The 198104-nt window shown below is 44.7% G+C and carries 149 protein-coding genes, 2 tRNA genes, 1 other RNA gene and 1 pseudogene (1 of these 153 running past the window's edge); 63 read left to right on the forward strand and 90 right to left on the reverse strand.

Annotated elements, in window-relative coordinates; translation table 11 throughout:
* The 4 genes in view from rfbB to F453_RS0101600 are tightly spaced (at most 12 nt apart) and all read right to left on the reverse strand, a layout consistent with a single transcriptional unit that may run on beyond the window.
* Window positions 1-281, reverse strand: the 5' end (the start) of a protein-coding gene (gene rfbB / locus F453_RS0101585) for a dTDP-glucose 4,6-dehydratase (RefSeq protein ID WP_018966424.1). 868 nt of this gene lie to the left of the window's left edge; 281 of the gene's 1149 nt are visible here — the first part of the coding sequence; its start codon is at window positions 279-281; its stop codon lies off the left edge, out of view.
* A 12-nt stretch (window positions 282-293) separates the two neighbouring features.
* Window positions 294-800 carry a metallophosphoesterase family protein gene (locus F453_RS0101590; RefSeq protein ID WP_018966425.1) on the reverse strand — a complete coding sequence of 169 codons (507 nt, stop codon included), beginning with the start codon at window positions 798-800 and terminating at the stop codon, window positions 294-296.
* Window positions 788-1426, reverse strand: a complete 639-nt coding sequence (locus F453_RS0101595) for a cytidylate kinase-like family protein (protein ID WP_018966426.1) — start codon at window positions 1424-1426, stop codon at window positions 788-790. The genes F453_RS0101590 and F453_RS0101595 overlap by 13 nt, the downstream gene beginning before the upstream one ends.
* A gap of 2 nt (window positions 1427-1428) precedes the next feature.
* The gene (locus F453_RS0101600) at window positions 1429-2784 is read right to left on the reverse strand and encodes an MATE family efflux transporter (RefSeq protein WP_018966427.1); all 1356 of its coding nucleotides are present in this window, start codon (window positions 2782-2784) and stop codon (window positions 1429-1431) included.
* Window positions 2785-3524: 740 nt separating this feature from the next.
* On the opposite strand from F453_RS0101600, the gene F453_RS0101605 reads away from it, so the two are divergent.
* The 4 genes from F453_RS0101605 to F453_RS0101620 all read left to right on the forward strand — a co-directional run bounded on the left by F453_RS0101605 (window position 3525) and on the right by F453_RS0101620 (window position 9351).
* The gene (locus tag F453_RS0101605; protein WP_018966428.1) at window positions 3525-6863 is read left to right on the forward strand and encodes a glycosyltransferase family 117 protein; all 3339 of its coding nucleotides are present in this window, start codon (window positions 3525-3527) and stop codon (window positions 6861-6863) included.
* A gap of 127 nt (window positions 6864-6990) precedes the next feature.
* Window positions 6991-7602, forward strand: coding sequence for a polysaccharide deacetylase family protein (locus F453_RS0101610; RefSeq protein WP_009235520.1), 612 nt, complete (start codon window positions 6991-6993; stop codon window positions 7600-7602).
* Window positions 7580-8638 carry a tRNA epoxyqueuosine(34) reductase QueG gene (gene queG / locus F453_RS0101615; protein ID WP_018966429.1) on the forward strand — a complete coding sequence of 353 codons (1059 nt, stop codon included), beginning with the start codon at window positions 7580-7582 and terminating at the stop codon, window positions 8636-8638. Before F453_RS0101610 ends, queG begins: the two co-directional genes overlap by 23 nt.
* On the forward strand, window positions 8635-9351 hold the full coding sequence (locus tag F453_RS0101620; protein ID WP_018966430.1) for a hypothetical protein: 717 nt from the start codon (window positions 8635-8637) through the stop codon (window positions 9349-9351). Before queG ends, F453_RS0101620 begins: the two co-directional genes overlap by 4 nt.
* Before the next feature lie 50 nt (window positions 9352-9401).
* Here F453_RS0101620 and F453_RS0101625 read toward each other — a convergent pair whose 3' ends face one another.
* Window positions 9402-10046: a TetR/AcrR family transcriptional regulator gene (locus F453_RS0101625; RefSeq protein ID WP_018966431.1), complete on the reverse strand. Its 645-nt coding sequence runs from the start codon at window positions 10044-10046 to the stop codon at window positions 9402-9404.
* 210 nt (window positions 10047-10256) lie between these two features.
* Between F453_RS0101625 and F453_RS0101635 the strand changes: the two genes are divergently transcribed.
* The gene (locus tag F453_RS0101635) at window positions 10257-12557 is read left to right on the forward strand and encodes an NADP-dependent malic enzyme (RefSeq protein ID WP_018966433.1); all 2301 of its coding nucleotides are present in this window, start codon (window positions 10257-10259) and stop codon (window positions 12555-12557) included.
* Window positions 12558-13774: 1217 nt separating this feature from the next.
* Here F453_RS0101635 and F453_RS0101640 read toward each other — a convergent pair.
* The 4 genes from F453_RS0101640 to ftsY all read right to left on the reverse strand — a co-directional run bounded on the left by F453_RS0101640 (window position 13775) and on the right by ftsY (window position 18325).
* The gene (locus F453_RS0101640; RefSeq protein WP_018966434.1) at window positions 13775-15670 is read right to left on the reverse strand and encodes an HU family DNA-binding protein; all 1896 of its coding nucleotides are present in this window, start codon (window positions 15668-15670) and stop codon (window positions 13775-13777) included.
* Complete coding sequence (locus tag F453_RS0101645; RefSeq protein WP_009235528.1) at window positions 15663-15953, reverse strand: HU family DNA-binding protein; 291 nt, start codon at window positions 15951-15953, stop codon at window positions 15663-15665. Before F453_RS0101645 ends, F453_RS0101640 begins: the two co-directional genes overlap by 8 nt.
* Entirely contained in the window at window positions 15950-17245 is a 1296-nt protein-coding gene (gene rimO / locus F453_RS0101650) for a 30S ribosomal protein S12 methylthiotransferase RimO (RefSeq protein WP_018966435.1), read from the reverse strand. Before rimO ends, F453_RS0101645 begins: the two co-directional genes overlap by 4 nt.
* A gap of 126 nt (window positions 17246-17371) precedes the next feature.
* The gene (gene ftsY / locus F453_RS0101655) at window positions 17372-18325 is read right to left on the reverse strand and encodes a signal recognition particle-docking protein FtsY (protein WP_018966436.1); all 954 of its coding nucleotides are present in this window, start codon (window positions 18323-18325) and stop codon (window positions 17372-17374) included.
* Between the two features lie 336 nt (window positions 18326-18661).
* Between ftsY and F453_RS0101660 the strand changes: the two genes are divergently transcribed.
* Together F453_RS0101660 and F453_RS0101665 are read left to right on the forward strand one after the other, a co-directional pair.
* On the forward strand, window positions 18662-19495 hold the full coding sequence (locus F453_RS0101660; RefSeq protein ID WP_009235531.1) for a hypothetical protein: 834 nt from the start codon (window positions 18662-18664) through the stop codon (window positions 19493-19495).
* A 163-nt stretch (window positions 19496-19658) separates the two neighbouring features.
* Window positions 19659-20429 (forward strand): glycosyltransferase family 2 protein, encoded by a 771-nt coding sequence (locus F453_RS0101665; RefSeq protein WP_018966437.1) that lies wholly within the window; start codon window positions 19659-19661, stop codon window positions 20427-20429.
* A gap of 173 nt (window positions 20430-20602) precedes the next feature.
* Here the strand turns inward: F453_RS0101665 and F453_RS0101670 are convergent, their stop codons facing one another.
* The 6 genes from F453_RS0101670 to F453_RS0101695 form a co-directional block, all read right to left on the reverse strand.
* Entirely contained in the window at window positions 20603-21778 is a 1176-nt protein-coding gene (locus F453_RS0101670) for a glycosyltransferase (protein ID WP_018966438.1), read from the reverse strand.
* Window positions 21779-21951: 173 nt separating this feature from the next.
* The gene (locus F453_RS0101675; RefSeq protein ID WP_018966439.1) at window positions 21952-23130 is read right to left on the reverse strand and encodes a glycosyltransferase; all 1179 of its coding nucleotides are present in this window, start codon (window positions 23128-23130) and stop codon (window positions 21952-21954) included.
* 1 nt (window position 23131) lies between these two features.
* On the reverse strand, window positions 23132-23944 hold the full coding sequence (locus F453_RS0101680; protein WP_018966440.1) for an alpha-1,2-fucosyltransferase: 813 nt from the start codon (window positions 23942-23944) through the stop codon (window positions 23132-23134).
* A gap of 14 nt (window positions 23945-23958) precedes the next feature.
* Window positions 23959-24933 (reverse strand): lysophospholipid acyltransferase family protein, encoded by a 975-nt coding sequence (locus tag F453_RS0101685; RefSeq protein WP_018966441.1) that lies wholly within the window; start codon window positions 24931-24933, stop codon window positions 23959-23961.
* A 2-nt stretch (window positions 24934-24935) separates the two neighbouring features.
* Window positions 24936-26918 carry an LTA synthase family protein gene (locus tag F453_RS0101690; RefSeq protein WP_018966442.1) on the reverse strand — a complete coding sequence of 661 codons (1983 nt, stop codon included), beginning with the start codon at window positions 26916-26918 and terminating at the stop codon, window positions 24936-24938.
* Between the two features lie 30 nt (window positions 26919-26948).
* Window positions 26949-28790, reverse strand: coding sequence for an ABC transporter ATP-binding protein (locus F453_RS0101695; protein WP_026292408.1), 1842 nt, complete (start codon window positions 28788-28790; stop codon window positions 26949-26951).
* A 311-nt stretch (window positions 28791-29101) separates the two neighbouring features.
* On the opposite strand from F453_RS0101695, the gene F453_RS15995 reads away from it, so the two are divergent.
* Window positions 29102-29329, forward strand: a complete 228-nt coding sequence (locus tag F453_RS15995; RefSeq protein ID WP_081619094.1) for a hypothetical protein — start codon at window positions 29102-29104, stop codon at window positions 29327-29329.
* A 632-nt stretch (window positions 29330-29961) separates the two neighbouring features.
* Entirely contained in the window at window positions 29962-30222 is a 261-nt protein-coding gene (locus F453_RS0101700) for a SemiSWEET family transporter (RefSeq protein ID WP_009229416.1), read from the forward strand.
* A 145-nt stretch (window positions 30223-30367) separates the two neighbouring features.
* Here F453_RS0101700 and F453_RS0101705 read toward each other — a convergent pair whose 3' ends face one another.
* The 11 genes from F453_RS0101705 to kdsA all read right to left on the reverse strand — a co-directional run bounded on the left by F453_RS0101705 (window position 30368) and on the right by kdsA (window position 43947).
* Window positions 30368-32368 (reverse strand): fructose-bisphosphatase class III, encoded by a 2001-nt coding sequence (locus F453_RS0101705; RefSeq protein ID WP_018966445.1) that lies wholly within the window; start codon window positions 32366-32368, stop codon window positions 30368-30370.
* Window positions 32368-33492, reverse strand: a complete 1125-nt coding sequence (locus tag F453_RS0101710; RefSeq protein WP_018966446.1) for a glycosyltransferase family protein — start codon at window positions 33490-33492, stop codon at window positions 32368-32370. The genes F453_RS0101705 and F453_RS0101710 overlap by 1 nt, the downstream gene beginning before the upstream one ends.
* Before the next feature lie 3 nt (window positions 33493-33495).
* Window positions 33496-34629, reverse strand: a complete 1134-nt coding sequence (locus F453_RS0101715) for a glycosyltransferase (RefSeq protein WP_244869401.1) — start codon at window positions 34627-34629, stop codon at window positions 33496-33498.
* Window positions 34630-34685: 56 nt separating this feature from the next.
* Window positions 34686-35849: a diaminopimelate decarboxylase gene (lysA, locus tag F453_RS0101720; protein WP_018966448.1), complete on the reverse strand. Its 1164-nt coding sequence runs from the start codon at window positions 35847-35849 to the stop codon at window positions 34686-34688.
* A 130-nt stretch (window positions 35850-35979) separates the two neighbouring features.
* The gene (locus F453_RS0101725) at window positions 35980-37299 is read right to left on the reverse strand and encodes an aspartate kinase (protein WP_025789808.1); all 1320 of its coding nucleotides are present in this window, start codon (window positions 37297-37299) and stop codon (window positions 35980-35982) included.
* 36 nt (window positions 37300-37335) lie between these two features.
* Window positions 37336-38046: a cell division ATP-binding protein FtsE gene (locus F453_RS0101730; protein WP_009235545.1), complete on the reverse strand. Its 711-nt coding sequence runs from the start codon at window positions 38044-38046 to the stop codon at window positions 37336-37338.
* 154 nt (window positions 38047-38200) lie between these two features.
* Window positions 38201-38731, reverse strand: coding sequence for an FHA domain-containing protein (locus tag F453_RS0101735; RefSeq protein ID WP_018966450.1), 531 nt, complete (start codon window positions 38729-38731; stop codon window positions 38201-38203).
* 45 nt (window positions 38732-38776) lie between these two features.
* Complete coding sequence (locus F453_RS0101740) at window positions 38777-39889, reverse strand: HU domain-containing protein (protein WP_018966451.1); 1113 nt, start codon at window positions 39887-39889, stop codon at window positions 38777-38779.
* 969 nt (window positions 39890-40858) lie between these two features.
* Window positions 40859-42130 (reverse strand): cardiolipin synthase, encoded by a 1272-nt coding sequence (gene cls, locus F453_RS0101745; protein WP_018966452.1) that lies wholly within the window; start codon window positions 42128-42130, stop codon window positions 40859-40861.
* 24 nt (window positions 42131-42154) lie between these two features.
* Window positions 42155-43141: a KpsF/GutQ family sugar-phosphate isomerase gene (locus tag F453_RS0101750; RefSeq protein ID WP_018966453.1), complete on the reverse strand. Its 987-nt coding sequence runs from the start codon at window positions 43139-43141 to the stop codon at window positions 42155-42157.
* A 41-nt stretch (window positions 43142-43182) separates the two neighbouring features.
* A complete protein-coding gene (gene kdsA, locus F453_RS0101755) occupies window positions 43183-43947 on the reverse strand; it encodes a 3-deoxy-8-phosphooctulonate synthase (protein ID WP_262502532.1) in 765 nt (254 codons plus the stop codon).
* 406 nt (window positions 43948-44353) lie between these two features.
* Here kdsA and ffs point away from each other — a divergent pair.
* From ffs to F453_RS16000, 3 genes and pseudogenes are all read left to right on the forward strand, one after another.
* Window positions 44354-44447, forward strand: an RNA gene (ffs, locus tag F453_RS14850) — signal recognition particle sRNA small type.
* 8 nt (window positions 44448-44455) lie between these two features.
* A tRNA-Thr gene (locus F453_RS0101760) sits at window positions 44456-44529 on the forward strand.
* 374 nt (window positions 44530-44903) lie between these two features.
* Window positions 44904-45095: pseudogene (locus tag F453_RS16000) on the forward strand (hypothetical protein).
* 377 nt (window positions 45096-45472) lie between these two features.
* Here the strand turns inward: F453_RS16000 and proS are convergent.
* From proS to F453_RS0101800, 7 genes are all read right to left on the reverse strand, one after another.
* Entirely contained in the window at window positions 45473-46954 is a 1482-nt protein-coding gene (gene proS / locus F453_RS0101770) for a proline--tRNA ligase (RefSeq protein WP_018966455.1), read from the reverse strand.
* A 120-nt stretch (window positions 46955-47074) separates the two neighbouring features.
* Window positions 47075-48280 carry a transporter gene (locus F453_RS0101775; protein WP_018966456.1) on the reverse strand — a complete coding sequence of 402 codons (1206 nt, stop codon included), beginning with the start codon at window positions 48278-48280 and terminating at the stop codon, window positions 47075-47077.
* Complete coding sequence (locus F453_RS0101780) at window positions 48277-48924, reverse strand: ATP-binding cassette domain-containing protein (protein ID WP_018966457.1); 648 nt, start codon at window positions 48922-48924, stop codon at window positions 48277-48279. Before F453_RS0101780 ends, F453_RS0101775 begins: the two co-directional genes overlap by 4 nt.
* Entirely contained in the window at window positions 48924-50276 is a 1353-nt protein-coding gene (locus F453_RS0101785; RefSeq protein WP_018966458.1) for a DUF4836 family protein, read from the reverse strand. The genes F453_RS0101780 and F453_RS0101785 overlap by 1 nt, the downstream gene beginning before the upstream one ends.
* An 8-nt stretch (window positions 50277-50284) precedes the next feature.
* Window positions 50285-51007 (reverse strand): RsmE family RNA methyltransferase, encoded by a 723-nt coding sequence (locus tag F453_RS0101790; protein ID WP_018966459.1) that lies wholly within the window; start codon window positions 51005-51007, stop codon window positions 50285-50287.
* Window positions 51004-51558, reverse strand: coding sequence for a bifunctional nuclease domain-containing protein (locus tag F453_RS0101795; RefSeq protein ID WP_018966460.1), 555 nt, complete (start codon window positions 51556-51558; stop codon window positions 51004-51006). Before F453_RS0101795 ends, F453_RS0101790 begins: the two co-directional genes overlap by 4 nt.
* Window positions 51555-52829 carry a nucleoside permease gene (locus F453_RS0101800; RefSeq protein WP_025789806.1) on the reverse strand — a complete coding sequence of 425 codons (1275 nt, stop codon included), beginning with the start codon at window positions 52827-52829 and terminating at the stop codon, window positions 51555-51557. The genes F453_RS0101795 and F453_RS0101800 overlap by 4 nt, the downstream gene beginning before the upstream one ends.
* Window positions 52830-53125: 296 nt before the next feature.
* On the opposite strand from F453_RS0101800, the gene F453_RS0101805 reads away from it, so the two are divergent.
* Complete coding sequence (locus F453_RS0101805) at window positions 53126-53608, forward strand: hypothetical protein (protein ID WP_018966462.1); 483 nt, start codon at window positions 53126-53128, stop codon at window positions 53606-53608.
* Between the two features lie 247 nt (window positions 53609-53855).
* On the opposite strand, the gene F453_RS15785 is transcribed toward F453_RS0101805, so the two are convergent.
* From F453_RS15785 to F453_RS0101860, 11 genes are all read right to left on the reverse strand, one after another.
* Window positions 53856-54032, reverse strand: a complete 177-nt coding sequence (locus F453_RS15785; protein WP_009235559.1) for a PG1828 family lipoprotein — start codon at window positions 54030-54032, stop codon at window positions 53856-53858.
* Between the two features lie 234 nt (window positions 54033-54266).
* Entirely contained in the window at window positions 54267-54749 is a 483-nt protein-coding gene (gene cdd / locus F453_RS0101815) for a cytidine deaminase (protein ID WP_018966463.1), read from the reverse strand.
* A gap of 23 nt (window positions 54750-54772) precedes the next feature.
* Window positions 54773-56203, reverse strand: a complete 1431-nt coding sequence (locus F453_RS0101820; protein WP_018966464.1) for a right-handed parallel beta-helix repeat-containing protein — start codon at window positions 56201-56203, stop codon at window positions 54773-54775.
* Window positions 56204-56879: 676 nt separating this feature from the next.
* The gene (locus F453_RS0101825; protein ID WP_018966465.1) at window positions 56880-57149 is read right to left on the reverse strand and encodes a PqqD family protein; all 270 of its coding nucleotides are present in this window, start codon (window positions 57147-57149) and stop codon (window positions 56880-56882) included.
* A gap of 35 nt (window positions 57150-57184) precedes the next feature.
* Window positions 57185-57670, reverse strand: coding sequence for a S24/S26 family peptidase (locus F453_RS0101830; RefSeq protein WP_018966466.1), 486 nt, complete (start codon window positions 57668-57670; stop codon window positions 57185-57187).
* Window positions 57646-58527 carry a hypothetical protein gene (locus F453_RS0101835; protein WP_018966467.1) on the reverse strand — a complete coding sequence of 294 codons (882 nt, stop codon included), beginning with the start codon at window positions 58525-58527 and terminating at the stop codon, window positions 57646-57648. Before F453_RS0101835 ends, F453_RS0101830 begins: the two co-directional genes overlap by 25 nt.
* Before the next feature lie 139 nt (window positions 58528-58666).
* On the reverse strand, window positions 58667-59071 hold the full coding sequence (locus F453_RS0101840; protein ID WP_018966468.1) for a hypothetical protein: 405 nt from the start codon (window positions 59069-59071) through the stop codon (window positions 58667-58669).
* Between the two features lie 95 nt (window positions 59072-59166).
* On the reverse strand, window positions 59167-60030 hold the full coding sequence (locus F453_RS0101845) for a sigma-70 family RNA polymerase sigma factor (RefSeq protein WP_009235566.1): 864 nt from the start codon (window positions 60028-60030) through the stop codon (window positions 59167-59169).
* Between the two features lie 186 nt (window positions 60031-60216).
* Entirely contained in the window at window positions 60217-60561 is a 345-nt protein-coding gene (locus tag F453_RS0101850; RefSeq protein ID WP_018966469.1) for a DUF5056 domain-containing protein, read from the reverse strand.
* Window positions 60545-61096 (reverse strand): RNA polymerase sigma factor, encoded by a 552-nt coding sequence (locus F453_RS0101855; RefSeq protein WP_009235568.1) that lies wholly within the window; start codon window positions 61094-61096, stop codon window positions 60545-60547. Before F453_RS0101855 ends, F453_RS0101850 begins: the two co-directional genes overlap by 17 nt.
* On the reverse strand, window positions 61097-61768 hold the full coding sequence (locus tag F453_RS0101860; protein WP_009235569.1) for a DUF6249 domain-containing protein: 672 nt from the start codon (window positions 61766-61768) through the stop codon (window positions 61097-61099). It lies immediately after the preceding gene.
* A 105-nt stretch (window positions 61769-61873) separates the two neighbouring features.
* Here F453_RS0101860 and F453_RS0101865 point away from each other — a divergent pair, with 105 nt between their 5' ends.
* From F453_RS0101865 to F453_RS0101905, 8 genes are all read left to right on the forward strand, one after another.
* Entirely contained in the window at window positions 61874-63277 is a 1404-nt protein-coding gene (locus F453_RS0101865; RefSeq protein WP_018966471.1) for a methyltransferase RsmF C-terminal domain-like protein, read from the forward strand.
* Entirely contained in the window at window positions 63274-64068 is a 795-nt protein-coding gene (locus tag F453_RS0101870; RefSeq protein WP_018966472.1) for a thymidylate synthase, read from the forward strand. Before F453_RS0101865 ends, F453_RS0101870 begins: the two co-directional genes overlap by 4 nt.
* Window positions 64069-64089: 21 nt before the next feature.
* Window positions 64090-64590 (forward strand): dihydrofolate reductase, encoded by a 501-nt coding sequence (locus tag F453_RS0101875; protein ID WP_018966473.1) that lies wholly within the window; start codon window positions 64090-64092, stop codon window positions 64588-64590.
* Between the two features lie 35 nt (window positions 64591-64625).
* Window positions 64626-65345, forward strand: coding sequence for a phosphoribosylanthranilate isomerase (locus F453_RS0101880; protein WP_018966474.1), 720 nt, complete (start codon window positions 64626-64628; stop codon window positions 65343-65345).
* A 39-nt stretch (window positions 65346-65384) separates the two neighbouring features.
* On the forward strand, window positions 65385-65951 hold the full coding sequence (locus tag F453_RS0101885) for an anthranilate synthase component II (RefSeq protein WP_018966475.1): 567 nt from the start codon (window positions 65385-65387) through the stop codon (window positions 65949-65951).
* Between the two features lie 357 nt (window positions 65952-66308).
* Entirely contained in the window at window positions 66309-68111 is a 1803-nt protein-coding gene (locus tag F453_RS0101895) for an LTA synthase family protein (protein WP_081619098.1), read from the forward strand.
* Between the two features lie 9 nt (window positions 68112-68120).
* On the forward strand, window positions 68121-68789 hold the full coding sequence (locus F453_RS0101900; protein ID WP_018966478.1) for a phosphatase PAP2 family protein: 669 nt from the start codon (window positions 68121-68123) through the stop codon (window positions 68787-68789).
* 174 nt (window positions 68790-68963) lie between these two features.
* Entirely contained in the window at window positions 68964-69875 is a 912-nt protein-coding gene (locus F453_RS0101905) for a sugar phosphate nucleotidyltransferase (protein ID WP_018966479.1), read from the forward strand.
* 543 nt (window positions 69876-70418) lie between these two features.
* Here the strand turns inward: F453_RS0101905 and glgP are convergent.
* The 4 genes from glgP to F453_RS0101925 form a co-directional block, all read right to left on the reverse strand.
* Window positions 70419-72980: an alpha-glucan family phosphorylase gene (gene glgP, locus F453_RS0101910; RefSeq protein WP_009235580.1), complete on the reverse strand. Its 2562-nt coding sequence runs from the start codon at window positions 72978-72980 to the stop codon at window positions 70419-70421.
* A gap of 39 nt (window positions 72981-73019) precedes the next feature.
* Window positions 73020-74687 (reverse strand): glycogen/starch synthase, encoded by a 1668-nt coding sequence (locus tag F453_RS0101915; protein WP_026292412.1) that lies wholly within the window; start codon window positions 74685-74687, stop codon window positions 73020-73022.
* A gap of 227 nt (window positions 74688-74914) precedes the next feature.
* Window positions 74915-75556, reverse strand: a complete 642-nt coding sequence (locus F453_RS0101920; RefSeq protein WP_018966482.1) for an HAD family hydrolase — start codon at window positions 75554-75556, stop codon at window positions 74915-74917.
* A gap of 99 nt (window positions 75557-75655) precedes the next feature.
* On the reverse strand, window positions 75656-76519 hold the full coding sequence (locus F453_RS0101925) for a patatin-like phospholipase family protein (protein ID WP_018966483.1): 864 nt from the start codon (window positions 76517-76519) through the stop codon (window positions 75656-75658).
* 87 nt (window positions 76520-76606) lie between these two features.
* Here F453_RS0101925 and F453_RS0101930 point away from each other — a divergent pair, with 87 nt between their 5' ends.
* Complete coding sequence (locus F453_RS0101930) at window positions 76607-78010, forward strand: aminopeptidase P family protein (RefSeq protein WP_018966484.1); 1404 nt, start codon at window positions 76607-76609, stop codon at window positions 78008-78010.
* A gap of 257 nt (window positions 78011-78267) precedes the next feature.
* Window positions 78268-79482, forward strand: coding sequence for a C1 family peptidase (locus F453_RS0101935; protein ID WP_018966485.1), 1215 nt, complete (start codon window positions 78268-78270; stop codon window positions 79480-79482).
* Between the two features lie 738 nt (window positions 79483-80220).
* Here F453_RS0101935 and F453_RS0101940 read toward each other — a convergent pair.
* Window positions 80221-81942: a glycoside hydrolase family 10-like protein gene (locus F453_RS0101940; protein WP_025789802.1), complete on the reverse strand. Its 1722-nt coding sequence runs from the start codon at window positions 81940-81942 to the stop codon at window positions 80221-80223.
* A 264-nt stretch (window positions 81943-82206) separates the two neighbouring features.
* Here F453_RS0101940 and F453_RS0101945 point away from each other — a divergent pair, with 264 nt between their 5' ends.
* From F453_RS0101945 to rpiB, 6 genes are all read left to right on the forward strand, one after another.
* Window positions 82207-82695 carry an outer membrane beta-barrel protein gene (locus F453_RS0101945; protein WP_009235587.1) on the forward strand — a complete coding sequence of 163 codons (489 nt, stop codon included), beginning with the start codon at window positions 82207-82209 and terminating at the stop codon, window positions 82693-82695.
* 459 nt (window positions 82696-83154) lie between these two features.
* On the forward strand, window positions 83155-83808 hold the full coding sequence (locus F453_RS0101950) for a DUF4468 domain-containing protein (protein WP_018966487.1): 654 nt from the start codon (window positions 83155-83157) through the stop codon (window positions 83806-83808).
* Between the two features lie 65 nt (window positions 83809-83873).
* Entirely contained in the window at window positions 83874-84089 is a 216-nt protein-coding gene (locus F453_RS0101955; protein ID WP_009235590.1) for a hypothetical protein, read from the forward strand.
* Window positions 84090-86387, forward strand: a complete 2298-nt coding sequence (locus F453_RS0101960; protein ID WP_018966488.1) for a putative porin — start codon at window positions 84090-84092, stop codon at window positions 86385-86387.
* A 444-nt stretch (window positions 86388-86831) separates the two neighbouring features.
* Window positions 86832-88850 (forward strand): transketolase family protein, encoded by a 2019-nt coding sequence (locus F453_RS0101965; protein ID WP_018966489.1) that lies wholly within the window; start codon window positions 86832-86834, stop codon window positions 88848-88850.
* A gap of 1 nt (window position 88851) precedes the next feature.
* Window positions 88852-89295, forward strand: a complete 444-nt coding sequence (gene rpiB / locus F453_RS0101970; protein WP_009235593.1) for a ribose 5-phosphate isomerase B — start codon at window positions 88852-88854, stop codon at window positions 89293-89295.
* Between the two features lie 276 nt (window positions 89296-89571).
* Here rpiB and F453_RS0101975 read toward each other — a convergent pair whose 3' ends face one another.
* From F453_RS0101975 to F453_RS0102000, 6 genes are all read right to left on the reverse strand, one after another.
* On the reverse strand, window positions 89572-90705 hold the full coding sequence (locus tag F453_RS0101975) for a hypothetical protein (RefSeq protein WP_018966490.1): 1134 nt from the start codon (window positions 90703-90705) through the stop codon (window positions 89572-89574).
* 434 nt (window positions 90706-91139) lie between these two features.
* The gene (locus tag F453_RS0101980) at window positions 91140-93065 is read right to left on the reverse strand and encodes a RecQ family ATP-dependent DNA helicase (protein ID WP_018966491.1); all 1926 of its coding nucleotides are present in this window, start codon (window positions 93063-93065) and stop codon (window positions 91140-91142) included.
* Between the two features lie 6 nt (window positions 93066-93071).
* Window positions 93072-94820, reverse strand: a complete 1749-nt coding sequence (recJ, locus tag F453_RS0101985; protein WP_018966492.1) for a single-stranded-DNA-specific exonuclease RecJ — start codon at window positions 94818-94820, stop codon at window positions 93072-93074.
* A 148-nt stretch (window positions 94821-94968) separates the two neighbouring features.
* Window positions 94969-96480: a DUF5687 family protein gene (locus tag F453_RS0101990; protein WP_244869402.1), complete on the reverse strand. Its 1512-nt coding sequence runs from the start codon at window positions 96478-96480 to the stop codon at window positions 94969-94971.
* Window positions 96481-96522: 42 nt separating this feature from the next.
* Complete coding sequence (gene lolA1, locus F453_RS0101995; RefSeq protein WP_018966494.1) at window positions 96523-97134, reverse strand: outer membrane lipoprotein periplasmic chaperone LolA1; 612 nt, start codon at window positions 97132-97134, stop codon at window positions 96523-96525.
* Window positions 97135-97220: 86 nt separating this feature from the next.
* Complete coding sequence (locus F453_RS0102000) at window positions 97221-99707, reverse strand: FtsK/SpoIIIE family DNA translocase (protein ID WP_018966495.1); 2487 nt, start codon at window positions 99705-99707, stop codon at window positions 97221-97223.
* A gap of 112 nt (window positions 99708-99819) precedes the next feature.
* Between F453_RS0102000 and F453_RS0102005 the strand changes: the two genes are divergently transcribed.
* From F453_RS0102005 to F453_RS0102025, 5 genes are all read left to right on the forward strand, one after another.
* Window positions 99820-100443, forward strand: a complete 624-nt coding sequence (locus F453_RS0102005) for a 3'-5' exonuclease (protein WP_009235601.1) — start codon at window positions 99820-99822, stop codon at window positions 100441-100443.
* A 57-nt stretch (window positions 100444-100500) separates the two neighbouring features.
* A complete protein-coding gene (locus F453_RS0102010; RefSeq protein WP_009235602.1) occupies window positions 100501-101688 on the forward strand; it encodes a class I SAM-dependent rRNA methyltransferase in 1188 nt (395 codons plus the stop codon).
* A 33-nt stretch (window positions 101689-101721) separates the two neighbouring features.
* Window positions 101722-103107, forward strand: coding sequence for a tRNA lysidine(34) synthetase TilS (gene tilS / locus F453_RS0102015; protein WP_018966496.1), 1386 nt, complete (start codon window positions 101722-101724; stop codon window positions 103105-103107).
* 135 nt (window positions 103108-103242) lie between these two features.
* Window positions 103243-103971, forward strand: a complete 729-nt coding sequence (locus F453_RS0102020; protein WP_018966497.1) for an SDR family NAD(P)-dependent oxidoreductase — start codon at window positions 103243-103245, stop codon at window positions 103969-103971.
* Between the two features lie 126 nt (window positions 103972-104097).
* Complete coding sequence (locus tag F453_RS0102025) at window positions 104098-105519, forward strand: threonine/serine exporter family protein (RefSeq protein WP_018966498.1); 1422 nt, start codon at window positions 104098-104100, stop codon at window positions 105517-105519.
* 478 nt (window positions 105520-105997) lie between these two features.
* On the opposite strand, the gene uvrB is transcribed toward F453_RS0102025, so the two are convergent.
* Complete coding sequence (gene uvrB / locus F453_RS0102030; protein ID WP_018966499.1) at window positions 105998-108031, reverse strand: excinuclease ABC subunit UvrB; 2034 nt, start codon at window positions 108029-108031, stop codon at window positions 105998-106000.
* A gap of 112 nt (window positions 108032-108143) precedes the next feature.
* On the opposite strand from uvrB, the gene F453_RS0102035 reads away from it, so the two are divergent.
* Genes F453_RS0102035 through F453_RS0102045 form a run of 3 tightly spaced genes read left to right on the forward strand, consistent with a single transcriptional unit; the run spans window position 108144 to window position 109793 of the window.
* Entirely contained in the window at window positions 108144-108968 is an 825-nt protein-coding gene (locus F453_RS0102035; RefSeq protein WP_018966501.1) for an outer membrane protein assembly factor BamD, read from the forward strand.
* Window positions 108969-109002: 34 nt separating this feature from the next.
* Window positions 109003-109338, forward strand: coding sequence for a DNA-directed RNA polymerase subunit omega (locus tag F453_RS0102040; protein ID WP_009235609.1), 336 nt, complete (start codon window positions 109003-109005; stop codon window positions 109336-109338).
* Window positions 109338-109793 (forward strand): DUF4293 domain-containing protein, encoded by a 456-nt coding sequence (locus tag F453_RS0102045; RefSeq protein ID WP_018966502.1) that lies wholly within the window; start codon window positions 109338-109340, stop codon window positions 109791-109793. Before F453_RS0102040 ends, F453_RS0102045 begins: the two co-directional genes overlap by 1 nt.
* A 99-nt stretch (window positions 109794-109892) precedes the next feature.
* Here F453_RS0102045 and F453_RS0102050 read toward each other — a convergent pair whose 3' ends face one another.
* Window positions 109893-111410, reverse strand: a complete 1518-nt coding sequence (locus tag F453_RS0102050; RefSeq protein ID WP_018966503.1) for a DUF4301 family protein — start codon at window positions 111408-111410, stop codon at window positions 109893-109895.
* Window positions 111411-111710: 300 nt separating this feature from the next.
* Between F453_RS0102050 and F453_RS0102055 the strand changes: the two genes are divergently transcribed.
* The 4 genes from F453_RS0102055 (at window position 111711) to F453_RS0102070 (ending at window position 117555) form a co-directional block, all read left to right on the forward strand.
* Window positions 111711-113921 carry a RelA/SpoT family protein gene (locus F453_RS0102055; RefSeq protein ID WP_018966504.1) on the forward strand — a complete coding sequence of 737 codons (2211 nt, stop codon included), beginning with the start codon at window positions 111711-111713 and terminating at the stop codon, window positions 113919-113921.
* 134 nt (window positions 113922-114055) lie between these two features.
* The gene (fmt, locus tag F453_RS0102060; RefSeq protein ID WP_025789801.1) at window positions 114056-115039 is read left to right on the forward strand and encodes a methionyl-tRNA formyltransferase; all 984 of its coding nucleotides are present in this window, start codon (window positions 114056-114058) and stop codon (window positions 115037-115039) included.
* A gap of 102 nt (window positions 115040-115141) precedes the next feature.
* Window positions 115142-115711, forward strand: a complete 570-nt coding sequence (locus F453_RS0102065) for an L-threonylcarbamoyladenylate synthase (protein ID WP_009235614.1) — start codon at window positions 115142-115144, stop codon at window positions 115709-115711.
* Window positions 115712-115749: 38 nt separating this feature from the next.
* The gene (locus F453_RS0102070; protein WP_018966506.1) at window positions 115750-117555 is read left to right on the forward strand and encodes a chloride channel protein; all 1806 of its coding nucleotides are present in this window, start codon (window positions 115750-115752) and stop codon (window positions 117553-117555) included.
* A 1274-nt stretch (window positions 117556-118829) separates the two neighbouring features.
* Here the strand turns inward: F453_RS0102070 and F453_RS0102075 are convergent.
* The 9 genes from F453_RS0102075 to F453_RS0102115 all read right to left on the reverse strand — a co-directional run bounded on the left by F453_RS0102075 (window position 118830) and on the right by F453_RS0102115 (window position 136566).
* Window positions 118830-120494 carry an MFS transporter gene (locus F453_RS0102075; RefSeq protein WP_018966507.1) on the reverse strand — a complete coding sequence of 555 codons (1665 nt, stop codon included), beginning with the start codon at window positions 120492-120494 and terminating at the stop codon, window positions 118830-118832.
* 167 nt (window positions 120495-120661) lie between these two features.
* A complete protein-coding gene (gene dpp5, locus F453_RS0102080) occupies window positions 120662-122818 on the reverse strand; it encodes a dipeptidyl-peptidase Dpp5 (RefSeq protein WP_026292414.1) in 2157 nt (718 codons plus the stop codon).
* A 141-nt stretch (window positions 122819-122959) separates the two neighbouring features.
* The gene (gene yidC, locus F453_RS0102085; protein WP_018966510.1) at window positions 122960-124843 is read right to left on the reverse strand and encodes a membrane protein insertase YidC; all 1884 of its coding nucleotides are present in this window, start codon (window positions 124841-124843) and stop codon (window positions 122960-122962) included.
* A gap of 91 nt (window positions 124844-124934) precedes the next feature.
* Window positions 124935-126539: a CTP synthase gene (pyrG, locus tag F453_RS0102090; RefSeq protein ID WP_018966511.1), complete on the reverse strand. Its 1605-nt coding sequence runs from the start codon at window positions 126537-126539 to the stop codon at window positions 124935-124937.
* Between the two features lie 317 nt (window positions 126540-126856).
* Window positions 126857-127744 (reverse strand): 4-hydroxy-tetrahydrodipicolinate synthase, encoded by an 888-nt coding sequence (gene dapA, locus F453_RS0102095; RefSeq protein WP_009235621.1) that lies wholly within the window; start codon window positions 127742-127744, stop codon window positions 126857-126859.
* A 446-nt stretch (window positions 127745-128190) separates the two neighbouring features.
* Window positions 128191-128388 carry a hypothetical protein gene (locus F453_RS15790; RefSeq protein WP_018966512.1) on the reverse strand — a complete coding sequence of 66 codons (198 nt, stop codon included), beginning with the start codon at window positions 128386-128388 and terminating at the stop codon, window positions 128191-128193.
* 11 nt (window positions 128389-128399) lie between these two features.
* A complete protein-coding gene (locus tag F453_RS0102105) occupies window positions 128400-131273 on the reverse strand; it encodes a PD-(D/E)XK nuclease family protein (protein ID WP_018966513.1) in 2874 nt (957 codons plus the stop codon).
* Entirely contained in the window at window positions 131270-134509 is a 3240-nt protein-coding gene (locus F453_RS0102110; RefSeq protein WP_262502533.1) for a UvrD-helicase domain-containing protein, read from the reverse strand. Before F453_RS0102110 ends, F453_RS0102105 begins: the two co-directional genes overlap by 4 nt.
* A gap of 32 nt (window positions 134510-134541) precedes the next feature.
* On the reverse strand, window positions 134542-136566 hold the full coding sequence (locus F453_RS0102115) for a DUF5686 family protein (protein ID WP_018966515.1): 2025 nt from the start codon (window positions 136564-136566) through the stop codon (window positions 134542-134544).
* A gap of 433 nt (window positions 136567-136999) precedes the next feature.
* On the opposite strand from F453_RS0102115, the gene F453_RS0102120 reads away from it, so the two are divergent.
* Window positions 137000-138877 carry a helix-hairpin-helix domain-containing protein gene (locus tag F453_RS0102120; RefSeq protein WP_244869403.1) on the forward strand — a complete coding sequence of 626 codons (1878 nt, stop codon included), beginning with the start codon at window positions 137000-137002 and terminating at the stop codon, window positions 138875-138877.
* Window positions 138878-139523: 646 nt separating this feature from the next.
* Here the strand turns inward: F453_RS0102120 and F453_RS0102125 are convergent.
* Together F453_RS0102125 and F453_RS0102130 are read right to left on the reverse strand one after the other, a co-directional pair.
* Window positions 139524-140411, reverse strand: a complete 888-nt coding sequence (locus tag F453_RS0102125) for a glycoside hydrolase family 25 protein (RefSeq protein ID WP_018966517.1) — start codon at window positions 140409-140411, stop codon at window positions 139524-139526.
* Window positions 140412-140593: 182 nt separating this feature from the next.
* Window positions 140594-142234, reverse strand: a complete 1641-nt coding sequence (locus F453_RS0102130) for a diphosphate--fructose-6-phosphate 1-phosphotransferase (protein WP_018966518.1) — start codon at window positions 142232-142234, stop codon at window positions 140594-140596.
* A gap of 320 nt (window positions 142235-142554) precedes the next feature.
* Between F453_RS0102130 and F453_RS0102135 the strand changes: the two genes are divergently transcribed.
* The 10 genes from F453_RS0102135 (at window position 142555) to F453_RS0102180 (ending at window position 153087) form a co-directional block, all read left to right on the forward strand.
* The gene (locus F453_RS0102135) at window positions 142555-142824 is read left to right on the forward strand and encodes a hypothetical protein (protein ID WP_009235628.1); all 270 of its coding nucleotides are present in this window, start codon (window positions 142555-142557) and stop codon (window positions 142822-142824) included.
* A gap of 185 nt (window positions 142825-143009) precedes the next feature.
* Window positions 143010-143564: a 1-acyl-sn-glycerol-3-phosphate acyltransferase gene (locus F453_RS0102140; protein WP_018966519.1), complete on the forward strand. Its 555-nt coding sequence runs from the start codon at window positions 143010-143012 to the stop codon at window positions 143562-143564.
* 9 nt (window positions 143565-143573) lie between these two features.
* Window positions 143574-146198, forward strand: coding sequence for a golvesin C-terminal-like domain-containing protein (locus F453_RS0102145; RefSeq protein ID WP_026292415.1), 2625 nt, complete (start codon window positions 143574-143576; stop codon window positions 146196-146198).
* Window positions 146199-146217: 19 nt separating this feature from the next.
* Window positions 146218-146535 (forward strand): DUF8442 family protein, encoded by a 318-nt coding sequence (locus F453_RS0102150; protein WP_018966521.1) that lies wholly within the window; start codon window positions 146218-146220, stop codon window positions 146533-146535.
* 97 nt (window positions 146536-146632) lie between these two features.
* A complete protein-coding gene (locus tag F453_RS0102155) occupies window positions 146633-148645 on the forward strand; it encodes a YgiQ family radical SAM protein (protein WP_018966522.1) in 2013 nt (670 codons plus the stop codon).
* A 75-nt stretch (window positions 148646-148720) separates the two neighbouring features.
* Entirely contained in the window at window positions 148721-149491 is a 771-nt protein-coding gene (locus F453_RS0102160; protein WP_018966523.1) for a YaaA family protein, read from the forward strand.
* Between the two features lie 188 nt (window positions 149492-149679).
* Window positions 149680-150687 carry a lysylphosphatidylglycerol synthase transmembrane domain-containing protein gene (locus F453_RS0102165; protein WP_018966524.1) on the forward strand — a complete coding sequence of 336 codons (1008 nt, stop codon included), beginning with the start codon at window positions 149680-149682 and terminating at the stop codon, window positions 150685-150687.
* Between the two features lie 42 nt (window positions 150688-150729).
* The gene (locus F453_RS0102170) at window positions 150730-152187 is read left to right on the forward strand and encodes an aminoacyl-histidine dipeptidase (RefSeq protein WP_018966525.1); all 1458 of its coding nucleotides are present in this window, start codon (window positions 150730-150732) and stop codon (window positions 152185-152187) included.
* Window positions 152188-152197: 10 nt separating this feature from the next.
* Window positions 152198-152836, forward strand: coding sequence for a radical SAM protein (locus F453_RS0102175; protein WP_025789800.1), 639 nt, complete (start codon window positions 152198-152200; stop codon window positions 152834-152836).
* Window positions 152837-153016: 180 nt separating this feature from the next.
* A tRNA-Gln gene (locus F453_RS0102180) sits at window positions 153017-153087 on the forward strand.
* Between the two features lie 194 nt (window positions 153088-153281).
* Here the strand turns inward: F453_RS0102180 and F453_RS0102185 are convergent.
* From F453_RS0102185 to F453_RS0102265, 17 genes are all read right to left on the reverse strand, one after another.
* Window positions 153282-155888, reverse strand: a complete 2607-nt coding sequence (locus F453_RS0102185) for a DUF5686 family protein (protein WP_026292416.1) — start codon at window positions 155886-155888, stop codon at window positions 153282-153284.
* Between the two features lie 149 nt (window positions 155889-156037).
* The gene (locus F453_RS0102190; RefSeq protein WP_018966528.1) at window positions 156038-156793 is read right to left on the reverse strand and encodes an HAD family hydrolase; all 756 of its coding nucleotides are present in this window, start codon (window positions 156791-156793) and stop codon (window positions 156038-156040) included.
* Between the two features lie 12 nt (window positions 156794-156805).
* Window positions 156806-157741 (reverse strand): CDP-alcohol phosphatidyltransferase family protein, encoded by a 936-nt coding sequence (locus F453_RS0102195; RefSeq protein ID WP_018966529.1) that lies wholly within the window; start codon window positions 157739-157741, stop codon window positions 156806-156808.
* Window positions 157734-158558, reverse strand: a complete 825-nt coding sequence (locus tag F453_RS0102200) for an ATP-grasp domain-containing protein (protein ID WP_018966530.1) — start codon at window positions 158556-158558, stop codon at window positions 157734-157736. Before F453_RS0102200 ends, F453_RS0102195 begins: the two co-directional genes overlap by 8 nt.
* Window positions 158533-159273, reverse strand: a complete 741-nt coding sequence (locus F453_RS0102205) for a sugar phosphate nucleotidyltransferase (RefSeq protein WP_018966531.1) — start codon at window positions 159271-159273, stop codon at window positions 158533-158535. The genes F453_RS0102200 and F453_RS0102205 overlap by 26 nt, the downstream gene beginning before the upstream one ends.
* A gap of 710 nt (window positions 159274-159983) precedes the next feature.
* Window positions 159984-161555, reverse strand: a complete 1572-nt coding sequence (locus F453_RS0102210; RefSeq protein WP_018966533.1) for an NAD(P)/FAD-dependent oxidoreductase — start codon at window positions 161553-161555, stop codon at window positions 159984-159986.
* A gap of 389 nt (window positions 161556-161944) precedes the next feature.
* Window positions 161945-162913, reverse strand: a complete 969-nt coding sequence (locus F453_RS0102215) for a F0F1 ATP synthase subunit gamma (RefSeq protein WP_025789799.1) — start codon at window positions 162911-162913, stop codon at window positions 161945-161947.
* A gap of 72 nt (window positions 162914-162985) precedes the next feature.
* Window positions 162986-164575 (reverse strand): F0F1 ATP synthase subunit alpha, encoded by a 1590-nt coding sequence (gene atpA / locus F453_RS0102220; protein WP_018966535.1) that lies wholly within the window; start codon window positions 164573-164575, stop codon window positions 162986-162988.
* A gap of 1 nt (window position 164576) precedes the next feature.
* The gene (locus tag F453_RS0102225) at window positions 164577-165116 is read right to left on the reverse strand and encodes a F0F1 ATP synthase subunit delta (protein WP_018966536.1); all 540 of its coding nucleotides are present in this window, start codon (window positions 165114-165116) and stop codon (window positions 164577-164579) included.
* A gap of 6 nt (window positions 165117-165122) precedes the next feature.
* Window positions 165123-165638, reverse strand: a complete 516-nt coding sequence (atpF, locus tag F453_RS0102230; protein WP_018966537.1) for a F0F1 ATP synthase subunit B — start codon at window positions 165636-165638, stop codon at window positions 165123-165125.
* A 9-nt stretch (window positions 165639-165647) separates the two neighbouring features.
* Window positions 165648-165890, reverse strand: coding sequence for an ATP synthase F0 subunit C (gene atpE / locus F453_RS0102235; protein ID WP_025789798.1), 243 nt, complete (start codon window positions 165888-165890; stop codon window positions 165648-165650).
* 190 nt (window positions 165891-166080) lie between these two features.
* Window positions 166081-167136, reverse strand: coding sequence for a F0F1 ATP synthase subunit A (gene atpB / locus F453_RS0102240; RefSeq protein WP_025789797.1), 1056 nt, complete (start codon window positions 167134-167136; stop codon window positions 166081-166083).
* A gap of 24 nt (window positions 167137-167160) precedes the next feature.
* Window positions 167161-167568: a hypothetical protein gene (locus F453_RS0102245; protein ID WP_234398227.1), complete on the reverse strand. Its 408-nt coding sequence runs from the start codon at window positions 167566-167568 to the stop codon at window positions 167161-167163.
* Window positions 167569-167589: 21 nt separating this feature from the next.
* Window positions 167590-167832, reverse strand: a complete 243-nt coding sequence (atpC, locus tag F453_RS0102250) for an ATP synthase F1 subunit epsilon (protein WP_018966541.1) — start codon at window positions 167830-167832, stop codon at window positions 167590-167592.
* 23 nt (window positions 167833-167855) lie between these two features.
* Entirely contained in the window at window positions 167856-169385 is a 1530-nt protein-coding gene (atpD, locus tag F453_RS0102255) for a F0F1 ATP synthase subunit beta (RefSeq protein ID WP_009235654.1), read from the reverse strand.
* 130 nt (window positions 169386-169515) lie between these two features.
* Complete coding sequence (gene pfkA, locus F453_RS0102260) at window positions 169516-170493, reverse strand: 6-phosphofructokinase (protein WP_026292417.1); 978 nt, start codon at window positions 170491-170493, stop codon at window positions 169516-169518.
* 164 nt (window positions 170494-170657) lie between these two features.
* Window positions 170658-172046 carry an SLC13 family permease gene (locus tag F453_RS0102265; protein WP_018966543.1) on the reverse strand — a complete coding sequence of 463 codons (1389 nt, stop codon included), beginning with the start codon at window positions 172044-172046 and terminating at the stop codon, window positions 170658-170660.
* A 621-nt stretch (window positions 172047-172667) separates the two neighbouring features.
* Between F453_RS0102265 and F453_RS0102270 the strand changes: the two genes are divergently transcribed.
* The 5 genes from F453_RS0102270 (at window position 172668) to F453_RS0102290 (ending at window position 178139) form a co-directional block, all read left to right on the forward strand.
* Window positions 172668-174332, forward strand: a complete 1665-nt coding sequence (locus F453_RS0102270; RefSeq protein ID WP_018966544.1) for an AMP-binding protein — start codon at window positions 172668-172670, stop codon at window positions 174330-174332.
* A 101-nt stretch (window positions 174333-174433) separates the two neighbouring features.
* Window positions 174434-176098 carry an AMP-binding protein gene (locus F453_RS0102275; RefSeq protein ID WP_025789795.1) on the forward strand — a complete coding sequence of 555 codons (1665 nt, stop codon included), beginning with the start codon at window positions 174434-174436 and terminating at the stop codon, window positions 176096-176098.
* Between the two features lie 187 nt (window positions 176099-176285).
* The gene (locus F453_RS0102280) at window positions 176286-177137 is read left to right on the forward strand and encodes an AraC family transcriptional regulator (RefSeq protein WP_018966546.1); all 852 of its coding nucleotides are present in this window, start codon (window positions 176286-176288) and stop codon (window positions 177135-177137) included.
* Window positions 177138-177149: 12 nt separating this feature from the next.
* Window positions 177150-177632, forward strand: a complete 483-nt coding sequence (locus tag F453_RS0102285; RefSeq protein ID WP_018966547.1) for a hypothetical protein — start codon at window positions 177150-177152, stop codon at window positions 177630-177632.
* Window positions 177633-177647: 15 nt separating this feature from the next.
* Window positions 177648-178139: a hypothetical protein gene (locus tag F453_RS0102290; protein ID WP_018966548.1), complete on the forward strand. Its 492-nt coding sequence runs from the start codon at window positions 177648-177650 to the stop codon at window positions 178137-178139.
* A 133-nt stretch (window positions 178140-178272) separates the two neighbouring features.
* Here F453_RS0102290 and F453_RS0102295 read toward each other — a convergent pair whose 3' ends face one another.
* From F453_RS0102295 to F453_RS0102315, 3 genes are all read right to left on the reverse strand, one after another.
* On the reverse strand, window positions 178273-180483 hold the full coding sequence (locus F453_RS0102295; RefSeq protein ID WP_018966549.1) for a hypothetical protein: 2211 nt from the start codon (window positions 180481-180483) through the stop codon (window positions 178273-178275).
* A 125-nt stretch (window positions 180484-180608) separates the two neighbouring features.
* Window positions 180609-180761: a hypothetical protein gene (locus tag F453_RS15795; protein WP_009235665.1), complete on the reverse strand. Its 153-nt coding sequence runs from the start codon at window positions 180759-180761 to the stop codon at window positions 180609-180611.
* A 1724-nt stretch (window positions 180762-182485) separates the two neighbouring features.
* Entirely contained in the window at window positions 182486-184921 is a 2436-nt protein-coding gene (locus F453_RS0102315) for a C10 family peptidase (protein WP_026292419.1), read from the reverse strand.
* Between the two features lie 1016 nt (window positions 184922-185937).
* Here F453_RS0102315 and F453_RS0102320 point away from each other — a divergent pair.
* The 6 genes from F453_RS0102320 (at window position 185938) to F453_RS0102345 (ending at window position 190880) form a co-directional block, all read left to right on the forward strand.
* Complete coding sequence (locus F453_RS0102320) at window positions 185938-186285, forward strand: helix-turn-helix domain-containing protein (RefSeq protein ID WP_025789793.1); 348 nt, start codon at window positions 185938-185940, stop codon at window positions 186283-186285.
* Window positions 186276-186656, forward strand: coding sequence for a MerR family transcriptional regulator (locus tag F453_RS0102325; protein WP_004365032.1), 381 nt, complete (start codon window positions 186276-186278; stop codon window positions 186654-186656). Before F453_RS0102320 ends, F453_RS0102325 begins: the two co-directional genes overlap by 10 nt.
* Window positions 186653-188713 carry a bifunctional DNA primase/helicase gene (locus F453_RS0102330; RefSeq protein WP_004365030.1) on the forward strand — a complete coding sequence of 687 codons (2061 nt, stop codon included), beginning with the start codon at window positions 186653-186655 and terminating at the stop codon, window positions 188711-188713. The genes F453_RS0102325 and F453_RS0102330 overlap by 4 nt, the downstream gene beginning before the upstream one ends.
* A complete protein-coding gene (locus tag F453_RS0102335) occupies window positions 188701-189009 on the forward strand; it encodes a helix-turn-helix domain-containing protein (protein WP_004365029.1) in 309 nt (102 codons plus the stop codon). Before F453_RS0102330 ends, F453_RS0102335 begins: the two co-directional genes overlap by 13 nt.
* Window positions 189010-189105: 96 nt before the next feature.
* A complete protein-coding gene (locus F453_RS0102340; RefSeq protein WP_018966554.1) occupies window positions 189106-189816 on the forward strand; it encodes a DUF6577 family protein in 711 nt (236 codons plus the stop codon).
* A complete protein-coding gene (locus F453_RS0102345; RefSeq protein WP_025789792.1) occupies window positions 189813-190880 on the forward strand; it encodes a nucleotidyl transferase AbiEii/AbiGii toxin family protein in 1068 nt (355 codons plus the stop codon). Before F453_RS0102340 ends, F453_RS0102345 begins: the two co-directional genes overlap by 4 nt.
* A gap of 78 nt (window positions 190881-190958) precedes the next feature.
* Here the strand turns inward: F453_RS0102345 and F453_RS0102350 are convergent, their stop codons facing one another.
* On the reverse strand, window positions 190959-197204 hold the full coding sequence (locus F453_RS0102350) for a helicase-like domain-containing protein (RefSeq protein WP_018966556.1): 6246 nt from the start codon (window positions 197202-197204) through the stop codon (window positions 190959-190961).
* A 93-nt stretch (window positions 197205-197297) separates the two neighbouring features.
* Window positions 197298-198104: DNA topoisomerase (locus F453_RS0102355; RefSeq protein WP_018966557.1), on the reverse strand; the 807-nt coding region annotated here is incomplete at its 5' end.

The following is a 198104-nucleotide window of genomic DNA, read 5'->3' on the forward strand; positions in this document are numbered from 1 at the left end:
CTGCGGTCCACATGACTTTCGGCGGCAAAGTTAACCACATAATCGATGTCGTTGTCAGCAAAAAGACCGTTAACCAAGTCGCGGTTGCGTATATCACCACGTACAAACACACAACGCTTGTCGTCGATGTCGTTCTTAATTGTTCCCAAATTGCCTGCGTATGTAAGCAGGTCGAGCACAATAACCTTGATGTCTTCGTGCTTATACTTCTTTTCCAAGAGGTACTTGATGTAGTTGGCACCGATAAAACCGGCAGCGCCTGTTACGAGATAGGTTTTCATAACTAAATATATTTATTGCTTTTTATTCTTGTCTGTTAATGTAATGACTTCGCAATCGGTAAACTTTTCACCATCAATCGTGAGCCTAACGATTGTTCGTTCTTTGTGGAAACCATGCATTCCTGCTGCTCCGGGATTGATGTAGAGCATGTTTAGCGTTTTGTCGTATTGGATTTTCAGAATGTGTGAATGTCCTACGACGAACAGTTTGGGCGGACTTGCATAGAGTGTGCCCTGTATGCGTGGGTCGTAATGCCCTGGATAACCGCCGATATGGGTCATCAAAACATCCACATCTTCTACCTTAAAACGCAATCGCTCTGGGTAAAGACGACGTAGGTCGCCACCATCGATGTTGCCATGCACTGCCTTTAGCGGCTTAATGGCTGCCAATCGCATAGAAACCTCCAACGAACCGATGTCGCCAGCATGCCAAATCTCATCGCATTCGGCGAAATAGGTTAAATACTTGTCGTCCCAATAGCCGTGGGTGTCGCTCAATATGCCTATTCGTCGCATGGTTTAGAAAACTTGGCTTTAATGAATTGGCAAAGAATATCGGCTGTGTCCGCTATGCCTAAGACTGAGGAATTAACACAAAGGTCGTATGAGGAACCAAGTCCCCACGCCTTACCCGTATAAAACTCGTAATAGGCTGCTCGGCGTTCATCTCCTTCGCGCACAATGGTGGCAGCCTTTTTCTCATCGCATTGTAGGCGTTGCATCACGCGTTGGATACGCTCTTCGACATTTGCTGTTACGAATAAACTAAGAAGATGAGGAGCATCTCGCAGAATATAGTCGGCACATCTACCAACAAACACACAATGATTTGCCTCGGCTGCCTTGATAATGGCCTCACTTTGGAACTTAAACAGCGTGTCTTGCGACAGCTCGTTTTGAAACATACCATGCTCTCCGCCGATAAGTGGGAGATTATAACGAAAGAAACTCTTGCTAAACGCTTTCTGCTCGTCGTTGCGTTCAAAGAGGCGTTCACACAGGCCGCTTTCCTTTGCAGCAAGATTCAACAACTCGCTATCATACATTTTATAGCCCAAGCGTTGCGCCAACAGGGTGGCAATTTCCCTGCCACCGCTGCCAAGCTGTCTGCCCACTGTTATGATAATGTTCGAAGTGTTCATTGCTATAATGTCTTTTGTTTGTTGATTCTACGCATAAACAAGACCATGATTACGGCTGTTACCAATGCCGATATGGTATCGGCTACGGGCATAGACCACCATACGCCGTCTACACCATAGAGCGTGGGTAACACCAGGAGCAGTGGAATTAAGAAAACCAACTGCCTTGAAAGCGAAAGGAATACGCTTATTTTGGCCTTGCCGATGCTTTGGAAGAAGTTGGCGATAACCATTTGATAGCCGATGATGGGGAAAGACACCATCGTTGTGCGCATGGCGTGTACCGAAAGGTCGGTGAGGGTTTGGTCGGATGTGAAGAGCCTAACGCACTGTTCGGGTAAGAACTCACCCACAACGAAACCCGTTGTGGTTACGCAGGTGCCACAAATAACCGCGTATTTCAACACGCGCATCATGCGATCGTACTTCATCGCACCATAATTATAGCCTGCAATGGGTTGCATTCCTTGGTTAACGCCGATGGTTATCATCACGAATATAAAGGCAATGCGATTGATGATGCCGTAAGCACCAACGGCCATATCGCCTCCGTGCGACACCAAACTATTGTTAATGATAATGACTACAAAGCAAGCGCACACGTTCATGGAAAAGGGCGACATGCCAATGGCAAGGATGTTCTTCACCAAACGACTGCGCAAGTGGTATATTCCACGCTTGAAATGTATAAACTCGGCCTTGTTGCTGAACATCACCAACTGCCATATCAAAGCTAGAAGCTGTGAAAGCACAGTGGCATAGGCTGCTCCGCGTATGCCTAAGCCTAATGGCCAGATGAAGATTGGGTCGAGTATGGCGTTGAGTATCACCGTGAAGATGGTCATGTACATAGACAACTGGGGCTTTCCTGCGGCTCGTTGCAAGGCGTTAAGACCAAAATACAGGTGTGTAACAACGTTTCCAAGAAGGATAATCTCCATGTAATCTTTGGCGTATGGCAGCGTTTGGGCACTCGCTCCAAAGAACATCAGGATGGGTTCGAGAAACAAAAGGCTGATAATGGAGAAGCAAACACCCGTTATGATGTTCAACACTACGGTGTTGCCAAGTATGTTTTGGGCGGCGTCATAGTCTTTTTGTCCCAACTTTACAGAAAGCAGACTAGACGCTCCCACCCCTACTCCTGCACCAAAAGCGGTAGAAAGGTTCATCAGCGGAAAGGTAATGGCAAGTCCAGAGATAGCCAAAGCACCAACGCCCTGCCCGATAAAGATGCTATCAACCATGTTATAGAGTGAGGATGCCGTCATGGCGATGATGGCCGGGACGGCATAACGCATAAGCAATTGCCCAACAGGCTTTGTCCCTAACTCTAATGTCGATTTCTGATTGTCCATTGCTTTCATTCGCTTTGTCCTGCAAAAGTACTAATTATAGCTGGTTTTCACAAATTACTTACACATTATTATAATCGCACGCGTGCAAGAGAAATGGGCCAAAACCGATAACCATATCGCATTAATCCACTTTAATTATATGGTACAGGTTTTATCTGGGACATGTATGGTGCTACCTAATGAACTTCACTTGCATTTGTTTCCCATTATAGCGAAAAGCTTCTATAAGAATGTTCAAATACGTCATGCCTATTGCTTTATGGTCAATCGCACCCCTATCAATAACGTTTAGAAGATAGTTTTCACAACTCCTGCCGTGTTATCTATATGGTGGAAGCCCATTCCATGTCAGATGGAATCTTGTTCCAGTTGACATGGAACTTTGTTACATGTCAACTGGAACAACCGTACAAGTTAGTGGTAACATGGCTATATGTCATTTAACTCTGTTCTAACGCTTTTTAAATGGCTCGTACGTTGTCGTTAATCGGAAAACAAAAACATAAGAACGGCAGATGGTTATGATTGAACTTGTCTACTCCTTATTAAATATACACGCGCGCGATTGAACTATCAAGACCAATAGTTTGTCTAGCTTTCCACTTTTGTTACCAACTTAACCAATGCGCAGATATTTGCAAACAATGATGTGAAACATAGGCCAATTATTTTGTATTTATCGCGATTTGCGTTATCTTTGCACCCATATTTCGAAATAGAAACTTTTATTATACCATTTCATGAAACAGTACAAGTTAGTGGACAACGTGCTAGGGTGGCTCGCATTTTTTATTGCTGCCTTCGTATATTGTTCTACAATCGAGCCCACTGCAAGCTTCTGGGACTGTCCTGAGTTTATAACCACAGGCTACAAACTAGAAATCGGACACCCACCAGGTGCGCCTTTCTTCATGCTCACAGCCAATTTGTTCTCGCAATTTGCTAGCGATGTTACGCAGGTGGCTAAGATGGTGAACATCATGAGCGCATTGTTGAGCGCCACAACCATTCTATTCTTGTTCTGGACGATCACCCACCTCACACGAAAACTTATCGTTAAGGATTGGGATAGCATGACTTTGAGCAAGCTTATCGCCATAGAAGGTTCTGGATTGGTTGGTGCATTGATCTACACTTTCAGCGACACGTTTTGGTTTAGTGCCGTTGAAGGCGAGGTTTATGCCTACTCTTCGGCATTCACGGCCATTGTATTCTGGCTCATTTTGAAGTGGGAAGACCATGCCGACGAGCCTCACAGCGACAGATGGCTTGTGCTTATCATGTACATGACAGGCCTTAGCATCGGCGTTCACTTGCTTAACTTGCTCTGTATACCCGCCATTGTGCTGGTATTTGTTTACCGCAAGTTCCCCAACATCGAGGTAAAAGGCTCGCTTATTGCGCTTCTCATCTCGTTCGTTGTGGTTGCAGCCGTGCTCTATGGCGTTGTTCCAGGCATCATTACCGTTGGTGGATGGTTCGAATTATTCTTCGTCAACACGCTAGGAATGCCGTTCAACACGGGCGAAGTGGTGTATATCGTGCTTTTGGTAGGTGCCGTTGTATGGGCCATCTACGAAAGCTACTCGCAGAAAAGCGAGAGAAGGGAAAACATTTCCTTCATCGTTGCATTCGGTTTGCTAGGCGTTCCGTTCTACGGTTACGGCTGGTCGGCCTTCTTTATTGGTGTAGTTGTACTTGGCGTTTTGTATTATGTGTTGAGCTATAAGCGCAAAAACGAAGCTAAAAAGCTTGTGCCACTTATCACGTCACGCATTAAAAACACGGTGTTGCTTTGTTTGCTGATGCTCATGATTGGTTATTCAAGCTACGCCGTTATCGTTATTCGTTCGCTGGCTAACCCGCCAATGGACCAAAACTCACCCGAAGACATCTTCACTTTGGGCAGTTACCTCAGTCGTGACCAGTATGGTGACAGGCCATTACTTTACGGACAAGCTTTCACTTCGCAAATGCAACTCGACAGGGAGGGCAATATGTGCAGACCACGCATGAAAGATGGTGCACCCATTTATCAGCGCAAGGAGAAGGCTAACAAAGACGAAAAGGACTCGTACTTTGTTGTCAGCACTAAAAATAAGTACGTATACGCCCAAAACATGTTGTTCCCACGTATGTGGAGTCCCTTACATGCTCAGTCGTATAACGATTGGTTGGGTGGCATTGATGGTTCGGAGGTGCCATATGATAGGTGTGGTGAGACCGTGATGGTAAAGATACCCAGTCAAATGGACAACATTCGGTTCTTCCTTTCGTATCAATGCAACTTCATGTATTGGCGTTATTTCATGTGGAACTTTGCTGGAAGGCAAAACGATTTGCAAGGAAATGGCGAGTTGGAGCATGGTAACTGGATATCTGGTATTGGCTTCTTGGATAATGCCCGACTTGGTGACCAAAGCAAATTGCCCGATGAATTGAAAAACAACAAAGGCCACAACGTTTACTATTGCTTGCCTTTGCTGTTGGGTCTTATTGGTCTCTTCTGGCAAGCATTCCGTGGACAACGCGGCATAAGGCAGTTCTGGGTGGTGTTCTTCCTCTTCTTCATGACGGGATTAGCCATCGTTATCTACCTTAATCAGACGCCATCTCAAGTGCGCGAACGTGACTATGCATACGCGGCATCATTCTATGCATTTGCCATTTGGTGTGGTTTGGGCGTTGCTGCCATCATCGACTTGCTAAAGAAACGCATCAAGGTAGAAGGTACCATCGTGTCGGCGGTTGTTGCAGCACTATGCCTTTTCATACCGATACAAATGGCTTCGCAGAACTGGGACGACCATGACCGCAGTCATAGGGACACTTGTCGCGACTTCGGACAGAACTATTTGATGACCCTTCAAGATGAAGGTAATCCCATTATATTCACTAATGGCGATAACGACACGTTCCCATTGTGGTACAACCAAGAAGTGGAAGGTGTGCGTACAGATGCTCGTGTGTGCAACCTTAGCTACTTGCAAACCGACTGGTACATCGATCAGATGAAGCGCCCAGCCTATAAATCACCCTCGGTGCCCATCACATGGCCACGAATAGAGTTCTGCTCGGGAACCAACGAGTATGTTGAAGTGGTGCCACAAGCCAAACAACAATTGCTCGACTTCTACAAGAACTATCCCAACGAAGCCAAAGCGAAGTATGGGGAAGAACCATTCGAATTGAAGAACATCCTTAAAAACTGGGTTCGCTCTAAGGATAAGGATGCTCACTTCATACCCACCGACACCGTTTACGTAACGATTGACAAGGCGGCAGTAAGAAAGAGCGGCATGATGATGGCTAGCGACAGCATACCCGACCGTATGGTGATTTCTCTGAAAGGCAAAAACGCTTTGTATAAGGGCGACCTGATGATGCTAGAGATGATAGCACAGAGCAACTGGGTTCGTCCAATATATGTCGCTTCGACTGTTGGCCAAGAGAATTACATGAACCTTGGCGACAACTTCGTACAAGAAGGATTGGCCAACCGCATTACTCCTTTCACCACGAACAAACCTGGTGCGAAGAACTTTGATACCCAAAAGACCTACAACAACGTGATGAACCGTTACAAATACGGTGGTTTGTCGCGCAAGGGTATCTATATCGACGAAACGCTTATGCGCATGTGCTACACTCATCGCCGAATTATGGCCCAGCTGGCACTGCACCTTATTTCTGAAGGTGATAAGCAAAAGGCAAGTAATGTGTTGCAAAAGGCCGAGAAAGAGTTGCCTCCTTATAACATCCCCTATAGCTATATGAATGGTGGATTGGATATTGCTCGTGCATACGCGCTATTGGGACGGACGGCGAAGGCTAAGGAAGTGGCGAATGCTGTATGGACACAAGGCCAGCAATACCTTAACTGGTACTTGTCGCTAGATGGGTCGCGCTTTGCCAATTCCATGAACGATTGCATGCTACAGATATATATTCTTAGGCAGACAGCTGCTGTTATGGGCATGGCCGACAAGCAAGCCGCTGCTCAACAAGAGAATAAGCTTAACATGCTGTTTAAGCAGTATCAGGAAAAAGGTGGGGCTATGCCCTTAGACGAAGAATAAGAATTGAACACGAGAACGCACTTAACAGGTACAAGAACGAGGCATTATGCGACCCAAAAGATACTCTTGGCCATGGCAAATCCCGGTTCTTGCACCTGCTGTTCGTTCGAAACGCGCTGTTTGAAAGATGATAATCGAACAACCCGCAATATGGTTACGGTGGCTTTACCCGCACGCTTTGTGGCGTATGGATAGGCACGACCGTTCTGTTTACCTCACTTTCGACGATGGACCAATACCCGAATCTACACCGTTTATTCTCGAAACGTTAGCCAAGTTTGGGGCTCGCGCCACTTTCTTTATGGTGGGCGAGAATGTAGAACGCTATCCCGAGCTGTACCAACGCATCGTAGACGAAGGGCATAGGGTAGGAAATCATACCTATAACCACATGGGTGGGGCTAAGCATAGCATCAAAACGTACACCGAAAATGCAAAGCGGGCCGATGCGCTGATACACTCTAACCTCTTCAGACCACCTCATGGATGGATGCGCCTTAGTCAATACGCATGGCTAAGTCGTACATACAAGGTGGTGATGTGGGACCTCGTTACGCGTGATTATTCGAAGTGGATGACGGCAGAAGACGTTCTTAACAACGTAAAGCGTTATGCACGCAATGGCTCTATCATCACTTTCCACGACTCGCTCAAAAGTATCGCTAAGCTTCACTTTGCCTTACCTCAGGCATTACAATGGTTAAAGGATCAAGGATATGAGTTTAAGACTTTCGAATGACATCAAAGCCGAGGCCAAACGCCTCGGTTTTTTTGCCTGTGGCATAGCGAAAGCCGCGCCCGTAGAGCCAACAACGGCTGCCGAAGTGACGCGATGGCTCGACAAAGGATGCTTTGCCGAGATGTCGTATATGAACAATTATACAGATAAACGCCTAAATCCGCAATTGCTCATGCCTGGTTTGAAGTCTATTGTGTGTGTTGCCATGAGCTATGCACCTGCCAAACGCATGCCGAAAGGTCAATATCAGTTGGCCAGCTACGCTTACGGGCAAGACTATCACGAGATAGTGAAGGGCAAATTGCGACAGCTTGCAACGCATTTTGGGTTCGAACCATATACCGAAGAAAATGTTGTGCCCTCCCCTTCTCCTGACTACGCAGCCCCAAAGTATAGAGTTTTCTGCGATAGTGCACCCATATTGGAACGCTATTGGGCTGTAAAGGCGGGCTTGGGATGGACTGGGCGGAACCATCAGCTTATCATTCCCAAGGCTGGAAGTATGTTTGTGTTGGGCGAACTGTTTCTGGACATCGAGCTAGACTATGACGCCGAGATGCCCAACCGCTGTGGAAACTGCCACAAATGTATTGACGTCTGTCCTACAAAAGCACTTGGCTCATGGCAAGACACTGTTGGCAAGAAGACGTTTTTGTTTGATGCGAAACGTTGCCTGTCGTATCAAACTATCGAATATCGGGGAGATTTGAAGCCCGAAGTTGCTCAAGCCATGGGCGATACCATTTACGGATGCGACAAATGCCAAACCATTTGTCCATGGAATGCTCATCCCATTGCCACCAATATTGAGGAGCTAGCCCCCAAACCCGAACTAATGAGCATGACACGAGAGCAATGGCACAGCCTAACCGAAGACGATTATAAGCGCCTTTTCAAAGGAAGTGCAGTGAAAAGAGCCAAATATGCGGGGCTAATGCGTAATATTAAGGCGGTAGAAGAGTTCCAACTACGACATAGACAGCAAACAAACGACGGCAATAATGCCACAACAAACAATAAGGAAAAGAAACAATGAGAGATAAGCAAGACTTAAAATATACGCAAAAGACGTTGATTCGCGCGTTTTTCGATGGTTTTACGAATGGCGTTATTGATGCTAATAACTTGGAACAAGATGAACGTCAGACGCTGATAAAGGCTCTTCTGAACGTTTACGACAAGATTTCGGAGCATTATGCTATGGTGTTGTTACCCATTCTAGGCGTTATTCATCACGAGAGTTTGGAGCAATTGCAACGCGAACTTGATGCAAAAAGGCAACAAGACGATGTAGATGTAACGGCATATTTTAAGGTGGTGTGCAGAGAAAATGGCACTTACGAGGCCATGGTGGATGATTATAAGGCTAATTTCGAGGCCTTATTGAAAGGGACTACGCTGAAAACACAGCATTGTGTCTTGTCCAACGAAACCTCATCAGTAACCTATACAAAGACCAACGAAGAACAAAACATCAGACTTTTAGTACGAACCGTTCTGCGTGCTTACCGATCTGGGCTACAAACAAAGCCGGCATTGCAGCAATTTAAGCAAACAACGGTTATCCGAATGTTGCTAGACAATGTAGATCTTCTTGTTAATGGAAAGCCCACTATTGCTGATCAGGTAGACAATGCTGCCGATATTCACGAGTTGCTTTTAGCCGTGGTGCATACCAAAGAGCGTTATAATGTGGTGCAAGAAGAATTACAGCTTGAGATGGAAAGACTTATTAAGGGTGAAAATTAAAGGTGAGAATAACGGTCATTTATGTCGATATGCGCTTACAAACCATAAATTTACTTGCAACTATATCCATCTTTGATTAACTTGGTGTCGATAAACTCTATGCCCTTTGGAGTGCAAAAGCCACGGAGGAACAGCACGGCCATATTGGTGAACAAATGGTTGACATCGTATTTTTGAAACGTTTGTTCGCCCATAGTGAGCTTCGATGAAAACGAAATGAAGTTCAGCACCACGTTATAGTCGAGGAACGACACGAAATAGCCTTCTTCTATCCCCCGCTTCACAAAGTCCATTGCCTCTTTATGGTCTTTTTCTGTTTTATTGGTAAGATATTTCATCACCCGCGCATACTTGCTTAATTCGCTGAAAAACAAAGGGTTTATGTTTGCCATATCGGCCATTTCGCGGTTATAGACATGAAAAATAATGTCCATTACCGTATGGTTCTTATCCTGTGCATACAGTTGGGAATCGCGTTTCCTTGCCTTGTCTTCGCGCATAATGCCGTCGAGCAACAACTCTTCCTTATTCGAATAGATTTCATATATCGTTCGTTTGGATATGCCGAGCGTAGTTGCGATGTCGTCCATACGCACATTGCGTATGCCACGCAGTTTAAAAGCTTGCATGGCAACAGTTAAAATACGCTCTTTTAAGTCTCTTCGATAGTTGGATTGTAAATCTTGTTGCTCCATAAATACCCTTATTACCACACAAAGGTACAAAAAATATGAAAAACAAATTTTTGTTTAAGCCTTTTTTACTACCTTTGCGTAGTTTTCAGCGTATAACGTTAAGCAATTAAATTCAACGCTCATTATAATCATACAGAATGGTAACAGATGCGGAAAAAACTTAATGCTTTTCCCCAAAATATCTTTATCATATAAAATAATCATGCAAAAATGGTAAAAGTAACCAAAGAAGCTGCTTTAAGCTATCATCAAAGTGGACGCCCAGGTAAAATTGAAGTGCGACCCACCAAGCCATATCACTCCCAAACAGACCTTAGTTTGGCTTATTCGCCTGGCGTTGCCTACCCTTGTCTCGAAATACAAAGTAACCCAGACGATGTGTACAAATACACCGATAAGGGAAACCTTGTGGCCGTTATCAGCAACGGAACGGCTGTGTTAGGACTAGGCGACATTGGCGCGATGAGTGGTAAGCCTGTGATGGAAGGAAAGGGCTTACTCTTTAAAATATATGGTGGTATCGACGTATTCGACATAGAATTGGCTGAGAAAGATCCCGAAAAGTTCTGCGAAACCGTTGAGCGAATCGCCCCAACCTTTGGTGGCATCAACCTCGAAGATATCAAGGCGCCCGAATGTTTCTACATTGAAGAGCGCCTTAAACGGACGCTAGACATCCCCGTGATGCACGACGACCAACACGGAACGGCTATTATCTCTGCTGCAGGACTTAAAAATGCACTCGAAGTAGCGGGTAAAGATATCAAGAACGTACGTATTGTGGTTAATGGTGCAGGTGCTGCAGCCATTAGTTGCACCAAGCTTTATATCGCTTTAGGTGTAAAACGAGAAAACGTGGTGATGCTAGATTCGAAGGGAGTTATCACTACCGACAGAGAGAACCTTAACGACCAAAAGGCATTTTTCGCCACCGAGCGCCGCGACATACACACTTTGGAAGAAGCCATCAAGGGAGCCGACGTGTTCGTTGGTTTGTCTAAGGGAAACATTCTCACCAAAGACATGGTGCGTTCGATGGCAGATAGACCCATTGTTTTTGCTTTAGCCAATCCCGTTCCTGAGATATCGTACGAAGATGCCATGGCTTCACGCCCCGACGTACTTATTTCCACGGGACGTTCCGACTATCCCAACCAAATAAACAACGTTATTGGCTTTCCCTACATCTTCCGTGGCGCACTCGACGTACATGCTACTGCCATCAACGAAGAGATGAAAATGGCTGCTGTGCACGCCATTGCCGACTTAGCCAAGCAACCTGTTCCCGATGTGGTTAACGACATCTATCGTGTAAACGACCTTACTTTCGGATCGCTCTATTTCATCCCCAAGCCCGTAGACCCACGTCTTATCACCGAGGTTTCGGCTGCTGTGGCTAAGGCTGCGATAGAAAGTGGCGTGGCTAGAAAAGACATAACCAACTGGGATGCGTATAAAAACAGCCTGATGCAACTGCTTGGCCAAGAGACGGTATTTACAAGGAAGTTGCACGATACTGCCCGATTGCAACCCCAACGTGTGGTTTACGCCGAGGGCGGGCATCCTTCTATGATGAAGGCAGCCGTACAAGCCAAGGCCGAAGGTATCTGCTTCCCTATCCTATTGGGCAATCCCGACCGCATTAACAGACAATCCCAACGCTTGAAACTCGATCTTAGTGGCATCGAAATTATCGATATGCGTGCAGATAAGGAACAAGGCCGTCGGGCAACTTATGCTAAACATCTTGCCGAAAAGCTGGCGCGCAAGGGCTACACCTTCCAAGAGGCGTACGACAAGATGTACGAACGCAACTATTTTGGCATGATGATGGTTGAACGAGGTGATGCCGATGCATTCATTACGGGGCTTTACACCAAGTATTCAAACACCATCAAGGTGGCCACAGAGGTTGTTGGTGTTCGCGAAGGTTTCCATACGTTTGGTACAATGCACATCGTGAACTCGCAAAAAGGTACGTATTATATCGCCGACACACTTATCAACCGCCATCCCGACAACAATTTCCTTGTTGATATAGCCCGATTGAGTGCTAATACAGTTGAGTTTTTCAACGAGAAACCCGTCATGGCCATGATCAGTTATTCTAACTTTGGCACAGATGAGATAGGTAGTCCGCTGAAAGTTCACGAGGCTGTTGAGGAACTTCACACAAACTATCCCGATCTAATTGTTGACGGTGAGATGCAAGTGAACTTTGCCTTGAATAGGGAAATGAGAGACGAAAAATATCCTTTCTCTAAGTTGAAAGACAAAGATGTCAATACGCTTATCTTCCCCAACCTTAGCAGCGCCAATGCCAGCTATAAGTTTCTGCAAGCCCTAAACCCCAAAACCGAGATTGTAGGACCTATACAAATGGGACTGAATCGTCCCATCCACTTCACCGACTTCGAAGCTTCGGTTAGGGATATTGTTAATGTTACTGCCGTTGCAGTGGTTGATGCTTGCGTAGACAAGATGAAACGGGCCGGCAAAACAAAGCAATAACGAAGCGTTTAAGACCAAAGTTAGCGGTTTCTTCAGTTGATGAGTAAGCGATTAAACCGATGTAACACAATAATCATTAACGCTTTAATGAAAGATGGCTTTTATCCGCTTATATGCTATTTCACATTTTCGGATAGTGCCAACCGCATGATATGGCAGCATCATGCGAACAACTAATCAACCCGCCTAGATTACCTTTACGAGGTGTTTTTAGGCGGGTTGGCCATTTATTGTTTTGTGGAGATACGCTATTCTACAAGAAAGCCCAGTGCATAACCAAAAAGATTATTGGACTTACCCTATGTAATGTCTTTTTTGTAACAATAAAATGCGATCTCGTTAGAAAGGCTTTAAAAAACGCCGAAATTGCATTTAAAAGCTGCGTTATCAATTTCAATGTTGGTATAATAAACTATTTCTCCAGCTAGTGTTGCGCGGTAGTTAACATAAAGAGTTCCTCTCATCCCGAATCCTCGTAACGTTTGATACTGGTTTGGCACCATCTAGGCAGTTTTTTCCTCAACCTATCACCGCCACCGGCTCATCCTTCCAACCCCAAAACGTAATCTTTCATTCCCCACCCTATAAGCGTTTGGAGTGAACTTTATGAACTCCCGCTTTGGTACAGCTAAGTTGGACTCCTGTTCCAGATAAGTTGGAACAGGAGTCCAATTCAACTGGAACAGGAGTCCAGATAACATGGAACAGCCGTCCAAAACATCTTTAACACGGCTGTTAATGTAATAATGCATCATCAGGGCTTAGAAAACGCAATTTCAGAACGATGAAAGTGCGAACCACGGAAGGGTTAATTGGCGCGTTTGGGATAAGGTACCATGCCTCTTGAATAAGGCTAAGCAGGTAAAGAAATGGTTAACTCGCCAACTAGTGCTACGCGGCAGCTGTCATCATGATTGTGTTTTATCCTAAACTCGCACAAAAGTTGGTCTTTAGCTCTTATTTATGACTTCTCAAGAGGAGAACTCTTAGGGTGTCTTGTTTGATAAAATGCTAGCAGATTTCATTAAGCATTATATTTATTCTACAGCATATTGGCGATTCTGAAGGCCGAACAGAGCACAAGAATACATGTCACTTGTGTAAGAAAAATCACAGAAGAATCAAGCCCTTTCACAGTAGTAAAAACACTACTTACGAAAGGGCTTGACCTAGAAAGAGATTATGATTTATGTAAATTCAGTGAGCAACGATGAGTGCTACTGCTTACGTTTCTTCAATTCGAGCTTTGGAATCTTTATCTTTTGTCCGGCCTTCAGCTCTTTTACGTTGCCGTTAACCGCCTCAATGTAGCATTCCATGCCTGGGCCTAACATGCTTTTGCTGAGCGAATAGAGGGTTTGTCCCTTATTCACCGTCACAACATAGTCGATGCCCACTATCCTATAAGCGCCAGTTCGCACGCGAGCGTCTTTCTCGTATTGCTTAAAGTCCTGGTCTGTAGCTTTGCTATCCTTCCCTTTTTCTTGCTTCGGGGCAGGTTTGTCGGTTGGCTTATCTGCCGACTTTTTACTGTCGGTGGTGGTCGTTGCTGCCTTCTTATCGTCAGCTTTCGCTTGTTTCTCGGCAAGACTCTGTGCTATTCTTGCCTCGCTAGCAGCCAAATCGGCTTTTGTTTGGGCATCGATAAGCTTGTTTATAGAGTCTTCGCGCGCTGAGTCGGCAGAAGAAAGGCCATGTGCAGAGTTACCACCAACAGACGAAATTGAGGTGTTCAGCAAGGTTTCGAGGTGCGAAATGCGGTTGTTTTTCAGCTGCATCTGGTCCATTAAGTACCATGCCACACCAGCAACTATTACAAGCGCGCCAACAATACAGGCAGCAATAAGTTTTTTGCGTTTCTTCCTACGTTCCTCTTCTTCCCACTCGTCTTCTTCATCTTCATACGAGTTGTTGTCTTCGTCCTCGTCTTCTTCATCGTCTTCGGTAGCGGGTAGAGGCATGGTTTCAGCTTCTGAAACAGAGTTGTAGTCGTCTTCGATTTCGTTCAACGGCTTTTCGCTTTCCTCCTCCAATGGTTCGTCAGCAGGATTTTCGTCCTCATTGGTAAACTCTGCAGCAACGGTTTCTTCCGATTCATCAGTATAATCGGTATCGACATGAGTAATGCCAAGGTTGTTGTTTGTATCAGCTGTTTGTTCTTCTTGCAGTTCTTCATCAACTGCATTACAAGACATTTCTTCCTCATTTGGCATAGAGAATGTCTCGGTTACATCGGCTTCACACTCTTTGGGAGTTTCATCCCCATATTCTGAATTACTATCAGCAATGTTACTATGTATGTCGGCATCTTTCGCATTCTCTTCCACGAGGTCGGACAACGTGTCTGCATCCATTTCATCCAGATGCTCCGTTATTTCGGCATCAGTGTTAGAGGTGCTGTCTGCGAAAAGTTCCTCTGATTCATTTTCATCGTTAAGCAGGCGCAACTGTTCGGCAGTCAGCGCCAGTTCGTTGTCTACATCCTCTGGTTGTTGGCTAGGAATGTTCGTGGGTTGTTGATCGTCGTTAAGTGCCGAAAGCTGTTCGAGCGTAAGCGTATGGCTCTTTTCGGGTGTCTTTACATGAGGTACTTCTGGTTCATCGGGCGTTTCCACGACATCATTCACCAAAAGATCAGCAGCTTCGTTTACCACAGCTTCAACCTTAGATGGAGGCAGTTCTGAAGTGGAAACAGACTCCACTTCTTCGAGAGTATCGTTTATGGCTGTGTGATCAAGGTCAGAAGACTCTTCCAACCAGTCCATCCGCTCCAAGTCTTTGATATCAACGCCATCGTTGATAATAACCGTATCAAATTGGGCGAAAGGCTTATTCACCAAATCTTTCATGGTGCTGTCGGGCGTAAACGAAATTTTGTCACGCCCATCGATGATAATCGGTTCGCCCGTATTAACGTCTACACTCTTCCGTGCACTAACGCTCATCACCTTAAACGTACCAAGACCTTTCAGTTTAACCAACTTATCGTCGTTTAGTCCAGCATTAAGGGTGTCGAACATTGTTGCCACAAAGTTCTCAGCTTCTTTTAACGATAGCCTTTTTTTGTTGACAAGAGCCATTGCCAACTCGCGAATGCCAGCCCTGTTATTCATCTTCACCTCCGTTTTTGAGGCGTTCCTTGATGGAAGCCGTTGGTCTAAAATTCAACACAAGTTTAGGCGGAACTAGCATGCGCTGTTGTGTGGAGGGGTTAACCACCACGCGTTCGAGCCGTTTTTTCACTTCGAACGTGCCGAAGCCTGGTATCGAAATGGTGTCGCCTTCATCGAAACGTACTGCCATTTCATCGATAATGTTGCGCACTAAGCTTTGGGTTACACTTTGCGTATAGCCCGTTTGTTGTGCTAGTTCGGTTATAAACTCTTTGTTGTTCATTCTATTTCACCATATAAGTCAAATTCTTCACTGTCGGTGATGCGCACATTGTAGAGCTTTCCAACGCGCAATCGCATCGTTGCAGGGATAAGAACTTCGGGGTCAACTTCAGGTGATGCCCATTCGGTTCTTCCTATATAATAGTCGCCTTCTTTTCTATCGATAATCACTCGCAGTGTTTTACCCACCTTTTGGGCTTCCACCTCCGCGCTGATTTCTTGTTGCAGGGCCATCAGTTGGTCCAATCGGCGTTGTTTTACTTCGTTAGGTACGTTGTCTTCGTAGTGTTTTGCGCTATAAGTACCTTCTTCTTCAGAGTAGATAAAAGCTCCCATACGTTCGAAACGTGCCCATTTTACAAAATCGAGAAGCTCGTTAAAGTCGTCGTCTGTTTCTCCGGGGAAGCCCACCATCAATGTTGTTCGAAGGTGAATACCCGGTATTTCTTCTCGAATACGCTTGATAAGCTCTATTGTTTGTGCCTTAGTGACATGTCGGTGCATGCGTGTGAGCATGTTGTCTGAAATATGTTGCAGAGCAATATCAATGTATTTGCATACATTTGGTTTGCTTTTAATCACTTCGAGCAGGTTGATGGGGAACTGATTGGGGTATGCATAGTGTAGTCTTATCCACTCAACGCCCTCAATATCGGCCATTTCACTAATCAAGTTGGTAATCTGCCGTTGCCCATTGATGTCTACACCATAGTAAGTAAGTTCTTGTGCGATGATTTGGAACTCTTTCACGCCCTGCGAAACCAAACTGCGCACCTCGTCGAGGATTTCTTCTTTGGGGCGGCTTATGTGCTTGCCCGTGATAAGCGGTATGGCACAATAGGCACAACTGCGGTCGCAGCCTTCGCTAATTTTAAGATAGGCATAGTGGCGAGGAGTGGTGATGCTTCGCGTTCCGTTGCATGAGGCAATAACTCCTTTGCCTAAATCCTTGAGCAGGTTTTTGTAATTAAACTTTCCGTAAAACTTATCCACCTGCGGTATTTCTTGTTCCAGTTCCTTTTGGTAGCGCTGTGAGAGACATCCCATCACGTAAAGTTGCTTCAAACGTCCTTCTTCTTTGGCCTGCGCAAACTCCAAAATGGTGTTTATACTCTCTTCTTTCGCACTTTCTATAAATCCACATGTGTTGATAACAACGATTTCTCCCTTTGGGTTCTTGCTATCATGCACACAGTGGTAGCCGTTCGCTTCAAATTGCTTCATCAGCAATTCACTATCAACGAGGTTCTTTGAACACCCCATTGTGATGATGTCTACCTGATTTTTGTTCATTCTTATGTTTGAATACTTGTTGAGATATCGCCTCGACCGCACGAACAACGTGGGGAATTACAGGTGCATAGCATTGATGCGCTCTAGCCCTTTGGCAAGGCGAATGGGTTTGAAACCCCCGTATTATTATTCATAAAAAAGCGAATCCACGAAATGTTGGCGGTTGAAGAGTTGAAGATCTTCCATACCCTCGCCTAGTCCAATGTACTTCACGGGGACTTTTAGCTGGTCGCTGATACCAATCACTACGCCCCCTTTGGCTGTGCCGTCGAGTTTGGTGATAGCAAGTGCCGTGATGTTGGTAACGGCTGAAAACTGCTTGGCTTGTTCGAAAGCGTTTTGCCCCGTTGAGCCATCAAGTACCAATAGCACTTCGTTGGGGGCTTCGGGCAGCACCTTTTTCATCACTTCCTTTATTTTCTTCAACTCGTTCATCAGTCCCACCTTATTGTGTAGTCGGCCTGCTGTGTCGATAATAACTACGTCGGCTCCGTTAGCTTTGGCAGAACTAAGTGTGTCGAAAGCTACCGAAGCGGGGTCGGAACCCATCTGCTGTTTCACCACGGGCACACCAACACGTTCGCCCCAAATGCAAATCTGTTCTACGGCAGCAGCCCTAAAAGTATCGGCAGCACCAAGATATACTTTCTTACCAGCTTGTTTAAACTGGTGGGCAAGTTTGCCAATGGTGGTGGTTTTACCAACTCCGTTCACGCCAACAACCAGTATCACGTATGGGTTACCTGTTTGGGGGAGGTCCCAGTTATCGTTGTCTTGCGTGTTATTTTCGGATAGCAAGGCGGTTATCTCTTCTTTGAGAATGTTGTTGAGCTCGCTTGTCGACACATATTTGTCGCGAGCCACCCTTGCTTCTATTCTTTCGATGATTTTCAACGTCGTGTCTACGCCCACATCGGAGGTGATTAGGATTTCCTCTAAATCATCGAGAACCTCATCATCTACCTTCGACTTTCCGGCTACTGCACGTGTTAACTTGCTGAAAACGCTTTGTTTGGTTTTTTCCAGACCCTTATCTAGTGTTTCTTTCTTGCTTTTGTTGAAAAACCCGAATATACCCATTTCGTTTCTTTTTGCTGCAAAGATACTTATTTTTATTTAGATAACCTACACAAGTGGACGTTTAGTGGCTTATTGTACATCGGTGAGTACAAACCCAAAGTGGCGTTTGGATACCGTCGGGACACATAAAATGCTTTCTGATACAATTATAATGGGTATGTGATTAATATTTTTGTCGCAAAAGTTTGTAGATTTCATGAAAGTATATAATTTTGCAGCAACACAACACACAAAAGGTAGGAAACCGACCAAAGGATTGTGATTGTAATGACTCGATCCGTATGGTGTCATTCCGAAAAAGTCTATTATCAACAAGACAAAGATAATTAATCATATATGAAACAAGAAAAAAAAGCTTTGACTCTTAAAACACTTAGCAAAAGCAACGTGTGGGGCATTCAAGAAAACGACGTGTTCAGAATGTGGGAAGCGGCAGAAAAAGACGCTGACCTTAAGGATAACGCACGCCATTATATGGATGTTGTGAAGAGCGCGTTCGATGCCGAGGAGATAAAGATAGACCGACCTGAAATCATTAAGAAATATGAGGAACGCGGATTTAAGGTAGGAGTGGTTAGGCTTGAAGAAGGACAGAAGGTGAAATTGGCCATTAAGAAGCGCCCTATTATGAGGGTTACCGACCTAACTTACGAGAATATACGCCATATTTCTGCTGCTAAACTTGTCGAAGTGCTCGACCGCAACTTTGGCGGAGGATGGGATTCGCTTTCTCAAAGCGTGAAAGACATCATTGAAAGTGGCTTTGAAGTGAGCACAACCGTTCTGCCCAAGAACCGCCTCCATAAGAAAGGCGGCATGTTTGACAAAAAGACTGAGGACGGATTTGAGGCTCTTGAAATAGAGAAAGGAACCTGGGTTGAAGCCATTTTCGTTAAGGAAAAACCTGAAGTAGATAAGTCAGCATCTCGATTCGACGACGATTTTGTTGGCGGAAAGGGCTCAAATAAGTTTGATGACGAGGATGAAAACGTTAACGATGAGGAAGAAGACAACATCACCGAAGGACAATATAAGGACGACGACGATGAAGACGACTCGTTTGATGAGGACATCCTTACCGAAGAAAGCTACCGAACAACGTTCGAAGAAGACAACGACGAACTGGGTATGGAGGCTGAAAACATTGGGGAGGATGACGATAATTATTGATAAAATAATTGTACGTACCTAATAATGATCACATCCCCTTAGGCGGTATTCATATATAAAAGCCGTTTAAGGGGATGTGTTGTTATAAATACCATTGCATAGATATAGTAGAAACGTCAGCTTTTGTGTGGTATGTAAGCAATAATTCATTATATTTGCACTTATGAACGATACTAAAAAGATATCTGTTGTTATAAACACTTACAACGCCGAGCGCCATTTGCTGCAAGTGATAAATGCTGCAAAAGGTTTTGACGAGATTGTGGTTTGCGACATGGAAAGTACAGACAACACCTTGGCAATAGCGAAAAGCATGGGCTGCCGAGTGGTTACTTTTGAAAAAAAAGACTATAATATCGTTGAGCCCGCACGCCAGTTCGCCATTGAACAAGCTGCATTCCCATGGGTTTTGGTGCTTGATGCAGACGAGATCGTTAGTGAAGAGCTACGAACTTATCTGTACAACCACATCTCTGAGCCTGCATGCGCAGAGGGAGTGGCTATTCCACGCAAGAATTATTTCATGGGGAAGTTCATGCATGCCTGTTATCCCGACTATATCTTGCGTTTCTTTAAGAAAGAGGTGACAACGTGGCCTGCCATCATCCACGCCTCGCCGATAGTTAAAGGTAGGATCATACGCTTACCTAGAAGTCGCAAAGAATTGGCTTTCGAGCATCTAGCAAATGATTCTATCGCTACATTAAACAGCAAAAATAACGTCTACTCAGATAACGAAATAGTTAAACGACGTGACAGTAACTATGGCGTTGGCGCACTATTGGGTCGTCCTTTCTTCCGCTTTTTCCGTTCATATATTCTCAAAGGAGGTTTTAGGGATGGCGTTGCCGGGTTTGTTCATGCCGTATGGGAAGGTATCTATCAGTTCACTATTGTAGCAAAGATAATAGAGTTTAGGAGACAAACCAAATAATGGTGCACGGAATAAAAAGGTTTAATGAGTTTAGTTTAGGCATAAAGTTGTCTCGTAATAGGTAGTTTAAAGAGTTGTCCATGTGGTTCTTGTTTTTCTAAAAGACATGGAGATTCATTCAATAAAAGCCTTGTAATAAAGCTGTATGCGACCTTTTCCTGCCCGCAAATCCCTTAAAAAAGCTGTTCCAGTTTTTTCCCCGAACTCTCAAAGGAGAAAACAAACCGGTGTTTCTTTATCTCCTCATGTATGCGTTCTTGCAAAGAGGTGTCTGTTAGAGCAACGTGCATTGCCTTGGCCAAAGCACTAGCGTCTTTTAATGGTGTTAGCAAGCCTGCATTTCCACCGTCTAAGATCTCCCTAGGACCAGTGGGGCAATCGGTTGCTACAATGATTTTATCGAGAAACAATGCCTCTATCATTGTCGTAGGAAGTCCTTCATACTTAGAACTCTGCACAAATATCTTACATTTCCTTATCCAAGGATATGGATTAGACTTAAAACCAAGAAAGTGAACCTGGTCACTAACACCACATTCTTTTGCTGTTGCTTGAAGCTGTTCTAGTGAATCACCCTTTCCGATTACATATAATTCCTCCGAATGATGGTATGTCTCGCACAGGATACGATATGCCTGAATAAGCGTGGTAATATCTTTTTGGATTTCTTCTAAGCGCATAACTGTGAGAATAAAGGGCTTATTTATCCTATTGTCTTCCACTCCGGATTGCGATAAATGAGACACCTTAACATCATCAATCGCATTATATATCATTGTGATTCTGTTTTTTGCGTCAGAGAAAAACTCTACCGCCTCTTCATACATAGCTTGCGATATGGTAACAATATGATCGTATGTCAGAATTCGTCTCTTAACACGCTCCATGTGTCGCCTATCATTCTTTATATTCACTGCTAGCGAAACGTGAAAGAACACGATTTTGGTAACAGGGAGGGTTCGTAGGAACGCAGAAAAAGAATGATCGAAATCAATAATGACATCATTGGTTTTAGCCAACTTAGCCAGTCGATATTGCGTAAGCACTCTTCTGACGGGATTTAAAATAAACTCATCAAACAATTTTATAGTTCTTCTTTTAATATAAGAACCCGATGGCGAGTCTCTCTTCCATTTTAATAAGATCGGATTACTTACGAGGTATAGGGTCTTAACATTCTTCGGTATGCGATCATGAAACATTTCCTGTCCTTTCATGCATAATCCTATAGCCAGTGTAATGTTGTAATTACCTGTATTGTTTAGGTAATTAATATACTCAAGCATGATTGTTTCCATTCCTCCATCAAGGAAACGATTAATGAGAAACGTCAAATTCTTCTTTTCCATATCTCAATTGAGCTTATTCATTGTTGGTGTCAGGTGCCTAATGTTTTGAGTTAAAACAATAGGGATGGTTAGCTTTTATGAATTTGCATGTTGCAAAGATACGATATTTTTAGAGTATAACGCTACATGTGTTTCAAAAACATTGTATAGGGAAAATAAATCCTCAATCCACCTTATGTCCTTTCTATCAGTTCTAAAAGCGTCCTACCCGCCTTCTCCATTGTAAATTGCCCCTTATGCACCCGTCTTCCATCGGCAAGGTGTTGTCTTGCCGACTCGTTGCATAGGGCATCGTGCATAGCCGCAGCCATTTTTTCAACGTCACCTACGGGTGTAAGGAGACCTGCCTCGCCAGCATTAAGAATCTCTCTTGGACCTGTTGGGCAATCGGTTGCCACTATATCCTTATCTAAAAGCAATGCTTCTATTAATGTGGTAGGTAATCCTTCGAACTTCGAACTTTGCACATATAACTTGCATCTACTAATCCAAGGATATGGATTAGCACAGAACCCAAGGAAATGAACACTATTAGATATTCCTAGTTGCTCAGCCAAGTCGCGTAATTGTTGCTCTGATTTACCTTTACCAATGATAATTAGTTGTTCTGTATGTGCATAATGTGAACGAAAAGTTGCGTAAGCACGCAGGAGTGTAGAAACGTCTTTCTGACTTTCTTCAAGTCTGCTAACGCTCAATATGTATGGCTCGTTAATGAGTGTATTATCCGTTTGAGCCATCGCTTTACTTTGCAGTTCGTTTAAGTCAATGCCATTGTATATCATTTCAAACCGATCTCGCATGTCGGGAAATAGTTCCAAAGCTTCTTGGCGCATAGCTTTGGAAATGGTAACAAATTTGTTGTAACATGTGATTGTTCTTTCCATGCGACGAATTCGCTGCACATTCCCTTGGAGAACTTGTTTAATTGAGAAATGAAAAAATCCGATTTTAGGCTTTGATATGTTCTTTATAAACGAGTGAGCGCAACAATCAAAGTCGATAATAACATCAGACTGGGCAGCTAACTTGCCGATTTTACGTAACATCATCTTCCTACGTATAGGGTTGAGTAACAGCTCGTCAAATGCCTTCACATAAAACGGAAGTGGTCTGGAGAGTTTACGTTTTCTCCAAGTGGTTAGCAATGGACTATTAACAAGATATACAATCTGCACGTTAGAAGGAATTCGATGGCTATAAACTTCCAACTCACGATAGTTCATACCAATGGCCAACGTAATCAGACAATGAGGTTGTGCCGCTAGATACGACAGATACTCAACCAAAACCGAGTCGATTCCGCCATCGAGAAAACGACTCAACAAAAACAATATTCGCTTCTGTTCCATCTTAAACGCTCATGAAGAGTTCTTCAAAATATTTAAAACTATCTGTCGTTAATCGATCCTCTTTGTCCTCCATCCAATACAAATGTGCGTTATTATAGAAAGAGGCCACCAGGGAAAAGGTACTTTTAGGGCCAATGATATATTGGCATTCAGACAGCATATATAGATCTTCCGCAGGGTTACCATGTGAGAGATATATCTCTTCTTTATTCAGCATTTGCTTGAACTTGTCAACAGAAAGTTTCGAATCGTTCGTGCAAATAAACACCTGTATTGGAGTTGATCGATGCATATTGATGAAGTCTTCAATACGAGCTGCGTACACTTCATCTGTAAAAAAATATTTCCCGTCCATAAAACGGGCATAATCTCCACGGCGAATATGTACCCCTAGCCTTATTGCTCCATTGTTTCCTATGTTGTGCATCCATACCTTCTGTCGGCTTACAACATTTGGCTTAAAGCCAAACTTTTGCCTTATCTCGTTTTGATACTTCATAAAAAGTTGCGGTTGTCTAAAAAACCAATCCTCTAAGGCTATTATCTTGCTCGTTTGAAGTTCATGAATATAATCTGATGAAACATCATAATGATCGAATCTCAGACAATTTATGATGTGTAACTTAATAAGAAGCTTGACAATGATGTAGGTCAAGGGACGATGTATTGCTTCATTGCAAAGGGTAAAATATCTGTACTTATAACAGAAGCGCATTGCAACGACCTTAATTCCATTCTCTCTACCGAAAGCATAAGCGTGTGCATATTGAAGAATATTATTGCACATCTGCCCATATCCTTTGACAAATATCATATTATTTGTTATTTTTATTGTATCTGTTTCCGACGTTTAATATCTTCAATGTTACCTAGATCCACCCTGCCTGTGGCCTCGTCATATCGTAGGTTAAACTCCTCCCGTGTTCTTTTCCAACGGTTATGGCTCCATAGATAAAGGGCAGGATCTCGGCGAATGGTGTGTTGCAACTTCTCAAAATAGATATCAGTCAGTTCAAAGTCTGCCCTCTCTTTGGGTTGATCGGTTATCATTTGCATGTCGCAGCGATAATATCCACGCTTAGTTCGTGACACATCACAATAGAAAACCACCTGATTAGTTGCTTTTATAACCTTTTCCGTTCCCGTCAATACTGGTGTATCATGGTTAAGGAAATAAAACCAGTGATGGATATTGTTCCAAAATGGCACTTGGTCTGATATGTAACCCATCACGATGGGTTGTTTCTGTTGTTGGTAAGCCACTACGCGTCGCAAGGTTTCTGCCATAGCAATACAACGTGCACCTTGCTTTTCCCTCACCTTCTTAAAAAGACTGTCGAAGCGTTTGTTTTCTAGAGGATGATAAATTTGCGTACACAGGCCCTTGTCGCTTATCCAATAAGGTAGTGAAGTTATCCACTCCCACTGGCCATAATGGCCTAAATAAACACCGCACGAACGTCCCTGAGCCACATAGTGATCAATAACATCTACCCCCGTAAACACGAGATGTTCCATCAACTGCCGCTTACTCATGGTCATCAGTTTAATCGTTTCCACCAAGTAGTCGCAAAACCAATGATAAAAACCCTTCTCTATCGTTCGAAGCTCAATATCCGACTTCTCAGGAAAAGAGCTCTTGATGTTCTGCCGAATAACGCAACGTCGGTATTTTACAACATAATATGTAACCAGATATAAGAAGTCGGATATTACGTACAGCACGCGGAAAGGCAAGAGCGAGAAGACATACCAAACCGTATACAACAGATAGTAGGCGATGAAACTGATAAGATTCTTCATTCTCAAGGCATTAATTTATCGTTAACCATCCTAAACATGTATTGCTGAATGATGGCCTTAACCTCACGTTCCATCTGCGTTTGCTGTTTCACCTTCCCTTTGAGATTATGTTTCATCAAGAGGTCGTCTAGTGCATATACAGCCTTTGTTTGTTTACCATCGAATTGCAACACATATCCATACTTCACATATTGGTAAATACCGTTAAGGTAGTTTACGGCATACGTTTCCTCCATCGGTGTTGTCATCAAGTCGCACCCGAAAGAAAGGAAGGGCTTACTATAATCCAATATACTGAGCACAGTGGGTAAGATGTCTATCTGCTGAGCGATACCATCGCGCATGCCTGGTTCTATTTCGCCGCTGGGATCATAGATAATGATAGGCGAGCAAAATCCACCTATATCAGTTTGGTATTGAGCGTGGTCGCTCAGGTTGGTGTGGTCGCTTGTTAGTACAAAAATAGTATTCTTAAACCAAGGTTGTTTGCGTGCGCTCTCGAAGAACTTACCTATGGCCATGTCGGTATATCTGATGCACTTGTGCATTATCAGTCCTTCTTCAGGGTATACATCCTTATACTTTTCGGGAATGACATAAGGCGTATGTGAAGATACGGTGAATACTGTCGTCATGAAAGGTTGTTTCATCTCGCTCATCTTTGCGCAATAGTATTGCAAAAATGGTTCATCCCAAATTCCCCAATGACCGTCAAAGTCGGCATCACCACCAAAACGCGGATCGGCAACGTAGTCTTCTCGTCCGTAATATTCCTTAAATCCTGTTTTCTTTGCAAAAGCCAAGAAGCCCATACTCCCTCGATTAGCCCCATGGAAAAAGGCCGTGTTATAGCCTTCGTTACTTAAGATACCAGCCAAACCGGTGTAAGTGTTCATGGATTGCGGAGAAAGTACAAATGGTTCGACAAACATTGGAATTCCACAGAGCACAGAAGGCATGCCGTCTATACTCTTGCGTCCATTGCAATACGAATACTTGTAGGTAACACTTTGTTCTATAAGTTTATCCACATTGGGGGTATAACCTTTATAGTTGCCGTCCTCCAATTCTTTGTTCAGTGCACCTATGTATTCTCTGCCGAAGCTTTCTACAATCAATATCACCACATTTTTAGCATCCAGCGCAGATAAAGCTGAAGGCTTATGAATGTTATGAATGGGTGTAAACACCTTTTCCAATTCTTCTTGCGACTTGAAATACTCAGGAACAGTGAATACGCTCTTACCAATGGTCCTAATAAGTGCAAACGGTGTGTTCAGCACCAGTGCGCATTCTGTGGGCCGTTCAACGTATTCATTGGCATTACTGATGGTTATTGGCCTAATGGCCGAGTCTAAACCGCCCCGACAGGCTGCAACGCCAAAGGGGGTGATGACTGCCAACATCAATAGCTGTATTCCGCTATAAGCTACACGCTGCTTAGCTGATGCGTATTGCGAAGCCTGTACCTTGGGGGTAACATATAGCTTCCACATCAGGAAAATCAATCCCGCAGCCAGCAACACCAAGTACCAATGTTCCAAAAGTTCACCCCAAAACACGTCTCCAAGGTTATTTTCATTCTTAAATTCGCTGAAAACGCTTGTTGTTGTACGTCGAAGGGTATAAGGGAAATAAACAGAGTCGCCCAGATTGATGATCAACGTGATAGAATTGACCAACACAAATACCCACTTGCATATCTTATGATACAGCGGAGTCTCTTTTAACCACAAAGGGAAAAGCATCATCACGATATACAACGCATTGGTATAGATAATGGCAGAACGGTCGAACATATAGCCACCGTAGAACAGTCGCCAGAGGCGGGCAGGCGATATAACGGCACAGAAATAATTGTAATTCTCAAACAAGAATTCTATTCGCGCCACAATATACAAACCAAAAGCCAAAAGTAGATTGGCCAGCAATGCCATAAATGGCGCCAATGGACTTCGCATTATGTTATAATCATGTTTTTTCATCTTTATATACCTTATTATATAGGTGTAGTATCAGAGCGACTGCATATCGTTCAACTTACGATAATAACCATCTATGGCCAGCAGTTCTTCGTGTGTTCCACGTTCAACGATGCGCCCTTCGTGTAACACGCATATTTCGTCAGCATTCTTGATTGTCGACAGCCTATGGGCAATGGCCACCGTAGTACGTGTCTTCATCAGTCTTTCAAGGGCGTCTTGCACCAGTCGTTCGCTCTCCGTATCCAATGCGCTCGTTGCTTCATCGAGTATAAGTATAGGTGGATTTTTAAGCACCGCACGAGCAATACTTACACGCTGGCGCTGTCCACCCGAAAGTCTGCCACCCCTATCGCCAATGTTTGTGTCAAACCCATGTTCCGTTTCCATGATGAAATCGTATGCATTGGCAATGCGTGCTGCCTCTTCCACATCATGCATAGAAGCGTTATCTACACCGAAAGTGATGTTGTTGTAAAACGAATCGTTAAACAATATGGCCTCTTGGTTCACGTTGCCGATAAGTTGACGCAAGTCGTGCACACCCAAATCTTTCACATTGATGCCGTCGATAAGCACTTCGCCCTCCTGTACATCATAGTAGCGTGGTATAAGATCTACCAACGTAGACTTTCCCGAACCACTTTGTCCCACCAAAGCCACACTTTGTCCCTTGCGTATGATTAGGTTGATGTGGCGCAATACCCATTGTTCGCCGTACCTAAACGATACGTCTCTAAACTCAATTTGGTGCTCGAAGTTAGCTATGTGCACAGGGTTTTCTTTCTCCTTGATGTCTATCTCGGCCTTTAAAATCTTGTCTACACGTTCCATTGAGGCCAGTCCCTTGGGGATGTTATAGCCTGCACGCGAGAAATCTTTCAGCGGATTGATGATAGAATAGAGCATCACAAGATAGTAAATAAAGGTGGGTCCTTGCATCACCTGATTGTTCAAAACCAGTATTCCACCAAACCATAGCACGATAACAATCATCACCGTGCCTAGAAACTCACTCATGGGATGTGCCAATTGCTGGCGAATGTTTACCTTCATGATATCGTTTCGGTAGGCACTATTTACCTTGTCGAACCGTACATTCATCTTCTCTTCAGCACAGAAGGCCTTGATAATGCGCAATCCACCCAGTGTTTCTTCCACCTGACTCATGGTGTCGCTCCACAACGACTGCGCCTTGATGGAGTTTTGTTTAAGCTTTCGGCCTACATAACCCATAAACCAACCGAATATCGGCACGAAAACAAGGGTGAAAAGCGTTAACTGCCACGACACGATAACGAGCGTGATGAAATAGGTTAGGATAAGTATTGGGTTCTTAAACAGCATGTCGAGCGATGACATGATAGAGCCTTCAATCTCTTGCACGTCGCCACTCATGCGCGCAATGAGGTCGCCCTTGCGCTCTTCAGAGAAGAAACCCAGTGAAAGCGACGTTATTTTGCAATACATTTGGTTACGAATGTCGCGCACAACACCTGTTCGTATGGGTATGATGGCTGCCGACGACAAGAAGTATGAAAGGGTTTTGAGCATGGTCATGAAAGCCAACAGTAGGCCCACGACAAGCAGGGTGGTTGTTGCCCCCCACTCCACAATCATCCGCTGAATGTAATAGTTAAGATTGTTTACGATAACATCGACAAGTTGACCAATGTTTTCAGCACTACCCCAAGCCATATACGGCACAGGTTTTGCAGCCTCGCTAGTTTTAAAAAGTATGTTTAATATGGGTATGAGTGTTGCGAACGAGAAGATGTTCAATATCGCTGACAAGATGTTGAACACCACGGATAAGGCTAAATATTTTTTATATGGCGGCACAAAGCGACGCAATACTCGTAAAAATTCTTTCATAACTAGGATAAAAACGCACCGCGAGGAATGCTGTATAATGTATTTCGATATGCAAAGGTAATGCAAATTACGCGCTTTTACAACTTCTTTATGATTGTTTTTCATTATGTCTGGCAACTGTGCTGCAATAACAAGCATTATTTATGACAAAATCGTACCATGTCCTTCGACAATCTTCTTAGTTTACTTTGTTTCTAGACATAGACAAGTCGGTATGTGTTTCAATTCCATTTCCTATTAAGTACAAGTTGCAATAATTAGCAGACTAATAAAGAAATTCATAGCCCTGAAATTACGCTTTCTAAGCCCTGATGATGCATTATTACATTAACCGCCGTGTTATATATGTTTTGGACGACTGTTCCATGTTATCTGGAATGCTGTTCCAGTTGAATTGGAACACTGTTCCAACTTATCTGGAACAGCATTCCATATTAGCTGTAACAACACGGGAAGTTAAAAAACTCACTACAAGAGCTTATCGGGCGAGGCGTGAACGATGGTGTTTGGAGGGTGGAAAGGTGAGTTGTTGGTGGTGATAGGTTGTGGAACGAACCGCCTAGATTGTGCCAAGTTGGTATCAAACGTTACGTGAATTCGGGATAAGATACGATGCTTTCTTGAGCAAGATTAGAAAAAATACGACTGGTTACCTCACCAACTAGTGCCATTCGATACTCGACATAACGATTGTATTTTATCCCGAACTCCCGTAGGACTTCATGCAATACCCTCTTGATGACAAAGAAGCGTTATCTATATTGAAAGCTTTAAAGCAGTGCTTTTAAAGTTTCCATTGTGATACAGTTAATATGTACACCTGATGCATATAAGATGTAACAAGCATCCATATTAACTGTAACATTGTTCCATGTTGTCTGTAAAGGGTTTCCATTTGATGTCTAACAAAACAAGGAGATAAAGAATGTAGGCCTAGGTCTTACTAGGTGTTGGTTTAAAGCTCTCTTGTTGCCTTTCAAGCGAGATTCAATAAGAAGACAATATGTGGTTGCAAAGAAACTACATGCAGTATAATCGCAATGTATCTAGCACTTTAATTTAGCTACTACAAGTGCAAACCTGCGTTAAAGTTTATCACATAAAAGGCGACTTTTGCTTGTTCTTGAAAGGAATAAAGTACTTTTGCACGTTCAACAATAGATTATTAGAGATGAAGAAAGAAAAGTTTTTTGGTTATGTGGGATGGGTTGGCATGTGTACCTCCATCCTTATGTACGTGTTTTACTTTCCGCAAATACAGGAGAATTTGAACGGCAACAAAGGCTCATTTATTCAACCTTTCATGGCGGGCATTAACTGTACGTTGTGGGTTTGTTATGGTTTGTTTAAAGAGAAACGCGATCTTCCCTTGGTATTAGCCAATTCTCCAGGGGTTATTTTCGGTTTTTTCGCTGCGTTTACGGCACTATAAGTCGTTCAACTTAGCCGATTTAAGTAGTTATAATACTCTTATAAGCCTCCAAGGCGAATATAAAATAATGGAGTCACGCTTAATTGAGCGCGACTCCATCATTTGAACGTATTTCTCGTTCTCTAAGATTTATCGGGTAATGCCCTTATTCTTTCTTCTTTCGTTCTTCCTCTTTTATTATGCCGTGTCTGTAAGCATAGAGCAGTTCTTCTAGGTCGGCAACTTGCTTATTCAGTTCAGCACCTTTGTCGGTATCGGCTACCAGCATTCTGTGTGACGACATTTCGATGATTTGCGTAGTGCTTTTAATGTCTTGTCCGGTACGAATGGCATCCATGGCACTAGTGAAAGGCTCGTGCTGAACAAGTTGAAATCCACGACTATGATATACCAATGTGTAGCCGGCAATTCCCGTTTCCTTGTGATAAGCCTCAGAAAAGCCACCATCGATAACCATTAGTTTCCCGTTGGCCTTTATAGGATTTTCACCGTTGACAACGTGTACAGGTACATGTCCGTTAATGATGTGCCTATTATCTCCCTTTACGCCGAAGGCATCTAGTATGTTATCAACAATGTTCTCATCGTCGCGCAGCGTGAAATAGTTGCCTTTTTTCTCCTTGTGAGTGGCTTTATCGGCAATAAAATAACGTTCAAAGGTCGCCATTTTTGATTTATCGAATAGCGGTGAGTTTGGTCCGCACCATAGATAAAGGAAGTAATCTACGGCATATTCGCGTTCATCTGGCTCGGCATCTTTCTGATAAGCGGTGCGAACAAGCATACCAATGTTGTGCAAAAGCATGCGTCCTGAGAGCAGTTGACCAGGCAACACTTCCACTTCTTTCAGTGATCCGTCGTCGTTTAGGGGTACAGAGGCATGGAAAAGCAGGTTGTTGTTGTAGATGGCATACATGCATCCATGCTGTAAAAGCAAACGCACGTGGCGTTGAAGTTTCTCGCTCACCTTAAACGAATGGCGCAGACGCTTAGCCAACATTTTCTCGTCGGGCGTTAGTTCTAGTGGGTTGGCCGGGTCTATCGTAGGAAACTCATTGCTGGTAAGCTCATATTCCTGTCCATCTAGCGTAATGGTGCCTTTCGTATAGTTGATATGCCGCAGCAAGGCCCTATCTTCCATGTGCCAATGGGGATGTTTTTCAAAGAGCTGAGATTCTACTTTAAATTGTATTACGGCAATGGCTTTATGCATTAAGGCGGTAAGACGCATGGTCTTCTCATCGAGTCTCATCGATTCACCACTGCTTTTTGGCACGAATTCCTTGCAAGCTGTGTCGCCATAGGTTTCCATTGCGAAGGTGGCAAGTGGTACGAGATTGATGCCATAGCCATCTTCAAGGGTGGTAAGGTTGGCATAACGCAGCGAAAGGCGTATCACGTTGCAGATGCAAGCTACGTTCCCGGCAGCCGCTCCCATCCAAAGCATGTCGTGATTACCCCATTGTATGTCCCAACTGTGATAACGTTCCATGGTGTCCATTATGACATGAGCCCCTGGTCCACGATCGTATATGTCGCCAAGGATGTGCAATTGGTCGATAGCTAGTCGCTGAATAACATTGCAGATGGCCACGATAAAGTCGTCGGCACGTCCTGTGCTGATAATGGTTTCTATGATTACATTCACGTAGGCAGCCTTGTTGGAATCGTCTACGCGCTCGTGCAGCAACTCTTGAATGATATATTTGAAATCGCTTGGTAAGGATTTACGCACCTTGGACCGAGTATACTTGCTCGAAACATCTCTACACACACTCACAAGTTGGTGAATGGTGATGTGATACCAGTCGTTAATGTCGGTTTCTGTTTCCTTTATCAATTCCAGTTTCTGCTCTGGATAATATATTAAGGTACACAATTCACGCTTTTCCGTTTCACGTAACGTAGTACCAAAGATGTCGTTCACCTTACGCTTGATGTTCCCCGACGCATTTTTAAGCACATGCTGGAAAGCCTCGTACTCACCATGCAGGTCGGCTAGAAAGTGCTCCGTGCCCTTGGGTAGGTTGAGTATGGCCTGAAGGTTGATAATTTCAGTGCTTGCCTCGGCCACTGTTGGAAATGATTGGGCCAAAAGTGTGAGGTAGCGCAGGTCGCGTTCTATTTCGTATTTCTTCTTTTTCATTAATTGTATACCTTAGTTATCTTGCTGGTTAACCATGCAGCGCGCTTGTCGTTGAGCGGAAGTATGGGCATAAACCCTTCGGGAAGCTTAAACAAATGATGCATAACACTCTCCGCACGTCTGAAGAATTGGAGCAGACGCGCTTTGATCAGCGCTTGAACTAGCACCTGTTCATCGTAGTCGGTGAGCCTTAGACTGGCATACAGGTTTACTAATAGTTGCAAGTGAGCTGTGTCTTTAGAGAGAGAGTCGTGTAAAGAGCGTACGTTGTCGATTATGTTTTTTATCGTGGGATCATTGTCCTGGTTGGGTGTTTCTTCCTCATGCTCATCCTCGGCATTCTGCTCTTCGTCCTCGGTGGAGGTGTCATCTTCTGGAATAGGGTCGAAATTGAAGGCTTCGAAACTAGAAAGGTCGGTCGAAGGGGTGTCTGTTTGCAATTTCTCTAGCCCTTTTCTCAACAAGTCTAGCACACGTTCCTGGGCGGCATACATTAATACGAAACGCCAATGGGAGGTGGATAAAGCCTCGATAGTTTCAGCATGCAGGTCCATTAGTGTGAACATCTCAACATCAACACCTGCGAGTACCAGCGAACCGACCAGCTCTAGGTCTGCCATGGTAAGCATCGTGGCAGGCCAGGTGTTAAGTGTCTTATGGTACATGCGTTGAAATTGCTTGGCCATATCTGTCATGTCGATGCCCTTACTAATGCGCGGATTGTCTATTCGCACAATATTGGCATTAGTGTTGATGGCCTTCAGCGTGTCGCTTTCAAGTTGTCCGCAAACATGAATAACCCCTACTCCACGCAACATTCGTTGTACAGGTATGTGCATTAGCATGCGTTTTACTCGCGGAAGATTGCTTACACGCCACGGATTGAGGTCGCCAAAGGGTGATAAGACCACTGGCGTATGTGTCCGTACTGCCATACTATACAGGTATAGTGCCTTGGCATCCCAACAGCCAATGATATGAAAAAGGGAGAAATCGTGTTGCCACGAGGGCACTTCTTGCGTGACCGTTATATTAAGGTCGGTATCCAAAAGGCCAAAAAGTGCCGTCAGATATTGTTTGTCAACATCTGATACCCCTCTTGATATGTATACCAACACGTTCATAGGCTAAAGTTTGTGACTTGTAAATTCGTATTTGTCGGTCTTGATGTACCTGAAATACGATTTCATTTTACGCCAAGGTACCATCAGTTCAAAACCAATAACTCGCCATGCAGGTATGTTGGCATCGAAAACTTTTATTGCCCTGCGTGCAAATAGTATGCGCAACGACATGGTGAGCAAAAGATTGGCCGACGCCAACAAAATGATGAATTTCCGATCTTCGATCAATCCGTAGACCAAACAAGCGACAGCTACCATATAATTGAGGTATAGCATGAAGTTGTCGAGGTTGAATAAGAACCTGCCAAACCATCCTCCCTCCAGATATTTACGTGTTTCCCAGAAGAAAAGCTGCATGTTTCGCCAGTCTTTTCCTGTGGGAGCCTTTGTCTGAGTATGGGTATCGGGGTGCAATGCCAGTGCGGTACCAGTATCATCGCCAAACTTATTTACCAAGAAATCATATTCTCCACGCAACAAATTGAGGTTTCCGGAAAACCCATCACGTTGCATGAAGTCGGATTTTCTTATGGCAACAAGTCCGTTTGCATGGCGATAAGGTCTGCCATGCAGTGTTCGAGTAAGTATATAGAAGCTGGAACGGAACTGCTGGAAACGCCAAGAGGTCTTGGTATCTTCTTCGAAGCCAGTATAACCAACAACCAAATGGTTTTCGTCGGTTAGGCAGGGAGCTAACGCAGCAAGCCATCTGGTTGACAGGGGCGTACAAGTGGGTTCCAAAATCACCACCCAATCGGTTTCAGATGCTTTAATACCAAGTGTAAGCGTTAATTTCTTACGACTCATATAGCGCGAAGAATTGGGCACGAAGGTACAATACAAGTGCTTGTCTTGTTTGTGTTCGGCCGACAAACGTTCAACCAAAGCGTTACCTCTGTCGGCAACAAGAATCACACGAAATGGTGCGGCATACTCTTGTTGCAGAACGGTTTCCACGGTAGAAGCAAGTTCAGGCGCGTCTTCCAATATTGGTATGACAATCGAGATGGGAGTCGCGGAAGCATCGGTGGTATCAACTTCCACATCGGCTGCTCTCAAAGCCGACTTCTTCAAACGTCTGCCCCGTAAGAAAGGGTTGCAGAACATTGAGATAAAAAAGAGTACAATTAACGACACACAGCAGATTATCGTTATCGTATCAATGTACAAGGTTAGGACCATAAGGGTAAGATTTAAATATTGAAATCGTCACTTAGATAACTCTTAGGAAGTTGGCGACAGTTGTATTGCGATGCCATCGCCTCGCCGTATGCACCTGCCGAGCAAATCGCCATTAAGTCGCCACGATGGCTTTGGGGCAAAAGCACATCGCGACTAAAAACATCGCTCGACTCGCAAACAGGCCCTACTACATCGTAAACTTCACTCGTGGCCGACGGGTTCGATAGATTCACGATCTGATGTTTGGCATGATATAGGGCTGGACGTAACAAATCGTTCATCCCTGCATCAAGTATAAGGAAACGCTTGCTTTGTCCTTGTTTGACATATAGAACACGCGAAACCAGATAACCGCATTGTCCGACAAGCGACCTGCCCAACTCGAAATGCACTTTTTGCCTTTCATTAAGCTGCAAATGCTGAGCGTACATGTCGAAATATGCCTTAAAATCGGGGATGGGATGGGATGTTGGGTTGTCGTAATCGATACCTAGTCCGCCCCCCACGTTAATATGCTCGGGCTCGATATTATGTTGTTTCAGAAGCTCTAACAAACTATTCACGCTTGTGCAGAGTTCGCGAAAGTCGTTCAAATTAACGATTTGTGACCCAATATGAAAGTGCAAGCCTATAAAACGTACGTGTTTCATTGCCTGTATCTTTTCGATGGCCTCCCAAACACTGTCTACAGGAATACCAAACTTGTTTTCGGCCAAGCCTGTTGTTATATTCTTATGTGTATGGGCATTAACATTAGGGTTGACACGCAGGCACACATTAGCCTGTTGGTTCATCTCGTTACAAAGCTGTTCAATCACTTCCAACTCTTGTAGGCTTTCCACATTGAAGCAAAAGATATTGCTTTCTAAGGCCAGCTTAATCTCCCAGTCGCTCTTACCTACACCAGCAAAAACAATATTATCGGCTTTAAAGCCAGCACGAAGTGCCGTTTCTATTTCGCCGCCGCTAACACAATCTACTCCCAGCCCTGCTTCTTTTATTATCTGAAGAATACGCAAGTTGGCATTTGCCTTTGTCGCATAATGCACGATAAAGTTAGGATGGCGAGCCACTTGCTCGTTCAGTGCATCGAGCGTGGCACGCAACAAGCCTTCATCGTAATAGTAAAAAGGTGTTGGCAGATTTTCGAAACTGCGTGTAGGTAAACTAATCATCGTTAATGAATTTACAACCAAGAGGGTTAAACAATTATGGGTTGGGCGAAATTTGGTGCAGCGCTTCTGCTCCATCGCGACCTATCGCATCTTTAGCGATTGACAATCACTGACGCCCCTACCCGCATTGTCAGGCTTTAAAAAGCGTGTCGCTAAGGCTTTGTAGTGCCCGTTGCTTGTCTTCTTCTTTAATAAGGAAGGATATATTGTAGTTGGAACCACCGTACGAAATCATCCTCACAGGGATATTTTTCATCGCATCTGTCACCAAAGTCTCAAATCCCACGTTGTTCCAATCCAAGTCGCCCACTACGCAGACAATACACATGTCCGTATCTACGGTAACAGTGCCGTATTTTTTCAATTCGTCTACGATTTCGTTCAAGTGCGAATCGTTGTCGATACTCATCGATACGCCCACTTCGGAAGTAACAATCATGTCGATAGGTGTTTGATAGCTCTCGAATATCTCGAACACCTTGCGCAAGAAACCCGTAGCAAGCAACATGCGACTAGACTTTATTTTGATGGCCGTAATTTTTTCTTTGGCGGCAATGGCCTTGATTTTGCCATGCAACACATCGTTGTTGATGATTGTTCCTTCGGCATCAGGGTCCATTGTATTTTTCAAACGCACAGGAATACCCGCATATTTGGCGGGCTGTACACACGTAGGATGTAATATCTTTGCTCCGAAATAAGCCAACTCGGCAGCTTCTTCGAAGTTCAACTGTCTAACAGCTTCGGTCTTATCTACCACACGCGGATCATTGTTGTGCATGCCATCGATGTCTGTCCATATCTGAATTTCATCGGCAGGAAGAGCTGCTCCCACAAGCGAAGCCGTATAATCAGAACCTCCACGCAGCAGGTTATCAGTCTCTCCGTAAGCATTCTTACAGATAAATCCTTGCGTAATGTATATTTGATAACCTTGATTTTCGTCCATCAGTCGGGTTAAATTCTCCCGAATAAAGGCCATATCGGGCTCGTTATTCTTATCGGTTCGCATGAAATCCAAGGCATTAAGCAACACAGCCTTCACACCAATCTCCTGCAAGTAGTTAACCAACATGTTGGTACTTATCACCTCGCCTTGTGCCACGATGGTCTTTTCTTCAAAGCTAGTAAAGAGGTCTTTGGTGAACGAACGAAGGTAATTGAACTCTTCGGTGAGAAAGGAGCGCGTCTTATCCCTATATGTAGCTGTGGAAAGCAGTTCATCAACGTGCTTGGCGTATTTTTTTTCCAAGTTGTTGATAACCTCGTTTGCCCCTTCGGGGTTCTTCTTATAGAGATAGTCGGCCACCTCCACAAGTGAATTGGTTGTGCCAGACATTGCCGAGAGCACAATAAAGGTGGGCTCGCCCGATGCTGTTATGAGCGACACCACATTCTTCATGCGGTCGGGAGAGCCAACAGATGTGCCTCCAAATTTCATCACTTTCATACCCATGTAAGCTAAAAGTAAGTGTAAGTATTCGTTCTATTCTTCGTCCTCAGAGAGGTCTATCTTGCTATATTCGTCGGTAATCTCTTTCATTCTACCATCGGCACAACGATATACGATGCCAGGATACTTACTGAGCATCGACAGGTTGTGGGTAGACATCACAACAGCAGTTCCGCTTTGCGTGATATCGCGAAGCAGAGCAACAATGTTGCTGGCCGTTTCGAGGTCGAGATTTCCTGTGGGTTCGTCGGCTATAATCACCTTCGGATTATTTAAAATGGCTCGCGCAATGGCAATACGCTGCTGCTCGCCACCTGAAAGTTCGTAAGGCATATTGTGCTTTTTGTCGCTCATACCTACGTCGGCCAAAACTTTCTCGATACGTTCTGCGCGTTCATCTTTGTCTTTCCATCCCGTAGACTTAAGCACAAACTGTAGGTTTTCCCATACGCTGCGGTCGTGAAGCAACTGGAAGTCTTGGAATATCACACCCATTTCCTTCCTTAATGCAGGTACTTCACGTCGGCGTAAGGTCATTAGGTTCCTTCCCAACACCTTGGCCGTGTCCGCATCTTCTTCATCTATGTCCAGTTCACAATAAGTTGTTTTGAGAAAAGAACTCTTTCCCGATCCCACTTTACCAATAATGTAGATGAATTCACCTTCATCTACGTGAAAATCAACGCCACGCAACACTTCGCGGTCGTCTTGGTAAACATTTACATTTTTATATTCTATGAGCATTGGCCATCATTTTGTTATGAGACATATAACCTGTACCGTTGCCTACATGGTACAAGCAGTGCAAAGTTAATGATTTTCTTGCGATTAATTCAACAAAATTGAAATAAAATGGGATGAATTGACCACGAACGCTAGAAAACAAAAAAAGGACTGGTTAGTCCTTTTCGTTTTGTGTGCGCAAAATGATGCTGGTTGCTCCGATAGTAAATAACGATCCATCTTCAAGCACTCGGCGTTCTCGATCGCCCAAAATTTCGTTGTCAACGAATGTTCCAGTGTAGCTAGGACCATCGCTTAATACATATTTTAAACGCCCTCGCTTGTCGCGACTTACTTCTATTGCGCAGTGATTCATATCTATGCTAGGGTCATTTGTTTCGATGGGGCAGTTTATTCCGCTGCCTTTCATGTAGCGTCCGATAACATTTCGACCCATGCGAAGAGGCAAAACCTGCTTGTAATGAAACACATTCTCGATAACGGTCAATGTTCCGCAGTGGTCGTTTTCGTCTAATTCGTCGGGGTTGGTTTCTTTCTGGCGATTATGCAGTTTAGATACGCCGATACGTATGCCGAACTCTTTGCCGCAATTGTGACATTGAAAAAAGAGCGATTGCCCTTCTTGATATCGTGTTTCATCGAAAGTGGTGTAATTGTCGCATTTTGGACATCTTACTCTCTTCATGCTTTGCTTGTGTGTTTAGTTCTTAAATGCGTGGCGCAACGTGTATTAACGTGTCTTATTGCGCATTACCCAACAATCCTTGAAGTCGGCTTTCTTATGCAACTTGTTGAAAGCTAAATAGGCTTCGTTCATTGTTTCGTACCTGCCGTATATAACCTTTACGTCCTTGTCGTCAATCAAGGTCTCAGCTTCATTGTAACCTTTGTCTTTCAATATTTGCACATAACGGTTGGCATTACGCTTCGTTATCTTACTGGCCAGTACCAAGCAATAGAACGGTTCGTTAGCCTTAACGTCGTTGGTGGGCTTTATTTGTTCGCGACTCTTTGTCGCAGACTTAGCAACGGCTGGTATAGGAGCCTTTATTTCAGCTATATTCTCGTGCCCTTTTATCATTTCTTTGGGCATCACGGTGGTAAGCAGGCCTGTATCTACCATGCTATGCGAAACCGTGTTCACTTCTCCTTCGGTTACGGTAGAAGGGAAAAGCAAGAAAGCTACAACCGCCACGCATACGGCAACAGCGTTTCTAAGCCACGTAACAGGAATGATAAGGTTGTCATTATTTGTTTCTGTATCTTCCGAATCTTCTTCTACACCATTGGAGAGTGACTTGGCCGTCTCGTCCATTTCAAGAAGAAGAGGTTTCATTTCGCGTTGTGTGCTCTTAGCAACATCCTTTTCTTGCTCCTTAACAACCAACTCTGCGCTATGCTCCACACTCAAAGTTTCCAAAGTGGACAGACGTAAGATGTCAATAGAGTTCAGCCCATAAAGCGATGGAGTAAGAATTCCTGCTTCGCAAGGTTCAAAAGTGTACGTTCCATTATCGGCATAATACAACACACCTAGGTCGTTCAATTCGTAAAAACCTTCGTTGTGCAAGTGCTGACGCATTTCTTCCACCTCGTCACCAATGCGCGTGAGGGCCTCGGGATAGCTTAAATCGTATGCTTCAACATAAGATTGCGCAAGCAAAGAGTCATTTAAACGAAGTTGGCGATTGAACCCAAGTGTTCGCGACGGCGGTAAGAATGTATGGTCTCCGTCGTCGTATCTTGCTTCAACATGATGCGCCATAAATCCCCCAAATTCGGGAATGATGACGCAGTCGTTATCCAGCAGTAAGATTTCGATATGTCTATGTAGTTCAATCACGATTGCAAAGTTACGACTTTTCCACCATAATCCCAACCCACGACGTTATATTTTGAATAATATTTTACTAATATATAATGATAATTTAACTCTGTTATCACCAAAAAGATGTAAATGTTTTTCGGTAAGCTTTACGCAAGCCATGAATAAGTGGTTATCACGCTTACACGAAACAAAGTCAGAATGTTGTACGCTCAAATAGAAGTATACCTTTGATTGAAACAGAATCGACCAATGGAACTTGGTAACAAAGAGGTGAATTTAACGGATAAATTCATAAATACAAGCTATTTCAGCGCAATATCTTTTAGTCAATTGAAAGATTAATTGCATGCAAACACAAATCTCTTTAAAATCACCGATGTAGCTATTCACACGTATTATCCTGTTCATTAGCACTACTAATTACCATTATTTATTGCTTCTCGAATAACATATACCACCTGTTAATTTGTGAATATTTATTACTTACATTAAGAAGTCGAATTGACAAGAATATGAAAACACACCAATTAAGTTGCTCTAATGCTCAATAAAGACTTAACAGCGAACCAAATATGGAGTAAAATCAAGCACAATTTCTTCCTTTATACCTACTATCCCACGACAAAAGAACCGTGTTGAAGACGCACTTTTAATGTTAATGAAAAACGCCCGACAAACTAACAGTGTCATACAAAAAGCTTGTAGCGTGACTACAAGCAAGCTGTAGTGACACTACAAACAAGTTGTAGTCACACTACAAACGACTTGTAGCGCCAGTACAAACGACTTGTAGGGGCACTACAAAGGGCTGTGTACGCAAGCGGACACTAGAGAATGGGTTACAATTATGCGAAAACCAGCAATCGATAGAATAACAGACGCGAAGTTACTAGGCTATTTGCACAACGAGAAATCCTTACACATCTAAGTCTGTAACAGAGAACCTGTGCCCTGCATCAATAAAGATATTGTTGCAAACACTTGTTATAGCCAAGGCGACAACAGGTGAGCAAACCAGCCAACGAACTTCTGCCAAGGGGTTCTAAACTTGTTCCATGACTCGGGTGTCAGCTTAAAACAGTCGGCTTTATCCTTGTCAAACAAGTCAGACAACTGTTGCGTAGTTTCCTTATCTATAATAACGGCATTATCTTCGTAATCGAAACGCAGGCTGCGAGCATTAAGATTGGCACTGCCCACAGTGCAAAATTTGCCGTCTACCATAATTACCTTGGTGTGATGGAAGCCTGGCTCGTACATCCAGACTGTCACACCACGCTTCATTAGCTTATGAACATTGTAGAAAACACAATCGGGTGTTAAAGGTATGTCGCTATGGGTTGATACCATTATTTCTACCTTTACCCCACGTTTAACAGCATTTCTCAAGGCCTTCTTCAAAGCTCTGTTCAACGTTAGGTATGGGTTGATAAGCTTAATGCTGTCCCGACTATCGTTGATGGCTTTGGTATAGAAGCTGCGGATAATCTTATTTGATGTTCGCGGTTCACGGTTTAAGATGCCCACCATTTTCTTTCCTGCCGTTTGGCAAGTGTCGGGCTTAAGGTTATCAAAGTATCCCAACTTGTCGTTTCCTCTGTAATATTCCGCTCCATACACGTTTTGTTTAGCCACCTTATTCCACATTTTAAGGAAGATAGCCTGCAAAGTGTTCACCTCCTGACCTTCTATCCGGCAGTGCATATCACGCCAACTGCCAACCACTTCAGTGCCTTTAATGTAATAGTCGGCCACATTCATACCGCCAGTATAGGCCACATTACCATCGATGACAACTATCTTACGGTGGTCGCGATGAAAAACGTGGTTTACCCAAGGAAACTGAACGGGGTCGAACTCGAAGATTTCAATACCTCTTTCGCGCAAGGTTCGCAGGTGGTTTTTCTTCAATGGACGGTTGTTCGAATCGTTTCCAAATCCGTCGAACAAGGCGCGTACTTTCACACCTTCGTTCGCTTTTTCTACAAGTAGTTCGAAAAGTCGATCGGCAATGGAGTCGTTTCGAAAGTTGAAGTATTCTAAGTGCACGCTGTGTTGTGCCCTCGAAATGGCCGAAAACATGTCGTCGAACTTCTCTTGACCCGTGGTGAGCAGCACCACCGAGTTGTTATGGGAGAACTTAACACCCTCATCGCGCATCTGTTGCACGATAAGCGAGTCGCTACCTTGCGAAAAAGCCGTCAGCGGTATAAGGAGCGATATGAGGAACGAGCGTATTCTCGATGGTTCAATCATAATTCTTAAAGTGTTGCAGAGACCTTACAGCATACAGCGGTAATGGTCTACAATGCCTACTAGCCTTGCGTCTTCGTCCGCCACAAGCACCGTGTGGATTTTGTATTTTTGCATGATTTGTTGAATGTCGGCAATTTTTGTAGTTGGCGACACTATCTTGGGGTTGGTGGTCATGATGTCGTTTACAGTCTTGTTAAAGAACTCCGCCTGCCACTTCTCCATGGCCCTACGAATGTCGCCATCAGTAATCAGGCCCACAATCTTACCGTCTTCTACCGACACACCAAGCCCTAGCTTGCCTTTACTTACGTGGATGATGGCGTCGCCAAGATGCATTTGACGTGGGATAACGGGCAAATCGTCAACCCGCATCACGTCGGCAGCTGTAGTAAGGAGTCGTTTACCGAGTTCACCACCAGGATGAAATCGGGCGAAGTCTGTGGGTTTGAAGTTACGCACCTGCATCAAGGCCACTGCTAAGGCATCTCCCATGGCCAATGCGGCTGTGGTGCTGCTTGTCGGAGCCAAGTTCAAGGGGCACGCTTCCTTGTCCACTTTCACCGTAATATGGGCAACACTATATTTAGCTAACAACGAATTGGGGTTGCGACTCATGCCAATGAGTGGCACACCACGATGCAAGATTGCGGGAATAAAACGTAATAGCTCGTCGGTTTGTCCCGAATTACTAAGTGCCAGCACCACATCGTCGGCCGTCATCACACCTAAATCACCGTGATATACGTCTAGAGGATTGATAAAAAAGGCGGGAGTGCCTGTGCTAGAAAGCGTTGCTGCAATCTTTGCACCAATGTTTCCGCTCTTTCCTACACCCGTAACAATCACTTTGCCCTTACAATTGAACATCATTTCCACAGCTTTATCGAAGTGATGATCTAGTTGCGGGATGAGATCGAGCAGCGATTGCGCTTCGTCTTTCAGGCATTGCGAGGCGTATGCCCTCACGTTTTTGAGCCTGTTTTCTATCGTATCTGTTGCCAATGTTGACATAAGTGTTTATTCTCCGTGTATGTTCTCGTGTTGCGTACTTATTATAATAGGTTTGCTATCAGGCCTTCAAGCTTGTCTAGTTCAAGCATATTGGGGCCATCGCTCAATCCTTTGTCAGGGTTAGGGTGTACTTCAAAGAAGTAGCCCGTTGCGCCGAAAGCCTTTGCGGCAAGAGCCATTGCGGGCACAAATCGGCGGTCGCCACCTGTCTTTCCACCCATAGCGCCAGGTCGTTGCACACTATGTGTACAATCCATGATAACCGTTGGCACAATCTCTTTCATGTCGGGAATGTTTCGGAAGTCAACAACGAGGTTGTTATAGCCGAAAGTATTGCCTCGCTCGGTAAGCCAAACCTCAGTCGCGCCAGCCTCTTTAGCCTTCTCTACAGGGTATTTCATATCGGGGCCACTCAGAAATTGGGCTTTCTTTATATTCACTATCTTGCCTGTTTTGGCTGCTGCAACCAGCAAATCGGTCTGCCTACACAAGAAAGCAGGTATTTGCAATACGTCTACAACCTGTCCTACAGCCTCGGCCTGATGGCTTTCGTGAATATCAGTAAGCAATTTTAATCCGTATTTCGACTTTACATTGGCCAACATTTCAAGTCCTCGTTCAAGTCCAGGTCCACGAAAAGAACTGATAGACGTGCGGTTTGCCTTGTCGAAAGAGGCCTTAAAAATGATGTCCACTTTCAACTTTTGGTTTATCTCCACCAGCTTTTCGGCAACCGTGTACAACAGTTCTTGGCTTTCGATGACACATGGCCCAGCGATAAATGTTGTTTTCATATTTTGTCCAATGAATGTGCTTTTACCCGTGCAACCACGTTCTTGCCGTGGAGAATGCGTCGCGGGCTTGACTGTTTGTTATGTTTATTGTACACGCAAAGGTACAATAAAAAAAGTATTATGCAGGCCTTTATGTCCACTTTTTGAGTAAAAGACCGAACAAAGAACATCGAAATGTACGATAACGAAGCCTAATATCCCCCACTCTTCACTAGCATTGACAGACGAAAGGCTTGCTTTCCTGCGTGCAAAGAGATAGCATTGGAAACTTAATCAACAAGGATGGCCAAAATACTTGTTTATATGACAATGCCCCTACTCAATTCTTGCGAAGAGGCCTTTTATTGTTAAAATGTGTATAAAACAAAGCTTATTGTTTTGTCTTTAACAGAAAAGTATTACCTTTGCACCGCAAAACGGGTAAGTCTTGCACGGCCAGCTCCCTTCGAAACCCTCCAGGACGGGAACGTAGCAAAGGTAGTTGGTTGTAGCGGCGCGATGTAAGTAGCTTACCCACCCTGCCTCTTTAGCTCAGCTGGTCAGAGCGCATGATTTGTAATCTTGAGGTCGTTGGTTCGAATCCGACAAGAGGCTCAATGAAGAAGTGTCGTTATCGACACTTCTTTTTTTTTGCACTAACATTTCCCAAAGCGCAGAGATACGGACAGCAATCTTGCTTTTTCCGACTACTCGTTCAAATATACAAATATACACCTCAAAAACTTTTGTTTACATTAAAGTTGTTTTTGCGCTCTAATTTGATTTTGGCCGCAAGGCATTTTTTTACGCGAGTTCGTGATAAAGCACTACCGATATGCCTTCTGTCGCTTGGCGTTAGTTGGAAAGATAGCCATTTCTTTGCCTGTCCAATCTTGTTCAGGGGGCATGGCTTCTTATCCCCAACTCGCCAATTAGCCATTTCGTCGTTCGCATTTTCATCGTTCCAGAAATGTGTCTTATAAGCCCCGATGATGCATTATTACATTAACAGCCGTGTTAAACATGCTTTGGACGGCTGTTCCATGTTATCTGGAATGCTGTTCCAGTTGAATTGGAACCCTATTCCAACTTAGCTGGAACAGGAGTCCAACTTAGCTGTAACAAGGCGAGAGCTGAAAAAACTCACTACACGAGCTTATCGGGTGAGGAGTGAAAGATGACGTTTAAAGGCAGGAAGGGTGAATTGGTGTCGGTGATAGGCTGTGGAATAAACCGCCTAGATGGTGCCAAGCTAGTATCAAACGTTACGTGAATTCGGGATAAGATACGATGTTTTCTTGAGCAAGATTAGATAGAAAACGAATAGCAGTCTCGCCAACTAGCGCTATGAGACGGTTGACATAGCAAACATCTCTTATCTAGAACTCGCGTAATTTTTGTTAGAATGACGGGGGAAGGTTGTCTCAAACCCTGCCAATAAACGAAAACGGGTTAGACCAAAACGCTGGTCTAACCCGAATAAATGCTCAATATTCTGTTCGTTAATGTGGTGTTTGCACGATTTGGAAAACCAAATGAGGATTCCAAACACACATTTTTAATAGCTACGTGCTATGATAACACGGTGCTTAGCAGGTTTTCCGCTCACCATGTCAACGCCTTCAGTCTGTTCGAAACCGAAGGGAACGCACCTAATTGTAGCTTGTGTTTCTTCCTTAATGCGTGCTTCCGTTTCTTCTGTTCCATCCCAATGGCATAGGAAGAAACCACCATCTTTAACGCGCTGCTTAAACTCTTCGTAGTCGTTACATTCGTAAATGTGGGTGTCACGATAGTCTAATGCCTTCTTGTATATGTTGTTCTGCATATCGTCGAGAACTGAAACAATGTGTTCGGCCAAGCCCTCGAAACCGATAGTTTCTTTCTCCAAGGTGTCACGACGCATAATTTCTACCGTGTTATTTTCTAGATCGCGTCCACCCATAACAATACGAACAGGGATGCCTTTTAGCTCATAATCGGCATATTTAAAGCCAGGACGCTTGTTGTCCGAATCGTCGTATTTCACCGTTACACCTACTTTGCGCAGCTGTTCGATAACCGGCTGCAACTTATCGGCAATGGCTTTCATCTGTTCGTCGCCCTTACCAATAGGAATAACAACCACTTGTATGGGAGCAAGTCTTGGCGGAAGCACCAAACCATTATCGTCCGAGTGAGTCATTATCAATGCTCCAATAAGTCTAGTGCTTACTCCCCAGCTCGTTGCCCAAACATATTCGGGTTTGTTTTCTTTGTTGAGGAAAGTCACATCGAACGATTTAGCGAAGTTTTGACCAAGGAAATGGCTCGTACCGCTTTGCAAAGCTTTTCCATCTTGCATCATAGCCTCGATGGTATAGGTTTCTAATGCACCGGCAAAGCGTTCGGTTTCGCTCTTAACACCGCAGACAACGGGTACAGCCATCCATTCTTGGGCAAACTTAGCATATACGTCTAGCATCTTTTTTGCTTCTTCTTCGGCCTCTTCACGAGTGGCATGGGCCGTGTGTCCCTCTTGCCAGAGGAACTCGGAAGTGCGGAGGAAGGGACGCGTACGCATCTCCCAACGCATAACATTGCACCATTGGTTGCACATCAAGGGCAAGTCGCGCCATGATTGTATCCAGTTTTTATACGTGTTCCAGATGATTGTCTCGGATGTGGGACGTATGATAAGCTCTTCTTCGAGTTTTGCCGAAGGGTCTACTTCAACGCTGTTTCCATCTTCGGAAGAACGAAGTCGGTAGTGTGTAACTACGGCGCATTCTTTGGCAAAGCCTTTTACATGTTCGGCTTCACGCGAGAAGAACGACTTTGGAATCAAGAGTGGGAAGTAGGCGTTTTGTGCTCCCGTCTCCTTAAACATACGGTCAAGCTGTTGTTGCATCTTTTCCCAGATGGCATAACCATAGGGTTTGATAACCATACATCCTCTCACGGCGGACTGTTCCGCCAAGTCGGCTTTCACAACCAAGTCGTTAAACCACTGACTATAATTGTCGGCACGCTTGGTTAAATCTTTTAATTCTATTGCCATTTATCTTTTGTGTTGTTTCTTTTCAGCCTACAAAGTTACGTTAAAATGCTTAAAGCGCAAAATGTATGGGCAAAGTTTAGGGCGATGCCACATAACAGCCTCCATACGGTTTGTTATCCTTTAGTTATTGCCATGTTTCCAAATGCTCATTATCTTGCGCCATAAGATGGTGAAGTTGATGCCCGTAACAAGGAGAAACAGTGCCAAGCCAATGCCCAATGTGGGTGCTACACCCGTTGACGTAAGATCGGGAAAGAGGGTTTCCACAATATCTATATAGTAGCTTCGCATCATAAGTAGAAGCAAGAAGCTAACAACAAGCACGGCCAAGTTGAGCACAAGGGTGAGAATCTGGTAAGGCAAGACCACTCGCGAAGGACTATAACCAAGAAGCAAGAGGTTTTGCAACTTGGTGGTATTCTTCTGTACTAACAGATAGATGCTAAGCAACAGCACATAAAAGCTTAGTGCAGAAATAACGATACCTACACCCATCACCATTGTTACCATGAGTTTGAGGAAATAAGTGGTTTTCTCTGCATCGAGATTTTTATCTTCCAGCTCGTAATGATGATCATCGAGATATGTTGCGATACGTTCATCTGCAGGGTTGGTAACATCCATTATGAGTCGCGAGGGAAGCATTTCGCTTTCTGGCGAGAAGTGACTGTTGCTCCACGTCATGAATGATTGGGGCACAAGAATGGTGTTGAGTTTCGACGAAAAACCGATGACCTTTCCCTTAAAATACCCTTGACCGCCTTTGCCTTGCACTTGAATGTGGAGGTCGATCATGCCAACGAGGCCTTCGCTTATCTTGGGTAACGAGCGATTTTGGGCGAAACCAAAGTTGTACATGGTGATATAGCTTCGCGGGAGGATAACGGGCACAACACTATCGCCTTGCGTATAGTGCCAATTGGCTAGCGAAACGTCTACGAAACGATCGGGTACACTTTCGAAAAACAGCTCGGAATTGAGAATCTTCATGCCATTTACACCCATCGTAGCTTCTGCTTTATAAGCCGTAGAGGTGAATTGGCCAAGCCCTTTAACGAATGGTTGGGCTTGAAGGGCGGATATTTCATCTTTCGAGAAGCCTGAATGTTGCTGCTGTCCCAAGGCGTTAGCCACGCCAATTTTCTTGCTCACCACAAGATAGTCTGCCTTTAAGAAGCTGTCATTGGCCGTAAATATGGGCAAGATATCACAATATAGCTGGTAGCCAAGCAGAACAATGGTCATACCAAAAAGGTTGGCGAAGAAGAAACCAACGAACTGCGGCCAGCTGATATGTTGACGTAGTAATTTCCAAACCAGTTTCATAGCTTCAGAATTTTATCGTATTGCAAACTAGGATGCTTGCCAATGCTTGTTACAATTAGTGCCGCCCCTTGCGATTTAGCTTCGTTTGCCATCAATTCGCCAAGTGTGTCGGCATTAAAATCATCAAGATGACTAATGGGTTCATCGGCTAAAAGGAAGTCGAAAGGCTGCACAAGGGCACGAAGTGTTGCCACACGCTGCTGCTGTCCGAAAGACATCTGCCCCACCCTAGTATTTATTTTATCGGCTATTCCTAGTTGTTCGAACCACTGGCGTATTTCGGCTTCAGTCTTAAAGTGGGTAAGCTGGTTTTTCAGCATCACATTTTCCAAGGCCGTGAGTTCGGGAAACAAACGTAATTCTTGGAACAACTGGCTTACGTTTCGTTGACGAACATTCACCCAATCGGTTGTGGAGAGTAGGCAAATGTCTGTTTCGTCGAACTTCACCATACCTTCGTAGTCCTGCCGATACCCCATAATATAACTGCAAAAGGTACTTTTTCCACGACCGCTTTCGGCTTCCACTAGGTAGAACTTGCCTTTTTCGAACGTGAGGTTAGGCTGTTGCCACACTTCCGAATGTAAGTTGCCTCGCTGTAGAAATACATGTGGTGTAACTTGATCAAAGCTAATGTTGTTCATTATTCTAAAATATAAACGATTGTATTTACCCCTCCCAGATAACTTCGCAACGTGGTTAGGCCACTGGTTTTGATGCCTCTAGAGGCTGCCAAAGCATCTATGTTGAAAACAAGAGCTAATCGTTTTCCGCGTATTTCGTTAGCCACGCTTGACGAGATTTGACTGCTGGGCGTCACTAAAATGGGTTGTTGTGAGGGTGGATGGGGCAAACAATAGAAGCTACTATCGGTTTTCAATCCAAAATAGTACTTAAAATTGCCATTGTCGAATACGTATGCGCGTGGGCCTGCATCGTAAATGGTAGAGCCTGGAGGACAAGAGCGTTTCCAATAGCCAACATCCATCAACCAATTGGTGTGCTTTAACTGTGCTTTCATCGAGAGATTGGCTTGTCCGCTCGCAGAAGTGGATGTTGAGATGATGATGTTGCCGTCAATGCTTCTGATGATGTTGTCCATGTCGATGGCTGTGTTCAATCCCGTAAGTAGCGTAGATAACACGATGTTATCTCTTACAATGCCCAGCAATTTATTACCTTCCATATTGGCGAAAAGGGTGAGTGCAGCTGGCGAAGATGCTTCTTTCAAGAAGGTTTCGCCAATGGGGCGATAAGAAGCTGCCACCCGTTTCAAGGCTTTATCAATGGTTTCGTTATACGAGAAAGTTTCACCCTTCATCAAAAGGGTGTTATCTGCGAAACGCAGACCTGCTTTTAACACCACTTGTGACAGGTTAACGCGCTTTGGCAAACCCAAAGTAAAGGGCAGAGCAATGTTTTCTGGCAGGGCATCAAGTCTAGCAACGAAGGCCATGGGGGCATCAATGGCATCTACCGAGGCCAACAAAGGCGACTGGCGATCTTCCTTCTTGGAGTCGATGGTGAGCAATTTGGCTATACGCAATTGCAAGTCGGGTTGAACGGCGAGAGGTTGCGGACCCATCACTAACAAGGCATCGTCGTTAAAACCCACTGCCCACACATTATTAACGGTGTAAAAATAGCAACCTTTACGTTCTTTTCCAGCCACTGCCTGCCCTCTTAGCACTAGCGTATCAAGGGCTGCAGCGAGTTTAGAAGCATCGTCTACCTTTGCACAAAGACCGAAATTCATGTCGGCTGCCTCAAAAATATATAGCTTTGAAGAGAGGTCAATGCCGTAATCGGTAACGTTGTTGTCCACGCCAATAAATGTTTTCAGGATATTTTCAGCCTTCAAGTTCTTGCCCAACTTTGGCACATCTATCGCCATAACAGCCATGCTGCTTTTGGGGATAGACTGCACATAGCTGGCTTTCGAACACGAAACCAACAGCACGAACAGCAAGAGCAATGCTCCTATAATATTTTTCATCTTATCGTTTATTTCCTAAATGCAAGTTGAGCGATCATTGTTGCAGCCAAGGCTGCAGTCTCTGTTCGCAGCCTACTTTGACCAAGCGAGACAGAAACATATCCTTGGCTCATCGCCAAACGTACCTCTTCGATGGAGAAATCACCCTCTGGTCCGATGAGTATGGTAACTTCCTCATCACAATTCAGTTGTGTCAACTCGTTATATAAATCCTTTTTATCAATCTCAGCATAGCAATGGGCAATATATTTAACGCCCTTTCGTGGTTGCTTCACAAAGTGTTCGAAAGACTGGATATCGTTCAGCAATGGCTTCCAAGCCTTTCTGCTCTGCTTAACAGCAGCTACCACAATCTTATCTAACCGTTCTAGCTTTACATTTCTGCGTTCGGAGAAGGCGCAATTAAGCAATGAGAATTCATCGACACCTATCTCCGTAGCTTTTTCCAAGGTCCATTCCACCCTGTCTATAACCTTTGTTGGCGCCATTGCGATGGCTATTCGTCCACGCCATTTCTTTTCTTGCGGCAATCGTTCCACAATATCGTATAGACATCTACTTTTTGTTACGAGGGTGAGTTGCGCCTTAAAGAAACAGCCAGCACCATCGATTAGAAACACTTCATCGCCACTTTCCAAGCGCAAAACCCTTGAAGCGTGTGCCGCTTCTTCGGCAGGCAACTCGTTAGAGCATTCTGCATTGGGTACATAGAAATAGCGTGTTTCCTTCATTTTTGCTTGTCTTTCCTTCGTTTTATTTCTTCGTTGATGCGCGATGCCAGTTCATAGTTCTCGTCTTTAATGGCTTTGGCAAGGGCATCTTCAATCATTTTATCATCTAGGATGTTTATCGGCAGCGACGCACCCATAGCATTCTTACTGAAAGGTGTTCCTTGACGCGCCATCAGAGATGATTCTATATATATAGGTATGTTGCCAATGATTGAGAGCAACACAGCATCGCTTGCCCTAAGCTTTATGGGCTCGAGGGTTAATATGTTGTAAAGCAGCACTCGATACTGACCATCGATGATGTCGTCGATGATTATTTCAAAGTCGTCAGAGCTGAACGAGCGCACCAACTGCCACAAAACTTCAGGTAAAAGCATTTTGGTGATGGGCAGATGGTTAAGCCGCAAGCCGAGCTGTTCTTTCATTTCCTTATCGCAAGGAATGAGTAACTCCATCGTTTGGGCTTCATCGGTGAGCGCGAGCAGACCAAGCTGCTCGTTGCCAACTATCTCGGCTACATTATTGAATACTAGTTTTATCTTCGATTTCATTCTTTGTCTACTCCCTTAGGGCGGAAAACGATGGCAAAAGCCACACCCACAACGAGGGCGTATGCTGCAAAGACATACCAGCAAGTTTGCCAATTGGTTACTCCGTCTACGGTAAAATGATTAACAATGGCCTGTGCGCTCAGTGTGCCAACTGTTGCACCAATACCGTTTGTCATTAACATGAACAGGCCTTGCGCACTAGAACGCATGTGAACGTCGGTTGATTTGTCTACGAACAAAGACCCCGAGATGTTGAAGAAGTCGAATGCCACCCCATAGACAATCATTGACAGCACGAAAAGCCATACGCCACTGCCAGGGTTGCCCAAGCCAAATAGGCCGAAACGTAGCACCCATGCGAACATGGCAATAAGCATAACGTTCTTTATGCCAAAACGTTTCATGAAGAAAGGAATGAGCAGAATACAACAGGTTTCGCTGATTTGAGATAGCGAAATAAGAATATTGGCGTGGTTTACACCAAAGGTATCCGCATATTCGGGTATGCTTTCAAAACTGGTTATAAAGGGGTTTGCAAATCCATTGGTGATTTGCAAGCTAACGCCCAACAGCATTGAGAAGAAAAAGAAGATGGCCATTTTCTTCTGTTTGAACAGTGAGAAGGCGCGTAGCCCTAACTGGTCGGCAACACTTTTTCGCTCTGTCACGCCCGATGTGGGACATGCTGGGAGCGTAAAGCTATATAAGAAGAGTATGACACTGAATATTCCCGACACAACGAATTGGTTTTGGTTAGGCTGAAAACCCATTAAATCCACAAACCACATGGTGCAAATGAAGCCGACGGTACCGAAAACACGTATCGGGGGGAAATCTTTCACGGTGTCCATATTGGCTTGTGTCAATGCCGTATATGCCACCGAATTGCTCAAAGCAAGTGTTGGCATATAAAAAGCTACGCTTAAACTATAAAGAGGAAATATCATCGAGCCGGCAAAAGTACCCGCAACAGATGCCCCGTCCTGAATTTGTCCCATGGCGACAAATCCATAATAGGCTGTCGCGAACATGAAGATGGCTGCCAACAAATGGCACAATCCTAGTAGGCGTTGAGCTGGCATCCAGCGGTCGGCCACTATACCCATGATGGCAGGCATAAAAATAGATACGATACCCTGTACGGCATAGAACCAACCAATTTGGTCGGCCATTCCGATCTTCACAAGATAAGTCCCCATTGAGGTGAGATAAGCTCCCCAAACAGCAAATTCGAGGAAGTTCATCAAAGATAAGCGTATTTTCAGATTCATGATTATAAGTATTTTCTCCACAAAGTTAAGGATTATTGTTGATATATAATAAGCTCACGCTCCTTTTTTTATTGAAATAGAGTTATTAACGAACAACAAATCGGACAAAGTGATGAAGAATGCGTAATGTTGTAAAAAAAACATATATTCTTGGTCAAGATGTAAAATTAAATCACTAAATTTGCAGCGTAATTTGTGGCAGGTTTTCAAGCGGATCACCATGGGATTCGCCCCGGAAGACAGCTACAATGTTAATAATCAACATTAATACACACCATGGAGAAACAAAAAGAATTATGAAAACAGCAATTTCTAAAACATCGAAGTTCATTGCATTGGCAATGATGTTCCTCGCTTCGTTTACCGCATTCACCGCATGTGGCAGCGACGATAGTGATGATTCTAACACCGTAAAGATTGACGGGCAGGAAACAAAGGTAATTTCTATGCTTGTAAGCCAAATGGAAGAAACTACAAACATTTCGTTGACCATTGCCTCTGTGGACAAGAAAAGCACGAAAGTCGATCAACTTACTTTTTCTGTACCCGTAAAGGATTATGGAAAAACCATTAAATACAAAGAAGGAAATGTACTAGGAACACTTTTTGACAACTCGGTTAACCTAAACAAGGAAAGTCAATTTATGGTAACGAAATCTGATGATGGCGTTTACAAACTGACATTCCAGTTGTCTCAAACTGTTGGAGGAAAAACAACAACTGTTGCAGGAACTTACGAAGGTAAGCCTACGACTGTAGACATTCCTCAAGCACAATAAGCATCAGCGAGCTATAACTACAAAAGCAATAAGCCATATACCTCTCCCCAATTTGGGGCGGTATATGGCTTATCTTTATATTACAGGGGATCGACATTCAAGCCGTATCTCTTTCAGCTTGCATCAAAACATACACACAAAACGAAATAAAGACGTCCTTTATCAACAGCGTGTATATCGGAGTAAACACAAAAAAAAGGCGCATCCTTAGGATGCGCCCGTTCTCTCATTTCACTTTACGTAGAAATTACATGTGAGCAGCGGTGTCAGCAGCAGCAGTGTCAACAGCGGCAGCAGCAGTGTCAACAGCAGCAGTGTCAACAGCAGCAGTGTCATTGTTACCAGCAGCAGCGTTCTTCTTGTCGTTGCAAGATGCGAAAGATACAGCTGCAATAGCTACGAAAGCCAAAACTAATTTTTTCATTTTCTTTGCTTTTTAAATCTGTAAAACAATCATTCGTTTATTAAAACATTGCAAAGGTAACCATTTTTCTAATACGACAGACTATTTTTTATGATTTTTTTTCGACTTCGATTGTAACTTTTCCATAATCATCTATAAGCCAATGAATTACAGAAACGTTAAAATTGAGTCTAGAAAAGCCATTTTAACTAATTTCATCTTTAACAGATCATTCTGGGCAAATAAACAAAGCACTTATCCGTGCATGTGTGCGTCCACAAATGAAAGCGGCAATAAGTCTTTTATGGACGAAAGTTCGAAAACGCGACTTTCACCATAGAGAAGAATTCGGACAGGATGCTTGTATCTGTCTTCCATCTCTAATACCACCTGTCTACATGCTCCACAAGGGCTGATAGGGTCAGTAAGGAAACCATTTTCATTGCGTGCAGCCACGGCTAGGGTATTGATAGACTGCTCTGGGCATTGTGATTGGGCTGCAAAGACGGCCGAACGTTCTGCACATAGGCCCGATGGGAATGCTGCATTTTCTTGGTTAGCCCCTATAACCACACGTCCATCGTCTAACAAAACGGCTGCACCCACATAGAACCTTGAATAATTAGCGTATGCATTATATGTAGCCAACTTGGCTTGTTCCAGCAGCTGGCGATCAGCCTCGGGCATTTCGTCGAATGTAAATTCACGAATGCGGATGTTAAGGTCAATTGTTCTCATATTATATATTGTATTTCATTTCTTTATTCAACATACTCATACGCTCCCAGATCGGGCTTAGCGTCGCGTGCAATCCCTCTTCTGTCGGTAGGTAATGCCCACAATGGACTGCCAGAATCTATCGCTCCACTACCCTTTTTCAACCTGAAATCGTAATAAAGGTTCTTCTCGTCGAACACCCTAAACGTGTTGCGGGGCGATTGAGTGGTATCGTTGGCGGCCTCGAACACAATGTTCTCGAACTTTGCATTGGCGTAGGGCTCCGGTTTAGGCATTCGTATACGATTGTTTCTGAATGTCATTAGTACACCTTTGTCCTTCTCTTCCTTTCCCAACATCACCACATCGCTGGCATAACCGGTAAGAAGGCTGTTCTGAACTTGCACACTCACCAGCGGATTTTTATTAAATGTTATCCACAAAGCCGCTCCCCGATTTGCTCCAAATGGATAAAACTGGGCCAAGGTGCAATGGGTTAGTGTCGCTTTTCCTCCGTTTATGCGTACACAATCGTTCTGTGTGTTGGATATTTGGCAGTTTTGCATCTCCACCTGACTATTTTCGGCCAATATGCCAAAGCCCTGACAGTTGTGTATTGTTACAGCTTTCATGGATAATTTCAGTTGGGAAACATCCGAAGAGTCTACCCGCAGTCCATCGAAAGAGCTGTGAATGTCTGCATTTTCAAACTCGTTACCATACGAATGCTCGTAGATACGCACACCCGCCCACTGTCCGCTCACACGGTCGTATGGCAAGTATCTAAACATCTTGTCTAACCTATCGCCACGCAACACCACGTTAGCCTTGGCCGTTCCTTTGATAAGCAAGCGCCCATAGACATCTATGCCTGCCTTATCGTGGAAAAACAGCATAGTGCCTGGTGTTATAGTGAGCGTTGCCGAACTGTCAACACGTATACCACCATAAACGACAATAGGATTTTCTCCCGTCAAGGTGGTGTCTCTACGTATGCGCAGGTTTGTTACTGCATGTGCTTTCCAACTGCGGGCACGAAGAATTACCTGTTGTTCTACCCTGCCCTGCTGACTGAAGACCAACTTGTCTTCAATCAATTCCATACCCGACGTTGTGGCCTTAGGCGATGTCAGTTCCACGAAAACACGAATGCTATCGTTCTTCCGTACTTCCAAATCGCTCGTTTGAAATCCCGATTCAGAACTTAAATAGGTGCCATCTACGTTTACACGATAGCCCTGTTGATTGCCTCCAGCCAGTCGCACACTAGACAAACGGACGTTACTTTCCGAGCGATTATACACCCAAAAGGTGCGTGTAGACGTAGGAACGTTTGCAAATACAGTGTCCAAGTCTATCGTGTCGGCTGAAAAATAAAGTGGTGAAACCGAAGAAGATGTAGAGAAATCATCGTCGGAGCACGAGAAAAACAAACTGATTATGGCGATAATTAAAAAAGCGTACTTTACTTTCATACATTCATTAACGTGAGCTATACAAAAATATTGTCGACGAGCATAAAAAGAATACGTTACCTAGGGTAAATACGCGTTCTCATACCACAATAATATCGCTTCATGAATAACGTATTAAGGACAAACACCTTATAAGCTATTGAAACGGATAAATAGCGTTTTCGAGACGCATTAAACGAACAATGGAATTATGTTTTTCAAAACATAGTTTTGTTATCGCTAAGATATACTCCTGTTCCATCTTAACTGGAACCGGATTCCAGTTAAGATGGAACAACCTTCCACATCACATGGAACAGGGTTCCAGTTAAGATGGAACAAGGCGAAGAACATAAAAGCTGAGTCCAAATAGTATTTTAAAGGAATCCAAGAAACAACAAACTCACTTCCCAGACATGATAATAAAGATAAGCGAGAATAATAAATGCAAGCGAAATGCTTTAGTCAAGGCAGAAAATAAAAACAGCTTTCTATGTGGCATTATATTGTAGTAAGAAAGCTTTATGTTGTTTTTCAAAATGAGGACGCAAGTAGGCCTTGACGAAGAAAAACCTTTTTGACAAGCCCCTCAAGCCTAGTATGGAAAGCCAAAACAAGGTGTGTGTGGTTTGTCAAAAAGGTTTGTTGCTTTTAAATGCCGTATTGTATGACGGTTATTGTTAGCGCATCTACTGCATTATGGTTCAATAATACCCGCTTCTTCCCATTTTACAATGAGTTCGAGACAGTCCTTATAAGCTATATTGTATTCCACTTCGTACTGCTCCAACAGTAAATCGGCCAGCGTTTCAGCTGTAAATTCCTTGCCTTCTATGGCTTCCCAAAGGTATGCCGACGTTTCGTTCATGCTGATAATCTTGCTGAAATCAATGTTTTCTTTACCTTCAGCCACAATAACATGCTCGCCACAAATGGAGCGTAAATTAAATCCTACTTTCTTCTTCATAACTTGATATACTGTATATGCGCAGTTTTCTCCTCTTAAATAGGTCCGAACAGGCGCATCCAAATTCGTGTGTAAAAAGCCAACAAGTATCTGCGTATAGGGAAAAGTCCCATCCATAAGGTCGAATATACACGCCATTTAACACTGTTGGTCTTGTCTAACGTTTCTCTTCCTTTTCTATAAAAGCCTAGGGCAAAGCCTCTAATGTCTTCGCGCTTGCAATGCTCGGTGGCAAGGTTGCCGTCTCCACGCAGCGTTATATTGTCGCCATCAATCTTAACGATGCGATGAAGCACAAACACACCAGTGGATATTTCTGCCAGCACGGCATCGCCTTTTTGCAGCGTAGTAGGCTTGCTTAATAGGGCTTTGTCACGGCCGTGCTCCAAAAAAGGACGCATGCTATACCCCTTGAGCCCAAATGTCACCGTGTGGCCTTCTTCTAGAAAGCGAGCCACTTCGGGCAGAAACTGGGCATTTTCGAACTGCAATTCTCTTATTTCGCTATTGTTTGTCGGCATAATAAGGCTGCATCTTTATCGGGTAAACAATGGGTTATGTAGATGCCCGTTGTCTCTATAATCTTAGTAATGGTGTTGCACGCGTTGTTAAACACGTCCTTATCCCACTTCATCGTAGAACAAGAGGGCAACAACGAAGCAAAAGCTTCGATGGGTTTAAGACGTTCAACGCTATTAACTTTTGCTCGGTCGATACGCGAAATAGCGCCCAACTCGGCCTTAATGTTGCGATAACATGGGGTTTTCCCACTCCACGGACTACCATATATATAGGGTTTGCCATCGATGATGCGAATAATGGGGTTATCGTCGTTCATCAAGTCGCAATTGGGAATATAGCGCAACCAAAGACTTACGTGCGTGCTTTTACCTGTTCCACTTTTAGCAGTGAAAGCATAACCACGGTTCTCGTGTCGAACAAGCGAGGCATGGATAAGCAAAGTCTGTTTAAACGATCCTGCAAAAGCGTATGCCAGCATCAGGGCATTATTTATACCAAAGTTTCGCATAGAAAAGTTACCCTCCAATTTACAGTAACAAAGCGAAAAGTCTTTGTTGGTATGGAGCAGGCAACAGAGTTTATCTTGGAGGTTGCGAATATGAAATTGGTAACCACCTGATGGTAAAACGTCTACCAAAGTCATGCCGTTGCCTGTGTCTATGTCCCTTATCAGCTCGGTATCTTCCGGTGAATAAGGCTTCAAATCGTTGGTTACAATGAGCTTTAAAAGCGGATTTACAGGTTCGCCCTCTATCTTGAAAGGTTCCAACGACTGTATGAGCGACCCGTCTATTGGTGTCGCATCTTCAAAAACAATGCTGATGTCGTGTTCGGCGATGTTAAAATTATAAGTCATCAATGATGTTCTTCTCCGTGTGAGTACGTGATCAGCCAATGCCAACCAGGCAGTCACAAACCCTTGATAAGATTTAAATGACAAGTCCCTTTGTGCTTAGTGGCAGACCCGTAATTAGGGAATTATAGCCTCGAAGGCATCATTTTTCGGGGGCAATAGGTTCGAATTTAAACTCATTGCCTTTGATATAGCGCAAGTTGGCATCGCCTTTGGCCGCAGTTTTCTTCAAGAGTGTGGCATATTTCTTTTCTGCCTTTTTGCGCGAAAGGGCAAAACACGTGATGCAAGTGGCGTTTGCGAAACCCTGCGATTGTAGGAAATCGCGAAGTTGATAAGAATAATTCTCTCGACTATAAAGGAATTTTCCCTTATCGTTAATCCATGCGTCAATCTCTTGAACGTCGGTCAAATAAGCCGTCGAGTCGTTGAACGAAGCGGCCATTCCAAATAGATAAACCTTGGTTTGAACTAATTTAGCAGAGGCCGTAGTGGCCAAAGTGAGCAAAAATGTTGCTACGAATAAGTATTTTTTTAATTGTATCATCTTCTGTTTGTTTGGCGGAAATCCGCCTTTAATTCTTTGGCGTGACGTACACTGTTTATTACCCCATCGCCTTTTGCTTCTTAACAAAGCACATTTTATTGCCCAAGATAGGTTTTGAGCATTTTATTCTTGGTGTTGTTTCTCAGCCTACGTATGGCTTTCTCTTTTATCTGTCTCACGCGTTCGCGAGTTAGCCCATATTTGTCGCCAATCTCTTCGAGCGTCATTTCCATTTGGTTGATACCGAAAAAGGCCTCAATAACATTACGTTCGCGTTCGTTGAGAAATTGTAAGGCTTCTGCAATCTCGGCTCGTAACGACTCTTTCACCAGTTCGTTGTCAACTGTTGGCATGTCCGAATTGGTTAGCAGGTCTAACAAACTGTTGTCTTCACCATCCACAAACGGTGCATCCACCGAGATATGTCTACCCGTTACCTTGATAGCATCTTCTATCTTATCTTCAGGCAGATCGGTTTTCTCGGCTATTTCGTTGATGCTGGGTCTGCGTTCGTTTTCTTGTTCGAACTTATTGAGTATCTTATTGATCTTGTTTACCGACCCAACTTGATTGACGGGCAAGCGAACAATGCGGCTTTGTTCGGCAATGGCTTGTAAGATACTTTGCCTAATCCACCACACCGCATAAGAAATAAACTTAAAACCACGAGTTTCATCGAATTTTTCGGCAGCTTTTATCAGGCCTACATTACCCTCATTGATGAGGTCTTGTAGGCTTAAGCCCTGGTTTTGATATTGTTTGGCAACAGACACGACAAACCGCAAGTTGGCTTTGGTTAGCTTCTCCAAGGCTTTTCGGTCGCCTTTTCTGATGCGCTGTGCCAATTCAACTTCCTCTTCCACAGAAATTAGCTCCTCATGACCTATCTCCTGCAGGTACTTGTCCAGTGAGTCACTCTCCCTGTTCGTTATCGATTTCGTGATTTTCAGCTGTCTCATTAAGCGTTGCTTTTATATGCTTGTATGCAAATTTAATGACTTTGAGGCACATCCACAAATCTTTTTGCTTTTTTTTGTTTATTCAACTGCATCTTCGTGGCAGTGCAAAAGAAAAGGCAGACGATGACATCGCCTGCCTTTTCTTTTTCTTATGCATGGTTTGTTGGGTGGGCTATAGTCTCCTCATCAGTCTTTAGAGAGACTGAGATTGTATACCGTAACACCGATAAACGTTAGTAGGGCAACGAATAAGACTATGGGTCTGAAGCTGGTGAGGTTAACAGCCAACAGCGATTCGTAGAACCGCACGCCTATGTTACGACCAACGAGCCCCAGTTGTTCCCAACCTCGCGTGAACAGAATAAACGCCAAACCCACCATACAACAGAAGAGTGTCCATATCCTGTTGTAGGTGCGGATAGCCGAACGGGGTAGCTTTTGCATCACACGCTCAGAAAAGCCATCGTCGAAAATTTCTTGTTTATGCTCCGAAAAGAAGTGCATCAACAATTCGTCATCTCTTTCTGTCATATCCATTGTCTTTTAAGTATCGGGTCATTTTTTCTTTTCCTCTGAACAAGTGCGACTTTACTGTGCCGGCAGCCATTCCTGTTATCTCGGCAATTTTGTCGATGGGTTGCCCCTCCATCAACTGCAAGGTGACGCATGTTCTTTCGTAACTGCTCAGCATATTCAGAGCTTCATAGATATCTAGCGAAACCGTTGTGTCGGAAATATCAGCATTTCGCCTGTCCACTTCCATCGTTTCCAAATCCTCGGTCTGCTTATTGCTGCGTGTATAATCGTAAAACACATTGTAGGCAATGCGGTAAAGCCACGTGGAAAAGGCTGCGCCACCTCTGAATTTGGCAATATTGAGGTAAGCTTTCACGAAAGTGTCCTGTGCCAAGTCATCGCTCAACGGTTTATTTCCCAACGTTTGGTTGAGAAAGAAACGCCTGATGGGCGACTGATACCGCACAACCAGCTCGTTAAAAGCTTTACGGTTGTGTTGTTCAGCCGCCATGGCAACCAGGGTATTATCGTTGAGCTGAGTCACGTTCATTTAGAATTCGGGATGGTTGTCTTCGTTTTTATTTTCACGTCTTTTGCGAGAAGCGCGGGCCATATACACCTGTCCGAGTCCGTAGCATAGCACCAGCAGGCCAACGCCGGCAAGTTCTTCTGCATCGAACAATAGGAACATCAGAGCCAAGCCCAGTCCAATGGCAGAGTTCTTTACGCCTTTTCTCCACAGGGTTTCATCGCTGTCGGTTAGTGGAGATTCTACTCCCGTTGCTGGTAACTGCCCCATTTCCATAGCCTTTATCGACAATTTCACACGGTCGTTATGCCGCTTTATCAGATAATAGATGATAAAGGCGAAGATGAGGAATGGTGCAACCAGGAAGAGGAATACGCAAACGACAACAAATATAGCCGCAAGCGTTCCACCAGGACCATGATTTAACAGCCAGTTCAATGCACTCACGGGATCACGATTATCATCGAAGTCGTCGCTATCCATACTCATCGAATTGGACATATAAATGCTATCCGAATTCGATCCACTAACGGAAGTGGTATCAGAATAGACCTCAACGGATGCCGAAGCACTGTCGGCCTTCAGCGAAACGGTTGTAGTCCTGTGGCGATGTCGGTGCTTTGGGGTGGCATCCATGGCTGAAACTCCGACCAGAAACAGCATGGAAAACGCCAATAGATATTTTTTCATCATGTTGTTGTTTTATCGTTTTTATGTATATATGACGTAAACAAATGTATTTTAGTTGCAGAGGATGAAAAAAAAACATATATTTGTACTCGCAAAAGAGAAGAAAGCATGGCTTTACCACAAGAATTCACCACTTATACAAGGGCTTTAATGGGTGACGAACTTTATGAAAAGTTGCATGTCGCATTAGAACAAAACCCTCCTGTAAGCATAAGACTCAACCCGTTTAAGACAATAAACGGCGAGACGGAGGTGTATAATGTGGACGAAGGTGTGGCATGGAGCGACAACGGGTATTATCTTTCAGGGCGACCTAACTTTACGTTCGATCCGCTTTTTCATACTGGGGCCTATTACGTACAAGAGGCATCATCGATGTTTGTTGCGTGGATAGTGAAACAATTGATACACTCGCCCATCACGATGCTCGACCTCTGTGCTGCTCCAGGCGGTAAATCTACTGCGCTGAGGAGTGTTCTGCCACGAGGAAGTTTGCTCTTTTGCAACGAACCCATAACGCAAAGGGCCAGCATCTTGGCAGAAAACGTGCAGAAATTTGGGCATCCCGACATGGTAGTGACTAGCAATTTCGCAGCCGACTATCGCAAGAGTGGCTTACAGTTCGATGCTATCTTGGCCGACGTACCTTGCTCTGGCGAAGGCATGTTCAGGAAAGATGCGGGAGCAATTGCCGAGTGGAGCGAAACGAATGTGGAACATTGCTGGCGATTGCAACGCGAAATTATTGCCGACATTTGGCCTTGTCTGAAACCGGGCGGACTACTCATATACTCCACCTGCACCTTTAACGACAAGGAAAACGAACGTAATGTTGAGTGGATAGCACAAGAGCTGGGTGCCATTTCCGACCTTCCCCCCATTCCATCTGCATGGAAGATTACGGGAAGTATAGGTTCTGAACTCCCCGCTTGCAGGTTTATTCCAGGCATATCTAAGGGTGAAGGTCTCTTCTTATGTGTGCTTAGGAAGAGGTACGAACATGATATTGTACACGATGAGCGGAAAAAACGTTCTCAAAAATACATGACACAAAAAAATAAATTGCCCGAAATGCCACAGTGGCTAAACGACAATTTCGCGTTCGAGACGTGCCAAATTAACGGCAACATCCACGCTATACCCAGTGAATGGACAAGTCTGTTCGATAAGGCCAGCACGGCATTGCGCATTGTTCACGCAGGAGTTGCGCTGGCTACACCAAAAGGAAAAGATCTTGTTCCACATCCCGCACTCGCCCACTCCATCGCTCTCAACACCGATGCATTCTGCAAATGCGAACTTGATTATGACTCGGCCATCGCTTTCTTACGGCGAGAGGCCATCACCTTGACACCAGAAACGCCACGCGGATACGTGTTGGTTACTTATCAAGGCATGCCACTTGGCTTCGTAAAGAATATCGGCAATCGCGCCAACAACCTCTACCCGCAAGAGTGGCGTATAAAAAGTACGCACATTCCACAACCACAACAGATTATAAAATTAAGATGAAACAATATTTAGACTTGCTTCAACGCATCGTGAATGAAGGCACACGCAAGGAAGATCGCACAGGAACGGGAACGTTAAGCGTTTTCGGACACCAGATGCGTTTTAACCTCCAAGAGGGTTTCCCATTGCTAACCACAAAGAAGCTACACCTCAAATCCATTATCCACGAGTTGCTTTGGTTTCTTAAAGGAGACACTAACGTAAAGTATCTGCAAGAAAACGGCGTGAGGATTTGGAACGAATGGGCTGACGAAAACGGTGAGTTGGGGCCTGTTTATGGGCATCAATGGCGGTCGTGGCCCAATTATAACGGTGGGCACATCGACCAAATACAAAGCATTATAAATGCCTTGAAGACCAATCCAGACTCTCGACGAATGATTGTCAGTGCATGGAATGTGGCCGAAGTTGACCAAATGGCTCTTCCACCCTGCCATTGCCTATTCCAGTTTTACGTTGCCGAGGATAAGTTAAGCCTGCAACTGTATCAGCGTTCTGCAGACACATTCCTCGGTGTACCGTTTAATATCGCCTCGTATGCCCTGCTAACGATGATGATGGCACAAGTCTGTGGCCTGCAACCTGGTGATTTTATCCACACCACAGGCGACACCCACCTCTATCTAAACCATTTGGATCAGGCCAAAGAGCAGCTGAGACGCACTCCGAGAACTTTACCTAAGATGGCGATTAACCCCAATGTGACTAGCATTTTCGATTTCAAATACGACGATTTTACCCTCGAAGGATACGATCCTTTGCCCCATATCAAGGCCGAAGTGTCGGTATAGAACTCCCTAACATACAAGGTTATGCAGATAAATATCATAGCTGCCGTGGCCCGAAACAATGCCATTGGCTATCAAAACAAACTTATCTATTGGTTACCCAACGACCTGAAACGCTTTAAGGCACTTACCACTGGGCACACCATCATTATGGGGAGAAACACCTTCTTGTCGCTTCCCAAGGGTGCATTACCCAATAGGCGCAACGTAGTGTTAAGCACTACGCAAACCGTTTTTCCTGGTTGTGAATGCTTCTCGTCACTACACGATGCACTGCAAAGTTGCTCTACCGACGAAGACATATATATAATAGGTGGCGCGAAACTCTACAACGAGGCCATTACCATTGCCCACAAACTGCTTTTAACCGAGGTAGACGACACGCCAGACAAGGCCGACGCCTTCTTTCCCAGCTATGATGGTTGGGCAGAAAAGGATCGTCAGTGTCACAAAAAGGACGAGAAGCACGATTTCGACTATTGTTTCGTCGATTATGAACGTACAACTACACCAACTCTCGGCTAATCCTAAGCAGATAAGATACATATAGATACAAAAGTATGATTATAAAAATATGTGGCATGCAACATGCCAACGACGTCAAGATGGCCTCACAAATAGGCGTCGACCTTCTTGGTTTCGATTTCATTCCCCAAAGTCCGCGATACGTAAAGATGGTTTCGTCGCAGGCAGGTATTATTCCCGACTTCAGCGTAGAACGACTTCGGGCGTTGAGCCAACAAACGAACACCCCTCAACCACAACCTATAACCATTAGCCGAGTTGGCGTTTTCACCGACGACATGCCACAAAATATCGTTACACGCGTTTACAATTATGCCCTTGATTATGTGCAACTAAATGGTGACGAACCTGCTGTTACCCTCGAAAACCTACGTCGCACCATCGACCCAGACATACGCAAAGGCATAAAAATCATCAAAAGGATTGACATTGCCACACAAGCCGACTTATCTAAGGCTATGGAATACGAGGGTAAAGCCGACCTCTTGCTGTTTCATATCACAGCAAATGAAGCCGAGATGCAAGTCGCCAGCGATGGGAATTCACAACTAAACCAACTGCTTTCAGCATACCTTGGCACCACACCGTTTTTAATAAGCAAGCCCAATGCCCCATTCGACACATTATTAATAAGGAGTATCTCCCATCCGCAATTCGCAGGAATAAACATAGATACACAGTTCGAGTTAGAGCTTGGCAAAAAAGACATGGCATCGTTACAAGAATATGTTGAAGCCATTAAGGCCATCAAATAACTATATCTACTATAAACGCCACAGCGAATAAGTCCAACTATGAATATAGTTATTATCGACAACTACGATTCCTTCACGTTTAACCTCGTTCACCTCATTGAAAGTCTTGGTGCAAAGGTAACAATATTGAAGAACGATAAGTTTGATCTTGTCGACCTCGAACCTTACGATAAGATTGTGCTTAGTCCTGGACCAGGACTTCCTTCAGAAGCTGGAAAAACTATGGACGTGATAAAAGCCTACGCCCAAACCAAGCCTATACTGGGCGTGTGCCTAGGTCATCAGGCTATTGCAATGGCCTATGGAGGAACGCTAACCAACCTTTCAAAGGTGTGCCACGGAATATCTACTCAGGGAACGAACCTCGGCAACGATCTCATCTTTGAAGGATTGCCCACCCAAGTGCCAATGGGCAGATACCATAGCTGGGTTGTGACTCCGCAAAGCGTGAGTGATCCACTAGAAGTAACAGCCCTAAGCGACGATGGACTAATAATGGGTATCCGTCACAAACAGCTTAGGTTGCATGGGATACAGTTTCATCCCGAGAGCATTTTAACCCCAGACGGCAAAACTATTATGAATAACTGGCTGAGTAAAGGCTAATTATTAAATTTCGTGTTTTACGTTCATCAATCAGTTTAACTCATTATCATATAATGCATTAAGAACTATCTATGAAGTAATTATCTAACATCTGCGCATACAAACCGAACCATTATTTTATTCAAAAATGTATATTTAGTCCTTAAAAATATATGTTTTATAAAATAAAATCATACCTTTGTATGAGAAAAAAGGACTTTATGAATACCAAGAGCCCATTTATCATGATAACCAAACACCAAAACAGCTATTTGATGGAGCAAATGGTATGAAACCTTAAGCTTGCCTGAACTTATGACGAGAAAACAACAACACTACAAATGGCACCTAGTTGGAAATGTAATTCTAACCTTGGTAATGTTTACCGCTATCTCGGTAATCCTTAAACCTGTATTCATGCTTTACAATCACAGCGCATTTAAAGATTGTAACTTTTCCGATTATGTCGCTGTTATTTGGCATGGTTTGCCCATGGATATATCCGTGGCTGGTTATTTCACCATTATCCCCGCCCTATTGGCATTCATCTCCATTTGGTTGCATCCTGCATTAATTCGCTGTTTGCACAAAACCTATTTGCTTATAGCGTCGCTAGTGCTCAGCGTGGTGCATTGTACAGATGCCGTGCTTTACGACTATTGGCGCTTTAGGATAGACTCTACGCCGTTTTTCTACTTCTTCAGCTCACCTAAAGATGCATTAGCTTCTGTGCCTGTATGGTGGGTTGTGCTAGGCGTTTTTATATTGCTACTCCTTACTTTCGTAATTTTCATCATCCTTTCTAAGTCATTAGGCTCGTTACCCGAGAGCATAGGAATCGCGAAAGACAGACTTATTACAACAGGTATCATGGTTGTTGTGTTAGGTTTGCTTTTCATTCCCATCCGCGGAAGCTTAGGAACTTCAACAATGAACCTTGGCCGTGTGTACTACAGCGATAATCAAAAGCTAAACCATGCTGCCATTAATCCATGTTTTAGTCTACTCAGTTCGATGGTTAACGATGAGAATACGAAAGACCAATACCGTTTTATGACGGCTGCCCAAGCTAACAAGCTGTTCTCACAAATCAAAGATAAGACGAAACAAGGCGGATCTGACGCTGTATATAAGCTGCTCAATACCAACAGACCCAACATTGTGATGGTGGTGTTGGAAAGCTTTTCGGCACATATAATGAAGAGTATGGGAGGCACGCCTAACGTTGCCGTGAACATGGATAAGTGGGCTAACGAGGGGGTACTGTTTACCAACTTCTATGCTAACAGCTTTAGAACCGACCGCGGACTAGCAGCAATCCTAGCTGGTTATCCCGCCCAACCCACAATGAGCATCATGAAGTATCCCAGCAAAACTGGCAGTTTGCCGATGTTTCCACAAAAGTTGAAGAAAGTGGGATACCAATTAAAGTACTACTATGGTGGAGATGCCGACTTCACTAATATGCGCTCTTTCGTAACCACAGCTGGCTTCGAAGACCTTGTTTCTGATGCCGACTTTCCGATTAAATTAAGACTAAGCAAATGGGGAGTACCTGATCAGTATGTATTCGACCGTGCATTGGCAGACATCAAGAACCAAACAGCAAACGCAACACATCTCAGCGTGATACAAACAAGTAGTAGTCACGAACCCTATGATGTTCCTTACAAAAGGCTGAACAATAAGATACTAAACGCTTTTGCCTATACAGACAACTGTCTAGGTAAATTTGTTGCCGCATTAAAGAAGTTGCCGTCATGGAAAAACACCCTTGTTGTGCTGGTTCCCGACCATCAAGGGTGCTATCCAGAGAATATGGACAACTATACACCTGAACGTTACCACATCCCATTGCTTCTACTCGGAGGCGCACTTAAAGCCAAAGGCCCCATCTCCACATTTGGTTCGCAGGCCGATATAGCCGCCACCCTACTGTCGCAATTGGGTCTTTCGTACAGTGAGTTTACGTTCAGCAAAGACATGCTCAATCCCAATGTGCCGCATTTCGCCTTCTCAACAGTGCCCAATGCATTTATGATGAAGACAAGCGATAACACCGTGTTTTACGACTGCGAAACAAACAAGGCACTTTTAGATAACGGGAAAACGCCGAGAAAGAACCTGCCGTATGCCAAAGCTTACTTGCAGAAACTCTACGACGATATTTCCAACCGCTAACTATTTTAGATGATAAAGACGCTCAACAATCTGGATGCAACCATCTTGTTATGGATCAATAGCTTCCATACGCCATTTCTCGACCAATTCATGAGCCTCATTTCAGGCAAATGGATATGGGTTCCCATGTACGTAGTTGTCTTTATGGTGCTCTACATGCGTATCGGGCTCAAGCCTAAGCTGCTCGTTGTCCTGTCAACCATCGGGATAGCACTTTTCTTTTCAGATTTTGTTTGTGCCGAATTCATCCGTCCAATATTTAATCGTCCCCGTCCTTCACAGATGGGTAGTGGCATCAACCACCTCGTTCATATTGTAAATAACTATCGTGGCGGCGATTATGGTTTCCCATCTTGTCATGCAACCAACTCATTTATGCTAGCTACCATGGTCACCTTGCTTTTCCGAAACAAGGCGTTGTCTATCTTCCTATTCTTTTGGGCCATTGCCATGTGTTACAGTAGGGCATATCTGGGCGTTCACTATCCTGGCGACTTACTAGCAGGAGCATTGTGGGGCAGTGGTGTTTCGATTGCGCTTTACGCATTGGTAAATCGCTTCTGTACACTTACAGAAGTAAAAGGAGCCAAGCACACACGATACATCAGCATTGCGGGAATGGCAACTTTCGTCCTTCTCCTAGTTGTGGCAGCTGTGCGCATCTGTCAAGGAGCATAACAAAAACAGATGTAGTAACATCAACTTACTTCGCCATTTCTTCCGCAACATAAAGCCATCTCAACCCGTTTCGCCTTCTAAATAAAACTAAGAAGGCTGAAACTCGTACACGTTTGCTTGGCATCTCAATCTTTTTCAGTATATTTGCAATACAAATAACATAACAGGTAAATAATGAAACCAACACTATTGTTACTCGCCGCAGGCATGGGAAGCCGTTATGGCGGGCTTAAACAGCTCGACGGTCTTGGACCTAACGGCGAAACCATTATGGACTATTCCATCTACGATGCCATTAAGGCAGGGTTTGGAAAGATAGTCTTTGTTATTCGCAAAGACTTTGAGAAAGACTTCAAAGAGAAAATTCTGTCTAAGTACGAGGGGCACATTCCTGCCGAATTGGTGTTCCAAAGCTTAGACGCACTGCCCGATGGCTTCACTGTTCCTGAAGGAAGGGAGAAGCCATGGGGAACAAACCACGCCGTGATGATGGCCAAAGACGTTATCAAAGAGCCATTCTGCGTTATCAATTGCGATGATTTCTATAATCGCGATTCGTTTATGGTGCTTGGCAAGTTCCTTGCCGAACTGCCCGAGAATGCCAAAAACACCTACGCCATGGTGGGTTTCCGTGTTGGAAACACGCTTAGCGAAAACGGAACTGTGGCACGAGGCGTATGTTCTACAGACGAAAGTGGTCTGCTTACCACTGTGGTTGAGCGCACAGAGATCATGCGTGTAGACGGAAAAGTATGCTACAAAGACGAGCAAGGACAATGGGTAGCCATTGCAGACAATACGCCCGTATCGATGAACATGTGGGGATTTACTCCCGACTACTTCGAGTATAGTGAGGCATATTTCAAAGAGTTCTTGGCCGACGAGAAAAACAGAACCAACCTAAAAGCAGAATTCTTTATTCCGCTAATGGTCAACAAGCTGGTAAACGACAAGACGGCAACAGTAAAAGTGCTAGACACCACCAGCAAATGGTTCGGCGTTACCTATTCGGCCGACCGTGAAGGAACGGTTGAACGCATACAATCGCTCGTTAACGAGGGCGTGTATCCCGCAAAACTGTTTTAAATCTGACTAGCAGATAGCCATCTGCGAAACAACCTTAAGGTAGCTTTCGCAAGTCGGAAGATAAGGGTTAAGACACTGCTTTCAAACCTCTTGTAGGGTTACATACGTTTGGTACTGCTGTTCCAGATAAGTTGGAATGTTGTTCCAGTTGATATGTAACAGGGTTCCAACTTATCTGGAATAAGGTTCCATCTTATATGGAACACTGCGAAAGGTTTGAAAGCAGTGTCTTAACCCTTTCTTATTGCCTCTCCATTTGTATGGTCGTGTGCGTCTACTCATTATTATACGCGTACGCGTGCGAAAACCTTTGCACATCACCTTTTGTGAGTTTCCCCTGATGAAGCATAACCAAATTAGCCCTCCACTTAGATTAGAGCACACTTTAGGCTTAGTTCTTTGTTGCCTTTAACATCTAATTTAGCTTTCCGCTCAAGACAATTTACACATACCAAAACAGGTTTTGCCCACCCGTTTAACGAGTAAACAAAACCTGTTAAGATAAAACCTCAAAGTTTATTAAACTAATTCACCTTGCAAATCTTAGTCTAGCCACTTCACGTAAGCGAAGTCTTGGCGGTGTGGCAGAAGGTCGTTCTTGGGATACATCCTTACACAACTTCTGTATGTACCTGCGTTAGAGGGTTCTATTTCAGCCTCGAAGGTGAAGAGGTTACCCTCTCGCTTAACCATCTTAAATTGATGAGTGCTATACACTTCGCGCTCTGAGTCGCTTTGTTCGTTGTTCAACGAAACCAACTCCAAACCAACAGCGTCGTCCAAGCCTTGTTCATCGATAACGTAGGTAATCTTGTATTTCATACCCGTTTCGCCTCCGTTCTCCAAGAACGAAGTTTCTTTCGAAACGACATGAATGCCATCCCATCGTTCGGCCACAGCCTCTTTCCACAACGAAATCTTCTTAGCCAGCTCGTTGTTGTTGGCCAACAGTTCGGCAGAGCGCTTAGCCTGACGGTTGTAGAACTTATCGAAGTAGTCGTCGAGTTGACGTTTCATCGTGTAGTGAGGTGCAATAGTGGCTATCGAATTCTTGATAACCTGAATCCACTTCTCGCTATAGCCCTTCTTGTTCTTCTTATAATACATCGGGATAATCTCGTTTTCGAGCAATCCGTAGATGGTAGCCGCGTCAAGTTTGTCTTGATACTCTTGGTTCTGATATGTACGCTTCTCGTCCAAAGCCCATCCTGCGCCTTCGCGATAGCCTTCAACCCACCATCCGTCGAGCACCGAGAGGTTTACAACACCATTGAGTTCAGCCTTTTCGCCCGAAGTTCCTGAAGCCTCCAAGGGACGTGTCGGCGTGTTCATCCAAATGTCTACACCCGACACCAAACGACGTGCCAGCTGCATATCGTAGTCTTCCAAGAAGATAATCTTACCCAAGAACTCGGGACGCTGGCTTATCTCGAAGATACGCTTAATAAGTCCTTGACCTGCGCCATCTGCGGGGTGAGCCTTTCCGGAGAAGAAGAACAGCACGGGATGTTCGGGGTCGTTAACAATCTTAGACAAGCGGTCGATATCTGTAAAGAGCAGGTGCGCACGCTTGTAAGTGGCGAAACGACGGCAGAAACCAATCATAAGGGCGTTGGGGTTGATGCGCTCGAGCAGCGAAACAACACGCGAAGGGTCGCCTTGGTTTTTGAGCCATGTCTCGGTGAACATCTCGCGGATAAAACGAACAAGCTTATTTTTCAACGCCATACGCGTGTTCCAAATCTCCTCGTCGTCTACATTATAGATGCCATGCCAAATCTTTTCGTTGCTTTGGTCCGACATGAACGAAGGATCGAAGTACTTATCGTAGAGCTTACGCCATTCGGTAGCGGTCCAAGTGGGTAGGTGAACGCCATTGGTTACATAGCCCACGTGGTTTTCTTCTGGGTAATAACCTCCCCAAATAGGTGCAAACATCTTTTGGCTAACCCATCCGTGTAGACGGCTAACACCGTTAACTTCTTGGCAAGTGTTGCAAGCGAATACCGACATACAGAAACGTTCATCGTGATTGTCGGGGTTTTCGCGACCCATACCGATAAATTCGTCCCACGAAATACCCAGTCGTGAGGGATAGCCACCCATATATTTGCCGAACAAGTTTTCATCAAAATAGTCGTGTCCAGCAGGTACGGGCGTGTGAACGGTGTAGAGTGACGATGCGCGAACAAGCTCCATAGCCTCGTTGAAAGGCATTCCGCCATCAACATAGTCGCACAAACGTTGCAGGTTACACAATGCTGCATGACCCTCGTTGCAGTGATAAATCTGTTTCGTTATCCCCAATTTCTTCAGCGTCAGAATACCACCCATACCCAAAAGGATCTCTTGTTTCAAGCGGTTTTCGTTGTCACCGCCATAAAGGGCATGGGTAATGGGGCGGTCGTATTCAGAGTTCAGCTCATTATCCGTATCTAGCAGGTAGAGGCTAATGCGTCCCACGTTCATGCGCCACACGTAAGCGTGAACCATGTAGTTCATATAAGGTACGTCAACAACCACAGGATTGCCGTTCTCATCTAGCTGCCTAACCAGCGGAAGCGAGTTAAAGTTCTGCGCATCGTAGTTGGCAATCTGCTGTCCGTCCATGCTTAACGACTGCTTGAAGTAGCCATATCTGTACAAGAAACCAACAGCACACATGTCTACATTGCTGTCTGATGCCTCTTTAAGATAGTCGCCGGCGAGCATACCCAGACCACCCGAGTAGATTTTCACCACTTGGTTGATGCCGTATTCCATGCTGAAATAAGCCACCGAGGGGCGTTTGCTGTCGGGTTTCACATCCATATACTTGCGGAACATGGCGTACACGTCCTTCACTTTCTTCATCAGGGCCTTGTCCTTCACGATTTCTTCCTTGCGGTCGTAGCTCAATCGTTCGAGCAACATCACGGGGTTGTGTCCCACTTTCTCGTAAAGGGCTTCGTCGAGGCTCTTCCACATATTGCGTGCCTCATAGTTCCAAGCCCACCACATGTTGTGAGCAAGCTCGTCCAGACATTTCAGTTCTTCCGGCAGTCGCGACTTTATGGAAAGCTCTTTCCACACCGGAGCATTTGAATAATCGGCTTTAATCTTCATAATCTCAGTTCAATTATTGAATAATGTTATTGTTTTTTCTTACTTAGTTCTCTCATCCGCCTTTCTCAGAGCAATGTCGTAGGCTTCTTCGTAATAGGTGATGAATTTTTTCCAAAGAGCTTTCTTCGAAAGTTTTTTGGCCTTTACCCTTGCCTTTGTTACCTGTGCCTTGTCTAATAAGGAATAGTTCGTCACCGCATCCTTAATTTCATCAGCCACCTCATGGTAGTTGTAGTCGGTGCGATGCACAATCTTTACGCCATTTTCAAGGCTGTTTTCTGCCTTTTCGTCGGCCAAAACGTGTTGCGCCCAAATACCAAATCCGGCCAAATCGGTGGTTATACAGGGTATAGAAAATGCCACTGCTTCAAGCGGAGTATAACCCCACGGCTCGTAATACGAAGGATAAACGCAGAGATCGTTACCCAGAATGAGGTCGTAATAAGGTATGTTGAAAATGCCATCGTTGCCATTGAGGTAGCAAGGAACGAATATGATCTTCACCTTATCTTGCTTGTTGTTCACAAAATCTAACGAATGCAACATCGATAAGGCGTTGTCTTGGTCCATGTTATGCAACCAATGGGTGAGCATGGGCCATTGCAATGGTGTATCGAAAGTGGTGTTGGCCTTGGCTTTCAGACGTTCAGCGAGGTCTTCGCGCACACTGCCCACCCATGCGGGCACATCTATAAAGGCCACAACCTTCTTATTTAGCCGTTCATCGAAACGTAAACGGTTCATAGCATCAATAAAAACGTCAATGCCTTTGTTTCTAAACTCGTATCGGCCACTGGTAGAAATGATGAGCGTATCATCGTCGAAGGTGTCGCCCGTTAGGCAGTTGGCCACACGTAACATCTCTGCACGAGCACGTTTTCGCTTGGTTGTGAAGGCATTAGACTTCGGAACAAAGTCGTCTTCAAACCCATTCGGAAGCACCACGTCAACTTCTTTGTCTAGCAATTCACGGCATTCGTGGGCCGTAATGTCGCTAACGGTGGTGAAACAATCAACGTTCCATGCCGTTTGCTTCTCTATCGAATGCTTGCTTTGCATGTTCAATTCGTTGGCCATTTGGTCTCCGTTGTAGGCAAAAAGATATTCGTAGAGGGGCTTGTTGTTGCCAGCAATACTCCGTCCAATGCTTGTTGCATGTGTTGTAAAGATGGTAGCTATCTCTGGGAGGTGCTTTCTTACGTACAGCAAGCCCAATCCGGCCATCCATTCGTTACCATGATAAATCACCTTTGCACCTTTCTCCGTTTGGTGACGATAAAAACTTTCTACCACTTTTGCCGCTGCATACGAAAACATTGATGCTTCATCATAGTCGCCATAACCGTGCAAACTGTCCACTTGGAAATCTTCCCACAATTCGGCGTATATCTTATCCTTCTCAGCAAAGAAGGGTTGGAAATCTACCAATACGGCAACAGGCGAACCAGGAACATTCCAACGGCCCACCTTAATGTTCAATCCCTCCGTCTTGGCCTGCTTTGCCCAGTCGGAATAAAGGTCTTTTATTTCCTGAAAATCGGTATTTTCTTCATTCAAAAGCGGTCCCACGAAAATTATCCTGTCAGGCATCGCCGCTTGTAAAGTCTGCGCCCGTGTCGAAAGAACCGTGTAAATCCCGCCAACCTTATTACATACTTCCCAACTTGATTCTAGAATATAGTCGGGGAATAGCTTTTTTCTATTCATTTATATATAAAAAATAATGTTGCAAAGATAACATAATTTTCAGATAACGCCCAAGTTATGGTACATTAATTTGCCAAAAGGGGGCATATACTTGATATAGGTTTGGTTGACGAAGGCTTTGAGGGCGTTTATAAAAATCATGGAAAGAAGAGCCGAGTTCTCCCTACCCCACTAATTTAAACAAAGTGTTGAAGATTGGTTCTGCTACATTCTACGTATCGACATCTTTAAAATACAGTACACAAGTCGGTGAAATTAACTTGCAAATAGTTAGGGATAATCACCCTGGTATATTGATTTATCACCTCAATGGAATTTGAAGTAGCCAGCCCTACAAGTGGCATAGCGGCTGCAGTGACAGATTTAAAGCCATTGATACTATCTTCGAAGGCCACGCATTCGGTAGGTTTCACTCCGAAATAGCTTGCACCAAGCAAGTAGCAATAAGGATCGGGCTTGCTTTTCACAAAATCTTCGGCCGTGAAAATGTGGTCGAAGTGAGCCTTGAAATTAGGATGCTGCGTGTAAACTTGCTGCATTTTTTGCTTGTTGCTGCTAGTAACAACAGCCGTATTCACGTTAAGCTGATGCAATTGGATAATAAAATCCTCAAAGCCAAGCACATATTCAAACTGCATATTGTGCTCGAATGCGTTAAGTTCTGCTGTTATCTCGTTCTGCAAATCATGTAAATCAGCAAAATAACGTTCGTAAATCCAAGTCAAAGTTTGCCCTTTAATGGCGGTAGCCAGCTGTGTTTCGTTTGGATAATAGCGTTCGAACACTGCGCGCCAAAACTCGGTATATAATGGTTCTGTGTCGAAAACCACTCCATCTAAATCAAAAAGGGCTACTTTTTTGTAACTCATTTACACTTTCGTTGAATAAGATTTTACTTGTATTGTACTACCTATAAGCATGCATGATGAGAACACGACGCTAACAAGAGCCCTATCCCCACCCATGTTCTACTGATGGGTGTACATGCCTGCTTTAAGGTTTGCGATAAACTTTTCGCCCTCTTCAAACCCTTCTTCGTAAAGGGCTTCTAGCTTATTTGTGTCTTTTTCTATCCTACCTACATCCATAGGTCTCTGCGGACGAATACAAGCCACGCGCCCTTCTCGTTCCAAATCTTCCACCAATTGCAATTGGTTGTTATACACTTCAAGTCTTCGGCTTAGTGCAACCCTCAATCGTGGATACTTCTTATATATGAAGTTAGGTATCTTATGGTCTTTCCCCGAAGCCCTAAACCCATAGTTTCGCGTCATCACCACTACGTTAAAGTCGTGCCCTGTATCAATAGCGCGCTGCACGGGGATGCTGTCTACGATGCCACCATCAAGCATCGGTATGCCGTCTACGTTTACGATTTTACTCACAAAGGGCAAACTACTCGATGCCCGCACTAAATCGAGGGTGCGTTGCTTGTCGTTTTTCTCCGTCAGATACATAGCGCCACCAGTCAGACAGTTGGTTGTAACCATCTCAAATACGGTTCGATTTCGGAAATATTCATCAAAATCGAAAGGCAATAGTTCATTGGGAAACTTATCGTAAAGCAACTCTTGGTCGAAGATACACCCTTGCGTAACCAAGTGGCGCAATCCCAAATAATCATAACGGGCAAGAAAATCGATATTAGAAAGCCTCGCCCTGCGTGGTTGCCAACTCATATACGACATACCATTACAGGCTCCCGCCGATACGGCAACCACATAATGAAATCGCAATCCATGCTTCATAAAAGCGTCTAGCACACCACTGGTAAACACCCCACGCATGCCTCCGCCTTCAAGAACTAAGCCCGTATTTGCCCCTATTTGCATAAAACACATTAAATTTTAGGGGCAAAGTTAATAAAACATGCCCATTTTTTCCTATCTTTGCGTACAAATGTTTTAAAACTAATTATCATGTTCAGCAAGGAAACTTACATCCGTAGGCGTACCGAACTTAAAAAGTTGGTACAAAGTGGTGTGATTGTCATCTTTGGCAACAACGAATCACCATGCAATTTTCCCAACAATGGGTATTATCCGTTCCGTCAAGACTCGTCGTTTCTTTACTATTTTGGCGTGCAACGTGATGGACTCGTAGGGGTTATCGACATCGACAACAACGTAGACACTCTCGTTGGCGACGACATTGACATTGAAGACATCGTATGGTATGGGTCGGTTGATAGCGTAAAAGACCTGGCGGCGCAAGTGGGTATTGAGCATTCGGCTCCCATGAAACAACTCAAGACCATCTGCCACGATGCCATTAAGCTGAAACGGAAAATACATTTCTTGCCTCCCTATCGTCATGACATCAAGCTACAGATATTCGACTTGCTGGGCATTCACCCTAACCAACAGAAGGATGCTGCTTCTATGCCACTCATCAATGCAGTGGTGAAAATGCGTTCGGTGAAAGAAGACCAAGAGATTGAAGAACTAGAAAAGGCTTCTGAAATTGGTTATCTGATGCATACCACGGCCATGAAGCTGATTAAACCAGGTGTTACCGAGAAATATATCGCAGGACAGGTGAGCGGAATTGCAGGTTCTTATGGTGCAATGGTTAGTTTCCCAACCATTTTTTCGCAACATGGCGAAATCATGCATGGCAATCCTTCGATGGCCGTTCTTGAAGAGGGCCGACTGGCTTTATGCGACTGTGGGGCTGAGACGATAAACAACTATTGTTCGGACAACACACGTACCATGCCCGTTAGCGGAAAGTTTACCCAACGCCAGTTGGAGATATACACCATCGTAGAGGCTTGTCACGACTATGCTCTTGAACTTTCGAAGCCTGGTGTGAAATATTACGATGTGCACATGGGTGTTTGTCGCCTGATGACTGAACGTCTTAAGGAACTGGGACTAATGAAAGGCGATACCGACGAGGCACTGGCCGCAGGTGCACATGCCATGTTCTTGCCCCACGGACTTGGGCACATGATGGGCATGGACGTACACGACATGGAGGCGTTAGACCAAAAATATGTGGGATATGACGACGAAATTCAACCCTCGAAACAGTTCGGCACCTCTGCCTTACGAATGGGGCGTCGCTTGGAAAAGGGTTTTGTGGTTACAGATGAACCTGGAATATATTTCATTCCCGACCTTATCGACGATTGGAGAGCTAAAGGACATTGCAAAGACTTCCTTAATTTCGACCTGATTGAAACCTATAAGGACTTCGGCGGCATAAGACTGGAAGACGACGTACTGATAACCGACAACGGTTGTAGAGTGCTTGGCAAACAGATTATACCCTACCACCCCAAAGATGTGGAAGAGTATATGGCCAAGCATCGCATGTAAAGCTCACCCAAATGTATGAAACGCTTGTGCAAACACGTACCTTTAAGGATGCCCGCAAGGGGCTATGGTCTCGCGCGTGGCATTCCTTATATAAAAGCAAACCTGTTTGCCCCCTTGTGATAAACGAACCTACATGCATGCAGGGAAGATCGCCCAAGACTTAAAAACAAACGTAAAAGCATTTAATATACTGCCGATAAAGCAGTTAAGAACATGGTTTAATTAATAACTTAAATATATAAAAAACAAACAGAACAATGAAAAAAGTATTCTTCGCTGTACTCGTTGCGCTCGCTGCGACAAGTTTGAATGCAAAGACTCCTAAAACTAAGGCTACGCCAGCTAGGAGCAAACCCGTGTTTACCGTGGTAAAAGAAAACAAAATTACCAGCATCAAGGACCAAAATCGTAGTGGTACGTGCTGGGACTACGCCACGATGAGTTTCATCGAGAGCGAAATTCTACGCAAGTCGGGCAAGACCTATAACCTCAGCGAAATGTTTATCGCAAGCAAAAACTACATGGACCGTGCCGTTAAGACCGTTAGAATGCACGGCGACGTGTCGTTCGCACAAGGCGGTAGTTTTGACGACCCCATCTACGTAATCAAGCAACACGGTATCGTTCCTGAAGAAGCAATGGCTCTTCCTGGAACAATGACGGGTGATTCGCTTGCTAACTTTGGCGAATTTTTTGATGTAATGTCGCCTTATGTAGTAGCAGTGGCCAAGAGCAAGGCAAAAAAGCTGTCGCCTGCATGGAAGAACGGCCTGCAAGGAATCCTCGATTCATATCTAGGTAAATGTCCCGAGAACTTCACTTATGAAGGTCAGAGCTACACGCCACAGTCCTTTGCACAGAGCCTTGGCCTTGATTGGGACGACTATATCACCTTTACCAGCTACACTCACCATCCTTGGTACTCTAAATTTGCTGTAGAAGTGCAAGACAACTGGCGTTGGGCACAAAGCTATAACGTACCTATCGAAGACCTTACACGCATCATCGACAACGCTATTATGAATGGTTATACCGTTGGTTGGGGTGGCGACGTTACCGAAGATGGTTTCACTCGCAAGGGTTTGGGTATCGCTATCGATGCAAAGAAGGTGCGTTCGATGGCTGGAACCGATGCCGACCGCTGGTTTAAGCTATCACAAGACGAGAAGAAACACCGCTACGACTCGCTCGGTATCAATGTTCCCGAGATTGTTCCCACACAAGCACTCCGCCAAGAGGCATACGACAACTGGGAAACAACCGACGACCACGGCATGCATATCTTTGGTATTGCCAAAGACCAAAACGGAAAAGAATACTACATGGTAAAGAATTCATGGGGCAAATACGGTGACTATAAAGGCATTTGGTATATGACCAAAGCTTACATTGCACTCAAAACCATGGACTTCATGGTAAACAAGAATGCCGTTCCTGCAGATATCTTGCAGAAGATTGGCCTCTCCAAGTAATTCGAGAATAGGGGAATAGCCCCTTTTAATAACAACCATAATCGTCTAGGCTCTGCTCGAAGTCACAGCTTCTAGCTTGCCTAGACGATTTATTTTGTTGCTACCCATCGGCAATTAAGTTTTTCTGACCTAATCCAAATGTGCCATATTCTTCTTATCACATCCTTGGAAAGACATCTATTACACCCTCTATTACGCGAATTCGGTATAAAATAGACTCGACATGTAAACTACCGCATAGCGCTAGTTGATGAGATAACCACTTGTCTTTTATCTAATCTTGCCCAAAAGGACATCGTATATTATCCCAAATTCACGTAACGTTTGATACCAGATAAGCATTATCTAGGCGGTTCATTCCACAGCCTATCACCACCAACTACCCACCCTTTTTGCAGTAAAACGCCATCTTTCATTCCACAGGCCATAAGCTCTTGTAGTGAGCTTTTTAAGCTCTCGCCTTGTTATAGCTAAGATGGAACCCTGTTCCAGATAAGATGGAACAGGATTCCAGCTTAACTGGAACAGCATTCCGGATAACATGGAATAGCCGTCCAAAACATATCTAGCACAGCGGTTAATCAAAAAATGCATTATCAGGGGTTAGAAGGCACATTTTCAGAACTATGAGAATGCAAACGATGGAATGATTAATTGGCGCGTTTGGGATAAGAGAGCATTACTCTTGAACAAGACTGGTCAGGTAAACAAATGGTTATCTCGCCAACTAGCGTTTCACTAGAGCTTGCGCGCTTTCTTGGTAAACATACCCAATCTATGCCCTACTCCCTTACTGTTAAGCGCCCGCAACACGTACACGCCATCGTTGATGCTTCGCACATCCAACTTATCGGCCATCGAAGAGAGTGTTGCAACATGCTGGCCTTGTAAGGTTTCTACTACCCAAACACGTCCCCATGTGGCGTCAGCCGACTTAGGAAGCGATACTTTCCCATCACTATAAGCGAGCATTTTCAGTTCGCTTTTAACGCCTCCAGCGGCTTTACCTGTCTGCAAAGGCTGACTTTCGTTGCCATATCTGTCTATCGACGTTACGGCAAAATACATTTGTGCGTTGCGCGGACTAACAACAATATGGTTCTTAGCATAGCGCATAGCAATAAGGTTGCGGGCATCGGTTACATCAACGGGGTAAGATGTGCTGGCATACACATTATATAATATGTATGGCGAGTTGTTGGCACTGCGCCCACCACGCCAACTAATAATGGCTTTACCTTGCTCTTCGCTCGTATTCAATTCTGAAGGAGGTGCTGGAAGTTTGTTGTTCTCCCACGTCATGGCAGGTGGCAAGGCCAAAGTTGGCGTAAAAACACGCTGGGCGTAGGTATATATACCCTTCAAGTTGTCAGTAAAAAACTTACTCCTAAAATAAGCGTGACCCATGCCATACTGCCTAGCCACTTGCATTTCGCGTGTAATGACATCAAGCGACCAGTTCTTTTCGCTAGGCGACATAAAGTAAATGCCTAGGCCTGGCACAAGCATCCGTCCGTAACTTTGTTCTGCCCAGTCAATAGCAAAGGGGAAAAAGTGATTACCCTGAAAATACATCATCGGGAAAAGGGCGTCCATCAGTCCGTCACGAAGCCATCCTTGCGCATCTTGACACACCTTGGCGTAAGCATTCCAGCCGTTACTTGCAAAGCGACTAAGGTCACTAAACTTGCCAATGGGCGAACAACTATACTTTATCCACGGCTTACTGGCCTTCACTTTCTCGCCGATGGCGCGTACAATAGTCGTTATATTTTGTCTGGCTGCATCGTGCGCAATGTTTATTTTCCATGTCTCAGGATAACGAATATAATCTAGATGTATGCCGTCAACGTCGTATCGGTCGGTAATTTCCTTGCAAAAATTGGCTAGATAAGTAGCTGTCGCAGTGTTTTCAGGGTCCATATAACCCTCTTCGCCTATACGTTTAATCAGATGCGGATACTTGCTTCGCAGCGTTTTGCATCCTAGCGCGTTCCATTTACCCACAGGAATGGTCACCACCCACGCATGCAACTCCATCCCTCGCTTGTGACATTCGTCAATGGCAAAAGCCAACGGGTCGTATCCTGGCGACCTTCCAGGAACACCCGAAAGGCATCCGTCCCACGGTTCAAGTTGTGAAGGATAAACCACCGTTCCGCGAACACGTGCCTGAAACAAAACGGTATTGATGCCCGCACGTTGAAGTTTGTCCAGAATATCACGCAATTCCTGCTTTTGTCTGCCTGCCATCAATTCGTTCTGGGCATATGAATGGGGCCAGTCTAGTCCACCAATAGTGGTAAGCCACACCGCCCTCACTTCGCGTTTAGGCATTTTCCAGCCATTAAGTCCATTGGGTTTGAAAAACGAAAACGACTTGGCGCAAAGCATCGTTGCGGTAGAAAGTGCAAAAAACAGCAGTAGGAATCTATTTGAAAACGAAAGTTGTTTTACCATCGGAATGTCTCTCTATCTATTATTTGTGCTATAATAAAATCCCTAGGCATGTCTCGGAAACTACAAGGATGCCTAAAATATAACGAATGCAAAGATAAGTATATTTCTCGCATTTGTCGAATAATTTATTTACTTTTGCAATTAATATAACTCAACGTCCGTTTCTCGTTAGTTCGTTTATGGCATTAACGCCAGCGATTATCGGAGTGTGGTTTAAATTAAAGAGAATTATTAATATCGAATTAAAATATTAATCCTGTAAAAATGAAAAAGAAATTAGGTTTGCTTTTCGTGTCGTTGATGCTCACGCTCACGGCAAGCGCACAATTTGAAGAAGAGAAAGTATATGTAGCTGGTTCACTTTCAGGTCTGGACGTTAACTACAACGGCAACAATAAGTTTAGTTTTGGCATTCAAGCTAAGGCTGGTTATTTCTTTGAAGACAACTGGCTGGTGTTAGGACAATTTGCCTACAACCACTATGGCAACGAAACCGTACCCGATTATATCTCGATTGGGGCAGGACTAAGATACTACATCGAGCAAAATGGCCTATTCGTTGGAGCTAACGCAATGCTTGTTCACACGTACCACAACTACAACGACCTTATGCCCGGACTTGAATTAGGTTACGCTTTCTTTGTAAGTCGCACCGTCACTATCGAACCTTCGGTTTATTACAACCAGTCGTTTAAAAGCCACACCAACTACTCTACCGTTGGCTTTAGAATCGGTGTAGGTATATACATCTAGTCCACGGCCTTCTAAAGAACGGAGAATAACATGACACAGCGTGGGTAAATATTGGATGATTTAAGGATACACGCGTGAGGGTTCGTCTTTTTTCTTGACCCAGAACACATTGTTCTCAATAGTCCCCACACTTGTTTCATCACCTCAATGTGGCTCGCATGCGGCATTTTTGCCAATGACATGCGAGCCACATCAATGTCATTAAGCGGCTCTTTTTAGTTAAATATTGAATATTGGCCAAGCATCATTTTGATTATTTGTAAATTTGTAAGTTGAATACATGGGTAAACAAGAGGGAGGCCAAAGAAATTTGCACAGCCTCGTAAATCTCTGCCTATATCGTGTTCACTCTAAAAACAAACGGCATACGGCTCAAATCATCGGGCAATAATATGCCATCAAGGTAAAAAACAGCAATTACATTCATCTGCCATTAGGTAAGCAACAAAATTCATTACAATGAAAAGAAAACTATTTTTAGCACTCCTCTTCGTTCCCGTTTTTGCGTTTGCACAAAACGATTGGGAGCGTCCGCAAAGTAAGGAACAAAACAAATCTACACAAACAAAAAGTAAAAAGGAAGGCACAAATAGCAAAGAAGACTCTCGATACCTTGCGGATGCTGTACCAACGGTAGACGGCAAGGTGGTGTTCAGTTACGAAATAGACCTTCCTGGCAAAAGTGCGCAAGACATTTACGACGCCACTTATGCAGCAATTGAAGACTTAACTAAGGAGGAAAAGCAATTCCCCGAAAGTTCCATTGCTCTGGTTAACAAGAAAGAGCACATCATTGCCGCCCGCTTTAAAGAATGGTTGGTTTTTCAAAGCTCTTTTCTCTCGCTCGACAGAACAGTGTTTAATTATACCCTTATAGCCAAATGTACAGATGGTAAGCTCAACCTAACCCTCTCGCGCATTAGTTATGCATACGAAATGAACCGTGATAACGGCAGTGGAATTGAAACAACGGCCGAAAAATGGATAACCGACCAATATGGTTTGAACAAGTCGAAGACCAAACTAAGCAAGATGTCGGGTAAGTTCAGGCGTAAGACCATCGACCGTAAGGATGAAGTTTTCGAGGCCATTAGGCAGCGACTGATGCAATAAGACTCATCTTTTTACTGCACGCAACATCCACACTAAAAAACAATAGCAACAATAACAGCAAATTCATGGACACGCAATATTCACAAAGAAGACATAGACGACCTGACAAGGACCAAGACCAATTCTTGCCCATAAGGAACGTTCTCAACATTATTTTCATTATCGGAGCCGTCATCGGCGTATCCGTTTATTTCTTTGCAAACACCACCATTGGCACATTTATCGTACTGGGGTCGATGGTTTTCAAAATTGCAGAAACAATACTTCGCTTTATCCGTTAGATGAACAGGTTATTCATGCTGGTCGCAATGCTGTCGTTGGCAATGTCACCAGCACTTGCACAAGACGATTTCACACGCCTGGATGAGAATGGAAACTTCTCAACAGGCAAGACTGAGAACAAAAAAGACTCGCTGGGTTCTAACAAGGAGATCCCCAAGGGGTTGAAGGTTTGGACCGTAGACACACGCTTTGGCGACAGAATTGCGGCACAACCCGACACCCTTTCGCACATGTTTATGAACAAGGCCTTTACCTATGGGCTGCGAGGCGAGTACAATATGCTGGGCAACTTATCGTCGCCCAGACTCAATCGTGTGTTCGTAGACAGGCCCGCAGAAGGTCAGTTCCTCTTCACACAGCCTTATAGCTATTTCATTGTACCTGTAGATAAGTTCCATTTTACCAACACCCTGTCGCCCATAACTAACTTAAGCTACTTCAGTTGTGGTGACAAGACCGACGGCGAAGACTATTTCACTGCGCTATTTGGCGTGAATGCGGGTAAACGAGTGGGTATTGGTCTCAAGTTTGACTACGACTATGGCCGTGGTTTCTACAAGAACCAGAGCACCGCCATGTTTAATTACACCATGTATGGATCGTATCTCGGCGACAGGTATCAGGCTCATTTGCTGTTTTCAACCAATCATCAGAAAGCTACCGAGAATGGTGGAATAACCAACGACAATTACATCACTCATCCCGAAACGTTCAACGAGAACTACTCCACCAACGAGATTCCCACCGTTTTAGCTAAGAACTGGAACAGGAACGATAATCTGAACATCTTTTTTACCCATCGGTACAACATCGGTTTTAATCGAAAAGTACCTATGACCAAAGAGGAGATTGCCGCAAGGAAGTTCGCCATGGAAGCCCAAAAGGACAAAAAGCAACGCGAACAAGACAGAAACAACCGCTCGGGAAATAACAAGGGTAAGGCTAGCGACAATAAGGAATACACAGGAAGGCCCGACAATGCGACCATTGCGGGTATAGAACCCGAAGACTCTGCACATTCAACACGTCGTATTACAGTAAGTAGCAAGGCGCAAGCAGACAGCTTGATGGCACAAACCACCCAAACGAAGAAAGACACTTCGTGGCTGAAAAACGAATATGTACCCGTTACAAGCTTTGTACATACGCTGAATTTCGAAAACTATAAGCGTATTTATGAGGCCCACGAAACACCTGCCAACTATTATGCCAACACCTATTTTAACGCTGGCAAGCTAACAGGCGATTCCATTTTCGACGAAACACGCCACCGCCGACTACGCAACACCTTGGCATTAGCTCTGCTCGAAGGGTTCAATAAATGGGCTAAGGCGGGCATAAAGGCTTTTATAAGCAGCGACATTCGCCATTACGAATTACCCAACACGCAAGGAAGGCTCGAGTCTTTTAACGAACAGACCATGAGCTTTGGCGGTCAATTGGTCAAAATGCAAGGTAAAACCCTGCACTATGGGGTAACGGCAGAGACGTGGTTTTTAGGCAAAGACGCTGGTCAATTAAAAGTAGACGCCTCGGCAGACCTTAACTTCCCCTTATTTGGAGATACGGTTACGCTGGCGGCGAATGCGTTCTTCCATCGCATCAACCCAAGTTTCTACTTCCGTCACTTCCAATCTCGCCACTTCTGGTGGGACAATGACAACTTGTCTAAGATCATCCACTCGCGCCTGCAAGCAACACTAAGCTACCAAAAGACGCGTACCAAACTGCGCTTTGTCGTAGACGAACTTCAAAACCACACGTATTTTACGCAGAACTACACTATAAACGCCGACTATAAACGTACGGGAAACACCGTGAGCGTAGAGCAAAGCAGTGCCGCAATAAATCTGTTGACAGCCGAGCTGACGCAAGATTTCACTTTCGGCCCATTGAATTGGGAGAGCGTTGTGACATGGCAACGAACCAGTCATCCCGACGTTCTGCCCCTACCCTCACTGAATATCTACACCAATCTCTACCTGCGCTTTAAGATAGCGCGCGTTTTAAAATGCGACTTTGGTGCCGATATGCGATACTTTACGTCATATAACGCACCCGATTATAGTCCTGCACTCGGTCTGTTTACCGTTCAAGGCCAAACCGACAAGGTAAAGATTGGCAACTATCCGCTCGTTAACGTGTACGCCAACTTCCATCTGAAACAAGCCCGCTTCTTCATTTTGATGAGTCACATCAATGCAGGCAGTGGTACCAAAAACTATTTCTTCGCACCTCACTATCCCCTTAACGACCGCATGTTATACTTTGGCCTAAGTTGGAACTTCTTTAATTAAGGTCGTGTTTAATGCTTTTCGTAGGAAGATGGTATAATCAACGATCGACATTTAAACCGTAAGGGAAGACTTAGTGTGATGTTTTTGTTAAGTCAACGGTTAAAACGTGGATGGGCATACGGTCTTGTCAACTCGTTAACCCATTAACTTGTTAACTATAAAACAAACAATTCTTAAAATACAGCCGCAACCGTTCTTATCTTCATCATAGATAACGTGTTGCGGCTTTTCTTTGCTCCTTCATACGAACAGCTAAAACACGGGGGCTTAACCACAGTGAGCACGGCTTGTATTTAAAAATGCTTTAAAGTGAAAGATACACCGAAAATCAATTGTTTTATTGAACTTAAAGTTGTAACTTTGTTATCATATTCAGGAGAATACCCTTCTTCCCGAAAACAAAACACATTTAAATTGAATATGTTCAACTAAAAACCACAATACATGAACGATAAGAAATTGATGAATTTGGCTGCGGATAACATACGCATTCTAGCAGCGTCAATGGTAGAGAAAGCTAAGTCTGGACACCCTGGCGGGGCTATGGGCGGTGCCGACTTCATTAATGTTCTCTTCTCAGAGTTCCTTATTTTCGACCCCGAAAACCCATCTTGGGAAGGTCGCGATCGCTTTTTCCTCGACCCTGGGCACATGTCGCCAATGCTATATTCGGCCTTAGCGCTGCAAGGGAAGTTTACTATTGACGAGCTTCAGCAATTTCGCCAGTGGGGTTCACCCACTCCTGGTCACCCAGAAAGAGACATACTGCGCGGTATAGAGAACACATCGGGTCCCTTAGGACAAGGACACGCCTATGGTGCAGGTGCTGCCATAGCACAGAAGTTCCTCGAAACGAAGCTCTCACACACCATGATGCAGCACACCATATATATATATATATCCGATGGAGGCATCCAAGAGGAGATATCGCAAGGTGTTGGACGATTGGCAGGCGCACTAGGACTAGACAATATCGTGATGTTTTACGACTCGAATGACATCCAACTATCAACCGAATGCGGTGTGGTGACTTGCGAGAACACTGCTGCCAAATACGAATCGTGGGGTTGGAAGGTGATAACCATCGACGGAAACGACGCTGACGAGATACGCCAAGCACTCAAGGAGGCCAAAGCCGAGAAAGAGAAACCTACACTTATCATCGGAAACACCGTGATGGGCAAAGGCGCATTACGAGCAGACGGATCTAGTTTCGAACATCACATCGGCACACATGGTGCTCCACTCGGCGCAGAAGCTTACCAAAAAACCATCATTAACTTAGGTGGAAATCCCAACGATCCATTCGTGGTGTACCCCGAAGTGAAAGAACTCTATGCAAAACGCAATGAAGAGCTAAGGGATATTGTAGCTAAAAGACATCAAGAAGAAGCCGAATGGGCAAAAAACAATCCCCAATTGGCCGCACAAATGAAAGAGTGGTTTAGCGGAAACGCACCCAAAGTGGATTGGAGTACGTTAACTCAAAAGCCAGATGCCGCTACGCGTGTGGCTTCGGCAGCTTGTTTGGGGCTGTTGGCAGAGCAAGTACCTAATATGGTTTGTTCATCGGCCGACCTCTCTAACAGCGACCGTACAGACGGTTTCCTCAATAAGACGCACGAAATGAAGCGTGGCGACCTATCGGGAGCTTTCTTCCAAGCTGGCGTTAGCGAACTTACCATGGCCTGCATGTGTATCGGTATGTACCTGCATGGTGGTGTAATACCCGCTTGCGGAACGTTCTTCGTGTTCTCCGACTACATGAAACCTGCCGTACGCATGGCTGCCCTGATGCGTGTTCCCATTAAATTTATCTGGACACACGATGCCTTCCGCGTTGGCGAAGATGGCCCTACGCACGAACCCGTGGAGCAAGAGGCACAAATAAGGTTGATGGAAAAGCTCAAAAACCATTGCGGTGAAGACTCCGTTCGCGTGTTCCGCCCCGCCGATGTTAACGAAACCACCGTTTGTTGGCAAATGGCCATGGAGAACATGAACACTCCTACAGCCCTTATTCTTTCGCGTCAGAACGTGAAGAACATACATCCCGATACCAATTACGAACTTGCCCGCCGAGGCGCATACGTGGTTGCAGGCAGCGACAACAAGTTCGACGTTATTCTTTTGGCTTCTGGGTCAGAAGTGGCCACATTGGAAGCAGGTGCCGAATTGCTGCGAAAAGACGGTGTAAAGGTGCGTATTGTGAGTGTACCATCAGAAGGATTGTTCCGCATGCAAAGTAAAGAATATCAAGAAGAAGTTTTACCCACTGGGTCGAAGATATTCGGATTGACGGCAGGTTTACCTGTTACGTTGGAAGGTCTTGTAGGTGCTAACGGAAAGGTTTACGGCCTTAACAGCTTCGGTTTTTCAGCTCCCTTCAAGGTGTTGGACGAAAAACTGGGTTTCACAGCAGAGAATGTATATCATCAAGTTAAATCATTAATAAGAGAGTAGTATGGAAATAAAGACTATTGGTATCGCTTGCGACCACGCAGGCTTCCCGCTCAAGCAATACGTTCTTCAATACTTGGAAGAGCATGGTTATCCGTACAAAGACTATGGTACATACAGTGACCAAAGCAGTGACTATCCCGACTTTGCGCATGCCTTAGCTAAAGGCATTGAAAGTGGTGAGGTTTATCCTGGTATTGGTATCTGCGGAAGTGGTGAGGGCATAGCCATGACACTCAACAAACACCAAGGCGTAAGGGCTGGATTGGCTTGGATGCCAGAGATTGCACAACTTATTCGACAGCATAATGATGCCAACGTGCTGGTTATGCCGGGCAGATTTGTAGACAATAACACTGCAAAGAAAATTCTAGATGGCTTCTTCTCAGCCTCGTTCGAAGGTGGGCGTCACCTCAATCGAGTGAAGAAGATCCCCGTTACAGAATAAGGTTGCATTACAAAACAAGACATAAGAGTAAAAGGCAAACGACTATTAGCGAAATAGTTGTTTGCCTTTTCTCATTGATAGCTCGTTCAATCAAGCTACTTTAGATATAAGTCGGTAATGCAAAACGCCTTCAAGAACATCCTTTATTACGGTTTATGACAAGAATGCAAACCGATAGCTACCGAACAATGTTTTAGTCTTAATCCGACTTAATCAAAGCAGAAATACTGCATACACGCTTTCTCACCGCCTAAGTTCACTGTTGTTGCCCACGCTTTACAAACGTGCAAGACTGGTATTCAACAGACCATCGCTTAGGGTATGTAAGCGAAGATGATACGCTCCTTTGGTATGGTTGATGTTCATCAGCTGCTGTGGTTCGGCAGCCGATGGCGATAGCGAGAGTGCTACATGCCCCATTGTACGACGAAGGTTAAGTTCCACACAGGGATGAACCATCAAGTTGGGCTCTCCCTCCACATTAACCAGCATCATGTCAATTCCCAATGGTCCAACATATCTGTTCGTCAACAAGCTAGAAAGCGTCTTGGCTATCGTTTCGGAAATCGATTTAAGTATAGAAACATCTACGTATTGCGACAGGTATTCGGTCTTCGTCTCTTCGGTTGCCAACAAACTACCTGTGTATGTACGCTTCGATGTTTTGAAGATTGACAGCCCCAAGTAGTTTACACATCCATCATCGTCCACGTCAAACTCCATTCCAAAATCACGCACCTTATTATAATAAGGCTCGAGTGTTATGCAGCCCTGCTTCTCTATCATATTTCCACACCATCCTTCGGTAGATGGGTCGGGTGTATTGTCGATATAACGAATACCTCTACCACTGCTACTCCATGGCGCTTTTACCACCACTTGCCCATGCGTCTGAAAAAGTGCACGCAATTCGGCCATCGATTTCACCACGAAAGACGCCCCAACAAACCTTGCAGGATGAAGGGAATTTAACTGCGACACCAATGTTGGCAAAAGATTGTCTGATACCCATTGACGCGAACTAACATTCCTCACATCCTCCAACCATTCCATAGCGGGTAATATTGCTTCACTAACACCAACGCCCATGAGTAATTCTTTCACGTTTCGATCCCATCCCCATGGCGCAATAGATAGCTCTTTGCCATTTATCGTGCCGTTAGCCAGCATCCGTTTCATCGTTTCTCGGTCAACAAGTTCCACGCCTTTGCCCCTTCCTTTTATGTGGCGAATGCGTTCTCGAGCCGATTCCATCTCGGCAACAAGCACAAAATCGCCTTCTTGAGCCCACAATGCAGGCAGAAATCCCAAGTCGGCATACAGGTCGCGAGCTGCTTTTGGTGGGGTGAAATGGTCATTGCCTGCTGCCAAAACCAAATCGTGATCAGGGTTGAAAATATGTAGTGTCATTATTAATCCTCGTTTTCTATTGCAAAGGTACGATAAAAACAGGGAAACCGAACATACAGTGGACGATAAGTTTGGATGTAGCAGGCGATGCAGATTAGTATTTGGGCAAGGTCTAGCCACAACCTTAAAGAATGCCTGAACAGGCAAATGGCATCGTACAAAGGCGTTTGTACGGAGGCTACAAGCCTTTAGTAGTGACACTACAAAGCGTTTGTAGTGACACTACAACTCACTTGTAGTCGCACTACAAGCCACTTGTAGCCACAGTACAAGGCATTTTGTACTGTTTTAAAGCAAAATGAAATGCTTTCTAAAAGTAAGAAAACGACAGAAAAAGGTTTATAATTCAGCGTACAAGTCACTATTAAACATGATATTACGCATACATTTAAGGCAACGAAGAAAAAACATCTCAATATCATCAAAACCATGGCCTACAAGAAGAGGAAACTACCATCAAGATGTATCTCTTCTTCATGAATAAGATATTCTAATGCAATGTCTAATCCCTTTTTGGGTAAATTGAGTTTGTGCAGTTCGGAAATATGGTGGCGTTCGCCATCTTTCAGCAAGTTAAGGATGGCATTTCGGGCCAAGGTTGTTTGTTCATTGCTGGGTTCGGGCGATATGTGCTCCAAACAAACGTCGCATTGTTGGCAGTCCTTATGCCGTTCTTCACCAAAATATATTAAGAGTTGGCGACTTCGGCACACGTCATTGTTAGAGGCGTATGCTTGCATAGCGTTGATGCGAGCAACATATTGCGCCTTGCGGTCTTCGTATATCTCCTTGCTTAACACAACTCGGTCGCCGTCTACCCTATCGCGTAGATAGGTTATAAATGGCGTTTTGCGCTGTGGAATAAAGTTAATGATGTTGCGTTGTGCCAGATTTTTTAGTATCACATACACCTGATGGGTAGTCAGTTCGGCCTCTTGCGCCAGCAAGCTCTCATCTATGTAAACGTAATTGCTGAACAGTCCGCCGTAGTTCCTTAGCAATGCAGTAATCACAGCCTCTTCAAACGCACTTCCCTCATCAAGTCGATACAAGTCGTTACGACCGAGCTTGAACATCACTCGCGCTCTTGCTTCGGGGGCCATCTCGTAATGTATGTAGCCTGCACGTTCCAATATCTGCAATGCCGAATGCGTTTGTACGGGGAAATGCTTGAACGTTCTGCAAAACTTATCTATCTCGAATACGAACGAATAGCCTGCTCCGCTGGCCACACCTATTTGATAATAATAGGCCAAGTCTTCGTACACCTCTTTAACATAGTCTTTTTCGGGGAAGTTTTCAGCCACTCGCTTGTTCAGCTTCTTTCGGTCACTGTTGTTCCAGAGCAATACGGCATAAGCTTTTTTACCATCACGCCCTGCCCTACCTGCCTCTTGAAAGTAGGCTTCAATTGAGTCTGGGCAATCAATATGCACGACCAAACGCACGTCGGGTTTGTCTATGCCCATGCCAAAGGCGTTAGTAGCCACCATCACACGCACCTCGTTCTGTTGCCAACTGTTTTGTCGCTGGTTCTTTACAGCGGGTTCAAGTCCTGCATGATAATAGGTTGCGGAGATATTAGCTGATGAAATGTAACTAGCGATGTCGCTAGCGTGCTTGCGACTGCGTACATAGACGATGGCAGAACCAGCCACGGCGTTGAGAATATGTATCAGTTCGGTATGCTTGTCCATGGTGTCGCGAACGATGTAAGCCAGATTTGAACGCTCGAAACTCATTCGATACACGTTCTTTTGCCTGAAATCCAATCGCTCTTGAATATCATCTATCACTTTAGGTGTGGCTGTGGCTGTTAAGGCAAGTATCGCAGCATCGGGCTTAAGCTTCCTAATCTCGGCAATAGCAAGGTAAGAAGGACGGAAATCATAACCCCATTGGCTGATACAATGGGCTTCGTCTACGGTAACGAAGCTAACGTCCATGTGCTTGAACTTGGTTTTGAAGATGTCCGAAAACAATCGTTCGGGCGACACATATAGAAGCTTTACTCCACCAAAGACACAATTTTCGAGCGTTGTGATTATTTCGCGACGACTCATACCCGAATAGATGGCAGCTGCCTGTATGCCTTTTTGCCGCAGATGGTCCACTTGGTCTTTCATCAGGGCTATCAAAGGGGTTATCACCACGCATACGCCAGGCATCACCAAGGCAGGCACTTGAAAGGTGATAGACTTTCCGCCACCAGTAGGCATCAGTCCAAGCGTATCCCTCCCTTGGGCGATACTCTCGATAATATCGCGCTGTATGCCGCGAAAATCAGGATAGCCCCAATACTCGCGCAACGTTCGTTTAAACTCGTCGTGGGCGGTTTGCTTGGCGTTAGCTTCTTCCATAGGCGATTAAAGGGCGTTGTTCTCGTCTTGTTCCTCGTTCTCGGTAAGCCTAATATCTTCTATTTGTAGTTGTATGTTATTGTGTCTAAATACGTTATCTTCGATGGTATAGGCAATATCAAAGCTGCGTTTCGACTTGATATAGCGAGCCGATGCACTCTGCCCAAAAGCAATTCCATTTACGACATTACTCGATTTGGAGTCGATAAGTTCCAGTTTAATATGCTCTTGTTCGCGTCCTACCACCTTACTTGTACCATAATCGTAAACATTGTTGGTGCAAAAGCGCGGCTTGAGGTTACCGGGTCCGAAGGGAGAAAACTTCTTCAGGTCGTGGTGCATTTTCTTCGTGATGTCCTTAAAGTCTATCATTTCGTCGATATGCAATATGGCCTCGGTCTGTTCGGGCAGTATATGGCTGTCAACATACTGGTGAAAGCGCTCCACAAACCGCGGAACGTCGTCCCATCTCATGGTTAGTCCAGCTGCGTAGGTGTGTCCTCCGAAGTTGATAAGCAAGTCGCGACAACTCTTAATGGCTGAATAGATATCGAAACCCATAACGCTACGGGCCGAGCCTGTGGCAAAATCACCATCGCGCGTGATGACAACGGTTGGTCGGAAGTAAATTTCTGTGAGCCGCGAGGCAACAATACCAATCACGCCCTTCTTCCAATTCTCATCGTATAGCACGATACTCGACTGCTTTTTCTGACTTTCCAGACGCGCAACAATTTGGTTTGCCTCCTCGGTCATCTGCTTGTCTATATCTTTGCGTTGCTCGTTGTATTCGTTAATGTGCTTCGCGCTCTGCAAAGCTACGTTATAATCTTTCTCTACCAATAGCGACACGCTCTCTTTTCCACTCTCCATACGTCCCGACGCGTTGATGCGCGGACCTATTTTGAAAACAATGTCACTCATGGAAATCTCTTTACCAGAAAGTCCACATATGTCTATGATGGCCTTTAAGCCCAAACTAGGGTTTTGGTTGAGCTGTTTCAGCCCGTGAAAAGCCAATATACGGTTTTCTTCTTCCACCTGCACGAGGTCAGCCGCTATGCTAACGGCACATAAGTCGAGCATGGGAATGAGTCGCGAGAAAGGAATACCATTGTTTTTGGCAAAGGCTTGCATGAACTTAAAGCCAACCCCACAACCCGAAAGGTGTTTAAAGGGATAGTTATCATCGGGGCGTTTGGGATTAAGAATGGCCACAGCGGGCGGCATTTCTTCATCGGGTACATGATGGTCGCATATAATAAAGTCGATGCCCAACGTCTTGGCGTAAGCTATTTCGTCGATAGCCTTTATTCCGCAGTCAAGAATGATAACCAATTTTACACCCGAATGATATGCGTAGTCTATGCCCTTGCGGCTAACACCATAGCCTTCTTCGTAGCGATCGGGTATATAATACTCGATGTTAGAGTAGAATTGTTGGAGGAATTTGTACACGAGTGCCACTGATGTGCATCCATCCACATCATAATCACCATACACCATAATACGCTCTTTACGTCCCATGGCATCGTTTAACCTGTCTACGGCTACGTCCATGTCTTTCATCAAAAAAGGGTTGATGATGTCGTTGAGCTGCGGACGAAAGAAACGCTTGGCCGCACTTTCGGTAGTTATGCCCCTACGCATGAGTAATTGGGCAAGAATGGTGCTCATATTGAGCTTCTCGCCCAGTTCCTTTGCCGCAGATTGCAGTTGTGGCGAAAGCGGTTCGTATATCCATCTAAAGTGCATTATCGTGTTGATTTATTGTTTCTTATCCTTAATAGCGGTAGCGTAAACAGGTCGCATATAGTGTGTAAAGTTACAAAATATCTATGACATTCACAGCCGACAAACTGAAAACCTTTGGTTCTTATGCCATGCCAAGCATTGTGCGTCATTACTTGGAAGTTCTAAATCCTTCCATGTTTTCATACCTTCGCGCCATCATTCGTACGTAAACGTTCCGTATCCACAGGCGATGTGTGGCGATACCGATAATTCCTACTACACCAAGACAGATGTAGCTAACCGTGGGTGAACAGAAAATGGTGAGTAGGCCGACAAATACCATGGGCGAAAAGAGGGCCAAAATGGTAACAATCATATACAGGTAGTTTCGCTCCATGTTTCTGCTGGACATGATAGTAGCGTTAAGTTTTTGAGTTCGTTTGTTGTAAACGGCCGACTGGAAGAAAACAAAAAACTGAAATCCTGCTGCAAAAAGAGCGAAGCCCAACAACATAAGTAAACTTGCCTTGCCAACGAACACCATTGGAAGCATCAGCATAAAGGGCACGATAAGTAAGCCACAATACACATAGTACTTGGCTCGTAAAAGCGAATAAATGCTGTTGGGATGCACCATGAACATGTCAATATAGTTACCTTCCATGCTTAACAGCCGCGACAAAACTGAGAGTCCTAAGATGACGAAGTTGTATGAACACCAAAAACGCACCATCCCATCCCCATTGTAGGCATGCGTAAAAGCAATGACAACGCTTAAAAGCGCTATCAGGAAAAAACTATAAATGAACGTTTTGCGCGGATACTTATTGCGAGTAATCAATTTCCACTCCAAACGAGTGTATTCGCCAATCTCTCCGTGCTGCCTGAGAAAGGCTAATCTGTCTTTTCCGTCGACCTTGGTTTCTGCCTTCGCGCTTGTCAACTCTCGCCAAATGGCACGGAATTGCACTTCTCTATTGAGCAAAGTCACCAATATCAGCAGACCAAGAACAATGAGAAGCGGCCATAGCTGACCATCTGACAAGGCAATACCTAATCGCGAATAAAAGAGAAGAAACGACGAAAACGAGCCGCCTTGCCCCAAAATCATGGGTACAGCCATAAGTCCATACACAGCTAAAAGTGCAAATAACCATAACAAGGACTGCGAAACAAGGGTACGGAAAAGCACATAGAGCTGACTATTAAGCAATATGGCTAAACCTAAGAACGCCAAAAGCAGAATGGTTGCAAACAGACCATAGCTGAACACTACTGACATAATGCAATAGGGAACAAAAAGCACATACCACCATGTGTTGCCTAGATTAAAGAGCGAAGCAGCTATAAAGCTTTCAATACATACCTTTCTGGGCAGCGGCAGCAACGTGTATGGCTTAATAATCTGTGCTGGAGTTTGCTGATAGGTGAAACGTATAAAGAGGTCTACCAACAAGATAAAGGGCAAAATGCCCACTGTTATGCCCACAGCATTGGCATCCCCCATATTGTTAACGGCCAAAGACAATACCACTGCAATAAACAACAAGTACGCAAAAGCCATTGTATAACCTATATAAAATAAGTATTTTGCCGAGCGATTGTGCTCATAATCCAAGGCACGACGCATGGATAAGGAGCGATGCTTATATAAAATACGGTATAATTGTAGGCGGTTCATCAGTATAAACGTTACGAAACGAGGGCGTAAATGCTTTTAGGGTTACCTCAAATCTACCACCTCGGCACTGGGAAAATCTTTTGAATTGAAGCTAAAAAGATGGTCGGAGAGATTCTTCTGTTGGAAATTGTTTATCGTAATGGTACTCCATTCTCCTCCACGCTTCATCTTTACTTGCTTTGGCTTGTAAGTGGCATCTACCAAGACATAGATTTCGGGAATGCCTTTATTACCCTTTTCGGCCACTAGATGTACCTGATAGTCGTGCCCCACCTTATTCATCGATAGTTTATAGCCACTTTTATACATATTAATAAAGGTATAGGGGTTCATGGCAGCCTGCTGACTCTCGTTGGGGTTGCTAACGTTCACCTCGTTGGTAGAAGGTAGATAGCTCCATTGCGTTTTGCCATTGAACCACACTGTGGCTTTCGACGTGCGCGCATAGAACTTATTTCCCTTAATAGAGATTGTACCGTTGATGGTACCTATCTTACTGCTCGTCAGTTTAAAGTTAGCCAAAGCCCCACCCTTGTTACCTACAATGGCAGCTGTTTTGTCTAATACTTTGCGGGCTTCGTTATCCGTTTGTGCCTTGGTGGCATTGAAAGCGAACACCGAAAGGCAAATCAATAATAATACTTTTTTCAACATTGCTGCGTTTCCTTTTTATATAGCTTAATGTGATAATAATTCTTAGTAGTGCCGATTGGCACGATATGACGAGTGCAACACCTGACTTACCCTCCTCCACGCAACTTTGCCAATAGGGCGTTAAGCGTGTTTTCGTCGGTGATAAGCACTTCTCTAGGCTTACTTCCTTGTGCTATGCCCACGATACCAGCAGCCTCTAACTGATCCATGAGCCTACCTGCGCGGTTGTATCCGATGGAAAAACGCCGTTGTACCATACTTGTTGAACCTTGTTGTGAGATAACAATGGCGCGAGCTGCTTCCTCAAAATAGGGGTCAAGACTATTCATGTCGGCCGTTCCACCACCACCCATGCCACCGTCTTCGGTGTTCGGTTCGGGTAGTTCCATTGGTTCAACGGGGCCGGGTTGACTTGCAATAAACTGGTTAATGCGCTCAACCTCAGGCGTGTCAACAAATGCACACTGCACACGCACTGGCTCGTTGCCATTGAGGAACAACATATCGCCTCGACCAATAAGTTGATTGGCGCCCGGACGGTCAAGAATGGTACGCGAATCAATCATCGCGCTCACCTTGAAAGCCATTCTTCCAGGGAAGTTGGCCTTGATATTACCCGTAATAATGCTCGTTGTTGGGCGTTGGGTTGCTATCACCATGTGTATTCCAACGGCACGTGCAAGCTGAGCAATACGTGCAATTGGCAATTCAATTTCTTTGCCCGCAGTCATGATAAGATCTCCGAACTCGTCGATAATCACAACGATATAGGGCATGTAGTCATGTCCCTTGGTGAGGTTTAGCTTGTGATTTACATACTTCTCATTATACTCCTTAATATTACGAGCACCTGCAATCTTCAATAAATCATAGCGCGTGTCCATCAATTTGCAAAGACTGTTGAGCGTACGCACCACTTTTGTAACGTCGGTTATGATTGGTTCGTCACTCTCTTCGGGCACTTTGGCTAAGAAATGGTTAACGATGGGCGAGTAAATACTGAACTCCACCTTCTTCGGATCTATCAAAACAAGCTTCAATTCATTGGGATGCTTCTTGTAAAGCAAAGAAGTGATGACGGCATTAAGACCTACCGACTTACCTTGACCTGTTGCTCCGGCCACGAGTAAGTGGGGGATTTTGGCCAAGTCGACCATAAACACCTCGTTGGTGATGGTTTTACCCAATGCCAAAGGTAAGTCCATCTTCGTCTCTTGGAACTTCTTCGAGTTGAGAATGCTCTCCATAGACACGATATTGGGCTTGTTATTTGGCACCTCTATACCAATAGTGCCCTTACCTGGAATAGGTGCGATGATACGGATACCCAGCGCGGCGAGGCTCAGGGCTATGTCGTCTTCAAGGTTTCGTATTTTATTGATGCGCACACCTTCAGCTGGCGTAATCTCATAGAGCGTAATGGTAGGACCAACCGTTGCCTTAATCTCCCTTATCTCAACGCCAAAGTCGCGCAGTACCTTAATAATTCGGTCGTTGTTAGCCTTCAACTCCTCCATATCCACATAGGGTTTGTTGTCGTTGTCGTAGGCTTTCAGCAAGTCGAGTGTGGGATATTTGTATGACAAGAAAGGTTCGAGGGGGTTGATGGGTGTGCTCAACACCTCAGCAGCAGTTAGTTCTCGGCCACTGGCAGTTTCTTCACCCTCTGGAATTTCAACTTTCAGTTGTGTCGAAGGATCGTCAGTTCCATTAAGGGCATTATCAACAGATTTACCAGAAAGAGGCATCTCACCACCTTGATTTCCACCTTTGCCAGTGAGATCGACAACCGTTGGCGACACAACTTCATTACCATCATAGTCATCTTCATCGTCAATGGGCTGTTCTTCTTGTTGTGCTTCAACCTCAACCCCTTCGTCTCTATCATCAGGAACAGTTCGAGTACCATTGTTGGCAATCGTAAATTTCACCTTATTGGTGATATACTTAACTGGGTTTATTGCCTTACGAACAAACGAAACCGTTTCTGCGCTAAGGTAAGTGAGGAACGCCAAGGCCACGATAAACAACAAGGCAGTAAGCCCAGGAGGGCCTATCATGTTCTCGATGTTCTGCACACAATACAGACCATGGTTGCCCCCAGGGTTAAATGTGAGGCTACCTGTAAGTGGGGAGAGGAACTTAGCGAAAGCCACCGAGCACCACACCATGACAATGGAGAGGTAAAAGAAGGTTTTCAACAAATTAACCTTATAGGCACGCGTTAACTTAGCGCCCAACAAGAGTATGAAAACAGGAATGGCAAAGGCTGCAAAACCAAAGTTAAGCGTTATGAGCGTGTAGGCGAGAATTGCACCTATCGAACCACAATAGTTGGTAAATTCCTTGCCCGTATTAAGCCATTCGCCAGGTCGAAGGTCTTCCAAAATACTTTGGTCGGCCTTTCCTGTGGTGAAGAAAGAGAACATAGCCAAAGCCACATACACAGCCAAAAGAATGAGTACGACACCTAGAACGAAGTCAGTTCTTTCGTTGCTTATCTTGAATATGCCACTAAGTGAGAATGTTGAACTTTTCCTTTTTGGCTTACTCTCTGTCTTTCTTTTTACCATCGTTGCTTTTTTAACTGAAAATCAACTGCAAAATTAGCGTAAAAAACCAAGAAAGGCCCATAAAGTCACAACTTTTTTCTAATTTTGCAACACGTTATAACGCGAAGTGGAAATGAGAAAGATTATATATAACAAATTCGATAAGAAAAGCATTGCAGAACTTCCAACCGTCACGTTTCCTGGTAAAACAGTGGTGGTGATGAGTGAAAGCGAGGCAGAGAAGGCTGTAGACTTCCTTCTTAGCAACGACATTTTGGGCGTAGACACCGAAACGCGCCCTTCGTTTAAGAAAGGGGAGTCGCACATGGTGTCGCTATTGCAAGTGTCTACAAGCAACACTTGTTTTCTCTTCAGGCTCAACCACATTGGCATAACCCCTGCTATCTTGCGCCTTTTAGAGAACACAACGGTGCCTATGGTGGGCTTGTCGCTTCACGACGACATGCTCTCTTTGCACAAACGGGTGGGCTTTACGCCAGGAAACTTTATCGACTTGCAAGACCTTGTAGGCGAATTGGGCATTGAAGACCTAAGCCTACAAAAGCTGTATGCCAATCTCTTTCACCAAAAAATAAGCAAAAGACAACGGCTAACAAATTGGGACTCTGATGTTCTTAACGACAAGCAGAAGGCGTATGCAGCGCTAGATGCATGGGCTTGCATCAACTTATATAAGGAAATTTTACGCCTAAAAAATAGTGGCGACTACGAATTGGTTATTAACGAGCAAAACTAACATTTAGCCGTTTTTAGCTAAACGCCTAACCATCACTATCTGGCAATAATAAGGATTATGTACAAATCGATATATCTTAAAAAGGGAAAAGAAGAAAGTTTAAAACGTTTTCATCCCTGGGTGTTCTCTGGCGCCATCAGTCATTTTGCTGAAAAGGGCGAAATTGAAGAAGGGGAAGTGGTACGTGTACTCACCAACGAGGGTGAATTTATCGCCGTTGGACATTATCAAATCGGCTCTATCGCCGTGCGAGTACTGTCTTTCAGGGATGTGGAAATTAACCCCGACTTTTGGAAAACCCGCCTAACCTCGGCCCTAAGCGCTCGTTTGGCCATCGGCATAGCTCACAAAACCGATAACGACACCTATCGACTGGTGCATGGCGAGGGGGACAATCTGCCGGGGCTAATCGTTGATTGCTACGGGAAAACGGCCGTGATGCAAGCCCATAGCGTGGGTATGCACCTCGCCCGACACGAAATTTGTAAAGCATTAGTCGAAGTATTGAGCTCGCACATCGAAAATGTGTACTACAAAAGCGACACCACCCTACCCTTCAAAGCCGAACTGGGACAAGAGAATGAATTTATATATGGCGGTAGCGAAAACAATACCGGCATGGAGAATGGGTTACTTTTCCATGTTGATTGGCTAAAAGGACAAAAGACTGGGTTCTTTATCGACCAGCGCGACAACCGCTCGTTGCTCGAAAAATACGCCATGGGCAAAAGCGTACTCAATATGTTTTGCTACACAGGAGGCTTTTCTGTGTATGCTATGCGTGGTAACGCCAAACTTGTTCACTCGGTAGACAGTAGCGCAAAGGCCATCGAGCTGACCAACCAAAACGTAGAACTGAACTTCCCCAACGACAATCGGCACGAGGCTTTCTGCGAAGACGCGTTCAAATTCTTAAACGCCAACGATAATAAATACGACCTCATTGTGCTCGACCCACCTGCTTTCGCCAAGCATCGCACTGCACTTCACAACGCACTTAAAGGTTATACGCGACTCAACGCAAAGGGCTTCGAGTGCATCAAGCCAGGTGGCCTGCTCTTCACATTCAGCTGCAGCCAGGTAGTCACCAAAGACCAGTTCCGCAATGCTGTGTTCACGGCCGCCGCACAAGCTGGTCGCAAGGTGCGCATCATGCACCAATTGCATCAACCAGCGGACCATCCCATCAACATTTTCCATCCCGAAGGCGAATATTTAAAGGGTCTTGTGCTCTATGTAGAGTAATTTTGCCCCACCATTTCACCTCGTAAAACGTGCATGAAGAAGATAGAACGAGAGGTTAGTCAATACATCGACCGCCACGACTTGTTGTCGCCGAGTGGCCGATATCTCGTCGCCTTGTCGGGCGGAGCCGACAGTGTGGCGCTCTTCCGCATGCTTTTGCGCCTAGGTTATAAGGTAGAAGCGGTGCATTGCAACTTCAAGTTACGCGGTGAAGAGTCGTTTCGCGACGAGATTTTTTGCGAAAACTTGTGCCGAGAACATAGCGTAACCTTTCATACCGTGCACTTCGACACCGCCGAGTACGCCTCCTTGCACAAGTTGAGCATCGAGATGGCCGCACGCGAACTGCGCTACAACCATTTTGAAAAGCTTCGTAACGACCTTGATATGGATGGAATCTGCGTGGCCCACCATAAAGACGACAACGTAGAAACAATACTCATCAACCTCGTAAGGGGCACAGGATTAAGCGGTCTTACAGGTATGACGCCCCAAAATGGATACGTATTGCGCCCTGTGCTCGCAGTTTCGCACACAGATTTGCTGGAATACCTGCAAGCACTAAACCAACCATACGTAACCGACAGCACCAACCTGACTACCGATTTCACACGAAATAAAATCAGGTTAACGCTCGTTCCCCTGCTCGAAGAACTTAACCCCGCTGCCACAGATAATATCGCCAAAACCATAGAGAGGCTTGCCGAGGCAGAGAAGGTTTTCAACCATGCCCTAAAAAAGCATGCAAAAGATGTTATTGTGGTGGAAGAAGAAACGCCAAGATGGCGGTTGGGCATATCAATAGGCAAGTTACAACAAACGCCCTCGCCCGAATACGTGCTCTTTCAACTGATACATCCGCTTGGATTTACACCCGCCCAAATAGAGCAGATAGCACAAAGCCTAGACCAACAAACGGGTACATTGTGGCAGTCTAGCAAGTTTACGTTAGTTATTGACAGGAAAACTTTGCTGATAGAAGAGTCGATTACTGTTGATGAACTAGCTCGAACGATGCGCATTCCCGAAGAAGGTAACTACGTTTTCACCCCTAATGTGCGCATAAAAGTAAGTAAGGGTGTGAACGACGAACACTTTACCCCAAGTAAAATGCCCCATTGCGTGCATCTCGATATGGCCAACATCGCCTTTCCCCTTGCGGTTAGACACATAAGAACAGGCGACCGATTTGTGCCTTTTGGTATGCGAAGCTCTAAATTGGTAAGCGATTTTCTCACCGACAGAAAGCGTTCTTACTTCGACAGACAACGACAGCTAGCCGTGTTTGATGCCAACAATACGTTATTGTGGTTGGTAGGCGAACGCACAGACAATCGTTTTAGGGTAACAGAAAGGACACATGACGTTTTACAACTCGAGTATATAGAGACTCTCTCGCCTAGCGAATCCGCCTTTTAAGCTGTATAACAAAATCCTAAGGCTTACAACTGGTAAGGCGTTCGCTTAATTCGCACAACACCATTACGCCCAATCTCTACGGCAGACTTTTCGCCAAGCAGTGATTGGAAATAACAATCATCAAACCAAAAGACAATGAAAAAGGCTATTGTTATGGGCGCATCGTCGGGCATTGGTTATGCCGTTGCCAAGCGCCTTATTGAAGAAGGTTGGATGGTGGGACTTTCTGCCCGCCGATTAGAACCGCTAGAAACATTAACACAGTTAGCTCCCGAACGGGTGTTTACCCAACGCATCGATGTCACCGACACCGAAGCGACAACGCCCCTATCGCAGCTTATCGCCCGTTTGGGTAGCATTGACCTTTATTTTCACGCCTCGGGCATTGGTAAACAAAACACCTTGCTTGACGAAAGCATTGAGCAAGCCACACTCAATACGAACGTGATGGGCTTTGCACGCATGGTCGACTTTGTTTTTAACCACATGGCCAACAATGGCGGTGGACATATTGCAGTGATTTCATCGGTTGCTGGCACAAAAGGTATTGGTAATGCAGCCTCGTATAGTGCATCTAAAACATTCCAAAACGCCTATATCCAAGCCCTTGACCAATTGGCCATGAAACGCGGTTTAGCCATAAACTTCACCGACATAAGGCCTGGCTTTGTAGACACGCCTATTCTTACAGGCGACAACTACCCCATGTTGATGACTGTTGAACATGTAACCGAACGTATTATGTGGGCGTTAAAACGAAAAAAACGTGTACGAATTATCGACTGGCGATACCGCCTAATGGTTCGTATTTGGCGTATGATACCCAACTGGTACTGGCGAAAAATGAAGATAGGCAAGACCTAATGCAATTGGTCGTCACTGTGGAAGAATAATAAAGACGTAAGATTGTTCGTATGTTTCGTTTGTTTTTATTAAATTTGCAGACGTTTTTCAGGAAACAAATATACAAACACTTAGTTTAATAAAACGATGAATATTAAAGGTGATCAACAGGTTGAGTCTAGGAAACTATTACGAAGAAAGTTGGATTTACTACTTCGCACAGGCAAAATTCTCGTTGAAAGTTCGGCTGACACTAGTCGCATCATGCGCAACATGAAAAGAACAGCCGCCTATTTGGGGCTTAACGAAGAGCATTTGCACATCCATATCACCTACAACATGTTGATGGTAAACCTCAGTGACGGCACCCATTCGTTTTCCAAATTTCAGCGTTGCGACAAGCATGGCATTGAGATGCGCGCCATTTCCGACATCAGCAAGCTATCGTGGAGTGCCATCAAGGAAGACTATTCGTTAGATCGCTACGAAGAAGAACTTAACAAGATTGGCAGTCGCAAACGCAGTTACACCCCCTGGCAGGTAGCCATTGCCGCAGGTTTGGCCTGTGGTGGCTTCTGTATTCAGTTTGGTTGCGATTGGACAGCTTTCTTTTACGCATCTATAGCAGCAACCTTAGGCTTTCGTCTACGCACAAAACTTAACGAGGTTGGATCTAACGGCTACGCCAACATTGCTGTAGCAGCGTTTGTGGCTACCATTTTAGCATGGCTATTAGGCACGTTTGCCAATTCACAATTGGTAGCCAACATGCCCCAATGGCTCGCCACCGCACTACAAACCAGCACCCCATGGCATCCGCTTATGGCTTGTACACTGTTTATTGTGCCAGGTGTACCCATCATTAACTTTGTTAACGATGTTCTAGATAATAACATCGAAGTGGGTATCATTCGTGGCATAAACACCATACTCATCGTCTCTGCCATGGCCTTCGGCATTGTATTGGCCATACGTGTGTGTGGAATAGACAACTTTGTGAAAGATCTAAGTATGATACCCCACCACACTTATTGGGAGTATGCCATAGCTGCCGCCATATCAGCCATGGGTTTTGCCACCATCTTTAATTTTCCCCCAAAGCAATTGTGGATATTGGCCTTGGGCGGAATTGCTGCCGTTTGCACCCGAAACTATATCAGCCTAGGAGACAGTTCGCAAAACATCGGACTCGATTGGGGACCTGTTATCGGTTCGTTAGTAGGCGCGTCGCTCGTAAGTATCATCTATATTAAGGTAGTTCATTGGGTTCATCTGCCCCATCAATGCCTCTCCATACCCACGGTTATACCCATGGTACCTGGCGTTTTGATGTATCGCTGCCTCTTTGCCTTGCTCGATATGCATGGTGTTGTGGGAGAACTAACCAACGCCATGACCAACGGCATACGCGCTTCGCTCATTGTTTTATGCATCGCTATCGGTGTGGCCATCCCCAACATTTTTGCTCGCAAGTGGATTGCACCTAACAGACAGCGCAAACTGAAACGACTGATTGAGGAACGAAAAGCCCGTGGAAAATTTGTCGACCTTACCATGGTAGAAAGCTAAGGCCAACTTAATGGTCGCCAACAAAACTAAAAACTCGCGCGTGGATGTAGTTGCTTCATCTACGCGCGAGTGCATAATGGGGTGTTATGAAGCGCTTCGCACAGGCATACACGCGCGTTATACTTATTGTATTGGCAAAGTCAGAAAAGCTATTTCAAAAACTTTGGAAAACTGTATTCTTAGCAAATTCCCCCTGCTAGACAATCAAATGCCAACCTGCTAAAATGCCTTTGCACACAACTTTCAAAGCTCCCGTCTTGTTACCGCTATGTTGGACTGCTGTTACATGTCGTTTGGAACCCGGCTCCATATCAACTGGAACCCTGTTCCAAGTGACATGGAACAAGGTTACATCTTACATATAACAAAGCGAGAAAAGTAAAAATAGAGTTTAAGAGATAATCTATCGTGTTACAGGAACGATTCTCTAAGATATCCTTTGCAAAAATTTCATCTAACGAAAAACACGACATTCATCTTATTTCAGCTCTAATTGCTCTTGCAAACGGGCAATTTCATCGCGATATTGAGCTGCCTGAATAAAGTCGAGGTCTTTGGCTGCTTGTTTCATTAGAGCAGTTGTATTGGCAATACTCTTCTCCAATTGCTGGCGCGTCATTCGCTCTACAATGGGATCGGCAGCAAAAGCAACGGCATCGGGTTCCACATATCCACCTTCTTGCGAGCGGTAACTCTTCGACGTTTCCACAGTTGGGGCGTTCCCTGTCAGTGCTCCCTTGATGTCTTTCACAATCTGTTGAGGTGTGATATGGTGATCGGCGTTGTATTGCATTTGTATCGTGCGTCGCCTTGCAGTCTCATCTATGGTGCGCTGCATGCTTTGCGTAATGGTATCTGCATACATTATCACCTTTCCGTTCACGTTTCGCGCAGCGCGCCCAGCAGTCTGCGTTAACGAGCGATGACTGCGCAAAAAGCCCTCTTTGTCGGCATCGAGAATGGCGACAAGCGACACTTCGGGCAAATCTAGGCCCTCGCGCAACAGGTTTACGCCCACAAGCACATCGTATTCACCTGCACGAAGTGCGTTCATAATGCGCACGCGGTCGAGTGTAGCTACGTCACTGTGTATGTAATTGGTCTTTACACCATGGTCTAACAAGTATTCTGTCAGTTCTTCGGCCATTCGTTTGGTAAGCGTAGTCACCAAAACACGTTCGTTTTTGTCGCTTCGCTCCAATATTTCGGCCAAAAGATCGTCTATCTGATTTTCACTTGGGCGCACGATTATCTCAGGATCTAGCAGTCCCGTTGGCCTTATCAACTGTTCAACCACTACCCCTTCGGCCTCACCAAGTTCGTAGTCGGCAGGCGTTGCCGACACATATATCACTTGATTGATAAGACTGTGGAACTCTTCGAACCTAAGCGGGCGGTTGTCGAAAGCAGCAGGCAGACGGAAACCAAATTCTACAAGGTTTTGCTTTCGCGCCCTATCGCCTCCATACATACCTCCAAGCTGTGGAACGCTAACGTGGCTTTCGTCGATAATCATTAGATAATCCTTTGGGAAGAAGTCGAGTAAGCAATATGGACGTTGACCTGGCTGCCTGCCATCGAAATAGCGCGAGTAGTTCTCGATACCCGAACAGTGCCCTAGTTCTTTCATCATCTCCATATCATATTCTACCCTTTCTTTAATGCGTTGAGCCTTAATACCATCGCCCAATTCATTAAAGAAATCTATTTGGCTTACCAAATCGTCTTGAATACAACGTATTGCGCGTTCCGTTTGATCTTTGGTGGTGACGAAAAGGTTGGCGGGATATATCTTATAATCGTTAAAACTCTCTATGCGATGATAAGTAAGACTGTCTACCTCTTCAATGCTGTCTATCTCATCGTCCCACCAAGTGATGCGCAACAGATTGTCGCTATAAGCCATGGCTACATCAACAGTATCGCCCTTAACGCGGAAGTTTCCTCGTTGCAGGTCGATATCGTTGCGTACGTAGAGCGAATCTACCAGCTTACGAAGAAACTCGTTGCGGTCGATACGTTGTCCCTTAGATAGCGAAATGATTCCGCTTTCCATGGCAGTAGGACCTCCCATACCATAAATACAGGATACGGACGAAACTACAACCACATCTTTACGGCCTGAAAGCAAAGCCGACACGGCACGCAGACGCAACTTGTCTATCTCATCGTTGATAGCCAAGTCTTTCTCAATATAGGTATCGGTGGTGGGTAGATAGGCTTCGGGCTGATAATAGTCGTAGTACGACACGTAATACTCTACGGCATTATCGGGGAAGAAGCCCTTCATTTCCTCGTAAAGCTGGGCTGCCAAGGTTTTGTTATGGCTCAAAACCAATGTGGGCACGTTGTGCTGGGCAATAACATTGGCCATGGTAAACGTCTTACCAGACCCTGTAACACCCAATAAAACCTGCGACATGTCACCCCTATCCAATCCTTCTGTAAGCTGTCTGATTGCCTCGGGCTGGTCGCCTGTTGGCTTGTATTTCGACGTCAGTTTAAATTCCATATATGCAAAATTACAAAAAAACATTCGCCCAAATAACTAAAAATAGCTTTTTATACTTTGTAAATAAGCAAAATATGTGTATTTTTGCAGTTCAAAAAACAAGAAACAAAGAATGAAGAAGCCATTGCTCATCATATCAACGGCCGTTTTGCTGTTTTCAAGTTGTGCACAAGAGTTCAATCAAGTGTACAAAAGCGATAACGTGCAGTATAAGTACGAGTATGCAAAAGAATGTTTCGCTAAGGGCAAATACGTGCGGGCGATAACCCTTTTGCAAGAACTTGTAACCCTACAAAAAGGAACCGAGAATGCGCAAGAGAGTCTTTACATGTTGGCTATGGCCGAATATAACAGTAAAGACTATGAAACGGCGGCTCAATACTTTAAGAAATACTTCCAATCGTACCCCAAAGGGCGGTATGCGGAGATAGCGCAGTTCTACGTAGGACAAAGTCTGTTCATGAGTACGCCTGAACCACGTTTGGACCAATCAAGAACAATCCAGGCCATAACTGACTTCCAGACCTTCTTAGACTTGTATCCTGACTCGAAACTCAAACCTCAGGCACAGCAAAGGCTATTCGACCTGCAAGATAAGTTGGTAGAAAAGGAACTACATACAGCCCAATTGTATTACGATTTGGGAACTTACTTTGGTAATTGCAACTATGGTGGCAATAATTATGAGGCTTGTATCATCACTTCGCAAAATGCTTTGAAGGACTATCCTTATAGCAGACTGCGCGAAGATTTTGCCGTGCTGCTGATGAAAAGCAAGTTCGAGTTGGCTCAACAAAGTGTGGAAACGAAAAAATTAGAACGTTTTCAAGATGCCGAAGACGAATGTTACGGCTTCATTAACGAATATCCCGACTCTAAAGAGCGCACTTTGGCAGAGAAACTCATAGCCAAATGCAAAGAGGTAACAAAAAATTGATTAGTAATTAAAACAGTATAGGAACATTTATTTTATGGATTACAAAAAGTCAAAGGCTCCGATAAATACCGTTACAAGAGACATAATGGACTTGTGTAACGAAACAAACAACATTTACGAGAGCGTTGCTATCATTGCCAAGCGGGCTAATCAGATAAGCGTTGAAATCAAACAAGACTTGAACAAGAAGTTGCAGGAGTTCGCTTCGTATAACGACACCTTGGAAGAGGTTTTCGAAAACCGCGAACAAATTGAGATTTCGCGTTACTACGAAAAGCTTCCCAAGCCCACACTGCTGGCTACCCAAGAGTTTATTGACGATAGCATTTACTGGCGCGACCCTTCTAAAGAAGGACAACAGATAGACTAATGTGGCAACGTAAGCAAACCGTGTTCATGGTGTTGGCCATCGCCTTCACCGTTGCCTGCCTTTGTATGCCTGTGGGATATTTTGAACCAAAGGGCATGGGACTGAACGCGGATATGTTCAATCTTTGGATTCACGAGCCAGAAGGGGGTGTAAGCATGGCTTCAAGCGTGCTTTTTGCCATCCAAGTTCTTACAGCATCTATCGGCGTTTGGGCAATAATGGGATTTCGTAACAGATCGCGACAAGCGAAACTGTGCGTTGTCAACATCTTGTTACTAGTAGTTTGGTACGCACTTGCTGCATTCTATGCGCTGCACATTGGGTTTCGCGACTACACATTCCATGCCAACATCGCCATTTGTTTCCCATTTGTGGCCATGATATTTTATTGGATGGCACGAAAGGGCGTTATGGCCGATGAGAAATTGATTAGGGCAGCTGATAGAATTAGATAAGAACCGCTGTGTAAGAAACTAATTATCACTTTTCAATACAAGGAAGGGGAAGTCACCATCGCGGTGCTTCCCCTTCCTTGTTTATATAAAATGCCTTTATTAGTGTTCGGGCCTAAGCAAGTCGTTTACCGTCTTTACGGGATTGAATGTAGACAAAGGAACCTCTACAAACACGGTGTTCCAGTCGCTCATGGCACCATTCCACAAGCCAGGAAGTTCCAAAGCTTTCAATTGTTTGCCGTTTTTGCTCTTCGAACTGATAAATCCAGTATTATGGTCAACGAAGTCGGGCAGATGGAAGGCATTGCCACGATAGTCTCGGATGCCACAAACGAGGTCCACAGGATTGAAGTGTGTACCTTCTTTAAAAGCTTTTACATATTCGGCATTGTTGCTGTCTATCTGGCTGCTTTCAAGAATTTGCAGGCTAACAGTTCCGTCATCATTATAAGTAAGGAACGGACCGCCACCTGGTTCACCAACATTTTTCACCATACCACATACACGTATGGGTCTGTTTAGTTTTTTCCGCAAGTATTCAACCAAAGCATTGTCGTCAAGTTCACTTACTCCCTCGCGCTTGCAGCATAGCTCCTTTTCTAGGAAATACACCATTTCATCAAGTTGTTTACGAGAATAACCACCCTCGTCAAGCATCGAAAGATAGGCGAAAGTTCGTTTTTGCAAATGAACTAGAATACCTCCCAATAGTTTTTTGTAGGTTACAGTATCGCCTTTAAGATTGTCGGGCACCACGTTGTCTATGTTCTTGATGAACACGACATCACCCTCCACATCGTTCAAGTTCTGAATTAAAGCCCCATGACCACCTGGACGGAAAAGCAAAGAGCCGTCTTCGTTTCTAAAAGGCGTATTATCTGGGTTCACGGCAAGCGTATCGGTAGATGGTTTTTGTTCTGAGAACGAAACATGAAGACGTGTGTTGTAGGCCTTCTCATACTTCTCCACCTTCTCCGCCACTTTGTCTTTGAATAGTTGCAGATGATCGTGCGACACGGTGAAATGAACGTTTGCCTCGCCATTCGATGCCGCATAGAGCGCTGCCTCTACCAAATGTTCTTCCAAAGGTGTACGCGGTTCGTCCTCGTAATTGTGGAAAAGTAGCAATCCTTTGGGCAAATTACCATAGTTCAGCCCTTCTTCGCCCAACAGATGCTTAACAATCTCCTTGTAACGACCCGCCTCTTTCAAGTCGCAAACGCTGCTTTGTGTGTCGGCCTTACAACTTTTGCAAAGCAGTTTCCTAAAAGCAAACAGTCGGGTGTTATCGAAGAATTCTTTTTCAAATGCGCTCGTAGGTTCGTCGTAAGGTGCATCGAGAAAGGCAAAGAGATCTTTGAACATCCTACTTGCCGCTCCCGAGGCTGGCACGAACTTCACAACCTTGCGCCCTTCGGCCTGATAACGTTCCCATTTTGCTAAAAAAGCATCGCGCTCTTTAACAGTTGGTGCCATTATTCCACCATTATCTATTGATGCGGCAGCTTGCAATTTCAGGTAGGGAAAACCTTTTCGGTGCTGCTCCATCTGATGTTCCACCATCGCCTCGCTTATGCCAAGGCTCTCAATCTGCTGCAAATCTTGTTTTGTTAACATAATATCTAGGTTTTATAATCATTGTGCAAAGCGCTAAACAAATGTAGCAACTTTTCTGCTAAACAAGAAATTATTGGGCTATTTTTTGTAACTTTGCAATGAGGGTATGCCATATTAGCACACCTCATATTATATAATAGGCACGGATGGGACAATAAGCAGATACCCATTGCAACACATTGGGGTAACACAACTTATATGGAGGTTTTGGAAATGCTGTCAAGCATACCGCCAACAACCAACGAAACTCCCCTTTCTACAATGAATGCCTATAAGGCTAACTAAGTTAAAAGATAGCGCATGGAAGAAAAACTCGTTTTCACTACAGAAGAAAAAGACACGACAGAAGGCCTCTTGTCTAAGCTGTTGACAAATGACGCCAACGGCTTTCAAACTGACGATGCAGAGAAATTGCGCCAACACATTGACGAATACATAGTTTCGGGAATGCTGCAACGCAACATTTTCGGTCTCAATCCTATCGTACATGCTTTGGAAACAGCCGAAATAGCCTTCGACGAAATAGGTTTGAAGCGCGATGCAATAATCGCTATCGTACTATACACGGGTATTGTAGCCGAGCTTAGTGACATAACGAAGGTAGAAAAAGACTTTGGCCGAGGCGTTGCACAGATTATACATGGACTGGTTAAGGTGCAAGAGCTCTACAAAAGAACACCCGTGGTAGAGAGCGAAAATTTTAGAAACTTGCTTATCTCGTTTGCCGAAGACATGCGTGTGATACTCATCATGATTGCCGACCGCGTTAACCTAATGCGACAAGTTCGCGATACAGACAACGAAGAGGCACGATTGGAAGTGGCACAAGAAGCTAGCTACTTGTATGCACCCCTTGCACACAAGCTGGGACTGTACAAGTTAAAGAGCGAACTGGAAGATTTGAGCCTGAAATACTTGGAGCACGATGCTTATTACATGATTAAAGATAAGCTGAACGCCACCAAAAAGTCGCGCGACAGCTACATCGAACGCTTCATAACGCCCATACAACAACGACTGGAAGAGGCAGGATTGCACTTCCACATGAAAGGCAGAACGAAGAGTATACACTCTATTTGGCAAAAGATGAAGAAGCAAAAGTGCAACTTCGAAGGCATTTACGACCTCTTTGCCATACGTATCATCATCGATTCGCCCATAGATAAGGAGAAGATGCAATGCTGGCAGGCCTACTCTATCGTAACAGACATGTACATGCCAAACCCCAAACGTCTGCGCGATTGGCTTAGTGTGCCCAAAAGTAACGGCTACGAAAGTTTGCATATCACGGTACTAGGCCCCGAAAACAAATGGGTTGAGGTGCAAATTCGCACCGAACGGATGGACGAAATAGCAGAAAAAGGACTTGCTGCACATTGGCGTTACAAAGGAATAAAGGGAGAAAGCGGCATAGACGAATGGCTTTCGAACATCAGGGCTGCGCTAGAGAACAACGACGACTTACAGTTGATGGACCAATTCAAGATGGGACTGTACGAGGATGAGGTGTTCGTGTTTACGCCTAAAGGCGAATTGCTCAAGTTTCCCAAAGGTGCCAACATCCTTGACTTTGCCTATCGCATCCATTCGGGCATAGGAAACAAGTGTGTGGGTGGTAAAATCAACGGCAAAAACGTATCATTCAGAGCCGAATTGAAGTCGGGTGACGAGGTGGAAGTGGTTACCCAGAGCAACCAAACGCCCAAACAAGAGTGGGTAAACATTGTTAAGACTCCACGGGCGAAAGCCAAAATAAAGCTGGCACTTAAAGACACCATCGCCAAAGATACCGTCTACGCCAAGGAACTGCTGGAAAGAAGGCTAAAAAACAGGAAAATAGAATTCGAAGAAAGCACCATGATGCACCTCATCAAGCGCATGGGCTTTAAGGTTGCAACCGACTTCTACAAGCAAATAGCCGACGAAAAGCTTGACGTTAACGAAGTTATCGAAAAGTATGTAGAGGTGCGCGACTATGACCAAAACCTTAACGCGCCTCAAATTACTAGGAGTGCAACCGAATTTAGCTATGATAACCCCGACGAAGAGATTGCCCGAAACAACGACGACGTACTGGTTATCGACCGCAATTTAAAAGGGGTGGACTATTCGCTGGCCAAATGCTGTCAGCCAATATATGGCGACCCTGTGTTTGGTTTCGTTACGGTGAGTGGCGGAATAAAGATACATCGCACCAGCTGTCCTAACGCCCCAGAGCTACGCAAGCGCTTCGGCTACCGCATTGTAAAAGCCCGTTGGAGCGGAAAGAGCGCAGGACAATATAGCATAACCATCAAGGTGGTAGGTAACGACGACCTAGGTATCGTCAACAACATCACAAGTATCATCTCAAAAGAAGAGAAAATCGTGATGCGTTCCATTAATATCGACTCGCACGACAGCCTATTCGACGGTACCATTGTTGTGCAACTTGAGGACGTTAGCAAGTTGGAGGCACTGATGAAAAAGCTGAGAACCGTTAAAGGCGTTAAGCAGGTGTCGCGCCTATAAGGATAAACTTCAGTATCAACACAATGGGAGCGAACAACAAGCACACACTTCACAGGTCATCAACATTGTGCTAACAAAGCCCGCCAGAATGTCTGCTCGCCCCCTTTTCAATGAACAAAGTACAAAACAATAGAATGAACAAACAAGATCTAAGAATAATTTTCATGGGCACGCCCGAGTTTGCCGTACCATCGCTTAAACTGCTTGTAGAAGGCGGTTACAACGTGGTGGCCGTGGTTACACAACCCGATAAACCCGTGGGCAGACATGGTTCTACGCTTCAAGCACCACCTGTTAAGCAATATGCATTATCCAAATCGATACCCGTATTACAACCCGAGCGCATGAAAGACGAGAGTTTTCTATCCCAACTCCACGCTTTCAATGCTCATTTGCAAGTGGTTGTGGCCTTTCGTATGCTTCCCAAGCAGGTTTGGAACCTGCCACCCTTCGGCACTTTCAATGTACACGCAGCCCTACTACCCCAATATCGCGGAGCTGCCCCCATCAACTGGACCGTCATTAACGGCGAAACAGAAACGGGTGTTACCACTTTTTTTCTCGACGAAGACATTGACACGGGTCGTATCATCGATCATAAACGTCTTGCTATACCCGATGATGCCAACGTAGAATGGGTGTACGACCACCTAATGAACCTTGGTGCAGAGCTGTGTATCGAGACTGTGGACCATATTTTGCAGAACGACGGTAAGGTGGAGACCACAGAACAACCCCAAAACCAGCCCTTGAAACATGCCCCGAAAATATTTAAGGAAACTTGCCAAATTGATTGGAACCAACCTGCAAAGCGTATCTACGACTTTATTCGCGGGCTAAGCCCCTACCCTGGCGCATGGACTGAGATACAAAAAGAGGGAACTGATGCAGACAATAAGCCCCAAGTGCTAAAGATTTTCAGTACAACAAAAACTCAAATGCCTACAAACGCACAACCGGGAACATTCGTTGTAGAGGGCAATCGCCTGTTTGTAAACACAGCCGACAACCTACTTGAGTTACAGGAAATACAGCTAGCGGGGAAAAAGCGCATGGCTAGTCGCGACTTTCTCAATGGCACTCGCGATGCAAACCTTTATCACGCCATCAGCAAATGAACATGGCGCACCGCGTTGCGACAACTAAATAAAAGGCCTTTTACTTGGGCTTAACATATTTTTGTTATATATTTGCAAGTTGAACAGTAGAAAAACATCATCATGACAAGAGAAGAAGACATCAAGAAAGCCGTTGAAGTGTTGAGAAAAGGCGGCGTTATACTCTACCCCACAGATACTATTTGGGGTATCGGATGCGACGCAACCAATGCCGAAGCGGTGGCCAAGGTGTACCAAATAAAACAGCGCGATGACTCCAAGGCAATGATATGCCTTGTAGATTCGGCCATGCGCATGCAACGATATGTTAGAAACGTGCCCAATGTAGCATGGGATTTGGTGGAGCTTGCAACCAAACCCACAACGCTAATATTAGACGATGCCGTTAACCTAGCACCCAATCTCATAGCCGAAGACGGGTCGGTAGCTCTGCGGGTAACGACCGAACCTTTCTCAAAAGAACTGTGTTACCGCTTCCAGAAGGCTTTGGTTAGTACCAGTGCCAACATTAGCGGAGAGCCTGCAGCTGCAAATTACAAAGATATTAGTGAAGAATTGCTCAACGCCGTTGACTACGTGTGTTGGTCAAGACGACAAGAACACAAGCCACATACGCCTAGCAGCATCATCAAGCTGAACAAAGATGGTGAAGTAACCGTGATACGCAAGTAACCCCGACACGCTTAGAACGACACAGACAAGCCTAAGAAATGGATACGACAATAGAGATTGAAGATAAAACGCTGACTGGCAGGTTTATTAAATGGCGCGACGAACACCTTTCTACAAGGCAGTTCACACTCATCCTTTCGTTCTTCGTAGGGTTTTTCGCAGCTATTGCAGCCTATTCCCTACACTGGATTATCAAGCAAATACAAATGCTTCTCACCGAAGGGTTCACCATTTCTTCTATCAACTGGCTGTATCTTGTCTTTCCTGTTGTGGGCATCTATCTTACATCTCTCTTCATCAGGCATGTCGTTAAAGATAATATCTCGCACGGAATTACCCGTGTGCTATACGCCATCTCCACCAAACGAGCCCGTTTGAAAGGGCATAATTGTTGGTCATCGGTTATTGCATCGGCCATCACCATTGGCTTCGGTGGCTCGGTAGGAGCAGAAGCGCCCATAGTACTAACGGGTTCGGCCATTGGTTCTAACCTCGGACAGCTGTTCAAGCTTGATAATCGCACCATGATTTTGCTTGTTGGTTGCGGTGCATCGGCTGCCATTGCAGGCATTTATAAGGCTCCCATTGCAGGTTTGGTGTTCACCTTAGAGGTGTTGATGGTAGACCTCACCATGGCCTCTCTTCTGCCTATACTCATCGCTTGCGTAACAGCCACATGCTTTACCTACATCTTTGTGGGTACCGAATCTATGTTCACGTTTCACCTTGATGGTGAATGGATGATAGAACGTGTGCCAGCAAGCGTGCTGTTTGGCATCTTCTGCGGTATGATTAGCCTTTACTTCATGCGTACGATGACAGCTTGCGAAAACATGTTTGGCAAGATGAAGAAACGCCCGTACCAACGATTGATTGTGGGCGGTATTATTCTTAGTTCACTCATTTTCCTTTTCCCATCACTATATGGCGAGGGATTGAGTTCGGTTAACACCCTACTCAACGGCAATACAGAAGCCGATTGGGGACAAATACTTAACAATTCGCTGTTCTATGGTCACGACAACCTACTGGTTGTGTATGTGGGGCTAGTGCTTTTTACCAAAGTTTTTGCAACGTCGGCTACCAATGGCAGTGGCGGATGTGGCGGAACGTTTGCTCCTTCGCTATTTATCGGTGGATTTGGAGGCTTTTTCTTCGCTCGTTTGTGGAACATGTATAACATCGGCATTTACATTCCTGAGAAGAATTTCACACTTCTTGGTATGGCTGGCGTAATGACTGCCGTGATGCATGCACCGCTTACAGGAATCTTTCTCATAGCCGAGATAACTGGTGGCTACCAGCTGTTGCTGCCATTGATGATTGTTTGCATCAGTTCTTACCTCACCATCAACATCTTCGAGCCACATAGCATCTACAGCATGCGCCTTGCACGCGAAGGAAAACTTATCACCCACCACACAGATAAATCCATCCTCACCCTTATGAGTATGGAAAGCATCATCGATAAAAACTATATCGCCGTTAATCCCGAAATGCCTTTGGGCAAGCTAGTGTATGCAATCAGCCGCAGCCACACCAGCTTTATCCCAGTGTTAGACCATGCAGGACGGCTTATTGGTGAAATAGACGTAACCAAAATACGGCATATCATGTTCCGCACAGAACTATATCAGAAGTTTAGTGTGGCGCAAATAATGATTCCTACTCCTACCGTGCTTGGCCGAAACGACCCAATGGAAGAGGTGATGAACAAATTCGACAAGACAGACGCTACCTATCTGCCTGTTGTTGACGCCAACAACGAGCTGCAGGGCTTTATCTCGCGCACACGCATGTATGCCATGTACCGCAAGATGGTGGCCGACTTCTCTACCGAATAGCAGTAAAAAATCGCTCCTTGTGTACTTCAACATAACAAAAGCATGCCTTTAAACAACTTATCTCCCTGGAGCCTCTGTCGTCGGCTACCATCGCGATTGTTGTTTATAAATCTTGTGTTTCACATCACTATAAAGGCATAACAAATTTTGCTATTTACCGAAATCACAAGCACTTTTAATTCGTCAAATTGACATTAAATAAATTCCATTCATCCCTTAATTTCCCGGCAACGTTAAATACAGTAATTAATCTTTACATATTAACATTGTATTTCCACACTATTCTAGAAGATTTTTCAGCATTAAGCGGTAAAAACACATCATCACAACTTTCTTTTCTTATCTCGCCGCACCCCACTTCACACCCCATCGACCCAGTTTTACCAACTCCCGATTTTACCAAACGGGAATGCAACGTTATTTTCACGCCTCCAAATTTACAAATCAACCAACTGCATAACATCATTGTTTGCAGCACATTATTAGTTTAGTTGCCGTGTTTTTTGTAAGATGGACACCTATTCCATATAAGCTGGAACATTGTTCCATGTCAACTGGAACATTGTTCCATATCATCCGGAACAAGATTCCACCTTAGCGGTAACACGTCATCATACCTTAAAACGCAACAAAAGAAGTGGGAAATCGTCAAGTAAAACCATAAAAAACAGAAAACACGAGGTGATCAACCGCCAATTTAAAATGAATACCTAGAATGCTCAATTCTAGTATTAAAACATGCCTAAACACCCTTAAAAGTCTATCGCTTAGTTGGATATAATAGCATAAGTCATATTATATCAACCTATTATAAACTTTCACAACAATCGACTAAATGCAAGCCAATGGCGCATTTGTGAATTCGACTGGCACTCACAATGTTAAAAATTGGTGTAAAATATTTACAATACAAGAGAAAAGTACTCACTAGAAATCTCTTCTGGGCCACACATGCTAGCCTACAACCAAAGGCACTTACATTTTATATGTCTAGTTATAAGGGTGAAACCTCTTATTATATGATTTCGTATTCGGGATATTATCTAAAATATTGGTGATCTCACTACTACTTTCTAACTTTATAATCTGAAAACGAAACTTACAAGCATGTATCGTGATAATTACCACTAACTAAGTTACTGAAAGATTCTGTGTATTACATATACACTACAAATAATAGATGGCTCAACTCCATGTGAGGAGTTAAGCCATCCATTATACGTATGAGTAAACAATGCTTCACATGCCAGCAAGCATGTTGCAGTTATGTTAGCTTACTTCTTTATGTTTGGTTCTTCCAAACCATAGCCCTTCTTACGGTCTACAACACGCAAGTAAAGACCAAGGAACAAAGCCACCAAACCCAACATGGCCAACATCAGCAAGGGGTTAGTATAGTTGTAAGATGTTGCAGCTTCTGAGGGTGAAAGCGTACCAGCCTCGAGGCTCTGAACGATATCGGGGTTGGAAGCCTTCAATATCTTACCAATCAACAAGGGGAAGAGCCACAAGCCGATGTTCTGTATCCAGAAGATTAGCGCGTAAGCCGAACCAATGATTTTGCTGTCTACCAACTTGGGAACCGATGGCCACAATGATGCGGGAACCAACGAGAAGCTGGCACCAAGAATAAGGATGGTGACAAAAGCAAGGGCTACACCGCCGATCTCGTTACCCTTAAACAAGGGGAGAACGAAAGCAAACGTAAGGTGGCATATGATAAGAAGTACACTACCCAATACCAACATGGAGGCTGCTTTACCCTTATGATCAACGTACTTACCCAAGATGGGAGTAATACCTACGGCCAAAAGTGGGAATACGGCAAAGATAGCTTCGGCCGATTGACGTTTGTAGGCTATGAAACAGTAGCTAACAAGGAACAGCAATGAGATGAGAAGCAAGCCATATTTTAAGGAAGCTTTCTTGCTGAAGTTGCTGGTGAAGGCCGTTGCAGCAATGGTTATCATCACAAAATACTGGATAATGGTAACCGTGTTCGATGCCCAGAAGTCGCCTTCGGCCAGTTGCGTAAAGGTTAGGTTACATTGCAGCATGTTCACCGCATACTTTTGGAAGGGGAAAATAGCTGAATAGTATAGCACACAGAGTAGTGCAACAATCCAAAAGCCCTGACTGCGGAGTATCTGACCAATGTCTGAGATGCGGAAGGGGTCGTCTTTCTCTTCTGCTTCGCCTGTTTGTGCGTCTAGTTTCTTATCCATAAAGAAGTAAACCACAAACATAATCAAGGCTATCATCAATAAGATTAGACCGAAAGCAGCAGAACGAGAAACGTCTACACGACCGAACATGCGGGCAAAAACAGGTGAGAATATCATGCAGGTGGCAACACCAAGTCTTGCCAAAGCCATTTCAGAACCCATGGCCAAGGCCACTTCCTTACCCTTAAACCATTTTACGATACCACGCGAAACGGTTATACCCGCCATCTCGGCACCACAACCAAATATCATGAAGCCGATAGAGGCCAATTTTGCAGATGCTGGCATGCCCGCATAGAAAGGCGAAACACCAAGCTCATCGAACAAAGGAATATAGTTGAGGTTATCAGAGAACCAGCGCTCGAGCGAAGAACCCATGAACGATTCGGTAACGGCGTACCAGTTGATGCAGGCTCCAGCGAGCATAACAAGCCCAGAAAGGATGGCCGTGAAACGCACACCCATCTTGTCGAGGATAATTCCCGCAATGATGAGGAAGAAAATAAAGACGTTGAGGAACGTTTCCGAGCCCGCGTATGTACCGAAAGCGGTGGAGTCCCATCCACGTGTGGATTCCATCAAGTCCTTAATTGGCGATAGAATATCCATAAAGATGTACGCGAAAAACATGGCCATTGCCAATAGCAACAAGGCTGTCCAGCGTGCTGCCGCTGAATCGCGTAAAGTGCTTGTTGCGTTGTTGATTGTTGTCATAGATATTAATAATTATTCGTTAGTATTGGTTTATCTCACTTAGTTGACACGTCGAAAACCATGCAAGTTAATAAACTGACAAGTTTTAATGTGCACAAGTCGACTGTTTAAAGCGTTGATAAGTTGGCTAATTAACAAGTTAATGCCAACTTATCAACACTTTTTTATTACTTCAACCATCGGTCTAGCCACTCAAAGAACGTACGTTGCCATAGCACACCGTTCTGTGGTTTGAGCACCCAGTGATTCTCGTCGGGGAAGATAAGCAACTCGGCAGGAATTCCTTTCATACGTGCTGCATTAAACGCACTCATGCCTTGGGTAGCATTGATACGATAATCTTTCTCGCCATGGATGCAAAGTATGGGCGTATCCCATTTATCAATGAAGCGATGAGGAGAGTTTTCGTATGTGCGCTTGGCATTTGCCGAGAGGTCTTTGTTCCAATACGCGTCTTCGTATTCCCAGTTAGAGAACCAGTTTTCTTCTGTTTCGGTGTACATGGCTTCAAGGTTGAAGGCTCCATCGTGTGAGATAAAGGCCTTGAAACGCTTGTCGTGATGACCAGCCAAGTAGTAAACGCTGAATCCACCAAAGCTTGCACCCACACAGCCTAGACGGTCTTTGTCTATGAAAGGTAGGTTGGCAACGGCATCATCTACGGCTGACATGTAGTCTTTCATGCAGAGTCCAGTCCAATCGCCTGATATTTCATCGTTCCATTCAGAACCAAATCCAGGCAAGCCACGACGGTTAGGAGCGATGACTACATAACCATTGGCGGCCATGATTTGGAAGTTCCAACGATAACTCCAGAACTGGCTAACAGGACTTTGAGGGCCTCCTTCACAGAAAAGCAATGCGGGATATTTCTTGTTGGGATCGAAATGCGGTGGAAGAATAATCCACACCAATTCTTTCTTGCCGTCAACGGTGTTAACCCAGCGCTGTTGCACCTTACCCATTTCAAGCTGATCGAAGATGTGCTTGTTCTCATCGGTAATCTGTTTCACATCGGCCTTCTTCTCTTTCTTAGAAGGTGTCACAACAAAAAGCTCGTCAGGATGTGAGTAGCTGTGGCGCATAGCGAGCAGTTTACCCGTATTACCCAGCAGTTGTACCGAGGCATAGTCGTGCCATCCCTCTGTAAGTTGCATCACTTTACCAGCCAAATTGGTTTGATATATGTTCACACAGCCGTGCCAAACACCGATAAAATAGAGTGTTTGCGAGTTGGCAGCCCAGCAATAGTCGTCTACATTTGAATCGAAAGCTTCGGTAACATATCGTTTATCGCCCGTTGCAAGGGTATAAATGCAAAGTCGGTTGCGATCGCTTTCACATCCATCTCTCTTCATACTCTGCCAAGCCACATACTTGCCATCAGGAGAGAATTGGGGATTAACGTCGTAACCCACGTTATAATCTTTGTCTTGATGGTTCACAGCTTGGTTTTTCAGTGTCTTAGTAGCATCTACAGCGGGTGCCTTATAGTCGGCAGGCTTGCATAAGTTGGTTGTTTTTCCTGATGCAAGTTCGTACAAATAGATGTCTGAGTCGGTTGAAATAGAATACTCGCGCCCAGTTTTCTTCCTGCATGTATAAGCAATTGTCTTCGAATCGGGACTCCACGCCAATTGCTCAACGCCACCAAATGGTTCCATGGGGCATTCGTATGGTTCACCTTCCAGCAAGTCCTTACCATCGGTTATGCCATCAGCTTGAACGTCGGCCACAAAGGGATGCAGTATGCTTTCAACATAATGATCCCAATGGCGATACATCAAGTCGGTAACCTTTCTACCTGTTGCCTTGGGTAGATCTGTGGGATTGGCTTGGATGACGCCAGTATATTTGAGCGACTTAACGAGAATAACCTTCTTGCCATCGGGTGAAAACTTAAACCCTTCGATGTCGGTAGCACTGTGTGTAAGCTGTTTTCGGTCGGAGCCATCAGGCTTCATACTCCATACTTGTCCTTTTGTTAGGAACGCAATGCGGCGTCCGTTCTCAATCCAAACAGCATCGGTTTCGTTGTCGGCTGTTGTGGTGAGTTGCCTTTTGTTCGTTCCGTCGGCATTAGAAACAAAGAGCATGTGATGTCCTTTATTTTCTTGCACGCTGTAATAAGCCACACGATAAACTACCAGTTTACCGTCGGGTGAGGCTTGTGCACCACCAATACGTCCCATAGCCCAAAGGGCTTCGGGTGTCATAAGGTCGCTTTTCAGCTTAATTTCATTCTTACCGATCATGGTTTGGGCTTTTGATTGGGGCGCGACAGTTAGCAAGGCTATCGCTGCCAGAGCGAGAGATTTCTTCATAGGTTTAAGTGCTTTTAATTCCTTATTTTGAAAGACGGATTACAGTTGTGCACCCATTGAGGCACAAACCATAATCCGTCTGATGCTTTAAAATCGCTTGTTATGCTGTTTTAATTGAATTAGGGGGTTAATAACTTAGCGTCATTTCTGGCCTAGTTGCTCGCGTTTGCGTTGCAGTTCTTGTTGCTGCTGTTGCATGGCTTGTAGACGAGCGGACAATCCTTTCAGCTTCTGTGGATTGCTTTGGGCCTCCTTATAATTGGCTTCCAGCGAACTGAGGAGCTTCTCGTCATTAGTGGTCTTACGCAAGAACCACATAATGGCAGCACTGAAGAACAGACTGACGAAATAGTAGAAGTTAAGTCCCGATGAGTAATCGTTGAACATGAAGAAGAACATCACGGGCATAAGGTACATCATCCACTGCATCATCTTCATCTGTTCGGCCTGCTGACCTACCATTTGATCGCGCTGCTGACGCATGGTCATCATCGAATAAAGCACGTTCGATAGGCAGAAGAGAATACAAGTGAGCGAAAGGTGATCGCCAATAAGCCAGATGTTGTGTCCCCACTCCAACACAGGGTCGTAGGTAGACAGGTCGTCTATCCACAAGAAGCTTTCTCCACGAAGCTGGATAGCATTGGGAACGAAGTTAAACATCGCAATCCAGATGGGCATTTGTATAAGCATCGGTAAACAACCAGAAAGTGGACTGACACCATACTTAGCGTATTCGCTCATCATGGCCTGCTGTTTTTTCATCTGGTCTTCGGGCTTATTGAATTCTTTCGTTGCCTCTTCGAGTTTGGGTTTAAGCACGCGCATCTTAGCCGAGCTTAGGTAGCTCTTCTTCACTAAGGGGAAAGTGATAAACTTCAAAAGCAAAGTGATGAGGATGAGCACCACACCCATGTTGATGTCGAGACCTGTTAGCCAGTCGAAAACATAGAGCGTGAACCAACGGTTGATTATGCGGAACAAAGGCCAACCTAGATAAACGAGTCTTTCTAATTCCAAGTCTTTGCCAAAATGGCTTTGACTTTCCATCTTCTGCAATAAACGGAAGTCGTTAGGACCATAATAAAAATCAAGTTGTGTGGGTTGTGCGCCCGTTGGATCGAAGGCTGTTTTAAGCTTGGCTTGATATTGTTTGAGGTAGCCCGAACCCTTTTCTTGGGGGATGCTGGTCAACGTAGCGTTCGTACCGAAGTCGGTTTTAGCAATCATAACAGCAGAGAAGAACTGGTTTTTGAAGGCCACCCAATCGATTTTATCTTCAATAACCTCGTCTATTTTCTCAGAAGTCTCACTTAAATAGTCTGTTCCTCCTTCCGTATTATGGTAAGTTAGCGATGCATATCGACTCTCGAAGGTGAATCCTTTCTCTTGTTGTGCGCATCGTTCTTGCCAATTTATGTCTACAGTATTTATCGAAGGGTTGAGTATTCCTCCCATACCCGTTGCCGAAATACTTGTATGCAGCATGTATTCGTTGCCTAACACATACTTAATTGTAAGTGTTTTACCCGCAGCCGCCTCAGCTGTAAAAGTCACTGTGGTGTCAGTAACATCCGATGCGGTGAAATATAGGTCGGCGGTACTTACATAGCCGTCTTTGGTGGCAAAGGTATAGGTAAGGCTTTGGTCTTTTCCTTGGAACAGGGTAAGATCTTTATTGCCGTTCCTATCAGTAAAATTACTAATAACTGCCTTGTCTACAACCCCACCCTTCGTGTTAAGTTGAAGTTGCAACTTACTATTTTTCAACACGATGGATTTGGCTTCGCCAGTCAATGCCTTATGAAACAGGGCGCTTGTATCGGTTGTAGCCTGTTGCAGGGTTTGTGCACGTTCGGCATCGACTTTGGCCTTAGCCTTCGTTTGCTCTTCCTTGTTTTTCTTTTCAATCTGTTCCTTTTGCTGTTGCTTAGCCAATTCTTCCTCTGAAGGACGGTTCCAAAGACTGAAACCAACAAGCACTAAGCCAATGAGGATGAAACCGATAAGATTATTTTTATTCATTATGTCTTGTCCATTTATCCCGTTCTATCATCGCGTGGCATACCCAACGGCAGCCAACACTGTTACCGGGAGATAATCAGATATTATGTATTTATTTTTTGTTTGCTATTGCCGTCTTAACGAAATCTACGAAAAGGGGGTGTGGATTAAGCACCGTACTCTGGTATTCGGGATGGAATTGCGTACCGACATACCATTTAAGGCCCGATATCTCCACGATTTCAACGAGGTCGCTTTCAGGGTTTTTGCCTACGCAAGCCATTCCCGCGCGTTCGTATTCCTTTTGATATTCGCTGTTAAACTCGTAACGATGGCGGTGTCTTTCCTGTATATGTTCGTGTTTATATATGTCTATCACACGCGAAGTTTGCTTCAATACGCATTCGTAAGCCCCAAGACGCATCGTTCCGCCCATGTTGGTGATGTTCTTTTGCTCTTCCATGATGTCGATAACGTTGTGTTCCGTCTTCTCGTCCATCTCGCGGCTGTTGGCGTCTTCATAGCCAAGCACGTTGCGAGCGAACTCTATCACCATCATTTGCATACCCAGACAGATGCCAAACGTGGGTATATCGTTCGTGCGAGCATAGTGGGCGGCGATAATTTTGCCTTCTGTTCCACGTTGTCCAAAGCCAGGACAGATAACGATACCATCCATTCCAGCCAGTTTTTCAGCCACATTCTCTTTTGTTATCTTCTCCGAATTGATGAAAGTGAGCACCGTTTTATGGTCGTTGTATGTACCTGCCTGATACAGACTTTCGCGAATACTCTTGTAAGCGTCCTGCAAATCGTACTTACCAACTAATCCAATGTTCACCTCGTTAGCAGCTTGTCTGCGTCTTTCCAAGAACTTACGCCATGGTCCAAGTGCTGGTTTCTCGCCAATAGGTTCGCCCATTCGCTTCAAAATGGCTACATCTAGCCCTTGTTCCTGCATTCTCACGGGAGCTTCGTATATGCTTGGCAAGTCTTCACTTTGCACAACGCAGTCTAAATCCACGTTACAGAAAGCCGCAACTTTCTTCAAAATGCCAGAATTTAACGTTTTCTCGGTGCGCAATACCAAAACGTCGGGTTGTATTCCAAGGCTTTGCAGTTCCTTAACGCTATGCTGTGTGGGTTTGGTTTTAAGTTCTTGGGCTGCTTTCAGATAGGGAATGTATGTGAGATGCACACAAACGGCTTTCTTTCCCAATTCCCATTTCAATTGTCTGATAGCTTCGAGGAAGGGCGTCGACTCGATATCACCCACTGTTCCACCAATCTCGGTGATAACAAAATCATAGTGATACTTCTCACCTAAGAGCTTCACGTTTCGCTTAATTTCGTCGGTGATATGAGGAACAACCTGAATGGTCTTGCCCAAATAGTCGCCTCGACGTTCCTTATCGATAACCGACTTATATATCCTACCCGTTGTTAGCGAGTTGGCCTTAGTGGTCTTGATGTCTGTAAAACGTTCGTAGTGTCCCAGGTCAAGGTCTGTTTCCATCCCATCCACTGTGACATAACATTCGCCATGTTCGTAGGGGTTAAGCGTTCCTGGGTCGATATTGATATAAGGATCGAACTTCTGGATGGTGATATTATACCCTCTTGCCTGAAGGAGTTTACCAATAGACGAGGAGATAATGCCTTTGCCTAGCGAAGAAACTACTCCACCCGTTACGAAAATATACTTAGTCTCTGTCACAATGATTATAATTTATTTGTTTATAAACACTTATATACCTACTCAAAGCCTGCACGCCTATGGCCAATACAGGCATCTTTTTCCTAAACTGCAAATGTACGATAAAAAAACGAAATGCACAAGAATTAAAGGAATGTTATAAGACGCACGCAACAAAATCGCCATTTCGGTGCAATTCTACCCTATCACTTCACCTTTTAAACCACATCGGGCTCATTGAACGCCACTTAAAAGCTGGCACTTAAATAACGCGTGCCATCCAATCGCAGCTCGCATGAAAGGGAAAACGGTGACGAATATCTTGCTTTGTTACCTCTTTAAATACGCATTTCTTGTAATATCGCAGCCATTTTCTGAACCGTAGCCACGCGTGTTGGCACAAGTGGCAAACGTAATTCGTTTTCGATAAAGCCCATTTCGTGCAACAAGGCCTTTACGCCCGCAGGATTTCCATCAACGAAAAGCAAACTATATAGCTCGGTAAAGCGATGGTGTATTTTACGGGCAGGCTCGTATTCGCCATTAAATTCCAAGCGAATCATTCGTGAAAACTCGCGTGGAAGAGCATTACCAATAACCGATATAACGCCTGCTGCCCCACTGGCTATCATGGGAAAGGTTAGCGCATCGTCACCACTTAGCACATCAAAATGGGCAGGTTTGTTCTTAATAATCTCATCTACCTGCTCCAAACTACCGCCAGCCTCCTTTACTGCAATGATGTTTTTACAGTCGGTTGCGAGCCTAATGGTTGTCTCAGACTTCATGTTGATGCCCGTTCGACCCGGTACGTTGTACAACACGACAGGTAACGGACAATTGTCGGCAATCATTTTAAAATGCCGATAAAGTCCCTCTTGCGATGGTTTGTTATAATATGGACAAACGCTCAGTATGCCGTCTACTCCTCTCAGGTCGAACGATTGTAGTTCCTTTACCACAGCCATGGTGTTATTTCCACCGCAACCCATCAGCACAGGCAACCTTCCTTGGTTTGCTTCAACAACGAAACGCTTTATCTCGGCACGCTCTTCATAATCCAAGCAAGGGCTCTCGCTTGTTGTGCCAAGTATACAAAGAAAGTCGGCACCATTGTCCGTTTGGTATTCGATGAGTCGTTTCAATGCCACATAGTCTATCGATCCGTCCGTTTTAAATGGTGTCACAAGGGCAATGCCCAAGCCTTTGAATATGTTCGTTGCCATAAAATTGGTTTTTTATGTTTGGATAGTGCAAAGGTAAGGGAATTTGAATGAATAACAAAACCTAAATAAACGGAATTTTCTACCACTCTAAAATAATCGCTATTCACATCGTAAAATATGGGTTAGTGTTAAAACTTTTAGCATGTTATGAAGTAAAAACACGTGCATTCATACCTATTTTTCACTCTTTCGTGTACGCCTATATGACCAAAGTGATTAAGTTTTATAAGTAATGGACTTTTATCAACACACACATACATCTGTACAAGCTAACTTGTAGTGGCACTACAAAAGGCTTGTACTGACACTACAAGATGCTTGTAGCGTGACTACAAACGACTTGTAGTGTGACTACAAACGAGTTGTAGCCCCACTACAAGCTGTATTGTACTGATCGCGAAGCAAGTTCACAGACACAATAACCGTAATCAATGGACTGAAGCCCATCACCTACGCCCAATGTAAAGTATCTCCAGAAGTTGCCCGAACCATGCTCCAGTTTGCCGATAAAGCAGGAGATGCTGACGAAGGAATATATCGGGAAGTAGTGATGGCAGCAAAACACACAACATCTCCTTCAGCTTTAGCAGCCCAGCGATGCCGAAGAGGTTAAGTGTCTGCGCTACTAAGCGCACTTCAATCATATTAACTTTATCTATTGATAGCACACCTGCCGATAGGGGCAACGCGTGCATCGTTCTCTGTCTTCGGTGGGTTCGAACGGGCGATCTTTGTCGAAAATTTCTTCTAAAAGCGACTGCAAACCCGCCCAAAACTCATCGCGATATGTGGCTACATCGTCTACGCGCTCTTTGCCTAGGCGCAACACGGGGTCGTTTTCTTCAGCAGATGCCTGCTGAATAAACAGCAAGGCAGGACTAACGGGCAGTTTCTGCGCATTCCAAAAGGCCGAATCGCGCACAATCGCAGCGTAAAGGAATGTTTGAAAGAAATAGTCAGCGTGGTTCTTGGTCACCTTTTCGCCTGAGAAAATGTCTTCAAAAGCGGCAACTCCTGTCTGTGGTTTCCGTCCAGTCTTGTAGTCCACCACGCGGATTACCTTCCCCATACCCTCGTCCACTTCGTCTAATCGGTCTACATAACCGCCTATTTTCAAGGGGTGTTGCTTGCCGTCAACATGAAAAAGCACGTCGTTATACACCTGTTTTTCCATTGCCAGTATGCGGAAAGGCGTCAAGGCGAGGTCCATCTGCAACAGTTTCTTCAAGTAAGAGATAATCACTCCGCGATTAATCAGCTGCAAACCATTGTATTCTGGTCGCTGGTTGGTGTTAGATACCTTAAACAACTCTTCGTTAAACGCCCTATCCACAACGCGCTGCAAGGCCGACTTATCCGCAAGAAAATCCTTAATGGCGCGATCAGTAACGGTCGAATTGGCATCCATCAGTTGCTCGTAAATCAGTTGTGAGCTTTTATGGAAGATGTTGCCAAAGGTTCTGTTGTCAATATCGTCGGTTTCATCGTCACTTTCTTTCAATCCTGCTACAATATTATAGAAGAACAATAGCTGACAACGCAGGTAGCGATTGATGGCCGTTGGCGACAGCTTTTCAAGTTTAAGCATCTCTTCCATGATGCTTTGCGTTTTCCTAACGGCATGCGGCTGCAACACATTGGGCGTTTGTCCAGCTTGCAACGACAGTCGTTCAATCTGATGGCCGCTCTCAACAAGCATTTGCAACATAAAGCGACTCATCTCGCCAGTGTGTCCGTCTTCAGTTGAATTGTTATATAATATGGTGACGTTCTTTGCCCGTTGCAACAGTCGGTGGAAGTAATAAGAATAGATAGCCACCTTGTGATCTACGGTTGTGAGCCCGTGTGCCTTGCGTATTGAATAAGGAATAAACGAGGCATCGTTAACGCCTTTAGGCATGTTACCTTCATTGCACGACAGCAATAAGATGTTGTCGAAATCCAAGTTACGGGTTTCTAACACGCCCATTACTTGCAAGCCAACCGCTGGTTCACCGTGGAAAGGGATACTCGTAGACTGCACCAGCTGTGTAATCAATCGCAACAGAGTTATTAAATCTACCGAGAGGTCGCCCGAAATAATCAACTCGTGCAAGCGATTAAATAAGGTGTACATCCTATATATGGCCTCCTTCATTAGGTGGTCATTGGTTTCTTGCGTGCTCGTACCCACACATCTCAGCAGTTGCAACATCCATTCCAGCAGTCTGGCATGATACGCTTGCATGTCGGCAACACCCTCTTCTAGGTCTGCAAACAGCAAGGTTAAGCCTTCATCGGTGGTTAAATCTTGCCTTAACGGATAATAGGTGTGATGTTTTTCGAGCGTAGACAGCAGTTTACTGCAATTCTCGGAGAGGAAAAGGCTATACGGATGCCTAAGCACTGGCCGTACATATTGTAGCCTATAACGCCCCGAATTCTTGGTGTAGCCTGCGGTTTGCAAGGCGATGAGCGCATTAACAAACGAAAAGACAGGTGACTGCGCCAAGGGAAAGCCCGTGGTGATATTCACACTTTCTACCTGTGGAGGCAGACTATGCACCACGGTTTGCAGCAAATTCTCGTCGCACAACACCACTGCCGTCTTTCGTCCTGCCTGCACAAAGGCATCGTTATGCAGCCAATGCCCCACAAAGCGAGCCTGAATGGTTTCTGTAGAGGCCGAAACGAACTGCAACTTTTTCTCTTGGCGGAAGTTGTCGTATATCTCTTCGTCACGATTAAACAGTTCGTTGGGAAAGGCTTCGAGGTATTGACGGATGTAATGTCCAGCCTCGTTGTTGACCCCTTCCATATAATAGCGGTCGAAATCCCAATAAAATTTGGCCTTACCTGCCTTTTCTAGTCGGGCGAACAGCCTCTGTTCAACTTTCTGCAACATGTTGAAGCCCACAAATACGTAAGTTTCTGCATCGAAACTCACGTTCTCGTTACAAACCACTTCGCGATAAAGTGCGCCCTCGTAGGCAAGCCCTTCTTCTTGCAGATGGACGTTATACCTATTATATATGTCGCCAAAGTTTTGCCATAACTGCAAAAAACGTTTTTTCAACTCCGTGTTATAATCGTCAGAGAAGTTACTGAAAAAGCGCTTCAACACCTCCCGTTGTTCATCGGTTAGGTACGAAATGTCGTCCAACTCGTGAATGTTGCTCAGATTTCTAAACACGTCTGTGGCATCGGCCAGGTTCTTATCTATGTCGTCGAAATCACTTAGCATCAGCATTCCCCAACCATAAAAGTGATCGAGTGTTTCAGTAGAGCCAGTGCATTGTACATAAATACGATAGAGGTCGCAAACTAGCTTGATGTCGTCGGCCACTATTCGTTCGCTCCTATCGCGAAAAAGCTGACTGATTGTGGTGTAAACAGGACTCCACAACGGACCATCTGCCATGCGCGCCAAATGCTCGTTAAGGAATAAAGATGCACGTTTGTTTGGGAAAACAAGTGTTACACGCGACAAGTCTGTGCCAAATTTCTTCAATAAATCTTCGGCAACGTATTCTAAAAAGGTCTTTCTCATTTCACTTCCTCTATCTTATTGCTGTAAACATACCACAAGTAGCCACTTACTCGCTTATATCCCATCGTTTCTAACAAGGCCATGTAGCTAGCCACTTGGGCATGGTGTTCTTCCTTGGGCTTACCAAACTTAAAATCGATAACCCGCATTTCCTCGCCGTTTGTTATCACACGGTCGGGCCTATGGGTAACAACAGCATTTGTAACAGGGTCTATCGAGAGTATGGAGCATTCGTTAAACAGTTGCCAACCATCCGAAAACCACTCCTTTACGCGCTTATCGGCAAAGCGTTTGTTCAGCATTTCCACCAATTTATCTTTGGTTAGGTCACTATCGTATATCACACCGTCTTGCTCCAACTGCCTTAACACGTTTGGAACATCGGCTAATGTACGTATCTGAGCAAACACCGCATGCAGCACACTACCTAGTTTGATATAGTTGTTTTGTTGAGAGTCTTCGTCTTCTCCTCCGATAAACTCCGAACTTTTGTTGCTCTGTAAGAATTGGGCTTTGCTTTCGTACACCTTCACATCAAAGGTAAAGGGTGACGGGATGGTGTTAAATACGTTGTCGGATGTGCTTTTCGCCTTCTCCTCTGCCGTGTCTATTGATAAGGTTCCGTAGTTAAACTCCAAATCTTCTTCGGCTGTTGTTTCAAGCGTACTGCCTGGCAACACGCCCGTTAGCTGTTCTAAACACTGCCCAATAACAGCAGAACGGCTGCCCGACTTATCTTTTTCGCCCAACACAAAGAGGTTTCGGCCTGCCCTTGTGAACGCCACATACAGCAAGTTCATGTTGTCTACCATCGTTTGCAGATGCTCGTGCAGGTAGTCTTTCTCGAAAACCGACCCCATTAACTGCTTGGGATAGAGGTCAACGGGGATAAGTGGCAAGGCGTTGTATGGAGCTTCGTCGGGCTGACACCATAGCGTGCCACCCGTTCTTTCCAATTGCCAGTCACAAAAAGGCACGATGGTATGGGCAAATTCTAGTCCTTTGCTCTTATGAATGGTAAGCAGTCGCACGCCGTTAAGTTCGTCACTCTGTATGGCACGATCTTTCATATCGTTCTCCCATTCGTCGATTACAGCGCTTAGGTCGGCCGAATTGTCCACCAAAAACTTGTTCAACCTATCGTAAAAGGTGCAGATGTATGCGCTTTGTTCCGATAAACGTTCTAGTTGAAAAGCCTGATACACCTCTTCAACGATGTTGAATATGGGCATGGCCATCAGTTGTTGGTGGTTGTTCCAAAACCTTTCGGGTAGGAAGTGGGCCACATCTACATCGCGTTTAAGCATCTCGCGGTCGCCAATGGCATTGCCCAAGATGTGCGTTTGATAAGTGGTAGCGAGGTTGGCTTGCAACAAACGGTCGGCAGGATTGGCCAAAACGCGCAGCGCAGCCATGATTATCTGCACGGCAACAGAGGCTTGCAGCTTAAATCCTTCGTCCGAAACCAATCGCACTTCGGGCAAATGCACCATCATATAGTCGGCAATAAGTGCAATGGAATTGTTGTTACGTACCAAAATGGCAATGTCCTTGGCCTTTGCTCCTTGTTCCAACAGATTCTTTATCGTATCACACACCTTGGCCATCATACGTTGTTCGCAGTCTTCTTTATTAAGAAGGCACACCTCTACCCTACCTCTCGGTGTTTTGTCTGTGGGCACCAACTGCTTCACATCTTGATAAGCCACCTGCATTTGTTGTGCTCCCATTGGACTTTTCACCTCTAACTCACGCTGTTCAATGGCACATGCCGCCTCGAAAAAGGCGTTGTTAAAGTCTACGATATTACGTTCCGAGCGATAGTTGGTAGTCATTCGCTCAATCTTAAAGGCATGTGGCGAGCCTGTAAATTGCTTTTCAATCTCGTTTAGCAGTCGCCAGTCGCCCGAACGCCATCTGTATATACTCTGTTTCACGTCACCCACAATCAAACTTTGCGATTGGTTGTGGCTCATACACTCTTGTAACAGCACCTTAAAGTTGGCCCATTGCACCGTGCTTGTATCTTGAAACTCGTCAATCATGATGTGTTCGAGCTGCGTTCCTATCTTCTCGAAGATAAAAGGAGTATCACTATCGTGTATCAAAGCATGCAAAAGGGTTTGCGTATCGCTCAACAAGAAACGGTTAGACTGGTCATTAAGTTCGCGCACCTGCGTCTCTATCTTGTCCAAAAGTCGCAGTTGATCCAGATGCCGCAAAGTAAGCTTAGCCGATTTAAGATGTTTTGCCTGCTCCTTACGCAGCTTTTCAGAGTCATTCAGATAGTCGAACAGCACATTTCTCACCACGGTTAGCGCGTGTCCATCACCGTTTTGCTCGTTCTTTCCTACCCAAGCGTTTGGGTCTTCAAGGGCATCAAGCACGCGTTTGGTCAAAAGTTTGTCGTCTTCCACATGTCCGTTCTTCAGCTTAATGAAATAACCGCAAACGCCTTTATCCTTATAACCAAAGTCGTCAACCGACAATTGGTTTTCTTCCAACAGCTCATCAAATCGTTCGCCAATGCCAATAAGCTTTTGTTCGGCCTCCTTTCCCAATGCCCTAATGGTCTTTACGTAGCTGTCAAACAACTCTTCGTTGGCCATTAGCTCACTCAGTTGTTTCCGATTGCTTTTATACACATCCTTAAAGATGTTCTCGCCGAAACGCTTTATCTGTCCTATTACGTTCCAACTCTTATCGTCGGCGATGTTCTGTTGGATATATTCCATTATCCATTTCAACACCTTGCTATTAGGACTAAGCTCTTCTATCAGCTTATCCACAGCTTGTTGCTCCACCTGACTATCGTTCAACCCCACATGCAGGTTAGCGGTGAGGTCCAATTCACGCGCTAGATTTCGCAAAACTGCTTGAAAAAAGGTGTCGATGGTTTCAACTCTGAAGTAGTTGTAATTGTGCAATAGGTTGCTCAAAGCCGCTCCTGCCTGTTGCGAAGCATACTCGGGGGTGATGTCTAGCTCACTTGTCACCTTGTCCAGATAGCCTTTCGAGCTGGGCAGAAGCTTCCAAATACCGTAAAGTTGGCTCAATATGCGAAGCTTCATCTCTTCGGTGGCTTTGTTGGTAAAGGTAACGGCAAGTATGTTTCGGTAGCTATGCGGATTGCGCAACAATATCTTGATGTAGTTCACGGCCAAAGTAAACGTCTTGCCGCTTCCTGCACTTGCCTTATAAACGGTTAATGGAGTATGCATGGTGTTATCTGTTATTTCTTGGGAAGTAAATGTTTGCGATGTATTCTCTACCAATGTCGAAACAGTTCGAAACCGAATTTCAGTCCAAAGCCATCGAATTTCCAATTGCGATTAGAAACAAACGCGCCAATGGTAAAGAGTCTTGTGGTGAAGCCATATCCGCATTCAAGATATGGATGTAAGGCTTTCACACTCAATGCACTTACATAGATACGTTCCATCTCTATGTAATGCCCCACAAAGGGCAACCAACTCACGGCCAACAGAGGCGTTTCGTAGGTGAAATTACCCCGCACATAATAGTTCGAAGCGTTGTACCAACTGGCATCAAGCAATTCAAATTCACCCGACCAGCCATCGTTCCATCCCCCAGGGATAGTGTTCTCGCGAAAATTGGAGTAGTCTAGGAAATAAGAAGAACGTCCCTTTTGCGTGTAGAAACCTGTGCCGAGGCGCATGGATAAGGTGCGCAGACGAGGCAGACGATAAAGGTATTGGCCATCTATCTCCCAACGTTCGTACGAGGTGTTCGACCTAAACGCCTTGGTTAAGCTTCGTTCGTAGTCGATGGTGAATATCGGACCATTCCAGCCCAAAGGTCTAATGGACAGCTCGACGGTTGGAGCAAACGACCGAAAGACGATGGGAAACGAAAGCATCTCAAAGGCTGAGGGGTCTATTGGCTTGCGTTTGTGGAACACAAAACCAACACGCATGCTCCATTTTGTGGAGAAATCGATGTTGGTATCGAACTTTACGTAGTGGTCTATAAACTGATACAAGTCTTTTCCGATATCGAAGAACCTATTTAATAGTGGTTCCGAAACGCGATCGGCTATGGTAGAGCTATATATACGATTACCCGTGCTCAGTTCAAGTCGCGAATAAAAGTTGCGCTCACGGTTGTAATAAAACACCAAGGGTGCATAAAACGTGATGCGTTTTTCGCGAAAGAAATAGGCTGCCTTTATCTGCGCGAACAAAGCCATACGTGGATTGAACGTGTAACCCAACCTAAAATCATTCATATAGGTAAACCCACGACTGGGCGAATACTCCATATAAAAGGGGTTGAAGGGGGCATTAAGTCGAAAATAACCTTGATTGGATTTACCAAAGTCGCTGCCAATGCGGTCTACCAGATAGTCGCCCAACTTGCGCCAAAAGAAACCGCGTGGCCTATTATACTGCATGTTCAACGTGTCTTGGCGTATATCGGCCATATAAACAGGCTGAAATATCTCCTTCTCAACCCGCGTAAGACTGTCTTTACGGAGCGATTGAATGGTGAAGGCTGGTTTATTGGGGTATAATTTCGTACTATCTACGGGAGCGAGGTCGTTGTTTACGCGGTAAGTGGCCGCCATCTGATTGCCCATGAACTTGAACGTGGTGCGCAAGATACAGTTTTTCACCATCAGCTTATCACGTTCCTTATCGCCCGTGTCGGCGTCCAACTCAAAACGCAACATATTGTATTCGCCTTCGGCATGACATGTTATCACCCTGCCAGTACGCCTATCTATGATGGCATTGCCCTTCACTAGCTGCGTATTGTCTACCTTCGGCTTGAAGCTTATCAGGGCAAGACTGTCTGTTTGGGAAATGAACTTTAAATGGTAGAACATCTTGTTGTGCCTATTAAAGGGCGATAAGATAAACTTGTCTACCAAAGTTACGTCGTAAAGCTTAGGCGACAGGTACATAATAGCTGGTGGCAGGATGTTTTCGCTGTGAGGAAGCGTAGTGTACGAAGCCAACGTTTGGGTGTCGTGTGTTCCCTTCCCGTTATACACATGCTTCCTTATGCTCTCCCCCATGAAGTGTCTTTTACCGCTTCTAGCCATGTCAAACAGGTTTGGAACAGCCATCAGCAAAATGTTTTTACGGTGAATGTCGATGGTGTAGCGTGTGTACGAATAGTAGGTAGTGTCGATAGGGCACGCATAACTACTGTCGGCGTAGTGGTAAATGCGGTTCAACAACAGGGTGTCTGTTGTTGTCCAAGCCTTGCTTTGGGTCGAAACGCCTAGGCACATACCACAAATGTTGATTGCTAGCCACATCTTCATAAATGGCAAAGTTAGCGAAAATCGGTGAAAAAACGCAGAACGAAGCCCGCAAAAAATAGCCTAATACACCTTTTTAAACCACAATGCGATGCACCATGACACAATAATGCTTTTTTGATATCAAAATGGTACAAAACAACGAAACCACTCATTCGAATATTTTTTAGTAAAACCAGGTTAGCAACCATGTACGATTAAAAGCGATGATGGCATGAAATAGAAGCGAAACTAACATAAAATTGAGAAAACAACATTTTTTGTGCATATTACGAACCTTTATGCTTAACTTTGTAAAAACTTTCAACTTAATCTACCCATGAAGATACGCTATGTGGCATTTTTGCTCTTAATGATGTGCTTTCTCCCATCGTCTGCTCAAGACGAAATAAAATGGGAGGAATATTATCAACGGTGGTTGGAAAACAACGAACAAATGGAAGAGACCAACGCCGATGCCTACGAAACTCTATCAGACATGCAAGCGCATCCGCTAAACCTAAATACCGCTACGCGCGAAGACCTCGAACGCCTGCCTTTTCTATCACCACAACAGGTGGAAAGTATCTGCGAGTATCTTTATCACTATGCACCCGTTCGCTCGTTGGCAGAACTGGCCCTAATCGAATCTATCGACTACGATACACGCCTATTGTTGCAATGTTTCGTTTACATAGAGCACAGCAAGCCACAGCAATTCCCCACCCTCCGAAACATCATTAAATATGGCAAAAACGAAGTGGCAGGTGAAGTGAAGTTTCCCTTAACGGGAGCATCGCCTGCCAACAAAAAACACCTTGGCTACGATGTTCGGCATTGGCTAAGATACGATTTTCATCTTGGCGAGTATGTTAAGGCGGGACTATTAGCATCGCAAGATGCAGGCGAACCCTTTTTTAGCAACCGCAACAAGGCGGGCTACGACTTTTATTCTTTCTATTTGCTAGTGCGCAAAATGGGTAGAATAAAGGCTGCCGCAGTGGGTCGTTATCGTCTGCGTTTTGGTATGGGCCTAGTTATAAACAACGACTATGGTTTTGGGAAACAAGCCTCGCTGGCAACACTTGGCCGAACAACAGGACATGTGCGAGCGCATTCTTCGCGGTCGGAAGGCAATTACTTACAAGGGGTTGCAGCTACAATAAATCTCGCCAAGGGAGTAGACCTGTCGGCCTTTGCCTCATACAGATATATCGACGCTACACCAACGAAAGACGGAAACGCCATTAAAACGATATTGAAAACGGGCTATCACCGTACAAAAACCGAACTGGCGCATAAGCACAACGCTTTGCAATCGGTGGTGGGCACCAACCTGAACTTCTCACACAATGGGTTTCACATTGGATTAACGGCCCTACACACTGCGTTTAACCACAACCTGCAGCCCGACACGGTGCAACGGTTTCGTAAATATGCTACTCATGGCCAACATTTTTACAATGTGGGCATTGATTATGGCTACTTAAGCAGAAAGTTAACAATTGCCGGCGAAACGGCAATTGACAAAAATCAGGCTCTTGCAACTATCAATATGGCAACCATACGCTTGTCGTCAAGATTGGACGTTATGCTTCTTCAACGTTTTTATTCGTATCGCTATCAGGCACTTTTAGCACGAAGTTTTAGCGAAGGAGGGCATGTCAACAACGAGAGCGCAATATACTTTGGCGCAAATTGGCAACCTACACGCAACTGGTTGATAAGCGGTTACACCGATTATGCTTATTTTTCACAGCCCCGCTACCGAGTATCCACTTCGTCTACGGCATGGGACAACATGCTTACAGCTACTTATACACGCGGCATTTCTACCTGGATGGCACGCTACCGCTTTCGAAAGAAACAAGAGAATGCTACAGGCAGTCATAAGGTCATTGACAAAAAAGAGAACCGTTTCCGACTGGCCTATAGCCTAACTACCGATAATTGGCACGCCAAAATACAAGCCGACGGCGTAATGATACAAGGCAACGGACTTAAAAGCGGATGGATGGCAAGCGTTAGCGGTGGATGGCAAACAACGAAAACAAAACTAGATGCGGTTCTAAGCTATTTCAACACAAACAGCTTTGACAGTAGAATTTATACCTATGAACGTGGACTGCGGTACAATTTCTCGTTTCCTTCGTTTTTTGGTAGGGGCTATCGCACTGCATTATTAGGTCGGTTGGCGATAAACAGCCACCTGCTGTTCATTGCCAAACTAGGATACACTCATCGTTTTCACATTCCTAAGAGCCAAGTTAACGTTCATTCCAACACGCAGAAAGATCAAGCAGACGCCGACCTACAACTTATTTGGAAGTTTTAAGCAAGCAGAGAAAGCGGAGAATAGCATTTAAGTCGGGGAAAGTCGGTTCTTTGAGATGGCCATTCGTTTCTTATCTAACCTTGATCAAAAAAGTATCGTACCTTATCCCGAACTCAAGTGACGTTTTATTTTAGCACACCATCTAGGCGGTTCATTGCACAACCAACCACTACCAGCACACCATTCCTACCTCCAAACGCCATCTTTCATTCCCCACCTAATAAGCTCGTGCAGTGAGCTTTTAAAACTCTCACCTTGTTACAGCTAAGTTGGACTCCCGTTCCAGATAAGTTGGAACCGTGTTCCAATTCAACTGGAACAGCATTCCAGATAACATGGAACAGCCGTCCAAAATACATTTAACGTGGCGATTAATCTAATAATGCATAATCAGGGCATAGAAAACGCATTTTCAGAACGATGAAAATGCAAACGACGGAATGGTGAATTGGCGAGTTCGGGATAATAAACAACTGATAATAGTCTAACAACAAACATCGTATCTTATCCCGATTCACATAATAGCTTATATACTTATGAAAGATGTTGCACTAACTATCGCGTCAATGTAAACAGGTATAGCGTTGCCTATTGAGTATAACGAGAACAAAGATTATTTTATTCTTGACTGTTTACCGCGAGCACATTATTCCCCAAAGACACGCTCCGAACCAATAGTTAACCGTTTCAGTTCGTACAAAGAGCCATTAAAGATGTTCAGGTCAACATAACCGCGGATGCCATCCAAACGTCCAGCATCGGTGTGTTGCCAAAACTTCCACTTCCCTTTGTACTCCACCTTCTCAACATAATAGTGGGCTATCCAATAAGGATAGTCGTCGAACACGGGTGCGCTAAGGTACTGTTCCTTAAACTTATAATAGGTATAGATGATGGGTTTAACGTGATACTTGTCTTCAACGATATGCAACCAAGTTAACACATCACGTTGAAAATCTTCAATTGAACGATTCTTGGGCTTGTGCTCAACGTCAAGCACAGGTGGCAAATCACCTTCTTCAAGGTGCACTTGCTTTAAAAAGAAGTTGGCTTGGACTCTTGCCGACGACTTGTTGCTCCAAAAATGGTAAGCGCCACGTATAAAACCGTATTCACGAGCTTGGTAAAAGTTGTCGTTAAAGTTCTCATCGACACCCGAAGAGCCCTCTGTCGACTTCACAATGACAAATTTCAGCGGAAAACCATCTATGGTAGCATCACTCAACTTGTCCCAATTGATTTCGCCTTGATAGTGAGATATGTCTATACCGTGAATGGCATAGCCGTCGGGATAGTTTGCATCGCCATACAAAGCACGCCAACGGAACCCCGTAGGACCAACAAAGAAGTAATAAAATACCCATACATAAAGGCACACTACACCCACACCGCCTAGCCACCACGCCCAACGACGCGACGAACCTATAAAGCGGGGAATGAGAAAATTGAAGAAACGGATGCGATGACCACCACGACCGCCACTTCTCTTGGTGTATTTTCTATTCCGAACCTTCGTTGAAGATTTCCTTGCCATATATCAACAGCGTTGCGCTTATACCGCCTTGAGGCTGTATGAGAACACAGTAGCGCCAGAATGGGATTGAAGATTTAACCCCTACTTAGCCTTTTACTAGGGGCATTACTTGATGGGATTAGTGGAAAAAGAGCAAGAACCCACCTCATTAGGACATGGGTTCTCGCCCTCATTATACGATATTACTCTTGCTCGAGAGCCAATGTACGTGTAGGAAGGTCGCACACCTCGCTCGGTCCCCAGTACTGAATGGGACCAGGATAGATGTAGCAAGTGTTCTTAGCCCACTCTTCACGCTGAGCAGCAAACGCCTTGAAAGGCTTGCCATCGAGTTCAACCAGAGCCTTACGGATAACAGGTTTCATCTCGCCGTTACGCCTTTCCATGTTCATCATCATCGTGATGGGCACACCGCCAGCCTTCCAGTTGTCGGTATTAGCCGTAGTATTCTTCACGATAGCCATGTAACCCGTTTTGCCACTGGCAATAAGCAAGGCTGCACTTGTACCCAAAGCGTAGCAGTAATCGGCGTCGAAGTTAGACGGTGCAGCACAACGGCCTTCGTAACCAAAGAAGTGGTGCAAAGCGGCAAACTTGCCAATGAACTTGCCTTCCTTAGTCCAAGCGGCCAATTTGGCATCTACCATTTCAGAAATAAGCTTCTCGGTTTCGATGAGTGATACCTGAACGTTACCGTGCGGGTCGCGATCGAGCGACAATTGACGTGCAACACTATCGGGAAGAGTTTCGAATGTAGCCTTGTTTTCAGGCGAGAGGTGTGCCATGATGTAAGCGCGTTGTGCGTCTTTATCAAGGTCCTTGTAGTCGGCACCATGTGCAGCTAGCAGGTCGTTCAGCTCTTGGATGAGTCGACCAATAGCAGGCACAAACTCGATAAGGCCTTCGGGGATGAGCACGACACCAAAGTTCTGTCCATTAGCAGCACGATGGGCCACGGCCGAGGCAATTTCTTCGATGATGTCGTTAAGCGTGAGGTCCTTGGCTTCAACCTCTTCGGAAATGATACAGATATTAGGCTGCGTCTGCAAAGCACATTCTAGGGCGATATGCGATGCCGAACGGCCCATCAGTTTTACAAAATGCCAATATTTACGTGCCGAATTACAGTCGCGTTCGATATTGCCGATAAGTTCACTATACGTCTTAGTAGCGGTATCGAAACCGAAAGAGGTCTCGATTTGCTCATTCTTCAAGTCACCATCGATGGTCTTGGGGCAACCGATAACCTGTACGCCATAGTTCTTGGCTGCATAATATTCGGCCAAAACGCATGCGTTGGTGTTCGAATCATCACCACCGATAATAACGATAGCCTTGATATTGAGCTCGCGAATAATCTCCAAGCCATTCTCAAATTGCTCAGTTGTTTCAAGTTTAGTACGTCCGCTACCAATCATGTCAAAGCCACCGGTGTTACGGTACTCTTCAACGAAGTCGGCAGTTATCTCTATGTAATCGTGGTCAACAAGTCCACCAGGTCCCATAAGGAAACCATAAAGACGGTTGTTGGGGTTAAGGCGTTTCACTTCGTCGAACAAGCCAGAAATCACATTATGACCGCCTGGTGCCTGTCCGCCGCTAAGTATGATGCCTACATTGATTTCTTTCGAAGGCATTTCATCGCCTTGTACGAACTCAACCAAGGGCATTCCGTATGTGTTGGGGAACAATTTCTTTATTTCATCCTGATTGTCTACGCTCTGTGTATGAGCACCTTCGCTCACTTTAACTGCACCTTGAAGTGCCTTTGGTAATTTGGGCTGGTAGGAAGCTCTCGCTTTCTGCAATGCACTTTTTTCCATTCTCTTATTTGAATTACTTAAATATGATAAATTATAAATGAATTAACAATCCACAAACCAGAACAAGCCGACAAGCCCCAACAACTTCACGTGCACGTAACAAGCCCAACTTATTCTTCAAGTGCAAAAGTACCAAATTTGTTGCACACTCAATCAGAAAAACGCAACAAATGAAAATTAAGTCACATTTTTTTGCTCAAATAGCGTTTAGTATCATATTTTTTCTTATCTTTGGAAGTTGGTTGATGGTAAATATAGCATTCAACCAAAACAATCATTATGTTTAACGGGGCGGGATACCCCTTAAAATTTAATGCAATATGAACAAAAGACAACTGAAAAAAAACGTGAACTATATTTGTTCCGAACTGTTTGCGGAGTGCGTGGCAGCTTCGCTATACTCTGAAAATGCTAACAAAGACAACATCAACGCGTTGTTGACATCTATTATCACCATACAGAACGACTTCGTAAGAAGGATTTCGCATCCTGAACCAGGCATGCCCGCAAAGGTGTTCTACAAACAATTAATAAAAGATTTCAACAATACCGTATCGGAGGTTATTGACCATATAGCCCACCTGCAGTAAGATGACAAAAGGTCTGCAAACGAAAGCTGCGACCGAAAAAAGGAGTTACGAACAAGAAAGGAAAAACTGCTATGGACTGAACGTTCGAGAGAACGAAGTCTCGCAGAAATGGTTTACGACTGCCGTGGCGGCAGTTCGGAACACCAAAAAACGAAGTAAGCATTTACAGCTAGCAATAACGAATAATGTTAAAGAAAATCAGTGCGTGGTTATTATACCGACGTATGGGATGGAAAACCAACATCACGGTAGCTCATCCAAAGAAATATATCATATGTTTGGCACCTCACACAAGCAATATGGATTTCCTTATTGGCCAACTTTTCGCCAAGGCAGAGAATATGCCCAGTGGCTTTCTTATGAAAAGGGAATGGTTCTTTTGGCCTCTCGGTCCTATTTGGCGGAGACTAGGAGGAATACCTGTGTGGCGCGATAAAAAAACAAGTATGACCGACCAATTGGCTGAAGTTGCAAGAAAAGCCGATAAGTTTAGCCTTTGTATCACACCCGAGGGAACACGTTCGCTCAATCCTGATTGGAAGTTAGGGTTCTACTTCATCGCCCAAAAGGCAGGCATCCCCATCTTACTCTATGGCGTTGACTACGAACGCAAGTTGATAGAGTGCACCCGTATGATTGAGCCCACAGGCGATGTAGAGGGTGACATGAAGGAGATAAAATTGTATTTCAAAAACTTTAAAGGCAAAAACCCTGAACTGTTCACCACTGGTGACGTGTAACACAGTAAGATGAATAAACTTCTTTTGTGGTGCAACCTGCTGGCAGGCACATGCTTTGCAAACATGACTTGGGCACAACCTAATGCCATTTTGGCCGACCTTGACTACCAAGGACAGCCCTTAACAACCAATGTCTCTAAGCCCTACCGCATAACGGCAGGGCTTGCAGGCAGGCATTTATCAGTTTGGGCCAGTCATGGTTTGTACTACGAAGCCAAACGCAACTCGTGGCAATGGCAGCGTCCGCCACTCTTTTGTACCAACGAAGATCTCTTTACACCCACGATTGTGTTGCCTTACCTCATCCCCATGCTTGAAAAGTCGGGAGCAATAGTATTGTCGCCAAGGGAGCGCGACTTACAAACAGAAGAGGTGGTGGTGGATAACGATGCCAAGAATAGCCACCTATATAAGGAGAAAAACGGACTGCATCATTGGCGTAACACTTCCTCAAGTGGCTTTGCCAACCCGAGAGCCACTTACGTCGATGGTGAAAATCCGTTCAAAATGGGTACGGCACGAATGGCACGAACCGTGAAGCAAGAAAACAAACGAAGCGAAATTGCCTTTATTCCACAGATTAAGAACAAGGGTAAAAAAGCCGTTTATGTTTGTTACCAAACACTACCCGAAAGTACGGATAATGCGCAATACACCGTATATCATAAGGGACAGGCTACAACTTTCAGCGTAAACCAACGCATGGGAGGCGGAACTTGGGTGTATTTTGGTACATTCGACTTTGGTGAAGGATGTTCGAAAAACAACTGCGTGGTGCTGAACAACGTCTGCTCAAAGGATGGTGTGGTGACGGCCGATGCTGTCCGCTTTGGTGGGGGCATGGGAAATATCCGTCGTGGAGAGAGTGTTAGCGGTATGCCTAGGGCTTTAGAGGGGGCTAGATACGCCGCCCAATGGTATGGTGCACCACAAGAGGTGTACAGCTCAAAGGAAGGACGCGACGACTATGGCGATGACGTGAACGCTCGCGCACTAATTTCCAACTGGTGGGCAGGTGGTTCTGCGTTTTTACCTACAAAGTCGGGGTTGGGTATTCCTATTGAGTTATGCTTGGGAATACACAGCGATGCAGGAGCAGACAGGCGCAGCAAAAACATCGTTGGCTCGTTAGCCATCTGCACTTCGTACTTCAACGATGGGCGATTGGCCACTGGCGTAACGCGAAACCTTTCTGTAAGCTTCGCCGAAAGCATGTTAGAAACAATCCATCATGACCTAAACCGCAAATTTGGACGATGGGAAGTGCGCGAGCTTATCGATAAGAACTATTCGGAAACACGTATGCCCGAAATCCCTTCGGCGATATTAGAGACACTATCGCACCAGAATTTCCCTGACATGCGACTAGGTCACGACCCCAACTTTAAATTCGCATTGGCTCGTGCCGTGTACAAAAGCATCCTCCGCTTTATGTGTAACCAACATGGAACAACTGCGACCGTTACTCCGTTAGCCCCTTCCTACTTCCATATCAACTACCTTTATAACGGCCAGATAAAGCTAGGATGGCGCGAAACGAATGACGAGCTGGAGCCAACGGCTAAGCCTACGGGTTACATTTTATATACAGCTGTTGATTCGGCTGGATTTGATAACGGACAATTGGTTAAACAAAACGAGATTGAACTCTCTTTACATCCCCACTCCACATACCGCTTTAAGGTTGCGGCAGTAAATGAAGGGGGAGAGAGTTTCACGACCGAAACCCTCTCGGCATATTACCAACCAGAGGCTACCAGCACCATTTTGGTGTTAGATGGCTTTGACAGGCTCTCCTCGCCAGCCGTAATTGAAACGCAACAGCTACAAGGCTTCGATCTAAACGAAGACCTCGGGGTGAGTTTGGGTACACAAGCGGCATGGATTGGATACCAACAGAACTTCAACAAATGGGCTGCCGGCGTTGACGGATGGCAGGGATTGGGTTACAGCGACTCAAGTATGCAAGGACAATTAGTTGCAGGCAATAACCAAAATACAGTGCAAACACATGTTGAAGATATAGCTGCAACGAGAAAATACAATGTGGTATCGACATCGATGAAAGCTGTTGAGAAGGGATTGTGCAACCTTTCGCGCTACCAATGCATAGACATCGCACTCGGCTTGCAACGAAACGATGGGCATTCGCTTGTAAACTATAAGACATTCACACCCCTCGGGCAAAAGCTTATACGCGAATATGCTCGCAATAACGGTCGATTGATTGTGAGCGGAGCATACGTTGGCACCGACATGAGGGACTCGTTGGATCAAGTTTTCTTGTCGGATGTTTTCAAAGCCTCGTTTAATGGTGCGGTGAAAACAGACACACTGCTTGCTGCCATTAGGCCATTGGCGAGCGATACAGATTCTATTGCACGAGATAGCGTTGTGGCATTGCTTTACAAATCGCCTAACGCCATACACTACGCACCCACAAAGGTAGACGTGTTAACACCCTTAGACGGTGCCACAACAGGTTATCGGTATACGGGTTGGTGGTCGGCATCGGTAGCTTACGTGGCAGGTAACCGCCGAAGTCATATCTTCGGTTTTCCCATAGAGTGTATCAAGGACAGTGAAGACCGTCGGCGGATCATGGCCGAAGCCATCGATATGATGATGAAATAATAATTAAAACAACATAGTCATGCATAAAATTCAAGCCAACAATTCAGGTACGCGAACCATAGACGTAAGTGACCTGCATCTGGAAACAATTGACAAATACGCCTTACTCAAGAATCTTGTCGACAGCAATGGTATCATAGACGAGGAGGTGTTAGACAAACTGAAGTATAATGTCAGGTCGTTATTGGAGTCGGAGACGGGTAAAGACAAAGCTCTACTCGACCTCTGTCTCGACGTTATCTACAATAACAACATGAAAGCTTTCGGTCTGCATCAGCTTGTATTGCTTTATATTGATTGGAAGACCAACAGGAACAAGGCTTCAGTATCAGAATAAAGTACGGTTTTCGTTAAGTAAATTCTCATGCAAAAGCAAGGATCACGGATTTGTCAGCTCGCCAATCCGTTAACTTGTCAACAGATAAAGAACCCCATTGAACGATTATAGGTTAACAGATTTCTTACCCACCACGAAAAAAGAATGCGAACTAAGGGGGTGGGAGCAACTAGATATTATCCTTTTTTCGGGTGACGCGTATGTCGACCACCCCTCTTTTGGCGTGGCCGTTATTGGCCGTTGCCTTGAAGCTGCTGGATATAAGGTAGCTATTGTACCTCAACCCGACTGGCATGGCGACTATCGCGACTTCAAGAAGTTGGGCGTTCCACGTCTCTTCTTCGGTGTTTCGCCTGGCTGTATGGATTCGATGGTAAACAAATACACGGCCAACAAACGACTTCGTTCAGAAGATGCGTATAGCCCAGACGGTCGACACGACTGCCGTCCAGACTATCCTACAGTTGTGTATACACAAATTCTGAAAGAGCTTTACCCCGATGTACCAGTGGTTTTAGGTGGTATTGAGGCCTCGATGCGCCGACTTACGCACTACGACTATTGGCAAGACAGAGTGAGAAAGTGCATTCTATGCGACTCGAAAGCTGATATCATACTTTATGGAATGGGCGAAAAATCGATCTTGGAGTTATGTGCTTGCCTTGAGAATGGGCAACATATCAGCACCATTCACCATATACCGCAAACAGTTTTCTTGGTTGACAAGAATGGCGTTCCTGGCGGAATAACCGACAAAGACATCATATTGAACAGTCACGAGGCTTGCCTGAAAGACAAACGCAAGCAAGCCGAGAACTTCAAGCATATTGAAGAAGAGGCCAACAAGGTGCATGCGCAACGTCTTTTGCAAGAAGTAGATGGCATGTATGCCGTGGTTAACCCACCCTACCCTACGCTAACGACCCAAGAATTGGATGCAACCTTCGACCTGCCTTATACTCGCTTGCCTCATCCAAAATACAAAAACAAGCGCATACCAGCCTACGAGATGATCAAATTCTCGGTAAATATGCACCAAGGATGTTTCGGCGGTTGCTCGTTCTGCACCATTTCGGCCCACCAAGGCAAGTTCGTGGTATGCCGTTCGAAAGAAAGCATACTAAATGAGGTGAAGAAAGTGGCACAAATGCCCGACTTCAAGGGATATCTTTCAGATCTCGGCGGCCCTTCAGCCAATATGTATGGCATGGCAGGACGTAATAAAAAGGCATGCGAAGTATGCAAACGACCGTCGTGTATCAATCCCGACATCTGCCCAAACCTCAGCACCGACCACTCGAAACTTATTGAAATATATCGGGCTGTAGATGCTTTACCAGAGATAAAGAAGAGTTTTATTGGCAGCGGTGTACGTTATGACTTGTTGCTCCACAAAAGTAAAGACAAGAAAGTGAACGATGCCGCGATGGAGTATACTAAGGAATTGATACGCCATCACGTGAGTGGACGGCTCAAGGTAGCACCAGAACACACCAGCGACGAGGTGCTGCGCAGCATGAGAAAACCCAGTTTTAAACAGTTTGAGGAGTTTAAGCGCATCTTTGACAAGATTAATAAAGAGGAAAATCTTAGGCAACAAATCATTCCTTACTTCATGAGTAGCCACCCGGCGTGTAAGGAAGAAGACATGGCAGACTTAGCCGTGCGTACCAAAAGACTTAATTTCCACCTCGAACAGATACAAGACTTTACCCCAACGCCCATGACCGTGAGCACCGAAGCATGGTATACGGGCTACGACCCCTATACACTTGAACCTGTTTTCAGTGCCAAAACGCCTAAAGACAAGAATAACCAAAGACTGTTCTTCTTTTGGTATAAGAAGGAAGAAAGGCAAAACATCGAGCGCGAACTCAAGAAAATAGGTCGCCCTGAACTGATAAACGAACTATATTTGCCTAGCGATTGGAGTCGACAACAAGGCTCAACCAAGGCAGAAAGTGACGATAAAGCTCTTCGTGAGCATAAAAATAAACGTTCGGATAAGGCATACGATGCTAAACCTTCGCCCAAAACAAGCGAAAGGAAATCGTTCAACCCAAACTTCCAGAACGGAAAACCACACCGTTCCAAAGATAAAAGAAGATGAGCCACGGCAGCGTTTGAGACGCGATAAGCCTTTTTATGCTCATCTAAAAGTAATACATACAACCCACTTTAAAGCATGCAAATACTTCTTTCATGCGCCAAAGACATGGCGTCCAAACCAATAACATACCCTAACGAGCGTGCCAACGAACCACGCTTCATCGCAGAGGCTAAAGAAATAGCCACCGAAATGATGAACTTCTCAACAGAAGAGCTGGAGGAAACGCTTAAAATTAATAGTAAGCTAGCCAATCAGAACTGGCTCAGATACCAACATTTCCTTCAAGCAGGCGATATATCTCACGCCGCTTTGGCATTCACCGGTATGGCCTATAAGCATCTTAAAGCCAGTGCGTTCAGCCAAGAAGACATTCATTTTGCCAATCAACACCTTTGGATAACTTCTTTTCTCTATGGTCTATTGCGTCCTCTTGATGCCATAAAGCCACATCGTTTGGAAGGTTATGTTCGTTTACAAAACCACGATGACATACGACTGTTCGACTATTGGAAGTCTCGCCTTACCCAGCTTTTCATCCAATCAATCAACGACGATAATGGTATGCTCGCCTACCTTGCAAGCGAAGAGATGAAGTCGCTCTTCGATTGGAGCGAGGTGAAGAAGAAAGTTAAAATCTTCGAGCCCCAATTCATGGTTGAAAATGCTCGTGGTAGGAAAACGATTGTGGTGTATACGAAAATGTGCCGTGGGGCAATGGCCAACTATATCATCACAAACAAAATTGCGAACATCGACGATTTGCTCGCTTTCGAATACGAAGGCTTTAAGTTTGCAGAGTGGATAGACAATGGCAAAACACCCCTTTTCATTCTCGGAGCACCTTAAACAGTAGCCATTCGATTAGCTTTTGAAATATATCTTGTGGCTTGCCATAAATCAGACACAGGTTCTCAGCTAGCGACAAAAGTGGGATAAAAAGCATTTTAACGACATAGAGCCTACAAAAACGCCTCATTTCGTTTTGCGCTTTCAACGATTTGCATTATTTTTGCAGAGTATAAATACAAGAAAAATTGAAAATCAAACGTATCATAAACGACACATTCAAAGTTGCCTTGTCGCTCTTCCTCGGTGGAGCGATATTGTATTGGATGTATCGTGGCTTTGATTTCAAGCAGGTAGAGCACGTTATGCTCCACGAAATGAATTGGACGTGGATGCTACTTTCTTTCCCTTTCGGTATCATGGCGCAAGTTTTTAGAGGATGGAGATGGCGTCAGACACTGGATCCCATGGGCGAAAGGCCAAGAGCAGCTACAGCCATTCATGCTATTTTTGTTTCTTATGCCGTAAGTCTGGTTATCCCTCGAATAGGCGAATTTGCTCGTTGCGCAGTGCTTAGACGATATGACAAAACCGACTTTGCAAAAGCATTGGGAACCGTTGTTACCGAACGAGCCATTGATTCGTTGTTGGTTCTGCTCATAGCAGCCATAACCCTACTGGCGCAAGTAAGTATCTTCGACAGTTTTTTCACCAAAACAGGCACCAGCCTCAATGCCATTGTCAGCCAATTCTCAACCACAGGATACATCGTCACAGCCATTTGTGCAGTCGCAGTTGTTGTATTGCTACACTTATTGCTAAAAAGGATGGCCATATATAATAAGGTGAAAGAAACGGTAAAGGGCATTTGGCAAGGTGTTAATTCGATAAGGAGAGTACGTAACAAGTGGCTTTTCGCTATTTTCACATTGGCAATATGGGGCAGTTACTTCCTCCACTACTACCTTACCTTCTTCTGTTTCGAAGCAACAGCTGGCTTAGGAATGGCTTGCGCAATGGTAACGTTTGTGGTTGGCAGTATGGCGGTTGTGGTTCCAACACCCAATGGGGCTGGTCCGTGGCATTTTGCGGTGAAAACAATGCTCATATTATATGCTGTAGAAAGTACGGCTGCGCTCAACTTTGTGCTAATTGTCCATTCCGTTCAAACACTTTTGGTTGTCCTCCTGGGTGTTTACGGATGGATGGCATTGGCTTTCTCGCACAAAAGAGATCAGACAACAATAGCTGAATAACCAAATCCTAATATATTTTACTAACTTTTAAACAACTGTGTTATGAGTGAAATCAAAAATTTAAAGCCTGAAAGTATTTGGCGTAACTTCTACAACCTTACCCAAGTTCCACGCCCTTCGGGACATTTGGAACAGGTTAAAGCTTTTCTATTGAACTTTGCCAAGGAAGTGGGTGTAGAGGCATTCGTTGATGAAGGCAACAATGTTGTGATGCGAAAGGCGGCATCGCCTGGTATGGAGAACCGTAAAACTGTAACCCTACAAGCACACATGGACATGGTTCCACAAAAATCACCCGACAGCACACATAACTTCGAAACCGATCCAATTGAGACTTGGATTGACAACGAATGGGTTAGGGCTAAGAATACAACACTTGGCGCCGATAACGGAATTGGCGTTGCTGCCATCATGGCCGTAATGGAAGACAAGAGTTTGAAACACGGCCCCGTTGAAGGACTTATCACAGCTGATGAAGAAACGGGTATGTATGGCGCAAACGATCTACCTACAAACGAGCTTCAAGGCGATATTCTGCTCAACCTCGACTCCGAAACGTGGGGGTGCTTCGTTGTTGGCAGTGCTGGCGGAGTTGATGTTACGGCTACCCGTGACTACAAAGAAGCTCTTGTAGACAAAGCTAGAGTTGCGCTGAAAATAACCATCAAAGGTTTGAAAGGTGGTCACTCGGGATTGGAAATACATGAAGGTAGAGCCAATGCCAATAAGTTGATGGGACGTGTTGTGGCAAAGTTGATTGCCGAATGCGAAGCCGAATTGGCCACTTGGCATGGTGGCAACATGCGTAATGCCATTCCTTACAAGGCCGAAACCATTGTTACGCTCCCTGCAAATAACGAAGATAAGGCCTGTACAATTGTCAACGAGATGAAGACTTTGTTCGAAACAGAATATCGTTTCGTTGAAGATAAGGTAGAACTATTTGCTGAAAAGGCTCCTCTACCAGAGAAGCAGATGGACGCTACCGATAGGGAAACCGTGATGAAGGCGCTTTTCGGATGCCACAACGGAGTTTTACGCATGATTCCCGCCATACCCACAGTTGTTGAAACATCGTCTAACTTGGCCATCATTGAGATCGAAAACGGGAAAGTAAAATTCCTTATCCTTGCCAGAAGCTCAAGCGAATCGATGAAAGAGTACATCTGCGACACGCTGAAAGGTACGCTTACGTTAGGCGGATTTGACGTAAAACTAAGTGCAGATTACCCCGGTTGGGATCCAAATACCGACAGTGAAATTCTTAATCTGCTGCAACGCCTGCACAAGCAACTCTTCAACGAAGATGCCATCGTTAAAGTAGACCATGCTGGATTGGAGTGTTCGATCATCCTCAATAAGTATCCGCACATGGATGTTGTTTCCCTTGGTCCAACCATCCGTTCACCCCATAGCACCAGCGAACGCTGTCTACACGAAACGGTAGCACCCTTCTGGGACTTATTGAAGAAGGTTTTGGAAGAAGTTCCACAAAAATAATCCATTAAAGGTGAATAGAACCAACGACGCTAGAGTTCCCATTATAGGAATTGACAGGCATCGCATAGCAACCGACGGGCATGGCGTTACCACGCTCGTCGGTTTCTTTGGCTGTCCGTTGCACTGTAAGTACTGTCTTAACAATCAGTGTCACGACACCCGTAGACGGTGGAAGCGCATATCACCACAAGCGCTATACGACGAATTGAAACAAGACGAACTTTATTTTCTTGCAACAGGGGGAGGCGTTACCTTTGGTGGTGGAGAGCCATGCCTGCAAAGCAAGTTCATCAAAGCTTTCAGAAACATCTGCGGACCAAAATGGAATATCACAGTAGAAACCAGCCTATATGTTCCACAAAACCACTTACGACGATTGCTAGACGTGGTTGACACATATATCGTAGACATCAAGGACCTTAATCCTGATACTTACCTAGCATACACCCTTAAAGACATTAGTCTGCTAAAAGACAACCTGCAATGGCTTACAGAACATGTTGACAAGGAGAATATCTTTGTGCGTGTTCCAAGCATACCTAACCACAACACACCTATAGATACCGAAAGAAGTATTGAAGAACTGAAAAAGATAGGCTTTGTCAACATCGAACGATTCGATTACATCATCCCTAAACAGATGAAATAAGGCCTACTAACATTCGGTTGTTCAAATAAGCAACACCTATCTTTTATCCATCTCCTCTCATTTCACAAGTAACAGGCCCCGAATAGCTTATATAAACAAGCGTAAATCGAAGATAAAAAAGTTTATAAATCGCTTGGAAAATGCGAAAAAAGTAGTACCTTTGCAGCGCAAAACAAGCATTGGGATATGGTGTAATGGTAACACTACAGATTCTGGTCCTGTCATTCTTGGTTCGAGTCCGAGTATCCCAACAAGTCAACGCATCTCTTTCGAGATGCGTTTCTTATTTGCCAGTATAAGATATAAACGGATTTACAAGAGACTTAATCTACTTTACTCCATCTTGTACTCCATTGACACATCTGCTTACCAATAAAAGGATGTGGGGCTGTTCAACAAAGTAGATACTTTCAAACAACCCCACATTATCATCCAGATGATAGTCTTAAAAACTCATGCGCATCATCAGTCGCACGCCTTGCTTACGTGCAGTGTTCAACTCATTGTAGTTTAACCTACGCACATATTGCACATGGAATAACTTGAAAATATTGTGCACACCCACAATTAGTTCCATATAAGGACGTTTAGGGTTCATCACATGCGATCCCTCTGGGAAATACATCAACGTTTCATCACCAATATTTTGGAGCAACAAGGGATTGTTCTTATCAGTAAGCGATCCCCATAAGCCCTTGAAACCAATGAACTCTCGCCATTTTAGCTTTTTAAGCAGCGGTATGCGGTTGAATAATTTACCATTCATATCCCATCCGAGGTCTACGCTTGCATATCTATCGTTAAGAAATTCCATATTGTTTATCAGGTTGAACGTTCCTCGTTGCACGATATACGATAGGTTAGCTGCGGGCATGATAAGTAAGGGGAACGGTACTTTATCCCACTGTGCACCAGCATATAGTTGCACATCAAACTTTCCCCAGCTTCTCAGCCAGAATCGTTTCAATAGTCCCACCTCTGAAAAGTTATACCTATATTGTCCGCCCAACACACCATTTAGCCCCATAGAATGCGACAAGGTAATTACTGGTGCTTCCAAATTGATGGCTATACGCCTTTGTTTGGTGTTGATAAAGGTACGTCCAGGCGCTATTTCCAATTCAAAACGTAGTTCCGTTGTGCGCATTTTACCATTATGTAACAGCTTGCTTACGTCTGTTTCTGGGTAGATAATGGACGGAAAAGGATTGCTAAGCTTCTCGAAAAACAGAGCACCAACCGCCTCGTTTTCTTCCGTTCGAAGGCTTAGAGTGGTTTTCATGCCCCACTCTTCTTCACGTTCAAAGGTTAACTGTTGACGGTTATAGAACATCATCTTGTCAACCTTCGTCCACTTTAAAGACGTAAATACGTTATCTTTATCTGTACGCAAGAACTTATCAGAAGGCGACATAATATCGTAGGTAGACTTAAACGACACCGTTCTCTTGGGAAACTCGCGAGGCAGATATTCTTTCTTATTGAACGAATAAGTAAGTTCGCCGCTATAATAGTTCTTTTTGCTTCCCCAGCCACGTGCCATATACCCTGCCAAAAACCAATGCTTGCTAAGGCTTGCCGTGGTTTGTGCACTGATACGCGTTCTAAATCCGTCGATAAAGTTGCGTGTAAATATCGTGTTTATAGGGCCTATGTCTACCTTACTAGGATGATCTTTCCCACCAGTTTCAACAAAATTCTCAATCAGGGCTTTCAGTCCGAAGATGACATACTTAAATCCCTTCATCTGTTCCACGCGATGCACGAACTGAGACATTGACGATTCGCTTTTGCTAAGTTCAACGGCACGGTACTTTTTCCAAAAAGCTTCATCACGCATCATGGCATCCGCCTCTCGTCTTTCGCGTGCACTTCCCTTAAATAGCTTAGTGGGGAGTTCGTCAAAGGCATAGTCGTTCAAGCGTGTAGTTCGGATAACGATGGCTTTCTGCAACAGACCATACACACTTATCTCCGCAATCATGTCGTCTTCGCTCAAGGCCCACTCGCCATTTTCAAGCTGGGTGAACTCTTGCCTCACTTGTAGATTCTCCACAAAGTTAACACCGCTTTGTACAGGCAACGTAAGGTTACATCGCTTAACATGCAGGGTTGAGTCGGCCACGACATATAATTCGCCACGAAAACCAATATCCTGACCATTGTTCGGGGTGAATTGCAAGTGATAACACAAGTCTTTACCCACATATACGGTATCTTCTATGTAATAACGGTAAAAGCTAATGGCACTATTGCCAATAGGACTGGTGAAGTGATGTCGTAACAGGCGCACATCATTATCATAAATGTTCACATCGGTAAACACGTCTTTGAGCATGATGTCCATGATATCGCCCGTTTGAATTAGCTGGTTAATACCCGTACTGTTCTGTCCTTTTATAATGTCGCGCTCGGTCTTGGGCTGTTTACGATATATATGTTGGGAAACAGTTTCGTCTACCGATATGGGCAAGATGAGCTTGTTGTTGTATGGACAAAGCTCCACCTGGTCGAGCATCCATCGCCTTTTGCCTATAAATCCGCTATCAATTTGTGTTGGCGTGATGTCGTTCATGGCCAATGTTATCTTCTGATACTTGGTGTATTGAAAGAAATCGTGGTTTTCCAATTGCGTGAGTTTCTTTGCCGCAATGACCCTTTTCATCAGCTCAACAGCGGGATTGTTCTTGCGAGAATACTTGCCACGTTTCTGCCTTACCACAACTTCTGCTAGCTGCCGGGTATCCGATTTAAGTTTAATATTTAAAACGCTAGGCGTAGAGGCCTTAACAACCACTCGTACGGGTGCATAACCCACCGCACTGAAAGTAAGGACAAGCCCCTCTTTCCGCACAATGGTATATTGCCCCTTGGCCGTACCCGACACAGCTATCTCATGTCCCTTGTAACTGGCGCTGGGGTAATATATGGTGTCGCCTGTGGTTGCATCGGTAACCACACCTGTGAGCATACCCTGTGTTTGGGCCGAAATAGTTAGGCCCATAAAGAGTAATGCAAACACCATCAATAGTCTGTTTATTTTATAACTCATCTCTTAAGTCTACTGTTTAACATCGTGAACTTCACTTGTAAAGCCGTAAACAACAGCAATATGTTCGTAAAGGGGATGCTCACAAAAAATAATTATGTAATCCAACATGGTTTGTGCCCCAACATTTCGAGGCAACTAGCAAAGTCCACCTAGTCCAACAAGTCCTCCAAATCTTTAATTATCAGCCGTACTAAGTTTTCGTCGTGGTGCTTTTCTTCCCAAGATTCACCCTTAAACCATGCCGTTACGCAACCCAACGAGTGTGCAGGCACAATGTCTTTGTCAAAACTATCACCCACCACCAATACCTTTTCGGCAGGCAAATTCAAGGCTTCAACACCGAGAGCAAATATTTTCGGGTCGGGTTTTCGCACACCTACAACCGACGATTCGATAACGCTTTTGAAGAGATCGCGCATTAGATAATCGTTGAGAACAGCCTCGATATTACCATAGAAATTACTCACCAGCACCAACGGATAATGCTCGTGTAACTCTTCTAGCACAAGACGGCTGTGGTCGATAACCTTTTTCAGGTCGGAAGCGAGTTCTGTCAGCAAGATGTCATGCATAATGTCGAGTTCCAACTGTGGTACATCCAGCGCCTTCACGTCACGAAGATACGCCAGCTGCATCTGCAATTTGGTACTTAACATCGCATCGAACGTAAAATCGGGCATTATTATCCTGTTGGTTGCCAACGTGCGTTCAACATGAACATAGGCTGCTCGATAATCTGCTTCGCTAATAGGTACGTTCGCCTTTTGGTACGCATGCCAAATCACTTGTCCCCAATGGTTGCCATTGGTATCAAGCGTAGCACCATAGTCGAATATTATTCCTTCTACGCCGAGGCCATTAAGCGTGTTGAATGTATATCTTGTTGTTCTCTTATTTTCGTGCATATTATATTGCTGTTATATCATGTTCGAACACCTGTCGCACAAATCTTCATGTTGCTTGTGCATGTATATGTATATGCCACTAAGCACTGTGAGTTCGAAAAGGAAATAAACCCATGGGCAATTGGCAAGGCATGTGGTGTATAAAACGATGGCACGCAGATTGAAGCTAAGCATATTGGTGTACTTCATCAGCGGCCTACTGCCTCGCAAAAACTCATCGCGCAGTTGGGCTGGCACCTTTTCTGCATCACCATATGTGGCATTAACTCGCCCGAAGAAAGCCTGGAACTTGGGTGTTCGCTTCTCCTGGCCTTTGCAATAGTTGGCATAATTGTAATGGAACAACCGCTTAAACCATTGCCCACGCTTTGGCAGAGCATCGTAAATGGTACGCTGCTGGGCGTATGTATCTAGTTCGCTGCCTTTCTTACCCTTTAAAAACAGCAGGTGTATCTGTCTATAATAGTCGGCCAAAGAACTCTGTGATGAATGGCACAACAAACCCGACACTGCAGCTAAGGCCCAAATCCAAAAGCCCCACTTCATGTTGGTGTAGGGGATAGGGCTTGATTGCAGGCGCAGGCAGAGGGCTAGATAGATGCTGAAAAACCAAAGGTCGCCCGAAAAGCCATCAAGTACGCGCCCCAAAAGTGTTTTCTTACCCGTAAGGCGGGCCATCTGCCCATCGGTAGAATCACAGAAGTTGGCCAACATGAGCAAGGCCACACCCATGAGATTGTGGGTTACATTGGGGAAATAAAACATGTAGCCTGCTCCCACTCCCAAGAAAATAGAGAGGATGGTGATGGTGTTAGGGTGTATGCCTAGCCTGTTCCATAACAAGGCAAACACCAGACCGATGGGACGTGTAAAATATATGTCGATGGTTTCCTCTGTATCGCTTGACTTTAACGACTCGCGAAACAAGGTCTTGAAGTTGTTATCCATTTTCCTGTTTTATTTTTACATTGGTTGCAAGCAGCCCGTTAACGAGCTGTGAAATGGCATCGGCAGCCTGCTCTTTACATGCTGCGAAGCTAGGCCAATCGTTAAAGTCGATGATGAAAAAGCGACCTTCGTGATCTACAATGCAGTCACCGCCATAAACATCGATGTTTGTTAGTTGTGCCAGTCGCACTGCTGCAGCCCTAAGTTCAGACAAATTGAAGTCGAAATGGTGAGCAACACCGTTGCGTTTTTCGTCTCCAAATTTGGTATGGCCATTATCTGTGGGATAGAAATGCCAAAAGAAGTTATCGCCAACACCATAAAACTTAATGAGGTCGCCCTCTACATGGGCACTAACTACCACATCGTCTACTCCGCGCAAGGCGAAATAGCGTATGGTTTGCTCAACAGTAGCCTTGTCAGTACAAAACACCACGTCGGCTTTAGTTTGTGCTGCGAGGTCTGCACGCTTCACCCAGTAGCCGTGTTCACCAGTGTCTGGCGGAAGGGGAATGCCATTATCCGACATCAAACGATGGATGTTGCGACGCGAGAAGCATTCGAGCGCTGAAGCGCTGTTAATCACCAAAGCTTGGCCTTGCTGTTCGCATGCCTTCAACAGCTGTATAGTTCGAGGAAGTCGACCCATGGAAAGAAACAAGTCTGCACGATGTTGCTCGCCTAATTCATGCTCGGCAATCGTCATCACGTTGTGATTGCCCAATCGATGTATCGTTGCATCCATGATGGCACGGTCTGCTTCCACCGAGTTAGGCGAAAAACACTTGTCTCTATAAATGGCAATTACGCTGCTCATGAACAAACTCCTCTGCTTTGTTTATATCTGAAGCGTGGTCGATGTCTAACACCTTACCCATCACGTAAGCCCTTAGTTTCAGATGGTTGGCAATCAATGCGCGTTGAAAATTGCGCATTCGGCTTTCTCCACCCTTAACACAAGCCTGCAAAATGGGTAGACATTGAGGGGTTAAGCCATAAATGCCTGCCGATATGTATTGGCAATTAGGTGCCGGTTCGTCGTAAAAGCCTGATATATATGGTGGGTTTTCGGTTTGCACATATAGTGGTTTTTCATCGTCCACAAAGCCCGTTACAGCCATCACTCCATTGTCGCCAGACTCCAATGTTTCGTTCATCGTGCTAACAAATTTAGCAAATTCGCCTTCATTGAAGATGGTGTCTACCGTTGTTAGAATAAAGGGGGAGGTGTGAAGATAAGGGCTTAATTCGTAAAGGCTATGCATGGAACTGGCCGTGCTTTTAACAACCACTCTCAAAGGTATGCGTTTTCCAGCCAACCCCTTACACTGTAAGTCCTTCAAATGTGTAGCGACATCAGTCATTTGCTCGTTACAAATAACCACAATCTCGTCGGCTTTGTTGGCCATGAATATTCTGATAAGCCTGTCTACAAGGTGTTCGCCCCCCACCCAAACCAATGGTTTGGGTAGCTGCACCCCTTCTTGCATAAGGCGTGAACCTTCTCCAGCGGCTATAATTGCATATGTCATATATACTCTACATTTAAGAACGGAAGACGGGAACTTACGGACGAAGCCCCGATAAGCACAACCTTATGCAGTATAAGACGTAATCTCCCCCCTCTAACTTCATGTGTCTGAATTGTGTCGGTTACGTTTGAACCAACTACAAAGATAACTAATTGTTGGCGAACACAAAAACTTTTCAATCGCAAAACGCATATAAACATGCAAGTGAGAACATTACATAGATGAGATAGATCAAATAGAGAAGGGTATAATGTAGTTTGACGAAGTGCAATTAGCAAAGGAAAAGACTAAGGTTTGGGAACAGATGACCATGGTAAGCAATTTAAATGCATAAGATGGGACTTAGACTTAAAAGAGGAGAACAAAAAGGGTATGAGGAGTTTTTATGTGATGCAAACTGCGTCTAATGGTATCTCGCTCTACTTCTACAATGAACTAACAGTGCATTATATGTACTTTGATTATCAACGAATTAAGAATTAGCATTAAGCTTTTACTTCTTTTGTCGAATTACAGCTATGATGGAACCCTGTTCCATGTCATCTGGAACAGGGTTCCATATCACATGGAAAAGGATTCCATGTGACATGGAACAAAAGTACAAAGCATCTATAGCAACACGACAGTTGATTTAATTATGTCCAGATACTTACTTTTGGGGTTATAAACGCTAATTTAATAAGATGGGATATGAGGATAACGGTCGCAGTCTAGTTAATCGCCTTGACATAAGCGGCGCACATCTCGGCACAGCGTTCACCATCCATGGCAGCCGAAACGATACCACCAGCATAGCCTGCACCTTCGCCACAAGGGAACAAACCACCTATGCTAACATGTTGAAAGTTTTCCCTATCGCGCATAATTCGTACAGGAGAAGAGGTTCGGCTCTCGGTGGCAATGAGCACTGCTTCGTTGGTCAAGAAGCCATGACTGCTTCGACCGAACTTCTGAAAGCCCTCTTGCAAACGCGAAACGATGTGCTTGGGCATCCAAAAATGCAACGGACTAGATATAAGTCCTGGCGAATAACTACTTCGAGGCAGGTCGTAACTTAGCTTGCGGTTAACGAAATCCACCATTCGCTGTGCGGGAGCGGTTTGCTTACGGTTGCCATTCACCCAACAATCGTGTTCTATAGATTGCTGGTAATGCATCATTTTCAACACGTCGTCGCCTTCAACATCCTCGGGTCTTACCTCAACCACCATGCCGCTATTCGACCATTTGGAACCTCGGTTGGCTGGACTCATGCCATTGACTACGATTTGTTCGTGTTCGGTTGCTGCTGGAATGACAAAGCCACCAGGGCACATGCAAAACGAATAGACACCTCTTTCGGCCGATTGGGCAACAAAACTATACTCGGCAGCAGGCAAATACTTGCCTCGTCCGTTCTTGTTGTGATACTGAATTTGGTCTATTAAGGCTGATGGATGTTCGAGCCTTACGCCTATTGCCAACCCTTTAGGTTCGATGGGGATGCCTGCCGTGGCAAGATATTGGTACACATCGCGGGCGCTATGACCAGTGGCTAGGATAACCGGGCCTTTATAAGGCCGCTCTTCGGACGTCAAACTATTAACGGTTTGTATGCCTATCACCTGGTCATTATCCATCAAGAAGGCGGTCATTTTTGTTTGGAAGTGCACTTCGCCCCCACTATTGATAATGGTATTGCGTATTGCCTCGATTACCTTCGGCAGCTTGTCGGTGCCGATATGTGGGTGGGCGTCTGACAAGATGGATGTGGAAGCCCCATGTTGGCAGAACACATTTAAAATTTTCTCTACATTGCCGCGTTTCTTACTCCGAGTATATAGCTTACCATCTGAATAAGCACCAGCACCACCTTCACCAAAACAGTAGTTGCTTTCAGGGTTAATCTTTTGTTCTTTGGTAATAAGCGAAAGGTCGCGATGGCGCTCGTTAACGCTTTTACCTCGCTCAACGACAATGGGACGAATACCTTGTTCGATCAAACGGAGCGCCGCAAACAATCCACCTGGTCCTGCACCGACAACGATTGCTTGTGGACAATGGGACACATCGGGGTAATTTACGACTTGATATTCTAATTTTTCGGGTAACTCGTTAATAAAAACACGCACCGAGAGATTAACAAATATGGTGCGTTGGCGCGCATCGATGCTTCGTTTTAGCACCTGAACGTGGGTAATGGTTCGTACATCGAGTCCCTTTTCGTGTGCTACATAGTCGCGTATGCTATCTTCGGTATATGCCTGTTGAGGCAACAAGCGCAATTGATATTCGTATGTCATTGTGGGAAAGGAAAATATATGAATGAAAATGATTGAAGACGGGAGCTATAAACTACATGCATTTATAGTGGTTGGTTTTAGACTTTGCGAGAGAATCACATGCATTCTTTCAAAGTCGTATTGTTATTTTGTTATCCCGTTAATCGTTTATTGTTTATTCAACTGCCTGCTCTGCATTTTCAATTGATGAAGTCTACCAACATTTTTAATAAAAGCTATCAGTAAGTTGGATTAAAATACTAAAAGCCATTGGAGATAATTGAGAGCTAGGACTAAAAACAAAAGATTGACAACTTCACGCATTAACCGCCGTTACGACAAAGTCGCAAGGACACTAAGGCGCAAAGTTGCCAAACATAATTAAAGGCCAAAAGGGCACAACTGAACAATTAATTGTTGACGCTACCACCCATGATGTCGAGCAATTCGTTGGTAATTGCTTGCTGCCTGCTCTTGTTATACTGCAAGTTCAAGTCTCTAAGCAATTCGTCGGCATTATCTGTGGCCGTTTGCATAGCCACCATTCGCGCCGCGTGCTCACTGGCATTACTATCAAGTAAGGCGGTGTACACCATCAAGTTCAACTCCTTAGGGATGAGCGTTGTTAGGATTGTCTCCATATCTGGCTCAACAAGGAAATTGTCGTTCAGGGGTTTTGCCTGCTCTTTTTTCTTTTGTTCCGTCGCAGCTTTTTTCTTTAGATACTCTTGCGCCTTAGCCGTAACCACATTTGAACTGAGATCGCGGTCGTTAAAACGTCCCAATTCGGTGGTAAGATCGATAGGCAAGAAGATTCTCCTAGTCAAAATCTGTGAGCCTGCACTTTTGAAATGATGGTAAATGAGCTCTACCTTATCGAGTTCGCCAGCTGCATATTGGTCTGCCAATTCCTTGGCGATGTCTGCACATTGATGTGCATTAGGCTTCTCGGCCAAATGATTAAAGTCGCCACGAACCTGCAACTTCATCTTTATAGCTTGCTCGGCAATTTTCCTGCCAATAGGGTAAACCACGATCTCGGTTACTCCTTGCTCACGATAGTGTGCCACTGCCTGTTGCATAAGCTTAGTAACATTGGCGTTAAAGCCACCACACAGGCTGCTGTTGCTGGAAAAAACCACAAGCGCAACGCGCTTAAGCTGCTTGCGCTCCACGTTTAATGGCGTGTGAGCCTCGGGCATTGACGCGAGAAAAGCCTTGAGAATATGCTCTAACATGTTCTCGTAAGGCAACATGTTCTCAATCATCTGTTGAGCATGATGCAGCTTTGACGATGCCACCATCTTCATGGCACTCGTTATTTTACGTGTGCTGTTAACGGAGGCTATTCGTGTCTTTATCTCTTTTAATGAAGGCATACGCTATGTATTGAAGGATGGCGCGTCCGCCTCACGTTGCGGTGAGGTGGGACGATGCCAATCCTTAAATGTTCAAACTTGTTGGAATTGACCCGCGATGTCGGCCATTACAGACTCGAGTACGCTGCATGCTTCGTCGTTCAGTTCACCACTTGCCAAGAAATCGATGGTGGATTGGTGGGTTGAACGCAACTTGTCGAGGAACAGCGTCTGGCATTCGCGAATCTGTTCTACGGGTACATCGTGCATCAAACCGCGTGTTCCGCAATACAAGATGGCGATCTGCTCGCCCACAGCCATAGGACTGTACTGGGGTTGAATGAGCAATTGCGTATTCTTTCGTCCTCTATCCAAGGTCATCGCAGTAACGGCATCCATATCGCTAGAGAACTTTGAGAATGCCTCCAACTCACGATACTGGGCCATATCGATTTTAAGCGTACCGGCCACTTTCTTCATACTCTTGATTTGAGCAGAACCACCTACACGGCTAACCGATATTCCGACGTTGATGGCAGGGCGAAAACCTTGGTTGAAAAGGTCGGTCTCCAGATATATCTGACCATCGGTGATGGAGATAACGTTGGTTGGAATGTAAGCGGAAACGTCGCCTGCTTGAGTCTCAATGATAGGAAGCGCGGTTAACGAACCGCCTCCCTTTACATGACCTTTAAGGCATTTGGGTAGATCGTTCATCTGTTCGGCCACTTCTTGCTGGTCGTTTATGCGCGCAGCACGTTCCAAAAGGCGGCTATGCAGATAGAAAACGTCACCGGGATAAGCCTCACGACCCGACGGACGACGAAGAATGAGCGACACTTCACGATATGCCACAGCTTGTTTAGACAAATCATCGTATACAACTAGGGCGTGTTCACCACGGTCGCGGAAGTATTCGCCAATGGCTGCACCTGCAAACGGTGCATAATATTGCATCGCAGCGGGGTCGGCAGCTGTTGCCGACACGATGATGGTATAGTCTAACGCGCCTCGCTCTTTCAGCGTTTGCACCAAGGTTGCTACCGTTGAGGCCTTTTGGCCAATGGCAACATAGATGCAATACACAGGTTTGCCAGCATCGTAAAAACTCTTTTGGTTGATGATCGTATCGAGAGCGATGGCCGTTTTGCCAGTCTGGCGGTCGCCAATGATAAGCTCACGTTGTCCCCTACCAATGGGAATCATCGAGTCAACACCTTTAAGTCCTGTTTGAAGTGGTTCCTTAACGGGTTGACGGTATATAACGCCAGGCGCCTTACGGTCAAGTGGCATCTCGAATGCGTTTGTCAAATCGATTTCGCCTAGTCCGTCGATAGCCTCACCCAAGGGGTTGATTACACGCCCAAGCATGTTGTCGTTCACCCGAATGCTGGCAATGCGGTGCGTACGCTTTACTACCTGTCCCTCTTTAATACCAGAGGTTGGGCCCAAAAGCACACATCCAACATTGTCTTCTTCCAGGTTCATGACGATGGCCATGGTTCCGTTTTCGAATTCTAGCAATTCATTAGCCTCGGCATTACGCAGTCCGTAGACGCGTGCAACACCATCACCGACGGTGAGGACAGTGCCAATCTCGTCAAAATCCTGCCCATCGTTGATTTGCTGAAGCTGTTGGAACAATATCTCGGAGACCTCGTTGGGCCTTATTTTATCAGACATGTTACTTGTTTTTTAATTCTATTAGAATGCGATTAAGTTTGCTCTTCACACTGGCATCCATACGATAGGTGTCGTAATCCAACACAAATCCGCCGAGGATTGCAGGGTCTACCTCTGTGGTAAACTCAACATTGCCCTGTGTACGCTCTTCTACCAAGCGGCGCATACGTTGTTCCACCTCAGCTGAGAGCTGCACAGCGGTAGTGATTTTGCCACTTGTGATGTTGAAATGCTGCCTATACAGGTTGATGAAAGACGAGGCCATGAATTGCAACACGTCTTCCCTACCCTCGCGCATCACCAAAGCGATGAAGCGTTTCGTTAGTTCGACAGTGGGCGTTCCACATGCCGCCAGCACCACAGATTGCTTCTTTGGCCTGGAATACATGGGGTTGCATATCGTTGGACGAAGCTCGGGAACGCTTAAATAACATTCCAACAGATTCGACATGTTGTGATACACTTCCTCATGGCAATGGTCTGCGATGGCGGCCTTGAGCAATGCACGTGCGTATCGAACAGCTATTAACCCTATATCCATACTCGTTTAGTTGGGATTTACAGAGAAAGCATCGTCTAAGAAACGGTTAACCAATGACATCTGCTGAGCATTGGACGCCAAGTTTTCGCGCATAACCTTCTCGGCAATCTGAACGCTAAGTTCAGCTACCTGTGTGCGGATTTCGCGGATAGCATTCTGTTTCTCTACCTCTATCTGCCTTTTGGCTTCTTCGAGCATACGCGCACCCTCTTCACGAGCCACCTGTCGAGCTTTCTCAACTATGGCTTCGCGCGTCTGGGTAGCCTCCTTCAAGATGAGTGATTGTTTCTCTCTCGCCTCCTGAAGAATCTGTTCGCTTTCTTGCTTGATGTTTTCTAGCCGTTCTGACGCCTCATGAGCCTTGCGCAGACTTTCGTCTATGTATGTCTTACGGCCTTCAACCATCCTAATGATAGCAGGAAAACCGTATTTTACAAGAACAACAAAAACCACCAAGAACGCCAAGAGCATCCAAAAGAGCAAGCCCAAGTCGGGCGTTAGTATTGATGGTAAATTCTCCATTCGGTTACTTTATTTAATCAAGAATGCACACGCTGCAATAGCAAAGAGAGCACAACCCTCAATGAAAGAAGCGGTAACAATCATGTTTGTCTGTATCTTATTCGTGGCTTCGGGCTGACGAGCAATAGCGTCCATTGCGCTACTGCCAATGCGGCCAATACCTAAACCAGCACCAATTGTAGCAATACCTGCACCAATACCGCAGCCTAGCTGAGCCAGACCCTCGGCAGCCAATAATGTTGTAATAATCATAGTTCTTATTCTTTTTATTAATTGTTTATATACTCTTTGAATTATTTTATTCGATAAAAATGTTACTGCTACCGCACCAAGGTTGTTGATGACACGCAGCTGCAATGTTATTTATTTCGCTATGTTGTGTATAAATAGCGGCTTTTTTAAGCTACCTGCGTTCTAAACGAGGTCACACGATGGGCGAAAGTTATTCGGCAGCGTGGTGTTCCTTATGAGCCATGCCGATAAATACAGCACTAAGCATCGTAAACACGTATGCCTGCACGAATGCCACTAGCAGTTCGAGGCAGTTCATGAAAAGCAACATGATTATACCAAGCGAGCTCAAGCCAAGTCCGTAGCCAACTCCCATACTCCAACCAAGGAATATCACGCAAGTAAAACTCAATATAATAGCATGTCCTGCCATCATATTGGCGAAGAGACGTATCATCAATGCAAACGGCTTAGTGAAGATACTGAACAGCTCTATCACTGGCATTAGGGGAACAGGGAACTTTAAGGCCATTGGCACTTCAGGCCAAAATATCTCTTTCCAATACTCTTTATTACCAAAGATATTGATAACCAACATCGAGGTAATTGCCAAGAACATCGTTATATTGATGTTACCCGTAACGTTTGCTCCGCCAGGGAACACAGGGATAAGCCCAACAAGGTTACAAGTGAAGATAAAAAAGAACACCGTAAGCAAGAAGGGGGCATAACGCTTATAATGCCGTTCACCCACCGCAGGCTTTATCAGGTCGTCGTGAATATACATTACGAACATTTCTATCAAGCCAACAAACCCCTTTGGAGCTGCACTTTTCTCATCAGCTTTCTTATACCAACGAGCGCATGACAAAAATACGGTGAGCAAAATCACTACAACAATCCATATCTGAGCTACAGCCTTGGTTACACTTAGGTCTAAAGGACGCGTCGTTGAACCATCAGCATGCCGCTCATAAATCTTCCCATGATGCTGAGCATCGAAGAAGAAGTTGTTCGGAAGGTTGTGAGCTGTGCCCACATACCATTCACCCGTCTCGCTACTTCTAACGATGATGGGCAAGGGTATGCTCAAATGCTTGCCTTCGTACGTGGCAATATGCCACTCGTAAGCGTCCGACAAGTGTTCGAGCACAATCTCTGGAATATCAAGTTCCTTCTTGTCTGCCTCTCCGTTGTTAGTCGCATAGAGCGACAACGAAGAGAAAAACAGCAGCATTAGAAGTGATATATACCTTATTTTTTTCATTATACACATTATTATATATAGGCATTATGTGCCCGACTTACCTTTGTTGCCCGAAAAGAACAACGTGTGGTGTACAAGCATCGCCACATAAAACAGGGCGAAAATACAGAGAAAGAGTAACATCGCTTGTCTGTCTACCACGAAGTAGTACATGAAAAAGACCAACACACACAGTAGCATGCGAAACCCCGATACACCCATGAAAAAGGTGGAAAGGTTTTCTGGTGCTCTACTTATCACACGCGACCAAATCAAGATGTCGGCCAACTCAATGGTTAAGAAAACCACCGAACTAACCAGCAACGGCAACACGGCGTCATAATCAAGCCAAAAATCGGCAACGCCATATACACCTACCGCCAATAACCCTAGCGTAATAAAGCTCTGGCAGATGTAACGCCACTTGTATTTGCCTACTTGTCTTTCGTCCATAGCACTATCCATAGAGAAACGTTACACCTCCACACATAAGGAGACGACGTTCTTTTGTACTTCGACAAAGCCTCCAACAATGGCACACTCTTGTCTTTCTCCATTGCCAGTGACATAAACCACCTTACCAACTTCTAGCGAAGAGATGATGGGTGCATGGTTGTCGAGTATCTCAAACTCACCAAGACTGCCAGGAACTTTTACGCTCTGGGCATCGCCTTGATAAAGTTGCTTTTCTGGAGAAACAATAATCAATTTGAGCATAGACACGTGCTTTTACACAAAAATTAGTTCGCACTTGCAGCTTCGAGCAACTTCTTACCCTTCTCGATGGCGTCTTCGATAGTACCAACGTTCAAGAAAGCCTGCTCGGGAAGATCGTCAACTTCACCGTCGAGTATCATGTTGAAACCCTTAATGGTGTCTTCGATGCTTACCATCGCACCCTTCACGCCAGTAAACTGCTCGGCAACGGTGAACGGCTGAGAGAGGAAACGCTGCACCCTACGTGCGCGGTTTACGGTCTGCTTATCTTCGTCGCTCAACTCATCCATACCAAGGATGGCGATAATATCTTGCAATTCCTTATAGCGTTGCAGTATTTGCTTCACGCGTTGCGCACATTCGTAGTGCTCTTTTCCCACAATCAGCGGGTCGAGAATACGCGAAGTGGAACCCAATGGATCAACGGCTGGATAGATTCCTAGCTCTGTTATCTTACGACTAAGCTCTGTTGTGGCATCCAAGTGTGTGAAAGTGGTGGCAGGAGCAGGGTCGGTTAAGTCGTCGGCAGGTACATACACGGCCTGAACAGACGTAATAGAGCCGCGCTTAGTAGACGTGATACGCTCTTGCATAGCACCCATTTCACTGGCCAATGTAGGCTGATAACCCACAGCCGAAGGCATACGGCCCAACAAAGCCGAAACTTCCGAACCTGCCTGGGTAAAGCGGAAGATGTTGTCGATGAAGAACATGATATCTGCCGGTTCGCCATCTTTACCGCCATGGTCGCGGAATTCCTCAGCAACCGTTAGTCCCGACAAGGCCACAGAAGCACGTGCTCCTGGCGGTTCGTTCATCTGACCATATACAAGTGTTGCCTGCGACTGGCGCAATTCTTCAGGATCAACAAGCGAGAGGTCCCATTTTCCCTCCTCCATTGCTTTCCTGAACTTGTCGCCATAACGAATAACGCCCGACTCGATCATATCTCGGATAAGGTCGTTACCTTCGCGTGTACGTTCTCCAACACCAGCAAATACCGAATAACCGTTATGTCCTTTGGCGATGTTATTGATTAGTTCCATGATAAGAACGGTCTTACCAACACCAGCACCACCAAACAAACCAATCTTACCACCCTTCATATAGGGTTCCAAGAGGTCGATAACCTTGATGCCCGTAGCCAACATTTCCTTGTGGGTAGATAGCTCTTCGAACTTTGGCGCTTCCCTATGGATGGGGTAAGCACCCTCCATGTTCAGCTCCGACATACCATCAATAGGTTTGCCGATAACGTTCATCATACGCCCTTTTATCTGTTCGCCAGCTGGCATAGTGATGGGGCTACCCAAAGGAGTTGCCTTAAGGTGGCGTTGCAGACCGTCGGTATTGTCCATGGCCACGCAGCGCACCGTGTCTTCGCCGATATGCTGCTGAACCTCTACTATCAGTTCACGGCCGTCGGGCCTAACGATGCGCAAGGCTTCGTGTATCTTTGGCAACACTTTTTCTGCTTCTTGGCCTTTCGTGTCGAAGTAAACATCAATAACTGGACCAATGATTTGCGATATGTGTCCTTCTATGTTTGACATATTCAGATATCTTGTTTATTAAATTTCCTTATTTATAACAGGACAAAAGTAACTATAAAAAACGGAAATGCCAAAATGTTCTACCATTTTAATACGATAGAATTACATTCTGTCGTTGACTTTGTCCAATTTATATGCTCAATTCGTCTAAAACGGTGATTAATTTCTTATCAAACGGCTTATCGCTACGAACTGCCTCCAAAAGCGGCACGTAAACAATTTCGTTGTTGCGAACACCAATCATTACGTTGCGTTGTCCTTGCAAGATCGCATCTATTGCGCCCACGCCCGTTCGGCTAGCCAAGATGCGGTCGTGAGCAGTCGGTCTACCGCCACGTTGCAAATGCCCAAGGATAGATACACGCACATCGTAGTCGGGGAACTCTTTCTTTACACGATCGGCATAATACAGCGCGCCACACTTAGGACTTTCTGACACGATAACAATGCAACTTTTCTTCGATTTACGAATACCACGCTCCATAAACCGTGCCAGCTGGTCTACGTCCGTCGAGTCTTCGGGTATGATAGCAGCCTCTGCACCAGCTGCTATCGCACTGTTTTGTGCTAAAAATCCAGCATCACGCCCCATCACTTCAACGAAAAATATACGTTCGTGACTCTGTGCCGTATCACGAATACGGTCTACACAATCTACGATTGTATTCATCGTCGTGTCATAACCAATGGTCGAATCTGTACCATAGAGGTCGTTATCGATGGTTCCTGGCAATCCGATGCAGCACAAATCATATTCTTGCGCAAACACTCTTGCACCAGTTAGCGAGCCATTACCGCCTATTACCACCAACGCATCTATACCTTCCTTCACAATATTTTCGTAAGCCTTGCGCCTACCTTCCTCTGTGGTGAAGTCGTTACTACGTGCGGTCTTCAATATTGTACCACCTTGCATAATAATGCCACTTACGTTTTCGGTGGTGAAAGATTTTATATCGTCGTTTATAAGTCCATCAAAACCACGGTATATGCCTTTTATGTTAAACCCATTACAAATGCCTGCGCGCGTCACAGCGCGTATGGCAGCGTTCATTCCTGGTGCATCCCCACCCGATGTGAGTATACCTATCGTCTTTATTCTTGTCATTATGTTGATAACTTTATCTAGTTTCTACACGCCTATATATAATAAGGTGTAGAGATATATTCTTTTTAAATCGTTAGCGAGCTAACTGGTTGACCAGTTAATAAGCCGTGATGCTCATCTGCGCATTAGCTGTTAACTTAGCGAAAACAAATTCTTATTGTTTATTACGCTATGAACCAAAGCAACGCCATACCCAAGATACCTCCCAAAAGGACCTTCCAACCCACATGGGCGAAATACCATCCCACGCGCATGCGTTCTGTTCTGATCAACGCCAAGCCGCTTATTGAACCTATCGGCAGTATGTTTCCTCCCACAGCTGTTGCAAAAGCGATCATCTTCCAGTAAGCTCCGTTCTGGGCGAAGTTGGCCGAATAGGACGTGAGCTCGGCGTTATCGCTCGACAACACGGGATGAAGCGACACAGCCGACATGGTTGTAACGAAGCTGTCGAGCACACTGCTGATGGCTGCGCTGACAACTCCAAAGAGCCAAATATTAGGCGTTTGGCTGTCAATATAGGCTGTTACCTGGCGGAAAAAGCCTGTTTCGTTGACCACACCCACTGCAAGCATGATACCCAACACGAACAATATCATCTGCATAGACCCATATTGCAAAACGCGCGGAATGCGCCGGTGTATCGTTTCGCCAGTAGTAAGCAACTTACGGTTGAATATCTCGTTTACAACCCACAACACCGACAACACGCAAAGTGCGCCGAGGAAAGGGCTTAGTTTAGTGATGTTATGGAATGTGGGGATAAACCACAGGCCACCAATACCTACAACAAACATCACAAGGCGCTGCCAAACGTTCAGTTTGGTATCGTCGCCACGGTAAGGAAGCCGCAAAAACTCGATATCGATACGATCGGGCAAAGCCCTAGACAGCAACCAAGTGGGCACAACACAAGCCACAATACAGGGCAAAGCCATGCTCAACGAATAGTTAGAAGCGGTTATCGCACCCATGTTCCATAGCACCAAGCCTTCGGGCGAACCAATAACCGTGAGCGCACCGCCCATATTGGCCGCTATCACAGCCACACTGCCGTAGATCATACGATAGCGCCTATTAGATATCACTTGGTGAATTAGTGTCAAGGCCATCACCGTTGTGGTGAGATTATCCAAGTTGGCCGATACCACAAAGACAATGAGCATCATCATCCACAACAGCTTCTTGCTGTCACGGGTTCGTGCCCAAATACCCAAGAAGTCGAAACAGCCGTTGTTATTCAATATCTCTACGATGGTCATTGTTGCCAGCAAGAATAACACAATCTCGCAAGCCTTACCCACATAGCGCAAAAATATGGTTTGGGCAATGAACTGTTTCACCGCCTGACTTGTGTGCACTCCCCCATCAAGGAAGTCGGTGTAGGCCTGTTTGTGCATCAGCTGCACAAAATCTGTTCCGTAAGACACGTACAACACCCACCCCACTGTACCAACAAAGATTGCTACAGCGGCCTTATTCACATTTGTAACATTCTCTGTACTAATGAGAATAAACCCAACGACTATGATTAAAAGGATAATCAGAGACATTTACTTAAACTATTTATACGCAAAGGTAAGAATTGTTTGTGAAACAAACAAAAACAAAAGAAACTATTCAACGTTTTTTAGTTTAGCCCAGTTCTAAAAATCACTTCTAATGGATATATTTCTTTTATCTCTGCAGCCTTAGAATTGAAAACAACAGAATGTTCCCTCGCGCGCGCGTATATAATTAAGGTGTAGTTACATTTATCGGCAAGCGAATAAACAGCCATGGGGCATGTAGGTAGTTTGTGCGCACCAGTTAAGGGCAAAACCCCAAGCCATCAATATGGCCTAAGGCAGTTATTTCTGCTCACTCGCTATGCTACACACCTTTTCGACCTCTGTTACATATATGATGGAACATTGTTCCATATCAATTGGACCTCTGTTCCATGTCATGTGTAACAGGGTTACATCTTAGCTGGAACACCGCGATATACCTAAAAGTTCCTTGCAATCTACCATAATCTATCTAATATAAGATGTTCTCAACCTAGCTCAACATACAAGTACCATAAGCGAGACGCTATTTGTTTTTAGGCTAAAAAAACCACAAATTGCACAGAAGTTTTGGGAATGTGCAAACAACATTGTAACTTTGCACATGATAAAGAAATATGTGCAATGAAAGAAATACCTAGCTTTAATGCTTATATCGAGAAGAGCATCAAGGCCCACTGGGACCTTAATGCCCTTACCGACTATAAAGGGAAAACGCTACAATATCACGATGTGGCACGAAAAATAGAGAAATTACACATACTGTTCGAAAACGGAGGCATCGTAAAAGGCGATAAGATTGCACTTTGCGGACGAAATAGCGCCCATTGGGCAGTGGCCTACCTAGCCATCATCACTTACGGCGCGGTAGTTGTTCCGGTGCAGAACGAGTTCACACCCGAACAAATCTATAACATCGTCAATCACTCAGAGTCGAAACTGATCTTTGTAGGTGATGTTGTTGCACCAAACCTAACGATTGAATCGATGCCTGCCATCGAAGCCATCGTTTACCTCCCCGATTTCTCCTTGCGCGAATGCAAGTCGGAAAAGTTGTCGTTCGCACGCGAACACCTTAATGAAATATTCGGAAAAAAATACCCCAAGTACTTCCGCAAAGAACATGTGGCTTATCATCAAGACCATGCCGAAGAGCTAGCCATTATCAATTACACAAGCGGGACCACAGGTTTCTCTAAGGGTGTGATGCTACCTTACAGGGCACTATGGGGTAATCTCGACTTTGTGATGCACGAATTGGCGCCGCATGTACCCGTTGGTGGTAACATATTGAGTATATTACCCATGGCCCACATGTACGGACAGATGTTCGAATTCATACTGGCCTTCTGCGCTGGGGCACACAACCATTTCCTTACACGACAGCCTTCGCCTTCGCTCATCGTAGAAGCCATGAGCGAAATAAAGCCCGCCATCGTCTCGGCTGTGCCGCTGATGGTAGACAAAATCATACGTAAGAAGATATTTCCACTGGTACAAAACAGTCGCGTTAAGTTGCTTTCAAACATGCCAGTTATAGGCAAGAAGGTTAAAAATAACATTTGCCAGATGGTGCGCGACCTCTTTGGAGGCAATGTCTACGAAGTGATTGTGGGTGGAGCAAGTCTTAACAAGGAAATTGAAGAGTTTCTTACAGATATCGGTTTCCCCATCACCGTGGTGTATGGCACCACCGAGACCGCACCTGTACTCACCTTTACCGACCAAAGCCAGTTTGCACCAGGTTCGTGCGGCATACCTGTGCGACACGTCGAGGTAAGAATTGCCAGCAACGATCCACTGAACATACCTGGCGAAATCATTGCACGTGGCATCAACGTGATGCAAGGTTACTACAAGAACGAGGAGGCAACAAGGCAAGTTTTGGATCAAGACGGATGGTATCACACGGGCGATTTGGCCACCATGGCACCCGACGGACACATTTATATACGTGGACGCATCAAGAACATGTTGCTAGGTTCGAACGGACAAAACGTGTTTCCTGAAGAGATTGAAGACAAACTCAACTCGATGACATTGGTAAACGAGAGTCTTGTGGTGCAAAAGGGTGATAAGCTAGTTGGTCTGGTATATCCCGAAATGGATGAAGTAGCATCGTTAGACCTCTCGCCCGAAGACTTGGAAGGCATTATGGAGCAAAACCGCCACGAGCTGAACACCATCTTGCCGTCGTATTGCAAGCTTTCGGCCATTAAGGTACACGACACCGAGTTTGAAAAGACACCCAAGCGTAGCATCAAGCGCTACCTCTACCAAAACGTGTGATGGCCTACATGCCAAACGATAGAAGTTAAGAAATAAATGAGAAAATAGAGATTTAACGGTTCGCACCCAAACCAAGTATAATGTTTAAATGCATACAAAATATGGAAAAGATACCTAGCTTTAACGCCTGTGTTCAGAAGAGCATCGTGGACCATTGGGACCTCGATGCACTGACCGACTTCAAAGGGCAGACGCTCCAATACCATGATGTAGCGCGAAAAATAGAGAAACTACATATTCTCTTCGAAAACAGCGGGGTTGTAAAGGGCGACAAGATTGCACTTGCCGGGCGCAACAGCGCTAACTGGGCGGTGGCTTTTTTGGCAACGCTCACATACGGGGCTGTAGCTGTACCCGTGCTACACGAGTTTACCGCCGAGCAGATGCATAACATTGTGAACCACTCGGAAGCCAAATTGCTCTTCGTGGGCGATGTGGTTGCCACCACGATAGACGCTACCAAGATGCCCTCACTTGAAGGAATCATCTACATTCCCGACTATTCGCTGGTGCTTTCACGTACCGATAAGCTTACTTACGCTCGCGAACACCTCAACGAAATCTTTGGCAAGAAGTATCCAAAGTACTTCCGTAAGGAGCATGTAAGCTATTATATAGAGGAAAACCCTGACGAATTGGCCCTCATCAATTATACCAGCGGCACCACAGGTTTCTCGAAAGGCGTAATGATTCCTTATCGTGCCTTGTGGAGCAACCTAGATTTCGCCATGGGTGTACTAGGTCCGCACGTATCGGCAGGCGACTCCATCATCAGCATTTTGCCCATGGCCCACATGTACGGCATGGCTTTCGAATTTATCTTCGAGTTCTGTTGTGGATGCCATATCTATTATCTCAGTCGCATTCCTAGCCCTGCCATCATCGCGCAAGCATTCACCGAGATTAAGCCCAAGGTGATTATCGCTGTACCATTGGTTATCGAGAAGATTATCAGAAAGCGCGTTTTCCCCAAGATACAGAACAACAAGATGCGCCTGCTGCTTAATATGCCGGTGATAAACAAGAAGATTAACCAGAAGATTAAGGAACAAGTGGCTGCTGCTTTCGGTGGACAATTCTACGAAATCATCATCGGTGGAGCGGCGTTTAACCGTGAAGTGGAAGCTTTCCTCACACGTATCGACCTACCCTTTACCGTTGGCTATGGCGCAACCGAATGTGCACCCATCATCACCTACGCAGATTATAAGGACTTTGTTCCAACATCGTGCGGCAAGGCTGTAGTACACATGGAGGTGAAGATTGACAGTCAAGACCCCCAAAACATACCTGGCGAAATTCTGGCGCGTGGTATGAACGTGATGTTGGGTTACTACAAGAATGAAGAAGCCACACGTGAAGCACTTGATAAAGACGGCTGGTATCATACGGGCGACCTCGGATTGATGGACGCGGAAGGCAATGTGTTCATCAAAGGACGCTCTAAAAACATGCTGCTTGGGTCGAATGGACAGAACATTTATCCAGAGGAGATTGAAGACAAGCTAAACTCCATGACCATGGTTACAGAAAGCGTGGTGATACAAGATGGCGACAAGCTTATCGGTTTGGTATTCCCCGACTTCGAAGAGGCTAAGAACCTAGGGCTGAACAACGACGACATAGCAAACCTGATGGAGCAAAATCGACTGCAACTGAACGACATATTGCCAGCATATTGTAAACTGTCGAGCATAGAAATACATGCCGAAGAGTTTGAAAAAACGCCTAAAAAGAGCATCAAACGCTTTAAATACCAAAGGTAAGGCGAGAGAACGCTGCATAAAATGCGAACGCCCGATTGTTAAGAGCAATCGGGCGTTCGTGCATTTACTATGAGAGAGTTGATAAGGATGACATAAATTGCCCTCCACTCTTCAAATTAGCAAGGTAGGAAAAGTGAACTTGCGAAAAGCATTGTAACTTTGCCTTCAGAATAAAATCCACGTATGTATGAAACCTATCACCTGTAACAGCTATATACAAAGCATCAATAGGGCAAGCCATTACATCGCCACGCATCTCGACGAAACGATAGATGTGAAGACATTGGCAGGTGTAGCCAACTTGTCTGACTTTCATTTCTGTCGTATTTTCAAAGCCATCAAAGGCGAACCACCCATCGCCTTTATCGCCCGAATAAGGATAGAGACTGCCGCCCAACTGCTACGTTACACCTCGCTTACGGTAGAAGAGATTGCCTACAACATTGGCTACGAAAGTCCTGCTTCGCTTTCAAAGGCCTTTAAAAACCGATATGGCATCTCCCCCTCCCTATACAGAACGGATAAAAACATATATATTATGAAAAGAGAAGTTATCAATGAAAACTTGGCACTTAAAGCACCAAAGCTAGTAACATTGGAAGATAAGAGCCTTGTCTACGTGTCGCTGATGGGAGAATATGGTTCACTGAACTACAATGATGCCTACCAACGCCTCTGGGGCTTAGTGAAATCGCAGAAACTTTTCACTAAGGGCATCGAATCACTTTGCATATCGTATGATGACCCAAAAGTTACCGAAGCCAACCAACAACGTAGCGACGTATGCCTAACCATACATAAACCTGCCAAACCCCAAGACGGAGTTAGCTGCAAGACGCTCGCTGGCGGCAAATATGCCATGTTTGCGTATCAAGGTCCTTACGAAAACCTTGCTGCCGTGTATGATGAAGCTATGCGATGGCTGGTAAACAGCGAATACGAACTGCGTGATGAGCCGATGTTTGAGAAGTACTTGAACAACTGTCACCGAACGCCCGCAGAGAAATTAAAGACCGAAGTGTATATACCCATTCGTTAATTAAATGGCTTTATGAACACAACAAAAACAAGAAACGCCGTAGGCATCACCCTGGCCATTGCCTTATTGCTACTCACCTTATCAGGATCGGGCTACTTCTTCTTCACGTTGAAAGTTAGCTTTGTGCAATGGCTCGCTTTCAATGCTTGTTCACCCGCAAGTTTGATTTACCTCGTTTGCCTTTCAATATTTTGGCTTAAAGGGAAAACAGCCTTGCTTCCATTCGCCCTTTTACCGATGTATTATTTCGGAACAATGGGCCTTTTCACCTTCACTTGGAGTGGAGCAAATGTCTTTGCACAGCTCTCGCACATCACCATGACCCTCAATATAGCGTGGGCAACCTTCACACTCTATCGCATTGGCGACTATAAAGCCACAACAAAAGGTTTGTTTTGGGGCATCGTGGTGTTTGTTCCCTATATCTCTTTCGTGATGTATTATTGTCGAACACACGCTGCAGAAATCGGTAGATTGCTGCAAATGGCGGGATAGTATAAATCTTATCACATGCTAAACGAAAAAGAAAACAGCACGATAAATGGCCGTTGCAGGGAGTGTTATGCCGAAAACAATCGTGCAACGCCCTTGCTTAACCCCGAAGCTTGTTTGCGTCATCATCGCCAATATGTATGCAACACCTGTGGCAGATGTATCTGTGCCGACGTAGACGAAAAGGGAAGGTTCCGCGCCCTCTTTCCTTTTAAGTCGCTGGCAATAGCCATTCTATACCTGCGAGCTGCTGAAGTGGTGTGGCAGAGGGCTTGTGGCATCTACGAAATCAACAATGATAAAGGAGGAAGAGCGTATAAAATATTTCCTTCAAAGACGGAGCTAAACCTGTATTTGCAAAACAACAAGCACAAGCGTTGCCTTTCAATGCAGCCCTTATTCACAACCCCTTGCTACGTTGGCTACAAGTCTGAACAGCTGCGTATGCTAACTAATGAAGAGGTTGATAAGTATTTAAACGAAAGAAGCGAAGTAACAGGAGAACGCTAGACGAAATAACGACGGAAAACAAGGCGCATTTTTCGTTGGATAGCCAACAAAAAAACATCCTCGGAAGTAACATATTCATACTTCCGAGGATGTTTTATATAAAATGGTTGCAAAGTTTTTGCAAACTTCGATTTTATTGTATCACATACTTTTTCTTTCCTATGATGTAGATACCCTTAGGCAGTCCATCAAGAGAAGCTTTTCCCGAACGCACCAATCTGCCGTCTAAAGAATACACCTTATCGGCGTTTTCCATTTCGTTTTCACGAATGGCATTGTCGATGTCGGTAGTTCCTCCGCCTAAAACCTCATCTACAATTTGTCCATCGATAGAGATACTCAACAATTTTGCACCTGCTCCACTGGAGTTGCCAGATTCTACCCAGCAGCGGAAACCTTTTGCCGAGTGGGGCTTTGAGGTTCTATACCATCTGCCATCCTTATTCATTACATACGAACCTGCTGGTATAACCTTAGTCGTTTGGTTAACATACGTACCACGGAACCTAAGCGAGTTATTGTCCAATGCCGAGGTCTTATATGGCTCTTCGATGGTAGACTTTGATGGAGCAGCTTTCAATGTGACGCCTGGAACAGTGAAATATGTACCCTTGAACTTCATTTCGAGATTCTTTTCGTGGGGTAGATACACGCCAACCGAAAATTCATTCTCTGCCTTCGCCAGTTCTTTCATCGGCTTGATGAGATAAAGTTTTCCTGCTTCAATCACCACCTTGTTTCGATTGTCCTCATCCAACTGAACACTTTCAAACTCCATCAGCGTCTTCCGTGTTGAACTTGGACCTTTAAATTTGGATACCTTTGCATCTGCTCCAAACGCCAATTCCACTTGTTTGCCCGTAAGATCGCAAGGCAACATGACAGAATTCCATTGCCCAGAGATAAACGAACGCTGCATTTGCAAAGTGGTAGAGAGGTTTGGATCTATTTGTTTCTGCATGTAAGTGGGGGCCGTCTCGTCTTCGTCTAGCACAATGGTGTTGATACCACAATATTGTAGCATGAAGTTATCGAACGAAACCCAGTCAGACGGTTTCACGTTCGCACCTTCAATCTTGATGCCAATGGTCAATTGGGTTGAGAAATTAGGTTGCTCATTTCCATAGACATAAATCATCACAGAGTTGCGTGCATATTTGCCTGCGGTTAATGCTCGGCCTGCCTGGAGATAAGAATCCCCATCCGCACTGGTGAATTTTGTCAGATTGGCATCATTAAGCACATACAATGGAGTACGCTGTTTAGCACGCTCTAGACTTTGTTTATTGTCATCTTGTGCAAATAGATATGCGGTCATATCACTACCTGCCGACCTTCTATAAAAGCCACTGCACGTTAAGAGATACCATCCTGGATGTTTAACAGTAAAAGTTTGGGTTACGCTTCCCGACTTTCCCCACGCTTCACCATGGAAATATGGACCATATTTAGACAGTCCCGAGTAGCCTTTTTCAAACTCGTTGGTCAGTAGGTTTGCAGGAACGATTTGCCACATCTCAGCACGTTTCTTTGTTCTTATCAACCAAGGGTCTTTAATGCTGAAAGTTATGTTCGATGGTTCTTCATCATACGCATAGGTTTCTTTAATGGCTTTCTTCAGATCTTTTAAAGTAACCAGTTTCCAAATCGCAACAGAATCCTTACTGCTCTCAGCTTCTCCCAAAGAATTGTAGTATCTAATGCCACGTCCACCTTCTTCCATGGCATTGTTTGCATATAAAAATTTTTCATTACTATATGCCCAAGTGGTATCTTTGGATGCCGATACGGTAAACGTACCAGTTTGATAAACGTGAACGTAATAGGCCTTTGCATCGGGGTCGCTGGTACTTACTGGGATCAAAACTACACGAGGTTTATCGCCGATGTTATATATGACAGGATTTGTGCGATCAAGATATACAGCTCCAGTAGCTTCTCCAGCCCACGCCAACGAGCTACCTCCCTCGGTTAGTAAGCCTCTTGCTCTAAACCTATAAGCATCAGCTTTAGAAGGCAATGTCATATCCTTAACAACATCAAAAGCCATCCCAGTCTCGCCCAAAACAGCTTTCATACCCCAGTGTGAACCAGGCAACAGAAATTCTTTTGTACCAACATTATACAGATAAACTTGCTTTTCATCGGGATCGGCTGAATTGACGATTGTCGAGACGTCGTTTCCCTTATAATAGGCACGAATGATCTTTTTTGTTTGCGACTGCATATTGGCCGTGAAGCTACACAGTAATAGCAGTAGGCAGAAAGTTCTATAAAAGCCACTTTTCCGTTCAATATTGCTTTGGTACGAGAAAAGACGGGCTAAAAAAGTAAATTGTTTCATATTCAGTATCCGTTTAATTCTTTCTTTAAAATCGTATATACCCCACCAAATATTAAAAGAACAACTTGAAATGCCAGAACAATGGCGGGTATAAATGACTTACTTATTTTGTTTTTAAGATGGAATTAATTAACTTCGATGTCATCATCGGCATCTTCTTCCTTAATTCTTTCAATGTCTTCACCTGTGGCATTTTTCACGTGGGAATAAGCCAACAAATAAAACTCAACGCTTTGTTCAACAACAAGCGAGCGTGGCGTAACGTATTCTTTCTTCATGTCAGAATGTTAGTTTTTAATCGTCTTCAGTTCTTCTATTCTCTATTTAAACTCTTCTTAATTTTCTTTCCTTACGTCATTCGGCTTTTTCACGATGAGCAGCAAATTGCTTCTTTAAGCAATCTTACGCCTTTTCACGAAACATTCGAAGCCCAAATTCTTTTGGATATCTTCTCTCCGAAACAGCCATAAAGAGATAATTGCTTAGTTGTCCTAACGTTCGGTTATCCTCTTAACTTATGTCATGAACAACAGAAAAGTTTCTAAGCACGTGCAAAGGTACACATTTTTTACAACATAAAAGCGGTTTTTAAAATAATTCCATACAAAACGACTATTTTAATTGCTATTTCCACCGCATTCATTGTGAAAAAGACATAAATCCCACCGGCAACTTATTTATATCGAACTTGTAAAAAGAGAAAGAAGTGGACAAATATACAGAAAGTGAATTGGAGGTAAGACACCGCTCATTTTAATTATGGCCAAGGTAAACTAAACGACCATAGAGCCAACCCCTACACAGTGAGCACACAAGAAATCATACCTATTAGTATACCATTACACCAAGGATTTCTCCGCCAAGCATGCCATATAAGATTGTAAGTGCATTCCACTGGTATGCCAACAAGCGCGGTAAAGGGGACATTTTTAGTGTGGCTTCTTCTTTTACCTGTAAACATTTCGTACCATTTTTTAACATTATGAGTGCCTATCTAATTCACAAACGCGCCACCGACTTGCATTTAATCGACTCTCACGAAAGTTTGTAACCAACTGATATACGTAGGTTTATGCTATTATCCTCAACGAAACGGAAGGCTTATAATAGTGTTTAGGTACGTGATATTGCTAGGTTTGAGTAATCTAGACATAAATTTTAAATCGGCAATTCCTCATCTCTTGTTTTCTGTTACTTTATATCTGACTTGACGATTTTTCACTGCGTTCGTTGCGTTTTAAGGTGAAACGCCCTGTTATCGCTAAGATGTAATCTTGTTCCATGTGACATGGAACAAGATTCCAGATGATGTGGAACAACCTTCCAGCTTATATGGAACAGGGGTCCCGCTTATAAAAAATAAGGCAATAAACCTAATAATACACTGTGAACAAATATGTTACGCTGCTTGTTGGTTTATAAATTAGGAGGCGTGAAAATAACGTTGCTTTGCTGTTTGGTGAAATCGGGAGTTGGTAAAACATGCACGACAGTGGGGAAAATGTGTTTTGACGAGGTAGAGAATGAAAGAGGTGAAGATATGTTTTTGCCACTTTTCGCGGATTAATTCTTCTAGAACAGTGAGGAAAGAAGGTGTTAATTTGTAAATATTACGCACCAGATTTAACGTTATCAGAAAACTAAGGAATGAAGAGAAAAGCTTATACGGTTTGAGTGAATTAGTTGACTTTACAAGTGAAGTACATCGTATGCGCCACATATTGGCAACAGTAGGAATACTATCCTATACATTGTGGATTGAAACAAACTAGAAGAGGGATAGAAAAGACAAGGGCACAAGTCTACCTCGAAATAGCAAATGGTTTATAACAGCTCAGGGAAATTTATGAGATGCTATACAAAGAGGTGCACAATCACATTGTTCTTACACTACAACCATTTCCCATTGACATAAAGAAAAACAAAAAGGTTGTCTCTATAAACATAAAGACAACCTTTCAAAGTAATTTCCTTTCTACTAAAAAATAAAACTAACCTGTGTTTACTTTTTCATCATTTTCTTGCCATCAACAATATAGATACCCGCAGGAAGGCTTTCCCATGCCTGCGTTTGGCGCACTCCTTCAATATTAAAGATATCCTTTGGCGCTTTTTTTTCACTTTCAAGCGATTCAATTGCAGTGGTTTTCAAATCGCCGACCGTATAGAACACGTTACGTTGTGCATTAGAATTCCAAACATCTTCACGCTTTCCACCTCGTTCAATTTCGAGATGTATTTCATAAGAATGGTTAGGTTTCAACATCGAGGCTTTAAAAGTGACACGCGTTTTGCTTGCATCGTTGGGTTTCTCGCAAGGCAAATAAACATTATTAGCAGAACCTAAATCAATCCATTTATTGTCTGTCAGGTCGTGTAAACGATAATAAATGCGCCCACGATAGCCTTCCCTTATTTGATATCCAGTCACTTTGGCATGCACTTGCAAGCCTATTTCTTTTATCTTATTGAGCTGGAAGGTGCTATAATTGGCGTTAGCACCATCCACTAAGAAGTCTACAAAGTTAAACTCAATCGTTCCTTGGTGGGGATCGGGCAACACTTCTATCTCAAAAGGCTCTTTCATCGTAATGGGAACAATAAATTCTGAATTCTTTTTCTTAACCTTTATCGATAGGGTTACGCTGTATTTACCAACCTTTAATTTGCCGAAATCGCCAGGATTATTGTATAGCGCCTGCATGTTGATGGTAAAAGAAGTGTGCCCAAGACGCTGTGCAACAACGTTAGGTGTAAGCAAATAGGCATTATAAACCTTATTGGTTTCAAGGCTTTTAAGCGTCATCACCAAGTCGCCACGCACTTCTTCTCGCCCAGGGTTATACATAGTGAAGCTAAAAGCACCCATCTTGCCCGAGTCTTCATAGAAAGGAGCAAGCACACTTGGCCTCTTTTCAATGGTAACAACATTTTGGGGGTTGTTTGTATTGATGCGAACAGCGTTTGTTGTGAGTTCAACTTCCATTTCATTGGCGTGGTTAATGGGTTTCCACTCGCCGTTTTTCTTAGTCTGTTCATCCAGCATTTCAGAGAAGACGGGCACCAAACGATAGTGTCCATTGGGTAAACCTTCAAAGCTAATGTTAGTCAAATCAAAACTCATAGCGGTGAAAATGGATGCCCAAACTAGGTTGTCGCTGGCAGAGTTAAATATTTTCACCCGTTCGTTCTTGTGGTTATAAAGTGCCAGTGCAACCTTACCGGTAAACACACCCAGCTTTCCTTTAACAGGACTATATGAGCCTAACTTTTTAATTGAAGCACTCAATTTCTCTGTTCGTGTTGCTTCTGTTTTGCTAATGGTGAATGCAGTGGTGGCGCGAGCATCCAATCCACGTTCTATTTCCTTAAATGGAACGGCCTTACCATCATTGGGATGGGCAAAAACAACAGACATGTCATCCCAAAATGTGCCACTAAGCGCAAAGCCTGTAACATTTAAATAAACGGTGTTTATATCAAAATAGCCATCGTTTAGTCCTTCCCATCCCCAGTTGGTATGTAGAAAACCACGCTCATCATAGCCGTCGTAAACATAGGCATGTGGGCCTCCGCAAACCAAAACAGGATAGCCGTTGGATATTTCTTGCATCACTTCTTTGAGGAATTCGTTAGCAGGCAAGAAGTCTTTATCAAGGAAACGTACCGTATAATCAAACTTATCTCGAAGTGCATTGCACGCATATTGCAAGTTTGAGTCGCTCCCCTTGTGGTAATATCTCATGTTAACGGCTTTGCCAATGTCGCGCATCAGCACGCCAACAGCTTGCCTAGAGCGTTCTGAAAGCATCTTGTTAGAGGTGTCTTTCATATCACCCCACCAATAAGTAGGACTCTTCCTAGCTTCGTCGCCCTCTTTTTTAACATACCCTGTGGGACGGTTTTTGGGCCATTTGTGGTGGTACATCACTTGTGCTGTTGCAGTTGCTACACAGCCAGTAGGCGTTGTTTTGCCATCCACTATAAGTGTATATTTGTTATAAGGAAAATACTGGCTCCACTTACAAGTAAGCAATGGCTCCACTTTTCGCTTGATTGGCATCTGCGTCGTTGGTGCTTGCTTACTGCTATTGCGTACAGCTTTCACCACTTGTTCATAATCTTTTAGAAACTTCTTGAAGTATGGTGGTTGTTCGTCGCTATTCTTCGACATGTTATCACCATAGCCAACCAATTCGTTTAGTTTGCTTTCTCCCGACACAATAACAAACTTTTTATCGCTAGAACTGGTAAAAATGTAATATGCAGGTTGCTCGTTGGTTTGTGACGAGCGTGTGGCAGGTGTGTTCTTCGATAACGTTGGGTTATTGATATACTTCGATGCAATGCTCAAAGCTTGTCCCTTTGTTATGGGATTTGCATTAGAAAGCACAACATTTGACAACACTGTTAGTGCTAATAACAATGTCTTTTTCATTTGTTCGTTCATTTTATTATTAAGTATTTTGGTTTGTTTTATCATTATTCGATGAAAGTTGACAATATAGCCTCAGCACATTTTTACTCCAAAAAGGTTGTGCCTACTAAATTCAAGTCGCTTTTGACAATTCAAGTTCATCTTCATTCACTATCTCATGGATGTCTCTTCATTGTTTTTTCTTTACGCATTGCAAAAGTAATATAATTTATTTTAACTTACAAATCCACATTGATTAAATAACAGTAACATCGTGTTTTTGCGAAAAACAAGATAATATTGGAGATTTTTTTACCTATAACCAAGGGCAATTACCATACATTATCCATTTACATGAAATAAGGTAATTCTCACTTCCCATAACATCTTTGAAGAAAGAAAAGAAGCTAATTTGGAGCGAAAAGCGATGAAAGCCATAACCAAGACAAAACAAAAAGCCCCTAAGTGTTGAGACTTAGGGACCTAATTCGCGATATAATGCGGAGAGAGGGGTTTATGAACCAAACTCTGCTAACTCGTTGTAATTAAATGTCCTATCAATTTTGACAAATCGGTCGTGTAGCATTTTTGTAGCAGTATTTTGACTGCTTGATGACTACCATTCTGACTACCTTTTGAAAGAACAACTGCTCTCTTTTCTTCGGTACAAAGGTATATAAAATTGTACCAACCTCCAAATCTTTGTACCATAAATATTTAGAGATTTTACTGCTACACATTCCAGTGCAAGGTGCAAGCCCTTATATATAAGGGGTCTTGCACCTTGCACTGGAGGACTTGTGCGTGATTGCCTAATATTGGTTGACCTTTTATAGCTTTATCACTAATAAAAGGTGAATTATGTTATTATTTATTTCTATATAAGTTTACTATATTTATCTTATGCTTGATATAGAAACCCTTTGCATCCGCCACCAAACAAATAATTGCATCTGGTGCATGACGACTTGCAGAGGGTACATAAACTTGCGTGTGACGGGTTGCTCGTGCCAAGATGTTTCTATAACTTTATGTTTATGAAAGAGTTACTGGAATTTCTTCGAAATGAGAGATTGAACAAACATCTAAAACAGGCGTATCTAGCTGAGAAATTGGGAGTTGATGAAAGCACAATATCCCGATGGGAGTCTGGTCAGATTACAATGGACTTTCTCCAAATAGTAAACTATGCGACTGTTTTGGAGATAGATGTTTATGAAATGTTTGCATATCTCGCAAGCAATGGACAAGATCTTCTCAGACCTATTGCAGAAGTACACGTTGGGGTGTATACAAAAGAAGCCTACAACTCTCTTATGCAATACCTTGCGAATTCTGGGATGGATATAACAATTAAAAGCACCAAGTTGAAAAGATGGAAATAATCGCAGTAGAAAGCCAAGCCTATCAGGAACTGATAGATAGGCTCAACCGAATAGAGCAGTATGTTGAGCGCACTTCTCATCTTATCCAAGATATAGATGACGAGCTAGAGATGACAACCAAAGATCTTATCGGGACTCTGAATGTTTCAGAGTCCACCCTTTATCGCTGGCGCAAGAAACAGTTGGTACGGTATCGCTACACGGAGGGTGGCGATGTACGCTACTTCTTCAAGTCTATCGTGATAGCCACGAAATGTAACCGGCTTCGCGTATCAGGTATGAGAAACGACGAGGTTCTTGGTCGGCTCAACCGTTTCAAGGACAATCTCATCATGAGTTCATGTCTTAACCCTAAAAACCGACAATTATGATAGAAAAGGAACAGATTCTTTTGCTAACACAAGGAGGTCTGAATGTGTTTTCCCATTTCCTCGGCTTTGAGGTAAACCTTCATCGCAACTTCCGAAGCCCTTTCTATGACGATAGGCGGGCTTCCTGCCATATCTACTACGACAGGAAAACTTCTTCTTACAAATTCTATGATCATGGCGATACCACCTATTCAGGGGATTGCTTCTGGTTTGTGGCAACCCTCCGTAACTTGAACCTGAAAACAAGTTTTCCCGAAGTATTGGAAACGATTGTACAAGAACTTGGATTGTATTCTTTATATGATGGTGAAAAGCATAGCAGCCATATCACGTCAGCATATAAAAAAACTATTGTTCCCACTCCTAAGGCTGATATAAACAAGTGTACGGAAGAACGTCCATATAGTTTTGAGATACAGCCTTTTGACGAAGGACTGCTGAACTATTGGGCGCATTATGGTATCCATGAGGATACACTCCGACGCTTTCGTGTACGGAGTCTTAAACGCTATGAAAGTGTATCTGCTGAAGGCAAAAAGTTTGAACTTCACAGTTCACCTACGGAACCTATGTTTGCCTATATCGGAAACGGCTATGCCAAGATATATCGCCCTCATAGCCCAAAAATCCGCTTTCTCTATGGCGGACGTATGCCTGCCACTTATTGCTTCGGTATGGAACAGATTCCAACCAAAGGCGATATGCTTTTCATTACAGGCGGGGAAAAGGATGTGCTCTCATTGTATGCACACGGCTTCAATGCCATCTGCTTCAACAGTGAAACGGCACAGATACCGGAAAGTATCATTGAGAGCCTTCAGCTTCGCTTTCGGCATATCATTCTTCTGTATGATGCTGACGAGACAGGCGTACGCGAGAGTCATAGACAAGCAGAACATTTGGCGGAATACAAGGTCTTGAGCCTTTCACTTCCGCTCATCGGCACGAAGTCTGAAAAAGACATTTCAGATTTCTTTGCCTTGGGCAACGGGGCAAAGGAACTGAAAGAGCTGCTTGCCAAGATGTTCTCAGGCCTATATAGCCAAACTATGATGATGTTACGTTCCTGTGAAATTGACTATGAGAATCCACCGGACATTTCCAAATCGGTCGTGGCTGTGAATGGCGTTCCGCTGGGAACGCAGGACAATCTGTTCTGCATTACCGGAGGTGAGGGGACAGGCAAGAGCAATTATGTCGGAGCCGTCCTTGCCGGAGCGTTGGGAGAAGAACGGCTGCCGATAGAGAAAACATTGGGATTGGAGATTACCGCCAACCCCAAAGGCTTGGCAGTCCTGCACTATGACACGGAACAGTCCGAGGCACAGCTGCACAAGAACTTGGGTAAGACATTGCGTAGGGCTTCTTTGACGGCAGTACCGGAGTTTTGCCATTCCCTATATCTTGCCTCTCTGTCCCGCAAGGACAGGCTGAAGCTTATCCGCGAGAGTATGGACTTGTTCCATCACAGGCATGGTGGCATCCATCTTGTGGTTATTGACGGTATTGCAGACCTGATACGCTCAGCTAATGACGAGACGGAGAGTATTGCCATTGTTGATGAACTTTACCGCTTGGCAGGGATTTACAATACCTGCATTATCTGCGTGCTGCACTTCGTGCCTAACGGCATTAAGCTGCGCGGGCATATCGGCTCGGAGCTTCAACGCAAGGCGGCAGGTATTCTTTCCATTGAGAAAGACGACAATCCAGAATACTCAGTGGTAAAGGCACTGAAAGTCCGTGACGGAAGTCCGCTGGACGTACCGATGATGCTTTTCGGCTGGGACAAGGCTGAGGATATGCACGTCTATCGTGGTGAGAAATCCAAGGAAGACAAGGAAAAGCGCAAGACCGATGAACTGATTGGCGTTGTCAGGGAGGCTTTCCGAAATTCTTTCAAGCTCACTTATCAGGAACTTTGTGAGGTTCTGATGCGGGAGATGGGAATCAAGGACAGAACTGCGAAGAAATACATCGCCTACATGAAAGAACAACGTATCTTAGCACAAGATACCAATGGCAACTATCAAAAAGGAGAACTATGCCGTACATAGATTATAAAACCAAAGATACTTGGCAAAAACGCCTGTTTGACAAGCTGATGAGTGTCGAGGATAAACTCGACCGGTTGCTTGTCCTGCAAGAGCAATCCGTCGATACAACTGTCCATCCACCCCTGAAACCGGAATATCTGGATATCATAGATGTATCCAAGATACTCAAAGTAGAACAAAAGACCATCTACAACTGGGTGTGGGCAGGGAAGATTCCTTATCTCAAAGCTAACGGACGATTGCTTTTCCTTCGGGAAGAGATAGATGAAATGTTACGTAAACGAGATGGCTGGTAGTAGCAGACGACATTCTGATGTATTAGATTTTGGCAATATATTTGTTTTATTGCCAAAATCTAACTATCTTTGCACCGGACCATTAGTGATAGCAGAATGAATGTCAGTAATATAATTGTAGATTTTGCAAACACCAACAAGGAATTCAGAACGAATGACTTGTCTGAGTATCTTTCTGGGAAGATTGAACTTTCCAAGAAGATGTTGTCCTGGCACTTACGCAAGTTGCTGGACGAAAAAAAAATATTCAGAATAAGCAAAGGAGTGTATACAACAACCCCTAAAGCCATTTTCCGTCCTGTTCCTAATGCTCACTCCATTCGATTGTATAAGAAATTAAAGGTGGAATATCCCTTATTGGACTTTTGTGTTTATAACGGCGAAATACTGTCAGACTTGCAGCATCACCTGTCGTACAACAACAATATCTATATAGAAACGGAGCGCGATGCCACTGAAACCATTTTCCACTTTGTACAGGATATGCACGAACGCAGTTTCCTTTCGCCGAAGGAGGATATTATGTCCGATTATATCCGGTTGGACAAAAGTTCCTTTATTGTGAAGCCTCTTGTTTCAGAATCGCCCATACAGGAAGTAAACGGCATAAATGTACCAAGAATTGAGAAACTCTTGGTTGATATCCAATGTGACAGGGATTTCTTCTACCTGCAAGGTCAAGAGTCCTTGTACATGATGCAGAATGCCTTTGCCAACTATAATGTGAATATTGGCATGTTACTGCGATATGCCTCACGGCGCAATATTAAACCGCAAATAGAAAAATATATCAAGGAATTTGTATGATCAAGAAAGAATGTATGACCACCGAGTGGATAAAATCCATTTCTGTGCGTAACAAGTATAAAGACCTGAATCTGATAGAGAAAGTTATCAGGGCAATGTTGCTGTTGGAGATGCTGAAATTGTCAGGTTGCCCGTTCTGTTTCAAGGGCGGTTCGGCTCTGATGCTTATTTTGGGTGAGTCCGCTCACCGACTATCCATCGACATTGACATTATCTGCCCACCCGGGACGGATATTGAGCCATATTTGAAAGATATAGAAAAGTTCGGCTTCATATCTAAGACCCTTGATGAGCGGCAGCAGAGGGACACGAATATTCCCAAGAGCCACTCGAGATTCTTTTATCATATCGCTTATAAGAACGATGATAAACCTGCGTATATACTGCTTGATGTCCTCTACGAGGATTTACAATACCATGCGACTGAAGAAGTTGAGATTAAAGGCCCTTTTATAGAACTGGACGATGAGCCATTGAAGGTAACCGTGCCATCCGCTGACGACATTCTTGGTGATAAACTTACGGCATTTGCCCCCAATACCTCGGGTATTCCTTATATCAAGGGAGGTAGAGACCGCTCGTTGGAAATTATCAAGCAGCTATATGATGTAGGCAGGCTGTTTGAACATTCCGGTAACTTTCAGCACACTAAGGATACTTTCACCCAAATCGGGAAAATAGAATTGCAATACCGGGGCTTACCCGCTGAACTTTCACTCATTTATGAGGATATTAGAGAGACCGCATTGTGTCTGGCGACTAGAGGGCAAATTGGTAAAGGTGATTTCAAAATGCTACAAAGTGGCATTAAGAAAATAGACGGCTACATCTATAAGGGGAAATATCGCATAGAAGAAGCTATCGTGGATTCGGCTCGTGCAGCTTACCTTGTTACTTCAATAGAAAAATCAAATACAGAAATAGAGAGATACGATGGAAATCCGAACACCATACTTGCTATGGAATTGTCTCCTTCCGTCAATAATAAACTCAACAGATTGAAGAAAATACTACCTGAAGCTTTTTTCTATTGGGTCAAGACAAGCGAACTATTACAAAAATAATCAGTTAGGTTTTGGCAATAAACAAGCGTTATTGCCAAAATCTAACCAGCTCAACAAATAACTACAAATACACTTCCATTAGTGTCTCCACTTGGGTCTGAAACTCTGCAAACGGCCATCCTCTTCTTTGTCTTGGACAGGGTTGTTCTCATTCTTCATTTTGGCAGGGTAATTGTTGCCGAGTAAATCTTTTTCTTGCTTTATTTCCCCTTTTTCTCCCTTTTCCTCATCAGGTGGAGCAAGGGTAAGCGCAATCTTTCTGTCCAACTCAGCGGCTTGCCCTTTAAGTGAACAAAGCTCGTCCTCTTTTTTCCAAGAACTGTTAGCAATGTTGGTGTAAACGTCTTTGTTGGCCACAACCTTTGCCATCTCTTTCTCATGTGATTCTATGACTTTCGGGATACGCTCCAAGGCGTTAATGAAGTTCTGACACGCAAGTTTCGGGTCTGTTGCCAACTTACCATTATTATAGGTATAGTAGATACTCTCCTGTCCTTTGACGAAGAAGCGGTTCACCGAACAGTCAAACAAATCCTTGGAAGTACTCTCTGTCTTGACCATAATGGAGAAACCATAGATTTCGCCAATTTTGTGGTATTCCCCTTTGGTGCGAGCTTTCTCGTCAATCTCCTGTAAACGTGCAGCAATGACCTTGAAGTCTGTACTATCTTCCACACCCTTGATAGTTAGTTTGTTGATGGGCTGTCCATCGGCATCACGTTCTACACGCTGCTCAAATAGAGCTAAGTCAGACTGTGCTTCCTTGATTTTGTCTGTATGGAAAGATACGGAACTGTCAATCTCAGCCAACTTCCCTGTTGCAGCATCACGTTCACGGAGGAAGTTCTTACGTTCTGATTCCAAGGTAGTAATCTTCTTATCCAATCTTGCTTTTTCCAAAAGGTCGGTATTGCCTGAAAGCACTGCTACATACTCTGAGAAGTTCATGCCGCTGTCCTCATCCATCGAACCCTCGTCGATGGTGCGACAACCAAGCTGGTTACTTTTCAGTTGATTGATGAACAGCTGCTTGTTATGCAGCAGGTTAAACTTGTAGCTATCCAAGGAACGTTCCACGGCATAGATAATCACATCGACTTTGTTGTCGGCAAACTCTTTGGCGATGAGGTTTCCTTTGCGTACGGCACGTCCGTTACGCTGCTCTAAGTCCGAAGGTCGCCAAGGCGTGTCCAAATGATGGATCGCAACGGCACGTTGCTGGGCATTCACACCAGTACCCAACATGGACGTAGAACCGAAGATAATGCGAATATCACCGCGGTTCATCGCATCTACCATTGCCTTCTTTGCTTTCTCGTTCTTGCATTCCTGAATGAAACGTATCTCGTAGGACGGGATATGATAGTCTTCTACCAGCTTACGCTTGATTTCCGAATAGATGTTGAACTCTCCGCCGGGCTTGTAAGTTCCCAAGTCAGAGAACACGAACTGTGTACCTTTCTGTGTATCGTACTTTCGGTAATAGTCATTGAGCATCTTGGCACAATGGCTTGCCTTGTTGTCTATATGGTCTGAGTACCCTTTTTCATCAATCATGCGTAAATCAAGGCTCATCTTCCTCGCGTAGTCTGTTGCGATAAGCATCTTTGCCCTTTCCTCACTCTCACTCAGAGGTGCTCGCCCCAAGATTGTGGCATCGCCACTCTTGGCAAACTCCATCAGCTTTCCGATAAAGACTTCCTGCTCGGGTGTAGGCGGAATGTTGTGTAGTATCTCATTCTTTTCCGGGCGGTCGATGCCAATATCCTTTGCCGTGCGAAAATCGCAAATCTCCGCATAGAAAGCAGCCAGTTCGGGCACTTTGATGAAGGTACGGTAACGTTCCTTTTGGATAATCTCATTGGTGATGGAGAACTCGTAGTCAGTCGATTTCTTGGCAAAGACGGCTGCCCATGCATCAAAACTATTGATACCTTGCTTTTCCAAAGCCTGCGGACGGAGATACTTGAAAAGAAGATACAACTCCGTCAGGCTATTGGAAATGGTCGTTCCCGAAAGGAAAGTGGCTCCTAAGTCCTTTCCGGACCGTTCTTGTATGGTATGAATGGCAAAGAGCATGTTTAAGGCACGCTGTGAACCATCAGGATTACCCAAGCCCGATACACGGTCATGGCGAGTGTTGAACATCAGGTTCTTGAATTGGTGCGATTCATCTACAAAGAGGTGATCGATACCCATCATCTTGAAATCCACCGCATCGTCCTTGCGTTCGGTGATGCTGTCCTGTATGTTCTGTAACTTGGCTTCAAGCGTCTGTTTGCGTTTTTCCAGTCCTTTGAGCATCCCACGGGAGATATCTCTTCCTTGTTGCCGCAACACCTCGAGGTTCTCTTCCACGGAGTCCAGTTCCTTTTGCATAATCGCTTCCTGTATCTCCAAGGCCTGCGGTATCATACCGAACTGTTCGTGCGTGAGGATGATACAGTCCCAGTCGTTGTTCTTGATGTCGTTGAAGATACGTTGTCTGTTCTGTTTATTAAAATCGTTCTTACCAGGATAGAGTACCTTAGCATTAGGATAAGCTTTCCTAAAGGTATCGGCAATGTCGAATACATTTGCCTTCAGTCCGATAATCATCGGCTTGTTTGCCAGTCCCAAGCGCTTCATCTCGTAGGCAGCTGTACACATGATGAGTGTCTTTCCCGCCCCCACCTCGTGGTCGCAGATGCCGCCACCGTTGGTTTTGAGCATCCACACTGCATCCTTCTGGCTCTTGTAAAGGTCATCAATACCCAATCGTTTGAGGTCAAGGTCGGGAAAGGTCTGGTGCGTACCGTCAAAGTTAGGGCGTACAAAACAGTTAAAAAGGCGGTTGTATCTGTCGGAGAGTTGCTGTTTGAAGGTATCGGGTGTGCGCCCGAGCCAATCGACAAAGCCTTGTCTGATTTCCTCAATCTTGGCATTTGCCATCTGGATGGCATGTCCGTCCCTTACTTTGATGGTCTTGGTCTCTCCCGTAACCTTGTCCGTCACCTCCTTGCTCTTGTTGATGTCGGGAATGGTATTGTGCAGGGCATGCTTCAAGAGATTGATGCCGTCATAGCGGCGGAACTCTCCCTGTACGGCATACTTGTGCCAGATATTGGCATTCTTTCGGTCGCAGACAATGCCGTACTCGTCCATGTTGGAATGGTAGGATACGCCAATATCCGTCCCGAAAAACTCCGAAGCAAACCTGCCATAGACCTTGGCAGGTATCCAGCGTTCACCGAGATTGAAGTCAAGGTCCGCAAAAGGAATGGGTGTTGGCGTGGCTGCACGTAGGGCAGCAAGGCTCTGCTTTGCTTCCTCGTGCCCGGGATGGTCCAAGAGCCACGACTCGATGCGCTCCGCCTTTTCTATTACATTGCCCGAAATGAACTTATCCGCCACCTCGTATGCGTTTTTTTCGGGATTGAAATAGATGCGCCCTTCCAAGGAAGAAATGATGTCGCTTTCCTCCATATCAGGTAAAAGCGAACTCATGTAATCAAGTTCCACTGTGCCGTACTTGTTGAGCGATGCGCCAAGAGCCTCCATCGGGTCTGTGGCAATGGTCAGTTCCGTGGTAGAAAATGCCGTTGGATGGTCGAAGATGTCCGCCTTGATGTACCTGCCGTTCTCGGAGCGTTCCAAGAACAGCATTTCCACGCCTGTAGCATCCATCTTGATGATGTCGGTGTTCGCTTTCTGGTTAAAGTAGCCCCAACGTGCAACATAGTCATCATACAGGTGGTTGAGCCTGCTGCGGTCTTCCCTGTCTTCTGCATGGTTCTCTGCCTCGTAGTCATAGAGACGGTGATAGCACTCCCGTATCTCGATATAGGCTTTGAGACGGGAAAGCTGCGCATACGGCAAGTCCATCGGGTTGAAGGTCGGATGTCGCTTCAGGTCAGAAAGAAACCCCACCTGACCTTTCTGCACGACAATGGAGCCGTCTCTCAGGTGAGAGTCCGGCGAAGAGAGAAAAGGGCGCGGTGAAGCGTCAAACTCTTTTCTGACTTCTGCTATCGGCTGCGGCTTGCGCTCCTCGGCTTCGTTCATGAAGTCGAAAAGGGATGGCTCACGTGAAGAGGAAGAAGCCGCTTTCCTGCTGCCACGGGTACGCCGTTGAGGAATGGTCGCTGCCTTTTGTATCTTGGACTCCGATGGTTTCTGGGGAGCAGTTTGAGTTATAGGACGGCGCACCTGTGAAGTTCCTGAATTATCCTTGATTTCATGGTTCACACGGGTAACTTCTCTTGTCCAAAGACTGTATTCCTCCGGGGCAAATAGTGACAGTTGCTCCGGTTGTCCGATGTCTTCCATGTTATTGTCCACCACCGGATGATGATCGTCGTCAAAGAATATCGTCTGCCCGTTCATCTCTCTCGGGGCTTCAATATCCGTACGGATTTCTTGTGGTTCCTGCTCGTATTGATGATGAAGTGTCAAGGCGGGTACGCCTTCGGGAGCAGGTTCTATAGTCATGGAAGGCTGTTCTGATACGAATTGTTGTGGGGCAGACTCTGATGATGACGGCTGTAATGGAATTGTCTCGCCGTTAGGAACGGTATTTTCCATTATCTGCGTATCGTTCTCAGAAGCAATGGTTACAGTCTCTTTAACCTTATTCTCTGTTTCTGCCTTTGTTATCACTTCTTCCTTGATTTCCTCTGCTACCACTTCTTCTTTGGTATATTGTCCCCTGACTATTTCTTCCAGTTCGGCTATCTCGTGCAATTTCTTAGGAGAGAAGTACAGGTCACGTTCAATGCCCAGTCCTCTTACTTTTACGCCTTCCATCTCATCGAGGGACATATTGCCAAGCTCCCAGCCGTAACCCATCGTGACAGCACCGAAGCCAATGCGGCTCTTAGGATCATATTCCAGAAGGTAGGCTGTGTATGCTCCCATAGGGAAGAAATAGCATGCATAGGCAACCTTATCGCCTATGAGTTCCTTTTCCGTGCTGTAAAGTTTTGGTAGTTGCTTCCTGATACTGTCGGGCATGAGGTTATAGGCATCGTTTATACCCTTGTCTTCAGTCTTTGTCTTCTCTGTTTCTTCTTCCCGAATTATGGTAATACCCAACTTGCGAAGCTGTTTCTCCGCTTCTGCCTCTCGCTCTACCTCTGTCATCGGTATACCTGTTTCATATAGTTTACGGTCGATACGTTGTTCCATTTCAAGGGAGAGCCGTGTTCGGAGACTTTCTGCCATTTCCTCAATCCCTCCTGTGAACCGATACTCCCATGCAGGTCTTCCATAAGGGTCTGTACCCATTATGCGCTCTGTGGCAACGGTGCGATGAGATATGTCTTTCCAATCCCCTACAAAAAGAGAGTTATGCTTGAAGACGACAGAAGAGCCTTCTTCCTTGGGAACGGAAACGGTTTCTACGAACTGCTGCTCAATGCCCTCGCTGATTTCTTTACCTGTCTGCTTCTGTAGGACGATGAGGTCACTGCCCACGGCCGTTCCTGCATTGTCTGAAAACATACCCGATGGCAGTCGGAGAGCGGAGATAAGGCGGCTGTTCTGCATGAGGTAACGGCGTATGGCTTCATTGCGGGGACTGTCTAATACGCCCTGTGAGGTGATGAATGCCAAAATTCCACCTTCCTTGATGCAGTCCAGACCTTTCACGAAGAAGTAATTGTGAATGGCACGTGTGGACTCACGTTTAAGAGTGTCCTTACCTTTGCTGTATTCTCGGTCATAGACCATGAAATCACCGAAAGGAATGTTACTTGTAATAAGGTCGTATTTGTCTTTGTTTTCTAACTCCCCAATAGCTTCAAAAGGCTCGTTTCGGACGAAGATATTGCCTTTGCCATAGGGGTGCAGGGCCTGTGAGATGCGGGCAGTGAGCAGATCCTTTTCCATTGCATCTACAACTCCTGCTTGCCTTGCAAAGATTTCGGCAAAGGCACCCATACCCATAGAAGGGTCTAAGCATCGTCTTATCTGCAGGTTTGTGAAGGCAAGTGCGTCTGAGATGGCAGAAACGATGCGGGTATCAGTATAGAAGGAGGTTAGCACGCTTGCCTTGATGCTCTCCCAATACCGCTTGGCGGTATTGGCATCAACGGCATCACGGTAAATCATCTGCTTGAGCCTTTGGGTTGGCTCGAAGAGGTGTTGCTCCGACTTGCTCCAATAGCGGATGTCATCGGGGTTATCCGTACGGTTGAGTACACATTTCAAGCCACCGAAGCCTTGGTAGTCCCGTAAGATACTTTTCTCAGCTTCGGTGGCTTCGCGGCGTTCTTTCTCCAGGCGCAAGACCACACGGATAGTTTCCGTATTGGCTTCAAGGACGTTTTTCTTATTATATGCCATAGTGTTTTCTTTTAATAAAGTGGAGGTAAAAAGGTCGGGAGGTAATACTTGTATCTCCCAACCTATATCCGTTCCTCTCTGTATCTGTCAGGATTATCTCCCTTTTTGTTTTCCTTTCTTGTTCTCAAACTCAAAGGAAGTGGCGTAGTCTTCGCCCAGAACAAGTCGGGCATTAAACTTCTTGCCTGCCTTGCTGGTCAGCCCTTTAAGGATAGGCGTACGACCGGAACTTATCAAGTCGTGGATATTATCTTCAGAGAGAAGTATGCCGCAGACTTCACGAAACACATGGAAACCACAGGTCTCATGCCTGCACTTGGCTACCTTGGCATAGATGCCGACACTCTGCTGTCCGCATTTTGGGCAGCGGTAGACAGGATAGGACTTTTGCTCTGAAGAAAGCGAGAGGAGTTCCTCGCAGATTGTCCCCACGTATGAATTAATGCCCTGTGCGAACTTATCAGATGGCATCTTTCCTGCTTCAATAGCGGCAAGGGCAAGTTCCCAACTGCCTGTCATCTCCGCATTGGCAATCTTCTTGTCCTTGACAATCTCATAGACTGCCAGGCCTTTCTCGGTAGGTATGATGGATTTCTTGTCCCTACAGATATAGTCACGGAGGATAAGCGTCTCAATGATGTTGGCACGGGTGGCAGGTGTTCCGATACCACACTCTGCCATTGCCTTCTTACTTTCTGCATCTTCGACCTCTTTTCCTGCGTTCTCCATAGCAGAAAGCAGTGTCGCTTCTGTGTAGAGAGGTTTAGGTTTGGTCTTATGCGCGGTTATCTCGGCAGAAACAAGTGGTAAAATCTCTTCTTCTGTCAAACTAGGCAATGAAGACAAAATCTGTTCATCACCATCTTCTTTCTTCTCTACTTCAGTTGCCTGCTCTTTCTG

Source organism: Hoylesella loescheii DSM 19665 = JCM 12249 = ATCC 15930 (genome assembly GCF_000378085.1).
GTDB lineage: Bacteria > Bacteroidota > Bacteroidia > Bacteroidales > Bacteroidaceae > Prevotella > Prevotella loescheii.

Coding starts and splice junctions, on each gene's coding strand:
- F453_RS0101590 (WP_018966425.1), bottom strand. CDS start 800: ATGCGACGAATAGGCATATTGAGCGACACCCACGGCTATTGGGACGAC.
- F453_RS0101595 (WP_018966426.1), bottom strand. CDS start 1,426: ATGAACACTTCGAACATTATCATAACAGTGGGCAGACAGCTTGGCAGC.
- F453_RS0101600 (WP_018966427.1), bottom strand. CDS start 2,784: ATGGACAATCAGAAATCGACATTAGAGTTAGGGACAAAGCCTGTTGGG.
- F453_RS0101605 (WP_018966428.1), top strand. CDS start 3,525: ATGAAACAGTACAAGTTAGTGGACAACGTGCTAGGGTGGCTCGCATTT.
- F453_RS0101610 (WP_009235520.1), top strand. CDS start 6,991: ATGATAATCGAACAACCCGCAATATGGTTACGGTGGCTTTACCCGCAC.
- queG (WP_018966429.1), top strand. CDS start 7,580: ATGAGTTTAAGACTTTCGAATGACATCAAAGCCGAGGCCAAACGCCTC.
- F453_RS0101620 (WP_018966430.1), top strand. CDS start 8,635: ATGAGAGATAAGCAAGACTTAAAATATACGCAAAAGACGTTGATTCGC.
- F453_RS0101625 (WP_018966431.1), bottom strand. CDS start 10,046: ATGGAGCAACAAGATTTACAATCCAACTATCGAAGAGACTTAAAAGAG.
- F453_RS0101635 (WP_018966433.1), top strand. CDS start 10,257: ATGGTAAAAGTAACCAAAGAAGCTGCTTTAAGCTATCATCAAAGTGGA.
- F453_RS0101640 (WP_018966434.1), bottom strand. CDS start 15,670: ATGAATAACAGGGCTGGCATTCGCGAGTTGGCAATGGCTCTTGTCAAC.
- F453_RS0101645 (WP_009235528.1), bottom strand. CDS start 15,953: ATGAACAACAAAGAGTTTATAACCGAACTAGCACAACAAACGGGCTAT.
- rimO (WP_018966435.1), bottom strand. CDS start 17,245: ATGAACAAAAATCAGGTAGACATCATCACAATGGGGTGTTCAAAGAAC.
- ftsY (WP_018966436.1), bottom strand. CDS start 18,325: ATGGGTATATTCGGGTTTTTCAACAAAAGCAAGAAAGAAACACTAGAT.
- F453_RS0101660 (WP_009235531.1), top strand. CDS start 18,662: ATGAAACAAGAAAAAAAAGCTTTGACTCTTAAAACACTTAGCAAAAGC.
- F453_RS0101665 (WP_018966437.1), top strand. CDS start 19,659: ATGAACGATACTAAAAAGATATCTGTTGTTATAAACACTTACAACGCC.
- F453_RS0101670 (WP_018966438.1), bottom strand. CDS start 21,778: ATGGAAAAGAAGAATTTGACGTTTCTCATTAATCGTTTCCTTGATGGA.
- F453_RS0101675 (WP_018966439.1), bottom strand. CDS start 23,130: ATGGAACAGAAGCGAATATTGTTTTTGTTGAGTCGTTTTCTCGATGGC.
- F453_RS0101680 (WP_018966440.1), bottom strand. CDS start 23,944: ATGATATTTGTCAAAGGATATGGGCAGATGTGCAATAATATTCTTCAA.
- F453_RS0101685 (WP_018966441.1), bottom strand. CDS start 24,933: ATGAAGAATCTTATCAGTTTCATCGCCTACTATCTGTTGTATACGGTT.
- F453_RS0101690 (WP_018966442.1), bottom strand. CDS start 26,918: ATGAAAAAACATGATTATAACATAATGCGAAGTCCATTGGCGCCATTT.
- F453_RS0101695 (WP_026292408.1), bottom strand. CDS start 28,790: ATGAAAGAATTTTTACGAGTATTGCGTCGCTTTGTGCCGCCATATAAA.
- F453_RS15995 (WP_081619094.1), top strand. CDS start 29,102: ATGATGCATTATTACATTAACCGCCGTGTTATATATGTTTTGGACGAC.
- F453_RS0101700 (WP_009229416.1), top strand. CDS start 29,962: ATGAAGAAAGAAAAGTTTTTTGGTTATGTGGGATGGGTTGGCATGTGT.
- F453_RS0101705 (WP_018966445.1), bottom strand. CDS start 32,368: ATGAAAAAGAAGAAATACGAAATAGAACGCGACCTGCGCTACCTCACA.
- F453_RS0101710 (WP_018966446.1), bottom strand. CDS start 33,492: ATGAACGTGTTGGTATACATATCAAGAGGGGTATCAGATGTTGACAAA.
- lysA (WP_018966448.1), bottom strand. CDS start 35,849: ATGATTAGTTTACCTACACGCAGTTTCGAAAATCTGCCAACACCTTTT.
- F453_RS0101725 (WP_025789808.1), bottom strand. CDS start 37,299: ATGAAAGTGATGAAATTTGGAGGCACATCTGTTGGCTCTCCCGACCGC.
- F453_RS0101730 (WP_009235545.1), bottom strand. CDS start 38,046: ATGCTCATAGAATATAAAAATGTAAATGTTTACCAAGACGACCGCGAA.
- F453_RS0101735 (WP_018966450.1), bottom strand. CDS start 38,731: ATGAAGAGAGTAAGATGTCCAAAATGCGACAATTACACCACTTTCGAT.
- cls (WP_018966452.1), bottom strand. CDS start 42,130: ATGATTGAACCATCGAGAATACGCTCGTTCCTCATATCGCTCCTTATA.
- F453_RS0101750 (WP_018966453.1), bottom strand. CDS start 43,141: ATGTCAACATTGGCAACAGATACGATAGAAAACAGGCTCAAAAACGTG.
- proS (WP_018966455.1), bottom strand. CDS start 46,954: ATGGCAATAGAATTAAAAGATTTAACCAAGCGTGCCGACAATTATAGT.
- F453_RS0101775 (WP_018966456.1), bottom strand. CDS start 48,280: ATGAAACTGGTTTGGAAATTACTACGTCAACATATCAGCTGGCCGCAG.
- F453_RS0101780 (WP_018966457.1), bottom strand. CDS start 48,924: ATGAACAACATTAGCTTTGATCAAGTTACACCACATGTATTTCTACAG.
- F453_RS0101785 (WP_018966458.1), bottom strand. CDS start 50,276: ATGAAAAATATTATAGGAGCATTGCTCTTGCTGTTCGTGCTGTTGGTT.
- F453_RS0101790 (WP_018966459.1), bottom strand. CDS start 51,007: ATGAAGGAAACACGCTATTTCTATGTACCCAATGCAGAATGCTCTAAC.
- F453_RS0101795 (WP_018966460.1), bottom strand. CDS start 51,558: ATGAAATCGAAGATAAAACTAGTATTCAATAATGTAGCCGAGATAGTT.
- F453_RS0101800 (WP_025789806.1), bottom strand. CDS start 52,829: ATGAATCTGAAAATACGCTTATCTTTGATGAACTTCCTCGAATTTGCT.
- F453_RS0101805 (WP_018966462.1), top strand. CDS start 53,126: ATGAAAACAGCAATTTCTAAAACATCGAAGTTCATTGCATTGGCAATG.
- F453_RS15785 (WP_009235559.1), bottom strand. CDS start 54,032: ATGAAAAAATTAGTTTTGGCTTTCGTAGCTATTGCAGCTGTATCTTTC.
- cdd (WP_018966463.1), bottom strand. CDS start 54,749: ATGAGAACAATTGACCTTAACATCCGCATTCGTGAATTTACATTCGAC.
- F453_RS0101820 (WP_018966464.1), bottom strand. CDS start 56,203: ATGAAAGTAAAGTACGCTTTTTTAATTATCGCCATAATCAGTTTGTTT.
- F453_RS0101825 (WP_018966465.1), bottom strand. CDS start 57,149: ATGAAGAAGAAAGTAGGATTTAATTTACGCTCCATTTGTGGCGAGCAT.
- F453_RS0101830 (WP_018966466.1), bottom strand. CDS start 57,670: ATGCCGACAAACAATAGCGAAATAAGAGAATTGCAGTTCGAAAATGCC.
- F453_RS0101835 (WP_018966467.1), bottom strand. CDS start 58,527: ATGACTTATAATTTTAACATCGCCGAACACGACATCAGCATTGTTTTT.
- F453_RS0101840 (WP_018966468.1), bottom strand. CDS start 59,071: ATGATACAATTAAAAAAATACTTATTCGTAGCAACATTTTTGCTCACT.
- F453_RS0101845 (WP_009235566.1), bottom strand. CDS start 60,030: ATGAGACAGCTGAAAATCACGAAATCGATAACGAACAGGGAGAGTGAC.
- F453_RS0101850 (WP_018966469.1), bottom strand. CDS start 60,561: ATGACAGAAAGAGATGACGAATTGTTGATGCACTTCTTTTCGGAGCAT.
- F453_RS0101855 (WP_009235568.1), bottom strand. CDS start 61,096: ATGAACGTGACTCAGCTCAACGATAATACCCTGGTTGCCATGGCGGCT.
- F453_RS0101860 (WP_009235569.1), bottom strand. CDS start 61,768: ATGATGAAAAAATATCTATTGGCGTTTTCCATGCTGTTTCTGGTCGGA.
- F453_RS0101865 (WP_018966471.1), top strand. CDS start 61,874: ATGGCTTTACCACAAGAATTCACCACTTATACAAGGGCTTTAATGGGT.
- F453_RS0101870 (WP_018966472.1), top strand. CDS start 63,274: ATGAAACAATATTTAGACTTGCTTCAACGCATCGTGAATGAAGGCACA.
- F453_RS0101875 (WP_018966473.1), top strand. CDS start 64,090: ATGCAGATAAATATCATAGCTGCCGTGGCCCGAAACAATGCCATTGGC.
- F453_RS0101880 (WP_018966474.1), top strand. CDS start 64,626: ATGATTATAAAAATATGTGGCATGCAACATGCCAACGACGTCAAGATG.
- F453_RS0101885 (WP_018966475.1), top strand. CDS start 65,385: ATGAATATAGTTATTATCGACAACTACGATTCCTTCACGTTTAACCTC.
- F453_RS0101895 (WP_081619098.1), top strand. CDS start 66,309: ATGTTTACCGCTATCTCGGTAATCCTTAAACCTGTATTCATGCTTTAC.
- F453_RS0101900 (WP_018966478.1), top strand. CDS start 68,121: ATGATAAAGACGCTCAACAATCTGGATGCAACCATCTTGTTATGGATC.
- F453_RS0101905 (WP_018966479.1), top strand. CDS start 68,964: ATGAAACCAACACTATTGTTACTCGCCGCAGGCATGGGAAGCCGTTAT.
- glgP (WP_009235580.1), bottom strand. CDS start 72,980: ATGAAGATTAAAGCCGATTATTCAAATGCTCCGGTGTGGAAAGAGCTT.
- F453_RS0101915 (WP_026292412.1), bottom strand. CDS start 74,687: ATGAATAGAAAAAAGCTATTCCCCGACTATATTCTAGAATCAAGTTGG.
- F453_RS0101920 (WP_018966482.1), bottom strand. CDS start 75,556: ATGAGTTACAAAAAAGTAGCCCTTTTTGATTTAGATGGAGTGGTTTTC.
- F453_RS0101925 (WP_018966483.1), bottom strand. CDS start 76,519: ATGCAAATAGGGGCAAATACGGGCTTAGTTCTTGAAGGCGGAGGCATG.
- F453_RS0101930 (WP_018966484.1), top strand. CDS start 76,607: ATGTTCAGCAAGGAAACTTACATCCGTAGGCGTACCGAACTTAAAAAG.
- F453_RS0101935 (WP_018966485.1), top strand. CDS start 78,268: ATGAAAAAAGTATTCTTCGCTGTACTCGTTGCGCTCGCTGCGACAAGT.
- F453_RS0101940 (WP_025789802.1), bottom strand. CDS start 81,942: ATGGTAAAACAACTTTCGTTTTCAAATAGATTCCTACTGCTGTTTTTT.
- F453_RS0101945 (WP_009235587.1), top strand. CDS start 82,207: ATGAAAAAGAAATTAGGTTTGCTTTTCGTGTCGTTGATGCTCACGCTC.
- F453_RS0101950 (WP_018966487.1), top strand. CDS start 83,155: ATGAAAAGAAAACTATTTTTAGCACTCCTCTTCGTTCCCGTTTTTGCG.
- F453_RS0101955 (WP_009235590.1), top strand. CDS start 83,874: ATGGACACGCAATATTCACAAAGAAGACATAGACGACCTGACAAGGAC.
- F453_RS0101960 (WP_018966488.1), top strand. CDS start 84,090: ATGAACAGGTTATTCATGCTGGTCGCAATGCTGTCGTTGGCAATGTCA.
- F453_RS0101965 (WP_018966489.1), top strand. CDS start 86,832: ATGAACGATAAGAAATTGATGAATTTGGCTGCGGATAACATACGCATT.
- rpiB (WP_009235593.1), top strand. CDS start 88,852: ATGGAAATAAAGACTATTGGTATCGCTTGCGACCACGCAGGCTTCCCG.
- F453_RS0101975 (WP_018966490.1), bottom strand. CDS start 90,705: ATGACACTACATATTTTCAACCCTGATCACGATTTGGTTTTGGCAGCA.
- F453_RS0101980 (WP_018966491.1), bottom strand. CDS start 93,065: ATGGAAGAAGCTAACGCCAAGCAAACCGCCCACGACGAGTTTAAACGA.
- recJ (WP_018966492.1), bottom strand. CDS start 94,820: ATGCACTTTAGATGGATATACGAACCGCTTTCGCCACAACTGCAATCT.
- F453_RS0101990 (WP_244869402.1), bottom strand. CDS start 96,480: ATGAACCGCCTACAATTATACCGTATTTTATATAAGCATCGCTCCTTA.
- lolA1 (WP_018966494.1), bottom strand. CDS start 97,134: ATGTTGAAAAAAGTATTATTATTGATTTGCCTTTCGGTGTTCGCTTTC.
- F453_RS0102000 (WP_018966495.1), bottom strand. CDS start 99,707: ATGGTAAAAAGAAAGACAGAGAGTAAGCCAAAAAGGAAAAGTTCAACA.
- F453_RS0102005 (WP_009235601.1), top strand. CDS start 99,820: ATGAGAAAGATTATATATAACAAATTCGATAAGAAAAGCATTGCAGAA.
- F453_RS0102010 (WP_009235602.1), top strand. CDS start 100,501: ATGTACAAATCGATATATCTTAAAAAGGGAAAAGAAGAAAGTTTAAAA.
- tilS (WP_018966496.1), top strand. CDS start 101,722: ATGAAGAAGATAGAACGAGAGGTTAGTCAATACATCGACCGCCACGAC.
- F453_RS0102020 (WP_018966497.1), top strand. CDS start 103,243: ATGAAAAAGGCTATTGTTATGGGCGCATCGTCGGGCATTGGTTATGCC.
- F453_RS0102025 (WP_018966498.1), top strand. CDS start 104,098: ATGAATATTAAAGGTGATCAACAGGTTGAGTCTAGGAAACTATTACGA.
- uvrB (WP_018966499.1), bottom strand. CDS start 108,031: ATGGAATTTAAACTGACGTCGAAATACAAGCCAACAGGCGACCAGCCC.
- F453_RS0102035 (WP_018966501.1), top strand. CDS start 108,144: ATGAAGAAGCCATTGCTCATCATATCAACGGCCGTTTTGCTGTTTTCA.
- F453_RS0102040 (WP_009235609.1), top strand. CDS start 109,003: ATGGATTACAAAAAGTCAAAGGCTCCGATAAATACCGTTACAAGAGAC.
- F453_RS0102045 (WP_018966502.1), top strand. CDS start 109,338: ATGTGGCAACGTAAGCAAACCGTGTTCATGGTGTTGGCCATCGCCTTC.
- F453_RS0102050 (WP_018966503.1), bottom strand. CDS start 111,410: ATGTTAACAAAACAAGATTTGCAGCAGATTGAGAGCCTTGGCATAAGC.
- F453_RS0102055 (WP_018966504.1), top strand. CDS start 111,711: ATGGAAGAAAAACTCGTTTTCACTACAGAAGAAAAAGACACGACAGAA.
- fmt (WP_025789801.1), top strand. CDS start 114,056: ATGAACAAACAAGATCTAAGAATAATTTTCATGGGCACGCCCGAGTTT.
- F453_RS0102065 (WP_009235614.1), top strand. CDS start 115,142: ATGACAAGAGAAGAAGACATCAAGAAAGCCGTTGAAGTGTTGAGAAAA.
- F453_RS0102070 (WP_018966506.1), top strand. CDS start 115,750: ATGGATACGACAATAGAGATTGAAGATAAAACGCTGACTGGCAGGTTT.
- F453_RS0102075 (WP_018966507.1), bottom strand. CDS start 120,494: ATGACAACAATCAACAACGCAACAAGCACTTTACGCGATTCAGCGGCA.
- dpp5 (WP_026292414.1), bottom strand. CDS start 122,818: ATGAAGAAATCTCTCGCTCTGGCAGCGATAGCCTTGCTAACTGTCGCG.
- yidC (WP_018966510.1), bottom strand. CDS start 124,843: ATGAATAAAAATAATCTTATCGGTTTCATCCTCATTGGCTTAGTGCTT.
- dapA (WP_009235621.1), bottom strand. CDS start 127,744: ATGGCAACGAACATATTCAAAGGCTTGGGCATTGCCCTTGTGACACCA.
- F453_RS15790 (WP_018966512.1), bottom strand. CDS start 128,388: ATGATTGAAGTGCGCTTAGTAGCGCAGACACTTAACCTCTTCGGCATC.
- F453_RS0102105 (WP_018966513.1), bottom strand. CDS start 131,273: ATGAGAAAGACCTTTTTAGAATACGTTGCCGAAGATTTATTGAAGAAA.
- F453_RS0102115 (WP_018966515.1), bottom strand. CDS start 136,566: ATGAAGATGTGGCTAGCAATCAACATTTGTGGTATGTGCCTAGGCGTT.
- F453_RS0102120 (WP_244869403.1), top strand. CDS start 137,000: ATGGAAGAGACCAACGCCGATGCCTACGAAACTCTATCAGACATGCAA.
- F453_RS0102125 (WP_018966517.1), bottom strand. CDS start 140,411: ATGGCAAGGAAATCTTCAACGAAGGTTCGGAATAGAAAATACACCAAG.
- F453_RS0102130 (WP_018966518.1), bottom strand. CDS start 142,234: ATGGAAAAAAGTGCATTGCAGAAAGCGAGAGCTTCCTACCAGCCCAAA.
- F453_RS0102135 (WP_009235628.1), top strand. CDS start 142,555: ATGAACAAAAGACAACTGAAAAAAAACGTGAACTATATTTGTTCCGAA.
- F453_RS0102140 (WP_018966519.1), top strand. CDS start 143,010: ATGTTAAAGAAAATCAGTGCGTGGTTATTATACCGACGTATGGGATGG.
- F453_RS0102145 (WP_026292415.1), top strand. CDS start 143,574: ATGAATAAACTTCTTTTGTGGTGCAACCTGCTGGCAGGCACATGCTTT.
- F453_RS0102150 (WP_018966521.1), top strand. CDS start 146,218: ATGCATAAAATTCAAGCCAACAATTCAGGTACGCGAACCATAGACGTA.
- F453_RS0102160 (WP_018966523.1), top strand. CDS start 148,721: ATGCAAATACTTCTTTCATGCGCCAAAGACATGGCGTCCAAACCAATA.
- F453_RS0102170 (WP_018966525.1), top strand. CDS start 150,730: ATGAGTGAAATCAAAAATTTAAAGCCTGAAAGTATTTGGCGTAACTTC.
- F453_RS0102185 (WP_026292416.1), bottom strand. CDS start 155,888: ATGAGTTATAAAATAAACAGACTATTGATGGTGTTTGCATTACTCTTT.
- F453_RS0102190 (WP_018966528.1), bottom strand. CDS start 156,793: ATGCACGAAAATAAGAGAACAACAAGATATACATTCAACACGCTTAAT.
- F453_RS0102195 (WP_018966529.1), bottom strand. CDS start 157,741: ATGGATAACAACTTCAAGACCTTGTTTCGCGAGTCGTTAAAGTCAAGC.
- F453_RS0102200 (WP_018966530.1), bottom strand. CDS start 158,558: ATGAGCAGCGTAATTGCCATTTATAGAGACAAGTGTTTTTCGCCTAAC.
- F453_RS0102205 (WP_018966531.1), bottom strand. CDS start 159,273: ATGACATATGCAATTATAGCCGCTGGAGAAGGTTCACGCCTTATGCAA.
- F453_RS0102210 (WP_018966533.1), bottom strand. CDS start 161,555: ATGACATACGAATATCAATTGCGCTTGTTGCCTCAACAGGCATATACC.
- F453_RS0102215 (WP_025789799.1), bottom strand. CDS start 162,913: ATGCCTTCATTAAAAGAGATAAAGACACGAATAGCCTCCGTTAACAGC.
- atpA (WP_018966535.1), bottom strand. CDS start 164,575: ATGTCTGATAAAATAAGGCCCAACGAGGTCTCCGAGATATTGTTCCAA.
- F453_RS0102225 (WP_018966536.1), bottom strand. CDS start 165,116: ATGGATATAGGGTTAATAGCTGTTCGATACGCACGTGCATTGCTCAAG.
- atpF (WP_018966537.1), bottom strand. CDS start 165,638: ATGGAGAATTTACCATCAATACTAACGCCCGACTTGGGCTTGCTCTTT.
- atpE (WP_025789798.1), bottom strand. CDS start 165,890: ATGATTATTACAACATTATTGGCTGCCGAGGGTCTGGCTCAGCTAGGC.
- atpB (WP_025789797.1), bottom strand. CDS start 167,136: ATGAAAAAAATAAGGTATATATCACTTCTAATGCTGCTGTTTTTCTCT.
- F453_RS0102245 (WP_234398227.1), bottom strand. CDS start 167,568: ATGGACGAAAGACAAGTAGGCAAATACAAGTGGCGTTACATCTGCCAG.
- atpC (WP_018966541.1), bottom strand. CDS start 167,832: ATGCTCAAATTGATTATTGTTTCTCCAGAAAAGCAACTTTATCAAGGC.
- atpD (WP_009235654.1), bottom strand. CDS start 169,385: ATGTCAAACATAGAAGGACACATATCGCAAATCATTGGTCCAGTTATT.
- pfkA (WP_026292417.1), bottom strand. CDS start 170,493: ATGACAAGAATAAAGACGATAGGTATACTCACATCGGGTGGGGATGCA.
- F453_RS0102265 (WP_018966543.1), bottom strand. CDS start 172,046: ATGTCTCTGATTATCCTTTTAATCATAGTCGTTGGGTTTATTCTCATT.
- F453_RS0102270 (WP_018966544.1), top strand. CDS start 172,668: ATGAAAGAAATACCTAGCTTTAATGCTTATATCGAGAAGAGCATCAAG.
- F453_RS0102275 (WP_025789795.1), top strand. CDS start 174,434: ATGGAAAAGATACCTAGCTTTAACGCCTGTGTTCAGAAGAGCATCGTG.
- F453_RS0102280 (WP_018966546.1), top strand. CDS start 176,286: ATGAAACCTATCACCTGTAACAGCTATATACAAAGCATCAATAGGGCA.
- F453_RS0102285 (WP_018966547.1), top strand. CDS start 177,150: ATGAACACAACAAAAACAAGAAACGCCGTAGGCATCACCCTGGCCATT.
- F453_RS0102290 (WP_018966548.1), top strand. CDS start 177,648: ATGCTAAACGAAAAAGAAAACAGCACGATAAATGGCCGTTGCAGGGAG.
- F453_RS0102295 (WP_018966549.1), bottom strand. CDS start 180,483: ATGAAACAATTTACTTTTTTAGCCCGTCTTTTCTCGTACCAAAGCAAT.
- F453_RS15795 (WP_009235665.1), bottom strand. CDS start 180,761: ATGAAGAAAGAATACGTTACGCCACGCTCGCTTGTTGTTGAACAAAGC.
- F453_RS0102315 (WP_026292419.1), bottom strand. CDS start 184,921: ATGAAAAAGACATTGTTATTAGCACTAACAGTGTTGTCAAATGTTGTG.
- F453_RS0102320 (WP_025789793.1), top strand. CDS start 185,938: ATGAAAGAGTTACTGGAATTTCTTCGAAATGAGAGATTGAACAAACAT.
- F453_RS0102325 (WP_004365032.1), top strand. CDS start 186,276: ATGGAAATAATCGCAGTAGAAAGCCAAGCCTATCAGGAACTGATAGAT.
- F453_RS0102330 (WP_004365030.1), top strand. CDS start 186,653: ATGATAGAAAAGGAACAGATTCTTTTGCTAACACAAGGAGGTCTGAAT.
- F453_RS0102335 (WP_004365029.1), top strand. CDS start 188,701: ATGCCGTACATAGATTATAAAACCAAAGATACTTGGCAAAAACGCCTG.
- F453_RS0102340 (WP_018966554.1), top strand. CDS start 189,106: ATGAATGTCAGTAATATAATTGTAGATTTTGCAAACACCAACAAGGAA.
- F453_RS0102345 (WP_025789792.1), top strand. CDS start 189,813: ATGATCAAGAAAGAATGTATGACCACCGAGTGGATAAAATCCATTTCT.
- F453_RS0102350 (WP_018966556.1), bottom strand. CDS start 197,204: ATGGCATATAATAAGAAAAACGTCCTTGAAGCCAATACGGAAACTATC.